Annotated in this window: 235 protein-coding genes, 7 tRNA genes and 6 pseudogenes (2 of these 248 running past the window's edge); 91 read left to right on the top strand and 157 right to left on the bottom strand. The window is 41.0% G+C overall.

What is annotated here, in order from left to right:
* On the bottom strand, positions 1–402 hold the start of the coding sequence (gene hrpA / locus AC4CUZ_RS10155; RefSeq protein WP_490748063.1) for an ATP-dependent RNA helicase HrpA. The gene continues 3537 nt to the left of window position 1, outside the view; 402 of the gene's 3939 nt are visible here — the first part of the coding sequence; its start codon is at positions 400–402; its stop codon lies beyond the left edge, outside the window.
* Between the two features lie 344 nt (positions 403–746).
* On the opposite strand from hrpA, the gene ahpC reads away from it, so the two are divergent.
* The 3 genes from ahpC (at position 747) to AC4CUZ_RS10140 (ending at position 2940) form a co-directional block, all read left to right on the top strand.
* Entirely contained in the window at positions 747–1310 is a 564-nt protein-coding gene (ahpC, locus tag AC4CUZ_RS10150) for an alkyl hydroperoxide reductase subunit C (protein WP_004982189.1), read from the top strand.
* A 204-nt stretch (positions 1311–1514) separates the two neighbouring features.
* A complete protein-coding gene (gene gloB / locus AC4CUZ_RS10145; protein WP_419380798.1) occupies positions 1515–2246 on the top strand; it encodes a hydroxyacylglutathione hydrolase in 732 nt (243 codons plus the stop codon).
* A gap of 490 nt (positions 2247–2736) precedes the next feature.
* The gene (locus AC4CUZ_RS10140; RefSeq protein ID WP_004696295.1) at positions 2737–2940 is read left to right on the top strand and encodes a hypothetical protein; all 204 of its coding nucleotides are present in this window, start codon (positions 2737–2739) and stop codon (positions 2938–2940) included.
* A gap of 129 nt (positions 2941–3069) precedes the next feature.
* Here AC4CUZ_RS10140 and AC4CUZ_RS10135 read toward each other — a convergent pair.
* The 8 genes from AC4CUZ_RS10135 to AC4CUZ_RS10100 form a co-directional block, all read right to left on the bottom strand.
* Positions 3070–3154: transfer RNA gene (locus AC4CUZ_RS10135), tRNA-Leu, on the bottom strand.
* A gap of 33 nt (positions 3155–3187) precedes the next feature.
* A tRNA-Trp gene (locus tag AC4CUZ_RS10130) sits at positions 3188–3261 on the bottom strand.
* Positions 3262–3296: 35 nt separating this feature from the next.
* A tRNA-Leu gene (locus AC4CUZ_RS10125) sits at positions 3297–3381 on the bottom strand.
* 189 nt (positions 3382–3570) lie between these two features.
* Positions 3571–3655, bottom strand: a tRNA-Leu gene (locus AC4CUZ_RS10120).
* 33 nt (positions 3656–3688) lie between these two features.
* A tRNA-Trp gene (locus tag AC4CUZ_RS10115) sits at positions 3689–3762 on the bottom strand.
* Between the two features lie 35 nt (positions 3763–3797).
* Positions 3798–3882: transfer RNA gene (locus AC4CUZ_RS10110), tRNA-Leu, on the bottom strand.
* Between the two features lie 107 nt (positions 3883–3989).
* Complete coding sequence (locus tag AC4CUZ_RS10105; RefSeq protein WP_279743549.1) at positions 3990–4814, bottom strand: serine/threonine-protein kinase; 825 nt, start codon at positions 4812–4814, stop codon at positions 3990–3992.
* On the bottom strand, positions 4789–6300 hold the full coding sequence (locus AC4CUZ_RS10100) for a DUF3336 domain-containing protein (protein ID WP_490748062.1): 1512 nt from the start codon (positions 6298–6300) through the stop codon (positions 4789–4791). Before AC4CUZ_RS10100 ends, AC4CUZ_RS10105 begins: the two co-directional genes overlap by 26 nt.
* A 204-nt stretch (positions 6301–6504) precedes the next feature.
* Between AC4CUZ_RS10100 and AC4CUZ_RS10095 the strand changes: the two genes are divergently transcribed.
* Positions 6505–7377, top strand: coding sequence for an ATP-binding protein (locus tag AC4CUZ_RS10095; RefSeq protein ID WP_078388918.1), 873 nt, complete (start codon positions 6505–6507; stop codon positions 7375–7377).
* Positions 7378–7540: 163 nt separating this feature from the next.
* On the opposite strand, the gene AC4CUZ_RS10090 is transcribed toward AC4CUZ_RS10095, so the two are convergent.
* Positions 7541–8191 (bottom strand): isochorismatase family protein, encoded by a 651-nt coding sequence (locus tag AC4CUZ_RS10090; protein WP_078388919.1) that lies wholly within the window; start codon positions 8189–8191, stop codon positions 7541–7543.
* 603 nt (positions 8192–8794) lie between these two features.
* On the opposite strand from AC4CUZ_RS10090, the gene AC4CUZ_RS10085 reads away from it, so the two are divergent.
* A protein-coding gene (locus AC4CUZ_RS10085) for an IS3 family transposase (protein ID WP_101495500.1) occupies positions 8795–10032 on the top strand; the annotation gives its coding sequence in 2 pieces (ribosomal slippage) (positions 8795–9131 and positions 9131–10032; 1239 coding nt in all).
* 54 nt (positions 10033–10086) lie between these two features.
* On the opposite strand, the gene tsaD is transcribed toward AC4CUZ_RS10085, so the two are convergent.
* Positions 10087–11103, bottom strand: a complete 1017-nt coding sequence (tsaD, locus tag AC4CUZ_RS10080; RefSeq protein WP_490747557.1) for a tRNA (adenosine(37)-N6)-threonylcarbamoyltransferase complex transferase subunit TsaD — start codon at positions 11101–11103, stop codon at positions 10087–10089.
* A gap of 145 nt (positions 11104–11248) precedes the next feature.
* On the opposite strand from tsaD, the gene rpsU reads away from it, so the two are divergent.
* Positions 11249–11464 (top strand): 30S ribosomal protein S21, encoded by a 216-nt coding sequence (rpsU, locus tag AC4CUZ_RS10075; RefSeq protein ID WP_001136722.1) that lies wholly within the window; start codon positions 11249–11251, stop codon positions 11462–11464.
* Positions 11465–11497: 33 nt separating this feature from the next.
* The gene (locus tag AC4CUZ_RS10070) at positions 11498–11944 is read left to right on the top strand and encodes a GatB/YqeY domain-containing protein (protein ID WP_004982206.1); all 447 of its coding nucleotides are present in this window, start codon (positions 11498–11500) and stop codon (positions 11942–11944) included.
* Positions 11945–12113: 169 nt separating this feature from the next.
* On the opposite strand, the gene AC4CUZ_RS10065 is transcribed toward AC4CUZ_RS10070, so the two are convergent.
* From AC4CUZ_RS10065 to AC4CUZ_RS10010, 12 genes are all read right to left on the bottom strand, one after another.
* Complete coding sequence (locus AC4CUZ_RS10065; RefSeq protein ID WP_490747556.1) at positions 12114–13553, bottom strand: M48 family metalloprotease; 1440 nt, start codon at positions 13551–13553, stop codon at positions 12114–12116.
* Positions 13554–13637: 84 nt separating this feature from the next.
* Positions 13638–14606, bottom strand: coding sequence for a 2-hydroxyacid dehydrogenase (locus tag AC4CUZ_RS10060; protein WP_201951852.1), 969 nt, complete (start codon positions 14604–14606; stop codon positions 13638–13640).
* 2 nt (positions 14607–14608) lie between these two features.
* On the bottom strand, positions 14609–15274 hold the full coding sequence (locus tag AC4CUZ_RS10055; RefSeq protein WP_490747555.1) for a hypothetical protein: 666 nt from the start codon (positions 15272–15274) through the stop codon (positions 14609–14611).
* A gap of 132 nt (positions 15275–15406) precedes the next feature.
* The gene (locus tag AC4CUZ_RS10050; protein WP_490747554.1) at positions 15407–17293 is read right to left on the bottom strand and encodes a M48 family metalloprotease; all 1887 of its coding nucleotides are present in this window, start codon (positions 17291–17293) and stop codon (positions 15407–15409) included.
* An 87-nt stretch (positions 17294–17380) separates the two neighbouring features.
* Positions 17381–18916, bottom strand: a complete 1536-nt coding sequence (gene purF, locus AC4CUZ_RS10045; protein ID WP_004696272.1) for an amidophosphoribosyltransferase — start codon at positions 18914–18916, stop codon at positions 17381–17383.
* A 24-nt stretch (positions 18917–18940) separates the two neighbouring features.
* On the bottom strand, positions 18941–19525 hold the full coding sequence (locus AC4CUZ_RS10040; RefSeq protein ID WP_004696270.1) for a CvpA family protein: 585 nt from the start codon (positions 19523–19525) through the stop codon (positions 18941–18943).
* Positions 19522–20532, bottom strand: a complete 1011-nt coding sequence (locus tag AC4CUZ_RS10035; RefSeq protein ID WP_490747553.1) for a quinone-dependent dihydroorotate dehydrogenase — start codon at positions 20530–20532, stop codon at positions 19522–19524. The genes AC4CUZ_RS10040 and AC4CUZ_RS10035 overlap by 4 nt, the downstream gene beginning before the upstream one ends.
* 90 nt (positions 20533–20622) lie before the next feature.
* Entirely contained in the window at positions 20623–21102 is a 480-nt protein-coding gene (locus tag AC4CUZ_RS10030) for a type II secretion system protein M (RefSeq protein WP_279042984.1), read from the bottom strand.
* Entirely contained in the window at positions 21102–22241 is a 1140-nt protein-coding gene (gene gspL, locus AC4CUZ_RS10025) for a type II secretion system protein GspL (protein ID WP_234955762.1), read from the bottom strand. Before gspL ends, AC4CUZ_RS10030 begins: the two co-directional genes overlap by 1 nt.
* A gap of 29 nt (positions 22242–22270) precedes the next feature.
* Positions 22271–22726: a phosphoglycerate mutase family protein gene (locus AC4CUZ_RS10020; RefSeq protein WP_005400615.1), complete on the bottom strand. Its 456-nt coding sequence runs from the start codon at positions 22724–22726 to the stop codon at positions 22271–22273.
* 102 nt (positions 22727–22828) lie between these two features.
* Positions 22829–23902 (bottom strand): NAD(P)H-dependent glycerol-3-phosphate dehydrogenase, encoded by a 1074-nt coding sequence (locus tag AC4CUZ_RS10015; protein ID WP_058869931.1) that lies wholly within the window; start codon positions 23900–23902, stop codon positions 22829–22831.
* A 23-nt stretch (positions 23903–23925) separates the two neighbouring features.
* Positions 23926–24501 (bottom strand): nitroreductase family protein, encoded by a 576-nt coding sequence (locus tag AC4CUZ_RS10010; protein WP_005400613.1) that lies wholly within the window; start codon positions 24499–24501, stop codon positions 23926–23928.
* 232 nt (positions 24502–24733) lie between these two features.
* Here AC4CUZ_RS10010 and AC4CUZ_RS10005 point away from each other — a divergent pair, with 232 nt between their 5' ends.
* Positions 24734–25114, top strand: a complete 381-nt coding sequence (locus AC4CUZ_RS10005; RefSeq protein WP_078426208.1) for a hypothetical protein — start codon at positions 24734–24736, stop codon at positions 25112–25114.
* A 60-nt stretch (positions 25115–25174) separates the two neighbouring features.
* On the opposite strand, the gene rhlB is transcribed toward AC4CUZ_RS10005, so the two are convergent.
* Positions 25175–26326, bottom strand: coding sequence for an ATP-dependent RNA helicase RhlB (gene rhlB, locus AC4CUZ_RS10000; RefSeq protein ID WP_004982241.1), 1152 nt, complete (start codon positions 26324–26326; stop codon positions 25175–25177).
* A 97-nt stretch (positions 26327–26423) separates the two neighbouring features.
* Positions 26424–26636, bottom strand: coding sequence for a cold-shock protein (locus AC4CUZ_RS09995; protein ID WP_004648643.1), 213 nt, complete (start codon positions 26634–26636; stop codon positions 26424–26426).
* 391 nt (positions 26637–27027) lie between these two features.
* Here AC4CUZ_RS09995 and AC4CUZ_RS09990 point away from each other — a divergent pair, with 391 nt between their 5' ends.
* From AC4CUZ_RS09990 to AC4CUZ_RS09965, 6 genes are all read left to right on the top strand, one after another.
* Entirely contained in the window at positions 27028–27261 is a 234-nt protein-coding gene (locus tag AC4CUZ_RS09990; RefSeq protein ID WP_004696251.1) for a sulfurtransferase TusA family protein, read from the top strand.
* 138 nt (positions 27262–27399) lie between these two features.
* Positions 27400–28269, top strand: a complete 870-nt coding sequence (gene rpoH, locus AC4CUZ_RS09985) for an RNA polymerase sigma factor RpoH (RefSeq protein ID WP_004982243.1) — start codon at positions 27400–27402, stop codon at positions 28267–28269.
* 141 nt (positions 28270–28410) lie between these two features.
* Entirely contained in the window at positions 28411–28776 is a 366-nt protein-coding gene (locus AC4CUZ_RS09980; RefSeq protein WP_004696247.1) for a DUF423 domain-containing protein, read from the top strand.
* A gap of 19 nt (positions 28777–28795) precedes the next feature.
* The gene (thiS, locus tag AC4CUZ_RS09975; protein ID WP_004696245.1) at positions 28796–28993 is read left to right on the top strand and encodes a sulfur carrier protein ThiS; all 198 of its coding nucleotides are present in this window, start codon (positions 28796–28798) and stop codon (positions 28991–28993) included.
* A gap of 12 nt (positions 28994–29005) precedes the next feature.
* Positions 29006–29791 carry a thiazole synthase gene (locus AC4CUZ_RS09970; protein WP_005400610.1) on the top strand — a complete coding sequence of 262 codons (786 nt, stop codon included), beginning with the start codon at positions 29006–29008 and terminating at the stop codon, positions 29789–29791.
* Between the two features lie 184 nt (positions 29792–29975).
* On the top strand, positions 29976–30701 hold the full coding sequence (locus AC4CUZ_RS09965; RefSeq protein WP_490747552.1) for a hypothetical protein: 726 nt from the start codon (positions 29976–29978) through the stop codon (positions 30699–30701).
* Positions 30702–30741: 40 nt separating this feature from the next.
* Here AC4CUZ_RS09965 and AC4CUZ_RS09960 read toward each other — a convergent pair whose 3' ends face one another.
* From AC4CUZ_RS09960 to AC4CUZ_RS09950, 3 genes are all read right to left on the bottom strand, one after another.
* Entirely contained in the window at positions 30742–31053 is a 312-nt protein-coding gene (locus AC4CUZ_RS09960) for a putative quinol monooxygenase (protein ID WP_078388934.1), read from the bottom strand.
* A gap of 15 nt (positions 31054–31068) precedes the next feature.
* The gene (locus AC4CUZ_RS09955; protein ID WP_005400607.1) at positions 31069–31650 is read right to left on the bottom strand and encodes an NAD(P)H-dependent oxidoreductase; all 582 of its coding nucleotides are present in this window, start codon (positions 31648–31650) and stop codon (positions 31069–31071) included.
* Between the two features lie 157 nt (positions 31651–31807).
* Positions 31808–32419 (bottom strand): glutathione binding-like protein, encoded by a 612-nt coding sequence (locus AC4CUZ_RS09950; protein ID WP_078388936.1) that lies wholly within the window; start codon positions 32417–32419, stop codon positions 31808–31810.
* A gap of 219 nt (positions 32420–32638) precedes the next feature.
* Here AC4CUZ_RS09950 and AC4CUZ_RS09945 point away from each other — a divergent pair, with 219 nt between their 5' ends.
* Positions 32639–34081 (top strand): SulP family inorganic anion transporter, encoded by a 1443-nt coding sequence (locus AC4CUZ_RS09945; protein WP_490747551.1) that lies wholly within the window; start codon positions 32639–32641, stop codon positions 34079–34081.
* Between the two features lie 60 nt (positions 34082–34141).
* Here the strand turns inward: AC4CUZ_RS09945 and AC4CUZ_RS09940 are convergent.
* Positions 34142–36596 (bottom strand): annotated as a pseudogene (locus AC4CUZ_RS09940) (ExeM/NucH family extracellular endonuclease).
* Positions 36597–36788: 192 nt separating this feature from the next.
* On the opposite strand from AC4CUZ_RS09940, the gene trmB reads away from it, so the two are divergent.
* Positions 36789–37505 (top strand): tRNA (guanosine(46)-N7)-methyltransferase TrmB, encoded by a 717-nt coding sequence (gene trmB / locus AC4CUZ_RS09935; protein ID WP_005400603.1) that lies wholly within the window; start codon positions 36789–36791, stop codon positions 37503–37505.
* A 53-nt stretch (positions 37506–37558) separates the two neighbouring features.
* On the opposite strand, the gene AC4CUZ_RS09930 is transcribed toward trmB, so the two are convergent.
* From AC4CUZ_RS09930 to AC4CUZ_RS09900, 7 genes are all read right to left on the bottom strand, one after another.
* Positions 37559–38344: a fatty acid desaturase family protein gene (locus tag AC4CUZ_RS09930; RefSeq protein ID WP_490747550.1), complete on the bottom strand. Its 786-nt coding sequence runs from the start codon at positions 38342–38344 to the stop codon at positions 37559–37561.
* A 127-nt stretch (positions 38345–38471) separates the two neighbouring features.
* Positions 38472–39245 carry a Rossmann-like and DUF2520 domain-containing protein gene (locus AC4CUZ_RS09925; protein ID WP_490747549.1) on the bottom strand — a complete coding sequence of 258 codons (774 nt, stop codon included), beginning with the start codon at positions 39243–39245 and terminating at the stop codon, positions 38472–38474.
* A 91-nt stretch (positions 39246–39336) separates the two neighbouring features.
* Complete coding sequence (locus AC4CUZ_RS09920; RefSeq protein ID WP_004696223.1) at positions 39337–40134, bottom strand: thioesterase family protein; 798 nt, start codon at positions 40132–40134, stop codon at positions 39337–39339.
* A gap of 53 nt (positions 40135–40187) precedes the next feature.
* Positions 40188–40862 carry a class I SAM-dependent methyltransferase gene (locus AC4CUZ_RS09915; protein WP_490747548.1) on the bottom strand — a complete coding sequence of 225 codons (675 nt, stop codon included), beginning with the start codon at positions 40860–40862 and terminating at the stop codon, positions 40188–40190.
* A 70-nt stretch (positions 40863–40932) separates the two neighbouring features.
* Entirely contained in the window at positions 40933–41925 is a 993-nt protein-coding gene (gene bioB / locus AC4CUZ_RS09910) for a biotin synthase BioB (protein WP_490747547.1), read from the bottom strand.
* Positions 41926–42000: 75 nt separating this feature from the next.
* A complete protein-coding gene (locus AC4CUZ_RS09905; RefSeq protein ID WP_005400597.1) occupies positions 42001–43689 on the bottom strand; it encodes an AMP-binding protein in 1689 nt (562 codons plus the stop codon).
* Between the two features lie 100 nt (positions 43690–43789).
* A complete protein-coding gene (locus tag AC4CUZ_RS09900) occupies positions 43790–44416 on the bottom strand; it encodes a TetR/AcrR family transcriptional regulator (RefSeq protein ID WP_004982268.1) in 627 nt (208 codons plus the stop codon).
* Between the two features lie 148 nt (positions 44417–44564).
* Between AC4CUZ_RS09900 and AC4CUZ_RS09895 the strand changes: the two genes are divergently transcribed.
* The 8 genes from AC4CUZ_RS09895 (at position 44565) to AC4CUZ_RS09860 (ending at position 53998) form a co-directional block, all read left to right on the top strand.
* Positions 44565–45737: an isovaleryl-CoA dehydrogenase gene (locus AC4CUZ_RS09895; RefSeq protein ID WP_490747546.1), complete on the top strand. Its 1173-nt coding sequence runs from the start codon at positions 44565–44567 to the stop codon at positions 45735–45737.
* A gap of 36 nt (positions 45738–45773) precedes the next feature.
* On the top strand, positions 45774–47375 hold the full coding sequence (locus AC4CUZ_RS09890) for a carboxyl transferase domain-containing protein (RefSeq protein WP_490747545.1): 1602 nt from the start codon (positions 45774–45776) through the stop codon (positions 47373–47375).
* Between the two features lie 10 nt (positions 47376–47385).
* On the top strand, positions 47386–48180 hold the full coding sequence (locus tag AC4CUZ_RS09885) for an enoyl-CoA hydratase/isomerase family protein (RefSeq protein ID WP_490747544.1): 795 nt from the start codon (positions 47386–47388) through the stop codon (positions 48178–48180).
* 20 nt (positions 48181–48200) lie between these two features.
* Positions 48201–50192, top strand: a complete 1992-nt coding sequence (locus AC4CUZ_RS09880; protein ID WP_490747543.1) for an acetyl/propionyl/methylcrotonyl-CoA carboxylase subunit alpha — start codon at positions 48201–48203, stop codon at positions 50190–50192.
* Complete coding sequence (locus AC4CUZ_RS09875) at positions 50189–51091, top strand: hydroxymethylglutaryl-CoA lyase (protein ID WP_490747542.1); 903 nt, start codon at positions 50189–50191, stop codon at positions 51089–51091. Before AC4CUZ_RS09880 ends, AC4CUZ_RS09875 begins: the two co-directional genes overlap by 4 nt.
* A gap of 26 nt (positions 51092–51117) precedes the next feature.
* Positions 51118–51822 carry a CoA transferase subunit A gene (locus tag AC4CUZ_RS09870; RefSeq protein WP_159152895.1) on the top strand — a complete coding sequence of 235 codons (705 nt, stop codon included), beginning with the start codon at positions 51118–51120 and terminating at the stop codon, positions 51820–51822.
* 3 nt (positions 51823–51825) lie between these two features.
* Positions 51826–52455, top strand: a complete 630-nt coding sequence (locus AC4CUZ_RS09865; RefSeq protein ID WP_336955695.1) for a CoA transferase subunit B — start codon at positions 51826–51828, stop codon at positions 52453–52455.
* A gap of 133 nt (positions 52456–52588) precedes the next feature.
* On the top strand, positions 52589–53998 hold the full coding sequence (locus AC4CUZ_RS09860; RefSeq protein WP_490747541.1) for a short-chain fatty acid transporter: 1410 nt from the start codon (positions 52589–52591) through the stop codon (positions 53996–53998).
* 91 nt (positions 53999–54089) lie between these two features.
* On the opposite strand, the gene AC4CUZ_RS09855 is transcribed toward AC4CUZ_RS09860, so the two are convergent.
* Complete coding sequence (locus AC4CUZ_RS09855) at positions 54090–55115, bottom strand: DUF1311 domain-containing protein (RefSeq protein WP_490747540.1); 1026 nt, start codon at positions 55113–55115, stop codon at positions 54090–54092.
* Between the two features lie 111 nt (positions 55116–55226).
* Positions 55227–56684, bottom strand: a complete 1458-nt coding sequence (locus AC4CUZ_RS09850; RefSeq protein ID WP_114836821.1) for an OmpA family protein — start codon at positions 56682–56684, stop codon at positions 55227–55229.
* A 120-nt stretch (positions 56685–56804) separates the two neighbouring features.
* Here AC4CUZ_RS09850 and AC4CUZ_RS09845 point away from each other — a divergent pair, with 120 nt between their 5' ends.
* Together AC4CUZ_RS09845 and AC4CUZ_RS09840 are read left to right on the top strand one after the other, a co-directional pair.
* Positions 56805–57110, top strand: a complete 306-nt coding sequence (locus tag AC4CUZ_RS09845) for an IS630 transposase-related protein (protein WP_000122230.1) — start codon at positions 56805–56807, stop codon at positions 57108–57110.
* 47 nt (positions 57111–57157) lie between these two features.
* Positions 57158–57652, top strand: a complete 495-nt coding sequence (locus AC4CUZ_RS09840; protein ID WP_490747157.1) for an IS630 family transposase — start codon at positions 57158–57160, stop codon at positions 57650–57652.
* 65 nt (positions 57653–57717) lie between these two features.
* Here the strand turns inward: AC4CUZ_RS09840 and AC4CUZ_RS09835 are convergent, their stop codons facing one another.
* The 4 genes from AC4CUZ_RS09835 to AC4CUZ_RS09820 form a co-directional block, all read right to left on the bottom strand.
* Positions 57718–59022 (bottom strand): IS4 family transposase, encoded by a 1305-nt coding sequence (locus tag AC4CUZ_RS09835; protein ID WP_062032364.1) that lies wholly within the window; start codon positions 59020–59022, stop codon positions 57718–57720.
* Positions 59023–59132: 110 nt separating this feature from the next.
* On the bottom strand, positions 59133–60368 hold the full coding sequence (locus AC4CUZ_RS09830) for a dihydroorotase (protein WP_114836822.1): 1236 nt from the start codon (positions 60366–60368) through the stop codon (positions 59133–59135).
* A gap of 10 nt (positions 60369–60378) precedes the next feature.
* Complete coding sequence (locus AC4CUZ_RS09825; RefSeq protein ID WP_114836823.1) at positions 60379–61395, bottom strand: aspartate carbamoyltransferase catalytic subunit; 1017 nt, start codon at positions 61393–61395, stop codon at positions 60379–60381.
* A 286-nt stretch (positions 61396–61681) separates the two neighbouring features.
* Positions 61682–62035 (bottom strand): hypothetical protein, encoded by a 354-nt coding sequence (locus tag AC4CUZ_RS09820; RefSeq protein ID WP_490747539.1) that lies wholly within the window; start codon positions 62033–62035, stop codon positions 61682–61684.
* Between the two features lie 231 nt (positions 62036–62266).
* On the opposite strand from AC4CUZ_RS09820, the gene rlmKL reads away from it, so the two are divergent.
* Positions 62267–64471, top strand: a complete 2205-nt coding sequence (gene rlmKL / locus AC4CUZ_RS09815; RefSeq protein WP_114836824.1) for a bifunctional 23S rRNA (guanine(2069)-N(7))-methyltransferase RlmK/23S rRNA (guanine(2445)-N(2))-methyltransferase RlmL — start codon at positions 62267–62269, stop codon at positions 64469–64471.
* 123 nt (positions 64472–64594) lie between these two features.
* Here rlmKL and AC4CUZ_RS09810 read toward each other — a convergent pair whose 3' ends face one another.
* The 3 genes from AC4CUZ_RS09810 to AC4CUZ_RS09800 form a co-directional block, all read right to left on the bottom strand.
* A complete protein-coding gene (locus tag AC4CUZ_RS09810) occupies positions 64595–65881 on the bottom strand; it encodes a DUF945 family protein (protein ID WP_114836825.1) in 1287 nt (428 codons plus the stop codon).
* 228 nt (positions 65882–66109) lie between these two features.
* Positions 66110–68689 carry an ATP-dependent chaperone ClpB gene (gene clpB, locus AC4CUZ_RS09805; RefSeq protein WP_114836826.1) on the bottom strand — a complete coding sequence of 860 codons (2580 nt, stop codon included), beginning with the start codon at positions 68687–68689 and terminating at the stop codon, positions 66110–66112.
* A 390-nt stretch (positions 68690–69079) separates the two neighbouring features.
* Positions 69080–69502, bottom strand: a complete 423-nt coding sequence (locus AC4CUZ_RS09800) for an OsmC family protein (protein ID WP_004982311.1) — start codon at positions 69500–69502, stop codon at positions 69080–69082.
* A gap of 147 nt (positions 69503–69649) precedes the next feature.
* Between AC4CUZ_RS09800 and crp the strand changes: the two genes are divergently transcribed.
* Positions 69650–70357, top strand: a complete 708-nt coding sequence (crp, locus tag AC4CUZ_RS09795; RefSeq protein WP_004696183.1) for a cAMP-activated global transcriptional regulator CRP — start codon at positions 69650–69652, stop codon at positions 70355–70357.
* A 188-nt stretch (positions 70358–70545) separates the two neighbouring features.
* Positions 70546–71595, top strand: a complete 1050-nt coding sequence (locus AC4CUZ_RS09790) for an NADP(H)-dependent aldo-keto reductase (protein WP_078388958.1) — start codon at positions 70546–70548, stop codon at positions 71593–71595.
* Positions 71596–71720: 125 nt separating this feature from the next.
* Here the strand turns inward: AC4CUZ_RS09790 and AC4CUZ_RS09785 are convergent, their stop codons facing one another.
* From AC4CUZ_RS09785 to AC4CUZ_RS09770, 4 genes are all read right to left on the bottom strand, one after another.
* On the bottom strand, positions 71721–72494 hold the full coding sequence (locus AC4CUZ_RS09785; protein ID WP_004982314.1) for a M48 family metallopeptidase: 774 nt from the start codon (positions 72492–72494) through the stop codon (positions 71721–71723).
* Between the two features lie 186 nt (positions 72495–72680).
* Positions 72681–72986: a hypothetical protein gene (locus tag AC4CUZ_RS09780; protein WP_004696180.1), complete on the bottom strand. Its 306-nt coding sequence runs from the start codon at positions 72984–72986 to the stop codon at positions 72681–72683.
* A 200-nt stretch (positions 72987–73186) separates the two neighbouring features.
* Positions 73187–74506, bottom strand: coding sequence for an adenylosuccinate synthase (locus AC4CUZ_RS09775; RefSeq protein WP_114836827.1), 1320 nt, complete (start codon positions 74504–74506; stop codon positions 73187–73189).
* A gap of 69 nt (positions 74507–74575) precedes the next feature.
* A complete protein-coding gene (locus AC4CUZ_RS09770; protein WP_078388960.1) occupies positions 74576–75742 on the bottom strand; it encodes an ATP phosphoribosyltransferase regulatory subunit in 1167 nt (388 codons plus the stop codon).
* Positions 75743–76171: 429 nt separating this feature from the next.
* Here AC4CUZ_RS09770 and AC4CUZ_RS09765 point away from each other — a divergent pair, with 429 nt between their 5' ends.
* A complete protein-coding gene (locus AC4CUZ_RS09765; protein WP_114836828.1) occupies positions 76172–76684 on the top strand; it encodes a hypothetical protein in 513 nt (170 codons plus the stop codon).
* 88 nt (positions 76685–76772) lie between these two features.
* Here the strand turns inward: AC4CUZ_RS09765 and AC4CUZ_RS09760 are convergent, their stop codons facing one another.
* Positions 76773–77228 carry an Lrp/AsnC family transcriptional regulator gene (locus AC4CUZ_RS09760; RefSeq protein ID WP_078426373.1) on the bottom strand — a complete coding sequence of 152 codons (456 nt, stop codon included), beginning with the start codon at positions 77226–77228 and terminating at the stop codon, positions 76773–76775.
* A gap of 162 nt (positions 77229–77390) precedes the next feature.
* Here AC4CUZ_RS09760 and AC4CUZ_RS09755 point away from each other — a divergent pair, with 162 nt between their 5' ends.
* Together AC4CUZ_RS09755 and AC4CUZ_RS09750 are read left to right on the top strand one after the other, a co-directional pair.
* Entirely contained in the window at positions 77391–78137 is a 747-nt protein-coding gene (locus AC4CUZ_RS09755; RefSeq protein WP_490747538.1) for an AzlC family ABC transporter permease, read from the top strand.
* Positions 78134–78433 carry an AzlD family protein gene (locus AC4CUZ_RS09750; protein WP_005400577.1) on the top strand — a complete coding sequence of 100 codons (300 nt, stop codon included), beginning with the start codon at positions 78134–78136 and terminating at the stop codon, positions 78431–78433. The genes AC4CUZ_RS09755 and AC4CUZ_RS09750 overlap by 4 nt, the downstream gene beginning before the upstream one ends.
* Positions 78434–78445: 12 nt before the next feature.
* Here AC4CUZ_RS09750 and AC4CUZ_RS09745 read toward each other — a convergent pair whose 3' ends face one another.
* Positions 78446–78751 carry a hypothetical protein gene (locus AC4CUZ_RS09745; RefSeq protein ID WP_004696167.1) on the bottom strand — a complete coding sequence of 102 codons (306 nt, stop codon included), beginning with the start codon at positions 78749–78751 and terminating at the stop codon, positions 78446–78448.
* Between the two features lie 110 nt (positions 78752–78861).
* Between AC4CUZ_RS09745 and AC4CUZ_RS09740 the strand changes: the two genes are divergently transcribed.
* A protein-coding gene (locus AC4CUZ_RS09740; RefSeq protein ID WP_115736667.1) for an IS4-like element ISAba33 family transposase occupies positions 78862–79952 on the top strand; the annotation gives its coding sequence in 2 pieces (ribosomal slippage) (positions 78862–79402 and positions 79402–79952; 1092 coding nt in all).
* Positions 79953–80053: 101 nt separating this feature from the next.
* On the opposite strand, the gene gap is transcribed toward AC4CUZ_RS09740, so the two are convergent.
* Positions 80054–81088 carry a type I glyceraldehyde-3-phosphate dehydrogenase gene (gene gap, locus AC4CUZ_RS09735; RefSeq protein ID WP_004982334.1) on the bottom strand — a complete coding sequence of 345 codons (1035 nt, stop codon included), beginning with the start codon at positions 81086–81088 and terminating at the stop codon, positions 80054–80056.
* A 393-nt stretch (positions 81089–81481) separates the two neighbouring features.
* Here gap and alaS point away from each other — a divergent pair, with 393 nt between their 5' ends.
* The 3 genes from alaS to csrA all read left to right on the top strand — a co-directional run bounded on the left by alaS (position 81482) and on the right by csrA (position 86050).
* Complete coding sequence (alaS, locus tag AC4CUZ_RS09730; RefSeq protein ID WP_490747537.1) at positions 81482–84175, top strand: alanine--tRNA ligase; 2694 nt, start codon at positions 81482–81484, stop codon at positions 84173–84175.
* Positions 84176–84241: 66 nt separating this feature from the next.
* Entirely contained in the window at positions 84242–85522 is a 1281-nt protein-coding gene (locus AC4CUZ_RS09725) for an aspartate kinase (RefSeq protein ID WP_005400573.1), read from the top strand.
* 273 nt (positions 85523–85795) lie between these two features.
* Complete coding sequence (gene csrA, locus AC4CUZ_RS09720) at positions 85796–86050, top strand: carbon storage regulator CsrA (protein ID WP_004696158.1); 255 nt, start codon at positions 85796–85798, stop codon at positions 86048–86050.
* Positions 86051–86107: 57 nt separating this feature from the next.
* Here csrA and rnhB read toward each other — a convergent pair whose 3' ends face one another.
* The 3 genes from rnhB to AC4CUZ_RS09705 all read right to left on the bottom strand — a co-directional run bounded on the left by rnhB (position 86108) and on the right by AC4CUZ_RS09705 (position 87626).
* Entirely contained in the window at positions 86108–86686 is a 579-nt protein-coding gene (gene rnhB / locus AC4CUZ_RS09715) for a ribonuclease HII (protein WP_114837582.1), read from the bottom strand.
* 62 nt (positions 86687–86748) lie between these two features.
* On the bottom strand, positions 86749–87111 hold the full coding sequence (locus AC4CUZ_RS09710; RefSeq protein ID WP_078389499.1) for a hypothetical protein: 363 nt from the start codon (positions 87109–87111) through the stop codon (positions 86749–86751).
* Between the two features lie 137 nt (positions 87112–87248).
* Complete coding sequence (locus tag AC4CUZ_RS09705; RefSeq protein WP_078389498.1) at positions 87249–87626, bottom strand: hypothetical protein; 378 nt, start codon at positions 87624–87626, stop codon at positions 87249–87251.
* 236 nt (positions 87627–87862) lie between these two features.
* Here AC4CUZ_RS09705 and AC4CUZ_RS09700 point away from each other — a divergent pair, with 236 nt between their 5' ends.
* Positions 87863–88417 (top strand): cytochrome b, encoded by a 555-nt coding sequence (locus AC4CUZ_RS09700; protein ID WP_004696150.1) that lies wholly within the window; start codon positions 87863–87865, stop codon positions 88415–88417.
* A 26-nt stretch (positions 88418–88443) separates the two neighbouring features.
* Here AC4CUZ_RS09700 and AC4CUZ_RS09695 read toward each other — a convergent pair whose 3' ends face one another.
* From AC4CUZ_RS09695 to AC4CUZ_RS09680, 4 genes are all read right to left on the bottom strand, one after another.
* Complete coding sequence (locus tag AC4CUZ_RS09695; RefSeq protein ID WP_114837583.1) at positions 88444–88806, bottom strand: hypothetical protein; 363 nt, start codon at positions 88804–88806, stop codon at positions 88444–88446.
* Between the two features lie 54 nt (positions 88807–88860).
* Entirely contained in the window at positions 88861–89862 is a 1002-nt protein-coding gene (locus AC4CUZ_RS09690; protein WP_114837584.1) for an adenosine deaminase, read from the bottom strand.
* 67 nt (positions 89863–89929) lie between these two features.
* A complete protein-coding gene (locus AC4CUZ_RS09685; protein WP_490747536.1) occupies positions 89930–91252 on the bottom strand; it encodes an NCS2 family permease in 1323 nt (440 codons plus the stop codon).
* A 412-nt stretch (positions 91253–91664) separates the two neighbouring features.
* Complete coding sequence (locus tag AC4CUZ_RS09680; protein WP_227557032.1) at positions 91665–91862, bottom strand: hypothetical protein; 198 nt, start codon at positions 91860–91862, stop codon at positions 91665–91667.
* A gap of 228 nt (positions 91863–92090) precedes the next feature.
* Here AC4CUZ_RS09680 and AC4CUZ_RS09675 point away from each other — a divergent pair, with 228 nt between their 5' ends.
* Positions 92091–93518 (top strand): cryptochrome/photolyase family protein, encoded by a 1428-nt coding sequence (locus tag AC4CUZ_RS09675; RefSeq protein ID WP_114837586.1) that lies wholly within the window; start codon positions 92091–92093, stop codon positions 93516–93518.
* On the opposite strand, the gene AC4CUZ_RS09670 is transcribed toward AC4CUZ_RS09675, so the two are convergent.
* Both AC4CUZ_RS09670 and yaaA read right to left on the bottom strand, forming a co-directional pair.
* Positions 93515–94141, bottom strand: a complete 627-nt coding sequence (locus tag AC4CUZ_RS09670; RefSeq protein ID WP_004696137.1) for an HD domain-containing protein — start codon at positions 94139–94141, stop codon at positions 93515–93517. The genes AC4CUZ_RS09675 and AC4CUZ_RS09670 overlap by 4 nt on opposite strands.
* A gap of 15 nt (positions 94142–94156) precedes the next feature.
* The gene (gene yaaA / locus AC4CUZ_RS09665) at positions 94157–94936 is read right to left on the bottom strand and encodes a peroxide stress protein YaaA (RefSeq protein ID WP_004696136.1); all 780 of its coding nucleotides are present in this window, start codon (positions 94934–94936) and stop codon (positions 94157–94159) included.
* Positions 94937–95062: 126 nt separating this feature from the next.
* Here yaaA and AC4CUZ_RS09660 point away from each other — a divergent pair, with 126 nt between their 5' ends.
* Complete coding sequence (locus AC4CUZ_RS09660; RefSeq protein WP_010327145.1) at positions 95063–95692, top strand: alpha/beta hydrolase; 630 nt, start codon at positions 95063–95065, stop codon at positions 95690–95692.
* Between the two features lie 468 nt (positions 95693–96160).
* On the opposite strand, the gene AC4CUZ_RS09655 is transcribed toward AC4CUZ_RS09660, so the two are convergent.
* Positions 96161–96655: an IS630 family transposase gene (locus tag AC4CUZ_RS09655; protein WP_490747535.1), complete on the bottom strand. Its 495-nt coding sequence runs from the start codon at positions 96653–96655 to the stop codon at positions 96161–96163.
* A 47-nt stretch (positions 96656–96702) separates the two neighbouring features.
* Entirely contained in the window at positions 96703–97008 is a 306-nt protein-coding gene (locus AC4CUZ_RS09650; protein WP_000122230.1) for an IS630 transposase-related protein, read from the bottom strand.
* Positions 97009–97038: 30 nt separating this feature from the next.
* Between AC4CUZ_RS09650 and AC4CUZ_RS09645 the strand changes: the two are divergent.
* Positions 97039–97392, top strand: a pseudogene (locus AC4CUZ_RS09645) (DUF2147 domain-containing protein); the annotation flags it as partial.
* Positions 97393–97505: 113 nt separating this feature from the next.
* Here the strand turns inward: AC4CUZ_RS09645 and AC4CUZ_RS09640 are convergent.
* The 4 genes from AC4CUZ_RS09640 to pheA form a co-directional block, all read right to left on the bottom strand.
* Positions 97506–97871 (bottom strand): hypothetical protein, encoded by a 366-nt coding sequence (locus AC4CUZ_RS09640; protein WP_005400562.1) that lies wholly within the window; start codon positions 97869–97871, stop codon positions 97506–97508.
* Positions 97872–97979: 108 nt separating this feature from the next.
* On the bottom strand, positions 97980–100229 hold the full coding sequence (locus tag AC4CUZ_RS09635; protein ID WP_114837589.1) for a bifunctional prephenate dehydrogenase/3-phosphoshikimate 1-carboxyvinyltransferase: 2250 nt from the start codon (positions 100227–100229) through the stop codon (positions 97980–97982).
* A 3-nt stretch (positions 100230–100232) separates the two neighbouring features.
* Positions 100233–101324, bottom strand: coding sequence for a histidinol-phosphate transaminase (gene hisC, locus AC4CUZ_RS09630; RefSeq protein ID WP_114837590.1), 1092 nt, complete (start codon positions 101322–101324; stop codon positions 100233–100235).
* 67 nt (positions 101325–101391) lie between these two features.
* Positions 101392–102501: a prephenate dehydratase gene (gene pheA / locus AC4CUZ_RS09625; RefSeq protein WP_004696123.1), complete on the bottom strand. Its 1110-nt coding sequence runs from the start codon at positions 102499–102501 to the stop codon at positions 101392–101394.
* Positions 102502–102957: 456 nt separating this feature from the next.
* On the opposite strand from pheA, the gene AC4CUZ_RS09620 reads away from it, so the two are divergent.
* A complete protein-coding gene (locus tag AC4CUZ_RS09620) occupies positions 102958–103476 on the top strand; it encodes a DJ-1/PfpI family protein (RefSeq protein WP_114837591.1) in 519 nt (172 codons plus the stop codon).
* 51 nt (positions 103477–103527) lie between these two features.
* Here AC4CUZ_RS09620 and AC4CUZ_RS09615 read toward each other — a convergent pair whose 3' ends face one another.
* Positions 103528–104670: an acyl-CoA dehydrogenase family protein gene (locus AC4CUZ_RS09615; RefSeq protein WP_490747534.1), complete on the bottom strand. Its 1143-nt coding sequence runs from the start codon at positions 104668–104670 to the stop codon at positions 103528–103530.
* Positions 104671–104812: 142 nt separating this feature from the next.
* The gene (locus tag AC4CUZ_RS09610; RefSeq protein WP_004696118.1) at positions 104813–106156 is read right to left on the bottom strand and encodes a dicarboxylate/amino acid:cation symporter; all 1344 of its coding nucleotides are present in this window, start codon (positions 106154–106156) and stop codon (positions 104813–104815) included.
* Positions 106157–106566: 410 nt separating this feature from the next.
* Here AC4CUZ_RS09610 and AC4CUZ_RS09605 point away from each other — a divergent pair, with 410 nt between their 5' ends.
* Positions 106567–107562 (top strand): glycosyl transferase family protein, encoded by a 996-nt coding sequence (locus tag AC4CUZ_RS09605; RefSeq protein WP_490747533.1) that lies wholly within the window; start codon positions 106567–106569, stop codon positions 107560–107562.
* A 178-nt stretch (positions 107563–107740) separates the two neighbouring features.
* On the opposite strand, the pseudogene AC4CUZ_RS09600 reads toward AC4CUZ_RS09605, so the two are convergent.
* The 4 genes and pseudogenes from AC4CUZ_RS09600 to AC4CUZ_RS09585 all read right to left on the bottom strand — a co-directional run.
* Positions 107741–108214, bottom strand: a pseudogene (locus AC4CUZ_RS09600) (IS630 family transposase); the annotation flags it as partial.
* Positions 108215–108231: 17 nt separating this feature from the next.
* Positions 108232–108579: an IS630 transposase-related protein gene (locus AC4CUZ_RS09595; RefSeq protein ID WP_039890557.1), complete on the bottom strand. Its 348-nt coding sequence runs from the start codon at positions 108577–108579 to the stop codon at positions 108232–108234.
* A 433-nt stretch (positions 108580–109012) separates the two neighbouring features.
* Positions 109013–109279: a YeaC family protein gene (locus AC4CUZ_RS09590; RefSeq protein ID WP_058869973.1), complete on the bottom strand. Its 267-nt coding sequence runs from the start codon at positions 109277–109279 to the stop codon at positions 109013–109015.
* Between the two features lie 3 nt (positions 109280–109282).
* Positions 109283–110221, bottom strand: coding sequence for an NAD(+) kinase (locus tag AC4CUZ_RS09585; protein WP_004696112.1), 939 nt, complete (start codon positions 110219–110221; stop codon positions 109283–109285).
* Positions 110222–110374: 153 nt separating this feature from the next.
* On the opposite strand from AC4CUZ_RS09585, the gene mrcB reads away from it, so the two are divergent.
* Together mrcB and AC4CUZ_RS09575 are read left to right on the top strand one after the other, a co-directional pair.
* Positions 110375–112771: a penicillin-binding protein 1B gene (gene mrcB, locus AC4CUZ_RS09580; protein WP_201951948.1), complete on the top strand. Its 2397-nt coding sequence runs from the start codon at positions 110375–110377 to the stop codon at positions 112769–112771.
* A gap of 21 nt (positions 112772–112792) precedes the next feature.
* Positions 112793–113341, top strand: a complete 549-nt coding sequence (locus AC4CUZ_RS09575; protein ID WP_201951951.1) for a tetratricopeptide repeat protein — start codon at positions 112793–112795, stop codon at positions 113339–113341.
* A gap of 12 nt (positions 113342–113353) precedes the next feature.
* Here the strand turns inward: AC4CUZ_RS09575 and AC4CUZ_RS09570 are convergent, their stop codons facing one another.
* A complete protein-coding gene (locus AC4CUZ_RS09570; protein ID WP_201951955.1) occupies positions 113354–114253 on the bottom strand; it encodes an NUDIX domain-containing protein in 900 nt (299 codons plus the stop codon).
* Between the two features lie 150 nt (positions 114254–114403).
* Here AC4CUZ_RS09570 and hemP point away from each other — a divergent pair, with 150 nt between their 5' ends.
* Positions 114404–114571, top strand: coding sequence for a hemin uptake protein HemP (hemP, locus tag AC4CUZ_RS09565; RefSeq protein WP_004696105.1), 168 nt, complete (start codon positions 114404–114406; stop codon positions 114569–114571).
* Positions 114572–114687: 116 nt separating this feature from the next.
* On the opposite strand, the gene AC4CUZ_RS09560 is transcribed toward hemP, so the two are convergent.
* The 4 genes from AC4CUZ_RS09560 to tfpB form a co-directional block, all read right to left on the bottom strand.
* The gene (locus AC4CUZ_RS09560; RefSeq protein ID WP_490747532.1) at positions 114688–116025 is read right to left on the bottom strand and encodes a sensor histidine kinase; all 1338 of its coding nucleotides are present in this window, start codon (positions 116023–116025) and stop codon (positions 114688–114690) included.
* The gene (locus AC4CUZ_RS09555; protein WP_114837362.1) at positions 116025–116687 is read right to left on the bottom strand and encodes a response regulator transcription factor; all 663 of its coding nucleotides are present in this window, start codon (positions 116685–116687) and stop codon (positions 116025–116027) included. The genes AC4CUZ_RS09560 and AC4CUZ_RS09555 overlap by 1 nt, the downstream gene beginning before the upstream one ends.
* Before the next feature lie 145 nt (positions 116688–116832).
* Positions 116833–117195 (bottom strand): NirD/YgiW/YdeI family stress tolerance protein, encoded by a 363-nt coding sequence (locus AC4CUZ_RS09550; RefSeq protein ID WP_201951961.1) that lies wholly within the window; start codon positions 117193–117195, stop codon positions 116833–116835.
* 101 nt (positions 117196–117296) lie between these two features.
* Positions 117297–119054 (bottom strand): type IV pilus assembly ATPase TfpB, encoded by a 1758-nt coding sequence (gene tfpB / locus AC4CUZ_RS09545; protein WP_201951964.1) that lies wholly within the window; start codon positions 119052–119054, stop codon positions 117297–117299.
* A 208-nt stretch (positions 119055–119262) separates the two neighbouring features.
* Here tfpB and AC4CUZ_RS09540 point away from each other — a divergent pair, with 208 nt between their 5' ends.
* A complete protein-coding gene (locus AC4CUZ_RS09540; protein ID WP_201951966.1) occupies positions 119263–120519 on the top strand; it encodes an MgtC/SapB family protein in 1257 nt (418 codons plus the stop codon).
* 5 nt (positions 120520–120524) lie between these two features.
* Here the strand turns inward: AC4CUZ_RS09540 and tsaA are convergent, their stop codons facing one another.
* Positions 120525–121235 carry a tRNA (N6-threonylcarbamoyladenosine(37)-N6)-methyltransferase TrmO gene (gene tsaA / locus AC4CUZ_RS09535; protein WP_039890059.1) on the bottom strand — a complete coding sequence of 237 codons (711 nt, stop codon included), beginning with the start codon at positions 121233–121235 and terminating at the stop codon, positions 120525–120527.
* Positions 121236–121337: 102 nt separating this feature from the next.
* Here tsaA and AC4CUZ_RS09530 point away from each other — a divergent pair, with 102 nt between their 5' ends.
* Both AC4CUZ_RS09530 and AC4CUZ_RS09525 read left to right on the top strand, forming a co-directional pair.
* Entirely contained in the window at positions 121338–122117 is a 780-nt protein-coding gene (locus tag AC4CUZ_RS09530) for a ferredoxin--NADP reductase (protein WP_004696086.1), read from the top strand.
* 108 nt (positions 122118–122225) lie between these two features.
* Positions 122226–123026, top strand: a complete 801-nt coding sequence (locus AC4CUZ_RS09525) for a DUF2071 domain-containing protein (protein WP_201951969.1) — start codon at positions 122226–122228, stop codon at positions 123024–123026.
* A 389-nt stretch (positions 123027–123415) separates the two neighbouring features.
* Here AC4CUZ_RS09525 and AC4CUZ_RS09520 read toward each other — a convergent pair whose 3' ends face one another.
* A complete protein-coding gene (locus AC4CUZ_RS09520; protein WP_005400544.1) occupies positions 123416–123982 on the bottom strand; it encodes a TetR/AcrR family transcriptional regulator in 567 nt (188 codons plus the stop codon).
* Between the two features lie 251 nt (positions 123983–124233).
* Here AC4CUZ_RS09520 and AC4CUZ_RS09515 point away from each other — a divergent pair, with 251 nt between their 5' ends.
* On the top strand, positions 124234–125076 hold the full coding sequence (locus tag AC4CUZ_RS09515) for a hypothetical protein (RefSeq protein WP_005400543.1): 843 nt from the start codon (positions 124234–124236) through the stop codon (positions 125074–125076).
* A 142-nt stretch (positions 125077–125218) separates the two neighbouring features.
* Here the strand turns inward: AC4CUZ_RS09515 and AC4CUZ_RS09510 are convergent, their stop codons facing one another.
* Complete coding sequence (locus AC4CUZ_RS09510) at positions 125219–125857, bottom strand: cation efflux transmembrane domain-containing protein (RefSeq protein WP_490747531.1); 639 nt, start codon at positions 125855–125857, stop codon at positions 125219–125221.
* A 76-nt stretch (positions 125858–125933) separates the two neighbouring features.
* Between AC4CUZ_RS09510 and AC4CUZ_RS09505 the strand changes: the two genes are divergently transcribed.
* The 3 genes from AC4CUZ_RS09505 to AC4CUZ_RS09495 all read left to right on the top strand — a co-directional run bounded on the left by AC4CUZ_RS09505 (position 125934) and on the right by AC4CUZ_RS09495 (position 128494).
* Entirely contained in the window at positions 125934–126362 is a 429-nt protein-coding gene (locus AC4CUZ_RS09505) for a Cd(II)/Pb(II)-responsive transcriptional regulator (protein ID WP_005400541.1), read from the top strand.
* Positions 126363–126824: 462 nt separating this feature from the next.
* On the top strand, positions 126825–128225 hold the full coding sequence (trhP, locus tag AC4CUZ_RS09500) for a prephenate-dependent tRNA uridine(34) hydroxylase TrhP (RefSeq protein ID WP_078389480.1): 1401 nt from the start codon (positions 126825–126827) through the stop codon (positions 128223–128225).
* A gap of 14 nt (positions 128226–128239) precedes the next feature.
* Positions 128240–128494 carry a YfhL family 4Fe-4S dicluster ferredoxin gene (locus AC4CUZ_RS09495; RefSeq protein ID WP_078389479.1) on the top strand — a complete coding sequence of 85 codons (255 nt, stop codon included), beginning with the start codon at positions 128240–128242 and terminating at the stop codon, positions 128492–128494.
* Between the two features lie 287 nt (positions 128495–128781).
* Here the strand turns inward: AC4CUZ_RS09495 and ahpF are convergent, their stop codons facing one another.
* The 7 genes from ahpF to AC4CUZ_RS09460 form a co-directional block, all read right to left on the bottom strand.
* Positions 128782–130347, bottom strand: a complete 1566-nt coding sequence (ahpF, locus tag AC4CUZ_RS09490; RefSeq protein ID WP_490747530.1) for an alkyl hydroperoxide reductase subunit F — start codon at positions 130345–130347, stop codon at positions 128782–128784.
* Between the two features lie 170 nt (positions 130348–130517).
* Positions 130518–131444: a hypothetical protein gene (locus AC4CUZ_RS09485; protein WP_078426580.1), complete on the bottom strand. Its 927-nt coding sequence runs from the start codon at positions 131442–131444 to the stop codon at positions 130518–130520.
* Between the two features lie 33 nt (positions 131445–131477).
* On the bottom strand, positions 131478–132611 hold the full coding sequence (locus AC4CUZ_RS09480) for a toxic anion resistance protein (protein WP_004696049.1): 1134 nt from the start codon (positions 132609–132611) through the stop codon (positions 131478–131480).
* 19 nt (positions 132612–132630) lie between these two features.
* A complete protein-coding gene (locus AC4CUZ_RS09475; protein WP_201951973.1) occupies positions 132631–133419 on the bottom strand; it encodes a tellurium resistance protein in 789 nt (262 codons plus the stop codon).
* A 312-nt stretch (positions 133420–133731) separates the two neighbouring features.
* Positions 133732–134136: a nucleoside diphosphate kinase regulator gene (rnk, locus tag AC4CUZ_RS09470; protein ID WP_005400535.1), complete on the bottom strand. Its 405-nt coding sequence runs from the start codon at positions 134134–134136 to the stop codon at positions 133732–133734.
* Positions 134137–134306: 170 nt separating this feature from the next.
* Positions 134307–135560 carry a serine hydroxymethyltransferase gene (gene glyA / locus AC4CUZ_RS09465; protein ID WP_005400534.1) on the bottom strand — a complete coding sequence of 418 codons (1254 nt, stop codon included), beginning with the start codon at positions 135558–135560 and terminating at the stop codon, positions 134307–134309.
* Positions 135561–135716: 156 nt separating this feature from the next.
* Positions 135717–136976: an alpha/beta hydrolase gene (locus AC4CUZ_RS09460; RefSeq protein WP_078389474.1), complete on the bottom strand. Its 1260-nt coding sequence runs from the start codon at positions 136974–136976 to the stop codon at positions 135717–135719.
* A gap of 490 nt (positions 136977–137466) precedes the next feature.
* On the opposite strand from AC4CUZ_RS09460, the gene AC4CUZ_RS09455 reads away from it, so the two are divergent.
* Positions 137467–138165 carry an exonuclease domain-containing protein gene (locus tag AC4CUZ_RS09455; RefSeq protein ID WP_114837799.1) on the top strand — a complete coding sequence of 233 codons (699 nt, stop codon included), beginning with the start codon at positions 137467–137469 and terminating at the stop codon, positions 138163–138165.
* Between the two features lie 89 nt (positions 138166–138254).
* The gene (locus tag AC4CUZ_RS09450) at positions 138255–138851 is read left to right on the top strand and encodes a hypothetical protein (protein ID WP_114837798.1); all 597 of its coding nucleotides are present in this window, start codon (positions 138255–138257) and stop codon (positions 138849–138851) included.
* Between the two features lie 336 nt (positions 138852–139187).
* Here AC4CUZ_RS09450 and AC4CUZ_RS09445 read toward each other — a convergent pair whose 3' ends face one another.
* Complete coding sequence (locus AC4CUZ_RS09445) at positions 139188–139406, bottom strand: hypothetical protein (RefSeq protein WP_201951975.1); 219 nt, start codon at positions 139404–139406, stop codon at positions 139188–139190.
* A 525-nt stretch (positions 139407–139931) separates the two neighbouring features.
* On the opposite strand from AC4CUZ_RS09445, the pseudogene AC4CUZ_RS09440 reads away from it, so the two are divergent.
* The 4 genes and pseudogenes from AC4CUZ_RS09440 to AC4CUZ_RS09425 form a co-directional block, all read left to right on the top strand.
* Positions 139932–140444: pseudogene (locus AC4CUZ_RS09440) on the top strand (serine O-acetyltransferase).
* Between the two features lie 189 nt (positions 140445–140633).
* Complete coding sequence (locus AC4CUZ_RS09435) at positions 140634–140864, top strand: DUF2171 domain-containing protein (protein ID WP_078389470.1); 231 nt, start codon at positions 140634–140636, stop codon at positions 140862–140864.
* Between the two features lie 65 nt (positions 140865–140929).
* Entirely contained in the window at positions 140930–141862 is a 933-nt protein-coding gene (locus AC4CUZ_RS09430) for an IS5 family transposase (RefSeq protein ID WP_081405714.1), read from the top strand.
* A gap of 74 nt (positions 141863–141936) precedes the next feature.
* A pseudogene (locus AC4CUZ_RS09425) lies at positions 141937–142167 on the top strand (helix-turn-helix transcriptional regulator); the annotation flags it as partial.
* Between the two features lie 75 nt (positions 142168–142242).
* Here AC4CUZ_RS09425 and AC4CUZ_RS09420 read toward each other — a convergent pair.
* The 6 genes from AC4CUZ_RS09420 to AC4CUZ_RS09395 form a co-directional block, all read right to left on the bottom strand.
* Positions 142243–142860 carry an ATP-binding cassette domain-containing protein gene (locus AC4CUZ_RS09420; RefSeq protein ID WP_005400526.1) on the bottom strand — a complete coding sequence of 206 codons (618 nt, stop codon included), beginning with the start codon at positions 142858–142860 and terminating at the stop codon, positions 142243–142245.
* Between the two features lie 4 nt (positions 142861–142864).
* Entirely contained in the window at positions 142865–143557 is a 693-nt protein-coding gene (modB, locus tag AC4CUZ_RS09415; RefSeq protein WP_005400525.1) for a molybdate ABC transporter permease subunit, read from the bottom strand.
* Positions 143557–144309 carry a molybdate ABC transporter substrate-binding protein gene (gene modA / locus AC4CUZ_RS09410; RefSeq protein ID WP_227557100.1) on the bottom strand — a complete coding sequence of 251 codons (753 nt, stop codon included), beginning with the start codon at positions 144307–144309 and terminating at the stop codon, positions 143557–143559. Before modA ends, modB begins: the two co-directional genes overlap by 1 nt.
* Before the next feature lie 267 nt (positions 144310–144576).
* Entirely contained in the window at positions 144577–144927 is a 351-nt protein-coding gene (locus AC4CUZ_RS09405) for a winged helix-turn-helix domain-containing protein (protein ID WP_005400523.1), read from the bottom strand.
* Between the two features lie 84 nt (positions 144928–145011).
* A complete protein-coding gene (gene fdhD / locus AC4CUZ_RS09400; RefSeq protein WP_490747529.1) occupies positions 145012–145812 on the bottom strand; it encodes a formate dehydrogenase accessory sulfurtransferase FdhD in 801 nt (266 codons plus the stop codon).
* 91 nt (positions 145813–145903) lie between these two features.
* Positions 145904–148312, bottom strand: a complete 2409-nt coding sequence (locus AC4CUZ_RS09395; RefSeq protein WP_151836065.1) for an FdhF/YdeP family oxidoreductase — start codon at positions 148310–148312, stop codon at positions 145904–145906.
* 378 nt (positions 148313–148690) lie between these two features.
* Here AC4CUZ_RS09395 and moaA point away from each other — a divergent pair, with 378 nt between their 5' ends.
* The 6 genes and pseudogenes from moaA to AC4CUZ_RS09365 all read left to right on the top strand — a co-directional run bounded on the left by moaA (position 148691) and on the right by AC4CUZ_RS09365 (position 153638).
* Complete coding sequence (gene moaA / locus AC4CUZ_RS09390) at positions 148691–149698, top strand: GTP 3',8-cyclase MoaA (protein ID WP_078389598.1); 1008 nt, start codon at positions 148691–148693, stop codon at positions 149696–149698.
* A gap of 139 nt (positions 149699–149837) precedes the next feature.
* Complete coding sequence (gene moaCB / locus AC4CUZ_RS09385) at positions 149838–150761, top strand: bifunctional molybdenum cofactor biosynthesis protein MoaC/MoaB (protein WP_004695990.1); 924 nt, start codon at positions 149838–149840, stop codon at positions 150759–150761.
* Positions 150758–151975 carry a molybdopterin molybdotransferase MoeA gene (locus tag AC4CUZ_RS09380; RefSeq protein WP_078389599.1) on the top strand — a complete coding sequence of 406 codons (1218 nt, stop codon included), beginning with the start codon at positions 150758–150760 and terminating at the stop codon, positions 151973–151975. Before moaCB ends, AC4CUZ_RS09380 begins: the two co-directional genes overlap by 4 nt.
* Before the next feature lie 140 nt (positions 151976–152115).
* Positions 152116–152721 carry an NTP transferase domain-containing protein gene (locus AC4CUZ_RS09375; RefSeq protein ID WP_201951984.1) on the top strand — a complete coding sequence of 202 codons (606 nt, stop codon included), beginning with the start codon at positions 152116–152118 and terminating at the stop codon, positions 152719–152721.
* A 195-nt stretch (positions 152722–152916) separates the two neighbouring features.
* On the top strand, positions 152917–153168 hold the full coding sequence (locus AC4CUZ_RS09370; RefSeq protein ID WP_201951988.1) for a MoaD/ThiS family protein: 252 nt from the start codon (positions 152917–152919) through the stop codon (positions 153166–153168).
* Position 153169: 1 nt separating this feature from the next.
* Positions 153170–153638 (top strand): annotated as a pseudogene (locus AC4CUZ_RS09365) (molybdenum cofactor biosynthesis protein MoaE).
* A 159-nt stretch (positions 153639–153797) separates the two neighbouring features.
* Here the strand turns inward: AC4CUZ_RS09365 and AC4CUZ_RS09360 are convergent.
* The 13 genes from AC4CUZ_RS09360 to AC4CUZ_RS09300 form a co-directional block, all read right to left on the bottom strand.
* Positions 153798–154778, bottom strand: a complete 981-nt coding sequence (locus AC4CUZ_RS09360; RefSeq protein ID WP_078389602.1) for a tyrosine-protein phosphatase — start codon at positions 154776–154778, stop codon at positions 153798–153800.
* Positions 154779–155736: 958 nt separating this feature from the next.
* Positions 155737–156897, bottom strand: a complete 1161-nt coding sequence (locus AC4CUZ_RS09355) for a tyrosine-type recombinase/integrase (protein WP_335998461.1) — start codon at positions 156895–156897, stop codon at positions 155737–155739.
* A gap of 88 nt (positions 156898–156985) precedes the next feature.
* Entirely contained in the window at positions 156986–157729 is a 744-nt protein-coding gene (locus tag AC4CUZ_RS09350) for a 3'-5' exonuclease (RefSeq protein ID WP_490747528.1), read from the bottom strand.
* A gap of 2 nt (positions 157730–157731) precedes the next feature.
* Entirely contained in the window at positions 157732–157929 is a 198-nt protein-coding gene (locus AC4CUZ_RS09345; RefSeq protein ID WP_335998463.1) for a hypothetical protein, read from the bottom strand.
* Complete coding sequence (locus tag AC4CUZ_RS09340; RefSeq protein ID WP_130234972.1) at positions 157929–158192, bottom strand: hypothetical protein; 264 nt, start codon at positions 158190–158192, stop codon at positions 157929–157931. Before AC4CUZ_RS09340 ends, AC4CUZ_RS09345 begins: the two co-directional genes overlap by 1 nt.
* Positions 158192–158830 (bottom strand): hypothetical protein, encoded by a 639-nt coding sequence (locus AC4CUZ_RS09335; RefSeq protein WP_228259159.1) that lies wholly within the window; start codon positions 158828–158830, stop codon positions 158192–158194. Before AC4CUZ_RS09335 ends, AC4CUZ_RS09340 begins: the two co-directional genes overlap by 1 nt.
* 85 nt (positions 158831–158915) lie before the next feature.
* Entirely contained in the window at positions 158916–159227 is a 312-nt protein-coding gene (locus AC4CUZ_RS09330) for a hypothetical protein (protein ID WP_335998464.1), read from the bottom strand.
* 3 nt (positions 159228–159230) lie between these two features.
* A complete protein-coding gene (locus AC4CUZ_RS09325; RefSeq protein ID WP_335998465.1) occupies positions 159231–159485 on the bottom strand; it encodes a hypothetical protein in 255 nt (84 codons plus the stop codon).
* A gap of 70 nt (positions 159486–159555) precedes the next feature.
* Positions 159556–160227: a hypothetical protein gene (locus AC4CUZ_RS09320; protein ID WP_490747527.1), complete on the bottom strand. Its 672-nt coding sequence runs from the start codon at positions 160225–160227 to the stop codon at positions 159556–159558.
* Between the two features lie 27 nt (positions 160228–160254).
* The gene (locus AC4CUZ_RS09315; protein WP_490747526.1) at positions 160255–162987 is read right to left on the bottom strand and encodes a toprim domain-containing protein; all 2733 of its coding nucleotides are present in this window, start codon (positions 162985–162987) and stop codon (positions 160255–160257) included.
* Between the two features lie 17 nt (positions 162988–163004).
* On the bottom strand, positions 163005–163181 hold the full coding sequence (locus AC4CUZ_RS09310) for a hypothetical protein (protein WP_490747525.1): 177 nt from the start codon (positions 163179–163181) through the stop codon (positions 163005–163007).
* Between the two features lie 4 nt (positions 163182–163185).
* Positions 163186–163431, bottom strand: a complete 246-nt coding sequence (locus AC4CUZ_RS09305) for a hypothetical protein (protein WP_130234966.1) — start codon at positions 163429–163431, stop codon at positions 163186–163188.
* Positions 163432–163435: 4 nt separating this feature from the next.
* A complete protein-coding gene (locus AC4CUZ_RS09300) occupies positions 163436–163633 on the bottom strand; it encodes a ribbon-helix-helix domain-containing protein (protein ID WP_130234965.1) in 198 nt (65 codons plus the stop codon).
* Positions 163634–163715: 82 nt separating this feature from the next.
* Between AC4CUZ_RS09300 and AC4CUZ_RS09295 the strand changes: the two genes are divergently transcribed.
* On the top strand, positions 163716–164069 hold the full coding sequence (locus AC4CUZ_RS09295; protein ID WP_130234964.1) for a hypothetical protein: 354 nt from the start codon (positions 163716–163718) through the stop codon (positions 164067–164069).
* A 39-nt stretch (positions 164070–164108) separates the two neighbouring features.
* Here the strand turns inward: AC4CUZ_RS09295 and AC4CUZ_RS09290 are convergent, their stop codons facing one another.
* Positions 164109–164669: a hypothetical protein gene (locus AC4CUZ_RS09290; RefSeq protein ID WP_279666207.1), complete on the bottom strand. Its 561-nt coding sequence runs from the start codon at positions 164667–164669 to the stop codon at positions 164109–164111.
* Between the two features lie 4 nt (positions 164670–164673).
* Positions 164674–164877, bottom strand: a complete 204-nt coding sequence (locus AC4CUZ_RS09285; RefSeq protein ID WP_130234962.1) for a hypothetical protein — start codon at positions 164875–164877, stop codon at positions 164674–164676.
* A 429-nt stretch (positions 164878–165306) separates the two neighbouring features.
* Here AC4CUZ_RS09285 and AC4CUZ_RS09280 point away from each other — a divergent pair, with 429 nt between their 5' ends.
* The 4 genes from AC4CUZ_RS09280 to AC4CUZ_RS09265 all read left to right on the top strand — a co-directional run bounded on the left by AC4CUZ_RS09280 (position 165307) and on the right by AC4CUZ_RS09265 (position 169046).
* The gene (locus AC4CUZ_RS09280) at positions 165307–166524 is read left to right on the top strand and encodes an AAA family ATPase (RefSeq protein ID WP_130234961.1); all 1218 of its coding nucleotides are present in this window, start codon (positions 165307–165309) and stop codon (positions 166522–166524) included.
* Positions 166517–167287, top strand: a complete 771-nt coding sequence (locus tag AC4CUZ_RS09275; protein ID WP_490747524.1) for a hypothetical protein — start codon at positions 166517–166519, stop codon at positions 167285–167287. The genes AC4CUZ_RS09280 and AC4CUZ_RS09275 overlap by 8 nt, the downstream gene beginning before the upstream one ends.
* A gap of 158 nt (positions 167288–167445) precedes the next feature.
* On the top strand, positions 167446–168030 hold the full coding sequence (locus tag AC4CUZ_RS09270; RefSeq protein WP_490747523.1) for a hypothetical protein: 585 nt from the start codon (positions 167446–167448) through the stop codon (positions 168028–168030).
* Positions 168006–169046 carry an HNH endonuclease gene (locus tag AC4CUZ_RS09265; RefSeq protein WP_490747522.1) on the top strand — a complete coding sequence of 347 codons (1041 nt, stop codon included), beginning with the start codon at positions 168006–168008 and terminating at the stop codon, positions 169044–169046. The genes AC4CUZ_RS09270 and AC4CUZ_RS09265 overlap by 25 nt, the downstream gene beginning before the upstream one ends.
* 7 nt (positions 169047–169053) lie before the next feature.
* On the opposite strand, the gene AC4CUZ_RS09260 is transcribed toward AC4CUZ_RS09265, so the two are convergent.
* Together AC4CUZ_RS09260 and AC4CUZ_RS09255 are read right to left on the bottom strand one after the other, a co-directional pair.
* Positions 169054–169272, bottom strand: coding sequence for a hypothetical protein (locus AC4CUZ_RS09260; RefSeq protein ID WP_490747521.1), 219 nt, complete (start codon positions 169270–169272; stop codon positions 169054–169056).
* A 612-nt stretch (positions 169273–169884) separates the two neighbouring features.
* Positions 169885–170187 (bottom strand): ogr/Delta-like zinc finger family protein, encoded by a 303-nt coding sequence (locus tag AC4CUZ_RS09255; protein WP_490747520.1) that lies wholly within the window; start codon positions 170185–170187, stop codon positions 169885–169887.
* 116 nt (positions 170188–170303) lie between these two features.
* On the opposite strand from AC4CUZ_RS09255, the gene AC4CUZ_RS09250 reads away from it, so the two are divergent.
* Positions 170304–170507, top strand: a complete 204-nt coding sequence (locus tag AC4CUZ_RS09250) for a Com family DNA-binding transcriptional regulator (RefSeq protein WP_130234956.1) — start codon at positions 170304–170306, stop codon at positions 170505–170507.
* A complete protein-coding gene (locus AC4CUZ_RS09245) occupies positions 170470–171276 on the top strand; it encodes a DNA adenine methylase (RefSeq protein ID WP_490747519.1) in 807 nt (268 codons plus the stop codon). Before AC4CUZ_RS09250 ends, AC4CUZ_RS09245 begins: the two co-directional genes overlap by 38 nt.
* Here the strand turns inward: AC4CUZ_RS09245 and AC4CUZ_RS09240 are convergent.
* The 25 genes from AC4CUZ_RS09240 to AC4CUZ_RS09120 all read right to left on the bottom strand — a co-directional run bounded on the left by AC4CUZ_RS09240 (position 171273) and on the right by AC4CUZ_RS09120 (position 190041).
* Positions 171273–172748: a contractile injection system protein, VgrG/Pvc8 family gene (locus tag AC4CUZ_RS09240; protein WP_490747518.1), complete on the bottom strand. Its 1476-nt coding sequence runs from the start codon at positions 172746–172748 to the stop codon at positions 171273–171275. The genes AC4CUZ_RS09245 and AC4CUZ_RS09240 overlap by 4 nt on opposite strands.
* Positions 172745–173170, bottom strand: a complete 426-nt coding sequence (locus tag AC4CUZ_RS09235) for a phage tail protein (RefSeq protein WP_490747517.1) — start codon at positions 173168–173170, stop codon at positions 172745–172747. The genes AC4CUZ_RS09240 and AC4CUZ_RS09235 overlap by 4 nt, the downstream gene beginning before the upstream one ends.
* 11 nt (positions 173171–173181) lie before the next feature.
* Positions 173182–175854, bottom strand: coding sequence for a phage tail tape measure protein (locus AC4CUZ_RS09230; RefSeq protein ID WP_490747516.1), 2673 nt, complete (start codon positions 175852–175854; stop codon positions 173182–173184).
* Positions 175851–175952, bottom strand: a complete 102-nt coding sequence (locus AC4CUZ_RS09225; protein WP_228259157.1) for a GpE family phage tail protein — start codon at positions 175950–175952, stop codon at positions 175851–175853. The genes AC4CUZ_RS09230 and AC4CUZ_RS09225 overlap by 4 nt, the downstream gene beginning before the upstream one ends.
* A 26-nt stretch (positions 175953–175978) precedes the next feature.
* A complete protein-coding gene (locus AC4CUZ_RS09220) occupies positions 175979–176314 on the bottom strand; it encodes a phage tail assembly protein (RefSeq protein WP_490747515.1) in 336 nt (111 codons plus the stop codon).
* A 74-nt stretch (positions 176315–176388) separates the two neighbouring features.
* Positions 176389–176904, bottom strand: coding sequence for a phage major tail tube protein (locus AC4CUZ_RS09215; protein WP_279732234.1), 516 nt, complete (start codon positions 176902–176904; stop codon positions 176389–176391).
* 16 nt (positions 176905–176920) lie between these two features.
* Entirely contained in the window at positions 176921–178093 is a 1173-nt protein-coding gene (locus AC4CUZ_RS09210; RefSeq protein ID WP_490747514.1) for a phage tail sheath protein, read from the bottom strand.
* 103 nt (positions 178094–178196) lie between these two features.
* Positions 178197–178691, bottom strand: a complete 495-nt coding sequence (locus AC4CUZ_RS09205) for a hypothetical protein (protein WP_490747513.1) — start codon at positions 178689–178691, stop codon at positions 178197–178199.
* A complete protein-coding gene (locus AC4CUZ_RS09200) occupies positions 178691–181195 on the bottom strand; it encodes a phage tail-collar fiber domain-containing protein (protein WP_490747512.1) in 2505 nt (834 codons plus the stop codon). The genes AC4CUZ_RS09205 and AC4CUZ_RS09200 overlap by 1 nt, the downstream gene beginning before the upstream one ends.
* A 3-nt stretch (positions 181196–181198) precedes the next feature.
* A complete protein-coding gene (locus tag AC4CUZ_RS09195; protein WP_490747511.1) occupies positions 181199–181729 on the bottom strand; it encodes a phage tail protein I in 531 nt (176 codons plus the stop codon).
* Positions 181726–182631 (bottom strand): baseplate assembly protein, encoded by a 906-nt coding sequence (locus AC4CUZ_RS09190; RefSeq protein ID WP_490747510.1) that lies wholly within the window; start codon positions 182629–182631, stop codon positions 181726–181728. Before AC4CUZ_RS09190 ends, AC4CUZ_RS09195 begins: the two co-directional genes overlap by 4 nt.
* Positions 182628–182975: a GPW/gp25 family protein gene (locus AC4CUZ_RS09185; RefSeq protein ID WP_490747509.1), complete on the bottom strand. Its 348-nt coding sequence runs from the start codon at positions 182973–182975 to the stop codon at positions 182628–182630. Before AC4CUZ_RS09185 ends, AC4CUZ_RS09190 begins: the two co-directional genes overlap by 4 nt.
* The gene (locus tag AC4CUZ_RS09180) at positions 182972–183523 is read right to left on the bottom strand and encodes a phage baseplate assembly protein V (RefSeq protein WP_490747508.1); all 552 of its coding nucleotides are present in this window, start codon (positions 183521–183523) and stop codon (positions 182972–182974) included. The genes AC4CUZ_RS09185 and AC4CUZ_RS09180 overlap by 4 nt, the downstream gene beginning before the upstream one ends.
* A 76-nt stretch (positions 183524–183599) precedes the next feature.
* On the bottom strand, positions 183600–184046 hold the full coding sequence (locus AC4CUZ_RS09175; RefSeq protein WP_490747507.1) for a phage virion morphogenesis protein: 447 nt from the start codon (positions 184044–184046) through the stop codon (positions 183600–183602).
* A 3-nt stretch (positions 184047–184049) separates the two neighbouring features.
* Complete coding sequence (locus tag AC4CUZ_RS09170) at positions 184050–184559, bottom strand: phage tail protein (RefSeq protein ID WP_490747506.1); 510 nt, start codon at positions 184557–184559, stop codon at positions 184050–184052.
* Entirely contained in the window at positions 184543–184758 is a 216-nt protein-coding gene (gene lysC / locus AC4CUZ_RS09165; RefSeq protein ID WP_410119886.1) for an Rz1-like lysis system protein LysC, read from the bottom strand. The genes AC4CUZ_RS09170 and lysC overlap by 17 nt, the downstream gene beginning before the upstream one ends.
* The gene (locus tag AC4CUZ_RS09160) at positions 184679–185095 is read right to left on the bottom strand and encodes a hypothetical protein (protein ID WP_490747505.1); all 417 of its coding nucleotides are present in this window, start codon (positions 185093–185095) and stop codon (positions 184679–184681) included. The genes lysC and AC4CUZ_RS09160 overlap by 80 nt, the downstream gene beginning before the upstream one ends.
* Complete coding sequence (locus AC4CUZ_RS09155; protein WP_490747504.1) at positions 185092–185946, bottom strand: N-acetylmuramidase domain-containing protein; 855 nt, start codon at positions 185944–185946, stop codon at positions 185092–185094. The genes AC4CUZ_RS09160 and AC4CUZ_RS09155 overlap by 4 nt, the downstream gene beginning before the upstream one ends.
* A complete protein-coding gene (locus AC4CUZ_RS09150) occupies positions 185943–186215 on the bottom strand; it encodes a phage holin family protein (protein ID WP_130234937.1) in 273 nt (90 codons plus the stop codon). Before AC4CUZ_RS09150 ends, AC4CUZ_RS09155 begins: the two co-directional genes overlap by 4 nt.
* The gene (locus tag AC4CUZ_RS09145; protein ID WP_130234936.1) at positions 186212–186559 is read right to left on the bottom strand and encodes a putative holin; all 348 of its coding nucleotides are present in this window, start codon (positions 186557–186559) and stop codon (positions 186212–186214) included. The genes AC4CUZ_RS09150 and AC4CUZ_RS09145 overlap by 4 nt, the downstream gene beginning before the upstream one ends.
* A 4-nt stretch (positions 186560–186563) precedes the next feature.
* Positions 186564–186776 (bottom strand): tail protein X, encoded by a 213-nt coding sequence (locus tag AC4CUZ_RS09140; protein ID WP_130234935.1) that lies wholly within the window; start codon positions 186774–186776, stop codon positions 186564–186566.
* Complete coding sequence (locus AC4CUZ_RS09135) at positions 186773–187222, bottom strand: head completion/stabilization protein (RefSeq protein ID WP_490747503.1); 450 nt, start codon at positions 187220–187222, stop codon at positions 186773–186775. Before AC4CUZ_RS09135 ends, AC4CUZ_RS09140 begins: the two co-directional genes overlap by 4 nt.
* A 112-nt stretch (positions 187223–187334) precedes the next feature.
* Positions 187335–188138, bottom strand: a complete 804-nt coding sequence (gene gpM / locus AC4CUZ_RS09130) for a phage terminase small subunit (protein ID WP_490747502.1) — start codon at positions 188136–188138, stop codon at positions 187335–187337.
* A gap of 6 nt (positions 188139–188144) precedes the next feature.
* The gene (locus AC4CUZ_RS09125) at positions 188145–189155 is read right to left on the bottom strand and encodes a phage major capsid protein, P2 family (protein ID WP_490747501.1); all 1011 of its coding nucleotides are present in this window, start codon (positions 189153–189155) and stop codon (positions 188145–188147) included.
* A 43-nt stretch (positions 189156–189198) separates the two neighbouring features.
* Positions 189199–190041, bottom strand: a complete 843-nt coding sequence (locus AC4CUZ_RS09120; RefSeq protein ID WP_490747500.1) for a GPO family capsid scaffolding protein — start codon at positions 190039–190041, stop codon at positions 189199–189201.
* 187 nt (positions 190042–190228) lie between these two features.
* On the opposite strand from AC4CUZ_RS09120, the gene AC4CUZ_RS09115 reads away from it, so the two are divergent.
* Together AC4CUZ_RS09115 and AC4CUZ_RS09110 are read left to right on the top strand one after the other, a co-directional pair.
* Complete coding sequence (locus AC4CUZ_RS09115) at positions 190229–191998, top strand: terminase large subunit domain-containing protein (protein WP_490747499.1); 1770 nt, start codon at positions 190229–190231, stop codon at positions 191996–191998.
* Positions 191995–193056, top strand: coding sequence for a phage portal protein (locus AC4CUZ_RS09110; RefSeq protein ID WP_130234929.1), 1062 nt, complete (start codon positions 191995–191997; stop codon positions 193054–193056). The genes AC4CUZ_RS09115 and AC4CUZ_RS09110 overlap by 4 nt, the downstream gene beginning before the upstream one ends.
* 823 nt (positions 193057–193879) lie before the next feature.
* On the opposite strand, the gene AC4CUZ_RS09105 is transcribed toward AC4CUZ_RS09110, so the two are convergent.
* Positions 193880–193955 (bottom strand) — tRNA-Arg (locus AC4CUZ_RS09105).
* 178 nt (positions 193956–194133) lie between these two features.
* Here AC4CUZ_RS09105 and AC4CUZ_RS09100 point away from each other — a divergent pair.
* The 6 genes from AC4CUZ_RS09100 to AC4CUZ_RS09075 all read left to right on the top strand — a co-directional run bounded on the left by AC4CUZ_RS09100 (position 194134) and on the right by AC4CUZ_RS09075 (position 199695).
* Positions 194134–195069, top strand: coding sequence for an ABC transporter ATP-binding protein (locus tag AC4CUZ_RS09100; protein WP_201951991.1), 936 nt, complete (start codon positions 194134–194136; stop codon positions 195067–195069).
* A complete protein-coding gene (locus tag AC4CUZ_RS09095) occupies positions 195066–195839 on the top strand; it encodes an ABC transporter permease (RefSeq protein ID WP_004982514.1) in 774 nt (257 codons plus the stop codon). The genes AC4CUZ_RS09100 and AC4CUZ_RS09095 overlap by 4 nt, the downstream gene beginning before the upstream one ends.
* Positions 195839–196651: an NADPH-dependent 7-cyano-7-deazaguanine reductase QueF gene (gene queF / locus AC4CUZ_RS09090; RefSeq protein WP_168158078.1), complete on the top strand. Its 813-nt coding sequence runs from the start codon at positions 195839–195841 to the stop codon at positions 196649–196651. Before AC4CUZ_RS09095 ends, queF begins: the two co-directional genes overlap by 1 nt.
* A gap of 27 nt (positions 196652–196678) precedes the next feature.
* A complete protein-coding gene (locus AC4CUZ_RS09085; protein ID WP_004695843.1) occupies positions 196679–197329 on the top strand; it encodes a hypothetical protein in 651 nt (216 codons plus the stop codon).
* A 468-nt stretch (positions 197330–197797) separates the two neighbouring features.
* The gene (mltB, locus tag AC4CUZ_RS09080; protein WP_062033930.1) at positions 197798–198799 is read left to right on the top strand and encodes a lytic murein transglycosylase B; all 1002 of its coding nucleotides are present in this window, start codon (positions 197798–197800) and stop codon (positions 198797–198799) included.
* Positions 198800–199086: 287 nt separating this feature from the next.
* A complete protein-coding gene (locus tag AC4CUZ_RS09075) occupies positions 199087–199695 on the top strand; it encodes a septal ring lytic transglycosylase RlpA family protein (protein ID WP_004695839.1) in 609 nt (202 codons plus the stop codon).
* Positions 199696–200339: 644 nt separating this feature from the next.
* Here the strand turns inward: AC4CUZ_RS09075 and AC4CUZ_RS09070 are convergent.
* The 6 genes from AC4CUZ_RS09070 to rpsB form a co-directional block, all read right to left on the bottom strand.
* Positions 200340–200657 (bottom strand): AzlD domain-containing protein, encoded by a 318-nt coding sequence (locus tag AC4CUZ_RS09070; protein ID WP_201951994.1) that lies wholly within the window; start codon positions 200655–200657, stop codon positions 200340–200342.
* 3 nt (positions 200658–200660) lie between these two features.
* Positions 200661–201293 carry an AzlC family ABC transporter permease gene (locus AC4CUZ_RS09065; RefSeq protein ID WP_227557101.1) on the bottom strand — a complete coding sequence of 211 codons (633 nt, stop codon included), beginning with the start codon at positions 201291–201293 and terminating at the stop codon, positions 200661–200663.
* 137 nt (positions 201294–201430) lie between these two features.
* Positions 201431–202264 carry an AraC family transcriptional regulator gene (locus tag AC4CUZ_RS09060; RefSeq protein WP_201951997.1) on the bottom strand — a complete coding sequence of 278 codons (834 nt, stop codon included), beginning with the start codon at positions 202262–202264 and terminating at the stop codon, positions 201431–201433.
* A gap of 67 nt (positions 202265–202331) precedes the next feature.
* Positions 202332–202826, bottom strand: coding sequence for a DUF3465 domain-containing protein (locus tag AC4CUZ_RS09055; RefSeq protein ID WP_004695827.1), 495 nt, complete (start codon positions 202824–202826; stop codon positions 202332–202334).
* A gap of 82 nt (positions 202827–202908) precedes the next feature.
* Positions 202909–203784, bottom strand: coding sequence for a translation elongation factor Ts (gene tsf / locus AC4CUZ_RS09050; RefSeq protein ID WP_004695824.1), 876 nt, complete (start codon positions 203782–203784; stop codon positions 202909–202911).
* 141 nt (positions 203785–203925) lie between these two features.
* Positions 203926–204675, bottom strand: a complete 750-nt coding sequence (rpsB, locus tag AC4CUZ_RS09045) for a 30S ribosomal protein S2 (RefSeq protein WP_004982536.1) — start codon at positions 204673–204675, stop codon at positions 203926–203928.
* Between the two features lie 207 nt (positions 204676–204882).
* Between rpsB and map the strand changes: the two genes are divergently transcribed.
* The 5 genes from map (at position 204883) to AC4CUZ_RS09020 (ending at position 209721) form a co-directional block, all read left to right on the top strand.
* Positions 204883–205710: a type I methionyl aminopeptidase gene (gene map / locus AC4CUZ_RS09040; protein WP_004695821.1), complete on the top strand. Its 828-nt coding sequence runs from the start codon at positions 204883–204885 to the stop codon at positions 205708–205710.
* 328 nt (positions 205711–206038) lie between these two features.
* Positions 206039–207109 carry an OmpW/AlkL family protein gene (locus AC4CUZ_RS09035; RefSeq protein WP_490747498.1) on the top strand — a complete coding sequence of 357 codons (1071 nt, stop codon included), beginning with the start codon at positions 206039–206041 and terminating at the stop codon, positions 207107–207109.
* A gap of 152 nt (positions 207110–207261) precedes the next feature.
* On the top strand, positions 207262–208470 hold the full coding sequence (locus tag AC4CUZ_RS09030; protein WP_201952004.1) for an MFS transporter: 1209 nt from the start codon (positions 207262–207264) through the stop codon (positions 208468–208470).
* Positions 208463–208597, top strand: a complete 135-nt coding sequence (locus tag AC4CUZ_RS09025; RefSeq protein ID WP_004982541.1) for a hypothetical protein — start codon at positions 208463–208465, stop codon at positions 208595–208597. Before AC4CUZ_RS09030 ends, AC4CUZ_RS09025 begins: the two co-directional genes overlap by 8 nt.
* A 167-nt stretch (positions 208598–208764) precedes the next feature.
* The gene (locus tag AC4CUZ_RS09020; protein ID WP_490747497.1) at positions 208765–209721 is read left to right on the top strand and encodes a TauD/TfdA dioxygenase family protein; all 957 of its coding nucleotides are present in this window, start codon (positions 208765–208767) and stop codon (positions 209719–209721) included.
* A gap of 120 nt (positions 209722–209841) precedes the next feature.
* On the opposite strand, the gene serC is transcribed toward AC4CUZ_RS09020, so the two are convergent.
* Positions 209842–210921: a 3-phosphoserine/phosphohydroxythreonine transaminase gene (gene serC / locus AC4CUZ_RS09015; RefSeq protein WP_114837178.1), complete on the bottom strand. Its 1080-nt coding sequence runs from the start codon at positions 210919–210921 to the stop codon at positions 209842–209844.
* Positions 210922–211261: 340 nt separating this feature from the next.
* On the opposite strand from serC, the gene AC4CUZ_RS09010 reads away from it, so the two are divergent.
* The 4 genes from AC4CUZ_RS09010 to AC4CUZ_RS08995 are packed head-to-tail and all read left to right on the top strand — an operon-like array spanning position 211262 to position 216155.
* Positions 211262–212770: a TolC family protein gene (locus tag AC4CUZ_RS09010; RefSeq protein WP_114837179.1), complete on the top strand. Its 1509-nt coding sequence runs from the start codon at positions 211262–211264 to the stop codon at positions 212768–212770.
* A gap of 21 nt (positions 212771–212791) precedes the next feature.
* Positions 212792–213940 carry an HlyD family secretion protein gene (locus AC4CUZ_RS09005; RefSeq protein WP_201952008.1) on the top strand — a complete coding sequence of 383 codons (1149 nt, stop codon included), beginning with the start codon at positions 212792–212794 and terminating at the stop codon, positions 213938–213940.
* Complete coding sequence (locus AC4CUZ_RS09000; RefSeq protein ID WP_114837181.1) at positions 213940–215070, top strand: ABC transporter permease; 1131 nt, start codon at positions 213940–213942, stop codon at positions 215068–215070. Before AC4CUZ_RS09005 ends, AC4CUZ_RS09000 begins: the two co-directional genes overlap by 1 nt.
* Positions 215067–216155, top strand: a complete 1089-nt coding sequence (locus AC4CUZ_RS08995; RefSeq protein WP_114837182.1) for an ABC transporter permease — start codon at positions 215067–215069, stop codon at positions 216153–216155. Before AC4CUZ_RS09000 ends, AC4CUZ_RS08995 begins: the two co-directional genes overlap by 4 nt.
* A gap of 33 nt (positions 216156–216188) precedes the next feature.
* Here the strand turns inward: AC4CUZ_RS08995 and AC4CUZ_RS08990 are convergent, their stop codons facing one another.
* The 3 genes from AC4CUZ_RS08990 to AC4CUZ_RS08980 form a co-directional block, all read right to left on the bottom strand.
* Positions 216189–216632 (bottom strand): DUF3887 domain-containing protein, encoded by a 444-nt coding sequence (locus AC4CUZ_RS08990; RefSeq protein WP_114837183.1) that lies wholly within the window; start codon positions 216630–216632, stop codon positions 216189–216191.
* A 73-nt stretch (positions 216633–216705) separates the two neighbouring features.
* Entirely contained in the window at positions 216706–219687 is a 2982-nt protein-coding gene (gyrA, locus tag AC4CUZ_RS08985) for a DNA gyrase subunit A (RefSeq protein ID WP_419381347.1), read from the bottom strand.
* A 306-nt stretch (positions 219688–219993) separates the two neighbouring features.
* Positions 219994–220602: a hypothetical protein gene (locus tag AC4CUZ_RS08980; protein WP_178904840.1), complete on the bottom strand. Its 609-nt coding sequence runs from the start codon at positions 220600–220602 to the stop codon at positions 219994–219996.
* A 100-nt stretch (positions 220603–220702) separates the two neighbouring features.
* Between AC4CUZ_RS08980 and AC4CUZ_RS08975 the strand changes: the two genes are divergently transcribed.
* Positions 220703–221731 (top strand): IS701 family transposase, encoded by a 1029-nt coding sequence (locus AC4CUZ_RS08975; RefSeq protein WP_007116247.1) that lies wholly within the window; start codon positions 220703–220705, stop codon positions 221729–221731.
* Positions 221732–222003: 272 nt separating this feature from the next.
* Here AC4CUZ_RS08975 and AC4CUZ_RS08970 read toward each other — a convergent pair whose 3' ends face one another.
* The 3 genes from AC4CUZ_RS08970 to AC4CUZ_RS08960 form a co-directional block, all read right to left on the bottom strand.
* Entirely contained in the window at positions 222004–222939 is a 936-nt protein-coding gene (locus AC4CUZ_RS08970) for an FAD-binding protein (protein ID WP_078426455.1), read from the bottom strand.
* Positions 222940–222956: 17 nt separating this feature from the next.
* Positions 222957–223709 (bottom strand): electron transfer flavoprotein subunit beta/FixA family protein, encoded by a 753-nt coding sequence (locus tag AC4CUZ_RS08965; protein ID WP_005400499.1) that lies wholly within the window; start codon positions 223707–223709, stop codon positions 222957–222959.
* A 481-nt stretch (positions 223710–224190) separates the two neighbouring features.
* Entirely contained in the window at positions 224191–224796 is a 606-nt protein-coding gene (locus AC4CUZ_RS08960) for a LysE family translocator (RefSeq protein WP_419381256.1), read from the bottom strand.
* 114 nt (positions 224797–224910) lie between these two features.
* Here AC4CUZ_RS08960 and AC4CUZ_RS08955 point away from each other — a divergent pair, with 114 nt between their 5' ends.
* Positions 224911–225405 (top strand): Lrp/AsnC family transcriptional regulator, encoded by a 495-nt coding sequence (locus tag AC4CUZ_RS08955; protein WP_004695793.1) that lies wholly within the window; start codon positions 224911–224913, stop codon positions 225403–225405.
* Positions 225405–226010, top strand: a complete 606-nt coding sequence (locus AC4CUZ_RS08950) for a GNAT family N-acetyltransferase (RefSeq protein ID WP_490747496.1) — start codon at positions 225405–225407, stop codon at positions 226008–226010. The genes AC4CUZ_RS08955 and AC4CUZ_RS08950 overlap by 1 nt, the downstream gene beginning before the upstream one ends.
* Here the strand turns inward: AC4CUZ_RS08950 and AC4CUZ_RS08945 are convergent.
* From AC4CUZ_RS08945 to AC4CUZ_RS08920, 6 genes are all read right to left on the bottom strand, one after another.
* Positions 225937–226335 (bottom strand): hypothetical protein, encoded by a 399-nt coding sequence (locus AC4CUZ_RS08945; RefSeq protein WP_419381258.1) that lies wholly within the window; start codon positions 226333–226335, stop codon positions 225937–225939. The genes AC4CUZ_RS08950 and AC4CUZ_RS08945 overlap by 74 nt on opposite strands.
* A gap of 324 nt (positions 226336–226659) precedes the next feature.
* A complete protein-coding gene (locus AC4CUZ_RS08940; RefSeq protein WP_062033935.1) occupies positions 226660–227571 on the bottom strand; it encodes a tyrosine recombinase XerC in 912 nt (303 codons plus the stop codon).
* A gap of 153 nt (positions 227572–227724) precedes the next feature.
* Entirely contained in the window at positions 227725–228570 is an 846-nt protein-coding gene (dapF, locus tag AC4CUZ_RS08935) for a diaminopimelate epimerase (RefSeq protein ID WP_004695783.1), read from the bottom strand.
* Between the two features lie 6 nt (positions 228571–228576).
* Positions 228577–229827 (bottom strand): diaminopimelate decarboxylase, encoded by a 1251-nt coding sequence (lysA, locus tag AC4CUZ_RS08930; protein WP_419381259.1) that lies wholly within the window; start codon positions 229825–229827, stop codon positions 228577–228579.
* Between the two features lie 32 nt (positions 229828–229859).
* A complete protein-coding gene (locus tag AC4CUZ_RS08925) occupies positions 229860–230084 on the bottom strand; it encodes a hypothetical protein (protein WP_004982578.1) in 225 nt (74 codons plus the stop codon).
* A gap of 133 nt (positions 230085–230217) precedes the next feature.
* On the bottom strand, positions 230218–230686 hold the final stretch of the coding sequence (locus AC4CUZ_RS08920; protein ID WP_004695775.1) for an amino acid permease. Its footprint extends 935 nt past the window's final position; 469 of the gene's 1404 nt are visible here — the last part of the coding sequence; its start codon lies off the right edge, out of view; it ends in the stop codon at positions 230218–230220.

Genomic DNA, 230686 nt, shown 5'->3' with positions numbered 1-230686 from the left:
GCCAAGTTTCTCACCAACTTCTTCAGCAATACGCTGGGAGACACTACGTGCAGCCAAACGACGTGGCTGCGTATGACCAATCAGACCGGTTAAACCCCGACCTGCTAGCATCGCAATTTGCGGTAGCTGTGTGGTTTTACCTGAACCTGTTTCCCCTGCAACGATAATCACTTGATGCTCTTGAATGGCATCAATTAACTTATCTGCATACTGCGTAACAGGCAGGTCTTGATTCAGTTTAATATTCGGAATGCGTTCAATACGCTCTAGAACTTTTAAATGCGACTGTTCAAATAATGCTTGATATTGCTTTTCGTTGGCATCTTTTCCTTTTTTGAGTCGGTTTAAACGATGACGGTCTTTGACCATCACCAATTGCTCTATATTTAAAGGACGCTGCACAGAAAGAATACCCACATCAAAAACATCAATCGCTTAGTTTACGTGGTAATACAGCGAAGCGAAAGTACAGCATAATTTTTTAATTTTAACTTTTTTTCAAATATCCCCTTGAATTTTAAGCCTAGGGACATCATGTCTGTAAACGAGTTGCGGAATAGATGATTTTGTCATTTAGTCATCATATTTATCATGCTAAATGAACAGAATGATCACATTCGCTGAAATAGTCTGGAGTAAGATTCGGTTTTTCCGATTCTTGTAATGTAAAAATACTGTTTCAGCAATAACAAAAATTTCGATACCCTATTCAACATTAAATACAAACCCCAATCATGGAGACAATGATGAGCTTGATTAATACTGAAGTAAAACCATTCGCAGCTACTGCATATCACAACGGTCAATTTGTTGACGTAACTGAAGCAGATCTTAAAGGCAAATGGTCTGTAGTATTCTTCTACCCAGCTGACTTCACTTTCGTTTGCCCAACTGAACTTGGTGACCTTGCTGACAACTACGCTGAATTCCAAAAATTAGGCGTGGAAATCTACGGTGTTTCTACTGACACTCACTTCACTCACAAAGCTTGGCACGACACTTCTGAAGTTATTGGTAAAATCCAATACCCATTAATCGGCGATCCAACGTGGACTCTTTCTAAAAACTTCGACGTTCTAATCGAAGCTGCTGGTCTTGCTGACCGTGGTACTTTCGTAATCGATCCAGAAGGTAAAATCCAAATCGTTGAAATCAACGCTGGTGGTATTGGCCGTGATGCTCAAGAATTACTTCGTAAAGTTAAAGCAGCTCAATATGTGCACGCTCACCCAGGTGAAGTTTGCCCAGCTAAATGGAAAGAAGGCGAAGCAACTCTTGCTCCTTCAATCGACCTAGTAGGTAAAATCTAATCTAAATTAGATTGAACACATAAAAAACCACGCTTTTTAGCGTGGTTTTTTATGTCCAAGATAACAGCACAATATGACAAGAAAGAGAAAAATACAGAATAAGAAAGAGCTATCCTTTATGCGTTACACATAATTCATGACTGGAATTCAGTGCGTGTACCCGCTACAGTAGAATGAATACATGCAGCTCTTTGAAGAAGAAAAATGACTTATCAAGTTCATATGATTGATGTGAAAAACCAACTCCAAAACTATATTTGGCTACTGGAACACACCTCATCAAAGCAAGTCGTGGTGGTTGATCCAACTGAGGCTGGATTAGTTGAAGATTATTGCACTGAACATGGCTTAAGCATTGCTCAAATTTGGCTTACTCATTGGCATAAAGACCATATTGGCGGTGTCGCTGACCTGATTGCGAGTCGGAATATTCCTGTGTATGGGCCACGTGAGGAATTATCTAAAATTCCATTCATCACCCATGCATTGATGGATGATGACTATTTCTCATTTCATGATTTACATATCGATGTTTTAGCAGTTCCTGGCCACACACTGGGCCATATTGTGTACTTTATTGAATCTATCCAGACTTTATTTTGCGGTGACACTCTGTTTGCTATGGGCTGTGGGCGAGTGTTTGAAGGTACACATGAGCAGATGTACCATTCGCTCAATCGTTTAGCAGCTTTGCCTGCCGAAACCAAAGTCTATTGTACGCACGAATACACGCTCTCTAACGCGAAGTTTGCCAACCATGTCGAACCAGATAATATCGCCATTCAAGAACGCTTAGACCGTGTGGAAACCATGCGCTATTTGGGTCAATGTACCCTTCCTAGCAGTATTGAAATCGAACTTGAAACCAATCCTTTTTTACGTACAGAAAATGTGGAAGAGTTTAAAAGACTACGTGATCTGAAGGATCAATTTTAATTGGCTTCCCCCCTTCTAGAGACTGCTAACGAACGCAGTCTCCTATTATGTATGTATGCTTCTATTGAGTTAAAACGATCAGTTGGGGCTTCTACCCTTAACCTTTGAGCTCTCAAAATTTCAACCAATGCAGTTTCAAGCCACACGATGCCTGAATCGAATGATCACGAGCAAGGCTGTTTGAAAATACTGTCACAAAAGACCCAGCCTTTGAAAAAAATCATTACATTTCTATTTATGATAAAATACTTTTCTATCACGAACGCACATAATTCCATTGTATTGAGACTCATCTCAAAATATTATTATTTTTCATCATGATAAAATTATTTTAAACAATGAAAAACTATCGTTTATGCTTTCTATACGTTTTCGCCTTAGTTTAGATTGCTTTAAAATGAGACAAAAACAAAAATATATAAAAAAATCCCCTTTAAAAAAGCGTGAAATATCCCTATTAATAATTTATCAGTGAAAAAGGAATATCTTCGTGAAAAAAGTAGTGAAAGCAAAAAACCTCATCGCCTTTCGTATTTGGCTAGAGAAATTAGGTTATTCAGTTAAAACTTTAGCAGACAACCGTGGCTTTACTTTTAGCTTTAAAAAAGAATATGGACTGGTGACTTGCGACCTAGCGGGCAATAACTTGGCCATGCAGCTCGGTGAAGAATTCGAAGACCATTTGAAAGCTTAAATTGCTCCATACTTACTTCGCGTGATGAATCAAAATTTAGCCCCTTAAAGGGGCTTTTTTTATATATGAATCATCTATTAAATTTTAGGCAATAAAAAAGCAAGGCTTAATACCTTGCTTCATTACTGATGGTGGGGACGGAGAGACTCGAACTCTCACACCTTGCGGCGCTGGAACCTAAATCCAGTGCGTCTACCAATTTCGCCACGTCCCCATCAGGGTGCTAACTTTGCGTTAGACTTTAAGTTGGCAGAGGATCAAGGATTCGAACCTTGACGAACGGTTTTGGAGACCGTCATGCTACCATTACACCAATCCTCTATTGCCTTATAAACCATCTTAATTCAAATGATTTATGGTGGGGACGGAGAGACTCGAACTCTCACACCTTGCGGCGCTGGAACCTAAATCCAGTGCGTCTACCAATTTCGCCACGTCCCCAATGGCTGTGTATATTATAGCGATAGACACTATATGACAAGCGCTTTTATAAGCAATCACCCGCTTTTCTGTCATAAAATCGGCAGTTGAATCTATTTTTATGCTCTATCTATATAAAAAGGCTATTCAGCTCTTTACTAAATTTTAGGCAATAAAAAAGCAAGGCTTAATACCTTGCTTCATTACTGATGGTGGGGACGGAGAGACTCGAACTCTCACACCTTGCGGCGCTGGAACCTAAATCCAGTGCGTCTACCAATTTCGCCACGTCCCCATCAGGGTGCTAACTTTGCGTTAGACTTTAAGTTGGCAGAGGATCAAGGATTCGAACCTTGACGAACGGTTTTGGAGACCGTCATGCTACCATTACACCAATCCTCTATTGCCTTATAAACCATCTTAATTCAAATGATTTATGGTGGGGACGGAGAGACTCGAACTCTCACACCTTGCGGCGCTGGAACCTAAATCCAGTGCGTCTACCAATTTCGCCACGTCCCCAATGGCTGTGTATACTATAGGGATCATTTTCGCATGACAAGCAATTTTTAAGAAAAACACACTCATTTGATTAAATAAGAAACAAAAATCATATACTTGACTTTTTCTCATTCAATTTCAGTCATTAAGCATCGTTTTGCAGCCATGGTATTTTGCCATCTTTGGCTTTTTTGCTTAGCTAAAAGTCCCTGTAAAAGTGGACTAAAACCCTGAAAAGGTTCTGGAAGCGCTATCTTCAAAAACTGACAGTGTAAATACGCCCAATCTTGGTAGCTTGATGCCTGCAAACGTCGATCAGTCAACCACTCAAGTAGAATGATCCCGAGTGCATACAGGTCTGTTTGTACGGTGTTTGCTTCACCATGAAATAATTCGGGTGCCATATAGCGCGGTGTCGCCGTTAGAGCCTTTTGACAGCTTATTTCACCAATTCTTTGGCTCTGCTCAAAATCAATTAACTTACATGTAGAACCGTTTAACAAAAAATGCGAAGGTTTTAAGTCAGCATGAATCCAACCCATCTGATGTAATTCTTCAACAGCATTCAGCATTTTAAAAATGATATGAATGACATGATCTCGACTTAACTGACGGGGATTCGCCATAAGTAATGATGGAACATTTTTTAAGATGAGTGCGACTTTCACCTGCTCTGAGTGAAACTCAAAATTTTCAAGGATTTGCACTTCAGGCAAGAACTTCGGCAGTTGCAGCATCGCAAGTGCATGTTGATAAAAACTAAGTTCAGCGTCAAAGCCGTTAATTAACGCCGCATGCTCTGATAGTGACTGATACTTTAACCAATACCCCTGCCCTGCAACTTCAAAGCGATAAAGCCTTCGCCCCCAACCCAAACGCTGAGTCGGAGTATGAAGCGACATCGCGAGAGCATTTAATTCTTGACGATTAAACTGCCAAGAATTTGGATTCATTCATCTCTGCCGTATCCAATGCAGTTAAGACCTCTAAACAATGTTGTATAGTTTTCCCAACACGGGCATGTGTTTCAATCATTGAGATTTTTGGCCAAGTTGCACGTTCACCTTCACGTTGTAAGAGCTTAAACAAGTGTGGTCTTGGATTTTGCAGCATATAACTATAATGGCGCAGGCCATATTTCCCCACAATGTTCACATCGCCATAATAACGCTGATCGACCACGCCATAACCATGATCCAGTAAACGGCGGATCGGTGGAATCATCCCCACACGCTCACGGGCAAAGTCCATCACCCCTTTACTAATCACTTTGCCTTGTCTGCGTACAATTCGTTCAGGCCAGCTCAACATATCTTTACGAAACCGTGCTTCATCCGACTGCATAAATGGCACCACATGCGGGTTCACTTGACTGGCAATGGTGTAGTTTAAATTATATAAACGCGCCATTTTTTCCTGCGGGAAATCGCTACGCACGCTGCCATCAACCCAGCGAGTAGAAGACATATAGGGAGTATATAAGCCATCATGTCGTTTACTGGTGAGCTTGACTGGCGGAAATAGAATCGGCACTGCACAAGATGCGAGCACAGCACTCCACACCAATAAGTCAGGTGAAGTAAAGGTATTCATAATGCGCGGATTTTGTGAGGCATCATAAGGCGCAACTGCGACATTGTTATACAAGCCTGACTGCTTAAAGGCCTCTTCAAATGTAACGTCACCCAAATTTGCAATTAAAAAGTTTTTTAAATGCTTTACATCCGCTAAGCCACCATTGCCCTTTAAGACCTCACGAAAGCCTCGAAATTGAAAAGCATCGGTAAAAAAGTTTTCACCATTTAAGATGCTCAGCATTTCTGCAGGCGTCGCTCGCCCCAACATCGCTGTCATAATGGCACCTGCACTTGAACCAGACAGCACTTTCGGCATCAGGTCTTGCTCAAGCAAAGCTTTACACACACCTGTATGAAACAACCCTAATGTTGCACCGCCTGAAAACATCATGGCCGGTTGCCCAAAGGCTTTTTGACAGTGCTGAAAAAATTCAATTTTTTGCTGTTTATCCAAACACTGGCAATCCGTAGATGCTACAAACGCTAAACCCAAACTGACTTCTTCAATATAGTCTTCAATAATTTTTTTGGTGCCGACATAGGTTGCAGTAAACAACATGGGGTGAGCGATATTGGCAATGTCGTAACTCAGACCTTCACGTAGTAGGTACATTAAATCGGTCGTACGCTTTTGTTGGCGATAACGCTTCAACAACCCCAAACGATGGGTAATCACTTCTGCATCGAAATAAGGTGAACAGTTGTCATACTTCCACTCTTGCGCCCCTGACTCTTCATCAATTCTAAGTGCAATGCTTTTCCACTCAGTATAGTTCTCTGCCTGAGCCAATTGGTTTTTCAGTTTTTTGATTCGATAGGCTTGGTGCGGGTTGATTTCCCGTGTGAAATCTTTAAACAACATATTCATACTCACCCACTTTTTTTGTTTTCCTAAAATTTCACTGACATGTTCAACCGTCAGTCTAACTGACTATGTGCAAATTATGTGAGCATTACAATTGCCATTTCAAGCCTAAAATTGGCAAATCTGCACCACGTTAAGGGTTTGATACGACTAGATCGGATGTTAAGATCGACGACAAGTGTAATTATAAGCTGATTAATCATGGCGACCATTGACCTACCGAACAATATCTTAGAAGCACTATCGACTGTACTCCAACAACTACAGCAAAGCCTACCAGAAGTTAAACAAGCACCTGATTTTTCAGCGATTGCCTTTAAATGGGAAAATGGCGAATTAAAAGCGATTCGCCAGCTCAAACGAATCGAATTAAATGATTTAAAAGGCATTGAGCGTCAAAAAGAAAAAGTACTGCAAAATACAGAACAGTTTCTTAATGGTTTACCTGCCAATGACGTCCTGCTTACAGGCTCTCGCGGGACAGGCAAGTCCTCTATTGTGCGTGCTTTATTAACGGAATACGCAGAGCAAGGCTTAAGGCTGATTGAAATTGAACGTGATGATTTATCCGAACTGCCTGAAATTCAAAAGCTAATTGCAGAGCGCCCTGAAAAGTTTATTGTGTATTGTGATGACTTGGCTTTTAACGCCGAAGATGAAAACTATCGCAGTTTAAAAAGTGTGCTAGATGGCTCTTTGCAGTCAGGTTCAAGCAATTTTATTATTTATGCCACCAGTAACCGTCGTCATTTGCTGCCTGAGTTTATGCATGAAAACACGCCTGTGACTCGAGTCGACGTACCGCAGTACACTGAACTACATCCACAAGAAGCGATTGAAGAAAAAATTTCACTCTCTGATCGTTTTGGATTATGGCTGTCTTTTTATCCAATGGATCAAAACTTATATTTGGACATTGTGCAGCACTACTTAGCAAAAGCTCAAATCGCCATGGACGATATAGTACGAGCCGAAGCGCTTCGTTGGTGTCAGGCGCGTGGACAACGCTCTGGACGTGCAGCGTATCAATTTTCTAAACACTGGGTCGGTTCACAACAATTAAAGCAGCTTTAGTATAAAAATACTGATCGGCGTTTAAGCATCTATTTTATTTAAATTATTTTTATATTTAATAGTTCAGTCTGATCAAAGAAATAACCCAAATTCCGCATTAGAATTTGGGTTATTTCTTTGAAAAAATGAGGGATGAATATCAGTTCAAATAGGTTTGATCTGATTATTGATATTTATCTAAGTTTGTTTCTGGCCCATCTTTAACCACAGCTTGTGCTTTTGCATAACTCTCCATTAAGCATTTATATTCTGGGCAGACATGATCTGAAAGAATTTCAGCAAAATGGGAGCCTTCTGGACGGTTCCAAGTACGCATTAACTCGGCCACGATTGCAAAAGTATCGGTTGGAATTGCGCCCGCTTGGGTCACACGAGCAATTGATGTATCTGTAGCTAATTTACTCCAGTTGCCTGATGCATCCACAACACAATAAACGTTATAACCTTCTTTACGAGCGCTTACAGCAGGGAAAGTCATACATACACTGGTCAGCGTTCCAGCAATAATCAGTGTCTTCCTACCCGTTTTTTTAACTTCATCTACAAATAAGGGATTGTCCCAAGTATTAATTTGTCCAGTCCGTGGTACATAAACTGCGTGCGGAGCAAAGTGGTGAATTTCAGGGATTAGAGGACCATTTGGGCCGTCAGGTACAGAAGCCGTGGTAATTACAGGTATATTTAATAAAGTTGCTGCTTTTGCAATTGCAATCACATAATTGCGTAAGTCGGGTACAGGTACATCGCGTACGGTATTAAAAAGTCCACTTTGATGGTCAATCAGTAGAATTATCGAATCATCAGGGTCTAGCATTCCATTAGTAGCCGCTATGGGTAACACCTCTAAAATTTTCTTCTAATTATGTACTTCCATTGTTGTAATGAAAGTTCCTAAGACAGACCGTCATAGCTTTGTGATTTATACGACCAAGATATTTTTAATTAAATCTACATCTGCCTTTCATGTAAACTAAAGATTATTCTTAAACTCAGGAAGCTAAATCATCTTACGTGTTGTAATTGGCCTTCGTGGCTTTGAGTTTTATCCTCGTATAGAAATAAAAACTTAAGAAAAATACAAGATCTTAATATTAATCAATACCTTAAAACCATATAAAATAGAATTTCAATTGAAGTCAAAATACTCAAAGTTTTAATCTTTTGAGATCAATCAAAAACTACGCTAGGCATACTTATCCCCAATTTCTATGGATAAACCTATGGGTAAATACTTTTAACTTGATTCTAAGTTACATTTAAGTGAGTCAAAAAATATTCTTAAAGTCTAAGCAGAGCATTTTTAAAAGTCCTTTGGTAAAGACCTAAATGTAAAAAAAGCCCAACATTCAGTCGGGCTTTAAGCTTATCAAATGTGTCCCGTCCTGAAATAAGTTTACACCTTTAAGAGGCTTATTTTATGGAACATGAACGAGAACAAAGAGTTAAACGTACACAAGGTGATTATAGCTTTGCCTTTAAAATGATGGTTGTACATGAAGTAGAAAAAGGGCAAATTACTTATAAACAAGCTCAGGCAAAATATGGTATTCAAGGAAGATCAACTGTGCTGGTATGGTTACGCAAGCACGGACAACAGGACTGGACTTCGAATATGCCGCCTTCTTCTAAACGCCAATTAACACCCCAACAACGAATCCGCCAATTAGAAAAGCAGTTAGCCGCAGAAAAGCTTAAAACTGAATTTATTCAGGATGTGATTTATCACATTGATAAAGAATGTGGGACTGATCTTGGAAAAAAGTATACCGAGCACGTTTCAAAGATTGGCAAAGCCAAAGAGGACTAAGCGTTTCACGTTATTGTCAGTGGTTGGGAATCACCCGACAAGCTTATTATCAAGCAGAAAAACGTGCTCAAATGACTGCACAAGCAACTGAACAAATACTTGAGTTGGTTATGGAATATCGTTGTCTCATGCCAAGTATCGGAACACGTAAGTTGTATTGGCTTATTAAAGGCAAATTGTTGCAGCGTGGTTTAAAGTGTGGACGGGATCAGTTATTTAAAATATTGAAAGAGCATAATTTATTGATTCGCCCCAAGCGTCGCTATACAAAAACTACGGATAGCAAGCATTGGATGAAGAAGCATCCAAATTTATTAAAGGATTATTCAGCAGTGCAAGCCAACGAAGTCTTTGTTAGTGATATTACTTATGTTGAGAGTGCTGAAGGCGTACATTATTTATCATTGGTGACAGATGCTTATACCCGTCAGATTAAAGGTTATAAGTTATCGAATGATATGCGTGCGGAGAATGTTATGCAGGCTCTACATATGGCGATGCAGCATGTGACGGATCGAGCGACTAGGATGATTCATCATTCAGACAGAGGCTCTCAGTATTGCTCTGAGCTATATCAATCGGCATTGCGCCATTATGGGATATGTCCTTCCATGACAGATGGATACCTTGCGAAACAGTGTTTCTCATATCAAAATGCATTAGCAGAGCGGATTAATGGAATATTAAAGCAGGAGTTTTTAACTACACGATGTCAAACCATGAAGGAGTTAGATCACTTAATTACGGAATCTATCATGATTTATAATTACTATAGACCACATTTAAGTTTAAATATGAACACCCCGAATCAGATGTATGAGCAAACTAAAACCGAGCTAATTGCTTAACTCGGTTTGAAGTGGAATACTGTCAATCTATTTCAGGACAAGACAATGAAAGCCTTATACTTCACTGGGATTGGTCAACTCAGTCATTGGCCAGCGTGGTGTTGTCGTTACAGCCAAACCATCTTGCTGCCCTGCTTTTAAGCGCTGATAACCAGCAAAAGCTATCATAGCGCCATTGTCCGTACAAAGTGCAGGTTCGGCATAGTAGACCTGAGCACGAATCTTAGTTAAATCTGCTTCCAAACGTTCACGCAAACGTTTATTGGCACTGACACCACCTGCGATCACTAAGCGTTTTAAACCTGTTTGCTTCAACGCTTTCACAGATTTTTTAACCAAGGTATCCACGATAGCTTCTTGGAAACTCGCTGCAATATCCGCATCACGGTTTTCATCACCTAATTTTTTCATTTGCACAGATACAGCTGTTTTTAAACCACTAAATGAAAACTCCAAACCTTGATGCAACATTGGACGTGGGAAAGCAAAGGCATTCGGATCACCTTGCTCAGCCAGTTTTGAAATATTTGGGCCACCTGGGTACGGTAACCCCATCATTTTCGCAACCTTATCAAAGGCTTCACCTGCAGCATCATCAATCGACTCCCCCAATAATTCATACTGCCCAATCCCATAGGCAGCCATCAATTGAGAATGTCCACCTGAGACCAAAAGTGCTACAAAAGGAAATTCTGGCGGTGTTTCCGATAAAAGTGGCGCCAACATATGCCCTTCCATATGATGCACACCAACTGCAGGTTTATTTAAAGCAAAGGCCAAAGTTCGACCAAACAGCGCGCCTGTCATCAGCGCACCCATCAAACCTGGGCCACGCGTATATGCAACGGCATCAATTTCAGATTTTTTTACACCACTTTCTTCAAGCAGTTGATTCATCAATGGAATCAGCTTACGCACATGGTCACGCGATGCCAACTCCGGCACCACACCACCATACTCTGCATGCAGTTTAATTTGGCTGTACAGCACTTGCCCACGCAAACCCAACTCGCTGTCATAAAGGGCAAGTCCTGTTTCATCACAAGATGTTTCTAAGCCTAAAACGATCATTAAACTGCCTATAACCTGTATCAAATCTATTGCGTGAACCATTATAGACTTGTGGTATGAGATGTAAATGAGTAAAATACTGACCTTCACTTGTGATCAGGGCAATGTCGCCCAGATCTTATCCATAACTTAATGAGGATTCTTCATGCCACAAGTTAAATTGAAAGAAGGCGAACCAGTAGACGTAGCTATCCGTCGTTTCAAACGTTCATGCGAAAAAGCGGGCGTTTTAGCTGACGTTCGTAAGCGCGAATTCTACGAGAAACCAACTCAAGAACGTAAGCGCAAAAAAGCTGCTGCTGTTAAACGCTACCAAAAGAAATTGGCGCGTGAATCAGTACGTACTACTCGCCTTTACTAAGATTAATTTGTGATTGACTGCCTGGACTAAATAATGACTACTTTAAAAAGCCAAATAACTGAAGTTTTGAAAGCCACTATGCGTGCTAAAGAAATGGATAAGTTAACGGTAATTCGTGGTCTACAGGCGGCAATTAAGCAAATCGAAGTCGATGAGCGCAAAGAACTTGACGACGCTCAAGTTCTTGCGGTCATTGAAAAACAAATTAAACAACGTAAAGAATCGATCAAAGCCTTTGAAGGCGCTGGTCGAGAAGATTTAGCTAGTAAGGAACAAGCCGAACTTGAGGTTTTATCTCAATTTCTACCAGAAGCTATGACTGAGGAAGAACTTGATTCCATGATTGCGCAAACGATTGCAGCGCAAGAAGCTACTAGCATGAAAGATATGGGTAAGGTGATGAATTCTCTGCGTCCGCTCATAGCCGGGCGCGCCGATCCTTCTCAAGTTTCAGCAAAAATTAAAGCAAAACTGGCTTAATTTAAAAATCTTTAAATCGATTACGTTGAACTGACCTTAAAAAGGCAGTTCAAAGTTCTACTTTATATAAAAATTATTATTCTTCTTTTTATTTTATCTATTCATTCTCAGCTTTAAAACAGCTCCTGACTCATCTCTGTTTTACCCCTCTATTTGCAATACCACTTTTCTAAGCTCTAAATTGTCGATCCTTTTGCATTTGGGTTAAACGCGTTTTAATGGTCGCTGACATTGCTTCATTATCTTTCGCTAAACGCTGAGCATGCAATAAAGATTTAATCGCTTCTTCTTCAAAGCCCGACCAGAACTGCACTTCAGCCCGATAGCGCAAAACATTAATGGTATACATTGGTGACTTTTTATCTAAACTCGCAGCTTGCTGCATCAGTCTCCACGCATTCACATCACGCGGATTATTTTTCAAAAACCGATTGAGTACAGGCTGCGCAAGCTCAGGTCGATTTTGACGAATATAAACTTCAGCCAATTTATAATTTAAAGCCCGATTTTCAGGCATGATGCTCGCAGGTGATTGGATCACGGTAAGAGCTTCATTCACCCGATTTTGTCCAAGTAAAATATCAATTTGAATCAAGGTTTGTAGGTTATGTAATTTCTGATGCGACTTGGCCTGATCTAAGACTTGTTGAGCAAGTTTATAGTCACCTTGTTTAAGGTAAAAACTGGCCAAAGCCAGTTGTGCTGCATAACTGTTACGACTCACCAGCATCTGTAGTTGCTGTTCTGTCGCCTGATTCGAGATCACCATGGTATACAGCTTCAATATTTCAAAGTCTTCATCACGCCAAGTAGATTTCACTTTAGGCAACTGATTCGCTCTAAGTCTCGCCTCACTCATTCGCTCAGTCGTGAGTGGGTGTGTGAACCAAAAGTCGGGTAAAAAACTCACGCGACTGGTTGCACGGTGCATCACTTCAAAAAAATCAGCCATACTTTGCGGGTTATAACCAGCGCTATACATGTACTGCATCCCTATACGGTCAGCTTCACGCTCTTGGTTACGACTATAAGACAACTGCTTGTCCATGAGTGCGGCTTGCGTACCAACCATGACCGCTGAACCGACATCACCATCGGCTTGAGATGCAACCAAAGCACCAACCAAAATCCCTGCCAGCGCGAGTAATCCCTGCCCCTTAAACGCCTCTTGCGAACGACTGTAGTGGCGCTGTGTGACGTGCGCAATTTCGTGCGCCATTACGCCGGCAACTTCATCCATATTATTGGCATTGGTAATCAAACCAGCGTTTAATGCAAACAATCCTCCCGGGACTGCAAAGGCATTAATTTGCGGGTCATTAATAACCACCAAACCAATCGGTTGACCAAGCTGGGTTTGACTCAAAATGCTTGAAAAAGCATTCATCAGTTGGTCTTCTAGCCATGGATTTTGCGTAACAGGTAGCTGACGCTGTACTTCACGATAAACTTTTTCACCAATATAGCGCTCATTATATTGATCAATAAAACCTATACCTGAACCAATCTCAGGCACATTGAACTGTGGAGCATTCGTAAGAAATTGACCTTCTGCAAAACCAACAGTCGAAATAAGACTTAAACTGCACGCACACAGAAAACGCTTCAACCCTCACCCCGACTTTATTTAAAGGAATCGAATGACTATAACATTGATAATTGAATGAAAATGCAATGAAGTGTTATCAATTCTTTATCTAAATTCAGGATTCACCACATATTGAGGTTGACCACCTTCCAATGCTTTCACCAAGTTTTGGTAAGCCAACTCTGACATTTTTTTACGTGTTACAGACGTTGCAGAACCAATATGCGGCAGCGTTACCACATTATGCAGCTGGAACAGTGCTGAATCTTGCAAGGGTTCTTTTTCATAAACATCCAACCCAGCTGCAAAAATTTGCTTTTGCTCCAAGGCCTGAATGAGTGCCTGCTCATCTACTACGGCACCACGCGAAATATTTACAAAGACAGCATGAGATTGCATTTTCTTAAATGCTTCTGCATCAATCAAATGCTGCGTATTCGCGTTTAGATCAACCGCCACAACAATGAAGTCCGATTGCTCCAACAGCTCATCTAATTCGTAAAAACGTGCATTTAATGGCTGAGCCAATTCTAATTTTTCTCGGCGCCCGTGATACAAAATATTCATATTAAAACCATGAAAACCACGTCGCGCAATTGCCGCACCAATATTTCCTAAGCCAATAATACCCAATGTTTGACCAAAAATTTCCTGACCAAATTGTGCCTGCCCGACAGTACGCGACCACTGACCTGTTTTGGTCCATTGATCCAAATAAGGCACTTGACGCGCCGCACTCATCAACAACGTAAAGGCCAAATCGGCAGTGGTTTCAGTTAGCACATGAGGGGTGTGGCTGAGCCAAATTTTTGCTTGGTTTAAGTAGTTCAGATCATAATTGTCATAGCCAACACTAACACTAGATATAATTTTGAGCTGTTTCGCAGTTTTTAGGTTGTTTTGATTCAGTAAACGCCCTGCACCAATCATGGCATCCGCATTCGCAACTTGCTCACGGATTTGCGTATTTACATCACCTGCTTTCGGGTTGATGACCACCACGTGATAACGCTGCTCTAAGCACTGTAATACTTCTGCATCTATTTGACTAAAAACAACGACTTTCTGCTTCATACCTATTCCATATTTTGTTGTTTTGCTCGCATCATGTGCCACAGGGCTTTTTTAAGTAATGGCTGATCAAGCATTTCTTGTAAGCTCGCTGCTTGTGTGACTTTTATACCATTAGCATTTGGTATAGAGCCCAATGCAATAACAGTTTTACCCTGACTTAAACCATCAAAGAAACCTTGAATATAGCTCTGAACACCGCGCCCATCTTGGAAATTCAACAAAGGAAAAGGCCAATTCAGCGCATACTTTTGCGCAGGTAAGGCTTGCACAATATTTTGCCACAGCTGTTGCTGCTCCACGCTCAATTGTGTCGCTTCAATGACCAAGGCGCAGTGCTCCAAGGCAACAGCTTGCAACTGAAAAGCCTCAACATGGATGGCCTCTCGGACAATTTCTTCTTTTAATGCTGTAACAACTTCTTGTTCAATCGGCTGCGTTGCAATTTCAGCAGGAGGCGCTGGATGTGGAAGCTTATTCTGTACAAGTGGATGTTCAGGAATGCTTTTGGCTTCGGGCTGAGATTGAGGTCGCACAATTTCAGAAATAATCTCAGTTGCGCTTTGATCTCGCCAGATCGATGTGGCTACATTTTGTTGAGACGGCAAAAAATCAGGAACCCACAAATCAATTCCTAAACTCGCCAAAACCTCACGCTGATGCCCGATCATCTTTTACCTTCACACTTAATTCAGTGCATATTCTATCGAGAAATGCCTAGAGATGCTGTTCTTTTCACACTTTATTCGCATAGACAGTATGCAAACATCGAGAGCATACTAAAGGCAAAATTCACCACTCAATTAAACAATCATCAAGCGATTCTTCTTTTGCATTTGTTCAACGATTTCTTCACTGTCGAAACCGAGACGCCAATAGAGCAACTCCAAAACATCCTGCTCATCTTGAGTAATAATACGGTCATGCCATAAACAAATTTCAGCCACCCCCAAAATACTTAAACGATCCCGCAGCAGGAGCCCAGCCATATCATTTAAAATTTCAGCCAAATCAATCGGCTCATCTGAAATTTCCGCATACTGCTCCAACTCTTGCACAGTTAAAACTCGACGTAAAATTTTCTCTCGTACTTCCAGCTGTGTTTCACTATTGATTTGTTGCACATGTAACAAAGCATCAATTAAACGCACAATCTGCGGTTTAACTTCATCTAGGGCCGCAGGTGTATGTACAGGCAACAAATTCAGCTCAAACTTAACTCGTTCGAGTAACAGCGCATCTAACAGTCCAATTTCACCGTCTTCTTGGATAATCCTCGCCAACTTTAATAAAAACTGGCGTGCAATTGTCGCTGGCATGCCACCAATATTTCGGCATGCCTCATGGAAAATTGAAATATGAACACGACCATCTAGGTTTAACAATGAATCAACAATGGCACGGCTGACTTCAGCCTCAGCAGGAATAAACTCACGGAATTGGCGAATCATTAAAATCGCGACCATCAGCTCGCGTGATCCTGTTGCGGTCTGTAAAGCACGCTGAATTAGCTCTGGACGTTCAATATGTGCACGTACTTCAGGGTTAAGTGGTTTAATCGCATCTTTTATGGCAAAACTAATCGGAGACAGTCGTAATAAGGGCAAAGGCTGCGGTGAAGTCCAAGGGGCTTGAAAATCCGCGTACTGCTCTTCTAAGGAACGAAACAAACCAAATAACGGACGGTTGCGCAGTTTTTCTAGATTTTCCAACTGAATGTCTTGAACCAAATTCGGATTCATTTCATAAATACGCTCTTCAATGCTTGGATGAATATTCATCCAACTTTGCGCACTTAATGAGTTGGCAAAACACATGTGTGCAATCGATTCAGAGTATTCACTGTGAATTTGTGAACCTGCGTGATGCACATAGATACGCATGAGGGTTTGAATATTGGCATCATTTTGCATCAGACGACGTGTTTTCATATCATTTTTTAAAGTGCGCCCCCCCAAAGTCAGAAACTTAATACAGCGTGTAACCAGCACCCCCAAACTACCAATCAGCCAGATCACACCACCTGTTGCAACAAAAGTCGTTTCAAAACTTTGTGACTTTTTATGATGAGTTGAAAATCCCAATTTAGCAATTTTACTACCCCACTGACTAAAGGTGGTGAGGGCACTATATAGAATTTTTAACCGTGTATTTTCAGCGGTCTCACCAGATAAAATTTGATTAAACTCATGATTCAATAACCCCGTCAGCTCAAGTTCATCGAGGTTTTGCAGTGCGCCCCACGTTAAAATAATCGCAATATCTTTGGGATAAAAACCAGCGGTTAAGGCATTTACCCCCACCTCATCGGGCAAAACATAGACAGCAGGTGTTTCAATTAAAAAAGTATCCGCTAGTTTTTCTGTAATTTTCAGTGCAATACTTTCTTCAGGTGTACTTTCAATCAAACTTAGACGTCGTGCACGCAGTTGCTTGGCCAGACTATGTCCACCTGAACGAAACACATACAGCTCATACACCACGGAATAACTCATCACTAAGAGCAATAAACCAATGATATAAATACTCAAGCTATGCCAAAAAATGCTTTGACTCGAATCAAAATAAAAAACCAGCAGTCCAGCCACAGTATTTAAAATAAATAGCGACAAAAGTACCGCAAGCAAGCAGATACTTGCAGACCACAACATGTTTTTATTCTTTATGATTGAATAACTTACACCCTTCAATGTAAATCCCTTTTCTTACATTGTTTGAATCAATCCATCATAAATGAAAAAAGCGGGAAACTCCCGCTTTTCTCAAATCTAAATCAATTAGACTTCTTTCACACCCGTCAAATCAACGGAAGCTGCATCAATATTGACATCAATATAGCTGTCTTTCTTTTTCGATGTTTCACGGCGTTTCGCCTGTAATTCATCTAAATAAGCTTCATCGATACCACCAGCAACATATTTACCATCAAATACTGAGCAATCAAACTCTTGTAAATCTGGTACTTTGCTGGTGCGCACAGCTGCTTTTAAGTCTTCCAAATCTTGGAAAATTAGACGATCTGCACCAATAATTTCACGAATTTCTTCAACGGTACGCTCAGATGCAATCAGCTCTTCTTTTGCTGGCATATCAATGCCATACACGTTTGGATATTTCACCATCGGCGCAGCAGAAGCAAAGAAGACTTTTTTCGCACCCGCATCACGTGCCATTTGAATAATTTCGTTACACGTAGTACCACGTACAATTGAGTCATCCACCAAAAGTACATTTTTACCTTGGAACTCAAGTTCAACAGGGTTCAACTTTTGACGTACTGATTTTTTACGCAATTGCTGACCCGGCATAATGAAGGTACGGCCAATGTAGCGGTTCTTCATAAAGCCTTCACGGAACTTCACGCCCAACATATTTGCAAGTTCAAGTGCAGAGGTACGCGAGGTATCTGGAATTGGGATCACAACATCGATATCGTGCTCTTCACTCCACTCCGTCAGAATTTTTTGAGCAAGCTTTTCGCCCATTTTTAAACGTGCTTTGTAGACTGAAATGCCATCAATAATCGCATCTGGACGCGCAAAGTAAACATATTCAAAAATACATGGGCGGTATTCAGGCGCTTCAGCACACTGCTTGGTAAACATCTGCCCTTGTGAGTCGATAAAGATCGCTTCACCCGGCGCAATATCACGCTCAACTTTAAAGCCGAGTGCCGTAATAGCGACAGACTCAGATGCAATGATATATTCCATACCTGCATCAGTTTCACGCGAACCGTAAATCAGTGGACGAATACCATTTGGATCACGGAAACCCACTAAGCCATGCCCAGTAAGCATTGCAACCACGGCATAACCACCTTTACAGCGCTCATGTACTTTACTAACTACATGAAAAATGTCGTCTGCTGTAGGCATCAATTTGCCGCGTTTTTGCAACTCATGCGCAAATACGTTTAACAGTACTTCTGAGTCTGAATCCGTATTCATATGACGTAAGTCTGTTTTGAACAGATCGTCATGAATTTCTTCAGCATTGGTTAAGTTACCATTATGCGCTAACGTGATCCCGTAAGGTGAGTTCACATAGAAAGGCTGCGCTTCAGCGCTGCTCGATGAACCCGCTGTAGGATAACGCACATGGCCAATACCATAGTTACCTTGTAATGCACGCATATGGCGAGTGTGGAACACATCACGAACCATACCATTGTCTTTACGTAAAAATAAACGACCTTCGTGGCAGGTTACTATCCCAGCTGCATCTTGCCCACGATGTTGTAACATCGTTAATGCATCAAACAACATTTGGTTAACAGCTGATTTACCAGCTATACCAACTACTCCACACATAGCAACCTCGCAGACAAGCTAGGATTAATAAAAAGGATTATTTGTTGACTCACCCTGTCCCTCAGCATTTTTCGAGGAAATTTTCGGTGAAGAATCTGAAGATACATGTGTATCTTTAGACTTGATATGTGACATCGCCTCGCTTGCAGCCTCTTTAGAAAGCTCCATCGCCCAAGGCGCGTAAGGCAAAAGTGTTTGGACAAATTTGGATTGTCTCCAATATGGAGAGCTTTCAACCCAAGACCCGACACCTTGCATCGTAATCAGAACAATTAACAACCCTTTTAATGAACCAAAAGCACCGCCGGCTAATCGATTCAAAGGCCCGAGTTTTAAACTCTTCAATATGTTATTCAGTAATGCCGTGACTATCCACGTCAAAACCACAATAACCAATACAATAAATGCAAAAGCTGCAATTTTTTGAACCACTGGATCTTCACTGAGTGAGACCATCGAAGGTGCTAGAACGCTTGCAAATTTAGCACCAACAATCAGCGCTAAAATCCATCCTATCAAGTTCGCAAAGGCTTTAACAAATCCTTGACGCAAACCGTTGAGCCCTCCAATGAGCAATACAATCAATATGAAGATATCAATGGCATTCATGTTGTTTTCATTGCAGAGACGCAGTCTTGAATTAAGGTTGATCCTGTATAGATGAGGCCACTATAAACTTGTACAAGGTTTGCCCCTGCATTTTGTTTTGCAAGCGCCTGCTCACCCGACAAAATCCCACCCACACCAATCAAAGGAATCTGACCTTTTAAAACCTCAGCAAAGGTTTTTAAACACGCTGTACTTTTCTCAAACACAGGCGCACCAGATAAACCACCCGCTTCATCACCAAAAGGTAAGTTTTCCACCCCTTCACGAGACAAAGTCGTATTGGTCACAATCAACCCATCAATTTTAAACTGAAGCAGTTGTTTCGCAATAAATTGAATATCTTCCGCTTCCAAATCCGGCGCAACTTTCAGCACCAAGGGTACATAGTGCTGCTGCTCTTCAGCCAACTCTAACTGACGTTTTTTCAGCGTCTCTAGCAGCTCGGTTAAAGCATCACCACTTTGCAAACTACGCAGGTTTTTAGTATTTGGAGAAGAAATGTTAACAGTAATATAAGACGCATAGTTATAGACTTTTTCTAAACAAATGAGATAGTCATCTACTGCATTTTCGACTGGGGTATCCGCATTTTTGCCGATATTAATCCCTAAAACACCTTTGAACTTTGCCGCTTTGACATTTTCAATCAGTTGATCCACACCAGCGTTGTTAAAACCCATACGGTTAATAATGGCTTTAGCTTGTGGGATACGGAATAAACGCGGTAGAGGATTGCCCTGCTGTGGACGCGGAGTAATGGTTCCAATTTCAATAAAACCAAACCCTAGACCTGCCAGTGCGTCAATATAAGCACCATTTTTATCTAGACCAGCAGCCAAACCTACAGGATTGGGGAACTCGATGCCCATACATGTCACCGGTTTAGCCGCTATATTTTGACGCATTAAGCCTAGCTTATGCGTTGATTTCAATAGCGATAGTGTTAGCTCATGTGCACGCTCTGGTGCTAAAGTAAACAACAAAGGGCGGGCAAGAGAATACAACATATCTGTAAAAGTCTACTGCTTTTTAAGTCGCCATATTATAGGCATAGCCTCGCTAAAACACCATGCTTCGTCTGGCTTTATTTTTAGCGATTATTTCACGCTCGCCGATAATTTAATCTGCCCTGCATCTGAGACCAACTCCATTTTTTCAATACTCAAACCATTTTGCGTCAGTTGGGTCAAAAAGTTGGCCAACACCACATAGTTTGCGTGGCTTACCACCAACTGAATTTGTTCAGCATTCTGCTGCGAAGCAACCGACAAACCTTGCTGCTGCGCAATACGTTGGATCTGCTCCATCGGAGTCAGTTGCCCATCTGAGCTCGATTTCATGGTGACTGCATTGCTCTGCATCCATGTCATGGTTTCTTTGAGCTGGTTCACGCGTTTTTGCTGTTTCTCTGCCGCAGCATGGGTATACCAAAGTGCAGCCCCTATCGAGTTCACCAATACGAAAATGACCAAGAAGATAGCTAATACACGGTCGCGCGGTGTAAGACGATCAAAATAAGTACTGATCAGCTCTAAACGCTGATCTACAACTGTTTGTAAATTTTGCATGGCTTTCATTATTGTATTTTCACCATTCCAATTGCCCCACCCGTGGTCGGCTGAATATTGCCTAATTCAACCTGAAAACCTTGTTGATTAAGCTGCTGAGTAAGTGTCTGTAAAGCCTCTGCCGAGTTGGCTTTAAGTTGCATATTTAGGCTATTCGCTTCATACACCACCTGATTGGCCACAATTTGCTGTTGCATGAGCACAGGCCCAACGCGACTCAATAAAGACAAAGCTTGCGCATCCGCTTGTTTATTCATATTCAGTTGATATTCAAACTGGCTTCGCAGCGTTTGCTCGGTCACAGGATAGTTCGCACCAAACCAATATTTAAATTGATCGACCGCCTGAACAGCCACTTGCTCTGCAAGCTTTTTATTTTGATACCAACGGGTCGCATCATAGGTCAATTGCGTCACAATCAATGCAGCCAATACCGCTGCACAGGCTTTCCAATAGCCCGTTGAAACATGTTGCTCTCTCACCTTCGGCAAAAGATTCCATGGATGTTGTTTTGCTCTTGGCAATGCCGCCCATTCATAATGGAAAGACTCAAGCTGCTCCTGCGTCACACTGGCGTTTAAGCTATGCATGTGCGAAGCACTAAAGTTACAAATTTTATATTTTTGGTTGACTGCTTGATAATCTAAAAATACAGCAAGATCATCAATTGATCCGCCCAACCAAGTATTAGCGCGAAACAGAAGTCGCTCTTCAACATAGCCCAAGATTATCTGTTCTGCGTCAGGTACAGGCAAAATCAGAAAATCAGGCAATAGGCTGACCAGCTTCACAGGAATCAAACTCAAGGCATGCTGTAAAGTCTCTAAACGATGCTTTGAAATACCCAAAACAGTGAGTTGCTCAGGCGCTTGAAAGTGATGTAATACTTTCATCTGATCGATTGAGCTCAATACATATTCTTCGAGCAAATACTTCACACCTTCAGCCCCCAACTGCTTGTATTGAGCCTTAGGCATATTTTGCTGAATAATTTGCACATCGCGGCTTGGAAAGAAAACAGTTGCTTCCTCACCATGATGCGCTTGTATATCTTGGATCAATTGCTCAAGTGTATGAGCAGATTGCCATCTTTCCCCTATAGACCAGTGCCATGTTCCATCGGCTTCGGGCATCCAAATTTGCAACATGTATTATATTCTGCCGTTTTAATTGGTTTTTATATGCTAGGTATAAATGCTTTTGTTTGTGTCGACAAGCCTTCCGCGATAACTGCTTGCTCATAAATCCGCGCTTCAGCCAAAGCATAAGGATTGAAAGATTCTGTCACCAAAATCGAGGCCATATGCGCCACCACATTCATATGGCACACCACCACAATAGACTCATACGGCAAATGTGATAACCATTCCACAGCCGCTTTTGCATCATCATCGGGCTTAATAGTATTGCAAATTACAACAGGCACATCCGCAAAGTGCTGTTTGATGTGTGCCAATGTTTCCTGCGCACGCAGCAATGGGCTAACCACAAAGACATCAGGCTGGATGCGTGACTTTAAAAAGTCAGCAGTTTGCTCTGCCTGTGCATGCCCACGTTCGGTGAGTGGACGTTTAGTGTCATTCCCCATGATCGGTGGCGCAGCTTCGCCATGACGTACCAAAGTCAGTTGCATAAAAAATCCTTATTCAAATCCTGATTATTTTAATTAATTTTTATGACAATTCAGTCACTCTATCCACTTAAACGCTCATCTTATTTCGGTTTTTAAGTGACTTTAAACCTCATGATGCGGCAAAACAAACTCCACATCACTGCGGTGTCCATTTTTCATTAAGGATAATGCAATTGTCATTGGTGGCGCATTTTCAAAAATAACACTGTATAAAGCGCTAGTAATCGGCATATACACATCTAGCTCTTCAGAACGTGCTTTGACTTGTACAATGGTGTTAATGCCTTCTGCTGTTTGTCCCAATTCAGTGGTCGCCTGTTCCAAACTCTTGCCTTGCCCCAGTGCAAAACCGACTTGATAGTTGCGACTCAGTGGGCTGCTACACGTTGCAAATAAATCACCGACACCAGACAAACCTAAGAAGGTCAGTGGATTTGCCCCTAACTTCACAGCAAAACGACTCATTTCCGCCAAAGCACGAGTCAAAATCATACTCTTGGTATTTTCACCGACTTTGTATGCAGCAGCCATTCCCATCGCAACCGCATAAATGTTTTTAAGCGCACCGCCGAGTTCTACACCATGCACATCATCACTGGCGAAAACACGGAACAAGGCACTATGCAAAGCTTGTTGTACAGCGTAACGCACTAAGTCAGACTGGCTTGCAATGACCGTCCCAGCCGGTTGTCCTGCCACAATTTCCTTGGCTAAGTTTGGCCCAGATAACACGCCATAAGGCACTTCTGGTAACTCTGAGCGAATAATATCACTCATAAAACTAAAAGTATTCGCTTCAATACCCTTGGTCAAAGACACCACTGCTTGCGAAGTAATAAACGGTTTAATTTGTTTAAGGACATCACGGAAAGAATGACTCGGAATCGCCACCAAAATAATGTCGCGATCACGAACAGCCTCTTCTATATTTGAAACTGCACGTAAACCATCTTCAAGTTTAAAATCAGGCAAATAGCGTTTATTTATATGCGTTGCATTGATATCAGCTGCAACGGCTTCATCACGAATCCAAATCATGGTATCGCAGCCATTACGAACCGCGGTATTCGCCATGGCCGTCCCAAAACTACCACCACCCAAAACTGTAATACGTAGTGCCGTTTTTTGATCTACTGCTACAGGTTCAACCAAATCTGAAAACTTTAACTCTGACATTATTTTTATATCCTAAAATGGAACTATTGATTCCAATAACTTACATAATCTTGGGTTTGAATTTCAGCACGTGGCGGAATCGCTTTAACTGCCGTACCAATATATAAAATACCTGAGATCAAATCATCTGCACTGAGGCCTAAAACCTGTTTGAAATGCACCGATTCCACCACTGCCCCACTACGCCACATACTCGAAAAACCTTGAGCTTGTAAGGACAAAATAAAATTCTGAATAGCAGCGCCACTACTTAAAGTCTGCTCAAAATTAGGGACTTTCGGATGCGATTGAAATTTAGTCAGTGCCAAAACCAGTAATGGGGCACGAAAAGGATGATTTTTAACACGCTCTAACTGTGCTGATTCCGTTTCGCCCAAATCAGCCAAGGCTTGTGACAATAACTCACCAAATGCCTCACGTTGATCTTCAGCAATTACGATAAAACGTGTCGGCTTTAAACGATGATGATCTGGTGCAGTCAATGCGGCTTGAAATGCCCGCTCTAATTGTTCTGCATTGGGAGCAGGCTCGACCAAATGGCCAATCGATTGACGTTGATGCATATTCTGGTGAACGATATCTACCGCGAGTTCCGTCATTAGGCTCTTAATCTTTCAAATTAAACAATACGTTTTAGAGTAGCACACTCTGAAAAGTTTGCTCTAGCGCTTCAGTATGAAATACCCAGTTTCAGCAAAACTAATTTTAAAATCCTGAGCACTTTTTAAACTGTTCGATAAGACTGCATTTTTCATACATTTCTTACATGATTCATCCGACAAGCTATGTTCCAATAAACAATGATTTAATAAAACATGACTGGGGTATGAAATGAAAAAGAATATCGCTATTGCTGGAGCAGCAGCACTAACACTACTTCTAAGCGCTTGCGCATCGACACCAAGCAACTCTTTAGCGATCCAAAAAGCTGACAATCAATACGAAGTTACGGGTATTGGTAAAACTGCACTGATTGCAAAAAACAACGCGATTGAAGCAGCAGCTAAAACTTGTGGCTCTAAAGCAACAGCGATTGTGAGTGATGAGAAAACCGACTATCAAGGTGCTTTGAAAGGCGTCGTGAGCGATGAAACTGGAAAAATGATCCAAGCAGCCGCATCTGTACTGGGTTCTATTTCGGGTACAAACTCAGGCATTAACCAAGACAGTGACTATCAAACAATCCTGACTTTTTCGTGTAAAGCAAAATAAAGATGCCATAAAAAAACCGCTCATCTGAGCGGTTTTTTTTACACCAATCACGTCAAACGATTAGCAATAACCCTCTAAACGTGTCAGTGGTAGTTTTTGCCCAATGGCTTTTTCAATTTCGGGTAGATAGAACGCATCATCTTCAGATAAAAAACTAATACTCACACCACTTGTACCTGCACGGCCTGTACGACCAATACGGTGTACGTAGTCATCCGACTGTTCAGGCAAGGTGAAATTCACCACATGCGATACACCATCCACATGGATACCACGCCCCGCAACATCAGTTGCAATCATGATGTTATGTTGACCATTTTTAAATTGATCTAGCATTTTCAAACGTTTGTCTTGTGCGATTTCACCTGACAACATCACCACTTTATATCCATCACGCTTTAAGTTGTCATAGAGTTTACGCACTTGATCGCGCCGATTTGCGAAAATCATCACTTTTTCAATAGGCTCATCGCGCAGAATGTCTTGTAGCAATTTATATTTATCTGACTTTGCGACCATGTACACCCGTTGTTCAACATCTGCATTGGTCTTCTTCTCTGGCTCAATTTCAACAGTTACAGGTTCAAACAACCACTGCTGTGCAAGATTTAAAACATCGTAACTAAACGTTGCAGAGAACATCAGAGTCTGACGTTGTTCCTTACGCGGTGAGAAACGAACAATACGTTTTACTGAAGGAATAAAGCCCATATCCAATAAGCGATCGGCTTCATCAATCACCAAAAACTCAATTTGGTCGAGCCAAACTTCTTTTTGCTCAACAAAGTCAATCAGACGACCTGGCGTCGCCACCATAATATCGACAGGTTTTTTATCGAGTTGTGCTTTTTGTTTATCAAAGTCAACGCCGCCTAAAAGCGTCACGACATGTAAATCTGAGAATTTTGTGAGTTCTTTCGCATCGCTTTCAATTTGCAGTGCAAGCTCACGGGTCGGTGCTAAAATCAAGGCGCGAGGTTCACCGCGGTAGCGCTGCTCTTGAATTGGGTTATTCAGCAAGTCGTTAATCACACTCACCAAAAATGCCGCTGTTTTACCGGTTCCCGTTTGCGCACGACCAATTGCATCGTGTCCCGCCAAAGTGAATTTTAAAACCTTTTGCTGAATAGGCGTCATATCCTTAAAACCTAAAGCATCAATAGCTCGTTTAAGTTGAGGATGTAAATTTAAGGTTTCAAAACCTGATGACATATAAGTGCGCTCTGACGAAAAATCACGAAAATTGATCTGTAGTATAAACAAAAACGCCCCAATTTACATTGGGGCGTTTTAAAGTACGTTCAGACAATTAGTCTAAAGGTTGTACTTCTTCAGCTTGGAAGCCTTTTTGACCTTTTACAACGCTGAATTCAACGCGTTGGCCGTCACGTAGTGAACGGTGGCCGTCGCCTTGGATTGCACGGAAGTGAACGAATACATCGTCGCCGCCATTGCGTTGGATAAAGCCGAAGCCTTTAGTGTCGTTGAACCATTTAACTACGCCTTGTTCACGAGCTGTCATAAGTTAATCCTCATTGTATCTAAAAGAAGGACCACCCGGTGTTGCAAACAGCAGACCAAACAAGGTTTAAAAATATTTATTATTTCTAAGCTTGTAATCATTCTGTATAACTATTAACAAAATCCCGGTTACATCCATTTGTAAAATAGGATTTAAAACAATTTATGGTTGTGTTAAATCCCAGTACGCGACGAGCTTAACATGGGTTAAAAACAATTCATACCCTTTTTTTTGATTAATCGTCTTTTTAATTCAGCATATTTTTTAACTAGTTATTTGTAATTTTAGATATAGCGACTATAGGCCTATAACACATGAAATATTTGGGTTTTGGCACTGAATTTGCTAATATTTCTACCCACCTAAATGTTGTGAAGCCTTACTTAGCTATATGAGTGATATCGAACAAAATACCAACATTATTGATGCAATGGGGCAACCATGTCCTATGCCTCTGTTGTTGCTTAAACGCGCACTTAAGAAGAGTCCGGCGCAGCATTTTCTATTAAAATCGTCTGATCCGCACAGTCAGATCGATATCACGCGGTATTGCGAAATCCATCATTTAACTTGCGTTTTGAAACAAATTAATGAACATGAATTTCACTACTTCATTGAATCTTAATTCTTTTCAATTACACTAAGTCTATTCACATTTGCATAAAAGTTTACATTTCTATACCCAATTTTCCATTATTCAGTGGAAGATTGGATTAAGATAAATTCAATTGTTGGGTAAAAATGAAATCCCTAAGGAGAACACATGAGTGACAGCAGCAATCAATTGATGCCCCTGTCATTATCGGCACCAGGTGTAAACTTGGGCGCTTATATTAGTACTGTCAACCAAATCCCGATTTTGACAGCGGAACAAGAAAAAGAGTTAGCTGAACGCTACTATTATGACCAAGACCTAGATGCCGCTAAACTTTTAGTCATGTCGCATCTGCGTTTTGTGGTTCATATTGCCCGCAGTTATGCAGGCTACGGCTTACCTCAAGGTGACCTCATTCAAGAAGGTAACTTGGGATTAATGAAAGCCGTTAAACGCTTCGATCCAAACATGGGCGTACGCTTGGTCTCTTTTGCGGTACACTGGATTAAAGCAGAAATTCACGAATATGTGATTCGTAACTGGCGTATTGTCAAAATTGCGACCACTAAAGCACAGCGTAAACTGTTCTTTAATTTGCGCAGTCTAAAAAAATCGTCTAAAAAACTCACCTTAAAAGAAGCACAATCGATTGCAAATGACCTCAATGTAACACCTGAACAAGTGTTAGAAATGGAAGGTCGTTTAACTGCTTATGATGCAGCGTTTGAAGCTCAAGGCGATGATGACGATGAAGGTTCAACCCATGTTGCACCTGCGCTTTACCTTGAAGATAACCGCTACGACCCAGCGCGTTTGGCTGAAGAAGAAGATTACGAAGAACAGAGCACCAATGCTTTGCATGATGCCATGGAACAGCTTGATGACCGTTCGCGTAATATTTTACAGCGCCGTTGGTTAGATGATGAAAAATCGACGCTGCACGAACTGGCTGCTGAATATAATGTTTCGGCCGAACGTATTCGTCAGCTTGAAAAAAATGCCATGGAAAAAATTAAAGTCGCGATGTCATCAAACTAAGATGATACAGATACAGATACAGATACAGAAAAGGGCGAAATGCCCTTTTCTTTTTACCAATAAATGAGGCTTTTTGTCTTTTAACCTTTCTTCAAAATATGCTACTTTGTTGCGCACAGTGATATAAGTAAAGCATTGCATATGTGGATTGCGATTTCAGCGCTGAATTTAGCGTTTGCCGTTATATTAGGTGCCTTTGGCGCACATGGTCTCAAAGCACGTGCTACTGAAGCCCAATTGGCTTGGTGGCAAACTGCAACTGATTACTTTTTTTACCATGCGCTTGGTTTACTGGCGCTCGGCATTTTGGCCAAAGTCCTTCCCAAGCTTCCCATCAAAATCAGCTTTTTACTGATTCAAGTCGGCATCTTCTTTTTCTGTGGTTCCCTCTATGTCATGGCATTGGGCTTACCGCGTGGCCTAGGTGCGATTACCCCGATTGGTGGGGCATTGATGATTGCAGGTTGGTTGGTTCTGGCATGGAATGCCATGAAATATGCCAAGTAAACAACTAGAGATGAGCACGATGCAGATTTATTTAAACGGTGAACTACAGCATACCGAATGTAAAAACCTGCTTGAACTGGTGCAAACCTTTGCACTTGAAGGCAAACGTTTTGCTGTTGAGCAAAATGAAAACATTATTAGTAAAAGTAAATTGGAACACACTCCAATTTGTGCAATGGATCGAATTGAAATTATTCATGCCGTCGGTGGCGGTTAATACGGAGTTCACATGCAAGACAGCCCTCTCATCATTGGTTCTAGATCATTTCAATCTCGTCTGCTGGTGGGCACAGGTAAATATAAGGACCTGCAAGAAACCGATTTGGCCATTCAAGCCAGTGGCGCAGAAATCGTGACGGTTGCGATTCGTCGCGTCAATATTGGTCAACACCCCGACCAACCAAACTTATTGTCCGTGGTCCCACCTGAAAAATACACTATTCTCCCAAATACAGCAGGCTGCTTTGATGCCAATAGTGCCGTGCGTACCTGTATGTTAGCGCGTGAATTATTAGACGGTCATAACTTGGTCAAGCTTGAAGTATTGGGCGATGAAAAAACGCTATATCCAAACATTACTGAAACATTGAAAGCGGCACGCACCTTGATTGACGATGGTTTTGAAATCATGGTCTATACCTCCGATGACCCAATTGTGGCGCAAGAACTTGAAAGTATGGGTTGTGTTGCCATCATGCCTTTAGGTAGTTTGATTGGTTCGGGTCTAGGGATTTTGAATCCACACACGATTTCTATTATTAAAGAAAATGCCAAAGTGCCTGTGTTGGTAGATGCTGGTGTGGGAACTGCAAGCGATGCAGCCATTGCCATGGAACTCGGCTGTGATGGCGTGTTGATGAATACCGCGATTGCTGCCGCTCAACACCCGATTTTAATGGCTTCTGCAATGAAAAAAGCAGTTGAAGCGGGTCGAGAAGCGTTCCTCGCAGGTCGTATGCCTCGCAAACGTATGGCCAATGCAAGCTCACCAGAAACAGGTTATTTCTTTAAATAATCTCTTAATCTGTTTTAAGCGATAAAAAGGATTCTTCTGAGTCCTTTTTTATTTATTTCAACACTAGGACAACACTTTATGATGCCCTAGGTTGTAGGGACATTTCGCCACACGCTTTGATACACTCAGCAATATCCACCTTCAAACATCTATAACCATATAAAAATGAGAGGAAGCGATGCCCATGCAAAAATGGATCAGACCAACACTCATACTCAACACCCTATTTTTCATAACACTCACAAGCAATGCTTGGGCCAAAGTAGAGGAAAAACCGACTCTCAAAACAAGCTACCAATCTTTTGTGCCAAAAAACTGGAAGATTTTAGAAAAAGTCCAAGGCGATTTAAACCAAGATGGTCAAGCGGATATTACCCTGATTATTGAAGACACCAATCCTGAACATTTTGTTAAAAATGATCGCTTAGGGAGTGATGTCCTCAATATCAATGAACGAAAGCTTTTGGTTTTATTGAAGCAAATGCATGGTTATCAACTTGTGGCGACTAATACTACTTTGCCGACAGAAGGCGATATAGAGTCCCCTTGCCTCGCTGATCCACTCGGTGAGACTGAAGCATTAAGTATTCAAAAAGGCGTGCTCAAAGTTCATCTGCACTACTGGTTAAGCTGTGGTTCGTGGTATGTGACCAATCACACGTATACCTTCCGATACCAAGACCGTGCATTTAAACTGATTGGTTATGATGTCAACGATTTCCACCGTGCATCAGGCGACATCACGGCGCGAAGTATCAACTTTATGACAGGTAAAGTAAAAAGTACGACAGGTGAAAATGAGTTTGCTGAAACAACACAACCTGTCAAAGTTCAATGGACAACACTCAAACAGCGCTACGCATTGAAACTCGAACAGGTTCAGTTTAATGAAGCACTGGAGTTTAAATAAACAGAGCGAAGAAAAGCGCTGTCAAACTCGTATACGTAGCTTATTGCGCTTCTAAAATACGAATTTGTACATGAGCAACTGCACCTTCAGTTGCTTGAGCATGTTGCTGCATATTGATACTGTGCATATGTGTTTCTAAATGCTGCATGCTTTCCCATTTTTCATACATCATGATTGAAAACGGTACTTTGGTTTGTAATGTACTCTCAACAGCAGGATGGTCGATATGCACATCATAGAGATGGCAACCGGGCTCTTGTAATACTTGCTCACGGATGTTGTTGAATGAATCAAGAACCGCTTTAAAATCTTGCTCTGAATGACAAATAATTTCAGCAATGACAGTTAACATACTCACATCTCCCAATTAAGCAAAAACTTGCGTCAAATGCTCACGGTACTGTGCCATATAGGCTTCAACTTCAGGTGCTTTAATCACATCATTGACAATAAAAGTCGGTAAGGTTTGCATCCCTAAAAATTGATTGGCTTTGTGAAAAGGTAAATAAACCCCGTCGACCCCAACCCCATGAAAAAATTGTTCAGCGTCGTTAAATGCATCCATCGGTGCATTCCATGTCAACGACAGCATATAGTTTTTATCGTGAATCAGACCGCCTGAACCATACTTTTTTGAAGCATCCGAACGTGAGCGACCATCATTGGCATACAGACTACCGTGCCCTTCGGTAAAGACATCATCGATATACTTTTTCACAGTCCACGGTGCACCCATCCACCAACCTGGCATTTGGTAAATCACGGTGTCTGCCCACAGAAATTTCTCCACTTCAGCTTTTGCATCATATTCGCTGTCAGCACGGGTCACTTGAACCTGATGTCCTAAGCCTGACAAGACCTCTTGCGCAAGTTCAGTCAAGGTATCGTTTAACTGGCCATTCGAGTGTGCAAAGGTTTTTGCACCGTTAATTAATAAAATATTTTTCATTGGAAAAGCCTAAAAGCCAAAATTTATGTAAGCACTATAGAGACTCTGTTCAGCGCTAAAAAGTAGTGAATCTGCAAAATATTATTGACTAAATATCAACAATAAATTTTAAAGTACAAAAAAAGCGCCTTTCGGGCGCTTCTTCAATGCATCAAAATTAAGGAATTAGACCTTCATCTCGCATTGCAATTTGTACTGACTGACGTTCAGCCACTTTATTACGGATAAAGATAATATTTTTATACGGTGATAAATCATGTTCGATGCCATTTGACCAATTGGTGAGGACAAATAAATACGCATCCGCAGGGCCAAAATTATCATCGACCAAATAGTCATGATCCGACTCACCAATTTGTTTGTCGATATAACTAAGTAAACGATCAATCTCTGCATAGGCTTTTTCTTTGGCAGCAGCATCTAATGGCGCACCGAAGAAAACAGCATAAGCATCGTGCAATTCAGAGTTTAAATAACCTAACCATTCTAAAACTTTGGCACGCCCCAAACCCGATGGCGGAATAAGATCTTGTTTTGGATCATGTTGTGCTAAAAATGGCAAAATGGCTACATTTTCAGTCAGAATCAAACCTGGATTAATCTCTAAAGCGGGGACATATCCTTTTGGATTAATTTCGTAATAATCAGCACCTTTTTCTGTTTTATGTGTTTTTAAATCTACTCGGACTAAATCAAAGTCAACATTAATTTCATTGAGGATAATGTGCGCCGCAAGTGAGCACGCACCCGGTGCATAATAAAGCTTCATATCTGATCCTTGTTATAACTCTATTCTCTGTTTTAAATGGCTTCTAACAAACTTTCAAGTGATCAAAACCTGTAAATTGCAAAAAAGCGTAAACGAAAAATCATTCGTTCGCCTATTGAATATTGTCTAATTCACATTTTTTTTCAAGTACAACAACACTGCAATTTGCGACAGAGTTGTTTTAACATAGCGCCCTTGACCCTAAAATGAATTTGATCTGTGATTAGCCTTAAAAAAAATGAATGGTTTTCTAACATTCGTACCGATGTTCTTGCTGGTTTAGTGGTAGGACTTGCTCTAATTCCCGAATCTATTGCTTTTTCAGCAATTGCAGGTGTAGACCCTCAAGTTGGACTGTATGCCTCCTTTTGTATCGCAGTGAGCATTGCTTTTTTTGGCGGTCGTCCAGCCATGATTTCAGCAGCAACAGGCGCCATGGCACTACTCATGATCACACTGGTCAAAGAGCATGGTTTACAGTATTTACTGGCGGCAACCATCCTCACTGGTGTCATTCAGATCATTGCGGGATATTTTAAAGTTGCCAAACTGATGCGTTTTGTGTCGCAGTCGGTGGTGTATGGTTTTTTAAATGCACTGGCGATTTTAATCTTCATGGCGCAACTTCCAGAGCTCAGCCAAATGAATCACTGGGGTTATGCATTTATCGCTCTTGGCCTCGCTGTAATTTATCTGTTTCCCTATCTGCCTAAAGTAGGGAAAACCATTCCTTCACCGCTCATTTGTATTCTCGTCCTGACCGCTTTGGCGCTGTTTTTAGGCACAGATATGCGTATGGTCAGTGATTTAGGTCATTTCCCCGATACTTTACCTATTTTTCTACTGCCTGATATTCCACTGACCTTTGAAACGCTGCAAATTGTCTTCCCTTACGCCATCACATTAGCGACCGTCGGTTTGCTTGAAAGCATGATGACCACCACAGTAGTGAATGAAGTCACAGGTACTGAAGGTGACCGTCATCAAGAATGTCGCGGACAAGGTATGGCCAATATTGTGAGCGGTTTTATGGGCGGTATGGCAGGCTGTGCAATGATCGGACAGTCTGTGATTAATGTCAGCTCTGGGGCACGTACTCGGCTTTCAACCTTAGTGGCTGGTGTGTTTTTACTGTGTTTGGTGGTGTTTTTTAAAGACTGGCTGTCTTATATTCCAATGGCAGCTTTGGTTGCCATTATGATCATGGTGGCATTTACAACCTTTCAATGGGACTCGGTTAAAAACTTCTCTAAACATCCGCTACAAAGTAATGTAGTGATGTTGAGTGTGGTGATCATTGTCTTAGCCACACATAATCTTGCTTTGGGTGTCTTTGTCGGAGTTTTACTGTCCGCATTATTTTTCATCAACAAACTAGAAAGTACGGTTCATGTTCAGTCTGAACTGCATAACCATACTCGTCGCTATGTGGTGAGTGGTCAAATTTTCTTTAGCAGCTCAGAGAAATTCTTTCAGTTTTTTGACTTTAACGAACACATTCAGAAGGTTGAAATTGAACTCAGCCATGCTCATATTTGGGATATGACTTCAGTCCAAATGTTAAATGCGGTAGTTGAAAAGTTTGAAGCCCACGGTGTAGTGGTCGAGGTGTTAGGCTTAAATGAAGCCAGCACTACCCTCATTGACCGCTTCAGCTCATAAAATTGAAACCATAGATAAAATAAAAGGGCGTCATCGCCCTTTTATTATCAATAAAGCGAGTTAAGACTGATTTTTGCGGCGTCTTAGACTGCCATACAAGGCCAAACTAATTAATCCTAATGCAGTCCACAGCCCTGTACTTCCCGCACTGGTTTTATCATCGTTAACGACTGCATCGTTTAAGTCTAAATCTACAATCACAGGATCATGGTCAGAAGAGCGGTAAGCATCGTCCGCATAGAATGCAACAATTTGCTCCTCCGTTTTATATTCTTCGTTATAGTCTAATGCGGTCGGTTCATCTGCATTGATATGCCATGCAAATGCTTTTTTCACCAATGGATAAAGTGCTGCATCAGCAATCGCATGATCTAGATTTCCTGCACCACCATAACCTTGAGTATTACTGGCTACACCAAAGACATAGCTATAAGCAGTTTTCCCCTGACCAATTTTTTCATCATTCAACAGCACTTTATAGTTGGCTTGTTCAAGCGCCAAAATGGGATCTTCTTTGGCATAACTGTTCAGATCACCCAACAGTAAGACATTTGGTTTACTCACCTGCGTTGGATTTTTTGCAACCCATTGCATTAACGCTTGCACCGCTTTAACGCGGGTTGGATTCCAGCAACCTTGACCGTCGCCCTGATCTGCCTCTATCGAGGTTTTATCATCTGGACAGCTACCTTTAGATTTCAAATGGTTCGGAATAACCGTAAAAGTCTTCCCGCCTGATAGAGCTTGAAAGGTTTGCGCCATCGTGACTCGGTTTTTCTGACTCTGGTCATCAAAGACCGCTGCTTCATTGATTGGTTTGACGCGCTTAGCATTTTAAATAATGGCAACAGCAATCGCATCGGTTCCAAGTTTGTCAGCATTCGGAGGCGTTACATATTTCCAGTCGCTTCCAAGCGCCTGAGCTAAATAAGCAACTGCGCTACGCTCGCCATAACCATTGTTGGCAATTTCCATCAGACCATAAACATCTGCATCAATCGCTTTTAATGCACTGACAATTTTCTGATGTTGCTTTTTAAACTCAGCTTCGGAACTTGCACCACGTTCCGTAGGAAAACCTTGTGCCAAACCATTGTCATAATTCAGTACATTAAATGCTGCAACACGAACTTGCTGTGTAGCCTTTGCTGGAACGCTTGCACGTGGGTTTGTTTGTCGCGTCTAAGACTTGTGGCGCTGTTGCACCAAGCACAGGTTGAATTCGCCATTGGTTATAGCGGTATTCTAAAATGCCTTGTACATTTTGCAGTTGTGCACCTGTACGTAGCGTGTTTTTAGCACTAAAGGACGTTGGCAACCACGGTGTTCTGTTCTGATTGTTATAGCCATCATCCAAAATAAGTTTAGAACGTAAATTCTGTTGTGCAAGCGCTTTGGCTTCCGTTGAGTTGGCAGGATATAAATTGGTTGGGATATATAAACGCGCGGGGCTTAAAGCCAACTGACCATAACGTCCATAGTCATAGTTTTCACTGACCGTGAGCGTTTGAGGAATATTGACCAACATGCCTTGATAGCGTTTTGGTGCATGGCCTGACATTTCAGTCAAATTATCAAAGGGCAAATTGATCGCCATTGGCTTAACCAAGTCACTCGCCGAAGGATTACAGACATTAATATCGCTGCTTAAATCTTGAAGCTGTAATTGGTTTTGATAGGTTTTCAATTTGCCTTTGAAAATGACTTCCTGCCCGACTTGCCCACCTGTCACGCTACTTGAAGAGGGAACATAGACAAACACCGCATTACTGGTATTGGCTTGGGCTTGAACATCTGATGTTTGTACAAAGAAACCTGAGAAACCATTGTTATAACGATAATCAGCCGTAATTACGCCTTTCACCACATATTCCACATCTTGCGCTGCACTTTGCAATGCTGCAATTGGGGTAGCTGTCGTACTACAGCTCACAGTGGTTAGCGGCGGTGCAGTACTTCCAGCCAGATAACTGGAAAATGCATTTCGGTCTGACCATTTTTCCCATGCCGATACCAAATCAAATGGTGCGGTAACGTCTATCCCCCTACTAGAAACATGATTACTTAATAGTGTGCGTTTAAAACTATTCGCTGTTGCAACACCACCCCATCCAGTGCTTGGGCGTTCACCCACTGTGCCAAAGCGGTCAATCGCAACGCGATTATGATAAAGCACCAAAGTGTCGTCACCATTGAAAGCTAAGTTCGCCTGCTGTTGCACCGCATCGCCTAGAGCTTCTTTTAAAGCAGAATGCCCGACCAAATAATGCCCCTTTGCCGCCAATTGACCTGTCAAACTCACTGTCAAATTTGCACTGGTCTCGCCATTTGCGTATTGCTTGATCTGATATTCTGCCAAGTTGACTGTCGTCGGATCTGGATTATAAATTTCCAATCCTTTCTTATTTTTGCTTCCATCTACATACTGACTAAACAATAGCTGTGCATACGCAGGAAAGGAACAACCCGCCAAAATCAGGCCCAGGCTTAATATCTGTGGCTTAAAATTTTTCATCATTTTTTATCAATTGGTTAAATCAGATGGCAGGTTAATTTTTATTCGTTACATCATGATTAATAAATGATGACAATTTCTAGGCTGCGCAAACATGGTGGTGTTGAATTTAATAAATTCTGAGTAAAAAATTTGACTTGTCCTGCTCAGGACTTACAATACCGCTTTCGAATTTCTACATCTGCCAAAATTATGACGAATGATCAATTAGACCAGCAAGTCGTCGAGCTAGACAACTTAAATGAACACCGCGAAATTGTGACATTTATGCGTCGTTCATCTCCGCTGAACACCTCGCAACGCACTGCGCTTGAACAATATGGTCACATGATTTTGGAATACCCTGTAGGTGACCTACGCCAACAGTTTGAACATCCAGAGCGCCCGCTCACGGTTGAAATTGGCTTTGGTATGGGACGTTCATTGGTCTTGATGGCGCAGGCCAACCCTGAACGTAACTATGTCGGGATTGAAGTGCATGTTCCAGGGATCGCGCAATGTGTGTATGAAGCTGGAATTGCAGGCTTAACCAATCTTCGTCTTTTAGATGCAGACGCCATTCAAGTCTTACGTGAAATGCCAGACAACAGCATCAATGCTGTGCAACTGTACTTCCCAGACCCATGGCAGAAAAAACGTCACTTCAAACGTCGTTTTGTGTCACATGACCGTATGCCACTGGTTGAGCAAAAGTTGGAAATGGGTGGCACATTCCACGCAGCGACAGACTGGGAACCGTATGCAGAATGGATGATTGATGTACTCGATAACCGTCCAAATCTTGAAAATATGGCAGGTAAAGGCAACAGCTACCCACGTCCAGACTGGCGTCCACAAACTAAATTTGAACGTCGTGGACTCGAAGAAGGTCATAAGATCAACGACTTCTTATTTAAGAAAATTAAATAAATTTCAGATCTCATAAAAATAGGGCCGAGAGCCCTATTTTTATGTACGATGTTTTAAAACACATGCCGAATTTCAACCGTTGGATCATGTTCATCCAAACGTTTTGCCAAAATATGTAAACGTCGTGTCGGCACTGCGGGAAACAAATGATGTTCCACATGATAAAACATGTTGTAGGTCACGACCCGTTTAAACTCATTACGCACAGTACGCGCCATATACACATGATCTTCCGTATCATGATGCACCATCCATACCGCAAAAAATGCCGTCATACATTGCCCAATCAACATAGCACTGACATGGTATTTTAAAATACTGATATCCAAGACCACAGAAACCAAAAACAATACAATGACGTTGGCAACCAGCTCAGAAAACATCCATTTTTTCTGCGTTTTAGTCCCAACCTCAAAGGCTTTTTTATGCAACATCCATGGAAAAACTGGACCAAAAAGCAAAGCTTGCCACCACTTCATGGTTGCACTTTTCGCTTCAATATCTTCGTCCTGCATACAGTGCTGATGGTGGCGGAGGTGATTAATTTGTACCGCATGCATCGAACCGAGCATGATGATGCTCAAAACAAACATGACCCAATGGGTCGCAGGTCGACTAATACCTAAGGCAAAATGAAAGGCGTTATGCACCTGTCTGAGCCCTGTTAAAAAAAACATAAACGAGCAAAACAGCGCCAAGACATACCACTGTAAACCTGCAAAAATGAAAGAGACGATCAACCACGGTAAAGAGATAAATAACTCACTAATCACATCGCTACGGCCTAACTGAACGAGATCTTTCCACTGCACTTGTTCTAATAATGAATGTGAACGCATATACCCTCTATTTGTTTGTATTTATTTTAAGCAACACTGTACCGAATCTTAGGGCATAAAAAAAGCCACGTTTTCAGTGGCTTTGCTTGTTCTTTGTGATTCATTTCTTCGTTTATTATATTGAATGTCAACGGTGACGTTGACTAATCTGCTGACTCATTAAAGCATACACTTCAGCAAGATCTGCTCGTTGAGCTTGTGCAAGCATCTGTTGATGCATCTTTAGAATATTCTGATCCTGACGCATCGCAGGGCCAGTTTGCATCTGCTTCGGATCATTCTGTATAGCTTTCTGTGCGGTTTCTAAGATCAATGGTTGTAGCAGATTAAAATCGACCTGCTCTGCATCCACCACTTGTTTCGCCATGTCATAACAATAATTACTAAAATTACAGGCAAAGACAGCCGCTAAATGCAAACTTAGACGCTGCGCAGAGCTGTAGCTATACACGCGTTGGCTCAGGCTTTCTGCCAGTATATGTAGTCTTTGAAGATCCGTATTTTCAGTGGCTTCTACAAACAACGGTGTATTTGACCAATCAATTTCACGTTCTAAGCTAAAGGTCTGTAAGGGATAAAAAACTCCTGCACGTGCATGTTTCGTCGCCAAAACTGAAAGAGCTGTACTCCCCGAAGTATGTACAATCAACACATTCGGCAGATATTCAGTCAAGGCCGAAATCACACTCGGAATAGACTGATCACTTACTGCAATAATCACCAAATCCACATCAACATTTAACTGCTGAAAATGACTGACCGCCTTTGCATGTACGACTTGCGCTAAATCCGCAGCTTTGTCGAAGCTTCGGCTATAAATATTGATGATTTCATGCTGAGACATCAGGGCTTTAGCCAAATGATGAGCCACCCGCCCCGCTCCAATTAAACTGATCCGCATCTTCATTTCACTATTTTAAAGTGCCTACAGCATGCCAATAAAAAAAGGATGAAGCAATTCATCCTTTTTTTATTAAATTGATACTGACCAACTAAAACTTACGCAGGGTCAAAATCTGTTCACTACGGCCAAATGGCCCTTGTTCATCGTGCAAAACCGCACTGGTTAAGCCAATACCATCATCACCATATTGCTGAGTCGCTTCCAAACCTAACCATTTCCCTTGGGGTAAACGGTATAAATGCAGTTGTAAGTCTAAATTGGGAAAGCCCCATCCAGATGCTGGATTTTGACGTGGCACAATACCATTGGCTGTATCCACCATACCCAATAAGCGCACAAAACTTGATGTGTCCTGAGCTTCCACCATGTCCAAATCATTATGTAACCAGACAATGCCTTTACCAGCACGGTGCCCTTCTGCCGCACGTGTCTCAATACTTTGGATATAACCACCCGGCCAACATTTCATCCCATCCCATACTGGCAAAGTTTCAGGATGTACAATCGATTGATCTTCTAGCCCTGCAATTGCACTGGTATCTTGCTTCATCATTTTCCAAGCACGGGCCACAATACAAGTCTTCCCGTTTGCCTGCATTTCTGCCTCGATCAGTTCAATGGTTTTTCCAGCACGAATGACACGGGTATGCACCGTAAACTCACCAAAAGCGATCAGTCCAAAAATATCTAAACTCACGCGTCCAATGCGCATCTCATCGCGTGGTTGAAACTGCTCTAACTCCGCACATAAAACCCCTGTTGCAGGTGCCATGTGCTGTTCATGCGGGTTCCATGCGCCTTGTGCATGAATATTGGAAAGATAAGACGCCGTACAGCTCCCATCACTGTGCTGTTCACGATTTAAAAGTTGATAATAGGCTGCCATGTGTATTCCTTCATTCTTATCTTTAAAATGGATCTTTTCACTGCCATTGGTTTTTACTTTTGTGCAAAAAAACCATAATAATTCAACAGTTGACTATAAGTTCGTACTTCATTAAATCCAACTTTAGTCAGAAGCTCTCGCATCTGGCTGGCCGAAACCAAATAAAAATCTTGTTGTAGCCGCTCAATCATTTTTTCACTCTGTACCACCGTCAAACCATTGCTCTGACATAAGGTTTGTAAAACCTTGAGTTCAGTGTCATCACTGGAACGCATCAGGTCATAGCTCAGTAAAATAGCTTGTGTTTTAAGACAGCGTAAAATATCGGCAAAGAAGAATGGCTTTGCTTCAAGTGGAATAAAATGCGCCACCAATATGACTAAAGCGGCATCAAACTGTGCACTTTCCTGTAATGCCGTCGTATCGCCATGCACAAAGCGAACCCGTGTTAAATCACCATGGGTCGTGTTCAATAACTGCTGCGCTTTTTCAATCATGGTCAAAGATGGGTCAACCGCGGTAAAACTCCACGTTGGATGCTGCGCCAACAAATATGAAAGCTCATAACCTGTACCACACCCCACAATCAATACATGCGCATGTTCTGGTAGATGTGTTTTTAAAATGGCTTGAATTTGCAGATGAACCAACTCATAACCTGGAATGAGCTTACGAATATGTTGATCATAACCATCCACTACAGTTTGACTCTGAAAGTCTTTCGCCATTTTATTGTTCACTCATCTACTTTTATTCGTCGCCCTAAATCTACACGTTCATGACCACATGTTCTAGCACTTAAGCCACAGCCATAGCATCGACCGTTAACTCAGCAAGTTGGGGTTTGGCTTTTTCTGCATGTAAACCCAGTTTTTGAAAGAGTTGTTGATCCTTGCCTTGTGCCGTATTTGGCGTAGTCAGCAATTTTTCACCAGAAAACAATGAATTTGCACCGGCCATAAAAGCCAAAGCTTGATCGGCATCGGACAACGATTCACGTCCCGCGGACAGACGAATATAGCTTTTCGGCATAATAATGCGCGCTACCGCAATAGTGCGAATCCACTCTGTCACATCTAACTTTTCAACTTCTGCCAAAGGCGTACCTTGCATTGGAACCAGCATGTTGATCGGCACAGACTCAGGATGTATCGGTAAAGTCGCCAATTCAAACAATAACCCAATTCGATCTTTGGTCTCTTCGCCTAGGCCAACAATCCCGCCACTACATACTTTTAAGCCTGCCTCTCGAACATGACTTAAGGTATCCAAACGGTCATCAAAACTACGGGTACTAATCACATTAGGATAGTACTCACGCGACGTGTCTAAGTTATGGTTGTAATAATCGAGTCCTGCACCTTTTAAACGTTCGGCTTGAGAGGCATTCAGCATGCCTAGCGTCATACAGGTTTCTAAACCCAAAGCTTTGACTTCACGCACCATATCCAAGACATAAGGCATATCGCGCTCATGTGGATTTCGCCATGCCGCGCCCATACAAAACCGTGTAGAACCCGAGGCCTTCGCCTGCTGTGCTTCGCTAATGACCTTTTCAACCGCAATTCTTTTTTCAGCTTCAAGCTTTGAGTCATAGCGCGCAGACTGTGAACAGTATTTGCAGTCTTCAGGGCATTTACCTGTTTTGATCGACAGTAAAGTACTGACTTGAATGGCATTCGCTTCAAAGTACTGACGATGAATTTGCTGTGCTTGAAAGACCAAATCTAAAAAAGGCTGTTGGTAGATTGCTTGTATTTCAGCGCGAGTCCAATCATTTCTCAGGTGCATATGCTATTCCTTTTGCTTTTCACTTCGGACTTTCCTTTGGCTTTAACCCAGCAAAAGGAAAGTCCGTCTTCAACCTTATGCGATTTCTTTCAAATCCAGTTCATTACGCATAAATTCCTGCAATTTAAACTTCTGCGCTTTGCCCGAAGCTGTCATTGGGAACTCATTAAAAAACCGAACATAACGTGGAACTTTATTGTGTGAAATGTGTTCCGCACAGTACTGACGGATCGACTCTTCAGTAATTTCATGATGCTCATGTAAAATAATACAAGCACACAACTCTTCACCATAACGTGCATCTGGCAGACCAATGACTTGGACATCACTGACATCAGGATGGGTATATAAAAAGTCCTCGATTTCTTTCGGGAATAAGTTTTCTCCGCCACGAATGACCACATCCTTAATTCGGCCTTTAATTTTCACAAAGCCTGCTTCGTCCATTTCTGCGATGTCACCTGTATGCATCCAACGTGCTGAATCAATCACTTCTTGTGACTTCTCATGGTCTTCCCAATACCCCAACATTACCGAATAGCCACGAACACACAGTTCACCCAACTGACCGCGCGGCACAACTTTGCCTTGTTCATCAACAATTTTAATTTCAAGATGTGGATGGACACGCCCCACGGTTCCGACCCGTTGTTCAACTGAATCTGAAGTTGAACTTTGTGCACTAACCGGTGCCGTTTCAGTCATACCATAGCAAATGGTAATTTCAGACATATGCATCCGATCAATAACACGTTGCATAATTTCACGTGGACACGGACTACCCGCCATAATGCCTGTACGTAAACTAGAAAGATCAAAATCATCAAACTGTTCATGCTCTAAAATGGCAATGAACATGGTCGGTACACCGTATGCGGCCGTACATTTTTCTTGCTGAATGGCTTTTAACGTTTCTAAAGGATTGAACACCGCCGATGGATAGACCATGGTTGAACCATGCGTAATGCAGGCCAAATTGCCCATCACCATACCGAAACAGTGAAAGAGCGGTACAGAAATACAGACTCGATCGGCAGGACTTAAGTGAATGGCTTCACCAACAAAATAACCATTATTGAGAATATTATTATGTGTCAGCATTGTGCCTTTCGGGTTACCTGTGGTGCCCGAAGTAAACTGGATATTGATGGTTTCATCAAACTGCGATTCGCTTGCAACAAGCTCTAATTGATTGAGCTGTCTCTTGCTGGGGGGAGTAAGCAAATCGCTAAAACGATGCAAACCCGTATGCTCTTCTTCATCAATTTTAATAATATATTTCAAATGTGGCAGTCGTTCTGCCTTTAACACTTTATTTTCAGCACCTTTAATTTCAGGGGCAATTTTCATTAAAATATCTTGATAATTCGTGCTTTTAAATTGCGATGCAATGACCAAGCCCTTACAAGAAACTTTATTCAACACATATTCGAGCTCATTACTTTTATAGGCAGGGTTCAAGTTGACTAAAATGATACCTGCTTTAAACGCAGCAAACTGGGTAATCGTCCATTCCACACAGTTCGGTGACCAAATCGCAAGTCGATCGCCTTTCTTCAAGCCCAGTTTTAGTAAACTACAGGCAAACGCATTGACCTGAGCTTGTAATTCCTTATACGTGAGTCTGACATTTTGATGCAGGCTGACAACAGCATCTTGTTCCGCATACTGCTGACAAGCCTGATCAAATTTCTCACCAATCGTCATGCCTAATAGGGGCTGACTGCTCGTTCCATAGGCATAACTTAACCGTTCTTGTGTCATCGAATCGATCTCCTTGATTCATTGTAATCTTGTTATTCAACTTTAATTGTTCTATGACTACTTCCCTTCAAACACCAAGCCTTTGTGTTCACACCTGCTACTATTTTTCCTCCTGAACCTGAACTGCATTGACACAAAATTCGGCAATTTGTTTCACAAAGTAGTCTTTATAGTTTTGATCAAACATCACATTTCGAGACGGATTTAAAGGTTCAATCACCACAAAGGTCATGGCGCCGACCACACAAAGTGCTGCGGTATTTAAATCTTCAAATCCAAACTCACCGTTAATTTTCCCTGCGGCCAGTATTTCTTTGATGCTCTGTTTAATCAGCTGTTTACTGCGAAAACGTTCATGTTCTAACTCAGCATCGACTGGTTCAAACATGAGTGAATACGCTAGTTGGGGGCTATTCATGGCACGTTTCACAAACGTGGTTACCGCCTTGTCCAATTTCTGTTTTGACGAGAGCTCACTTTCAGCAATGTGATTTAAAATTTTCACCTCATGCTGAATGGCCTCAGACAAAACCTCAATTAACACTTGGCTTTTGTTATCGAAGTATCGATACACCAAACCACTCGAAACACCCGCGCGTTCAGCAATTGCTTGAATTTGCGCGTCTTTAATCCCCCCTTGAGCAATAAGTTCACGAGCGGATTGCAAAATCGCTTCACGATTTTGTTCCATTCGTTCTTGCATCAACGATGATCTTTTATAACTCATAATTCTATTCTCAACCAGATAAAATGAATTGTAAATCAATTTGTGAATTTTAGTTCACTTTTTTAAAAATTCGATGTATTGTAAAAATCAAGCACAACAAAAATGCTTTATCAGGAACAATAAATACACTCATAGGACGAATGAAGAAATGACCCTACAAAGCTTAAATTTCGGTTTAGATGAAACACTCATTGCACTGCGTGATTCCGTTGAGGCTTTTTGTGCCAAGGAAATTACTCCTATTGCGCAACAAGTCGATCAGAACAACGAATTTCCAGCTCAGTTGTGGAAAAAATTTGGCGATATGGGCTTACTCGGTCTGACCGTCAGTGAAGAATATGGCGGTACAGGTCTAGGTTATTTAGCGCATATCATTGCCATGCAAGAAATCTCACGTGCTTCAGCTTCGATAGGTCTTTCTTATGGTGCACATTCTAACCTATGTGTGAATCAAATTAACCGAAATGGCAGCGAGGAACAAAAGCAGCGCTATTTACCTAAACTAATTTCAGGTGAATACGTCGGTGCACTTGCCATGTCTGAACCAAACGCAGGCTCAGACGTAGTCAGCATGAAACTCAAAGCTGAAGATTGTGGCGATCACTTCCTGTTAAATGGTTCAAAAATGTGGATCACCAATGGTGGTGATGCTGATGTGCTTGTGGTGTATGCCAAAACTGATCTGCATGCAGGCGCTAAAGGCATGACAGCCTTCCTTGTAGAAAAAGGCATGGAAGGTTTTAGTCATGGCACACATTTAGACAAGTTGGGTATGCGTGGTTCGAACACTTACCCGCTGTTCTTTGACAACGTGAAAGTGCCAAAAGAAAACGTGATGGGCGGTGTAGGAAACGGCACGAAAGTGCTCATGAGTGGTTTGGACTATGAGCGTGCGGTTTTAAGCGCAGGTCCTTTAGGCATTATGGATGCCTGCATGGACACCGTGATTCCCTATATCCATGACCGTAAACAATTCGGCCAAGCGCTCGGTGAGTTCCAGCTAATGCAAGGAAAAATTGCCGATATGTATTCGACTTGGTTGGCATGTAAAGCGTTGGTTTATGCCGTGGGTGCTGAGTGCGACAAGGCTGACCATAGCCGTAGCCTACGTAAAGATGCAGCCAGTGCAATTTTATATGCCGCGGAAAAAGCCACGTGGATGGCGGGTGAAACCATTCAGACCTTAGGTGGAAATGGTTATATCAATGAATTTTCTGCAGGCCGTCTATGGCGCGATGCAAAACTCTATGAAATTGGTGCGGGAACTTCTGAAATTCGCCGTATGTTGATTGGCCGTGAACTGTTTAATGAAACAGCTTAACCCTCCACAACAATAAAAATGACAAGGATGTTCGTGATGAATCAATTACATAGCAAGATCAATATTCGAAGTGAAGACTTCAAAACCAACCAAACCGCGATGCAAAGCTTGGTCGATGACTTAAAGCAAAAAGCAGAACAAATTGCTTTAGGCGGTGGTGAAGCGGCGCGACAAAAACATTTGGCACGCGGAAAACTGTTAGCACGTGATCGTATTGATCAGTTAATTGATGCAGGCACGGCATTCCTTGAAATTGGTCAGTTGGCAGCACAAAACGTCTACGCAGACGATGTGCCTGCGGCTGGTGTCGTTGCTGGTGTAGGTCAGGTCAATGGTGTGACCTGTATGATCGTCGCCAACGATGCGACAGTAAAAGGCGGCACGTACTACCCACTGACTGTGAAAAAACACTTACGTGCTCAAGAAATTGCGGAGCAAAACCATCTGCCATGTATTTATTTGGTTGACTCAGGCGGTGCATATTTGCCGATGCAGGATGAAGTTTTCCCTGACCGTGATCACTTTGGCCGTATTTTCTATAACCAAGCACGCATGTCGAGCATGGGAGTTGCCCAAATTGCGGTGGTCATGGGGAGCTGTACAGCTGGGGGTGCTTACGTACCTGCCATGTCTGATGAAACCATTATTGTGCGTAATCAAGGGACGATTTTCTTAGGTGGCCCACCATTGGTGAAAGCAGCAACGGGTGAAGTGGTTAGCAGTGAAGACTTAGGTGGTGGTGATGTGCATACTCGCCTGTCTGGTGTGGCGGATCATTTGGCTGAGAACGACGAACATGCCATTGCCATTGCTCGTAATATCGTGGCCAACCTAAATAAAACACCACATACACGTGCAACAGATATTGAAGAACCGTTATTTGATGCAACAGAACTGTATGGTGTTGTGCCAAGTGATGCACGAAAGCCATTCGATATTCGTGAAGTGATTGCGCGCATTGTCGATGGTTCACGTTTTGATGAATTCAAAGCTCGCTTTGGCACCACCTTAGTCACAGGTTTTGCCAAAATCTACGGCATGCCCGTTGGCATTATTGCCAACAACGGTATTTTATTTTCAGAGTCTGCACAGAAAGGGGCTCACTTTATTGAGCTCTGTACGCAGCGCAATATTCCCCTGCTGTTCCTCCAGAACATCACTGGCTTTATGGTCGGTCGCCAATATGAAAATGAAGGCATTGCCAAAAATGGCGCTAAACTGGTCATGGCTGTTGCAACTGCGAACGTGCCGAAACTTACCCTTGTGATTGGTGGTTCATTTGGTGCAGGCAACTACGGTATGTGTGGTCGTGCCTATTCTCCACGCTTCATGTGGACATGGCCAAACTCGCGTATTTCGGTCATGGGTGGTGAACAAGCGGCAAGTGTATTATCGACCTTAAAGCGTGATCAAATCGAAAAACGTGGCGAGTCTTGGTCTGCGGCAGAAGAAGATGATTTTAAACAACCTTTTCGCGATCAGTTTGAACGACAAGGCCATCCATATTATGCATCGGCGCGTTTATGGGATGACGGTGTGATTGACCCTGCACAAAGCCGTCAGGTGCTCGGTTTAAGTTTAGCCGCAGCCTTAAATGCACCCATTCAACCGACCAAATTCGGCGTGTTCCGCATGTAGGAGATGAGCGATGAGCTTTCAATATTTACAACTCGAACAACGCGACCAAGTGGCAACGATATGGATTAATCGTGCAGAAATGCATAATGCCTTCAATACTCAAGTGATTGAAGAACTGCACCGCTGCTTTAGCGAACTCAACACACGTGATGATGTCCGTGTGGTGATTTTAGCTGGACGTGGCAAAAGCTTCTCAGCGGGTGCTGACCTGAACTGGATGAAAGAAGCAGGACAAGCCTCACAGGCTGAAAATGAAGCCGATGCATTAAAACTGGCGAAAATGCTACAAAGTTTAGCAACATTAAAACAACCAACCATTGCCCGTGTGCAAGGCATTGCTTTTGGTGGTGGCATGGGACTGGCTTCTGCATGTGATATTTGTGTCGCAAGCAGCGATGCTAAGTTTGCGACCTCTGAAGTTCGCTTAGGTTTAGCCCCTTCAACCATTAGCCCTTATGTGATTCGTGCGATTGGTGCACGTCAGGCTTCACGCTACTTTTTAACCGCAGAGCGTATTTCTGCGGAGCAAGCCCTACACATTGGTCTGGCGCATGTGGTGGCCGATGCTAAACAGTTAGATGAAAAAGTCGCAGAAATGGTCGATGCCTTACTTTTGGGTGGGCCAGCAGCACAAACTGCTTCAAAACAACTCATCCAAATGGTCGACCAGCAAGTGTTAACTGAAGCATTATTGTTGCAAACCGCACAACATATTGCCCATGTACGCCAAGGATCAGAGGCGAAAAATGGCTTAAATGCTTTTTTAAATAAACACAGTCCAGTCTGGATCAAGACGACGGCATAACAACAAGAAAGGATATCGATATGTTTAATAAAATCTTAATTGCGAACCGTGGTGAAATTGCTTGTCGTGTGATCCGAACTGCAAAAAAAATGGGCATTGCCACCGTTGCAGTCTATTCAGATGCTGACGCTCAAGCACAGCACGTGCAACAAGCCGACGAAGCCATTTATATCGGCGAATCCCCTGCTGCACAAAGCTATCTACAAATTGAACGTATTATCCAAGCTGCCTTAGACACAGGTGCAGAAGCGATTCATCCGGGTTATGGCTTTTTATCTGAAAATGACCAATTTGCCAATGCCTGCCAAAAAAACAACATTGTCTTTATTGGTCCACCCGTAGATGCCATTTTAGCCATGGGCCTGAAAGCCACTTCTAAATCGTTAATGGAAAAAGCAGGTGTACCGCTGACACCGGGTTACCATGGCACCAACCAAGACCCTGATTTTTTAAAACAACAAGCCGATGCCATTGGCTACCCTGTGCTGATTAAAGCCAGTGCTGGCGGTGGTGGTAAAGGCATGCGTTTGGTTGATCGAGGCGAAGACTTTTTAAGCCATTTGGTTTCATGTAAAAGTGAGGCACGTTCAAGCTTTGGCAATGACGATGTTCTGGTTGAACGCTATGTAGTACAACCGCGCCATATTGAAGTACAAGTTTTTGGTGATACACATGGTAACTATGTGCACCTATTTGAACGCGATTGTTCGGTACAACGTCGCCATCAAAAAGTACTAGAAGAAGCACCTGCACCCAAAATGGCAGAGCCAAAACTCGAAGCCATGCGCCAAGCCGCTATTGATGCAGCACGTGCAGTGGATTATGTCGGTGCAGGGACAGTTGAGTTTATTGTGGAACAAGACGGCACGGCGTATTTCATGGAAATGAATACTCGCCTGCAAGTTGAGCATCCTGTAACAGAGATGATTACAGGGCAGGATTTGGTGGAATGGCAACTACGTGTAGCTTTTGGTGAACCACTGCCTAAACAACAACACGAGCTCAGTATTCATGGTCATGCATTAGAAGCACGTGTCTATGCTGAAGAACCTGAAAAAGGTTTCTTACCTGCGATTGGGAAAATCCACTACCTGCACTACCCTCAGCAAAATGAACATGTCCGCGTAGACAGTGGCATTGTTGAAGGGGATGAAATTACGACTTTTTACGATCCAATGATTGCCAAATTAATTGTTTGGGCCAAGAATCGTGAAGCAGCACTCACCCAGATGCACCATGCTCTCAGTCAATTTCATGTCGATGGCTTGGGCAATAACATTGCATTCTTAGACCGTTTGGTCCGTTCAGAGTCTTTTAAAACCGCCAATCTAGACACCAACTTAATTCAACGTGAAGAAGCGTTTTTACTGCAACACAACGAAACAGCCTCTTCAGAGCTCATCATTACGGCAGCATTGATTGAACTCTTGTCCCGTTTTGCCAGCAATAAAACAGCTGCAAATCCTGTATGGCAAGCCGAGTCTCTATGGCGTTTAAATATTAATGCTAGCTATGCCATTAAACTGGCACTAAACGATGAAGAACATAAAGTCTATTTCAGCCCAACAGCAAAAGGCTTTACAGCGAAGTACAATGGAAATAGCGTTTTCATTCAGGGTGAATTGTTAGAGGCACATTTAGCTAAAATTGAATGTGCAACAAGCAAAAAGACGTATGCTTATAGTTCAAATGCACAGGGCCTAACCCTGTATGCAGACGGTCAAAGCTATAAATTTGCACATATTCAGCCTAACTTTAATACTGAAGATGATGCTTCTGATGCCAATAACTTAAAAGCACCAATGCCGGGTGTGATTACGCAAGTCTTGGTACAAAACAACAGCGCAGTGAAAAAAGATGATGTCCTCCTCACGCTTGAAGCGATGAAAATTGAATATTCAATTCGTGCTCCACATGATGGCATTGTCTCTGCAGCTTACTTCCAAGTCGGTGATCAGGTCAAAGCGGGTGATGAATTGGTTGAGTTTTCAAGCTTGGAAGGTGCCGCATGAATGAATTTGTCAAAATTGTCGAAGTCGGACCGCGAGATGGTTTGCAAAATGAAAAGACACCTCTCACCTTGGATGACCGTCGCAAACTGATTTTAGATTTAATGCAGACAGGACTCCGTGCCATTGAAGTGGGCTCTTGCGTCTCTGCAAAGTGGGTTCCACAAATGGCACAGAGTGATGAACTCTTTGCCAGCTTACCCAAAGATCTGAATATCAGTTTTAGTTTACTGACTCCGAACTTGAAAGGGTTTGAGTCTGCTTTGGCAGTCGGCTGTCAGGAGGTTGCCGTTTTTACCGCAGCTTCCGAAAGCTTTACCCAAAAAAACATCAATTGCTCCATTGATGAAAGCTTTGAAAAGTTTGCAGACATTATGACTGCTGCTAAAGCTCATAACATCAAAGTACGTGGTTATGTGTCTTGTATTGTGGACTGCCCCTATGAAGGCGAAATTGCACCGAGCAAAGTTGCACACGTCAGTCAACGTTTGCTGGACATGGGCTGCTATGAAGTGTCCTTAGGTGAAACGATTGGCACGGCGACACCAGACCGCGTGAAAAAAGTCTGGCAGGCATGTTTAGCTGAAATGGATGCGCCGAGTTTAGCAGGACATTTTCATAATACCTATGGCTTGGCCATTGCCAATATTTACCAGTCTTTAGAACAAGGCATTCGTGTATTTGATTCGTCCATTGCAGGTCTAGGTGGCTGCCCTTATGCCAAAGGTGCATCGGGCAATGTCTCCACAGAAGACCTTTACTACCTACTCTCCAACATGGGCTATGACACAGGGATTGATCTTGATGCACTGATGATTGCCAGCCAAAACATCAGCCAAGTGCTACAACGCACCAATCCATCTAACTATGCCAATGCCTACTGGCAAAAGCGCTGTGCCTAAGCCATTCAATTGATAACGAGAACACTATGGTCAATAAAGTTTATTCAAGTGCAAAGGACGCACTGCAAGATGTAGTTCAAGATGGTCAAACCCTAGCGGTTGGTGGCTTTGGTTTATGCGGTATTCCAGAAAGTCTAATTACAGCCTTAAAACAAACGGGCGTGAAAAACCTCACCTGTATTTCGAACAATGCAGGCGTCGATGGTTTCGGCTTAGGACTCTTATTAGAAAGCAAACAAATCAAAAAAATGATTGCTTCCTATGTAGGTGAAAACAAAGAATTTGAACGTCAGTTCTTAAGTGGTGAGCTTGAAGTAGAGCTCACCCCTCAAGGTACACTGGCAGAAAAACTCCGTGCTGGAGGTGCAGGTATCCCTGCCTTCTTTACCGCAACAGGCGTCGGCACGCTCATTGCCGAAGGCAAAGAAGAGCGTGAGTTTAATGGCAAACCATATATTCTAGAAAACTCGCTCACCGCAGACATTGCACTCGTGAAGGCGTACAAGGCCGATACTGCAGGTAACTTAATTTTCCGTAAAACCGCACAAAACTTTAACCCTGTATGTGCAATGGCTGGAAAAGTCTGCATTGTCGAAGTTGAGGAAATTGTTGAAATTGGCGCTTTAGATCCAGACCAGATTCACCTGCCAGGTATTTATGTCAATCGCATTGTGCTGAATGCAAACCCTGAAAAACGTATCGAACAACTCACATTAAAAGAGGAGGCTTAACCCATGGCTTGGTCTCGTAATGAAATGGCACAACGTGCAGCGCTTGAGCTGGAAGATGGTTTTTATGTCAATTTAGGCATCGGCTTACCCACACTGGTGGCCAACTATATTCCTGAAAACGTCAACGTCTGGTTGCAGTCTGAAAATGGATTATTGGGTATTGGCGAGTTTCCAACAGCCGAAACAGTCGATGCCGATTTAATTAACGCCGGAAAACAAACCGTTACTGCACGTCAGGGAGCCGCATTTTTCTCTAGTGCAGAGTCTTTTGCCATGATCCGTGGAGGTCATGTCAATATCGCCATTTTAGGGGCCATGGAAGTCTCACAAAATGGCGATTTGGCCAACTGGATGATTCCGGGTAAAAAAGTCAAAGGCATGGGCGGCGCAATGGATTTGGTGGCTGGAGTACAAAAAGTGGTGGTGCTCATGGAACACTCTGCAAAAGATGGCACGCCGAAAATTGTCGAGCAGTGTAGCCTGCCGCTTACAGGCAAAAATGTCGTACATCGCGTGATTACTGATCTCGGTGTCATGGACATTACACAGGAAGGTGTGAAATTAGTTGAACTGGCGAAAGATGTCAGTTTTGAAGATATTCAGAAAGTGACGGGTGTTGCTCTGATCCGCTAATTCGACATCCTCTATACAATAAAAAAATAATCCAATGCCTTTAAAGCAGCGATCCTGTTTTAAAGGCATTTCTATCAGCACGGATAGGCTGAATCAAAAATTCATACCTCATCGATAAAAATGGAATCAATGCATGGAAAACTCTCAAAATATTTTGCAACGTTTTGCACTACGTGTCAGTGATTGGTCGGAGAAATGGTTTCCAGACTCTTATATTTTTGCCCTATTGGGTGTCGTGATCGTCGCGATTGCTTCGATCAGCATTGGCGCACCTGCCAAAGATGTCGCAGTGTTCTTTGGTGATGGTTTTTGGAGTCTGATCCCTTTTACCTTACAAATGTGTATGCTGATTGTGGTTGGTTACGTGGTTTCTGTTTCAAAACCTGTAGAGCTATTGATTCAAAAAATGGCTCGAATCCCCCATAGTGGCCGCGGTGCAATTGTACTTGTTGCCACGGTCAGTTTATTAATTTCGCTGATTAACTGGGCCATGAGTACAGTACTAACTGCCCTGCTGGTGATTGCTTTAGCTAAACGCAAAGAACTCAATATGGACTATCGTGCTGCTGCTGCTGCCGCGATTATTGGTATGGGCGCGACGTGGGCCTTAGGTATTAGTTCTTCTGCGGCACAACTGCAAGCCAACAAAGCCAGCCTGCCCGAATCGATTTACAATCTAACGGGCGTGATTCCCTTCACCGAAACCATTTTCTTGCCACAGTCGATGATCATGACGGCTGTATTGATTATTGCCTCGATTGCTATTGCATTTTGGTCTGCACCCAAAGGGCAAGACATTAAAACCATTGATCAATTCCCCATCCAGTTTGAGGAAGAAACTAAGCCGACAGCAACCACAAAACGCCCAGGAGACTGGTTAGAGAACTCGCCTTTATTGAGTATCTTGATTGTGCTCTTGGGGTTGGTTTGGATGTTCAATGAATTCAGCAAAAGTAATCCGATCTTGGCCATTTCAAGCCTAAATACCTACAACTTTATTTTCCTCATGCTGGGTATTGCACTGCATGGTACGCCACGAAATTTCCTCAATGCTGTCACCAAAGCCGTGCCAGCAGTCTCAGGGGTCCTGATTCAGTTTCCGCTGTATGGCAGTATCGCCTTTATGATGACGCAAGCCTTGAACAGTCATGATTTGTCGCTATCACATTATATTGCTGAGTTTTTTGTTTCGATTGCCTCCAAAGAGACCTTTGCCATTGTGATGGGCTTATATTCTGCCATTTTAGGCTTTTTCATTCCTTCTGGCGGCGGTAAATGGATTATTGAAGCACCCTATGTCATGCAAGCAGCACATGATTTAAAAGTGCATTTGGGCTGGTCGGTGCAAATCTATAATGCTGCTGAAGCCTTGCCGAATTTAATCAACCCATTTTTTATGCTGCCCATGCTTGGCATTCTCAAATTAAAAGCCAAAGATGTGATTGGCTTTACCGTCACTCAATTGGTTTTCCATCTGCCTTTGGTGCTGTTCCTACTTTGGATTTTAGGTCGTAGCCTGACCTATATGCCACCTACCTTCTAAACGAGGGACAAAAAACACAATCTAAATAAAAAAGGACGAATCATATTCGTCCTTTTCTCATTCTATAAAGCGTATTTTTAATGTAGTCCAATTAATTAAACACATTATTTAAATACACAATGCGCTCATTAGTTTTTTGGTTAAAGCACTTGGTATATTGCAATTGTTGATCTTGGGCACGTAAAGCATCATCCCAATATTGCGACTGCTTTTGATAAGTTTCTTTTTCACTATCCGTCATTTGGTAGACACTTTTTTGGGAAATCACTTTACAGTCCACATCACGCTTTTCAAACCACTCCGTTTGGTCTTGTTGTAGCTGCTGTTTTTGTTCCTCAGTGAAATTGTCCCAAGTTTGGTTCAGACGTTCCACCACTTTGACTTGGTCAGCGTCCAGTTCTTTCTTACGAATATTCATGGCTTTCTGTGCCAGTTCCATCTGCGCAACTTCTTGCTCATTATATTGTTTTATATTCTTTTGTATTTCTGCATTTTCTTTTTCATATGCCGCAAACTGAACCGCATGCTGAGTCACCAACACTACACCATCAATCACGCCATTTTGATTGGGTACATTCAGGCTAATGCCTTCTTTATCCGTTTTAATGATGTTATAGCTAAATGCACCTTGTAGCTGATCATTGTCTAAGTTGAGTGAATATTCCCCCTCTTCTAAGACATCACGCAAAGTACTTTGATAACCGTCCTCACACTCTTCGCATGGACGCGCTAAAAACGCATTTTCAGCACGTTTCTGTAACCCTTTCGGGAAAATCACCACCAACTGACTTTCACAATCCAATTGCTTCGCAGTTTCAGGCTTTTCTGTGGTCGTTGAAATCCCTTTAATTTCAAAACGAATACCGTTATTAATCTGTGTTAATAATTTTTCATCGGCCTCATATTCACGGCTATCACGCAAACGGCGGTCTAGGGCTTTTAAGTATTCAGCTTTTAAATGCGCTTGAATTTGTTCGACATTGGCAGGAGCCGTACAACTCCAATCTGGCATCTCTTGCGGTTCAGCAACCGTTTCTGTTTTATTCTCTGTTCGGTTACAAGCACTTAAAAATAAACTGCTCAAGATTAGACTGGCAAAAATTGTGTTCTTCATCATTGTTATAAAACCATAAGGCTGTTGTTTTTCGCAGCGTATTTAACCAAAAAATAAGCTTTTATGCGAGTATCTAAATAAAAGAACCCTGCCGTAGCAGGGTTAAAGTATCACTTAGTTGACCTTTTCTACACCACGTTCATCTACTTCACGCACCACACCAGAGTCTGTATTTAAAACCTCAAACTCGATACGGCGGTTTTTAAACTTACCTTCATCAGTTTGATTGTCTGCTATTGGCTTTTCTTGACCATAACCAATCGCTCGCAACTGCGCAGGATCGACGCCTTTAAAAATTAAATAATCCACCACCGCTTGTGCTCGATTTTGCGACAAGGTTTTATTGACTGCCGCATCTCCCGTTGCATCTGTATGCCCCATCACGGTTAGTTTGACTTGCGGTGCTTTTTGCATCAGTGCTGCGGCCTGATCCAAAATCGACTTATTGACATCAGGTATCGCCGATGAAGCTGTATCAAAGTTAATAATTTGCAAATTCAATGCCGTGGCAACGTCTAGTGCTCGAACTTGCTCAGGATTAATTTCTGCCAGCGCACGCTCAGCATCACTAATACTGGTATCCACAGCACGGTTTACATCCAGTGGTTGCTGAGTCACAACCGTCATATTGCGCAGTAAAGGTTTAATTTGATCTGCCACTTTAAGTGCATTGGCTGGATCTTGTGATTGAATCGATAACTGATTGCCAAACCATGTTAAATTTACATTGGGCACACCTTTCAACGCACTGATTACACTGGGTATCGCATCTTGATCAATAAATTCAGTGTGATACATACTCTGCATATCTGCACCACAACCGATGCTGTTATTAAAAATTTGCTTTACTTCTTTTTGTAAAATTTCAACATAAGCAGCATTGGCTGAGAAAATTTGGCAGGTGACCAAGTCTCCTGTTGCCCCAGTGGTGATTTGAAATTTAGCGGGTTGGCTGGCATTCACATTTGCAGCAGGTATTGTTTCAGTCGTGGCTTTGTCGGTACAGGCTCTAAAAATAAAAGCAAACAATGCCGCAAAAATAATTAAAGCCAAAATTGGCAGTAAAAATGACCGTTTCTCATCTACTTTTGTAGCATGTACACTTGTAGGCGCGACATGTGTAGCCTGTCCTTGTAAGGTATTTACCCCCAATCCAGCCAGTAATGCAGTTGCCCACTCAGGTAACGCACGACTAATGGAATCCGTGTTGACCTGTAGTAAATGGGAAATCGCTTCAGGTTCTGAAGAGCCTGCCTCTGTGGCTAAAAATGCTAATGCAGGTGTAATCGAACGGCTCAAGGTACTTTCAATTTCATCTGCGGGTGCTGCCCCGCGGACATGATCCAAAAACTGTTGCTTGAGACTGACATTCGATGCAAAAGCATCATTAAGACGTGGATTCAACTGCTGTTGAAATGCAGGAATCAGTTCAGACTTTGACTTTAATATAGACAGTAAAATTGGTAAAAAGGATTGAATTGCTTGATTTTTTTCAAGTAAATGTTGTGTATCACCCTCTAAAACAATTGCAGAGACATTTTGTTTTAGTAAATCCATAAAATCGACATTCATGAAGTCTTACCCCACTTTTTCTCATTGTTTTCATCATCATTTTCCAGTTTATCTGTTCATTTTTTACACTTTGTAAAATATTGTATAGTCAAATCATTATAAAACCAATACAATGGTGCAATGAGTTATTCAGAACATTTTAGACGTAAAATTTTAGCTAAGCTTGAGGAAGGTTATTCTATTCGAGCGGTAGCTGCACAATTTGAAATTAATAAAAATACCATTGTTGAATGGAAGAAACGTATAGAGATTAAAAAAACTCGTGTACGTAAACCTTCTAAAATTAACGATGATGCTTTACGTGAAGATGTTGAAAAGTATCCTGATGCTTATCAATATGAACGTGCTGCACGTTTTAATTGTGGTGTTTCATCTATTGGTGCTGCATTAAAGCGCTTAAATATTACAGTTAAAAAAAGACGTTAAGCCATCCTAAAGCAGATACAAAGCTTAGGGATAAATTTATTCTGCAAGTGAATGAATTAGAAAAAAACCATCCGATTATTTATCTGGATGAAAGTGGTTTTAAGTCACATGATTATAGACCTCATGGCTACTCACGAAAAGGAGTACCCTGTTTATGGCAATATAATTGGCAATTAAAGAATCAGACCAATGCCATTGGAGCAATCCATGAGGGTAAGTTATTTTCAGTCGGTTTATTTGACTGCAAAATCAATTCAGATGTTTTTCATTTTTGGATTGAGCAATTCCTCATACCGGCATTACCAGAAAATAGTGTAGTGGTTATGGATAATGCAGCATTTCATAAAAGAGCAGATATTCAGGAGTTATTGGAACAACAAGGGCATAAAATTCTTTGGCTTCCTGCATACAGCCCTGATTTAAATCCTATAGAACAGATGTGGGCATGGGTTAAACGTAAGCGTAAAGAATGGTTGATCGACTCAGTCGATGAGTTATTTCGAGTTTTTTTCGAATCTTGTATGAATAATAAAGTAGTTTGACTATATTTGCATCAGTTTTACCTAGGCCCAATAAAAAAGCCAGCCGAAGCTGTAATGCCAGTCAGTTAAGAAATTGACTGGCATTTTCTTGGATATTTTTGTGCTTTAATTTTCACTACTCGCGGACATTGCCTTTGCCTTTTTTCAGGTAATACAAATATTTTAGATTGTTCAAATAATTGCGCTAAATGTTTGGGTAGGTTTCCTGCTGATTCTAAAGGTGTGTGCCTTAAGATATTGATAATACTCATAGATGCAACATGGAAACTGATCCTTAAAGGACTCACCTTTGCATGTTCAGCGATAAACCTCATCTGTCTTCTTAAGATATTATATGCAATAAATACCCCCCACAATTCTTGATAGACCAAATCAGGTTGTTTGCTTCTTAAAATCCTTGCATCCTGTAAATCACTTTTAATTTCCCGATAACACATTTCTATTTCCCAACGCTGGATATAAAGCATTGCAAGGTCTTTGAATGGATAAACTTTAGAATCTGTTAATGATGTAATGTAACGTCTTATTTTTCCTGCATATTCAACTTCAATTAAACGTGCTTCCCAATAGTCACCCAATGACGGATTTATCTTTTTTGCTCTTGCTGAAACAGGCATTTTGATCTGAAAGTCATGGGCCGCATTATGATGAATCACTTCATAACGCAGGTTGTCCTTTGCTCGCATCAACCAATGACTCTCTTCTGCCTGAGATTGCCAGCTCACTAAAAAATCAGCAGAGAAGTAAGCACGATCAAATAGGGTAATACTGCGAACTGGTGCTTTTAATTGACTGGCTAAGGTTAATTCACCTTGATCCATACTGCCCATTTGGGCATCAATCATTTCATGGGTATTGGTATTCACCAGGCAAGTCGCTCTAACTTGTGGGTAAGGTGCAGCTGCTGTTTTGCCTTTGGATGAACCAAAGTGCTTAAAGTTTTCTTCTGTATGAGGCATAGACCAAACCACACCATCTACAGCACAAACGCATAGACCGTGAAAGTTGCTATATTGTTGTTGTGAGTCTTTAAACCATGCCTGACTTAATGTCGAAAATAAAGCACTCATGGGTTCTAAGCCTAAGCGTTGTCTTGCTTGTACGGATGCACTCGGTACACAGTATTCTGCCGTACCGAAAACAAGTTGCAATTGTTGAACCACATACCAAATCGGTTGATTTCGAAATAGAGCAAGTCCGATTACCAGCCAAACAACATGTTCAGCAGGCAGTTTTCTTTTTCGAATTGATGCTTTACCTGTTTGGTCTAAGCAATCTTCAATCCAGTTTAAATCAATCAATTCACTGAATTGTGAAAGTGAAGGTAAGGTTTGTTTTAATGTTAAATCTAGATTCTGAGATAAATTCATAAAAAAAGAGCGTATTTACATACGCTCTTTTTACAGCATTTTAACTTTTTTTGCTTAACTGACTGGCATTAAGCCGAAGCTGACTTTTTAATCCACGTTTAAGGCAATATTTAAGCTGCAAAAGTTTTTAGAACTTTTCCTTTCACCACTTGATTGATCAAAGGCGTATTTTTACCTTGCGACAAAATATTGTCTTTATTCACAATCCAGTCTAACTCAGGATCAACCAACACCCAACCAGCTTCAGCAGACCAACGTTCAAGCATATTGGCTACCGTGGCTGGTGCAATCGTGACTTTTTCGACCCATTCCAAAGGGCTAAATAAACCTTCACGCACCAATTGCACACCGAAAGTTACATAGGTATCAAAAGCGGTAATACCTGGCTGTGTTTCAGCAAATGGTGCAAGCTTTGCAGAGCTGCTCAGCGGTTCATGATGCGTACAAATCGCATCGATCACTCCACTTTTCACACCTTGGCGAAGGAGCTCTTTATCCGACTCAGCACGTAACGGAGGACGGACGTGTGCAAGTGAGTTAAAGCCATCAATCAGCTGATCTGTTAAATGCAGCTGATGCATCGCCACATCACATGTGACTGGCAGGCCTTTATCTTTGGCAATTTTGATCAAATCGACAGAAGCGCCTGTAGACAATAAGCCAAAGTGAGCACGAACACCCGTCGCTTCAATCATTAGCAAATACTTAGCAATGGCAATGGTTTCAGCAATCGCTGGGATGGTCGGTAAGCCCTGACGCGATGCCACAAAGCCCTCATGGACACAGCCATCTTTGGCAATTTGCGGTTCTTCGGCATAAAACACCACCGTCATACCAAGGCCTGCTGCGTATTCTAAAGTGCGCAGCACCACATCGTCATCTGCAAAAGGCGCATTGGCATTTGAAACTGCTTTACAACCGCCCTTTTTAAGACCCGCCATATTTGCAGGTTGCTTACCTTGTAAGCCTTGGGTTTGAGCACCAATCACTTCAAGATAAATACCGCCATCCAGCATCGCTTTTTCCATCAGACCATGAATCAAAGCACCATTGTCTTGCACAATCGGTTTTGAGTCTGGCGGTGTAAACACATGCAAAATACCATTTCCACGCGCAGCGCGACCTTCTGATTTTAATGTCCCGTGCTGCTGCTGACCTGGCTCACGTAGGCGTGCACATAAGTCCACCATCGTTGGTATCAACCACTTGCCTTGACCATCGATTGTTTCAGTGACATTGGCTGTTTCAGCAACCAACTTGCCATTTTCGATATACACCGTTTGAACCACATCTGTTTGATGAATTGGGTCAAGAACACGTACATTTTCAATTTTTACAACAGTCATGACTTATTCCTTATACCGCAATCGCGTCTAACAAACCTTGCTCTTGCAGTTGACCTTGCATTGCAAGCGCCAAAACTGCCATACGTACAGCAATCCCGTTGGTCACCTGATTTAAAATCACAGACTGCGGACCATCGGCAATACTGGAATCAATCTCTACACCACGGTTCATAGGCCCCGGATGCATAACGATGCAATCAGGTTTTGCCATCGCAAGACGTTCTTTGTTTAAACCGTACATTTTGTAGAATTCAGCTTGAGATGACAGCGCGGGCGAATCAATGCGTTCATTTTGAATGCGTAAGGTAATAATCACGTCGCAGTCTCGGATCCCTTCTTCCATGTTATTAAATAGACGTACGCCTTCGCCATATTCATCAAAGCCGTATGGCAATAGCGTGTTCGGTGCAATTACACGAATGTCTTTACATCCCAGTGTTTGTAATGCAGCAACATCTGAACGCGCCACGCGTGAGTGTTTAATATCACCAATAATGGCAATCGAAATATCTTCAAATTTCTTTTTGGTTTCACGGCGAATGGTCAGCATGTCCAACATAGCTTGTGTTGGATGTGCATGACGGCCATCACCTGCATTGATAATTGCAACATGCGGACAAACGGTTTGGGCAATAAAATGTGCCGCACCCGACGAAGAATGGCGTACCACAAAAATATCCGCAGCCATCGCTTCTAAGTTCCACAAAGTGTCTCTGAGCGTCTCCCCTTTGGAAGTACTTGAACGTGCGATATCAATATTTAATACATTTGCAGAAAGACGTTTTGCCGCTGCTTCAAAAGTGGTACGAGTACGGGTTGAGTTTTCAAAGAAAAGGTTCATTACCGTTCGACCTTCTAAGAGGTTGTTGGTAATCAGCTGATTTTGGTCATTAAAAAAGGACTGCGCGGTGTCCAATATTTTTGTAAGAGTTTCTTTAGAAAGACCTTCGATGGTGAGGAAGTGTTTGAGATGACCATCTTGGTTGAGTTGAATCTGACTCGGAGTATGCAATGCTGCCAAGTGCATGAGAGATTCCTTGTACGTTAAGTTAACGCATTATACAGATTTTCTTTTTGATTTGGACCTCAGTTTAAAACAATTGCCTTAATTATCATCGGCTTCAAAACTAAGATTATGAAATTCTTATCTATTATTTCAACCAGTTAAATTAAACCATCAAAGGCTAAATTAGCTAAATTCAGAGTTCATCAAATTGCTATAAATATCAATTCTATAGAGTTTCTTATCTCATTTATCCCAAGCGGACATTTAAAAAAGCTCTCTTGCGAGAGCGATCCAACTTCAGCGATTCTTATCGTAAAGCGCCAATATAGTAATGTGACACCTGGGCACGGTAGATTTCTTCTTCAGTGGCTTCCAACTCATGTCGTGTCGTGTCGACCTGTTTAGGTTTTTCAATCACGGCGGTTTCTTCATAGTTAAAAACATCCATGACACTGTCTAAACGACTCACCAATCGAATCAGTTCAGCATCTTCCGTACTTAAAGCAAGCTCTGCCATTTGACGTGCATAACTTGGATTTTCCACCAAATACATCACATCAATTACACGCCCCGATACACGGCGCAGACGTGCATAAAGTAAAGTTGCAATTGAAAAAGCATCAGCATGACTTACAACACCGCGATCTAACTTGGTCGACATATTCATCCCCTTTCAAGTGAAAAATATTTACTAACGATCTATCAGAAATCAGTCAGCAAATTAAACTTGCAAGGAATTAGCAAAATACGTACCAAAAACGTTATTGTTCACATGGTGATTCATTTATTTTGATATTTCCGCTGAGTAGAGGCATATTTAAAAAACCATTCAGAGGCAAAATACGTTAAACTTTAGCGAGTTTATTTTGTTTTATTTTGGTCTCTCAAATTTATGAAAACCGCTTCGCGTTTAAGCAGCTATTGGGTTACGTGTGCCGATGGCTTAGAAACCTTACTCCAAGAAGAATTAGAAGGTTTAGGTGTTCAAAACATTGAACGTTTTCCTGGGCGTTTAGTTTTCAAAGGTACACTGGAACATGCCTATCGCATTTGTATGTGGTCGCGTCTTGCGTCGCGTGTACTCACACCAATTCATGTCCATGAGCTGGAATTTAGCCATGACGCACGTGATGTTGCTGAAGAGCTCTACGAAGGTGCAATGAACTTTGATTGGTCACTGATTTTTGCACCACAAAGCACCTTCGCCGTTCGTTTACATATTGAACGTGAAATTAAGGTGAACAGCCAGTTTGCAACTTTACGTGTGAAAGACGGTATCGTCGATTCATTCATGGAAGCTGTGGGTAAGCGCCCAAGTATTGATATTAAGCAACCTGAAATTACCATTTATGCACTCGCAGGCAAAACTGAACACACCTACTGTTTAGACTTATCTGGTGATTCATTGCATAAACGTGGCTACCGTCGTTATATGACCGATGCCCCTATTAAAGAAAACTTAGCCGCTGCGATTTTACAAAAAGCCAAGCTTCTTGCAAAAAGACCCGATATTTTCCTTGACCCAATGTGTGGTTCAGGGACGTTCATTATTGAAGCATTGATGATGCTGACTGACCGCGCACCTGGTTTAGTTCGTCGTTTCGGTTTCAATGGCTGGAATGGCCATGACCATGATCTGTGGATGAGCATTAAAGCGGAAGCAGCCGATCGTCATCAAGCAGCGTTAGAGCAACCTTTACCAAAGTTCTATGCTTTCGATGCAGACTGGGAAGCAGTAAAAGCCACTAAGCAAAACATTATTGCTGCGGGTTTTGAGCGCCTACTAGACCAGATCCAAATCGAAGAACGGACTTTAGCAGACTGGCCAAACTTTGAAGCCGAAGGCAAAACAGCCTTTATTGTGACTAACCCACCTTATGGTGAGCGTTTAGGTGATAAAGCCTCAAACCGTGCTTTATATTTAGGCTTGTCCGCATTACTGCAAAAGAACTTCCCAAATCAAACCGCAGCCGTTATCGCCGCAGCCGTCGAGCAAGCCGATGTATTGGCGCTGAATGACCCACAAACCATGCGTTTGATGAATGGTAAACTCCCAATTTACGTACGTTCAGGTTCAGTTAAGCCAGTTGCAGTGATTAAGCCGTTCTTGGAAACATGGCAGCCGCAACAGTTTGAAGCAATTGAAGGCGCTGAAGACTTTGCTAACCGTTTACAAAAGAACATGCAGACCTTAAAGAAATGGGCTGTGAAAGAAAGCATTCACTGTTTACGTCTATATGATGCTGACCTCCCTGACTTTAATGTCGCGGTTGATTTGTATGGCGAACGTTTACATGTACAAGAATATGCGCCACCGAAAACAATCGATCCTGAAAAAGCCAAGAAACGTTTCAACCTTGCTTTACAGGCAATTCGTGCAGTAACTGGTCTTGGTCGTGACGCAATCTTTATCAAAACGCGTGCTCGCCAAGAAGGTAAAACTCAATATACCAAGCAAAGTACTGCTTCTAAGCGTTTTATCGTGCAGGAAGGCAAAGCGAAAATTTTAGTCAATCTAACCGATTACTTAGATACCGGCTTGTTCTTAGACCACCGTCAAATGCGTTTACGCATTGCACAAGAAGCGCGTGGTAAGCACTTCTTGAACCTGTATAGCTATACATCTACAGCCAGCTTACATGCAGCTTTAGGCGGTGCGGCAAGTACCACCAGCGTCGATCTTTCAAATACATATTTGAACTGGTCTAAAGAGAACTTCGTCTTGAACGGCTTAACAGTCGATCATGCCGATGAACAACATCAGTTCTTTGCCAGCGACTGTTTTGAGTGGTTAAAAGAAGGTCATGAACAGTATGAGCTGATCTTTATTGACCCTCCAACCTTCTCAAACTCGAAGAAATTCTACGGTACCTTTGATGTACAACGCGACCATTTATCATTGCTTAAACGTGCGATGAACCGTTTAACCACGGATGGTACCTTGTACTTCTCGAACAACTACCGTGGTTTTGAAATGGACGAAGAAATTTTGGCGTTCTTTGATGTTGAAGAAATTACCAATGAAACTATTGGGCCTGACTTCAAGCGCAATCAAAAAATCCACCGTGCGTGGAAAATTACCCATCCAAAAAACTAATGTACTGAAGATGAAGTACACGCAGGTCTTTCATCTTCACTAAATTATGTATTAGACAATGTTCAGATATAAAAAAGGGACGAAATACGTCCCTTTTATTATGTTAGATCATCATCTTTTACATTATTCAGTCAGGAAATTGGTTTGCCCATATTTGTAATCAACTGACATTTTCATGACATTCCCTTCACGTTTCACCTGCCCTGAACTCTGCATCGTCGAAAGCATGCTTTCGATCTCTTGATCAGACATGCTGATGCCTCCTTTTTGCAGATAATTATTCATGATGCGCGAGATCATATTTTTATCAAACTGAATATCTGCTCTGTATTCCATTAAACTCGGCATCATTTTCACCATACCCATCAGCGTCGATTGATGACTCGGCATAATACGCCCCGTCACACTCGCTTGTGCAACCCCTTCCCCGATAGCAAATTGGTTCTCTTTGGATTCAAAACGGAAACCTTCATTGATCACTGCCAATAAAGCAGGCTCCATATCTTTTTCCACGGCCTCTTTTGCCAAACAACTGTTTTCACTTTTCGCCACAATATCAAACAGCATCTGTAATTTTTGTCGGTTTACATCGAGCACATTAAAATTAAACTGTACGTTTTGGACTGCGGGTGCTGAAGGCATTTTCATTTCATCTAGACGCAATAACATTTCAGTGTTTACAACTCGATCTGTCAGTTCACTTTGCGTTTCTATACTAAAATTCTTCAGTTCAGCATTGATGGGTTTATTGATATTTCGATCTGACATTTTCAGCAGATCCATCTTAATTTTGGTTTCACCCGCCTCAAGATATTCACCATTGAGCCCTTGGTTGCTTTCTAGTTTTAACCCCACCATTTGCAAATGTATATTTGGATCGGTGACTGTTAAATTCGGAATTTCAAGCTGTAAATCCAGTATCTTTAACTGTTGTTCGATTGGTTTTGCACGAAACTTTAATGTCATCGGGTCTAATCTAGACTGGAGTTGAGCTTCATTGCGGGTAATCACTGGCGTAGTCAAGGTACTATTCAAAGTACCCAACCAATTCACTTTGCTTTGTACTTTAAGTGGTTCCTTCAACAAAGATTGAAGTGCGCCGGGTGCTTGCGTAATATTAATATCTGAACGAATCGCATATCCATTCCAACTCCGTTGAATATGATCCTGCCCCTTCAATTGGATCACTTCTTTCGGTTTACATGGGTCTAGGACTAATTCAGCGGTCCAGTTCGCACTGCCATTTAAAGCCCCCATTTGAAATTGTTGATATTGCAACTTTAAATCATTCGATTGTTTGGTGCTGTGTTGATAATAAGCCTTCAAGCTTTTATCCGCATAAAGATTCCCCCCTACTGCGACCACAGCAAGCGTAAGTACGCCTCCAATACCCCACTTCAATTGAGTCATTTCTTCTATCTCAAGTTGTTTGTTTTTTATTAAAATAAATTATAAAGAGAATCTTTAAATAAAGATAATTGTTTTGCAAATAAATCACTTAGATGCCATACCCATCACATAAATGTGAAAACTTACGTCACATTTTGGCTTAAAAATGTCAGCTTTTAACATTTCTATCCCGCAATAAAAAACCCAGCCGAAGCTGGGTTTTTTAGTTTCAATGAACCATTTACACGATTAACTCATTTTCACTTTGTCAAAGCTCAACTGACCATCTTGTGCAGTGATCATAATATTGTCTCCAGCCACATAGTAACCAGACAATATTTTTTGAGCTAAGTTGTTTTCAACCTGTTGTTGGATGGCACGTTTCAATGGGCGTGCACCGTATACAGGGTCAAAACCAGCGTCAATCAATAAGTCAAAGGCTTGATCATCCACCGTTAAGCGCATATCTTTTTCAACCAAACGATCACGTAAACGATCCAATTGGATATCGGCAATACCACGAATTTGTGCTTTTTTGAGTGAATGGAAGACCACTAATTCATCAATACGGTTGATAAATTCTGGACGGAAATGTTGCGTCACGGCATTCATCACCACAGCTCGCACTTCTTCATCCAAAGGATTATCACCCAACTCACGCACATCACTCGAACCTAAGTTCGATGTCATGACAATCACGGTATTTTTAAAGTCAACCACGCGACCTTGCGAATCCGTTAAGCGACCATCATCCAACACTTGGAGCAAGATGTTAAACACATCGGGGTGTGCTTTTTCCACTTCATCGAACAGCACGACACTATACGGTTTACGGCGTACAGCTTCGGTTAGCACACCACCTTCTTCATAGCCGACATAACCAGGAGGCGCACCCACCAAACGGCTGACAGAGTGTTTTTCCATAAACTCGGACATGTCGATACGAATCATGGCATCGTCACTATCAAACAAGAAGTTTGCCAGTGCTTTGGTCAACTCTGTTTTACCAACACCAGTTGGGCCTAAAAATAAGAACGAGCCGCTCGGTCGGTTCGGATCAGATAAGCCAGCACGCGAACGGCGAACCGCATTGGATACTGCAACCACAGCATCATCCTGCCCAACGACACGGTTATGTAAGAACTCTTCCATATGGAGAAGTTTCTCACGTTCACCTTGCATCATTTTGGCCACTGGAATACCCGTAGCAGCACTAACGACTTCTGCAATTTCATTGTCAGTGACTTTGTTACGCAGTAGTTTTGGCTCTTCTTTTTCCTCAACGACTTCTTCTTCATTGAGACGCTTTTCCAGCTCTGGAATCACACCATACTGAAGACGCGACATTTCGCCCAAGTCATTTTCACGCTGTGCTTTTTGCAGCGCAATACGCGCCTGATCCAATTCAGCTTGAACTTGTTTGGTACCTTCAACTAAGGTTTTTTCAGCTTTCCAAACTTCTTCTAGATCATTGTATTCGCGTTGAACTTCACTGATTTGCTTTTCAAGATGAGCAACTTCCGCACGACTACCTGCATCTTCATCTTTTTTCACTGCTTCAAGTTGCAGTTTCAATTGAATCAAACGACGTTCAAGTTTATCCAAAGCTTCTGGCTTAGAGTCCAGCTCCATTTTAATACGAGAAGCCGCTTCATCAATCAAATCAATCGCTTTATCAGGCAATTGACGGTCGGTGATATAACGATGTGACATTTTCGCTGCTGCAATGATGGCAGAGTCTAAAATTTTCACACCATGGTGCACTTCATAGCGCTCTTTCAAACCACGTAAAATCGCAATGGTGTCTTCCACACTTGGCTCATCGACCAACACTTTTTGGAAGCGACGCTCTAGCGCAGCATCTTTCTCAATGTACTGACGATATTCATCTAATGTGGTTGCACCAACACAGCGTAACTCACCACGTGCCAGAGCAGGTTTCAACATATTACCTGCATCCATTGCACCATCGCCTTTACCTGCGCCCACCAATGTATGTAATTCATCAATAAACAAAATGACTTCACCATCTTGTTTAGACAAATCTTTCAGTACTGCTTTTAAGCGCTCTTCAAACTCGCCGCGGTATTTGGCACCTGCAAGCAATGAACCCAAATCTAAGGATAAAACACGTTTACCTTGTAAGCTTTCAGGCACTTCACGGTTAATAATCCGCTGTGCTAAGCCCTCAACAATGGCTGTTTTACCCACCCCGGGTTCACCAATCAACACTGGGTTATTTTTGGTACGACGCGACAAAACTTGAATGGTACGACGAATCTCGTCATCACGCCCAATCACAGGATCTAACTTACCTGCAAGTGCGCGTTCAGTTAAATCAATGGTGTATTTATTCAGAGAATCACGTTGATCTTCATGATTGTTGCTCATGACTTTCTCATCACCTCGAATTTTTAAAATGACTTTGCGTAAGCTGTCTGCTTGTACGCCCACACTGTTGAGTAGCGTTTTAGTTGCCCCCACTTCGGTCAAGGCTTGCATCACCCAATCGGTAGACAAAAACTCATCGCCTGCTTTTTGCGCGAAGCTATCTGCCAAATTCAGTGCTTTGACTGCCTCTGAACTTAAGTTGACGTCCCCTGTAGGATTTGTCAGTGTTGGTGCATCAGCTAGCGCTTGTTTTAATTTGCTTTGTAAAGCAGGTAAATTGGCACCCGCTTGTTGCAACAAACTCAGATTGGAGGTTTCATCTAACAATGTTGATAAGATATGAATACCTTCAATTGCGGTATGGTCTTTCCCCACTGCAAGTGATTGAGCATCTGAGAGAGCTTGCTGTAAGCGGTTTGTGAATTTTTCAAATCGCATTCTTGTTTTCCTCACAATAAATTTCGAACTTGATGGATATATGGGAACAATTGCTCAAAATTCAATTCAAATTTAATTAATTTTTCTACATTTTAACTTATTTTTCATTAGTTTATCTTAATAATAAACTCATAAGACTGGGTTATAATATGGGTCTTCTCCCTCTTATTTTCAAGCGCCAACCTAGATTATTTATGTATTAAAGACCACGACGACCTATCAATCAGTGACAACCAAAATCATTTGATCAATTATTAATCAAACAAGCAACGCATTTTTCTATTTATTCGTGTGATGAATTGTGTCCCAGTTTACGGAATCAAAACAAAAGCGTGAAGCATGAAAAAGGCCGATCACCAGATCAGCCTCAAATGACTTAAAAGTCAGCGTTTAATTTGCTTCAATAATCTCAAAATCATGGGTGATTTCAACCCCACCATCCATCAACATTTTGCTCGCAGAACAGTACTTTTCTGCCGATAATTCCACAGCTTTTGCGACTTGTTTTTCCTTCACCGCATGACCCGTAATCACGAAATGTAAGTGGATTTTTGTGAACACTGCAGGGATGCTATCTGCCCGCTCTGCCTTGAGTTCACAGCGTACATCGGTAATTTCTTGGCGTGATTTTTTAAGTATGGTCACGATGTCAAAAGAGGCACAACCACCCAGTCCTGTCAGGATCAATTCCATTGGTCTTGGACCACGGTTTTCACCACCATATTCTGGCGATCCATCCATGATAACACTGTGACCACTTTGAGTTTTTGCTTCGAAAGCAACATTCTCTAACCAATGAACAGTTGTTTGCATTGCAAGTACCTAAAAAAAGCTATAGATTGACGAAGTGACTGTACACTAACATAAATTGAGTTGATAAGGAATTTCAGCTCTGACTGTGTGACAAGTTCACCCTAGGTCTGTGCGATCTATATTTTATCCATTTTCGGAACCGTTAGCATGACTTCAAGCTTTTCACAATTAAGCACTGATGCGCTGTCTCCAGGTCAACTCCCCGAGTCAGTCAAAGCATTATTAAAACGCGCATATATTAATCGTTATCCTAAGCGTACAACCATCGTAGATGCAGGCTCAGAATCTAAATCTTTATATTTGATTTTAAAAGGTTCGGTCTCCATTATTCTGCGTGAAGACGATGAACGTGAAATCGTAGTCGCTTATTTAAATGCGGGTGATTTTTTTGGGGAAATGGGTCTATTCGAAGCAAACTCACAACGTACTGCAGAAGTGCGTACCCGTGATGTCTGCGAAATTGCTGAAGTGACTTATGAAAACTTCCATGAGCTCAGCAAACAATACCCTGACCTGAGCTATGCAGTATTTGCACAGCTGGTACGCCGTCTAAAAAATACCACTCGCAAAGTGACTGACCTTGCATTTATCGATGTTTCAGGTCGTATTGCACGTTGCCTAATCGACCTATCTTCGCAACCTGAAGCGATGATTTTACCAAATGGCCGCCAAATTCGTATTACGCGTCAAGAGATTGGACGTATTGTCGGTTGTTCACGTGAAATGGTTGGTCGTGTTTTAAAAACACTCGAAGAGCAAGGCATGATCGAAACTGATGGTAAAGCCATCTTAATTTTCGATGCCTCTTTAGAAGAGTCAAAAGCGAATGCTGATGACTATGAAGACGAAGAATAAGCCGTTTTTCTTCGTAGCTGATACAGCCAAAAGCAAATCTTAGGATTTGCTTTTTTTTATGTCTTTAAATCTGCTTCTGCTTTGACAAAATCATGACAAACTTTGTAAAAATAGTGATTTAACCTACTGGGCATAACTGTGTAACCTAATTCGACCGAAAAAATGCAGTCCATAAAAGGAAATGTTGAATGCAATTTAAACCCTTAGCCGATACAGGTATTTTGGTTCCTGAAATTTGTCTCGGCACCATGACCTTTGGTGAGCAAAACACTCAAGCTGAAGCCTTTGAGCAACTTGACTATGCTTTGGCGCAAGGCATTAACTTTTGGGACACTGCGGAAATGTACCCTGTTCCTCCAAAACCTGAAACCCAAGGTGCAACCGAAAGTATTATTGGCCAATGGATTGCCCAGCGCGGCGGTCGAGACAAGCTATTTCTAGCCTCTAAAATTGCGGGGCCATCGCAAGGTGGTAGTCATATTCGTGATGGACAGACTCGTTTTAATGCAACCGATATTTCTTCTGCCCTAGATGGCAACCTAAAGCGTTTACAGACCGATTATATTGATTTATATCAGCTACACTGGCCACAGCGCCCAACCAACTTTTTCGGAAAATTAGGCTATGAAAACAGTGAAGCCCATAACACGCAAACCGTGACCTCTTTGCAAGAAACACTACAAGCATTAGAAACAGAGATTCAAAAAGGGCGTATTCGTTATATTGGCTTATCTAATGAGACGCCATGGGGCACTATGAAGTTTCTACAGATTGCAGAACAGCTTGGTCTATCTAAATTTGTCAGTGTGCAAAACCCATATAGCCTATTGAACCGTACTTATGAAATTGGTATGTCGGAAATTGCGAAATATGAAGGCATTGGTTTACTCGCCTATTCCCCACTCGCTTTTGGCTATCTCACAGGTAAATTCCGCAATGGTGCACGCCCAGCCAATGCTCGAGTAACGCTTTTCAGCCGCTTTAGTCGTTATAGCAACCCAGAGAGTGAATGGGCAACAGAACAGTATGCGCAACTGGCTGAACGACATGGTTTAACACCGACACAACTGGCTTTAGCCTTTATCAAGCAGCAATTTTTTGTGACCAGTACGATTATTGGGGCGACCAACTTAGACCAGTTGAAAGAAAATATTCAAGCTTTTGAGATTGATTTATCCGAAGATGTTTTACAGGGTATTCAAGCTATTCATCAGCAACAACCTAATCCTGCGCCATAGATATTTCTTATATTAGCTGTTCAGGTGAAGCACTACTTCACCTGTCACAAATAATTGATGATTTTCAAAATCATCAACTGATATTAAAAAAGGACGCCTTGGCGTCCTTTTTTATTCAAAACGAATTAACGTCTTTGATTATAAACCGCTTGAGCAGCGGCTAAGTTCTTACGCATTGCTTCAATACGTTGACTATTTGAGGGGTGCGTCGACAGGAATGAAGAACCGCCTGCTCCATCGAGCTTATTCATTTTTTCCCACAGACTAATTGCGGCTTGAGGGTTATAGCCTGCTTTAGCCATCAACATTAAACCACCTTGGTCTGCACGACTTTCTAGGCTACGTGAGTATGGCAAGCCAATACCAATTTGACTACCTAGCTGTGCTGCTGCCGAACCCGTTTGACCTACACCTGCTGCACTTAGACCAATTCCCAATGCCAAATCCGTTAATGCCTGCGCACCAACCTTACTCTTCGAGTGCTCTTCTAAAGCATGCACCATCTCATGTCCCATCACCGCTGCAATTTCAGCATCAGTTAGGTTCAATTTATCTACAATACCTGTGTAGAACACCACCTTACCACCAGGTGCAACATAGGCGTTGACCTGATTTGACTTAAGTACTGCCAACTGCCAGTCAAATTTCGTTCCAGTTTGATTCATTTGATCGGCATATGGCTTCAAGCGATTGAATACACCATAAATACGCTTATAGGTCGTAGATGAGGTATCTAAGGTCTTTGTGCTTCGCGCTTCATTCACAGTTTTGTTGAAGCCTTGGGTTGCTGCTGCATTTAATGTTGCAGTGTCTGCACCTGCCACTTCCGCAAAAGTTGCACAACCTGAAATTGTAACCACACTTGCTGCACACAAACTCATTAATATTTTATTTTTCATTATTGCTTAACTCCATCCATCTCAAAGCATTTTACATAATGTGCTGAATTATATTGAATAGATTTAAATTGTTAAATATCATCACCACGTTTTATCATAGCAATTATGTAAAAATATCTTCACAATTAAGCACAATAAGCCAAATTTCCGCGCTAGAGCGATATCTACACACCACCTTAAACCTAGTTACATAAACTGAATCAAAAGCCAATAAACCAAACACAGAATATTTAAACCCAAATACAGGTGGCTTAAAGGTTCAATTTTTTCCTCAAGGGTCGCACTTTTACGCTTCGCGAACAGGAATGCATTTTGGAGCAGTATGATCGGCACTAAGATACAAGCAATAATCACAGACAATCCAATGAGCGCACTATAAATCACGTCTGGATCGGTGGTTTGCCCTTGAATAATCATCATCGCGATTGTTGGCGCACCACCCATAGCAAAAAGTAGTGAGTAAAAAATAGTTCCCGCGATATTCTTTTGCATCCTGCCTGCTCATCTGTTTATTGTGCATTTTATTCTAACAAGCACTTATACATTATGTCGTGCTTATTCATGCAACTTTAGTCGGGAAAATCATTCCAGCTCAGTAGCTTAAATCAACAGCAGTAATGCTCATGCACAGATGTACCGCACAAATAAAAAACCCTGTACGAGACAGGGTTTTTTACTCAATGCTTTATCGCTTAAGCGTCAAATGGATGACGTAAAACAATCGTTTCTTCACGGTCTGGACCTGTAGAAATGATATCGATTGGGCATTCGATTAATTGTTCAATGCGTTTTACATAGTTGATCGCTGCTTGTGGCAATTGATCCATTGATTTCGCACCAAAGGTAGACTCAGACCAACCTGGCATTGTTTCATAAATTGGTTTTAAAGTTTCAAATGCAAGCGCATCAGAAGAACCAACACAACCAGAATCCGCTGCTTCGTAACCTACGCAGATTTTCACTTCTTCTAAACCGTCAAGAACATCAAGTTTAGTTAAGCAAATACCTGAAAGTGAGTTTACGTCTACAGAACGACGAAGGATTTCAGCATCGAACCAACCACAACGACGTTGACGACCTGTAGAAGCGCCAAATTCAGAACCTACAGTCCCTAAGTGCTTACCAATCGCATCACCTACGTCATTTGCAGCGTCATAAACCAACTCAGTTGGGAACGGACCTGCACCTACACGTGTTGTATATGCTTTGGTAATACCCAATACATAGTCAAGATGTAATGGCCCCAAACCAGAACCTGAGCTTACGCCACCAGCAGTCGTATTTGAAGACGTTACATACGGATATGTACCATGGTCAACATCTAGAAGTGAACCTTGAGCACCTTCAAACATGATGTTGTCACCGTTTTTACGGTAATTATGCAGCTCTGTAGTGACATCAATCACAAGTGGTGCAACCACTTCACGCCATTGATCACACAGCGCAAGTACATCTTCTAATTTAACTGCTTCTACGCCGTAGAATTGTGTTAATTGGAAGTTATGGTATTCAAGAAGTTCAGTTAACTGAGCTTTAAGATGCTCGCCACCACGAACCAAATCTGCAACACGAATTGCACGGCGTGCAACTTTGTCTTCATACGCAGGGCCAATACCACGACCAGTGGTACCAATTTTCGCATTACCACGCTTGATTTCACGCGCTTGGTCAAGTGCAATATGGTTTGGCAAAATCAGTGGACAGTTCGGAGAAATACGTAGACGTTCTTTAACTGGTACGCCTTCTTTTTCAAGAATGTCCATCTCTTTGATGAGCGCTGCAGGAGAAAGTACCACACCATTACCAATTAAGCACAGTACGTTTTCACGTAAAATACCAGATGGAATGAGGTGTAATACAGTTTTCTTACCACCAACGACAAGTGTATGACCTGCGTTATGTCCGCCTTGATAACGAACGACCGCAGCCGCTTGATCTGTGAGCAGGTCGACGATTTTACCTTTACCTTCGTCGCCCCATTGGGTACCGAGTACCACAACATTCTTGCCCATAATAGCCTCATTGCATCATGCTGTTAAAATTGAAGAACTTCTCAGGTTTTAGCTTACCTGAAGAAGTGATTAAATCTGTTCTACAGTCCATTGGCCTGCAACATTCACCAACTGGTGCGTTGCATATGGAAGCGTAGTTAAATCATCCTGCCCCAAAAGTTGAATCACGCTCATGCCCTGAGCACGCGTGTGTTCAATCGCTTGGATCAAATCTGTTTGAGTACCTTTGGGTGCAACCACAAGACTGTTTTGCTGAAAACGACCTGCACTAAGTGCATATAAGTCACAACTAAAGCCTGTTGCTGGACGTGCACGCCCAAAGTGCTCACCAATTCCGTCATAACGTCCACCTTGTGCCAATGGCGCAGCACGGTTTGGTGCATAAACGGCATACATTAAGCCCGTATGGTAGTGATACGAACGTAGCTCAACCACATCAATACCCATCTGAAGATTTGGCCAACGTGCTTGAATCTCAGATTGTGTAGTTTTTAATGCATCAAAAGCGTGCTTAAATTCAGCATCGGCAATGACTTCTGCACTTAAATGCGTTTGCAAGGCAGCTAAGTCACTTGCATAACGACCTAAAGTATAAAAGTCTGCACCAAAGTTTAAATCTTGGGTAAATTCAGCCAATTCTGGCAGAGCTTTACGTTGGTATAAATCAGAGAGTTGACGTTCAGTCGCTTTGTTTAAACCCGCAACTTTCACCATACTACGGAATAAACCCACATGGCCTAAATCCAAATGGATACCGTCTGCAAAACCTGTTTTTTCAAGCAGGCTGATCATCACATCAATCAGTTCCACATCGGCATCAATGCTGTCTGAACCAAATAGCTCAGCACCTAACTGCAAAGGTGTACGCGTGGTATTAAAGCCTTGTGGTTTGGTATGTAGGACTGTTCCTGCATAGCAATAACGAGCAACGCCTTCAACTGGATGTACATGCGCATCAATACGAGCCACTTGTGGTGTCATATCGGCACGCACACCAAGTAAACGACCAGAAAGCTGATCAATCACTTTAAAAGTGGCTAAGTCTAAATCTTGATTCGATTCTGAAAGAGAAGATAACGATTCGATGTATTCAATGAATGGCGTGTACACCAACTGATAACCTCGAGTTGCGAGGAAATCTAATGCTTGACGACGCAAAGTTTCAATCACTTGCGCCTGTTCTGGTAGTACATCAGCTACACCATCAGGTAATAACCATGTCTCTGAAATGGGCATGTTGTAAACCTAAAATCTTGTCTGCGCGGAACGAATCCGCATAAAAAAATCGGGGCACACCCGATTTCTCTTAGTCTATCACGATACAATGTGCTGTGCATTAGACAATTTCGGAAAATTTAATTTATCGTTTCGATGTCATCGTTAACAACTTTATAAATTCTTACCGATTTTGAGCGAGCCATTCAAAACATGGCTTTAGACAATGCCTAAGTATCAGAATCAATAATATTAACTCATCCTAGTGCTCTGCACAGATTGGAAAAATTCATTTAAGACTTTGTTTTATATTTTATTTCCAATTATACCTGTGCTTGCACAAAAGGCACATTCTTTTATACTTCAGCTCAATTTAACAGCAACAATAAATACAACGGCGTTATACAGATAACACTTTTAATCACATATTTTTTACTTGGGGAAAATTCGATGGAAATGCATAGCAACTTATATTACAGGCATGCAGATGCTCAAATCATGTCAAAGTTAGACCGATTATTTCAAGAACATCGCGGCGATGCGAGTCAATTTACGGCTTTAGTCTGTGACATCAATCCAGAACATGGCGCTGAACTGGCCGAAGATATTTTAAATACCGTCGATAATATCGAGTTTGACTTAGGTCCTGAATCACTATACTCCCTCGCGGGTTATTCCATCGCACACTTTGTCCATGGTTCATCAGGTGATGAGTTCATGGAAGCGATTTTATTCTTCCTGAAAGCCTTGCTTCCAGACATCCATGCGCAAGCATGGGGTTGCGGTGATGATGATCCTTGGGAGTTTTGGTTCAAATTTGAAGGTGATGAACTGGTTCGTGAAGATGATGAACCTCTAAATGACCCTGAAGAAGATGAAGAAATTAAAGCCAGTATTTATGCATGGTGGCACGCAGATCTGCCTAAAGAAATTAAAGAAGGCTTTTTAAACGAAGAGTCATAACATCCTAAGTAGCATGACTAGAGTACAAGTCTTATCACTTTGAGTCATGCTGCCAGATTCATAGGCGATTTCACTATCAACTTTTGAGCTACCAAATCGGCAGTTCTGTGGTTTGTTTGATATTTTGCAATGGAATTTCTGTTTTAATACTTTGTATATTGGGGATTTTATTTAGACGATGGATTTGAAACTGTCGATAGGCGTCTAAGTCTGCAACCACAATACGTAAAAAGAAATCACAATCCCCTGCCATTAAATGACACTCGACCACTTCAGGAACTTCACGAATCGATTCAACAAATTGGTTCACCGTTTGCGGATCCTGACTCTTTAGCCAAATGCGTGCAAACACGGTCAATCGCAGATTCACTTTAGCAGGATCTACCAAAGCCACATAAGCCCGAATAATCCCGTCTTCTTCTAGTTGTCTTACTCGTCTTAAACACGGTGAGGCAGACAGTCCAATGCGCTGAGCCAACTCATTATTTTGAAGTTTTCCGTCGGTTTGTAGTACTTGCAATATCCGCTTATCTGTTTGATCCATAAATTCCATCCTTAAAGCATAATTTTGCTCAGACTTAACCAATCACAGCATATTATTCCAAACAATCTCTATATTAAGCTAAATAAAGCAAAAAATATCTCATAAAAAACATAAACTTATTCACCTACTGCACCAAAACCTAGCACGCATAGGCGATTTAAAATGTTCTCCCTTAGAAATACGACTCAAGAACTCAATGACTCCACCGATTACGTCGAGTTTAAACGTGGTATTAAAACATCTATCCCCATGCTGCTGGGCATTATTCCTTTTGCTTTGGTCTTAGGGACACAAGCCACTCAAAAAGGCTTTAGCCATTTAGAAGTTCCATTATTTACTGGCCTGAATTTTGCGGGCGGTTCCGAGTTTGCTGTGCTCGAAGTATGGACCAATCCACCAAATTTTGTCGTTTTAATTTTCATTACGTTCCTAGTCAATAGCCGTCACTTACTCATGGGCGCAAGTCTAGTGCCCTATTTACGCCATTTGCCTAATCGACAGGTTTTCCCTGCCCTGTTTTTCATGTGTGATGAAAGTTGGGCAGCAGCCCTTGCCGATGCAGAAAAGAAGAAAAAATTCGGGTTGCAACAGGCCTTTAGCATGTCCTACTACGCAGGTATCTGTTTTGCCCTGTACTTGATGTGGGTCAGTTTTACCAGCTTAGGGGCCATTCTTGGTCCTTTGCTAGGGGATGTTCACCGTTATGGGTTTGATATGGCCTTTGCTACAGTATTTCTGGTTTTACTACGTGGCATGTGGAAAGGATTCAGTACAGCACGCCCTTGGCTTATCAGTCTAATTAGTGCGGTCATTGCTTATTTATATTTACCGACAGGTTGGTATGTGCCAATTGGTGCGCTCTGTGGCATCGCTTCTGCTTTCTTATTTATTCAGGAAGATGAGCTATGATCCACAGCACTACACTTATCGCGATTTTATTGGTCGCAGCTACCACTTATCTGACGCGTATATTGGGCTATGTTTTGCTGAAAAATAAAACTTTAAGCAACAAACAACGAAAGATTTTGGAAGTTGTTCCAGGCTGCGTGCTGATTTCAGTGATTGCACCTTATTTTGTCAAAGACAATGTCGCAGATCTACTCGCCATTGCCATCACTTTGATTGCAGCTTCACGCTTTTCACTACTACCAACCGTTGTAATTAGTATGCTGAGCGCGGCATTATTGCGTACCGTGCTCATCTAATAAACTTAATTTTTAGCGCTCAGGCTGTACGGCTTTAGCGAGAATATTCACCAATTCAGCATTTTGTAGCTCAACTTTTTGCAACTTAGACGTGGTCTGCTCGATCACTTCCTGTTGCACATGCATCTTTTTTGCAAGATCTTGCATAATTTCCAAGGTCTTTTTTAAATTTTCTTCAAGATGATGTACTTTTTCTTGCAGTTGATTTTGCTCTACGCTTGGATCGGTTTTATCTGCCTGATTTTTAAATTGAAACCAAATTAAAAATACGACAGCGACCGCCAACAGCAAAATAAATCCCCAAATTAAGATCAACATAAGCACCACTCTACATTATTTTTCATTTATAGATTCATGCTTTGTACACGACAAAAAAAGATAACTCATTGAAATAATGGCATAATACTTGTTTTCTGACGACGAATATGATGACACATTTCAATGAGTTACATCTCATCTTAAACAAATATCTAAAGTGGAACAAGTCACATGTAAAATGTTTTACACTGATTATGATTGCATTAATTGTAAAACAGACATGTAATCTTTCTTCTGCATCTAAAGCCTTACCCATCAAGTGCTTACCACAATCATTTTATCGACGTATACAACGCTTCTTTGCAGGTCAGTATTTTGATTATCGTCAAATTTCTCAGTTAATTTTCAATATATTTTCATTCGACAAAGTGCAACTGACTTTAGATAGAACCAATTGGAAATGGGGAAAACGAGATATCAATATCTTGATGTTAGCCATCGTCTATCGTGGAATAGCGATACCTATTGTTTGGACATTGCTCAATAAACGTGGAAATTCAGATACAAAAGAGCGTATTGCTTTGATTCAACGCTTTATCTCTATTTTTGGTAAAGACCGTATTGTGAATGTGTTCGCAGACAGAGAATTTATCGGTGAGAAATGGTTTACATGGTTAATTGAAAATGACATTAACTTCTGTATACGTGTTAAAAAAACTTTATTGTGACCAATCACTTAGCCAGGAATCATAAAATTAGTGATTTATTTCGTCATCTTCAAGTTGGTCAAACTGAATGTCGTAAACGACGTATTTGGGTTGGTCGAGTAAAACTGTATATTAGTGCGCTACGATTAGAAGATGGAGAACTTTTACTTGTTGTTTCTCCTATGTTTAATGCTTCTGCTATTCGTGATTATGCATTACGCTGGGAAATCGAAACCTTATTTAGTTGTCTCAAAGGACGTGGATTCAATCTTGAAAATACTCGTTTAACAGACCCTGGACGAGTCAAGAAATTGATAGCAGTGCTAGCTATCGGTTTCTGTTGGTGCTATTTAACAGGTGAATGGCAACATGATCGAAAAAAAGCGATAAAAATAAAGAAGCATGGACGACTTTCAGTAAGTTTATTTCGCTACGGTTTGGACTATGTTCAAATGGCTATTCTACGTTTGATTGGTTTTGGAAAAAAAGAAGAATTTAAGAAAGTGCTAGCAATTTTAAGAAAGAAAAAGCCTGATAGGACAAGGATCCTATGAAATTTGTCGTGTACAGAGAGATTCATGATAACCACAAGTCTGTATTCGGTCTATGCCTATCATCTTGTTTTCAGAGTAAAAATGCTTAAAAATAAAGACCTTTAGGTAGTTGACGCACTAAAAGATTCACACAAATCTAATAAGCGGTTTGCATAGCCCCACTCATTGTCATACCACGCAAAGACTTTAGCTTGATGCCCCACCACCATGGTTTGCGTTAAATCAACAATAAGTGAATAGGGTGAATGATTAAAATCCGAAGATACCAAAGGTTCATCCGTCACATCCATAATTTCACGGTAGTCTGACTTCGCCGCTTGAATCAGCACTTCATTAATTTTATGGTCGGTAATTGGTGTTTGCGAAATAAAGGTCAAATCAATTGCCGCCACATTAATGGTTGGCACACGAATCGAATAACCATCGATACGATCGGCCATTTTTGGCATGACTTGTTTTAAAGCACCAAGCGCTGACGATGTGGTGGGAATAATATTTTGACCTGAAGCACGAGCACGTCTTAAATCACGATGCGCATGATCCAATACAGACTGATCGGCAGTCACTGCATGAATTTCGGTCATGAGCGCAGTATCAATTCCAAAAGCATCATCAATGATTTTAACCAAAGGCACTAAGGCCTGCGTAGTACATGACACACTGGAAATAATTTGGTCACTGACTTTGACCTCATGGTGATTCACCCCATACACAATGGCGGCATCAACCGAGTCAAAAGGTGCCGCGCCAATAATGACCCGCTTTGCACCTGCACTGATATGCCCTGTTGCTGCTTCACGCGAGCGAAATAAACCTGTGCACTCTAGAACCACGTCTACATGGAGGCTTGACCAAGGTAAATCCTGCGGGTTTGCCTGACGCAAGACTTCAACTTTGAGCTGCGCTTGATCTTTAGAAAGATGTAAATAAATTCTTTCATTTTCATAACTTAAATCGACTTTTCCCGGAAAGCGCCCATGCGTGGTGTCATATTTAAATAAATGCAATAAGGTTTCTACATCTGCTACATCATTTACCGCGACGATTTCAAACTGAAAGTTCTTTGGATTTTCAAACCAAGCGCGTAGTACATTACGTCCGATTCGACCAAATCCATTTATCGCCACTCGTTGCATGACTTGCCCTTATTTATAAAATGATGAAAGATAAATCAGGCCTATATTAATGGATTTATACAGATTTGGTTAAGCTTTCTTTTTCTATCATCCATCAGTGAAGATGATGAATATGAACCCTTAAGTCATAAATTGATCTACCTAACCACCTCGGACCAATCAGCTCATTTCCATGAAATGATATAAATATCCAACAATAACAAGCAAAATCTTAGAACTATCGAATACATAGAAATGTCATCAATTCGCCTTAAAGTGATTGGTGCAATATCCTTTTTCCGTTATAATTTGGCGTTTTAAAATTTTTAAGCCAGTATCTGAAGTCACCGTATTTAGAATAAGACTAACTTCAGCTACTATTAGCCAAATCGAAAATTATGGAGTGACTTGGTTGTGAGTACTCGTTTTATGACATCAGCTGAAATCCGCGAAGCTTTTTTAAGCTACTTTGAATCGCAAGGACATACACGTGTCGCGTCGAGTTCTCTAGTTCCCGCCAACGACCCTACTTTGTTGTTTACCAATGCGGGTATGAACCAATTTAAAGATTGTTTCTTAGGCCTAGAAAAACGTGATTATGTACGTGCAGTGTCTTCACAAAAGTGTGTCCGCGCAGGTGGTAAACACAACGACTTAGACAATGTCGGTTATACCGCACGTCACCATACCTTCTTTGAAATGTTAGGTAACTTCTCATTTGGCGACTACTTCAAACGTGATGCAATCAAATTTGCATGGGATTTTCTCACTGGTGAAGCTTGGTTAGCTCTGCCTAAAGACAAACTCTATGCAACGGTTTACCACACTGACGACGAAGCATTTGACATCTGGAACAAAGAAATTGGTTTAGATGCTAGCCGTATTATCCGTATTGGCGACAACAAAGGCGGCCAATACGCATCAGATAATTTCTGGGCAATGGGTGATACAGGTCCATGTGGTCCATGTTCTGAAATCTTCTTTGACCATGGCGACCATATTTGGGGTGGCTTACCAGGCACACCTGAAGAAGATGGCGACCGTTTCATTGAAATCTGGAACAACGTCTTCATGCAGTTCAACCGCACTGCAGATGGCGTATTACACCCTCTTCCGGCGCCTTCTGTTGATACAGGCATGGGCTTAGAGCGTATTTCTGCAGTTTTACAACACGTTAACTCAAACTACGAAATTGACCTGTTCCAGCACTTACTCAAAGCGGCCGCTGAAATTATTGGTTTAGATACCGCTGCACTTGAAGCAGAAGCTCGCGAAAAAGGTACACCTGTTCAGTACCCTGCATCACTTAAAGTGGTTGCGGATCACGCACGTTCATGTTCATTCCTGATTGCTGATGGTGTAAACCCATCAAATGAAGGCCGTGGTTATGTACTTCGCCGTATTATCCGTCGTGCAGTACGTCATGGTAATAAGCTGGGTGCAACAGGTTCATTCTTCCATAAAATGTTGAAACCTTTAATTGAAGTGATAGGTCAAGCTTACCCAGAACTTGAAGCACAAAAGGCACGTATTGAAGCGCAATTACTGAAAGAAGAAGAGCAATTTGCTAAAACCTTAGAGCAAGGTTTGAAATTGCTTGAAGGTGAATTGGCTCAACTGAAAGGTTCTGTAATTCCAGGTGAAGTGGTGTTTAAACTGTATGATACTTACGGTTTCCCAACTGACCTGACTGCTGACATCGCTCGTGAACGTGATTTAACCATTGATGAAGCTGGCTTTGAAGTTGAAATGGCAGCTCAACGTCAACGTGCACGCGATGCAGGTAAATTCGCCATTGACTACAACTCTGTTGTTAAAGTTGAAGGCGAAACTCAGTTTGACGGCTATGACGCAACAGTTGGCGAAGGTCAAATTATCGCGATCTATAAAGATGGCGAACAAGTTGATGAAGTGGTTGAAGGTGACGAAGCCCTCATCGTACTGAACCAAACCCCGTTCTATGCAGAAAGCGGCGGTCAAATTGGTGACACGGGTATTTTCAAAAACGACACAGGTATTTTTGAAGTCCAGGACACCAAGAAATCGGGCGGCGCTTTTGTACACCAAGGTATCGTGACTGTAGGTAGCATTAAGCTTGCTCAAAATGTTGAAGCAACAGTTAAAGCAGACATCCGTGCTGCAACTGCGCGCAACCACTCTGCAACTCACCTTTTGCATGCTGCACTACGTCAAATCTTAGGTGAGCACGTACAACAGAAAGGCTCATTGGTTGCGTCAGACATCTTACGTTTTGACTTTGCCAACGATCAGCCTGTTTCGTTTGAACAACTTCAAGAAATTGAACGCTTAGTCAATGCTGAAGTGATTGCAAATACAGCAGTAAGTACTGAACTTCTTGACATCGAATCTGCTAAAGCAAAAGGTGCGATGATGTTGTTCGGTGAAAAATATGGCGATGAAGTTCGTGTACTTTCAATGGGTTCAATCATTGAAGAGAAAAACTTCTCAATCGAGCTGTGCGGTGGTATTCACGTTAAACGCACAGGCGACATTGGCTTGTTTAAAATCACTTCTGAAGGTGGTGTAGCTGCGGGTGTACGTCGTATTGAAGCGGTAACGGGTACCAAAGCCATTGAAGTTACTCAAAAAGCTGACCGTGATATCAATACCATCAATGGTTTACTAAAAGCTCAAAAAGACCAAACTTTAGAAAAAGTTGAAGCCTTAGTCGACACAGCATCAAGCTTGCAAAAGCAGATTGAGCAACTCAATCAAAAACTTGCCAGCTTCCAAGCTGCTGAACTGCTTAGCCAAGTTCAAACGCTTGCGGGTCGTCAAACGCTAATCACGACTGTTCAAAACATGGATGCGAAATCACTTCGCAACCTACATGACGGTGTGAAATCAAAATTAGAAAATGCAGTCATCGTACTTGCTGGTGTTGAAGGTGACAAAGTTAGCCTGATTGCATCTGTAGCAAAAGACTTTACTGCTTCTATTAAAGCAGGTGACATCATCAAACATCTAGCAACTGAGCTCGGTGGTAAAGGTGGTGGCAAACCTGACTTAGCACAAGGTGGCGCGCCACTAAACGAGAAGTTTGCAACAGTGATGGCAGATTTAACTGCTTGGCTTGAAGCGAAATAAAACTTCACCTTTTGTGTAACTGACCCTGAATGATGCATTCAGGGTCATGGTTTATATGGAACAACTATGGCATTAATCGTTCAAAAATATGGCGGTACCTCTATGGGTACTCCAGAGCGCATTTTAAATGTTGCTCGTCGTGTAAAGCGTTGGCATGACCACGGCCACAAGGTTGTAGTGGTTGTATCAGCAATGAGTGGCGAAACCAATCGTCTACTTGCTTTAGCGAAAGCCATTACCGAAACCCCTGACCCACGAGAATTAGACCAAATGGTTTCTACGGGTGAACAGGTAACGATTTCAATGTTAGCAATGGCGCTCAATTCTATTGGCGTTGAAGCTAAGTCACTTACAGGTCGCCAAGTCGGTATCAAAACGGACAATGCGTTTACTAAAGCACGTATCGAATCAATTGATACTGACACCATGACTGCGCATTTAGATGCCGGTCGTGTGATCGTGGTTGCTGGTTTCCAAGGCTTCGATGCCGATGGCAACACCACCACCCTCGGCCGTGGCGGTTCAGATACTTCTGGTGTAGCACTTGCTGCGGCATTAAAAGCAGATGAATGCCAAATCTATACCGATGTAGATGGCGTTTATACGACTGACCCACGCGTTGCACCAAAAGCGAAAAAAGTAGACCGTATTTCATTTGAAGAAATGCTGGAAATGGCATCACTTGGTTCAAAAGTTCTACAAATTCGCTCGGTTGAATTTGCAGGAAAATACCAAGTGCCTTTACGCGTATTATCAAGTTTTGATAATGACGATGATGGCGCATTCGACGAAGAATTTAAAAAGAACGTCGGAACACTAATCACCACTGAGGCGGAAGACAACATGGAACAACCAATTATCTCTGGTATCGCATTTAACCGTGACGAAGCTAAACTTACGATTCTAGGTGTTCCTGATGAACCAGGTATTGCATCTAAAATTTTATCGCCAATTGGTAATGCCAACATTGAAGTGGATATGATTATCCAAAATGTTGAAGAAGATGGTACAACTGACTTCACCTTCACGGTAAACCGCGGCGAACTTGCAAAAGCAACAAAAATTCTTCAAGAAACTGCTCAAGCCATTGGTGCGCGCGAAGTTGCTACACGTGACGACATTGTTAAAGTGTCAATCGTAGGTGTTGGTATGCGTTCACACGCAGGTGTTGCAAGTAAAATGTTCACTGCCTTGGCTGATGAAGGCATCAACATTTTGATGATCTCAACTTCAGAAATCAAAATTTCTGTGATTATTGAAGAAAACTACCTAGAACTTGCTGTACGTTCTCTACACACTGCTTTCGGTTTAGACCGTGAACACGGTGAATCAAGCGCACGTGCTTAAGCAATCTTGCGAAAAACTTGTCATTGTCTGACAGTTTTTGCAAAAGACTACAAAAATCAGGAGCCACTATAGTTTTTTCTATAGTGGCTCTGTTATATTAAGCCCGAGGCTTTCTTAAATTTAGATGAATGTTATACCTAATGTCACTAGATATCTAAAAATTCAAGTGTCATGCGGTTGTATTAAACATTTGTTTAAATTTTTTTAAATACAAAAAATTATGTATTTTACTTTAGTACAACTGCAGGTTTAGCGTTTTGCAAGGAGATAAACATGCTGATTTTGACCCGACGCGTCGGTGAAACATTAATGATTGGGGATCAAGTAAGTGTTACTGTACTTGGTGTCAAAGGCAACCAAGTTCGTATTGGTGTCAATGCTCCCAAAGAAGTATCTGTACATCGTGAAGAGATTTATCAACGCATTCAGCATGAACGTGCAATGCATGAACATCTTCAACATCTTGATCAGGATTACCAGCCTGCATTTGAAGATGAAGGTTCACAGCAGAATAATTTCAATCGTTAAGATTGAAACATTCAGATATAAAGCGGCCCGATTGGCCGCTTTAAATTTTTACCCAGTCTATTTTTGCTCAAGTACCTCGATCACTTTCTTTACAGGCCCAAAACTACGACGATGCTCGTCGATAACCCCATGTTCAGCAATCGCTTCAAAGTGCGCTTTGGTTGGATAACCTTTGTGTTTGGCAAATCCAAACTGAGGATATTTTCGATCCATCTCAATCATTTGATGATCACGTGTCACTTTGGCCAAAATACTCGCCGCTGAGATTTCAGCATGTAAAGCATCCCCACCCACAATTGCCTCACAGCTCATACTCAAGCCTTGTGGAATTTTATTACCATCAACCAAGACATGTTCAGGCTGTATTGCAAGCTGTTCAACCGCGCGGCGCATCGCAAGCAAAGATGCTTGTAAAATGTTGATCTCATCAATTTCAGCAGCACTCGCCTCAGCAATCGCCCATGCCAATGCTTTTTCCTTAATTTCGACAAAAAGTTTTTCACGTTTTTTTTCGGTCAGTTTTTTGGAATCATTTAACCCTTGTATCGGGTTATTCGGGTCTAATATTACCGCAGCAGCGACCACTGAACCCACCAAAGGGCCGCGCCCTGCCTCATCTGCACCTGCAATTTGCATTTTCTACTCTCATAAAAAATGGCTGATCAACAGCCATTTTAAAAACTTAACAATTTATTGGCTTAGTTTAGCATTTCAGAGGCGCATGTGGCTGTTGTTTTTGTTGCTGCTAAAGCGCTATAGGTTGCCTTTGCTTTGGGATCAATTGCCGCCAAAGCCAACTGCTCTTTAGACAACACTTTGGGCGAGTTATCACCCACACAGTTGCAGACTTCACGTTTTTTCTTCTGTTTTTGGTCTTCAGATAACAGCTTACTGCCCACAACCCATGTCGGATTAGTTTCGATTTCATCCATACATTTTGCATGTGAGGCCATTTTAATAGCCGAAATTCCATCATCATCTGAGCTAGATAAAGGATTCGACACACACGCGGAAAGCATAAGCGAGCCAAACAAACAGAGAATTAACTTATCATTTTTCATACAGATACACCCTTTGTTGTAAAAGAAATCAGGCTTCAATTGTTATTATTCACATCAATATAAAAGATAAACGCCAAAAAGTACAAAAAACCGCAAAGAAGCGAGGCATGTCCCCCGCTTCTTTGATATATCACAACTTAATTCACCACTTCAGCCACACATGCATTGATGGTTTTCGTCACAGCATTGCTAATAATGGTTGTACGCGCCGCAGGGTCAATGGCCGCTGTTGCCACATCGACAGCGGTAATATTTTGTGGGGCTTTCTCACTGACACAACCACAAATTTCGGTTTGAATATCGGTTTTTTGATCAGCCGTCATAAATTTGGTTGCTGTTTTCCATGCTGGCAGATTATTCAACTCAGTCGTACATTTTGCATTAATGGCAATTTTAAGCGCTGCTGTACCCAGTTGTTGTGTGGTGGTCGTCGTATTGGTCGTTGCTATATCAGTCGTTGTACAAGCCGAAAGGATCAAAGCCAAAGGAGCAAGCACTGCAATCATTTTTTTCACGGAGTTATCCATTTATAACAGTTAAAGTGCGCGTATTTTGCCGAATCTTTGCTATTTACGGAAACACTATTTCCATGCCATTTTAATATCTTTCGCTTATTGCACAGTTTTAGATCAGACATGCGCCACTGGTCTGTACAGCGTTGCAGAATATCAACGCTATGTTGCATCTACTACATTTTTGACCTATCTATAGTTCTATAAAATAGCGCAGCATAAAAATGGATGTGAATCTAATGAACTCGGCAAATACCCATTACACGCGTACTGCTCAAATCCTGCATTGGCTCATGGCAATTATCTTTATTGCTGCTTGGCTGATTGGGTTTTATAGCGGAAACTTCCTCAGTTATGATGCTGATGGTAGCTTTAAAGGGGATGTCATTACCTTACATAAGAACATTGCAACCACGATTATCTTTCTAGTAGTGATTCGTATCTTTTGGCGTTATACCCACCCTGCACCCAAACTTCCAGACAGTATGTCGCCGTTAATGCAAAAAATGGCACACCTCGGTCATTTGGCTTTATATTTCATTTTGTTGGCTTTGCCAATTACTGGCTGTTTATTTAGCTGGAGTGCTGGGCACCCTGCACCTGTATTGTACCTTTTTGAAATTCCCCGTTTAGTACAAGACAACCCTGAATTACTCGCGATCGTGAAACCTTTACATATCTGGATTTCATGGGCTGCAGGATTGCTGTTAGTGGGTCATATTGCAGCAGCACTGAAACACCACTTTATTGATAAAGATAATGTGTTAAATAGCATGACCAAACAAGCAAAGTAAGACCAAGTTGAATTAGCCTAAAAGCATCAATCTGTTGCTTTTAGGACTTCATCCACCACACATCCTTTCAGCGTATTCAACACACCCTGTTGTACCACCTGTTTTTTGACTTGTTCATCAACCACTGCGCGCAACAAAGTTGTTGCTGGAATATCGTTTAACGCATTTTCACCCACGCAACCACAGATTTGCGTTTGGAGCTGATTCTTTTTCTCTTCACCAAGCAATGCTGTACTGACTTTCCACAACCTTGTCGCTTCAAGCTCTACACCGCACTGATACACCACCACAGGCTTTAGTAGTTTTTGCGTTAACCCAATATCCGTTTTGAGCAAATAAACTGCAAAGAGCACAAAAATAACCACAAGCAATGCAATGATTTTTTTCATATCGACCTCACATAAAAAAGACAGAGCGAACTCTGTCTTTAAAAGGACATTAGATTAAGCAATGGCTACAATTTCAGCCGCCCATTTTTGCTTCTCTTCTGCCGAAATAAACGACGCTTCAAAAGAGTTCAACGCCAATTGTTTTAGCTCAGCTGCTGTTAAGTCTAACGCATCTGTAATGGCAATAAAGTTATCATTCATATAACCACCAAAGTACGATGGATCGTCTGAATTTACTGTTACTTGCACACCTTGTTGCAACAAACGGCGGATATTGTGCTGTGCCATATCGTCAACGACACATAACTTTAAGTTACTGAGTGGACAAACTGTCAGTGGCATTTTCTCTGCGATCAAACGCTGCATTAATACAGGATCTTCTTCAGAACGCACACCGTGGTCAATACGATTCACTTTAAGCAAATCTAAAGCTTCCCACACATATTCTGCTGGACCTTCTTCACCCGCATGTGCCACCACTAAAAAGCCTGCTTCACGTGCTTTAGCAAAGACACGTTCAAACTTTGAAGGAGGATGCCCAACTTCACTTGAGTCCAAGCCCACAGCAATGATTTGATCTTTATAAGGCAATGCTTGCGCTAAAGTTTCAAGGGCTGCTTCTTCACTTAAATGACGCAAGAAACACATAATCAAATGCGAACTAATGCCAAATTTTGCCTTGGCATCATCACATGCGCGTTGCAGACCATTAATCACTGTTTCAAAAGCAATATCACGGTCTGTATGCGTTTGTGGGTCAAAGAACATTTCGGTATGTACTACACGATCTTCTGCACATTTTTCAAAATACGCCCAAGCCAAGTCATAAAAGTCTTGCTCATGAATCAGTACATTTGCGCCTGCATAATAGATGTCTAAAAATGATTGTAGATTGTGAAAATTATAAGCCTGTTTCACTTCTTCAACCGACTTATAAGGAATGTCTATTTGATTACGCTGTGCGATTGCAAACATGAGTTCTGGCTCAAATGTCCCTTCAATATGCACATGCAATTCAGCTTTTGGTAAAGCACGAATGAGCTCCAATTGACTCATAACTTTTCCTCTTTAAAAATAAAAAAGGGCGTAAACTGAGTTTACACCCTTATCACTATTTGATGAATTAGCCACCAAATAACGCGAATTTTAATGCCCAAAGCACAGCTACAATCCACACCATGTACGGTACAGTCGCCGCTTTACCGGTGAACAATTTAACCAATGCATAGCTAATAAAGCCCATCGCAATACCATCTGCAATTGAGTAGGTAAATGGCATAAATACAATGGTTAAGAACGCAGGAACGGCTTCAGTAATATCATCCCAATCAATATGGGTAACCCCCTGAATCATTAACACGCCAACAAATAACAATGCTGGAGCTGTTGCAAAACCGGGTACAGATTGAGCTAAGGGTGCTAAAAACAAACATAAGATAAATAACACACCGACCACAACTGCGGTTAAACCTGTACGGCCACCAGCAGCAACGCCCGCAGACGACTCAATATATGGTGTTGTCGAAGATGTACCTAATGCTGCACCTGCAACAATTGCGGTTGAGTCTGCAAATAATGCTTTTTTCAAACGTGGAAGCTTGCCATCTTTCAGTAAGCCTGCACGGTGTGACACACCCACCAATGTACCTGTTGAGTCAAATAAATCGACCAAGAAGAATACAAAAATGACACCCACTAAGCTTGCTGTAAATAGGCCTTCAAAGTCCATTTGCATGAATGTTGGAGCAATTGATGGAATCTCACCAACAACACCTTTGAACTCGCTTAAGCCCATGGCTGTTGAAATTGCAGTTAAAGCCAAGATACTGATAATAATGGCACCACGCACTTTAAAGTGATGCAGTACAACCACCATCAAGAAGCCAAATAAAGCCAAAAGAACCGTCGGTTGCTTTAAGTCGCCCAATCCAACCAAAGTCGCTGGATTGTCCACAATAACGCCTGCATTTTTTAAAGCAATCAACGCAAGGAATAAACCAATTCCGCCGCCAATCGCAAGCTTAAGCGACATTGGGATTGCATTCACAATGGCTTCACGGATCTTAAACATACTGATCGCAATGAACACCAAACCTGATACAAACACTGCAGCTAAAGCAGTCTGCCAAGGCACACCCATACCCATACACACCGAATAGGTAAAGTAAGCGTTTAAGCCCATACCCGGTGCCAATGCAATTGGATAATTTGCAACAATACCCATAACCAAACAGCCAATTGCGGCTGCAAGACAAGTCGCTACAAAGACAGCACCATGATCCATCCCCGTTTCGGATAAAATCATTGGATTCACAATAATGATGTAACACATAGTTAAGAATGTGGTTACACCTGCAAGAAGCTCTGTACGAAAACTGGTTTTATTTTCACTCAGTTTGAACATACGCTCGAGCATATTTTCTGAAGATGGATTAGGAGTCGTCATGACCTAGCCCCTGTAAATAAACTTTTAAAACTGTATAACTGCCAAAAAATTTCGACACTCAGTATGATGAAAATCTGATTAAATTTCTGGAAGTTAAAGCAATGAATATGCCAAATTTCCTCAATTCAGGAAAAGTTTATTTAGCCATGAATGGTTCAAACGCAGGGTCGAACCATATATACCTAAACAAAAAAGCCGCATAAACTGTATGCAGCTTTCAACAAAAACGTCATTTTAGACTCAAAATCTAAAATTCAATATATCTTGGCGCGAATTATAACACACTGATTTTTAATTGTTTTAAATTTATTTTTAATTAAAATTCAACATGATAAGTCATTTACACATGATTTTATTCTATCTTAAGCGTCAAAGTACTTTAATGGAGACCTGATCGATTATTGCTTCAGCATCACTTTGAAAACGAGCTATTGACTTTTTCAGGCACGACCTTTGCCTTTGAGAGAGGACTCAACTTTTGCACTTTAGGCTCAGTACTGTTCATGAGTTGATTCAACTGTTGCTGTTTTTTCGTTTCTGTATCCTGAAAAACAACAAACCCAAGCAAACAAACAGCAGCCACAAAAATAGGGATTAGAATTTTTTTCATGACATTCACAATATCCACAACTGCTTTAGCATGATTACAAATCATAACAAATAATACAAAGGGCCACACATTTATCAGATAAAAAGTATCTTCACACTTTATAGTTTTTTCTGATTTAATTATTTCAATAACATAAGATTAAATTAAATGAGTGAGAAAAAAATATGATCAAAGTGCTCAATTTTGTAATATTTTATATTTCAAAAAATTACAGTTGATTAACCTTTTATGAACATAATTTGGTTTAGACAAGATCTTCGCATACACGACCATGCCGCACTTTGGCATGCAAGCCAACATGGACCTATGCTGGCTTTAGTGATCCTATCCCCACAACAGTGGCTATTACATCATGATGCAGCTGTAAAAATTGATTTATATGTCAGACAATTGCACGATTTAAAACAGAGCCTTGCTCAGCTGAATATTCCTTTGCTCATTCTAAATATTCCGCTGTGGCAAGATATTCCACGTCAGCTTTCATCTTTATGTCATACACTGCAAGTACAACAAATCTTTGCAAATATCGAAATGGGCGTGAATGAGCTTAAGCGCGATGCCGAAGTTCAACAATGCTTAAATCAGCAACACATTGAATTTACGCTCTTCCAAGATCGAATCCTCTTTCCCTTAAACAGTATTCGTAACCAATCTGGTAAGCCCTATCAAGTCTTTGGCGCTTTTAAAAAAACCTGTTATGAGCGCTTAAATATTGGCTTACCGCAGTGCTACCCTCTCCCTTCTGCACAGCAACCTATACACCTTCCTGCCGATTTAAATACAGCCATTCCACACATTGAATCACTGATTGATGTGAATACGAATGAGTTAAATCAAATTAAAGCCTATTGGCCTGAAACGGAAATATATGCGCTTTCAATGCTCGATGATTTTATTGATCACAAAGTTAGTGACTATCAAAAAGAGAGAGACTTTCCATTTTTAAATAGCACCAGTCAACTTTCAACTTATTTAAATCTCGGGATCGTGTCGATTCGACAGTGTCTCAATGCCCTGTTTCGTGCTCAACACGGCCAATTTATGATTGATAACACAGGTCAGCAGACTTGGTTAGATGAATTACTTTGGCGAGAGTTTTATCAGCATATTTTATTTGATTTTCCACATGTCTCTAAACATCGGCCATTTAAAGCCAATACACAGCGTATTGTATGGCGAGATTCGCCTGAAGATTTAAACGCGTGGCAACAAGGTCGTACTGGTATTCCAATTGTGGATGCAGGTATGCGACAACTACTTGCGACAGGCTGGATGCACAATCGTGTTCGTATGATTGTCGCAATGTTCTTAACTAAAAACTTGTTGATTGATTGGCGTCTGGGCGAGCAATGGTTTATGCAACATTTGGCTGATGGTGACTTAGCTGCCAATAATGGCGGATGGCAGTGGTGTGCCTCCACGGGCACCGATGCTGTGCCTTATTTCCGAGTCTTTAACCCTGTGAGCCAATCTCAGAAATTTGATAGCAATGGTGATTATATTCGACAGTGGCTGCCAGAGCTTGCACATTTAGATGCCAAAAACATTCATGAGCCTTATGCGAAGCAGCAGAATATGGATTTGGACTACCCCAAACCAATCGTCGATTTAAAATCCAGTCGTGTTCGTGCCATCGAAGCATTTAAAGGGCTTTAAACACCTAAAGTTTGGGCTAAGTTCTGCTTAGCAAGACGCTCATAGCACTTTTGGAAAAATGGCGTCTGGTACAGTGGTTGCGTTTCTAAAAAGTGCCTTAACACTTGCTGGCGCTTCTGCACATAAAGTGCGGGCTCAACCCAAGCATATTCTTGCTGAATTTGGCGTTCATATTCAGCAAAACGCATAGGATCACTGGCTAAAATAGCCAGATCAATATCCAATAAATAAGCCAAATCAGTGTCAACTGTCGGTGCATGTGCTTTTGTTGCCAAAATCCATGCGTAGAGCTTTGCAATTTGCTCAGCTCCAAGCACATTTTTAAGCATCCGTTGCATATAGTCGGCGCTTTGCTGCTCATTATCATGTGCTTGCGGGTTGTAAATGACATCATGAAACCAAATGGCCAACTCAACAGACAAAGGATCGTCTAGGTAGGTTTTGATCTGATGAAAATGCTCAAAACATTCAACAATATGTTGAATGCTATGATAATGCCGCTGTACTTCACTATAGGCGTTATACAGCGAGGCATGGAACTTTTGAGTGGTATCGTCATCCAAACTCAATTGCTTTGCGGTGAGCGCCCAATAGTCCTGAAACTGTTTTGTATACTGCACCATTGGAATGCCCTTTCGTTATGCTGCCTGTTCATCTCGTTTAAAGACCAACTCACTTTTTAATGAGCTATCTGCATCAAAATAATAACCATCTGTTTGGAATGATTTTAACCCCTCAATTTGATCAATTTGGTTTTCAATCATATAACGCGCCATCAAACCACGCGCTTTTTTGGCATAGAAACTAATGACTTTATATTTGCCATTTTTCTGATCTAAAAACACAGGTTTAATAATTTCTGCTTGAATTTTGCTTTCTTTCACAGATTTATAGTATTCATCCGAAGCAATATTCAGCAAAATTTTCGAACCTGCCTGTTCTAAATCTTGGTTAATTAAATCGGTAATGTGATTGCCCCAAAACTCATACAGATTATGTCCGCGTGGGTTAGCTAGCTTAGTTCCCATCTCTAAACGATACGGCATCATCAAGTCCAATGGACGTAGCAAACCATATAACCCAGAGAGCATTCTTAAATGTTGCTGTGCGTATTCAATGCTCGACTCTGACAAATGATAAGCATCTAAACCAGTATAGACATCGCCCTTAAAAGCAAACATAGCTTGTCGGGCATTTGCAAAGTTGAATTCTGGCTGCCAATCGCGAAAACGATCGACATTTAAGGTGGCAATTTTTTCACTGACACTCATTAAGCTTGCAATTTCACTTGCTGACAGTTTGCGACTAACTTCGATCAATTCTTGGGAATGTTGTAGCAATCTGGGTTGTGTATACGCATCGGTTGGTAAAGCAGTTTGGTAATCTAAAGTTTTGGCAGGAGAAACAAGGGCAAGCATAGATAACCTGATTAAAAAACAATTAAACAGACTATATCAGTAGACTTATTTTATTGCCAATCTGTGTTTTTAATAAGCATAAACGGTTAAACTAGCCCATTCTCCTGTTATATGTATCGATTCTCTATGTCTGAGCAGATGTTCATTCAAGGTCCAGTTGGGCAAATTGAAGTTTTTGTAGATTATCCACAGGGTGAAGTGAAAGGATTCGCGGTAGTTACTCACCCCCATCCACTCCAAGGTGGTACGCCTCAACACAAGGTTCCAGCATTGCTTGCGCAAATGTTCTTAGAACGCGGTTGTATTGTGTACCGTCCAAGTTTCCGTGGCTCAGGTCAAAGTGTTGGTCTACACGACGAAGGTCATGGCGAAACTGATGATGTTCTTGAAGTGATTAAGCATGCTCGTGCAGCACATACAACTTTACCCTTCTATGCAGGTGGTTTTAGTTTCGGTGCGCATGTCATGGCAAAATGCTATGATGCTTTACAAGAAGAAATTCGACCAAAACAAACCATTTTATGTGGTCTACCAACGGCAACGGTCGCAGGTGTGCGCCACTATGTAACACCTCAACTTAAAGGTGACATCTTATTTATCCATGGCGAAGCCGATGAAGTGACCTTACTGTCTGACATGATTACATGGGCTAAACCGCAGCGCCATTTAGTGACTGTATTACCTGGTGCAAACCATTTCTTTACCGGTTACTTAAAACAGTTACGTATTGCGATTACACGTTTCCTGTGGATTTAACGCATCACTCAGTTCAGGAAAGAAATGACTGTCTAACATTAGCCCCTTTCTTTCTTGAACTTTTTATTTTTAATCTAGACGTATCTCTTTTTCTATTCCAACGCTTCATTAGCCGTCCGTTATATCTATTCTGTTCCCAAAATAATTTTAAGCTCCCTTTTGAGCGCTAAACTCAATCAGCACTACCTCCATCAAATACCTGTTTTAAAAATCAGTGAGGCTTGAACCCTGCTAATGGTACTTTATGCAACAATCTACGCTTGAACTTGATATATTCTGCACATCATTATTCAAATAATAAGTTATACAATCAACATCTTAGCTCGAGAGAGCTATTCATTTAAATAATTTTTAAAATATTCAGGGATTTTATGAAAACAATTCTCGGGGCAGTTTTAGTCACTATAGCCACCACATCAGCCTGTGCTCAGGACATTATAGGAACTTGGCGTTATATCGATGATATAGTCAAAATACTTTATTATTCATACAAGATTCGAAAAAAACTCGAAATAACTCATCGACTGAGTCGATCAACCATTCTTTACGCTTACGTTTAACCCATGCCCACATCTGTTCTATAGGATTTAAATCAGGGCTGTATGCAGGAAGCCAAAGAATTTTATGCCCTTGTTGTTCCAATAACTCCTGAATATCTGCTCTTTTATGAAATGCTGCATTATCCATAACCACTACACTATTTTCTGGTAATGCTGGTATGAGGAATTGCTCAATCCAAAAATGAAAAACATCTGAATTGATTTTGCAGTCAAATAAACCGACTGAAAATAACTTACCCTCATGGATTGCTCCAATGGCATTGGTCTGATTCTTTAATTGCCAATTATATTGCCCTAAACAGGGTACTCCTTTTCGTGAGTAGCCATGAGGTCTATAATCATGTGACTTAAAACCACTTTCATCCAGATAAATAATCGGATGGTTTTTTTCTAATTCATTCACTTGCAGAATAAATTTATCCCTAAGCTTTGTATCTGCTTTAGGATGGCTTAACGTCTTTTTTTAACTGTAATATTTAAGCGCTTTAATGCAGCACCAATAGATGAAACACCACAATTAAAACGTGCAGCACGTTCATATTGATAAGCATCAGGATACTTTTCAACATCTTCACGTAAAGCATCATCGTTAATTTTAGAAGGTTTACGTACACGAGTTTTTTTAATCTCTATACGTTTCTTCCATTCAACAATGGTATTTTTATTAATTTCAAATTGTGCAGCTACCGCTCGAATAGAATAACCTTCCTCAAGCTTAGCTAAAATTTTACGTCTAAAATGTTCTGAATAACTCATTGCACCATTGTATTGGTTTTATAATGATTTGACTATAAAACTGGAGAACCCAAAGGTCTGGTGAAAATTGAAAAGCAAGCCAATGGAACTTATGCAGGAACTGCACTGAAAGCAACTCCTCGCCCAGGTTATACAGCAAAAGAGTTCTGCACCAACTGCCCTGCACCCTACACCGATAAGCCTATTATTGGTATGCAAGTGATTACAGGTTTAAAAACTGAAAATAATATTAATTATACCCATGGCAAAATCATTGACCCCGTTTCAGGCAAGCTGTATAGCCTAAAAGGTAAAATTAGCCCAAATGGGAAAAAACTATTCTTAAGAGGCTATTTAGGCGTCTCGGCTGTGGGACGTAGTCAGACGTGGTTACGTGTGGAATAAGTCTTATAGCACATCCAGTTATAAGCGCGTTGACCCATCAAAATATTAAACGTGTTCTGTTCTAAAAAATGCTGAATTAGGAAAAACCAATTCAGCATTTTTTATCTATTCAATTAGCCTTTCCACTCAAACTCAGTAAAACTTTTATCTGTTTTTAGTGTGGTTTCAACCGCTTGTGCCAATTGATTTAATAAGCTTCGTTCAGCAATTCGGTCTAACCAGTCTTGCTCTTCATCTGGATAAGAGGCAATTTCGCACACCAGATTTCCTTCGCCGTCATGACCTTGGCACGTAATAGACAGTGGCAAAGTATGATTATCGACACTCACAGCCACTTGATCACCACTTTGTGGCAAAGTTTCAAAACCCAATTGACCTAACTTTTCAACCAGTAGGTCTTGTACCTGCTTCTGTACTACACTACTCTCACTTACTTCCTGCTGCTGTCCATGCTGCGCCGTAAATTGTAATTTTCTCATTGATCATCCCAAAGGCTTTTTTGTTATATGGGTTTAGCATAATGGCTTAATACAAAACAGCCAAGCAAAAGCTTGGCTGTTCTCACACAAAATATATAAGCTTTAGTCTTATTCCGTGACTTGGATCGCTAAACCGGCTTGATTGCTTAATTGCGTAAAGGTCGGGAAACTCGTAGCAACCGTTTCAGTGCCAATAATTTTAATTTCACCAGAGGTGCGTAAGCCAGCCATTGAGAAACTCATCGCAATACGGTGATCGTGATGTGATTCAATTTCGCCACCAGTGAAAATCGCGCCCCACTCACCTGAATGACCTTTACCTTCAATGATGATGCCATCGTCAGTCGGCGTACAATCGATACCCATGGTTTTTAAACCATCCGCCATCACTTGAATACGATCTGATTCTTTCACACGCAGCTCAGCAGCACCCGTTAATACGGTTTGCCCTTCAGCACATGCCGCTGCAATGAACAATGCAGGGAATTCATCAATCGCCAATGGCACTTGATCTTCAGGCATATGAATACCTTTGAGTGTACGTGTGCCTTGAATACGAATATCTGCAATCGGCTCACCGCCTGCAATACGTTCATTTTCAACCGTAATGTCCGCACCCATTTGCTTCAAAATCTCGATCACACCTGTACGCGTTGGGTTAATGCCCACGGCTTCTAAAGTAACGTCTGAACCTTCAGTAATCGCAGCACCCACCATAAAGAAAGCAGCCGACGAAATATCTGATGGCACCTGAATCTCTGTACCGACTAGCTTACCGCCACCTTGCAGTGAGATTCGATTACCCTCTGTTTTCACATCATAACCAAATGCACGTAGCATACGTTCAGTATGGTCACGTGTAGGTTCTGGTTCTGTGACCGATGTTTCACCTGCTGCCCACAATCCTGCCAATAAAATCCCAGATTTCACCTGCGCAGATGCCATTGGCAAATCATAGTGAATGCCTTGTAAAGCTTGGTTTCCCGTGATCGAAACAGGAGGTGTACCACGCTCACCTGTAGTTTGAATCTGTGCACCCATTTCACGTAACGGTTTAGCAATACGTTCCATTGGACGCTTCGACAGTGATGCATCACCCGTCATTACAGAGTCAAATTTTTGTGCAGAGAGCATGCCTGAAAGCAAACGCATCGAAGTCCCTGAGTTACCCATGTAAAGCGCACTTGCTGGCGCTTTTAGGCCATTTACGCCGACACCATGAATCGTCACTTCACCATTTTTAGGACCTTCAATGCTCACGCCCATATCACGGAAGGCTTGTAAGGTTGCTAGCGCATCTTCTCCTTCCAAGAAACCTGTCACATGCGTCGTTCCTTCTGCAATTGCACCAAACATGATTGAACGGTGTGACACAGATTTATCACCTGGCACGCTAAACTTACCTTGGAAACTCTTTTTACCCGGTAATATGGTGAATTGCTGTGTCGTCACTTTATTGTTCTCCATGAAAGGTTTTTGAGCCAGCATATGGTTAAAATGCTGGCGTGCTGCTTGCGCATGTCCAAGCAAGCCCATTAAAGCATGTGAATCTTCATCTTCAATGAGTTTACGAATCGTAGCCAGTTGGTTTTCAAAACCATCTACGGCATTTAAAATGGCTTTTTTATTGGCAAAAAAGATGTCATGCCACATTTGTGGGTCACTTGCGGCAATTCGAGAAAAATCGCGGAAGCCCCCCGCAGCATAGCGAAAAATATCTAAATTATCTTCACGGTTTGCCAGTTGTTCAACTAAGTTAAAAGCCATCAAATGCGGAAGATGACTGGTATGAGCCAAGACTTCATCATGCTTGGCCACATCCATACAAATCACTTCTGCTTTCGCAGCTTGCCATAGTTGAATCAGTTTCTCTACAGCCCAATCAGCACTGGTCGGTAACGGTGTCAGAATCACTTTATGATTTGCAAATAAATCGACCTTACCCGCATGTACACCCGTGTGTTCTGCCCCAGCAATTGGATGCCCCGGTACAAACCCGGCAGGTAATGCTTCGCCATACACGGCTTTGGCCGCGTCGACCACATTGCCTTTGGTACTGCCTACATCGGTAATAATCGTATGTTCTTGCAAATATGGTTTGATGGTTTCCAATACTTTTTGCGTTGCACGAACAGGTAAGGCTAAAACCACCAAGTCCGCACCTTGAACCGCCTGCACAGGATCACTATACCCCTGTTGGATTAAGCCCAAAGCTTTGGCATCCTGTAAGGTTTTTTCCGAACGTGTAGAGGCTACAATATTTTGGGTTAAACCTTCAGCAATCATCACCCGTGCAAGACTTGAACCAATCAGTCCAAGACCAATAAATGCAACTTTTTCAAATAGTGGCACAGACATAATTTAAGCGTTCGCCTCTAAACCTAGTACGTTGGCCAAAGCCGTTAGAAATTTCGTATTTTCAGCTTCAGTTCCAATCGATACTCGTAAATGATTGGCGATGCCCACAGGACGAACAATCACCCCTTCTTTTAATAAAGCATTAAAAGTTTGTGCAGGATCGGCTTGTATATCGACCAAAATGAAGTTAGCACGAGAAGGCTCATAGTTTAGACCTAACGCTTTAAACCCTGTTTCAAGTTGCACCATGCCCACTTTATTGACCACACGTGATTTCTCAATGAAATCTTCATCTTTCAGTGCAGCAACTGCTGCCACCATGGCTAAATGGTTGACGTTAAACGGCTGACGAATGCGATTTAAGAAATCTGTCACTTCTGCCGATGCTAAAGCAAAACCAACACGTAATGCCGCTAAACCAAAGCACTTCGACATGGTGCGGCTAACAATCAGGTTTGGATACTGTGCTAAAAACTTCAAGCTATTAAAGTTTTCTGGAAAATATTCCACATAAGCTTCATCTAAAACCACGATCACATGACTCGGTACTTTTTGCATGAAGCGCTCAAATTCGGCCTCTTCAAACCAAGTTCCTGTCGGATTATTGGGATTTGCAATAAACACCAATTTGGTATTGTCTTTAATTGCCACCGCCATCGCGTCAAGGTCATGCGAAAAACCTTGAGCAGGTACCTCAATCGCTTCAGCATTGATGGCTTGCGTGACCAAAGCATAAACTGCAAATGCGTGTTGGCTATACACTACCGAGTCTTTATCTGAAACAAATGCACGGGCAAAAATTTCAAGTAGATCGTTTGAGCCATTGCCTAAAGTAATACAATCATGTGCTACACCAAACTGCGTATGAACTTGATCCTTCAAGATAAAACCACCACCGTCTGGATATCGTCCAATTTCCGCCAATTCAGCAGCAACTGCTTCTTTTACTTTGTCCGAACAACCCAAAGGGTTTTCATTTGAAGCAAGCTTAACAATATCGGTCATTCCCAATTCACGCTCTAATTCGCTGATTGGCTTACCTGGTTGATATGGTTTTAACTTCGCAATACCTTCATTGGCTGGAGCAAACGACATGTGACCTTTCCATTCTTACAAGTGGTGTACATGGTTGAGTTTGGAACAAACCCAACCACCTTAGAGATTACAGTACTGCAATCGGGTATGAACCCAATACTCGAACTTCTTTCACAAGTGGACGAATCTCTTCAATCGCCGCTTTAACATTGTCTTGTTCCACATGACCTTCTAAGTCGATGAAGAAAACATAAGCCCATTTTTCAGGCAGTGCTGGACGCGTTTCGATACTGGTCAAACTAATGTTGTGCTTTGCAAATGGTGCAAGGATTTCCAATAATGCACCTGCACGATCATGTGCAGAAATCAGCAATGACGTTTTATCATTACCGCTTTGCGGGATTCTTTCACGACCAATCACCAAGAAACGTGTGGTGTTCTCAGGATTATCTTCAATATTGCTGTGTAAAATTTCTAAATCATAAATACTTGCTGCAACATCAGATGCAATAGCAGCCGAATGCCATTCAGTACGAATACGACGTGCCGCCTCAGCATTCGAACTTAAAGCTACACGTTCCACACCTGGATAGTGTGCGTCTAACCATGCACGACACTGTGCCAAAGTTTGCTGATGCGCATAAATTTGTTTAATACTGTCTTTACGCGTGTTTTCAGATACAAGAAACTGGTGATGAATACGCAATTCAACTTCACCAATCACATTTAAGTGTGAGGCTTTAAAACAATCCAAAGTATGATTGACCACACCTTCTGATGAGTTTTCTACAGGCACCAAACCATAGTGTGCACTGCCTGCTTCCACTTCACGGAACACTTCATCAATGGTCGGTAAAGGACGAACCACAGCATCATGTCCAAAATGCTTCAACACCGCAGAGTGTGTATAAGTTCCAACAGGGCCTAAAAATGCAATACTTTGCGGTGCTTCAAGCGCCAAACATGCAGACATGATTTCACGGAACAAACGTGCCATGGTCACATCAGACAAAGGGCCTTCATTACGCTCCATAACATTCCGTAAAACTTGCGCTTCACGTTCTGGACGGTAAAACATTGGATTCTCTTCAGAAGCAAATTTTGCTTTTGCAACAGCTTCCGCCAGTTTCGCTCGACGGTTAATAAGTTGTTGAATCTGTTGATCAACAGAGTCGATATCCTGACGGATTTGATTGAGGTCAAGAGAAGTCGTTGTGTTTTGATCGTCTTGGATCATTGTTATGTCGCCCTTCATATACATTGTGCAAACAGTATAACAATAGTTAGCTTTGAAATCTTGCGCAATAAGACTTTGCATGTTTCAGTGCTAAAAACAGACAGTTGATTTAATCATCAAGTTTATCAATAAACTGCCCCAATAATAGACATCAATAAAACCACTGAGCCCTGCCTATTTTTCTCGTGTGGTTATGCATAGAACAACACTCAAACAAAACACTAAGACGATGGTGTTTAGGTCTTAGCTTATCGCTTTTAAAACTGTATCTAGGTTTTGAAAAATTTTGCTACACCTTCACAAAAATCACCATTCATCCGTATTTCAGTGCGTTAGAATATCTTTTAAAATATGCTTTACTTAAGTTGACGTATTCATAACAAAGAGAGTATGCAGCAGTAGCGATTGCTCTATAGTCTCAATAAAACAAAACAATAATGAACTGTAGGTACTGTCATGCACAAAAAAATTGCAGTCTTGGTCACCTATGACTTTGAGGATGCCGAATATGCTGAACCCGTAGAAGCATTTCGAGCAGCTCGGCATAGTATTATTAACCTTGAAAGTCAGGCTGGAAAAATCATTTATGGCAAAAAGCGTAAAGCTTTTGTCACCATTGACCAAAGTATCGATGATGCCTCTGTGCATGACTTCGATGCCTTACTCATTCCTGGCGGTTTTTCGCCAGACAACCTGTGCCAAGATGAACGCTATGTCTTATTTGTCAGGCACTTTGCAAACATGCAAAAACCTATTTTATGCAGTGCAGACGTTCCGCAAATTTTAATGCATGCTGGAGTTGTGAAAGGTAGGCGCATGACGTGTATCCATCACCTTCATCAAGACTTAAAAGATGCAGGTGCCGTGCTGTATGACACAGGTGTTGTGAATGACAATAACTTATACATTTCATCACAAACCCAATATGACCTCCCCGCCTTTATTCAAGAAAGTTTATTGGTACTGAACCGATAAAAAAGAGCCTACTTGAGGCTCTTTTACGCATGTTTATATCAGCACCTAGGCTTAACGCCCAAGTAGACTACGCGCGACAATTTCTTTCATAATTTCATTAGTCCCGCCGTAAATGCGTTGAATACGCGCATCGACAAAGAAACGTGAAATTGGATATTCACTCATATAGCCATAGCCACCAAAGAGCTGCAATAAATTATCTGCCACCTTCATTTGCATGTCTGTTGAAAAACTTTTTAATGCTGCTGCGGTTTCGACATCCAGCTTGCCTTGCATATAAAGCTCAACGTTTTGATTGTAAAAAGCTGCTGTGGCTTGTTCATCAATCTTGGCTTGAGCCAAAACAAAACGTGTATTTTGGAACTGCGAAATATGTTGACCAAAAGCTTGGCGCTCTTTGACGTATTGGATGGTGACATCAATCGAACCGCGAATTGCACCTATAGCTGTTGCTGCAATTGCTGTACGCTCTCGTGGTAGCTCTTGCATCAAATAAGCAAAACCTTGGCCTGCTTGTCCCAACAATTGATCTTTCGGGACTTTGACATTGTCATAAAACAACTCAGAAGTGTCTTGTGAATGCAGCCCAATTTTGTCGAGGTTGGTGCCTTTTTTAAACCCATCCAAATGGGTATCGACTAACATCAGTGAAACACCCTTTGCTCGGGCTTGCGGATCAGTTTTCACCGCTAATACCACAAGGTCGGCATGCTGCCCATTGGAAATAAAGGTTTTAGAGCCATTTAAAATATAATGCTCACCTTGCAAAATGGCATTACTTCGCATGGCTTGTAAGTCTGAACCCGCACCCGATTCAGTCATCCCAATCGCACCGACCACTTCACCTGACACCATTTTCGGTAACCAGTACTGCTTCTGTGCTTCAGTTCCGATATGCAAAATATAAGGCGCAGCAATTTCAGAGTGACAAGAAATACCTGTCGATAAAGCACTAAAACCTGCACGTGCTGACTCTTCCACCAACATGAGTGAATAATGCGTTGGAACACCATAACCGCCATATTCCTCAGGTACATCGACACATAAGAAACCATTTTCACCCAAGGCATTCCAGACTGAGCGCGGCATTAAGCCTTCTCGTTCCCACTGTTCATAGTGTGGTGCAATGTGTTCATTCATAAAACGGCGAAAGTTATCGCGAAATAGTTCTAAGTCTGCATCGTAATTCAACATGCTTCTTCCTTGTAGTGACGTTGTTTTATTATTCAGCTCACATGCTAGCCATTTTTAAGGCAACTGTCATGAACGCATCAGGCCATTTTATATTCCAATAAAAAAGGAAGCCTTTGGGCTTCCTTTTTAAGATGAACTGAAATTATGCGTGAGCATTTTCTTCAACAGCCATCAAGCGATCTACTTCTTCTGGATTTGCAAGTGCGAAGTTTAATTTTTCTTGGTCTAACTGACCCACCCATTTCGCAACAACAATCGTTGCCAATGAGTTACCCACCAAGTTGGTTAAGGCACGTGCTTCAGACATAAAACGGTCAATACCTAAGATAAGCGCAAGACCCGCCACTGGAATATGACCAACGGCTGACAAAGTCGCTGCCATCACAATAAAGCCCGAGCCTGTTACACCCGCAGCACCTTTCGATGAAATCAATAACACACCCAATAAAGTCACTTGGTGCATAAGATCAAGCTGAGTATTGGTCGCTTGTGCAATGAAGATCGCAGCCATCGTTAAGTAGATTGAGGTACCATCTAAGTTAAATGAATAACCTGTTGGAATAACCAAACCAACCACTGACTTTTCACATCCCGCAATTTCAAGCTTTTTCAGCATACGCGGTAAAACCGATTCTGAAGATGACGTACCCAGTACGATCAACAGCTCTTCGCGAATCATACGAATCATTTTCAAAATGCTGAAGCCACAAAGACGTGAAATTGTGCCGAGAACCAAGAAAATGAAAAGCAGACAGGTAATGTAGAAGCAGATGATCAACTGAGCAAGTTGCGCCAAGCTACCGATACCATATTTACCGATGGTATATGCCATTGCACCAAAAGCACCAATTGGAGCAAGTTTCATGATCATGTTTACAATGTTAAAGAACACATGCGAAATTTGATCGATGAACTTCAGTACAGGTTTACCTGCATCACCCAACTTGTGTAATGCAAAACCAAACATCAAGGCAAAGAGCAGCACTTGCAGGATTTCACCTTCAGCAAATGCACCAACCACAGTGTTTGGAATAATATGCATAAAGAAGTCGACAGTCGATTGCTGCTGACCAGATTCAACAAACTTTGAGATACCAGAAGTATCTAATGTTGAAGGGTCAACGTTCATGCCCACACCTGGCTTCCAGATGTTAATGACCAGTAAACCGATCAATAGTGCAATAGTCGATACAATTTCAAAGTAAAGTAGCGCAACACCGCCTGTTTTACCCACAGACTTCATACTTTCCATACCCGCGATACCACTCACGACAGTACAGAAAATTACTGGCGCAATAATCATCTTGATCAGCTTAATAAAGCCTTGACCTAGAGGATAAAAAAGCTCGCCCCAGCCGGGTACATATTTTTCAACGCCATTGATAACTTGCGTACCACTAGGGAAAAAATGTCCTACTAAGATACCCGCAATAATCGCGACAATAACTTGAAAATATAGTGACTTATAGATTGGTTTCTTAGTCATAACGAATACTTCTGTAAATCAAAAGACTGAAAAAATCGGTATACCTATACTTCCTCATAGGTAGTTGGCTTTCTGATAAACACAAAAAAGCCCACAGTTTGGACCGCATCCAAACACCGGGTAAAAAAATCATGGTGTACAAACAACAGCACTGTGACAAAAATCACAGTTCATTCACATTTACTGCAATGGGAGAGACTAAAAACTAGCGAGTCACAATTATTGGGTAAATTTTACCTAACATTCTTTAATCAAAGTAAACTGATTTTAATCATAATGTATAAAATCTAAACAATATTACTCATACTTTAGTCTAATGGTGGAAAAGCTATTTAAAATTAAAAGTGCTGTTTTTTTTGATTGTTCCACTAAAATAGCACAACACAGCCTTCACTTACTTTGGTTTGTCCATGAACAACAAAAGAAATATTTATAAAGATGCTGAGCACCCTTTTGCCCAGTTTGTTCGCATTATTGGCAAAGGGAAAAATGGTGCGCGCTCACTCAGTTATGAAGAAGCTTACCAAGCCTTTGATATGATCTTGAAAAATCAAGTGTTAGATGTACAGCTCGGTGCATTTCTGATGCTACTACGAGTTAAGGAAGAGTCTGTAGATGAACTGGTAGGCTTTGTTCAAGCCACACGAGATCAACTGCCGTTCACGGCTTTAGAGGTCGATTTAGACTGGTCTTCTTATGCAGGCAAGCGTAAACACTATCCATGGTTTCTCTTAGCGGCACTGACTTTAGCTAAAGCAGGTTATAAGGTCGTGATGCACGGAGCATCAGGTCATACCATTAACCGTATTTATACTGAGCAGGTATTAGAGTATCTCGATTTTAATATTTGCCAAACTCAAGCAGATGTGGAACAGGAATTAGCGACGCGTAATTTTGCATATTTACCGCTGCACGCCATCTCCCCGATTTTAAGTGACTTAATTTCCCTACGAAATGTTATGGGTCTTCGTTCACCCATTCATACTCTTGCACGCTTGATCAATCCATTTAATGCCAAAGCAACCTTGCAAGCTATTTTCCACCCTGCCTATCGTGGTTCGCATCAGCAAGCAGCATTTAAACTGGGCTATAAAAATAGCGCGGTCATTAAAGGTGAAGGCGGCGAATTTGAACGTAACCCAGATGCCAAAACACTGATCTGCGGCATCAAAAATGGTGAACTCTACGAACATGAGCTACCTAAACTCACCGACAACCGAAGCCCAATTGAAGAAGAGTTAGATTTGGCTGAGTTTAAAGCAGTTTGGCTGGGTGAAAAACAGCATGAATATGGTGAAATGGCAGTGACTGAAACCATTGGCATTGCGCTCTATACCATGGGAGTGTGCGATACATATAGCGATACCATGCAACAGGCCAACCAGCTTTGGCACACTCGTTTCTAAGCATAAGGGACAAGCAAAAGCGTGAACGTTATTCGTTACGCTTTTCGACCCAGTAAAAGTCGGCCCAGTAAGGATAATGCTTTCCTGAAGAATGAATATTTCTGAGTATCAACTGATCACCAATATGGATCTCAATTTTTTGAGATTCATAAGGGCCAGATAAATATAGTCAAACCGCTTAATTACCCATACACTCGTTAAAGAAACGACTAAAAAGCTTATCTATTGAGTTAACCAACCATTTTTTCCTTTTTGCTTTCACCCATGCCCACATTTTTTCAATAGGATTAAGGTCAGGACTATAAGGTGGTAACCAAAGTATTTGATGCCCATGTTGGCTTAATAGATCTTGTATATCTGGTCGTTTATGGAAGGCTGCATTGTCCATGACAATTACACTATTCGAGGGTAGTTCTGGTAATAAAAACTGATCTACCCAAAAATAAAATACATCCGAATTTACTTTGCTATCAAATAAACCCACTGCAAATAACTTACCCTCATGGATTGCTCCTATTGCATTGGTTTGATTTTTTAATTGCCAATTATATGTTCCATAACAAGGAGTTCCCTGTTTTGAATAACCATGAGGTCTATGTTCATGAGATTTAAATCCACTTTCATCAAGATAGATGATCGGGTGTTGATACCTTAATCGGTTTAAATCTTTTAAATACTGCTCTCTGAGTTCTGTTTTTGCTTTCGGGTGCCGTAAGGTCTTTTTTTAACTGTAATATTTAGACGCTTGAGCGCATCTCCAATTGTAGAAGTAGCACAACCAAAACGAGCAGCGCGTTCATATTGATAATCATCGGGATATTGCTCAACATCTGCACGTAAGGCATCATCATCAACTTTAGATGGTTTTCTTGGTCGAGTTCTTTTTATTTCGATTCGCTTTTTCCATTCGACAATTGTATTTTTATTAATTTCGAAGTGCTGAGCAACCGCTCGGATAGATTGACCTTCTTCAAGCTTGGCTAATATTTTTTTTCTAAAATGTATTGGATAACTCATATCAGTATTGTATTGGTTTTTTGACGTGTTGACTATAAACATCTTTTTGTTGTCCAATGAGGTTTGAACAATAGAGCTGATGGCTTTTTATCTTTTTCGATGCTTCACCTGCATGGGCGTTATGGATCTTTATTCCAATCAATAACATCGGATAACCATCATTTTTCATTGATGTGTATTGTGTGACGGGATTTTGAAAATTTTGACTCGGTAACACAGAAACATCTAATAAACATTCAATTTTTCTTGCATCACTTGTTCGCTCAGCAAATACATTGGTCGAAATTACAGTAATGAAGAATAAACTGAGTCGAGTGAGCTTTATTATTTTTATAAGCATAATGATTGAAACAGTTTGAAGGTATTCTTGTTAGATTGAGTTGTTGAATCACCAAGCATCTGTTGCTGAGCGATTCAACGTATTTTTAATCAATTAAATAAAGCGAATAGGTTTAAATTCTGGTTCAGGCACATGAGAATCACACTCCTCACCTTCTTCTTTATGCCCTTTATCAATATAACCCGTACGTTCTTTTTCAGGAGTATTCTGATGCTCCCAAGCAATAACGGCTTGCATACAAGTTTGACGTTGTTCAGCAGTCAACGCAACGCCATTCGGCCATTTACCAATTTCTACAGCTGTTTTTAAACGCTCAACAATATCGGCATCTAAAATAGAAAGCATCTGTTCAATATTCATGATTTAATCCTGTTGAAAAGAGTCAAAATCTTGGTTCCAACCGAGTTTAGTACGGCATGACATATAAAAATCATAACCCGGTGGATGTAATAAATTCAGTTTAAAGGGGTGCTTACGAATATGTAAGCTATCACCCACATTGAGTGAAACACTGTGTTGACCATCGGCACTGACCATCGGCAAGACACGGTTTTCACGAATCAGAAGCTTAATTTCACTATGACCACCCACCACAATCGGGCGTGAAGACAAAGTATGTGGATGCATCGGTACCAAAGCAATCGCATCCATCCCCGGATGCACGATTGGGCCACCACCTGACAACGAATAAGCGGTTGAACCCGTAGGCGTCGATACAATCAAACCATCACTGTGTTGACGGTAGACATATTGACCATCGATATTGAGTTCGAAGTCAATCATATGCACCGACTTGCCCGAGTGTAATACCACATCGTTTAGCGCAATAGCATCATAAATCGTCTCGCCCTTTGAGCGAATTTCCATTTCCAATAAGAAACGACGATCTAACTGAAACTCACCTTTTAAGACTTGATCGAGCTTAAAAATCACTTCAGTCGGCTTGATGTCGGTTAAAAAACCCAAACGCCCTCGGTTTACACCCATTACAGGGGTATTAAATTTAACCAAGGCACGTGCAGCATGCAGAAGTGAGCCATCTCCGCCCACCACAATCACCAAATCGACCACTTCACCCAGAAGCGCACGACTCACCGTTTGCGTGTTTTTATAAGGAACCAGTTCAGCGGTTTGCGCATCAAAAACGGGATGTAACCCTAAGCTGAGTAGATGATCATGAATAAGACATAAGGTTTCGACAACTGAAGACTTATCTGGACGTCCAATTAAGCCTATGTTTCGAAATGTTTTATGTGAAATTTGCACCTGCAACATCGCTCCGCTACGATTCCCGCCTATCATAACATTATTTATTTAAATTGATTCAAAAACTAAAGTGACTGCTGCTACACACGGAATTGTCTCTATATTTCAGTTCGTTCACAGTTTAATTATTGCAAATTAGCGAAAAGCTTCGCATGATTAGCACAATTTCTCAGGATCTTATTCGTATTTATGAAGTCAGAACGTGGCATAGGTTTAATTGCACTGATCTTCTGCATCTTAGTCATTGCAGCATTCTTGGTGTTTAGTATTTATTTAATAAGACTCGACTCCGTTGTACGTGACAAGTTTGAAGGCAAGCGCTGGGACATTCCTGCGAAGGTATTCGCACGCCCACTCGAAGTGTATACCAATGCCCCTGTCAGTCAGGCTGACTTCACTCAAGAGTTAAAACTTTTGGGCTATAAGTCCTCGGAAAACTATACCAAATCAGGGAACTTTGTCAGTTCTGGCAATGAGCTATATGTACACACTCGTGGCTTTGACTTCGGTGATAGTATCGAGCCTGAACAAGTGCTTAAAGTCACCTTTGCCAATGAGCAAGTGGCTGAAGTCAGTGCAACTAAACCCTCATCTACAGGGATTGCACGTTTAGAGCCGATGCTGATTGGCGGGATTTATCCGCAGCATAATGAAGACCGTGTCCTGATTAAACTCGACAAAGTCCCTAAGCCTTTAATTGAGGCTTTAATTGCAACAGAAGATCGTAATTTCTATAGTCACCACGGCGTTTCGATTCGTGGTACGGCACGTGCGATTGTGAGTAATGTCACGGGTGGAAAACGTCAAGGTGGTTCAACACTGACCCAACAGTTGGTGAAAAACTTCTATCTCACCCCTGAAAAAACCATTAAGCGTAAAGTCAATGAAGCATTTATGGCTTTATTGGTCGAATTTCACTATGACAAAGATGAAATTTTAGAAGCCTATCTCAATGAAGTGAACCTCGGTCAAAATGGCAACTATTCTATTAATGGTTATGGTTTGGCTTCGCAGTTTTACTTCGGGATGCCTTTGCGTGAGCTAAATATTGCGCAACAAGCTTATTTGGTGGGTTTGGTACAAGGTCCAACCTTATATAACCCTTGGCGTAACCCAGAAGCTGCGAAAAAACGCCGTAATATTGTTTTAAACAACATGTTGGTCATGGGCTATCTGACCCAAGAACAATATGAAACTGAAACGGCTCGCCCTTTAAATGTGATTGCCAAACCGACTCTCGGCCCTTCACGTTTCCCAGATTTCTTAGACATTGTACGCCGTCAGTTACGTACCGAATACCAAGAAGGTGATTTGACCAACCAAGGTCTACGCATCTTTACAACGCTCGATCCGATTGCCCAAACCAAAATTCAAGATGCATTTAAATCGACTGTTGGTCGCTTAAGCCGTGGCTCAAGCCGTCTAAAAGAGCTGCAAGGTGCTGTGTTAGTTGCACATCCTGAAAATGGTGAATTGGTCGCAGCTGTTGGTTCAACCCAAGACTTTACTGGTTTTAACCGTGCACTCGATGCCAAACGTCAGGTCGGCTCACTGCTTAAACCTGTGATTTACCTCAGTGCGATTCAGTCGGGACGTTACAACTGGGCCAGCCCAATTGAAGACAGTAGTATTAGTATTCAAGCCAATGGTAAAGCATGGACACCTAAGAACTATAGCGGTGGCGAACATGGCGTTGTGCCGATGGTACAGGCACTGTCTAATTCATATAACTTGTCAGCAGTTCGCCTTGGTCAAGAGTTTGGTTTATCGACGTTTAGTAACCACCTAAAACGTTTTGGTGTGACCAGTAATATTCCAACCTATCCATCCATTTTCTTGGGTGCGGTAGACATGTCTCCGATGGAAATGCTCAGCATTTATGGCAACTTTGCCACAGGCGGTTTTAAGTATCCGACTAAATCCATTCGTACTGTTGTCGATCAAAATGGTCGCTTACTAACCCGTTATGGCTTAAATGTCCAACAAACCATTGACCCAGCTTCTGCCTATGTCCTGAACTATGGTCTACAACAAGTGATGACCTCAGGTACAGGTCGTTCGGCTTATAACACTCTACCGAACTCGCTTCAGCTTGCAGGCAAATCTGGAACCACCAATGACACCCGTGACTCATGGTTTGCAGGTTACTCGGGCAATTATGTTTCTGTGGTTTGGCTAGGTTTAGATGACAACAAACAAACTGGCTTAACAGGTTCTTCAGGTGCGTTGCCAGTGTGGACCAATGTAATGAGCCAACTGCGTCAAAAACCAGTCAACTTACGCCAACCAGATGATGTGCAATGGCACTGGATTGATCGTGGCACGGGTTATCTTGCTGCTCAAGGTTGTGAGGGTGCAATGTATATTCCCCTCTTGCGAAACACCGTACCACGTAAAGCAACCGCATGTGGCTTACCGCATTATCAAGTTGAACCCACTTACAATCCTGAAACAGATGGTTACCAAGCTACACCTGAACAAGGCGACAGCATAGACAACTATATTCGTGAAAGTGAATCGAACATGCAGCGTAACTTAGAAGATGAGACGCAAGTCATTTCGAGTGGTAGCTATCAACCTGAATAAATAGGACGGATTTAAATTTTGATGTGGTTTAAACGTTTAAGTATCTTAGTAACCATCGTGACTGTGGCAGGCTGTCAAAGTCTCCCACAGCTAGCTGAAAAAAAGATACCTGAAAAGCCGACACAGTCGGATAAAGAGCAGAAAACACCTTCAGGGGTAACAATTCATCCTTATGATCGCGAAGAAATTCAACGTCAGAAGATTGTGATTCCTGAGCAGAAAAGCAAACAACAGTTTGATGATGGGCGACAGCTTCCTGCTTTTAAAAGTCTGATGCAAAAAACACAAACGGCCTATCGCCAAGGCCAGTGGAGTCAAGCACAAAGCTACGCCATGCAAGCACAGCGTTTAGCACCACAGTCGAGTGAGACCTTTTTGTATTTGGCTTTAATTGCCAATCAACAAAAACAACCTGCAAATGCGGAATCGCTTGCACGTCGCGGCTTGAGTTATGCCCAAAGCAATGCCATGAAAAAGCAGCTTTGGAGCGTTATCTTAAAAGCAGGTCAAATGCAGAAGAATCAGAAAACCATTCAACAAGCCCAAACAGCAATCAAAAGTCTGTCTTAAAAGCACGCTCCGTTAGATGGAGCGCTGCCCTGCTATACCATAAGCGCCATAACTTTGCGCTTTGGCTAAATCGGCTAACTGTAAGCCGCCTAGAGCAAAAATTGGGATATGAATCTCTTCTGCAATCAAACTCAATTGCTCCCAACCCAAAGTTTCACTATTTGGGTGGCTGAGTGTATCAAGTACGGGACTGAGTAAAAGAGCATCACAGCCAATTTCTTGTGCATGTTCAGCACTGCTACGGTCATGACAGGCCGCAATATAACGCTGCCCAACATTCAGCTCCCCTTTACTCAATTGCATCAGTTGAGATTGTTTCAGGTGTATGGCCGCAACTGCCTGCTGTTGTAGTGGATTTAAACCTTTCCATAGTTCTATATTGACAATCACCCGTGCCAATTGTTCTACACTCAGTTCTGCAATTTTTAAAATATGTTCAGGACTGGCAGACACTCGCCAATACAGCACTTGTTGTTCAGGCAAATCCTTCAACAGATCGATTTGATCTGAAATTTTAATCACGGGTGCGGCATAGAGTCGCTTCAAAATGGCTTGATTGGCTTTTGGAAAGTTAAGATCTTGTAATTCGGCACGCTTGAACCACACCCATGGTGAGTGAATGTCTGCCAATAGATGATTTGATACTACAGCATGAAATAAATGCAAATTGACAATTACATCGTCATATTCAAACTGAATACAGTCAAAAGCATGCCAATCTTGTATACCAATTCCGACCTCTTCTAACACTTCACGGCGACAAGCTTGCTCAGGCGTTTCACCTGCTTCCACCTTCCCCCCAGGAAATTCGTGCTTATTGCCCTGATGCTGTTCCGCCTGGCGCCAGCCCACCAAAACTTTGCCTTGATGTAAAAGGATGGCTATAGCAACTTGAACCAAAGGTTTTGACATAATCAGATTCCATTTCAGATGTGTAGTGTATTAAGTGATTGCATGTAACGATATTGAAGTTTTTTATATTTTCAGCGAGAAAATGTTGACAGCCTCATTCGATAATGATTATCATTTAAATCGTTCAACATACACCACGGAGTCGCCAGAATGAACGCACCATTTAGCTTATTTACTCGTAACGAAACAGCCCATTCACTACCAATGCTACACTCAAACAACTTATTTGCCCTAGGCCGTGAAATTCGCATTATGCATGCTGGAGAAGAGTATCGTCTACGACTCACTCGCAATAACCGACTCATTCTTACCAAATAAGAACTATAAAAACCCAATAACAATAATCGTGGAAACAAGCAGTATGTCAGCGCGTACTGCTTTTTAATGTCTTTAAGTTTGATCATTTATGCTGTTTTTATCGCAAATCTGCACATCTAAGCCTCAACCCTATTTAACAGCAGCTCCACTTTTAAACCGCCTAAGTCGGATGAAATAAATAACAACTGCCCTGCGTGTAAATCGACAATTTTCTGACAAATCGATAAGCCCAAGCCTGAACCTTGTGTTTTTGTACCTAAAGCCCGATAGAAGCGTTCACCCAAGCGCTGGATAACTGCTGCATCGACCCCATTTCCGCTATTTTCAATCCTCAGTCTGAGCTGCTGTTTTTCAATAGTGAGATTGACAAAAACTTGTGCCTGCTCGGGGCTATAGCGAATGGCATTGTCGAGCAAATTGCGAAGTGCGCTAAATAAGAACTGCTCATTGGCCAAGACACAGGCTTGCTCTGCAAGCACCACGTTAATTTTAATCTGTTTTGAGTCAGCAAACGGCTGTAAAGCTTTAATCACGTCCTGCATTAGTAGACTGAAGTCAAACTTAGTCTTCGCCAAGCCCTCCTTTTGCTCAGGGTCTAGACGCGCCAGCAATAACAAATTATCCAACACCTGTACCCCACGACTGACATCTTGCTGGATCGGTTTGAACTCACTTTCAAGTTCAGGGAACTTGCGCTTGAGCACCTGAAGTCGCATTTGTATCGCAGACAGTGGAGAACGTAACTCATGTGAAGCATCCGCGGTAAAGCGCTGCTCTGCCACTAAAGCTTGGTCTAAACGCGCCAACAAGGCATTCAGCTGAGATAGCATCGGTTGCAACTCAATCAGCTCAGGTTCTGGCATAGAAATAGGTGCTAAATCATTGACCGATTTATTTGAAATTTGCTCTGAAACTTGGTGTATCACCCGAAATTTACGTCGAATGGCAAAATGCATCAACAACCACTGTACACACCAGACTAAAAACAACACACCGCTGAAAACTAGGATGCTTTGCCAAAATGCATGGAAACGTTCGGACATCGACTGGGTCACTTGAACCTGTAAACCGTGATTATCCTGCGCAGTATAAATACGCCACAGTTTCTGCTCTGACCAATAAAAACCATAAGGTTCATCGGAAACCAAACTCAAATGATCCACAGTTATTTTTTCAGGTACATCTTCGGATGCAGTCAAAAGTTGCTGCGCATTATCGAGTCGATAGCGAATATCAAACTCATCACTAAGCTCTGCCAAGGCTTGACCATTGCTGACCGTTAAATCATCTGCCAGCAACATATCGGCCATTTCATCCATGATTTCATCTTGCATAGACATGGTCTGATAAACCGATACCCCAATAAACATCAGCAATGCCAAAAGCCCCGCCAGTATCGAACTGAGGAGCGAACTTTTAACGAGCTGACGCTGCAGTGAAATTGGCTGTGCCATTATGTGTCCTGATTCATTCTGTAGCCCAAACCACGAATGGTTTTAATACAATGACTACCGAGTTTTTTTCGCAATTGATAAATAAAAACCTCAATCGCATTGCTTTCGATTTCATCGCCCCATGCATAAAGACTTTCCTCAAGTTGTTCCCGCGTAACGACATATTCTGGCTTGAGCATCAATTTATGCAAAATTTGAAACTCTTTGGCGGTTAAATTAACAGCTTGACCATTTTGAGTCACACTTTTGGACTGTGGGTCGAGTTGGATATTGGCATAGCTCAATACCTGCGAGCTACTATGCTGTTGCTGTCGAAGTTGTAAACGAATTCGAGCGGATAATTCCTCTAGACTAAAAGGTTTGACCAAATAATCATTGGCGCCCAAGTCTAGCCCTTCGACTCTATCTCGAATACTGTCACGCGCTGTGAGAAAAATCACAGGAGTCGATAGGTTCTTGCCACGGACTTTCAGCAAAATGTCATCACCTGTGGCATGTGGCAAACCACGATCTAAAAGCACACAGTCATACTGATGCTGTTCAATGGCTAAAATGGCATGGTCGCCCCGTTCCACCCAGTCGACACTGTAGCCATCCATTTCAAGCCAAGTTTTAATACTCTCAGCTTGAGAGGCATCATCTTCTGCTAATAATATCCGCACTGCTTAACCTGCCTAATCACTATTGTTTAGATCATGCCGTGAAATGACTCAAAATACAAAAACCACAGGGCTAAGATCAAATCTTAGCCCTGTGGTTTTTTTAAGAAAGCCCAATCAAAATTGAATTGAGCTTGGGCAAGTGTGTTTAGAATTTCACTTGATCTACGTCAATTTCAACGCGTTTTGCTGGTTTGTAGTCAATATCTACTTCACCGATAATGGTTACAGGTGTTTTAGCCGAAATTGCTTTGCCACCCCATAATTCATCATCAATGTCGACAGTAATTGAACCAGTTTGGTCACGGAATTCATACTTCTCATCCCCAATGGCTTTGACCACATAACCTTTTAACTGGACGTGACTGTCATCTTTTAATGTTAACGCATGCTTAACTGTAGTTGGTGTTGAAGCAGTAACTGCCGCTTGGTTCACTGCGGTGTTTGCTACAGCGACAGTGGTTGAGCCAATAACACCTGCAACCAATAACGCTTTCATCATCATATTCATATCCAGTACCTCTATTTAATTGTTCATCTATTTGATGAAGTCATTAAACCAAAGCTAGATGAGCTGAATCTTAAGAAAGATTCAATTAAAGCATTAAACGCTTAGTTAAGTGGGACGACACGTAACACTTCTTCTAGTGTCGTGACGCCTTCTAAAACTTTACGAGCACCCGAAATTCTTAAAGGCTCAATGCCTTCTTTTTTGGCTTGTTGACGCAGTGCAGTCAAGTCACCATTGGCACCAATCAGTTGCTTTGCCTCTAAACTCACGGGCATAAACTCATAGATGCCGACTCGTCCTTTGTAGCCCGTTTGACGACACTCTTCACATCCCACTGCGGTAAAGACTTTTTCAGGCATCTCCATAATGTAATCAAAAGTCAGATGCTCCCATTCTTGGCTATTGATTTGCTTTTCAACTTTACAATGTGGACATAAACGACGTACGAGACGCTGTGCCAACACCCCTAAAATGGTTGCCGCGGTTAAGAACGGTTGTACGCCTAAATCATGCAAACGCGTCAGACTGGAAGGTGCATCATTAGTATGCAGAGTTGAAAGCACCAAATGCCCTGTAAGTGCGGCCTGAATCGCCATATTGGCCGTATCATGGTCACGAATCTCACCGACCATAATAATGTCAGGGTCTTGACGCATCAGTGCGCGAACACCATCAGCAAACCCAAGATCAATGCCTGTATTCACCTGCATTTGGTTAAAACTCGGCTCTAACATCTCAATTGGGTCTTCAATGGTACAGACGTTCACCTGTTCGGTAGCCAATTGTTTCAAAGAAGAATAAAGCGTGGTGGTTTTACCTGAACCCGTTGGCCCTGTCACTAAAATAATGCCGTGACTATGCGAAGTCAGCGCTTGCCAATCACTGAGCAAATGCCCTTCAAAACCCAACTGCTGAAAGCTACGCACTAAAACTTCAGGGTCAAAAATACGCATCACCAACTTTTCACCAAAAGCAGTCGGTAAAGTCGAAAGACGCAGTTCTGTTTCTTGTCCTTTCGGTGTCCGTGTTTTTAACCGTCCATCTTGTGGTTTACGTTTTTCCGCCACATTCATTCGACCTAAAATTTTAATCCGCGAAATCACTGCGGTTAAAGTATTGGCAGGCATGTTATAAATCGTATGCAGCACTCCATCAATACGGAAACGAACTTTGCCGTTGTCTTTACGTGGTTCTAAGTGAATATCACTGGCACCTTGCTCAAAAGCAAACTGTAGAACCCAGTCGACTAATTTAACAATGTGTTGGTCATTGGCATCAAGGTTTTGACTATCACCCAACTGTAAAAGTGCTTCTACGCCTTTATTATCACGGTCATAACTCCCAGACTTCTGGGAGTTACTGACGGCGCGACTCACCTGATAATACTCGACCATATAGCGCTGTAATTGTTCAGGGCTGAGTAATACACGCTGGATTTTTTTCGGTGCAACATTCTGCTCCAAATTTGCAATCCAATCTTTCATATACGGCTGATCTGTTGCAATCAAAACTTGATTAGCCTGAACTTCTACTGCCAAGATTTTATTGCGGAAGGCGAATTCTTGAGACATCACCGAAGTCAAAGCTTGCACATCGGCTTTGAGTGGATCAATCACATAAAACGGTAATTGGGTCTTTTCGGCTAGCCACTGACACAGCCGATTTAATGTCAGTCTCGACTGTGGATGCGACTGATCCACCAGATTAAAATGAGCAATCCACTGTAAAGGATGCCACTTCAATTGATCGCGTTGACGGTGCGAGGTTTGTACTAGATTTTTTTCTTTTTCAGTAATTCGCCCATCTTTAAACAGTTGATCTAAGCACCAAGTGGTATCAATTTCAAAATTAAAATTCATTGTTATACGTCCCCAAACATAACCCCACTATAGCAAGATTTTCTGTATTCATTCACACAAAGCATAAGCAAATCCCACAAATATCGAGGAGTAGCCAAGCTCATCAATAGAATCACGAATTTACTCACAAATCTTGCTCTTTTAACTTGAATCCACCTTCAGCATTCGCCTATATTTTAGACAGGTCATTAAATTTAGTGAGATAGGCTTGGACTTCAGCATAGTTTCCATCAACAACTTGGCTTTATCTGATGTCCTCATTACCTTGGCTTCAGCATTAGGCTGTGGACTGTTGATTGGTCTAGAGCGCGAACGAAGCAAACAACGTGAAAACCAACAGAGCTTTGCAGGACTACGCTCCTTTGCCATTTGTGCCCTTCTCGGTGCCATTTGTTTTTTATTTGGTGTCAATATTGGCATTGTTGGTGCGCTGATCATCGGCGGCATAGTTATATTCTCAATGAAAAACCAAACAGAAGATTTGGGTTCAACCACTGAACTTGCCTTTGTCATGACCTATTTTATTGGCGCAATGTGCCTGTGGAATACCCCTTTAGCGGCAGGTTTAGCCGTGCTCCTGACCATTATTTTAATGACCAAACATTCTATGCACAGCATTGCTGGAAAATGGATTACTGAAGCTGAATTTAAAGACGGTATCTTTCTTCTAGCACTGATTCTAATTGCTTTGCCCTTAACGCCGAATACGCCTTTATGGGGTGCTGTGCTGAATCCCTATATTATTTTAAAATTAGTTACACTTATTCTTGGTGTTCAAGCGCTTGCACATATTGCCAAACGACTGCTGAACACTAAAAATGCCATGATTTTATCGGCAATCGCCTCAGGTTTTGTATCCAGTACCGCGACTGTTGCCAGCTTAGGCATGGAAGTACGTGCAGGTCGAGCACTTGCCAAACCCAATGCAGGTGCAGCGCTCATGTCCTGTATTGCGACTTTGTTGCAACTACTAATTATAGTCGCAGGTGTGAGTATACTTTGGCTCAAAACTATACTGCTGCCGACGCTTGTGGCAAGTGTCCTTTTAGGGATCTGTGCTTATGCGTTGGTACGATCTGCCCCTGCACAAGAACAACATCAACCCACTGATTCACGCATGTTTAGCTTAAAAGAGGCTGGCATTATTGCCCTGACTTTGACGTTCATCCAAGCGGGTGTGTATGGACTTAACCTTTGGCTGGGAGATGCAGGTTTAATCGCTGGGACTTTGCTGGCCTCTTTATTTGAAATTCATGCAGCGATGGCAACAGTGGTCATGCAAGGGGCACCGACAGACACGGCAGCAATGTCTGCATTTATATTAGGTTTGACTGCACACGCTGTTGCCAAGTCCATTAATGCCGCCTTAACAGGTGGTAAGCAATACTTTATAGCTTTTGCCCCGATTCAGATTTTGCATATGGTGGTTTTGATTGGGCTGTTGTATTGGAGCTTCTCTCTTTAAATCTCTCATTCTACGGCCGTGATATTCACTGTAGTTTCACCCACTGTAAAAGCGATATCAACAGCAGCAAATTTCATTTTATATACCCGTGCTTCATCATCCTGATACGCCGGTCTGGGATCTAAAGATAAAATGGCTTCAAGCTCTTGTAGGGTCTGTACAGACAATTTCCCACTCGTCAAAAGCTGCTGCTTCTGTTCGATCGCCCGATTCGACCATATCACCGATTTACGTTTAGGTTCATCTTGCGCATAGCCACTTTCCGCTTCTATAACGGCATCTGAGTAGTGAATATAGGGTTTAATATCGACAATCGGGGTGCCATCTAGCAAATCACTTCCTGTGACATACACTCGAACCGATTTCCCTTCTTTTTTAACGTACTTGAGCTTTACCACCGATAGACCAATCGGTGAAGGACGATACATACTACGCGTAGCAAATACTCCTATTTTTTTATTGCCCCCTAAGCGTGGCGGACGAACTTGTGAGCGAAACTGGTTTTTTTCTGGATTTTTATTGTCATGAAACTGCCACACCAACCATACATGACTAAATGCCTCAATTCCTTCAAAGGCCAGAACATCATTATAGGGTGCTAGCATTTCAATATACGATTCCACTTGAACCAAATTAGGCTGACGAGGAATACCAAACTTTTCCTTATAAGAAGAGTGCATATAGCCAATAATTGGCAAGGTTAACTCAGTCATCATCACTTTTTCTAATAAGCTCAATTAAATATATTCAGTTTATCGAGAATGATTTTAGATTAGAATAGCAACCTGTTCTAATTTGATAATTTATTGAGACCTTTAATGGCTGCTTTCAACGTCGAAAAGATTACTCACGTCCACCATTGGAATGATACTTTATTCTCTTTTAAAACGACGCGCGACACTGCTCTACGTTTTAAAAACGGTCAATTTGTGATGATCGGCCTTGAAGTAAATGGCAAACCGTTAATGCGTGCTTATTCTATTGCTAGTGCAAACTACGAAGAAGAACTTGAGTTTTTCTCAATTAAAGTTCCAGATGGCCCGTTAACCTCTATTTTACAAAAAGTTAAAGTGGGCGACGAAATTTTGGTATCTAAAAAACCAACTGGAACTTTAGTACTTGATGACTTAAACCCAGGTAAAAACCTATACCTGCTTTCTTCTGGTACAGGTCTTGCACCGTTCTTGGCGACCATTCGTGACCCTGAAACCTATGAACGTTTTGAGAAAGTGATTGTGGTTCATGGTACACGCTTCATTTCTGAATTGGCTTACCAAGACCTCATTTTAGACGAACTTCCGAACAATGAGTTCTTTGAAGAGCTAGGCATTAAAGATAAATTGGTTTACTACCCAACGGTTACTCGTGAAGAGTATCCAAACCAAGGTCGTGTCACAACTGTAATTGAAACTGGTGAGATTTTTGAGAAGATCGGTTTACCACGTTTCAACCCAGAAACGGACCGTGCAATGCTTTGCGGTAGCCCTGCATTCCTCGATGACGTTGCTGCACTTCTAGACCAACATGGTTTAAAAGAGTCGCCACGTATGGGTGTACTTGGTGACTACGTGATTGAACGTGCATTCGTTGAAAAATAAGATCGTATAAAGATATTAAAAAACCGAAGCTTAGGCTTCGGTTTTTTATTTACTCTACGCATAGTTTTATCTAATATTAAAAAAATAACAAATCTAGAATTTAAACCCATGACCTTTCCAGAACTCAAATTTAAAGACTATTTACATCCAAAACCCAAGCCCAGCGGCCTCGATGTACAGTGTAAACTCCAGCATTTTGCCCTCATTACTTATGCCGTTGACCCAGCTCGTTTTAAAGAGATCATTCCAGCACGATTTAAGTTAGACACGGTCCAGTACCAAGGCAAACAACATGCACTGATGTCGGTAGTGCCCTTCATCGATGTCGATTTCAGCTCTGCGGTTTATCCTTTTCCAAAATTCACTATGGGGCAAACTAATTATCGTGTCTACGTGATTGATCAGGAAACACAGGAACGTTGTGTTTGGTTTTTAGGAACGACTTTGGACTCTTGGACGCTAATCGTTCCTCGTTATGTCTGGCAACTACCGTGGCATCCTGCACAGATTGAGTTTGATTGTCAGCAAGATGCAGAGGGTCGATATACACAATATAAAATGCGGACTCAATCGGCATGGGCCACTTCAGATGTGCATTTGTCTCAGTCCGAACATGACCCATGGCTTTTTGAAGGCTTTCCCAATTTAGAAAGTTATCAGGTCTTCTTGACTCATCCTTTGGCAGGATTTTACCATCGCCGCGATGGAAAACTCGGCAGCTATCGTGTGTGGCATGGTTGCTTAAATCCAAAACCTGCAACGCTGCATTATGCTCGCTTTGAACTTTTAGCAAGGCTCAATCTTGTATGCTATGAAGATCAGCTCAAACCCTATAGTGTTCTGATTGAACCAATCAATGAATTTACCATTTATTTACCCCCAAGGTGCCTTAATCATTCGGCTGAATAACACAATAAATAATGAATACCCTACATATTTTAAGGGATATTAAGCATGATGAATAAATTTCAGCCAAAATAATGAGAGATTGGTTGTTTTTCTCCACAAAGTCTCTATAATTCAACAAAACAGACAAGTCTGTCTATTTATGCTGAAATACTGAATGACCGAAAACATTCAGAGGGTACAAAAAATATAAGAAGGCACATTAAGTTGCTCATATTCATATCATGCATTATTGTCAAAGAATGTGCGATATGGAACATAATCATTATCAGCAAAGCGCGATAACTTAACCGTTATCGCGCTTATTTATTTGTACGTGATTTATTTTAAGCGCATTTAAGCCAGCAATATAATGAGTGTATTAGGTTAACCTTAAAATCAAAATTTATATATTAGGCAGCTGAAAGTTCCATTTGAATTAAAGTATTCACACGCTTCCAATAATCTTCCAAATGTACTTGCTTCGGATCGATTTGTGCTTGTATGGTCATGCCATCCAAAATACTCGATAAAAAAGCCGCCAACTGTTCATCCTGCTTCACACCTAGACGATTCAAAGCCTGACATAACTTGCCTTTTAACCATTCTTTATAATCAATTGCGGGCTGTAGTGAAGAAGGATAAATTTTTGAAATTTCTTCAACTGCCTTTTGGAACATACAACCATTAAAATCCGCGCTATGAAACCAAGCATGGTACCATTCAAAAATTGCACGAATATGGGAGAGATAATCACTTGGGTCACATGCAGCAATCGTCGCTTCAAGCGACTGCTGTAAATTTTGGTTTCTGGTCACTAAGCATTCTTCAATTAATTTAGCTTTAGATGGGAAGTATTTGTAAAACGTCATTTTAGCAACGCCAGACTCGCTAATAATCCGATCCACACCGATAGAATTATAACTATGTGAGTTAAAGAGATTAAGCGCTGTGTTAATGATGTCTTCTTTTTTTGACATTTATTTTACCTGATGCACAAAACTTTAAAATTAAGCCATTAACCCAAAAGAACAGCACATGAAAACGAAATACATCGATTGAAGACGATATTATATATCAAATTTAGATCAACACCGTTTTTTTATAAGAAACAATATCAATATTAAAATAACCATTTGAAATATATAGTTTTTAAAATAAATAAAACACTAGAAGAGTCAGATCTTTTTCACTATGATAAAAATGATGACAATTAAAATTTACTTCGTATATGAATGCTCTCTCCTTCACCCAGTCTGAACATACCCGCGCAGAAGTTTTGCGCTTTATTGAACGATCCTTAAGCTCAGCGTCATGGGCAACCAATACTCAAGCGATCATCCGCTTGAAACAAACGACAGCCGAACATATTTTATTTCAACATCCGATACTGACACGGCTGCATCAATGCCAACTGAGCCTTGAACAGCTGAAATTTATTCATCTGAATTATTTTACCGCCATTGTCAAAATTTTCACTGATGCTTTGAGTATGGCTATGTATCAAGCACTGCAACTTGAGCACGACAGTAATATCGTGGAGCAAGACCGCATTGCAGCCAAGATATATGCACGTTATTTGTTGTCACTAAATCTTCTAGATGAATTGGGTTTTAATACCCATCAACTTGAGAAAAGCTCACCCTCTAAATCGCATTTGGTCTATTTCCTTCAACTGATGCAGCAACTTGAACTCAATGTCACCGATCAAAAACAGACCGAGCCTGAAGCATTTGCAATCGCACAATTTATTCAAGAACATATTCATTCTTATGCAGACTTGCTGCTCATTTTGGCTTGTACTGAATTACAAGTGATTAAGTTTAGTGAAGCACTCAGAACTAATCTCGCAGCCTATGATCCTTTATTTACCCAAGGATACTATGCATGTCATGGCCTTGCAGAAACATGTGATACAACCCTTGCTAACGATGACAATCATGAAGACGACGTTTGGGTGCTATTCACACAATGCTATAAACCTGAACAGGCTCTGTATTTCCAGCAACTTCAAACTGAATATTTAAGTCTATGGAATAACTTTTGGAGCAAGATGAGTTTACGAACTCATTAATTCACCTCAGTAGCTAAACGTCCTTGTACACTCACGTATCCAACTCTTGAATATGGAGTGAATTCACATCTTATGAATGCCAAGCATTAATTTCCAGCAGTAGTATTAAATCTAGAATTAAACCGTAGAAGCACTCTCACTTTTATTGTGCAGTCGAATTTTCTAATATACTTTTTTTGCGCTCAGATAACGCTTTGCTCACCACTTGATAACCCGCCGTCATACCTAAAGTCGCCATAATGCCTGCCACGATTATGTCTGGCCACAAACTGCCTGTACCAAACACACCTATTGCAGCAAAAATAACCGCCACATTCCCAATCGCATCATTTCGGCTACAAAGCCAGACCGATTGCATATTAGAGTCACCTTCTCTAAAGGCATATAAAATGATGGCACAAACCACATTCGCAAGCAAAGCAATCACACCAATCACCCCCATGGTCATGGCTTCAGGCGGAATTCCCAAAACATAGGCATAAATCACTTTACCTATCACGACTAAGCCAAACAGCGCCATGGTTATACCTTTAAGCAATGCCACTGTCGCCCGCCAATACAAGCTCGCACCAAGCACCGCTAGGGAAATACCATAGTTGACTGCATCACCAAAGAAATCTAAAGAATCGGCCCATAAAGATGACGAATGCGCATAAGCCCCACCAATGAGCTCCACCACGAACATAGCTAAATTGATCAATAAGGCTATCCACAATGCCGTTCTAAACTTACTATTTGGCTTTTGCGGTGCAGGTGCACAACTGCAAGAAGAACATGCCATATACACAACCTCTATTCAGACGTAATCATTTTCTATTATGATTAAAAACTATGGAGTCGCTCTAAGGTCAAGCAAAATGAATCAACAAAACTCATCTGCTATTTATTTGATGAAAGACTTAGTCCATAAAACAGGATTAAGTGCCGATACCATTCGTTTCTATGAAAAAAAGCATTTATTAGAACCTTCTTTTCGCGGGGACAATAATTATCGCTATTATCAAGATAATGCACTTAAACGACTCATCTTTATTAAACGTTGCCGCGCGCTGGATATCTCACTCAAAGAAATTGAATACCTGATTGAACTGGAACAAAAACCTCAACAAGACTGTAGTGCTGTCAATCAACTGATCGATGAGCATTTAAAACAAGTCGAACAAAAAATCATTGAATTGCAAAAATTTCAGATACAGCTACAACAGCTTCGGCAGTCTTGCTCAACTCAATCAACCATTGATGATTGTCAAATTTTAAGACATCTTGAAGCAGGGCTAGATGTATAAAACACATCAACGCAGAATTTAGAATATGGGTATTACTCAGTTTTGCTACCTATTTACTCAAACCATTCGTGGGCAATGCAGGATTTTTATCCTTATTTTCTTTAATTTTTTAATAATTTCAGAAATAAAAAATCTAGCCTAACCTCAAATCTAATAAAAATGATCCCTAATTATTTCGGATAAAAGGCCGCAAAGAACTCCAATTTTTTGATGATTAGAACCTCGAATAAGTTTTATATAACAGATCTTTTACTTTATAAAACAAGGGGATTTAAATTCATTTTTATCCTTAGCCACATAAAACCATATATTCAAACATTTATAATGGAGCACTCACATCCAGCATTTGAACATGTAATTTTCGCGTCTATAACCGTTTAAATTCCGAGTTGTTTACTAGGTTGAATCTATTTTTTAAAGCCCTACAATAAACCCATATTTTTTCTATGCCTTAGTTTAATCATGAGCATTCATCACGTTACTGAACTTCTTTCTCCTGCAGGTTCGCTTAAAAATATGCGTTATGCATTTGCCTATGGTGCAGATGCAGTCTATGCCGGACAACCTCGTTACAGTTTACGTGTGCGCAATAATGAATTTGACCATGACAATCTGGCTATCGGCATTCAAGAAGCGCATGACTTAGGTAAAAAGTTTTATGTGGTCGTCAACATTCAACCACATAACTCAAAACTCAAAAACTTTATTCGTGACCTCACACCTGTGGTTGCAATGCAACCCGATGCCCTGATCATGTCGGATCCAGGCCTGATTATGATGGTACGCGAACATTTTCCAGACATGGATGTGCATCTTTCGGTTCAAGCCAATGCCATTAACTGGGCTACTGTGAAGTTTTGGAAGAACATGGGACTGACTCGGGTCATTTTGTCCCGTGAATTATCTATTGATGAAATTGAAGAAATTAAGCAACAAGTACCAGACATGGAAATTGAAGTTTTTGTGCATGGTGCGCTATGCATGGCGTACTCTGGACGTTGTATGCTTTCCGGCTATATGAATAAACGTGATGCCAATCAGGGGGCATGTACCAATGCATGCCGTTGGGAATACAAAGTACACGAGACTCAGCAAGATGAAAATGGCGATGTGATCCCAGTCCAAAATCTGAATACAGGCTCCAACTGCTGTTCAAGCTCTAATGCTGATGAACTGCATATGCAAGCACAGCATCAGTTTGATGAACCCGTATTACTACAACGTCATGATGAAGACATGTTTGCTGCTGAAGAAGACGAACATGGTACTTACTTTATGAACTCAAAAGACTTACGCGCGGTGCAACATGTTGAGCGCTTAACCCAAATGGGGATTCATTCTTTAAAAATTGAAGGACGCACCAAGTCTTATTTTTACTGTGCCCGTACAGCACAAATTTATCGCAAAGCCATAGATGATGCGCTCGCAGGTAAACCTTTCGATTCCTCACTCATGACACAACTCGAAGGTCTGGCCAACCGTGGTTATACCGAAGGTTTTTTACGCCGCCACGTGCATAGCGAATATCAAAACTATGAAAATGGTTCATCCAGTTTTGACCATCAACAATACTGCGGTGAAATTTTGGAACGCAATGGCGATTATTTGAAAGTCGATGTCAAAAACCGTTTTGTAGTGGGCGATGTGCTCGAACTCATGACCACTTCAGGCAACATCATATTTAAACTAACAGAAATCCTCGATAAAAAAGGCAATCCAATACTTGAAGCGAAAGGCTCAGGACATGTGGTTGAAATACCCGTTCCTGCTGATGTAGACATGCGCTATGCCCTGCTCATTCGTAACTTACCGCATTCAAGCACTGACATTTCAGCGCCTGCATTGGCTTATGTTACAAGCTGACTGGGGATAATGCTATGGCACTACAAATAACGGATGCTTGTATTAACTGTGATATGTGTCTTCCTGAATGTCCCAATACCGCTATTTTTGAAGGTGATAAAATTTATGAAATAGACGTCAACCGCTGCACCGAGTGTGTTGGTTTTTATGATACCCAAACCTGTGTCGATGTTTGCCCAATTGCCTGTATCGAGCCACATCCAGAATACGTTGAAACACAACAACAACTGTTAGAAAAATTTAAAGGATTGAACTTATTTAGCGTCTAACCTTGGGGAAAGTAGAAAAGAAACCGAGTACTGACCACACTCAGAGTTTCAAAACAAAAACTGGGCAAAGAATAACAATAAACAAAAACTAAATGAAAAAGCCAAAGTGACTGGGGAGCACTTTGGCTTTTTCTTTGTACAAGATATTTGCTTTAAACGAAAAAAAAAGGAACTGAGCTGTTAGCGACTCAGTTCCTATCAAGGGTAAAACCAAAGATCAACAATACAGCATAAAGGGGAAAAGCCAACGTATATTTTGGGAGAGCGTTGGCTTTTTCATTTCACACTTACAGCCCAGAACGAATAATATAATCAAAAGCAGACAGAGCGGCTTTCGCGCCTTCACCTGTGGCAATGATGATTTGCTTGTAAGGTACTGTCGTACAGTCACCTGCGGCAAATACACCTTTGACATTGGTTTCGTTGCGATCGTTAATCACAATCTCACCACGGTTTGAAAGCTCAACTGCTGTTTCTTTGAGAAAATCAGTGTTTGGCAATAAACCAATTTGCACAAAGATCCCTGCAAGCTCTACCGTATGTTCTACATCAGTTGCACGATCTTTATATTTCAATGCTGTCACTTGCTTACCATCACCCACAACTTCAGTCGAGAGTGCATTTAGGATCACTGTGGTATTAGGTAAGCTATGCAATTTGTCTTGCAACACTTGGTCAGCACGTAATTTGCTATCAAACTCAACCAAATTCACATGTTCAACAATCCCCGCAAGATCAATCGCAGCTTCGACACCTGAGTTACCTCCGCCAATTACGGCAACACGTTTGCCTTTAAACAGTGGGCCATCACAGTGTGGACAGTAAGCAACACCACGAGTACGGTATTCTGCTTCGCCCGGCACATTCATTTCTCTCCAACGTGCGCCTGTTGAAAGAATTACTGTTTTAGATTCAAGCTTCGCACCATTTTCTAAAGTGACTTCAACCAAGCCATTCGCTGTCTCATCTGCACCTTTGATGTTAGAAACACGTTGTAAGTTCATGATGTCCACACCGTACTCACGTACATGTGCTTCCATTTCAGCAGCAAACTTCGGCCCTTGAGTCTTTTGAATCGAGGTATAGTTTTCAATGTCCATGGTATCCATGACTTGACCACCCATACGTTCAGCCACAATCCCGGTTTTAATGCCTTTACGTGCGGCATAAATGGCAGAGGTATTTCCCGCAGGACCACCACCAACCACTAAAACATCAAAAGCCTCTTTGGCATTGAGTTTTTCAGCTTCTTTGGCCGCAGAATTGGTATCCAGTTTGGCAACAATCTCTTCCAAGGTCATACGGCCTTGACCGATATGGTTGTTGTCTTGGAACACCATCGGTACAGCCATGATTTTGCGTTCTTCAACTTCATCTTGGAAGAATGCACCATCAATCATAGTTGCTGTCGTGCCTGGGTTGTAAATAGCAATCAGGTTCAACGCTTGCACCACGTCTGGACAGTTATGACAGCTTAAAGAGACAAAGACGTCAAAGTCAGACTGGATACCTAAACCTTTGATTGAAGCTAAAACTTCATCTGATACTTTGGGTGCATAACCTGAGGTTTGTAACAATGCCAAAATCAAAGAGGTAAACTCATGTCCCATCGGCAAACCCGCAAAGAAGACACGCGGCTCTTCACCGGCTTTTGCCACACCAAAGCTAGGTGCACGTGAGTTTTGACCATCAAAACGTGCAGTCACCAGTGGAGACAGTGCTGCAACTTCTTCAACCAATTCTTTGATTTTGTCTGATTTCTCAGAACCATTCAAAGTCGCAACCAATTCAATCGGACCTTCTAGGCGTTCAAGAAGTGTTTTTAATTGAGCTGAAGTATTTTGATCTAACATTGTTAAGCTCTCCAAAGCAGTCTATAAATTTATTTGATAGAAGAATCATAGAGCAAATCTAGAAATAGATAAAACAGTTTGTTTTTATTTTAATAATCGGTTTTATAGATTTAAAGATATTCATCATAAAAAGTCCCTCTACCCCGCAGGACTTTTTACGAAGTCAAAGCTTAAGATTCACTCTGCATCCGCTGTTCAATTCTTAGCGTTCTGGCCTTTAACTGACGTGTCAAACCAAACAACAAAAGACTTAGCACTGCCATCAGTAACATCAAGATAAGTGAGAAGAATTGCATGACCTTAGTGAACTGCGCTGCTTGCTGAACTTGCTTTTCTACACTTGCAGCCATCGGCGTGAGTGTTTTGCCATAGAGTTGATGCTGCATCGTCCATAACTGTTCAGGCTTAAACCCATATTCAATAAAATGTGAATCGGTTTTTTCTGCTTGGACCAGAGCAAGCACATGCGGAATGGCTGCATTTTTATCGACAGGTTGGTGTAACAATGCCGTCTGCGCAAGCAAATAATGTTTTACAGGCATTTGAATTTGCGACTGCTGCAAATACTGTGCTATTTCACTTTGCTGAATGTTTTTATCGTAGTGTACGATTTGCTGAAAAGCCTCGCTTTCATCATCTTTTAAATCATATTGCACATAAGTCAGTCCTGACCAAAGCAGAATAAAGGCAATCAGCCATGCCACAAACTTCAGTATAAAAGACTGAAAACGTACATAGAAAAAATGAATTTTCCGTGTATAGTGCACCAGTATGAATGCCCCAATAAAAGACACCATGATCTTGAGCACAAGCCAACCAAACCACGACAGCAAATTCAGAAAATAATCTGGCTGATGTCCTAGTGATGCGAGATTTTCATCGACACTCATGGGCATATGCAGTTGCTGTATTTCAGTGCTCAGCCCAAAAAAGCTATAGACAAAATCAGGTTGTAGAAAATAACTAATGCTGGAGGCAATAAACAAGGCAGCACTCAACATACACCATAAACTCAGTTTACGTTGACGTTGTTTAAGTGCAACCACGCCTTGTTCAATGTGCTGAGGCTGAACAACATACTCATCTAAGGAAGGCAAACGCTTCTCCTCTATTGACCATCCACCTCGGCATTAAGATGGTGTCGTACGATTAGAACTTGAATCTAAAACCAATTGATTCAAATTGTCCTGCAAACTACGCAACCGTGTGGTTGCTTCAGCACGTTTCTGCATACCTTCCTTTTGTATTTGAATCACATCATTTACTGTTTTAATGAGGGTGTTTTGTACATGTTCAAGCGTCTCAATATCAATCACTGAACGTTGATTGGCTTTTGCTGTATCTACTGAGTTTTGATGTAACAAATCAGCATTGCGCTTCAACAAGTCATTGGTCGCATCATCAATGGTATTGGCCAACTGCACACTATTCGTCTGCTCATTTAAAGAAATCGCCAAACTAATTTGGTTTTTCCATGCAGGCAATGTAATGTTTTTAATCGCATAAAACTTATCGACCAACATCAAATTATTAGACTGGATAATACGAATCATCGGTAATGTTTGCATGGCTGATTGTTGTAAAACCTGCAAATCACTCACACGTTTTTCCAAATTATTGGCTAAATGATTGAGGTCGTAAACTCTCTGTGTCGTGGTTTGGTCTTGCCCCTGTGCAGTCAGTGTTGAGATTTCCTGCTGAATTTCATCCTGTTTCAACTTACCCGCTGCGATATACACACCGAGCTGTTTATATTCACTTTGCACACCATGAAACATCCGATCTAGCGTATCAACACGTGCTTTTAAACCAGACTGTGATTTTTCAATTTCTTTCACTAAAGTATCAATCTGTTCTTTGGTGGTATTAAAGTGCATATCAATATTATTCTTTGCGCCTTTAATTTTGCTTATCAAGCCACCGAAGAAACCTGAATTTTTCTTTTTATTTAAGATACTTGAGGTATTCAGTTGTTGTGCAACTTGTACCACCTGATTTAGCTTTTGCCCAGTTTCATCCAAGTCCTTATTTTGAACCAAATTTAACAACTCATCGGTATATCCTGAGGTTTGTGTCGCAATATTTTTACCATACTCCGCTACGGCGTTATGGTTGATTTCTGCCAACTCTTTCCGTGCTGCCAAGACCGCATTGAAGTCATCTTGTTGCAAGCCAATTTCTTGCAAATTTAACTGTTGAAACTTATGTTCAATCACTTCGGTGGTTGGCTCTACCACAAGACTGTTTTGTTCTGAGTTGGTCATAATTCACCTAATCTATTTCTTAAAGTGTTGGTTTCTGTAGTGATTTTTTTAAGGTATGAATCAATTTTTCACGGCTATTATCGAGCTTTTCTAGTTCAATTGTCGAGCTTGATTGCTGCGATTGTTTGACATGATATTGCCATGCCGGGATCAAAACCTGCTGTGCCTCTTTATATCGGTCTAACAAACTCAATGAAAGCTGCTGTGACAACTGCATTTGCGTAATCACAATATCATTACTGCTTTGCAAAGTCTGCAAGCTGTTTATTTTCTTGGATAAACGTTCTGCAAAATTATCTAAAGGATGTGCATTCTTCACAAATTTAGGATATTCCATTAAAAATGCTTCAGCCGCAGATATATATTTGGCCATTTGCTCACGTAAGCCTGTTAACTGCTGATAGCGCGCCTGTGACTTTTGAATTTCAATTTGTAATTTTTGGCTGAGATGATTGGCTCGATCCAACAGCTGATCCAGTTTTTTATAGTATTCAACTTGGGTTGAACCATATTCAATATCAATTCCGAGCCACTTTTGTAGCCCATTAAATTTGCGCTTCTTCAGGTATTTTTTTGAGTCAGCCAGTGACTGGATCAGTTGCTCAATGGTCTGACTCAACTGTAAAGTGAGCTGCGGGTCCACTCCATTTAACAGCACAGACTGCGCTTGAATGACACCATCTGCATAATGATTGAGACGATATTGATCGTTCAGCAAAGGAACCAAATCATTACGCTGGATACTTAAAAGTTCATCTGAATTGACTGGTATATCCCTTAAAGGAACAAGAACGTCAATTTGTGCCATAGCGCTTTAACCCAATAAAGAAATTGAATAAAATCATTTTTATAGTACAGCTTTTATGTCACATAACATGTAGATTTTTGCAAAAATGCTGTGACATCTTTTGTGCCGTAAAAATTATCATGAAGGTTATATCAGTTATTCAGTACTCTATTCATACTAGACCCAAACCTATTGAGTAGAAGTAAAAGATCCAATCAATACATACTCTGTTTTTATCTTCTATGGAGTTACAATCCTTTATGAAACAAAACGCATATTTGAAATCATAAAAAAGCCATGATCAACATGGCTTTAAAATGGGGTGTTTCGATATTATAAATAATTGCCTTCACGCTCAGGTTGATAAACCACTTTTTCAATTTTGACTTTCATCATTTGCCCGTCTGGCTGTGGCCATTCAATTTCTTGACCTTCAGCTAAGCCAAGAATTGCTGCACCAATAGGGGCTACAACATTGACCTGTCCCTTCTCGCCTTTAAAATCATGCGGATAAACCAAGGTAATTTCAGATGCTTCTGTAGATGGTGCAATAGTCAGTAAAACTTTTGCATTCATCGTTACCACATTGGCAGGCATATCTTGTGGAGCAACAACATCGGCGCGTGCCAATTCTTCTTCAAGCAACTGCATGGTCGGTGTAAGTTTAGGCTGATGTTCTAACATCGTTTCTAAACGATGAAGATCCTGCTCAGAAATGATAATTGCTGGGTTTGCCATGTGCTGCATTCCTATTTGAATACGGTATGAATAAAATTCTTATTAAAAATAATTTATTAGCCTATAACTTCTGTTATATCAGAAATGCAGTCTAAATTATATTTCAACTGATTTTGATTTTTTAATGCTATAAAAAAAGCCCCCTTGAGGGGGCTTTCTCAAGTCAGAACTTAGTTTGCGTAAACAGGAAATTTCGCACAAACAGCTTCAACTTTCGCTTTAACAGCGTTAATCACAGCTTCGTCACCTTTGCTGTCTAGGATATCAGCGATCCAGCCAGCAAGTTCACGCACTTCAGCTTCGCCGAAACCACGAGTCGTCACAGCTGGTGTACCAATACGGATACCAGAAGTCACAAATGGTGAGCGTGGGTCATTTGGTACTGCATTTTTGTTCACAGTAATGTGAGCTGCACCTAACCATGCATCTGCTTCTTTACCTGTTACATCTTGCTTAATAAGAGATAACAAGAACAAGTGGTTTTCTGTACCGCCAGAAACGATGTCATAACCACGAGCAATGAGAACTTCAGCCATTGCTTGAGCGTTCTTCACTACTTGTTGTTGGTAAACTTTGTATTCAGGAGCCATTGCTTCTTTAAAGCAAATTGCTTTAGCCGCTACCGCATGAACCAATGGACCGCCTTGGTTACCAGGGAATACAGCTGATTGTAATTTTTTCTCAATTTCTTCGTTTGCTTTTGCAAGGATTAAACCTGAACGTGGGCCACGAAGTGTTTTGTGTGTAGTGGTTGTTGTTACGTCAGCAATCTGAACTGGGCTTGGGTAAACACCAGCAGCAACTAGACCAGCAACGTGAGCCATATCTACAAATAGGTAAGCGCCAACTTTATCCGCGATGTCACGGAAACGCTGCCAATCTACAATTTGGCTATAAGCAGAGAAACCAGCTACGATCATACGTGGCTTGTGCTCAATTGCTAAACGTTCAACTTCTTCGTAATCAATTTCGCCAGTTTCAGGGTTTAAACCGTACTGAATTGCGTTATATGTTTTACCAGAAAAACTTACTTTAGCACCGTGAGTCAAGTGACCACCGTGAGCCAAACTCATACCCAAAACAGTGTCGCCCGGGTTAAGAAGCGCTAAGTAAACAGCAGAGTTTGCTTGTGAACCTGCATGTGGTTGAACGTTTGCGTAATCTGCACCGAAAAGTTCTTTAGCACGGTCAATCGCTAATTGTTCAATCACGTCTACATATTCACAACCGCCGTAGTAGCGTTTGCCTGGGTAGCCTTCAGCATATTTGTTTGTAAGTTTTGAACCTTGTGCTTCCATTACTGCTGGAGAGCAATAGTTTTCAGAAGCAATCAGTTCGATGTGCGCTTCTTGGCGAGCATCTTCATTTGTGATTGCTTGCGCGATTTCTGGATCAAATTCAGCAATTGAGATATTGGCAAACATTAGCGAGGTCCTATGAAATTAGGGCTTTTAAGCCGTGCTAAGATTGGCGCGTATTGTAGCATGAAGTTTATAAATTTCGAGAACGAACTTTACGCAGTTTTAAATAAAAAATCGCTCATGAAGCAGAACTCCTTGAGCGATTTGAGTCAAAGCAAATTACTGAATTGGCATGAGAGTTTTTACATCGGTCACAAAATTATCCAAATTACGAGTATAAACAGTCGTATGATTCCATTTATCAACTGGAGCAAGTAATCCATCATTTTTGTAAGTAATGACTGTCCCTGCTGGTGCAGTATTCACTAAAAAATCCGTAACCTTTCTAGGCACAGTCTCATCAAATGATCCTTGATAAATAATGATTGGAGTACTTATCTTCTTTTTCAAAGGCTGAGAACCATTTGCTAGAAAATCTTTCACTTCCGGAATATTGGTCATAAACCCAGTTTGGGTACGTGGATATCCCTCTATTGTTCCAAAAATGTCTGCGTAATCGACCATTGGGGCACGAAAAGTACCTCCTAATAGCGTATAACATAGAGACTCAGCTTGTCTCGCAATATCATCTGTTGGAATTTCAAAGACTTCACTATAGCGTAATGCTGGGTAAGGATTTCTTAATCCTGCTGTAATTAAAGCAGTAAAAGTATCTAATGGCGCAAGAATATTAATTTTTTTCGTTAGATCCGTTTCCGTAGCAGCTTGCTGCTCACCACCTGCGAGGATTAAACTCAGGTTGGATGCTGGTGCAATGGCAATAGCGCCTTTGTAATCGAGCTGTGCTCTTGATGCATTCTCAGCAGCACCTAATGCGGCATGTCCCCCTTGAGAATGACCAATAACAGTCCAGCGCTTCTCCGTTGTATTCCCCAAATTTTTACTCGCGGCAACAACTGCATCTGTGATCGAATAAGCCTCACTTTTCAGATTTAAAAATGGATGTAACTCACGACCTCCAGGTTCACCTAAGCCTTCATAATCTGGAGCAACCACGGCATAACCTGCTACAAGTAACTTTGCAATTAAGAATTCGTTTCCACCTAAACCTTGCTGACTCGGGGCACATTGATCAGCAACACCTGTAGTTCCATGTGCCCATGCAACGATCGGCCAACCGCCTGCTGGCATTGGCCCTTTTGGTTTAAAGACTAAAGCTGTTGCTTGCGTTTCACTTCCATTGACCCCACGCATTAAATAGGTCATCAATGTTTTAGAACTACTAACACTATCCAACACAACATTAGCATTAATATCTACATCTGTATAAGCCTCGACTCTAACCACTGGATTAACAATATTATTTTTAGGCACCCCATCATCTACGATAACAGAAGTTGAATCGCCATCCCCTCCTCCACAGGCTGTTAAAACAAGCACAGAACTACTGACGAACACGGCCAATATATGTTTTTTCATCTTAAAATTCCTTAATGACATTTTTTCTTGTTGTAACGATTCAAATCACTTGAATACATTAATGATTTACGCCTCAAAATGACACATGGCAAGACCAGTTACGAGAATGATACAAAGTGAACATTGTCTGCAAGTGAGCACTTACCATTGTTATAAAAACTGGTCATTGGAACTTAAAATAAATCCTGATCCCACAACTGAATTCAGGCATTAAGCTCTTCTCTAGTCTTTGTTTGAACCGAATCCCAAAGAATTATTTTAATTTTAAGCAAAAATTTTCCTTGTAATCTGCCTAAATAAATCAACAAGTAACTTCCAACTTTTTCCTTGCTCAATAAAGTCTGATCTCTAATCACGCAGGTTCACCAGATGATTTAAACAACATCACTGCACAAAATCAGCGAATAAACCACAAATCTGGCAGTCATAGGCTGTCTTGATAGTCTTGAAAATGATAAATTTATTCAGCTTTTAATTTTCGGATATGCACATGCAAGCCATTATTCTCGACACAGAAACCCATACCCTAAATGGTCAACCCATTGAGATTGCATATGCACCGATTGAAATTACAAATGGCAAATTAAGCCTAGACAAAAGCCAAGTATTTGATCAGCTCTATACCGTCGATGAACCAATCTCATTCGCAGCGATGGCTGTGCATCATATTTTAGAGTCAGACCTCGTTGGGAAGCCTCACTATACGACCTTTAAACTACCTGCTGAAACACAGTACATCATTGGTCATAATATTGATTATGATATTCGGGCTATCGAAAAATGTGGTGTCGATACTTCTCATATTAAAGCGATTTGTACACTCGCCCTTGCACGTTTGGTCTGGCCTGATGCTGAAGCGAACAATATTTCGGCACTCATTTATATGATTTCAAAAGGCAGTGAAAAAGCCCGTGAAATGATTAAAAAAGCTCATCGTGCCGATATGGATATTATTTTAACGGCCAATATTTTAATGCATGTGGTTCATCAATTAAAAATAAACAGCATGGAGCAATTATTTGCTGTCTCTGAAGATGCTCGTATTCCGCGTGTCATTAATTTTGGCAAGCATCGCGGCACAGCGATTGCTGAACTCCCTGCTGACTATATTCAGTGGTTAATGCGTCAAGATGAACTCGATCCTTACTTACGAAAAGCTTTAGAAAATACGAGCATTAAAACGCTCTAAAATGTATTGTCATAAATTCTTAATATTGTTGTAATTTTCACCCTGTATGTTCAGCCTTAATTTATTTGTTCGGGGGAGTAAATTAAGGTATGAATCATTATCAAAAGACAGCATTGGGTTTAGATGCTTTACAACAACGTCATATCCCACTCAATGCGCGTCAAAGACGACTATTGGTTTTAATTGGTACAGAAGATTTTGAACAATTGGCTGACCAGTTCAAACAACGCATCGCAACGCCTGAAATCCTCGGACAATTAATTGAATTGGGTTTAATTCATTCCACACAAACAGCTCACGTCTCTAGCCCAATAGAGCCTCTATCCGAATCTCAACCACCTGCCTCACTACTAGAAAATAGTCAAAATAGCGTCAATCCAATAGATTTAGACAGCAAAGCGCAGACTCCTGCACCACCCGCTCCTACACAAAGCCCAGCCCCACCACTTAAAGCTTATAGCTTTGAAGAAACACGCGATTTGATGATGAGCTTATTACAACGTTATTGTGGCTTAATGGCAAAACAACTCATTCTTCAAATTCAATCGGCGACAGACTTACACAGTCTCAAACGCTGCCAAATGCAATGGATTACGACGTTACAGGAAAGTCGAATAGAACCCACAGCACTCAATCAACACTTACAACAGATCAATCATTCACTGTTGCGTTTGCAAGCAGCTTAAAGAAATAAATTCAATGGATAATTGAGTCTTTTTCGGTCTTAGTTAAGATTTAAAGACTACGAGTTTGATTAGCAATCTATTGTTTTATTATTCAGGCAAAAAATCCTAATGTCTTTCATCGACTTTTCAGACTTTGGCACAATGGTTACTCGAACCATTTATCAAACAGCTTGATAAATAATAACTATGTGTGAAGTGATATCCTGATTTTATTTTATGACGTTAAAAATAGTCGCTCAAAAAAATTTATCTCTTATACTGCAATGGGATAACTTAACTCGACATTTATCGCCCATAAAAAAGCCCATGTAAACATGAGCTTTTTTTTCAAAAGTGTTAATCAACAACTCGGTATATATTTTCCGTTTGCCGACTTTCAAATAACAGTTCAATACTAGGCAGAATCACTTCACCATCAACAACGATATGTTCAATTCGTTTAAACAAATCCAAACGTTCTGCTTCGGAGTTTTCAGGTACTTGCCTTAACCGGGCCTTTACATTATACGTTTGGCTGTATTGGTCTTTTACCTTTACATCTACAAGCTGAGTCATGGTCATTTTCCTTTTCTTTTTTTAGCTCTGTTTAATCTTATAGCACAAGTTTTTTCCAATACTGCCCTTAGAGTTGTTAGAATTTATCGCAATGTTAATTTATATAAATATTTTCAAAATCATAACTATAAATCATAAACTTAAATCAAATATGCTTAACAACCGAGATACATAGTCATATTTTTTCACATAAAAAAAGCTCGCATTGCTGCGAGCTTTTCTATGTTGGAAGGCTAGTGCTGATTTATTGTTTGAACACTTCGTTTCAAACTCAACGAGCTGTCATTGATCCGTCCAACTACATCGTAGCGTCTTAGTTATCGACCTACTGTAAGTACAATATAAAAACATTTTTTGCTCTCGACAAGAGCCTATGACATTTCGAAACAACTGTACAAATAAAAGCCAATTGATATTTTTTAAAAATAAGAGACCATACTGAAAGGCAAAATCGAGATAACATCTCAGCGTCAAATCAAGTAAAATCGCGCATTCAACCTATGAGTTCTTTTCCATGTTAGTTCAATTGATTTTGAGTCATTTATAAATACAAAACTAAGTTCATTCCTCAAAACTTATTTGTTTAATCGTGGTTTTAACTTTAGCGTTTGGTTACGTCTTTCGACTTCAAAATCATGGATCGGCAAACTGGCCTACCCTATTTTTTATTATAAGAAGAAAAAATACGGGATCGATATCCACTGCACCACAAAAGTTGACTATGGCTTGTTCATCGGTCATGGGGGACCTTTGATTGTCAACCCAACGACTGTGATTGGAAACAATGTCAACCTATAACAATTTACAACGATTGATGCCAATGGCGGTCGTCAGACTGCTGTAATTGGCGACAATGTATATATTGGCCCAAATGTCTGTATTATCGACCATGTTAAAATTGGCAATAATGCCACCATCGGTGCAGGTAGTGTGGTCACCAAAGATATTCCTGATAATGCAATAGCCGTAGGTAATTATGCAAAAGTCATTCACTATAATAATGCTGGAAATTCAGTAAATAGATGCTGGCTGAATTGAAAAAAAAATAACACCAGCATAATTTAATCAACTTAGCACTCTATGAATAAAACACAGACTGACAATTTTTATACTTCGTAAATTTTAAGACATAATATGTTAGTGTTGTATTTCAAAAGCTCATGAATAGGATAAATTAGGTTAGGGTAAATCTTCGTTTTTGTTCGATGAATAAGATAGAGGTATATCATGACCACGATTAATATTTCAGACATTAAAGAACATTCTAGTGTAATTGCCGTATGTGGAACGAAGATTGGAGATGTTGACCACATAGAAGGTAACGAGATCAAACTCACCAAACATGGCGATGGGAAACACCATATTATCTCAAGTGCATGGGTAAGAGAAATTCGAGAGGATCAGGTCATGTTAAGCAAAGATGCCCAAGAAATTAAAGATAATTGGATTGAAGCATAGACTCAAAAAACGGCTTTGTTGCACAAACCTATCTGTAAAGGCTTTTTTAGCGATATAATTTTCAAATGAAGAAGCCTACACACAAAATCTACCGCACAACCAATTGGCCCGCATATAACCGAGCACTCATGAGTCGCGGAAATATTGCCATTTGGTTTGATCCTGCTACGCAATGGTATGCGCCATCAAAAGGCAAACAAGGGCGAAATCAAACCTACTCCGACGCAGCCATCCAATGCTGCTTAATGATTAAATCCTTATTTCGTCTGTCTTTACGTATGGTTACTGGCTTTGTGCAAAGTCTGATTAAACTTTGCGGATTAAATTGGATAGCTCCAGATTACACCACGCTTTGTAGAAGACAAAAGCATATTGATATTGTAATCAGCTACCAAAAAAGTAGCGATGGGCTGCATCTACTCATGGACTCTACAGGCATGAAGTTTCTAGGTGAGGGCGAATGGAAACGCAAGAAACATGGACCTGAATATCGTCGCCAATGGCGTAAACTTCATATTGGTATAGATGCTAAAACCCTACAAATACGAGCAGTTCAGCTTACAACCAATAATGTCAGTGATTCACAGGTGCTTGGTGATTTACTTAATCAGATTCCACAAGATGAGCGGATTGACTCTGTTTATACCGATGGAGCTTATGACACCAAGCAATGCCGTCAGGTCATTGCAGATCGGCAAGGGCATGCGGTGATTCCACCTAGAAAAAATGCGAAACCATGGAAAGATACAAAGAGTAGCTCGCTAGAGCGAAATGAATTACTTCGAACAATTAAACGTTTAGGCAGGACACTATGGAAAAAATGGTCAGGCTATCATCGGCGAAGTTTGGTTGAAACTAAGATGCATTGCATCAAATTATTAGGAGATAAACTCAGTGCAAGGAGTTTTGATAGCCAAGTGAATGAGATCCATGCACGTGTAGCAGTCCTTAACAGATTTACGGAATTAGGTCGACCACTTACCCAAGTTACGCCTTAAATTTGGCTCAATTAGGGGTGCTTTGCATTTCAAATCTTTGTGCAACAAAGCCTATGCAACTCGCATCAGACTATTTACAAATGAGTGAGCGTCATCTTCGACGCTACTTATTGCTAGAAGGTATTAGTTTTCAGCAAATTCGACAAACCGTATTAGAACGAAAAGCGAAACAGATGCTTGAAAATAATCTCTCCATTGGGGACATTAGCCAAGCTTTAGGTTTTAGTGAAGTACGTGAATTTCGTCGGGCATTTAAACGCTGGACAGGCCAAGCGCCGTCTGTTTATAAAAATGGCACCGAATAATCCTAAGCTGATACAGAAGCCTTTTTCTGTTTTTATTCGTTCCCGCTTTAAAAGTTGAAGCTGAAATGTGTTCAATTAAAGCAACCAAACTGCTTCGGTCAGCTGCTTAATTTCATCCATATCATGGCTGACATACAGCATCGGGATATGGGTTTCATGTTGGACGGTTTGAAAAAAAGGAAGGATTTCCTGTTTATGTGCAGCGTCTAACGCAGACAATGGTTCATCTAATAATAATAAATTTGGCGAATACAACAGTGCCCGACCCAATGCAACTCGCTGCTTTTCACCACCTGAAAGCTTCGTCGGCATACGACTGAGTAAATGATTAAGTTTAAGCAGTTCAATAATATAATCAGGATCAAAACGTCGGCTTTCAGGCGGAATGCGCTTATAGCCAAACAATAAATTTTGCATCACCGTCATATGTGGAAACAGTTGTGCATCCTGAAAAACCAAACCCACATGACGTTGCTGCACGTTTAAATTAATCTTATTTTTCGCATCAAACCATGTCTGATGATTGATTTTAATCCAGCCCTTGACTGGAGTATTAAGTCCTGCAATAGCATGCAAAATACTGGTTTTTCCTGAGCCTGACGCTCCAAATAAACCAACGACAGGATGTTCAGATGAAAATGTCTGATCGAGTTTAAATTTGCCTAAATTTAACAGAATATGACAGTCAATCATCGTCTTAATGCCCCCGTTTTTTTTTCTGATAACGATGGAACCACTGGGCAAACCATAAAGCGAAAAATGCCACAGTTAATGACAGAATAATCAGTCGCCAGACCGCTTGTTCTGTGTCGGGTTGCTGCATCAAGCTATACATGGCCAAGGGCAAAGTTCTGGTCTCCCCTGCAATATTACCGACAAAGGTAATAGTTGCGCCAAACTCGCCCAGACTGCGACAAAAACATAAAATTGCCCCCACCAATATGCCACTGCTGGATAAAGGCAAAGTGACATAAAAAAAAGTGCCCAAGGAGGAAGCACCGAGCGTTTTCGCCGCCATTTCTAGCCGTTGATCCACCAGCTCTATGGCCAAACGAATCGATTGAACCAAGAGTGGAAAGCCCATCACTGCTGAGGCCAAAACTGCGCCTTTCCAATTAAATGCAAAATTGAGTCCAAAGGGCTCAAGATATTTACCCAGTATTCCGTTTCCTCCAAAAACCTGTAACAGCAAATATCCTGGCACTACAGGCGGCAGCACCAAAGGTAGGAAAATAAAGGTTTCAAATAATGATTTGCCAAAAAACTCTTTACGTGCCATAACCCAACCCACTACCAACGCAGGGATCAGGCTAAATGCCAAACAGGTTGCAGCCACTTGGCAGGATAACTTGAGTACCTCTATTTCTTCAGCCGATAAAGAAAACATCATCACTTGGCAGCAGATAAAACGGTAAAGCCATATTTTTTAAAGACTGCATGTGCTTGTTTACTCTGTACAAACTGATAAAACGCTAGTGCATCTGGATTATTTTTGACAAGACCTAAGGGATAAACAATCGGGGTATGGGTGCTGATAGGGAAAACGCCAACGACGGTGACATCGTTACTAATAGCGGCATCGGTTGCATAGACAATGCCAAGCTGACATTCACCACGTGCGACAAAGTTGAGCGCAGCTCTGACATCTTCAGTTTCAACCAATCTTGGTTCAAGTTTTGACCACCACCCCAATGCGGTCAGTGCTTGTTTCCCGTATTTTCCGACTGGGACACTTTTGGTGTCACCTGTACAAAGCTTGCCTTGAAAAGCGGTAGAAGGATCAAAACTTTTATCCATTTTTATTTTGACGGGCTTAGCTTTTGGAGAAATCAGAACAAGACGATTGCCCAATAAATTCACACGTTTATTCGGCACAATTAACTTTTTATTTTGCAGATAATTCATCCACTGTTCATCTGCCGAAATAAAAACATCCGCAGGTGCACCCGCTTCAATTTGCTTAGCCAAAGTCGACGACCCGGCATAAGAGGTTTTCACACGTACTCTTTTTTGTTGTTCAAACATTGCATCGACATCTGCTATAGCATTGGTCAAGCTGGCCGCTGCATAAACGGTAATGGCTTGCTCTGCATGTACATGTGCCGCAAGAGCCAAACCACAACACAACACCGCATATTGCATGCACTTATTCTTAAAATTGAGCAGCACCATGTTCCCCTTAAGCGTTATAAATTGATCGATATGTTTTCAAAAATATATGGATACACAAGCAACGTCAATTCTAGAAACAGATTATTTATCGCTCAAGTTAAAGTGTTTGTATCTTAATCACGTGACTGATACTGCTCTTACAATCGAGTGAGTAGATAAGAGGTTTTATCAAATAGAGGAAGCTTATTCGTGTATGCAATGACTGACTACGAGAAGCATCTAGTTGAACTAAATAGATTATGGTTTCAGGTGTTGAGCTATTTCTTCAAAATCCTGCTCAATCGCAACGCGTGCTTTTATTTCCATCTGTCTAAATTGACTTAAAATACTTTCGCCCAAGTCTGTGAGTTTTGCCCCACCCCCATGCGTTCCACCTTTTTGAGTTTCGACCAATCCTGACTGAAAGCTATGATTCATGGTTTCAACCAACTGCCATGCACGGCGGTAGCTCATATTCATACTTTTTGCAGCTTGAGAAATTGAACCTGTACGGCGAATTTCTTCCAATAACTCGGCCTTACCTGGCCCAAAGGCAATGTCTTGATTGAGAAGTATTCTGAGCTGTAATTTTAATTTGACGTCCTGCATACATTCACTCAAATAAAGACCTGTCATCGACACAGATGACCTAAAGAAAAACCTTTTACTTTTTATACAGCAAAATTTTAAATATCAAGTATATAAAACAAAACCATTACCGCGGCAAAAACTCGCTAAGGTCAAACCTGACTGCTTTGCCATATTAATCGCCATACTGGTTGGAGCTGAAATACACGCCAGCAAGGCAATATTCAGTTGAGCACACTTACGAATCAACTCATAACTGGCGCGGCTGGTCATCACGACAAAACCTTGATTCACATCATAATGATGTTTTGCAATATAACCCAATAGTTTATCTAAAGCATTGTGTCGGCCTACATCTTCAAACAAAGCCACTATTTCCCCTGCTTCAACCCATGCAGCCGCATGTGCACCACCTGTCATTTGGGTGATTTTCTGTCGGGTATTGAGTTGAGCAATGGCTTGGGGAATTTGAGCCAGCCATCCCTCACAAAGGGCTGTGGTAATTTGAGGTAAATCCAAATGAAGTTGCTGCAAGCTTTCAATCCCACAGAGACCACAACCCGTGCGTCCAACCATCATCCGTCGATGTTGTTTTAGCGCCATAAAGGCGCGGGTAGAAATCGTCATTTCGACTTGGATCCCAAATTCCGTTTCGTATATGTCTAAAGAGTAAAGCTCTTTCAAACTCGTCAAAATACTTTCAGACAAGCTAAAGCCTTTCGCAAAGACTTCAATATCTGCTGGCGTTGCCATCATTACTGCACGGGAAATCCCATTATAAACCAAAGCAATAGGGTGTTCTTGCACCACAAAATCAGATTGTTCAACAGCTCTATTTTCACTTAGACGCTGAATATCAACAGTTTCATAGCCCAGAGAACTCAACTTCGACGTTCGAATATCCATAATAATTTTCCAATCTTCCCTAAACACTCAACCCTTCAATCATGAAAAAAATGACACCTACAAATCAGGCGCCATTTCAGCATTGAATCAACTAGCCAGCTCGATTCACGATCTGATTGGCATCTTCAGGATCAACTGCTTGTGCCAAGTTGAAATGTTCAGGAGCTTGACCTGCATGTAAAATCACAGGCACGCTTTTCGAAGCCGGTATTTTGGCGTATTTATCATGACTACTGAGCGCAACCAATGGATTGGTTTCTGGATAATAGGCTGCGAGGCTACCCCGTGGAATGTTATACGGTACGATACGGAAGCTGTGAACCACACGTTTAACACCGTCCGAATAAATACTTTCGATATGCACCCATTGATCTGCAACAAAACCAGCCGCAGCGATATCTTCTGCATTCATAAACAAAACACGGCGCTGACCAAATACCCCACGATAACGGTCATCGAGTCCATACAAGGTTGTGTTGTATTGGTCATGAGAGCGTGTGGTCATTAGGGTATAGACTTTTGCCCCTGTATATTGTTCAGCGTATTTATTCTCTTTATCGGCATACACTTCAGCCAACGGCGTAATTAAGAACTGTGCCTTGCCTACAGGCGTATTCCACACATGCTGATTGGCAGGATGCTCTAAGTGAAAACCACCCAGCTGATAGACACGTGCATTGAAATCTTGGAATTCATCAAAGACCTCTTCAATCGAATCTCGAATACGATCATAACTTTCTACATACCATTTCCACTTGATATCACTGTCTGGCAAGACGGCTGCTGCCATACGCGCCACAATGTCAGGCTCTGAAAGTAGATTCTTAGAAGCAGGCTCATTACGCCCTGCTGAAAGATGTACATTACTCATAGAATCTTCAACACTCACTGCCTGTGGCCCATGCTGTTGCATATCAATTTCGGTACGGCCCAAACAGGGTAAAAGTAATGCCTCTTTACCACAAACTAAATGGCTACGATTCAACTTCGTTGCAATCTGTACTGTTAAATCACAACGACGTAAGCCTTCTTGTGTATACGGTGTATCTGGAGTGGCAACAGCAAAGTTACCACCTAAACCAATAAAGACTTTTACATCACCTTCATACATCGCCTGAATGGTATCCACCACGCCAAAACCATGTTCACGTGGCGACTTAATGCCGAATACTCGGTCCAGACTATCCAGCAATTTTGGGCTTGGTCGTTCATTGATCCCCATGGTTCGATCGCCCTGCACATTACTGTGCCCACGAATCGGTGCTAAGCCTGCCCCTGGACGACCAATATGCCCTCTTGCCAACATTAAGTTCGCGAGCATATGTACATTCGCAGTCCCGTGCCGATGCTGTGTAATCCCCATGCCCCAACAGAAAATGGCCGTTTTGGCATCCAAATACATTTTAGCTAAAGATTCTAAATGCTCAGGGCTAAGTCCCGTATGTGTATGAATATCGGACCATGCAGTACTATCAATTTCTTCCATCATGGCATCGAAACCAACCGTATTCATCTCAATAAAAGATCGGTCAAAAACGCTCTTTTTCCCAGCTGCCAGTGTTTGAATGTCCCATTCACGTAAATGTTTCAGCATTCCGAACATGAGTGCATAATCACCACCCACGTTGGGTTGGAAATAATAACGACTAATGGTTGTACTGCCATTGGTCATCATCTCAACAGGTGCTTGCGGATCTTGGAAACGTTCTAAACCACGTTCTTTTAAGGGATTAATGGCAACAATATTGCCACCACGCCGTGAAACTTCTCGTAAAGTCCCCAACATCCGCGGATGGTTGGTGCCCGGATTATGCCCAAAACTGAAAATCGCATCGGCGATATCAAAATCTTCTAAAGTCACCGTTCCCTTACCCAAACCAATTGAGTCACGTAAGCCAACACTGGTGGTCTCATGGCACATATTGGAACAGTCTGGAAAATTATTGGTACCAAAAGAGCGGACAAAGAGTTGATACAGAAATGCTGCTTCATTACTGGCACGACCCGAAGTATAAAATGCCGCTTGATCTGGATGATCCAAGGCATGTAAATGTTTTGCAATTAAGGCAAAAGCATCGTCCCACGAGATAGGCACATATTTATCGGTCGCGCTGTCATAGCGCATTGGGTCAGTTAGACGACCTGAATCTTCAAGCAAGAAATCACTTTGTTCAGACAGCCAACTGACCGTATGGGTCGCAAAAAATTCAGGTGTAACACGTTTTGAAGTGGCTTCAAAGGCAACGGCTTTTGCACCGTTTTCACAAAAGTTAAAGGCATGTGCATCTTTCTTTTCAGGCCATGCACATCCTGGGCAGTCAAAACCCGTGGGTTGGTTAATATTGAGAAGCGTAATCGCACCTTTTTTGAAAACTTCCTGTCTCTTTAAGTTTCTTGCAACACTTAACAACGCGCCCCATCCACCCGCAGGATTGGTATAAGGTTCTATTCGTGCATAGCTGGTTTCTTCATCATGCTTTTTATCTTCAGTGTTTTCCATCTCACCGCCCTCAATATTTATCTTCGGTAAAAAGTTCTGCAATGATCAATTCACTGTTCGCTTTGCTCATACTTGCAAGCGATTTGGATTGCTCAACCCTTTTTTATTGCTCTTTTCTTATTCATCATGCCTGCGTTTCTTGGCACAATTCCAAAAACACTTCTGATCAAAAATATCACCCTTTTGGCATGCAATTTCAATAGATGAATTATTACAAAAGACAATGATTTGATGGATCATGTTCGGGCAACACACCCTCTCATTTTTGAAAATGAACGAACTAAGCGACTTTAAGACTCTGTTTGATCTTTGAAATAAAACATTTCATACTCTTGTTTATAAAAACTAAATCGTATGTAAATACGAAGTGGAGCGACTATGGACGGTTCGACGACTACACCCTTAGAACATAGGTCAGCGCAACTGATCGATCAATTTGGCCGTCATAAACATAAACTCCGAATCTCACTGACAGATCGTTGTAACTTTCGTTGTAGTTATTGCATGCCCGATATGCCTGAATGGTTAGCCAAAAAAGACATATTAAGCTTTGAAGAGCTTTTAACATTTTGTGAAATGATGGTCAGTTTAGGCATTCGGTACATCCGCTTAACAGGTGGCGAGCCTTTGATGCGTCAAGGCGTAGTCAATTTTATTTATGCTTTGAATCGACTCAAGGCACAGGGCTTAGAACGTATTTCCATGACCAGCAATGCTTCCTATTTAAACAAGTATGCACGAGCGCTAAAAGAAGCAGGACTAGATGATCTCAATATCAGCCTCGATAGCATTCATGCAGACACGTTTATGAACATGACCAAACGTCCGATAGCACCTGTTCTCGAAGGCATTGCGGCAGCACAGCAAGCCAATCTCCCGATAAAATTAAACTGTATTTTAGTCGCAGGACAAAATGATCATGAAGTGCTTGAACTGACCCAATGGGCTTATCAGCAGAAGATCGCATTACGTTTTATTGAATATATGCCTTTAGATCAACCTGAACACTGGCAGGCAGAAAAAGTTATCACTGAAGATGACATTATCCAAATACTTGAACCCCATTTTCAGATTCAGAAACAAGCCAGACAACATGACCCTGCAACCATTTATCTGCTTAATGATCAATACACATTAGGCATTATTTCCACCATCAGCAAACCCTTCTGTCAAAGCTGTGACCGTTTACGTATCACTGCAACGGGAGAGCTATTTACCTGTTTATTTGCCAATAGGGGAACACCGCTGCGTCATTTACTTCAACCAAAAGATTCCGCTTTATTACAAGCTCAGATTCTCAATGCTGTGTGGCATAAAAAAGCAGGGTTTATTGAACATCAACATGCCCCAACGCGCAAAATCAGTATGCATGCCATAGGGGGTTAATCAACTGGTTAATTTTGAGTTTGTCAGTCATTCGACTGTATCCGCTTTTATTTTTGTGTTATCTAAATACGTCATAAACTTTTTCTCTTGATCGAACAGTTTCACTTTAGATCAACACTTCAATGTTTCGGAATACTTTATGAAAAACGTTGGCATGAAGCCAGAAAGCTATCGCGTTGCAACTGCAAGCTCCGAACTGCTTGCCCCTGCACATTGTTTACAACTTCTTGCCGACGGCAATACCGAAAAAGGTGATGCTCTCAAAACAGCCCGCATTGCTGGGATTTTAGCCGCAAAACGTACCGATGAACTGATTCCGCTGTGCCATCCGCTACCTATTTATCGTGCCGATGTCGATTTTGAACTGCTTGTCGACCGTGTGATTATTCGTGCAACCGTTGAAACGATTGGGCCAACAGGTGTAGAAATGGAAGCGTTGACCGCTGCCAGTATTGCGGCTCTCACCATTTACGACATGCTCAAACCCCATTGCGAACCGCATGAGCTGATCATTCAGCAATGTAAACTCGATCTGAAAAAAGGCGGAAAATCACACTTTAAACGTCATTTACGTCAGCCTGTTTCTGCGGCAGTATTGGTTCTATCAGATACCGTTGCCGCAGGTCGTAAACCAGATACTGCTGGCCGCTCCGTCGTCGAGACCTTAACCGAAGCTGGTTTTGATCCAATTCATTATCAAATTTTACCTGACGAAGCCGATCAGTTAAAAGCATTGGTCTTAGAGCTCACTCAATCTTATGCTTGCATTATTACTGTAGGCGGAACAGGCATCGGCAAACGTGACATTACAGTAGACACACTTGAGCCTTTACTTGAACGTGAGCTCAATGGCCTGATGGAAGCCGCACGTGCTTTCGGACAAAAACGTACCCCTTATGCTGCGATGTCACGTGGCGTTGCAGGTTTTATCGACCGTTCATTGGTGATTACCCTTCCGGGCAGCCGTGGTGGTGCAAGTGAATCTATGGCAGCCATTTTACCTGCTTTGGTTCATATTTTTGATGTCTGCCGTGATCTACCTCACCCAGGAGGTTATGAATGAGTTGCTCTGGCGTTGGTTTAATTACACTCGATCAAGCTCTTGAACACTATAGCGCCGTCCAAACATTGCCTGTCGTTACTTTGCCTTTAGTACAGGCGCATAGACATGTTTTAGCGGCAGATGTTGCATCAACAGTTGCCTTGCCTCTATTTACCCAAAGTGCAGTTGATGGCTATGCGCTGCGCTCTGAAGACTTGCAAGCTGGAATTACCAGCTTTGAATTGGTTGGTGAAATTCGTGCGGGTATTGAAGAACATATTGAGATTCAAGCAGGTCAAACTGTTCGTATTTTTACTGGGGGCAAGCTGCCAAACTCAGCAGATACTGTGGCTCGACAGGAAATTATCACGCGTGGCCATAAACAAGCGACTCTAACTCAAGCTTTGGACAAAGGCGCAGACATTCGTTATCAAGGTGAGGAGTTATCCATCGGGACAACACTTGCACAGCAAGGCCTGCGTTTAGGCAGCGGTTTAATTGCGGCACTCAGTATGGCGGGTGTTCAGCATGTCGAGGTTTATCGCCAACCTAAAATTGCAGTGCTTATTACCGGTGATGAAGTCAGTACGCAACTGGACAATCAATCTAAAGTGTTCGATGCCAATGCGCCAATGATCCTCACTTGGCTCAAAGAACACGGTTTTTCTGAAGTCCATTTAGAGCATGTGATTGATGATGAGAAGATACTCACACAAGCACTCTCGAATGCCATGAATCATTATGACGTGGTCATTACCACAGGCGGTGTTTCGGTTGGCGATTATGACTTGATTCGACCTGTTTCAATGGCTTTAGGTGCAAAAGAGATTTTCTGGCAAGTTGCGCAAAAACCGGGTAAACCATTGTATTTTGCTGAATATCAGACAGACTATCATCATTCTTATTTGATTGGCTTGCCTGGGAACCCTGCTGCTGTACTCACCTGTCTTGCTGTACATGTATCGACACTATTGGCGGCTTTACAGGGAGTTACGTCTCCCGCACCCGCTTGGAAAAAAGCTCGTTTCAACGACAGTATTAAACAAGACAGCCGTGAGCAACTGGTTCGCATGGTATTAGATGTCAACGAGTTTGGACAATTAACCGTTTCCAAACTCGGCAAACAACAATCCCACATGCTCAGTAATTTAAATCGAGCCAATAGTATTGTTCGAATCCCTGCTCGATCTGATGCCCCTATAACATTGGACTATGTCGATTTCATCTCCATCTAACAACATAGATTGGATAGTGATACAAACCAAGTGCTTTTTTGCACACGGTCTAAGGCATGAACAGCTTTGTCCTAGACCGTACATCTCAATATTGAACGGTTATTATTGATATCCCTACACACGGATGTTAGGTCAAAATCATGCAAAACTACCCAGCAACAGCACTGGTGATTTTAGCGGGTGGTAAAGCCACACGAATGAATGGGGTCAATAAGCTTTTGCAAAGATTTGACCATGAAGTCCAGTTGTTAAAAATATATTCAGCTTTTGATGGAAAAGTTCAGGACATATGGATCAATAGTCATCGCGATTATGCGCAATATAGTGAGTTGATTCCTGATATTCGCTGTTTCAAAGATAATAATGCCGGTTTTTTAGGGCCTTTAATCGGTATTCAAACGGCATGGTCATATGTGCAGGCTGATTATATTTTATTTATCCCGTGTGATATTACCAATATTCCACAAGATATATTGCCGCGCCTCCATCACACATTAGAACAACATCCGCACTCTTCTGTTGTCTACCTGAATATCAATGGACAAGCGCTCTACCCTTTTTGTTTGTTAAAACGCAATAGTCTAGAAACCTTGAATAACCATTTACACCAACAACAATTCAGCTTAAAACACTGTTTCAACGATCTGTCGCCACAAACAGTAGATATTCAAAATGCGCATTTGGCTTACCACAGCCTCAATTCATTTGAAGAAGTGCACGATTACCAAAAGTCATTAGACTCTTAGTCGAGTCATATCATTCAAACCGTTCTGTCATAGATAGAAATAGCCACATCTATAAGAAAAATAGTGTTTTATTTGTCTGTACAAACTGACTTTTCCATTTTGATGATCAAATTAAATAATGCTAAAGTGAATTAATAAATATTCAATAAACTGAAGACAACAAACTATTTTTAAACCCGTTTTGACAGAGGCAACATGCAGGACATTCATATCAAAATCGAGGCTTATGGTGCAATTGAAAAGCATCTTCCTGCCGAACTTAGCCTGAGTTGTGTGCCGAACAGTTTAATTGCTGATGTACTTGATCAAATAAAAATACGTTATCCATCTGCTTCTGACCTGCTGGAACGCTGTGTTTGTGCGATTGGTGAAGATATTGTGGCGCGTCAAAGTCGATTAGTACAAGATAGCACCTTGGTATTACTTTCACCTGTTGCTGGAGGCTAAAATGTTAGAGTTTGCTCGTATTCAAGACACTGCTCTTAATTTAGAGGATTTTGACAGCATTCAAGCATTTCCAGAGTGCGGTGGAACAGGTATTTTTATTGGTACGGTTCGAAACCATCATGAAGGACGCGCGGTTCAGGCACTGAAATATACATCTTATTGCACCTGTTGCCGAAAAGATGATAAGAACGATTGAACAAGAGATACAAGAAAAATATGCGCTTCGCTATGTTCGGGTTGTACATCGGATTGGTACATTAGACATTGGTGATAAAGCTATTATTGCCATTGCGTATGCTCCACATCGCCGAGAAGCATTTCAGGCCTGTGAAGAAGCGGTTGAGCGTGTTAAACATGAAGTGCCTGTTTGGAAAGAAGAGTTTTATACCGATGGAAGCAGCCAATATGTTGCAGGCTGCTGTATTCGCCAAGACTATGATGAAAAGCATGAACAACACCATCATCACTAAAAATACTTGCATCCATTGATGCTAAAAACCAATGAAACTCTTTAAACGAAAATAATGGGAAATCATCTATCGCAATCTTCAAGTTTAGTTTTCCCAGTCAGTCCAAAGCCCTCTTCTACTTTGGGCTTTGAACTCGGATGGCGTTATTACGGCTTGATATTATGAAGCACTTTTTGATTTATAGCCGACGAGCATCTTTTCTTTCAACTTTTCAATATCTTCATCCGATAAGCCCAAACCTTCTGTCGCATACTTATCAATACTGCCATACACTTTGATGACTTCATCGAATTGTGCTTTAAAGAATTCTTCACGCACATCAAGAACTGGTCGATATATATTAGCGGCTGCTTCACCTTGGGTGTTGACCATATATTGATACGTCGCATTGACACGGTCTGCGGTATACGCATTTGTTAAAAGATAATCTTGTAAGACATCGTCATACTTCATACCGACCAATAACTGAATCACAGCGGTAACCCATCCCGTACGATCCTTGCCTGCTGTGCAATGATAAAGCTGAACACCATCTGTATAAATTAAACTATTAATCACTACTCCGAAACGTAATTGAGTGCCTTTATCATGCGCAGCCATATTCGCCATTGAGCTATTAAAAAAATTGATCATATCTTCAGCTGTAGCAATTCCTTTCGGTAGATCACTCTCTTTTGAACCAGCAATATTTACCATCATAATATTAGTATCGGGACTTAAAATATCTGGGCTTTTTTCTCTTTCAGAATTGGTCCGCAGATCATAAACGGTCTTAATTTCCAATGTTTTAAAGGTTTCTAAGTCTGTTTCATTTAATGGCAAATAGTTCGATCGATAAATCACGCCTCGTCTTAATTTCAAACCATCAGCGTTAACATAATTGCTTGAAATGCTATTTCCTGCAATATCACGAAAGTTGTCTGCTGTTTCAATTGTAGGTGTATCTGCCAAATATAAACTCGGATCATCCGTAGTATTTGCCGGATTATCAACGACGGTGTTATTAGCATTGTTTGATGAGTTTGAATAACGACTTTCCTCACCACATCCTGTAAGGATAAGCGTTCCTACAAGTAATGGGATAAATAAACTTTTTTTAAGACAAGAAACTAAAAGGCTTTGTTTAGTACTGACGTCCATGGTCTTTTACACATCTGATTTACGGAAGTCGTATTATTGTTAGAGCACATTACATTTACATGAATAATCAAGAATAAAACATAAGCCAATATATTAATTTTTATAGTATTTATCTCAAAATAAAATCACATTAGTGACATAAATCACAATTTAATACACATCAACCCGCGTAAGTGACTGGATGGAATACTTTAATCATTTTGTCATTTTTTATGATAATCAAATGCTGCGCCGAACACGATTTGTTATAGCTAGACCAGTACTAAGCACATTGTCTTATCAGTTCATGTAATTGCATCAATCGATACTAAAATTTTGCCCATATCTAAAAATACACGGGCTTCCATATGCTAACGCATGCACTAAATTTTTAATATTTTGCCTTGGAAAATAAAATTTTCTAAGCTTTAAGCGTACAAAAACTGATTCAAACCAATTACTTGTTCTATATAAATTCGATCAATTTACGTCATATACGGTAACAGAGTCGCCATGATTAGTTACAACACTTAGATTTATTGCAAATAGCTAGTGTCGTCATAGAGCAACAATAAACATTTAAATTGTTGCAAGAAATATAACGAAGGTAGCTTTGAGTGAAATGAAAATAGAGCTTAAAACTGTATTTTTAATATAGCTTCAGAAAGGAAAATAAAAAAAATGGTGCGCTCAGCGGGACTCGAACCCAAGATAAAACCTAAACTTTACTCATACAATTTAATGACTTAGTGAAATACAAGGTTGTTTATAGGCTTTATATGGGAATTATGCCCTTTGACCAGGTACTTCCATGCTTCAGTATTAGAAAAATAAGGTTTAGGTTTTGATCTGTTTTTAATTAAGCACCCTATTTGCTTATCGAGTAATAAAGTAATAGCCAAAAAAAAGTGCCTAGATAATTAGGCACTTATATAAAAATCTCCAAGTAAGATATGGAGTAAGATCCCAGTAATTTAAATCACTGGTTAATGTAATTATTGATCTTGGTTAAGTAGTCGGGAATATCTTCGGCTATGAGTTTTCCATAGTGTTTATAAATCATTGATGTATCACTATGGCCAAGCTGATCTGCAATCCATTCTGGTGGCACCTGCCCTGAAGACAATAATTGACTTGCGAACGTGTGTCTCCCCTGATTAATTCCACGGTATCGCACACTAGCCTTTTTTAAATGCCTTCTCCAGATGTAGCGCAATTCATAATAATTAAAAGGTCGATCGTACTCTTGATTGATCCAAACAAAATGCAGTCGTTCCTGCTTATATGTTCGGTTATCCCGTTGTAGAACATTTACAACTTGAGCGTAACGATTGCCTGTTATTGCATACTGTCTACGTAGTGCCTGAATTGCGGGCTGTAATAGCTTAATTTCGCGCTTTCTGCGGCGATTTTTAGTGACTTTGTGCAATCCTTTAACATGATTGCGATTGACCTGTATTGTGCCTTTTTCGAGGTTTATGTCTTCCCATGCAATAGAGATCTGTTCAGAGATTGATAAGCCTGTCCAAAAAATACAAGGCAGTAAATTTTGTATATCTTGGTTGGCCATAGTTCCCAAAATCATTGAAATTTCAGTTTTGGAGAATGGGTCTGGCTCAAGATTGTCCAATTGCTTAATGACGATATTTTCAAATGGGTTATAGGGAATTTTATTTTCCTGTCGCCATAGTTCATGAATAGATGCCAGCCGGGTAATCACTTCACGAATGGTTTTTGGTGCAAGCTTTTCCTTTAATTCGTTGATCCATTTTTTTACGGCTGCCGTGTCGATGTCTTTCGGGTGGATCTTAGCCCAACGTGGCGTGACGTGTTTCTTGATATGGCTGTAATAGCCATCAAACGTACTCGGTGCAACTTCCCAGCGGATCATTTCTTTGTACTGAGCAATGTAGTAAGACATTTGATTTTTTTTCAAATGTCTTGAGTTGGGGAAATGCTTGGCTAAATTGAATTGGTCCAATTCAATCTCGAGTTTAATTAATTCAGCTAATTTTTTGGCTTTCTCAACGTTCTCTGGTGAGAATGGCCAGTTTAAAGTTTCTTTAATCACGGGTTCTGATGGATGTGTTTTCATCCAAATTCGCATGCTTTTGCCACGAACTTCTAATCCTGCGGACATGGAAAACCTACATTTAAGTATTTAAAAAATATGAGGGATATTTTAGAGGAACGCACCTCCGAGTGGAGGTGCGTGAAAGGTGCTCAAGTTAGTTGAAAGGTAGCTCGTTTTGTTCGTCTATGCTGCTTCGAGCAAGGAGTTCATTTTCTAAAGATATTTTTAGATAAGGATCATCCGTTTTACCAAGCAGCCAATGAATATTTTTATCCTCTAAATCCTTAATTGAAGCGCCCTTATACTTCCCATAAAAAATATGGGTTGGATACCTAGCACGTTCAGAAAAATCGAATAACTCCTCAAAAGACGAAATTTTAGTTTCACGGACAATTGCCACTAAAAGTGAATATGTAGTTTTACAGTCATTTAAGGCTGAATGTGCGTTTTTAAGACCACGTCTAGTTGCCTTGCGATCGGAGCTTACCTGATATGCCAAAGCTGTTAAATTATGCGATTCTAACTTTGGCCATAAATAACGAGCCATTGCCAAAGTGCAAATTGCTTTGATGCCATTAGTTGATGTGCCAGCTCGATTTACTGCTGCAATGTCATAATCAATATTGTGGCCAATCAAATATTCAACACCGATTTCCTTCGGAAATTTAAACTTAGTGAAAGATGGGCATTTGACTAAGTCCTCATCGACGATGTGGTGTACAGCCATTGCACCAATATTAATCGGCTCACTTGGTTTAAAACGTTTTGTGAAGTCGAATTGAGTTGGAATTAATGGAATATTCCCGCCAATTTCATGAAAAACTACACCCATCCCTGCAGCTTCAATAATATCGCCATGCAATTTGTGGGTTTCTGTATCAAAAATTAATGCTGTCATGATTATTCCATCCACTGCACACAGTTTTCAGTTTCGCACTTAGCTGCGATATGTCCATTTACTGCACTAATTTGATAACTCAATTTCCCTGAACTACAAATTGGGCAAGGCATTTCACCACCAAAAGTTAGTTGTGGTTTTTGGGTACCATGTTTGTCTGTGATTGCTTGGCGGGCTTTTGCGATCGCTTGAAAATTCATTATTCTTGTTCCTCCCAGTCAAAATCCTCCCCAAGTTGTTCGCGATTATCTTGATCAATCAAAATGACGGAAATAATTTCATATTCTTCAAGCTTTTTCATAGATGCCATTTTTTCAAAGGCTTCATTCATGCTAGAAAACTTGCCATGAAGAGTTCTAATTTCAGCGACAATACATGCCCCAAGAAATTCAACAGCTGACTTGTGTATTTCAGTATTTTCCAAATTTTTTCGAATACGAATTTGATAGCTTTTAGTGCTCATTAGGCCACCTGCTTAATTTGATTTTGTTTCATTGCTTCATTTAACTTTTGGATTCCGTTTAAGCCCTGCTCACGGATAATTTTTTTCACAAAGTTGAACTCTTTTAAACATGCGTAATCTGTAAAACCCGTGATGCAAGTAAGTTTTGCATCACTTCGCACTCGATCAAAACCAACTGGCACATCTGAAAGTAAAATTTCATTTAGTTCGCTGTTGATCCCTTTCCATCGGGTTTTTAGACCATGCCCACGATCGACCGTTAAAGTGCTACCAAATTTGAACTCGTTAAACGACATTTTTGGCATTTGGAATTGCACCGGCACTGACATCACTTCTTCCGTTTCAGGGTTGTAAAAATGACTGTCCACCCCTAAATGCCATTCTTGTTCCAGTGGAATTAATATATTTTTCAGGCAAATGATTAAATCGCCTTTATATACTGAGTAAGCTACGTGCTCTGGAGTTTGTTCAGTATCTTCTAAGCCTGTTTCTTCGCGGTGCTGTTCAACGGTTTCATTCACTTCATCGACACAGAATTCCATACTTAATTCATAAGGGCCCTGAGCAGCTGCATCTTGTTTCTGTTTCAGTTCAGCCTGTTGTTTAGCTCGAAGTGCATTTAATTTTTTAGGATTCATTGTTTTTCCCCAAGCATTAAAATCACAGAAGAAATTACGCAAGAAAAGACTAGGTTCAAGAGCAAGGCATTTTTAAAATTGAAATTCACGCTGTTAACTCCTTTTGATCTAACTCACAACGGCATCTGCCAATACGGAAATATTCAATAGGACCAGGTGCATCCTTTGGAGTAATTTCAAAACGATTAAGTTGGTATGTACGAACAGGTGCTTTCACCGTAATTTCATCACCTTTAATTTCGGTGATTTTTCCACTGTGCGCTTTTTGGCTTACAGCAATATGCCCATTGCCTATATTTCTGCGTTTTTGAATCATGAAATTCACTTCATCGCCCACTTGGTAGGCTTCAAAATTTGGAAGGATTAAACCACCACAGTTACAACGATATTTAGACATGGACTATGCTCCCAGTACTGCAGTGCTTGGGTTATGCACCAATTTTGACAATTGGCGATTTGCCCAACGCTTGCGGTGTTCGATGTCACTTGCAGTTAAAGCCACTGAATCTTTAAAGTTCGCCTGACGTTTAAAACTGGTATGCGGGTGAGTCTTTTTCATTTTGAAGAAATTCGGATGAATTAACTCAGGTGTTAGCACAGCGTTTGACGCTGAAGTTTTGGCAGAAACGTTTTGTAGGTTAGAATCGTTTTGCATTATTTGGTTCTCCAACTGATTGATGTGACACATACAGGAGTGGCCGCTTCTGTATGTGTGCTTTTAAAAATTAGTGTTTAGAATTTGATTTGAAAATATCTGATTTTTCTCCAAATACTTCATCCAACATATCTTTCAAACTGTTGTCATTTGAATCTGCTTTGCGCACATGAACCTCAACCGAAGCCTCGGATAATGCATCCAATAAACCTTTTAAGCTTTTAAAAATTTCTGATGAATCAGGGCGTTTAGAACGTTCTGGAAATTGAGGAAGGTTCAACTGATTGTAAAAATCCTCTGCATATGCCCATTGATGAATTTGGCGAGCATTTATATTGCCTTGCTCTGTATGCCATGCATTGTGTTTATTGCAATATTCAGCACTGATAATGTCTTTATCTTTAAACACGACAATTAAAGGTTTATTGGCAATCGGTAGATCATCTGATGATTTAAAAATTTTCTGATGAGCAGGAATTGCTTCAATTTGAACTGTAAATGTTGGTGAATTCGATTCAGCTAAAATGGCATTTGCAAAATTATAAACACTGTCCAAAAATGACCCACTTTTACTACCAACACCTTTTGGATAGCCAATTTGTTGTAATAGCTCTTTTCTTTCAATTGAGCCATGATTGACCAAACGTGTTGATAAATAATTGGCAACTTCATCAGATACAGGCAAAGAGGCTTTCATACATGATGGGGTAGAAATATGTAGTTGATAAATGGCTTTATTCATGGTGTTTTCCTTAGTTAAGTTTTGGGATTAATCCCGTTGTGAAGTTGGTTTTTCAAAAATCCAACAGCGTTTGGTGGTACTGCTAATTTTGCTTTGTATGGCTTTATTTGCTTCAACAAAGCGATAGTGCAAACTGTGGCGCAGCGCATTTTGGAGTTCATTAACTTCAGGCAGTGAGTAGCGGTAATCCGCTGCGACTCTGTATAAATGAGCAAAGTTAATTGCGAATAAATCTGATCTGGCTGAGTGATTCAGTACAGTTTCTTGGTGAGTTGGAGTCTTGATGGCATCTTCCATTTCTTCGACGGTGTTCCAGAAGTTTTGGACAATGATTGGATCTGACTTGAGCACCTTGTCTCGGTTCTGCGCCATGCCAAATAATTCATCATGCACCTTTTGTTGTACATCGTTTGGAATTAAGTCTTTTAAAACATGGGTACACATCGCATCGAATAACGCTAAAATTTGTGCATGGTTATGAATCACACGTGAACTTTTAACGTTGTATTTTTCTTGGTGTAGTATTTCGTCGTATCTTTCCATGCCCAAGCGGTAGGATTCGAGTACGGCATTTTCCTTTTCGATACAAAGTAAAATGAACTGGCTGATTTGAGACTGTTCATATCGCTCAAGGTTACGAGAGGCGTATAAGCCTTTTTTAGACATTTGCTCTTTAGTGAATTTGTACTGAACAATACGTCCCATCACTGCTTCTGTAGACACAATTTCAGCATTTTGGCTGATCACCAAAGTCCCCATAAATGGCGGTTCATAGGTTTCATTCCCGCCATTTTTAACCCCTTTTGCACCAAGTGAGCCATTGTCATATAGGGTTTTTAGTGCGTTCCAATCGAACTGTTTTACTGTGCCTTTGTCCCCTTCACGGTCTGACTCGAGTAAAACTACAGGTAAATTGGAAACCTGTCTGAAGGTACGTAATAAACCTGATATAGATGATTTACTTGGGTCGATACCTTCATAGTTTGAGCGACCAAATAACTTCCATAAAAATGAAAGCAAAGTCGATTTACCAGTTCCTGGTTCACCCACCAATTCTATAAATGGAAATGATTTGTGCATGCTTCGGATTTGCTGTGCAAAAAGGCTTCCAAAAAAAGCCGTTAATGCCACCATGCCACGAACATCGTATGCATCGAGCAGATCCTTGACCCAAGCATCGGTGTAGTCACTGGCATTGTTGTTAATTTCTAATTGAAACGGTGCACGTGCTTTTAAGTTGGTTTTGCGTGGAAGTTCAAAGTATTCCTCTTTATTGATTTTAAAACGTCGACCGTTTTGGACTGCAATGTCACACAAAACATAGGTTTGATGTTCTTTGTGATAACCAACGTAATTAATGAGTTCAACTCGTTTGATGTCGCGCAGTTCCCTTTTAAGAAATGCGAGTAGCTGCTTACTATTCCCCTCATAAAATACACCCGGTGCAATGTGCGTTAGACGTTCACCAAATGCACCTGCAGATGTGATTTGTGATGAAGTAAAAGTGTTTTTAATCGTTTGGCCACCACGGGGAAAATCGACTTTAAAAAAATATGAAGCTTCGTCAATTTCCTTTTGATATTGGTAATACAGACCATATGGGCGGCATTCCATCATAATTTCTACTGTTGACGCATGTTCCAATGCTGAGTCTCTGCGCTCGGCAATGAGTAGGTCTTTTTCTTCTTGTGCCCAGTCTGCATTGTCATCTGTAGCATGTAGACCTTTCATGTAATCATCGTATTTGTCCATGTCCAACTTGAACCAATACACTTGATTTTTAAAGTCAAAAGGAAAAGATTTCATGCCTTTATGCTTGTAGATAAGTATGCCTTTATCAACAGCCTTCTCTGCAACAAGTAAAGCACCGAAATATTTATATGTTTCTAAATCGCTGAACTTCAGTCGATCTTGTTTATATAAATCATTCCAGTCCTGTTTTTTACGTCCACCCGGTGGCAAAGCAACTTCACATTCGAAACCGTCTGCTTGTGCAAGTTCGATATTCTTAAAAATACCTTTATGACCTGCTTCGTCGTTGTCAAACGCCCAAACCAGTTTTGGAAAATTAATCCCTGCTTCAGTACATTTTTGTGCGATTTCATTTAAAAAAATGGAAGGATAATTACCACTACTTAAAGCTGAAAAACTGGTAATACCTGAAAGCCAAAATGCAATGGTGTCGAAAATACCTTCAGTAATGAAAATTTCTTTCGATTCTAAATAATTGGTATTTGGTGTGATCCAAGCATGCCCCATTGATGACCAATCTTCTTTAAAAGTCGTTTTAGGCAAGACATCCTGTTGATCCAATACACGCTGCCACCATCCCTCATTACCTTGTTCATCCGTAATAGGAAAACGTAAGGTTATAGAGGTGGTTTTTTTAGGCTTATAGCGGGTAATCGACTCTTGTGCATACAAGCCTTTTAATTGTTCTAATGGAAAACCTCTTTCCTCAATTAGATATGCATTTACAGTACGTAAAGGATCTTCAGGTGTTGGTTCAAAGCGTTTTTCCCACTTTTCAAAAAGTTCAGGAAAAAGGTCACGGACATGATTTTCATGCCCGCATTCATTTTTACGTGGACAGAAAACTATCCACGGTTCTTCGGCAAATGTCCAAGCTGATGACTCTTTGTGGTTACAGTCAGGACATCTGCCACGAAGTTTGTCGCCATTTGTAGAGGGCTTACGTTTAAAGCCATAAACATGCTCAAGTTTTTGTTCAACTTGTCTTTGTGTTTCTGGGAACATCATTTGATTGATTTGCCTTATTACAAATGCCGTTTACGTTTAATTTCTTCCCCTGCCAAATCGAGCATTTTTTCTTGAATACGTTCTCTGGCTAGGAATTCGATAGTTTCTTCAATTGAGGAAAGCCCCAACTGCTGTTGCACTTCTTGCAAGATTTTTAGTTCTTGCTCTGTCAGTGCAATTTCATGTTTGAGCATTGCTTCAGCTCCTAGAAAGCTGTTTTTTCGCGCCTTCACTTAATATCTTGTACAAATTAAAATCGTCATCAGAATCATCTACTAAAGTGTGGATCGCTTGCTTCATTGCCATTTGGCGAATCAAAACGCTTATTTCGATACCGGAGAGATTCGATGCTGCTGTGAGTAAGCTTGTTTCATCGTTGGTTAAGTTGATACTGAATCGGTTATCACGAGGCTGTTTTTTAATACGACGATGTTGTAAAGACATGGATTTATCCCTCTTGTTTGGTGCTTTTACCTTGCATATAAAACTTGGCGATAATGCTGGATTGGCTTTGATCAGTTTGTTCCGCCATTTTGTTGATTTCGTCAGCTTCTTCTTTGGGGAGATAAACATTGAAGCGAACACGTCCACCTGTGATCTTTTTTGATCTGGGACGATGATTTTGGGGTGAAGTTTCTGTACCCATACAGTATCCTACGGTTATAGTGATGTGCTAAGGGTCACTATAGCATAAATATTTAGTCTATCAATATGTATCGGTGAAATATATGTCCGAAAACTATGATGAGCTGTCAGCCATCATTTCTGATCGCTTTAAATCGGAACTAGAAAGAAATAATTTGCGTGCAAAATCACTGAGCCGTGATATCGGAGCGCATGAAAATACGCTTGGAAATTACGTGCGTAATAAAGTTCCAGATCAGTGGGTGTACTTAGCTAAACTGCATGAGCAAGGTATTGATATACGTTATGTGCTGCTTGGTATTGATCCCGAATTTTCAGGACTGACGAGTGAAGAAAGTTTGTTATTAAAGGCTTACAGACAAATAAGCCCTGAAGCTCAAGAAGCATTACTTGGACTGGGTAAAGTGATGGCCAAGGAATCGGAAAACAAAAAATGATAGCCAAATAAAAAGCCCACTTTGCAGTGGGCTTTTTTCTTATTCCTCTATTTGGCTCTGAACTTGTGCTAAGTTAAATTCGAGCGCCATGAGCTTATAAATTAAATCATTATTGCTATAGGTTACGTCTTTGTCGTTCCCCGCTGCTTCAAGTGACTGTCTCCAAATACGAAGATCGGACAATGTTTGGTCTATAAGTAGTTCTTTATCAAGTGTTTGCATGTGATTAGCTCTATCAATTTGATTTAATTGAAATTGCCAAACACGTACCTCTTCATTGTTCCAAATGGGACTTATGACCGTAAGTTCTCCGTTAAACTTAGGATATATCAAGTCATTTAGCGACTGTTTTAAGACGTCAACATCTAATTCTTTGGTCGATTGATCACTTTTAGATAGTTCATTGAGTAAATCATTCAACTGATCGGGACAAACTGAAAGCAGTCCTTTTGCTGTGTCATGGTTAAAAGATATCTGCGCTTTTACACACCGATCAATTAATTCAAACAGCTTTTCACATAAGAGCTGACTTTTCGCACTGCTGGCCTGTACACGCGAAGCTATGGGGACATAAGGGATAATATTTGTATTTTGATTCATGTACTTATTCCCCTAAAAAAAGAATGGAGAACGTTAGCACTGCCATACAAATTTGAGCTAGCCCCACAAATGTATTTTTAAGAAGTTTTTGATTTTTACGTTTCTTTAAGCGTTGCTCGAAGGCAGCTAAGTCGGTAATTGGCGTGTGCTCGATGATGTGAGCATTTTTTGAATGTGCAGATGTGCGGGCTTGAATTTGTCTGTTCATGACTAAATTCCTTTGAGTATAGGTTAAAAACCTACCGCCATTCTTTCCACGGAATGGTGGCAGACCGACAGGGGTGGAAATACCGCACTCAAAGAAACGGCCAGTCAAAGACTGCCCTGCCGATCTACCATGACAAGTCTAGCAGATGCGACTTTTTTTAAGCAAAAAAAATCCGCATAGAGCGGTGTTTATTTGCCCTTTGAGTGTTTTTATAGGTTTCCACGCCTATGCACCGATTTTGCGGTGCTTTTACATGTTGCCGATAGTGGGTTGCTATGTCAATAGTGAGTTGCTATGATTTGGATTCAATCATTCATTATTTCTGTAACATGTATATGCAGCCCTTCCGATGGTAAAGATCCATTCATTTACACTATTCATCGCTCATACTTTAAATAAAAATACATTTAGGATTTACAGAGACTCTTTATGAAAATCCAATCAATCTACATTGAAGGCTTACATAGTAAACGCGAGCCATTTTCTTTACATTTTAATGATGATTTGAATATTATTTCAGGGAAGAATGGTGCTGGTAAAACTACAATCTTAAAACTTATTTGGTATTTTATTAGCGGCAATTTAGAAAAAGCTCTGATAGAAGTGCCATTCAAAAAAGCAACATTAGAAACAGACGTTTATACATTATCTGTCATTGTAAATGATGATCAGGACTACCCGTATGAAACTTTTTTTACTTATAAAGATAAAACAAGTTTAAGCGAAGAAATTTCAAACATTGATGTTGACTCAATAAATCAACACACTAAACATATTATTACTAAATATATAAGTAGCTCATATTTTTTCCCAACTTTCCGAATGATTGAAGGTGGATTTAGTACAGAAAAGTACGACATAAAACATGAGCTTTTCCAACATTTACTCATAAATAATAGTCAAAAAACACCAGATACAATTGATTTAGTAAATGACTTCAGAATATTGTCTAATAAACTATCTAATAAAGATCATAGATTTATTACGTCAGTGTCATCCTCATATATAAATGAATTACTCATTAGTAAATATGCAGAGATTATGTCTTTAACTCAACCTTTACAGGCTGAAAGTCGATTAAAATCTCAAACATTTTTTGATGGATTAAATAATAAAAATGATAATAGTATTTCATCAAATGCACTAAATCAGCTTAATGCTCTGCAAAAAGATCTTGATTCAATCAAAGAAAAAATTGATTTAATAAAAAAACCTTTAAAAAGGTTTGAAGATTCAATGAAGTTTTTTCTTAAAAACTATGAATTCCACTTTGGTAATAAAGTTCAATTTTCTGATAATAGATTTGAAAGTAAAGTTAGAGAAAGCAAGTTAAAAACTTTATTAGGTCTAAACTTACCTGAAAAACTATTTGATATAAACGTCTTATCATCTGGTGAAAAACAGATATTAACTCTAATTAGTTATAATTCTTTTTTTGATGATACGATCTTCTTTATAGATGAACCAGAAAATAGTTTACATGCAGATTGGCAACGTATTTTATTTAGAATTTTAATGAAACAAAATCCAAGTAATCAATTTATTATTACTACTCACTCACCATTTATCTATAGTAAGTATCCCGACAAAGAGCTTTGTGTACATCCTAAGTTTGAGCGTGGTAACGAGAAAGTTAATCATGAGTGAAGTTGTAGAAGAACAAGATAAAATTGAAGCTTTTGCTGCACAAATTGAACGTTCAGATCTTTTCAGTATTGTTATTGAAGGTAAAGATGACTTACTCGTTTATACCGAATTCGAACAGATTTACGAAGATCATGAACCAATGGTTGATGTTCTACCTGTACATGGAAGAAATACTGTCCTTGGTATATTCAATAGGCTTAAAGCGACTCCTCATCTACAACGCACTATATTTATAGTCGATAAGGATCAGTGGGTAATAAAAGGTATTGATAGCAATTACATACATGATCGTATTATTTGTACCCATGGTTATTCTTTTGAAAATGACATCTTTATTGATGGTAATCTTGAGAATGACATGAAAACCAAAAATGCTGTTGTATTCAATGAAGAGTTACCTACTGTATTACATTGGTATGCTTTAGAGATGGATAGAATTTTGAATGGTAATTTACCTCTCAACCTATCTATGCACATTGAAAACTTGTTTAACCAAGCTGACATACATACTGCACCACAGGCTGGTGAAACTTTTCCAACAGCTGTGTTAGCCAGACTACAAACGGAATATCCTCAGCTTTTGCGTGGAAAGACACTCTTACAGTTTTACAAGCGAGTTATGAATAAGCGTGACGGTTTTGATAAGAGAGATGGTTACGGAACTAATGCCATAATCGAAAGTGTATGTAAACACAAAGGAAGTTGCCTTAGTCAGATATTCCAAAAAGTGGATAATTTAGTAAACCTCCGCAAGTGTAAATAACCTTTTAATCACTCTAATTGAGTGGTTTTTTAATTCTAAAAATTTCAATTATTAAATTCTCAACATTTAACTTTGATATAACTAATATCTTTAGCATTTGATGATTTTAAGATGTTATGGCAACATAGCGGGGTATTATTTTTAATAAACTATTCATTATGAAAAGAATTTACCCTCTAATTATTTCACTTTTAACATTAACAGCATGTTCAAATGAACCTCAAAATGCCACTGATACGGCACAAGCAGAGTTCGATAAAAAGCAAACTGAAATTGAAAAAAATATAGCTGAACAAGAAGAACAAGACCGACCGCAGTTTGAACTCCCTGCAGTGGACTTCACTTCTCCAGTAGCAAGAGTTGACCTAAAAAATGATGAAGAAATTATTGCTTCGGTTGGCTTGCCTGTCGTTGAAAAAGAGTCTGGTGCTAACCAAAATGGTGAGCCAATGACAACATATTACTTCAGTGAAGATCAACGTAATGGTTTGGAACTGAGTTTAAGCCGTGAGTTTGTAGATGTAGCATGGAAGTATGATGCTGGTAATCCGCAAAAAGCTTATGCCGTATTTGACGATGGCCAACGTATCACCAGAGCTTTATTGGGTGGAGAAATCGGAGCTGGTTTATATTCAAGTATAGTTAAAGGCTCGGATATAGATGCAATGACTTTTGAGGATGGTACAGCGGTTAATCATGCACGATGTGGCGAGTCTATGTGTCGTTATCAGGTGGTGAGATGATTAAAAAAATTGGGCAAAATTTACACCAATTAATTAACATCAAAAAATTTGAATACAAAAGAAGTAGTCATTTCTCAAAAATCATTAACTCTTATGAAATTTTGTTTTCATATGCGGATTTCATGGATCTAGAAGAAATTAAGCCTCTTTATAAAATTCCTGATGAGGATCTCACTTGTATTTTCTGCTTAAAGAAAGAGCCCTTAGCAATTTTTAAAGATGATGCTCATGTCATTCCTTATTTATTAGGAAATAAATTTTTAATGCACCGGGAGGAATGTACGGCATGTAATAAAAAATTTGGGGATACTTTAGAGACGGAGCTTGCGAGGTTTTCTGAGAAATTTAGAGTGATGAATGGTTATAAAACTAGAAATAAACACAAACCCAACTACCTAAAATATCAAGCTAAAAGCCAAAAGGCATTTATGCAAATGAGAAAAAATGATCATGAAATGTCGTTAGAGATAACTGGTGAACGATCTGAAGATATTTTAAAGGAACATGGAGCTGGGGAAATATCTCTTAACTTTGAAACTATCTATAGAGATTCAGATGTATATAAAGCTTTCATGAAAACGGTTTATGGAGTAATTCCGCCAAAATATAGAAAAGATTTTACGCTTTTGAGAAGTTGGATCAACACCGAAGATTATAATATTAAATTCTTAAACAAATTAATAATGTATCAAACTATTCTTCCAACAATCCACCCAGACAATTTAGTTTTAAATGTATTTAGGAAAAAAAGAACTTTAAGCAATATATTGTTTAAAAGAAATAATTATGATTACTTTGCACTTATTGGTTTTGGAAACGTGTTATTTGATATTCCACTTTTATCAGATGCAACTTTAAAAAAAATTAAAAATAAATCTCCATACAAGAATTTTATATTTCCATTGTTGTCAGATTTAGCTATAAATAAAACAGGTGCTATTAGAACTGCTTTAGATATGAGTAATACAGAAAAACGCCCAGAAAAAACTATCTTTCAGCTACAGAAATCAAAATAAAAAAAGGTCACTCAATGTGACCTTCGTTTTCTCTATACCCTGCCAACCACATCTGCGGTGCTTCAGCCCAGCTTCTTAAATTGTGAGGCTCTTGAATTCCATAAAATGCATTCATGAACCTTTCGTGCCACCATTGATACATACCATTGTGGTGTCTTAATCCGCATGGATTCATATCTTCACGAATACTTTTATAAAATAGTTCAAAGAGTTGTTCTGGATTCATATTAATCCCCTGAATAACTACTACTGGATGAACCTGATCCGCTGTCCCAACTGCTCGAGGAGCTACATTCACTCGAATATGTTGGAGGAGTATATGAGGTGTCTGGGGCATAATTCTGAATAGGACGATGAAAATCAGAAGTCATTCGACATGGTTCAGGCTCACTGACGACTGAATTAATTAGATTTTGCTGTTGTTGTACCAAATAAAGATCAGTTGTATCGATACTTGTAAGCCTTCTTTCGGAAGGAGATCGAACAGACGTAGTTTGTCGGCCGATCTCTTGTTTTGGTTTAGCTTTGCAACGATGAGTTTCAAAAAACCAAGTACGTGTTCCACAAATATTACATTTGGCCATAATGAGTGCCCTTTAAAGTAGAAATATATGTCCCCGCCAATAAATGGCGATTTAGAAACTGAGTGAATAATTTGGTGCTGGAATGACTTAAACTAAAGTTCACAGATGTTTCGACTGAGTGGTGGCAGATAAGTTCAAGTGCAGTCCCTTCTCGTTTTTGGACAATTGATAGGACTGAAAAATCCTTTCCTGTACTAAAATCCATTGCACCTACAGAAAGGCTGTTATTTGCCGAAAAGTTAATGCATAGGCGATCAATCATTTCTAGGCTCTACACAATCGTCATTTGCTGCTTTGAGCTCTTTTAACTCTTGAATGGTTGGTAGGCGAATAGATGGATCGGGCGTTGCACTTGGAGAAATGACGTAAGTCAGTTCGATATTGCCGACACAAGAAAAACTGCAAAGAATATTTGGACACTGCAGTCGAATTTCTTTAAGGAGTGGGTGTTTTTGTTCGCTGCTTCTTATTTTTAAGTTGGTCACCTTACAATGAGGACAGATCATTCTTGGCCGTGAACTGTCCGCGTTGGTTTTATTGAAACTTACAGCCGTCATACTCACCCCAGATTAAGAATATATTTTTCACCATTCTAAAATAAAAGAATAAATATTTGTTCTTTTTGTTGAATTTTAATAAGATTTCGCCTGTTTTGCTCATGTAGAAAAAACTTATGCAAAATTTGAAATGCCAATGCTGTTTTAAGCTACTGGCTAAAGTTGGGGCTTTTGATGCATTAGAAATTAAATGCCCACGCTGTAAAACGTTAAATACATTTCAGAGCACCCTGAGTGCCTTACCTGAACGCCCAGAGCGTCAAATCGACACAGGTAAGATCGATGACAAACACTTCTGTAATTCCGCAATACAATCCTAAAGGCCACAGCTTTTCTGGCTGGCTGGGTGGTAAATCTCAACTTGCACGAACCATTATTGAGTTAATGCCTGAACATAAAACCTATGTTGAAGTATTTGGTGGTGCTGGATGGGTTCTCTTTAAAAAAACGGCTTCTCCAGTTGAAGTGATTAATGACGTTAATGACGACTTAATCAATTTATACCGTGTGCTGAAATATCACTTTGAAGCATTCTTGGACGAGTTTGAAAACACCCTTTTCTCACGTACGTTGTTCAATGAAATGAAAAAGAACGATCGTGGACTGACAGATATTCAACGAGCAGCTAAATTTTATTATTTGCTTCGTGCTGCCTTTGGTTGCCAGTTAGATGGTTCATTTTCATATAGCCGTGACCGAAAAAGCCGTTTAAAACTTGGGGAAGAGTTGCGCGAGCATTTGGTTTCAATTCACACCCGGCTGCAGAATGTTGTGATTGAAAATGCGAGTTATGATTACGTCCTCAAACGTGTCGATGGACCCGAAACGCTATTTTATTTAGACCCGCCCTATTGGGACTGCGAAAATGCTTATGGCAAAGGGATTTGGTCTAAACAGGACTTTTATGATTTGAAGGATTACCTTGATAAAATTCAGGGCAAATTTATTCTCAGTTTGAACGATACACCTGAGGTCAGAGCGCTATTCAAAGACTATAAAATCCAGCATAAAAAGATTCGTTGGTCTGTGAATAGCAAAGCAGCGCATGAAGAGCATAATGGCAATGAGTTGATCATCACCAATTTTTAAGCAGTCTCTTTGACTTGTTGCAACATATCCTTTTTAGCATTGAGCCGTGGCATTTCATTTTTTAAACGTTGTTCTGCGGCTTTTTTACTTTGGTACACCTTGTTAATCACTTTAGGGTTGGTTTGGTCGCCTAATGTTACCCAGTAACGCGGTGCAATTCTTTTTCCGATCGTATATTGGGCTTTAAGCCCTGTGTAAGGTTTCACCTCTAATTCGTTATGCGCTGAGAATTTACCTGTTTCTAGATCTAGCAATGCATACTCGCGATCTAGTCGCGCTTGAGCTGCCTCTTTGTTCACATACAAATAGGTGAAATGTTTGGGGTTAGATTGATCCCCCTTTGTCAGCGCAACGGCTTTGTTCCCAGACTGGTAATAGACCACAACACCTGTCCATTTTTTATCTTTTTCAGATTCAAACTGATCTTCAAATAACTCAGACACATCGTCAACATCTGGGCAAAATACCTCAAGTTCTAGGGCTGTGGTAAAACCATTACTGGCGTCTATGCTATGAGTGATGCGTGTACCGAGCCAATAGATCTCATCTATTTGTTCCTTTAGACCATCAAATAGAAAAGTCATTTCAGGAATCAGGTCTGGATTGCCATAGGCTAAGTTATAGCTGAAGGTCAGCGATGTACGTTTAAGGTCTGCTAGTTTTGCTTTAGCCACCAAAGTTGCCGATTGTTTGTCTTGGTGAATATGGCGAAGTTCTTTGATGTTTTGGTTACTGGCATCACCATAAACGACTTCAAGCTTTTTCCCTTGTACAGCATCATAATAAAACGCACGTACTGCAGTAATTTCATCACCGCCATCGGTATTGCTATAGCGGTGGCTGTCCCCTTTATCGCGGGTAATTAAATATGTTGGAAGGTCTTGGCCAGAGATAGTCTGAGAAGCACCTTTGGGCATAAATAGTAATTTGCCGTTTTTAATTGATGCCATTGCATCATGTTCATCTGCCAGTCGCGTCAGTAAATTTGCATCGGATTCATTTTGGATCAAATTGATAATTTGATGTTTGGCCAGTGATTGGTGCACCGATAAATCAAGCTCATGTTGGAAAGCGATTGCCTGTAATACAGCTTCTAAAGTGACGTTACTGAAGCTACGTTCCTTTTTCTGTTTTAGACCTGATTTTAGGTCGGCACTGGAGGCACGAATGGTCAAAATATCGGGTGCTCCTGAATGTTCGACCTCCTTCACTTTGTACAAGCCTTTATAGACTAAGCCTGTATTGCTCCAACCGATCCATGCCTGAATCACAGCATCTTTTGGTGGTAGGTTCAATAAGCCGTCATGATCTGAAAGCGTTACCTCGAGCGCGTCACTTTCCATACCCCGATTATCTGTAATCGTTAGGCTATTGAGCCGATCCTGAAATTTGGTGCCGATGTCGACTCCATCGACCAATAGTCTAAAGATGGCGTGTGGATAGCTATCATCAAGTTCATTCATCAGATTCATAAGACTTTACCTACAATGCTACCCAAGACGTTCCCCATCAAAGTTCCTGCCGTTTGGGTTTTGGTGAGCTTTAAAGAGAATTCAACCTTTTTGGGCAGACCATCTTTGAAGAAATAAGTTTGTGTCTCGTCGACCGAATCTAATTTCCAAATCCCATAAATTTTCCCATTACCCGCAATGAGGGGAAAGGACTTGCCTGTGTCCCCCATCACACGCAATGCAGTAATTGATAGCTGTTGGCCAAACTCGGGAACAATTGAACCTTCCAGTGTGATGGTGTCTTCCCCTTTGCCCACGTACTGATACGCGGGCATGCTTCCAACACGGCTATTACTTGCATGATTCCATGCCGTACTTCGTTGTAAGCTTTGATATGTGGCTGTTGGAATAGAAAATACAAACATGCCTAAAATCATCATCATTGGGTAAATTCCTATTCATCGTCCATATAACTGCTACGAACACGCGCTTGCTTTTGCTGATCACGACGATTCAACACGCCCTCAATCATGTTTTGCAGTTGTTGAATGGTTTGTCCTGGTGCAGCAGTAATTTGGATGGTAATGGTGTCGCCTTGAACGATGACATCACCACGGTTTGTACTTGAAAGTCTTTGCACCGGATTAATTTTTGCTAAAGCCGGTGCAACATTAATTTTCTCAAGTGCAGTGTGAGAATTAGGATTAAAGACGTTCAACACTTGATTGAATTTTTCTTTGAGACCAGGAAAGCCTTGTTCTAGTCCAACACGAAGTCCTCCCATGACATGGCCACCTAATGCAGCCATGACACGTGATGGACTTCTAATTTTTTGTTCCTGTTTGAAATATGAGGGAATATAGTTGGTGACTTCACTCCACACCGATTTAAGCTTGTTAAAGCCCGCTTTAATCCCGTTAATGAGCCCATCAATAAGCATGCCGCCAAAGCCTGTAAATTTTTGCGGTAATTCAATGCCAAACCAACTTAATACGGCTGCAAATGCCCGATAGAACAATCCTAGAGGTGACCAATTTAAAATAGTGGAAGAAATGCCTAAGATGCCTGAGCTAAATCCAGTTTTGATCTCCTGCCATGCATTTGCTGCACCTGTTTTAATTGCATTCCACTTTTCCAAAAACCACGGTCCAATGCTTCCCCAGTTTTTATAAATGAGATATGCCCCAACTGCGATCGCAGTAATGATTAGACCAATAGGATTCATGAGCAATGCACGGCTTAACCACAAGAACATACGACCGACACCGAAAATAGCTGTTTTAAGAAAGCCAAATACAGTCGGAACTTTGCTAAATACAGTTGCTAAGGCTGTCCCACCAGTCGCTGTTGAAGCCATGATGAGCCGTAGACTTAACATCCCTATAATCAGTGGGGAAAACACCAACAGCGCCCCACCAATGACGACAAGACTTGCTGCTATACCCAATAAGCCAACACCTAACATTTTGGCGAGTGTTGGATTACGTTCCATCCAGCCATTAAAGCCCTGTAACGCATCTGTGGCGATTTCAATCGCGTTGGTATAGACAGGGAGAATCGTGGTACCGAATTTGAGATAAGCATCATGCAGTTTGGCTTTGGCTTCAATTTCTTTACCCGTTGTGGTGTTTTTTGCTCGATCACTTAACTGATCGATATTTTCTGCCCCTGCATTCAACTTGGCATTTTTATGAATTTGCTCACGTTGATCGTACATTGTAGAAAACAGGCTTGAGGCCGTACGGTTTGTAAAAATACTGCCGATAGCATCATGAATTTGACCTCTCTCAGTAATACCCTTTTTTGCCAATTCAGGCAGTAACACTTTTTCCATCCAAGCGAACTGGTCTTTCTTGAATAGGTCTGCACCTTTAATTGCGCCAACGTCAAGGAATGAAATCTGGCCAGCTTTATCATGTTTTAATTTGCTTGGATCTGCGATTAAACCAAGACGTTCCATGTTATTTGCTGCACGTTTGGTGGTTCGACCTTGATAAATATTCTGATAGGCTGACATCGCAGCAGTACCATATCTATGTCCGCCTAACTCCTGAACAATCGGCTCCATTTTGTAATAGAAGGCTTCATCTGTAAGTCCTTTAACCGCAATACCACCTGTTTTAATTGCATTTAGCCATTCAGGTGCTTGAACACGTCCACCCGTAGCCGTAACCACTTGTTGAATAATATTGGCTTGTTTGTTGAAGGCTGCTTCACTTTTTAAACCATTCCGAAGTTCAATGACTTTAAGCATGTCCATGAATAAACGTTCGTTTTCAGCTCCCTGCTCTGCACCGAACATGGCTTCATTACCAAATTTCATTTTTGCCAACGTAGGAGCGACCATTTTGGCATGATGTACGTCTGCAAATGCCGTGACGCCATCTAACATTAACCCCATGTTGTCTAAAGTGGATGTACCAAAGGTTTCCATTGCACGAGCATATTTAGTGGCTTCTTGGGTGGCGTCTTTACCTAAACCCAAAGCACCAATACGATTTTCTGTAATGTCCATGCGTTTGGTTTCGTCAATCGGCTTACGCATGGCATAAAGTGCACCAACACCCGTTGCTGCTGCTCCTGCACCATACATAGCAGCCGTTTTTGTATGACCAATCCACTTTTGACTATTCGTCTGAAGACCGTTTAAAGACTTCAAATGGTTTCTTTGGCGATCAATCTCGGTGTTTGTGCTCTTAATTTTGTTTTTAAGTTCTTCCTGGTGCTGACCAAGATTGGTTGATTTTAATCCTGCATTATTCAGTTCCTGACGAAGCTGAATGAGCTTTGGTCGACCTTCTGTGACGACTTTATTTAGACGTTTAACTTCTGCTTCAGTCTTTTTAAGTTCTGATGAAAGTTTGGAGTTTGGATTGGTGGCCAATTGTTGTTTAAGTGACTGAACTGTTTTTTTATGGCGTTCTAATTCTTGTGACGCCTGTTTAACGTCATCCTTTAGCTTTTTAAAAGTCGCAAGTTTTTTCTGTTGGGTTTCAAGGTCTTTCAATTGGTCATTGGTTTTTTTTAATGCAACACTGGCAGCATTACTGCTACCAGCGATGATTTTAAGAGCAGGACTAAGTTTATCTCTCCCCCCAAAAAGAACCTCTAATCTTAATTTTTTCATTCGGCATCTGACCCATTACGTTCAATGGCTTTTTGATGCCATTGCATCATTTGACTAAGTGTCATATCGGCATAAGCTTGCGGTGGCCAGTGGAACACCACCGCAATGTTTGAAATCGCGTCGTCTACTGTTGGCGTAAGTGTTCTACACGCACTGATTTCGGTTGCAAAAAAAGCACGAGTACCCCACCGATTTGCACGAGATCTGCAGGATCTAACTGGTTAATTTGAGACTTGGTCAATGTGGGTGTGGACACACGTGGAATAACGTTACAAATAGCGGTGACATCACCATTTAAAAGATCGGCAATTTTCACGCCCTGAAGTGCAGTGACATTTGGTTTTCGGATTTCGATTGAATTGATTTCAAGTGTTCCCATCATGATTGGGCTTTCGAGATCGACAGTTTGAATATCTGGGTCAATCGCTGCGGTGTTTTCTTGTTGCGCTAAAGTTTTCAATGTAAACATTCCTTAATAGAAAAAGAGATATAAAAAAACCTCCTGCAGCACTGAACTACAGAAGGGTAGGAAAATTAATGGCCAATATTGGCGCGGTGTTTTTCAAGTAGATCTACACCGTTGACACGTTCAATCATGTTCGGAATATCAATCAAAATTTTCTCAACACCATCGATCGATAACTTGTAATAAGACCAGATGGTTTTGATTGAGGTTTCAGTGTCATCCCCTGCTTTTTGGTTTCCGAAATCAATTTCTTCATGACGGCCACGAACCACTATTTCGACCGCTGTAGTTTCGCCTGTGTCATCGCGCTGATATGAACCTGTGAAACGCAACATGTGTGCACCAACCGTTGTTGCGCCAAACTGTTCGATAACGAGTCCGTCAATACCGCCCAATTTCCAGTTGAACTCGGTTGCGTCATCACCCAAACCTAAATCGATTTTGACGTTGCCATTCATACCGCCACCACGCCAGTCTTCAAATTTGCGGACTAGCTTTGGAATAGTGACTTCACCTGTTTGGCCAAGGTAAGAATTACCTTCGTTAAACAGATCCATCATTTTTAATTTTTTGGGTAAAGCCATGCTGTTTTTATCCTTTTTATGCCGTCATACGTGAAGCAAAGTCAGCCAAATATTTGTCTGTGATACGCTGACGTAGGGTTAAATCTTCCAGTGGTGGGACTGTTGTGTAGTCATAGTCCAAAATGAGTCGACCACTTTTGAGGGTTTCTTTACTGTTGACTGAGTCATCAAACCAACACTCTCCATCGATGATGTAACCTTGCGTTTTCAGATCACGGAATTTGGCATTGATCCCTTCGACAATGTCTCGGGCCAGACTTGGATGTAGTGGTTTATCCACTGCCCACATGTGCCCTTCAGCCATCGTGTCCGAAAGAACTTGTGATGTTCGCGTGGAGTTTTCAAAAGCAAAAAGTGGATCATCAGTACAAGTACGAGAACCCCAAAAGCGAAGGCCGTTACTTTGAATTAAGGTCGTGACTTCATTGCTGTTGAGATAACCTGCATCTGTATCCATGCTTTGAAGTTGCCAGAACACGTCTTTGGAAATACCAGTAACGCCATTGACTGGAACGTTTGATAAGGTTTTGTGCCAGCCAATATCGTTGTCGATTTTTGCGCGTAAGCCGAGTGCGCGAGCTGTAGACTCAAAGGTCTTGGTCGATGAACTGACCGTGTCCCACCCTAAAAAGTCTGGCCAAATAAGCATGGTTTCGCGTGAGCCAATCGCATCGCGGTAAGCGACCGCTTCTTCTTTGGTTTCACAACCATGTGCAGATACATAGTTAAACGCACGTAGCTTTTCAGCAATTCCACCTAGAGCTGCAGTGACAGCTGCAGTATCGAGTCCTGGTGCACCTAAAATTCGCGGTTTTACACCTAGATGTTGTTCTGCCGTCAGCAAGGCTTTCATGCCCGTGTATTTGCCGTTTACCGTTCCACCAATAACAGCAGTGGTTTGCTCTGCTTCATCTGTTTTTTGATCGACACGCACAACGACGACTACAGCATTGGTCTGATCGACAATGGCCTGTAATGAACGTGCAAGTGTCCCTTGTGTACCTGCGTTTCCAATAGCAGCTTGAATGTTGGTAATTAATACGGGTTTATCCAGCGGAAATGTTGTTGCATCTGCATCTGAACCTGTAGCAATGAGTCCAATGACCGCAGTGGATACGGTTCGGATAGGACGAGTACCTGCATTGAGTTCATGGACTCGTACTCCATGATGATAAGAATCTGTAGCCATAAAAAAGCCTGTGATCTGTTGTAATGTTTTCAGATCACAGGCTTACAAATTGGGATTTTTTTGTCAGTCTATTAAAATTGTATATGCCTTATATACAAAAAAATTACAGCGTCATGGCATAACGCCACATCTCATCCACTTGATTTGTAGTCAAATCCAGTGCTTCAAGCATGTATTGCACCGATTCATTGCTCCGTTCAAAACGCTCCGATTCAATGTATTCAATTTTGATACGCGCTTTAACTGTTGGATCTTCGATGGATTCAATCATCTGTTCAACAGTATCCAGCAAGCCATTTTCTAAAAGCGCCAGTTTAAACTGACGACGGGTTAAAGAGATGAATTGTGAAAGATAGGTCGTATGCTTTTCTTCCTCAGTTCGATTATCGATCCAGCTTGTTCCATCCCAAACATGATAAGCCGACGGACGTGGGGCCGATACGGTAAGATCACTTAAAATGGCACACTGGTTGTTTAGTGCCTTGAAAAGTTGGCTATGCTTTTCTTGTGTAATTTCTTGATCACCCAGTAAATCTTCAGTTATACGAATATCTAAAGATTGCAATTCAGTATTCACAAAATAATATAGTTTACTCATTAGAAAATCCCTACAACAGTAGCAATAGCCGATACTGGTTCATCATCTGATCCTGACCATCGTACAAATTTAGTAAATAATTTCGATGTAGCATCATGACTACGGTAGCCATCAGGCATTACATATTTAAGCCATTCTCCTGCTTCATGAACATAGAGTGCAGTTGCACCTTCTTCACTTAGCTGAACATCAGCAGATATTCGCTTCTTAAGCATGATTGGAAGTGAATAAATTTGATGTCGATTGGAAGTCAATGTTTCATAGAGTGTTTGTGAAGCTACACTTTTATTTGTCCACAACGTCATCTGAACAATGGCTATGCGGCGAGCATCATCATAGGTGATGGTGTAACCATTTCCTTCCACTACCCTCAAACTATTTGTATTAGGGGATGTAACTATCTCAACATTTCCTGAGCCATCAAAATTAGCATTTCCTGAAACAGCACCAGATAAGGCAATGTTTCTTGGAGTTTTTAGCTTGTTGGTCGTTGCCGAATTACAATCAATACCGTTTGATGTAATACGGGCGACCACATTCCCATTCCGAGAATCTATGAAATTGAAAACAGCGCCATAGTTGTAGAAGCTCATCCGATCAAGACCATCACGGCCCATATCTATATAGTGATTTTCATCATCGGATTGCACGAGGCCTGTAGAGGCTGTAACCGTTCCGCCCACATCATTTAAACCATCAAATGTCTGACCAAAAATAGTTCTCGGTGTTTTGAGTTTAGTTGCTGTTGCTGCGTTACTGTTCAATCCACCAGAGACATCTAAGGAGCCATCGCTGTTTAACGTCATTACGCAGGTGTAGTTATCTTGATTGCCATTCCACCAATCGAAGCCACCACCGCCACCTCCTTTATGGTTAATAAAGTCAGTTTTGCCTAGGCCAGCGGTTCTGTTCCATGATAAATATGCCCCCTGTTGTGATGGTGTGTAATCCGCTTGACCATTTGCACAAAGCGTAATGGCTTTCATACTTCCATTTAAAGTGCCTCCAGTGAGCGGAAACTTTTCATCCTGTAATTTTTTACCTTGTCGGGCTGACAGAAGTTTATTTCCATCATCCGTGGTTAGGTCATCAACAATAGGAAGATTTTGTTCTGACACCCCTGTAATCAGACCTTTGGCATTTACGGTAAGTACAGGAATTTTTAGCATTGATCCATAAGTATTTGCCACCACACCTGAATTGGCTAAGGTGAGAATGCAGGATGAATTGGCAGAGCCATCAAAATTGAATGAACCTGTCGCTGCACCTGAAAAGCTAACGTCTCGAGCCGTTTGTAATTTGCTTGTTGTAGAAGAATTACCATTCAAGCCACCATTGAATGTTTTGGCATATACATGTTCAGGAAAAGATGTATTACCGACACCATCCAATAATATTGCTCTACGGATTATGTTGCTTGATACATCTCGTTGGGTGGCGTAGATCTCAGCATCATTGTCATCTGTGGTCCCAATTTCAACAAAACCTCTATCTTGCCCAGTGTTGCCCACAGCCAAGTACCCGCCATCCGTGGTCGTGTAAGCCTGTATCAGTTTCTTAAATGCACCCGTTTGATCGCCAATATTTGAAACAGTGATGGTGCCACCAATGACTAAGTCGCCTGTAATTTCCCCGCCCGATAAAGGTAGCTTGGTGTCATCTTTAATGGTGATGTCTTTTGAGCCATCAAATTCAACGTTGTTAATCTTTCGTGCGGTTTTAAGTTGGGTTGCTGTTGAAGCATTGCCACTCATCCCATTTAACGGAGTGAATGTACCGCTACCATCAATATATGCAATCAGATTAAAGTTATTATTATCACCATTATAAAAATTAAAACCCCCACCACCTTGACCACGATGATTAATAAAGTCAGTTTCTCCCTGACCTTCGCTCTTGTTCCAAGAGACATAGGGCCCTTGAGATGTCGGTGAATTATCAAGTTGTACTTTTGATTCTTGTAAGATTTTGGCTTGACGGGCGGAGATAGGTTTATTTGCATCGTTACTTGTTAGGTTGTCGACTATCTCATTTCGTCGAATGTAGTTTTCATTTACCCATGATCGAGTTGCATAGATCAAAGAGTCATCTAAATACAAGGCAATAACTTCAGCATTTTGGATGTTAATTACCAATTTGATGGCAATTTCACGTGCACCACCTTCATCTACCAAAGGTTTATAGGTCGGTGGGTAACTGGCGTTCACAACCATTGTTGCGCCAGCATAGAGACCTAATTCACGAATGTAGAAGCCACCAAGATTTGAAGGAATAATGGCTTCACAAATAATTTGATTGGTGTTGTTTGCATTGATCTCTACCACATTGAGCGCGATACGGGCCTTTTCATTCACCAGTGCTGTTCGTGTTTCAAGGGGATTTGGAACAGATCCATTTCCATCACCAACGGCAATATGCGAATAGTTGATTTTATTATTGAGGGTTGCACTGGCAATCAGTGCTTTACCATTGTTGGTCAAAAGACCTTTATAGGTTGCTGCCATTTTCTACTCGACATAAATGGTGACTGTTTCCGCGCCATGCGTGCCGATAGCCACTCGCGGAATACAGATAGGTTGAACATTAATCACTAAATTGGTGAGGTGGCGACTGGCGGGCTTTGCATCTTTGACTAGGCGGTTTACTTCGGCATAAGTGGTTTCATTTAGTTCTAGTCCATTGAGATCCAGTTCTAAGGTGAATGTGCCTGGTGTACCGACTGGATTAGTTTCAAACCACTCTTGAAAAATGCACTGGTAGCCAAACTGCGCCAGTACTTCTCGAACGGCCGTTCGAGTTCCTTTAATTTGGTGTTGGCGAAAAGATTTCTTAATCAGTTGACGTTGTAGCGAGGGTTGCCAGTTGGTATCCCATGAGTCGACCGAGTATTGCCATGCAAGAAAAGATAAGAATGGATCGGGAGCTTGATCGATCGAAGCCAAAGACTTTATTTCAACAGGCAAGGCACAATTCTGAGCCGTGACTTCAGTGACATTTCGTTCAAATTGGGTGCTGTTCGGAGGAAGTAGTTGGCTCACTCAATCCCCCCAATAGAAACGGCAATGTTGGTGCAATACGTGGCTTGTAACGGTGTAAAGACGACATCGGCAATTGGACTAATCAACTCAACTCGATGCACGCCATCAATATGCAGTGCAGCGTATATAGCAGACAGCCGAATGGATCGACCCAGTCGTTTTTGTTTTGTGGCATAAGCCGTCACATTATTGAGTGACTGCTGCAACAAAGTGGCTGCTTCAGGATCTTTGCCAACATAGAGCTTGGCATTAATGTCATAGGAAATGATTTCGGCAGATTGGACTGTAACGCGGTCACCAATCGGGCGAACGTCTTCCGCTGTTACGGCATTTTCTACAATTTGCACTAGCTCTGGGGATGCAGACCCCGTCAATGAGTCCGCTTGTAAAATGGTTAAAGTGATATATGCGGGCTGAGGTGAGACTACTGAAACATCACCAACACGACCATCAGCATCGCGGGCAAATTTCTTATATGCAGCTTCTGGACCAGCAACAGACAATGTGTCAAAGGCCAGTTGAATCCGCTCTCGAAAGGCATCATCTGATTCCATGACTGCTGCCGTTGGGGGTGTAATCGACAAATCTGCAGGTTTGATGACTAAGCGTTTTACATTAAAGTTTGCACCAACTTGGTCTAAATCGTTTTTAGTGGCGTAGGCCAGTAATAATGCTCTCGCAGCGGTGTTGATACGATTTCGTAAAACGATTTCACGATACGCATTTTCCTGTAGGAACTTTGTTAGAGGCTCACTTTCACGATCTAAGGTTTCAGTAATTTGAGTTTTTTCATTAGCAGGGAATTTTTCAATAAGACTCGCTTTTCTTTCAGCCAAGATCGACTCAAAATCCAATGTTTCAATAATGTCAGGTGGAGCCAGCTGGCTAAAGTCAACACTCATGCTTGAGCCCCCATATTTAGAGGAATTCTTAAATTCATTTCTTGTCCTGTGGTTTTATAGACACCTTCAATATCAAAAACTAAACCTGTACCATCTACCCCGCTGGCTGTGATTTGACTAATGTCGATGCGGTTTTCCCAAGTTGAAACTGCGGTATAAATCGCGCTGTAGCACTTCAAGATCAAGGCATCATTAATGGACTGATCTATTAATTCAAAAATCAGTGATCCATAGGTTCGACGCATAACCCGACTTCCAATGGGGGTCGTGATGATGTCCTCTATTGCTTGCTGTATTGACTCTTGAACTGTACTGATCGTTTGACCACTTTTTTTATTGATCATGGAACGGGTGCTCCTGAAGTACTTCCACCTGACTGAATGCCCGGTGTTCTATGTTTTCTCAAACTGATATCACCCGCTTTTACATCGGCTTCTGTAGAGATGTCTTTTCCTGCGGTAATCGTTTCTGAGACAGTAAGTTTTCCAGTGATGCTGACATCTGCTGTTAAATTACAAGTGCCACCTTCTGGTAATACAGCATCTAAATGATGGGTTTTAGTGTCGTATGAAAGGATGCAACCATCTGAAAAAAGTCGAATTACTTTATTTAGGTCACTTGATGGCGCAGGGTTGGTTTCATTGTTCAAGCCCGCTATAGCAACACCCATGTCTAAAACACCCGAAGGGCTGAGAACGACAACTTCTTCCCCAATGCTTGGAGGATCCCAAGTTCTATCGGCTCCAGCTCTTAAATTTAAATAACGGATATTTCCAGTCGTAATCTCGCCTAAATTGACGGTGACTGTTGTATAGGATTGAGACGGTTCAATGGTCTTGATCCGTCCAAAACGGACAAGATTTTCAAGACGACGGGCTAGATCTGCATTCATGTTGCAATCGTTATGCAGCCCGCCTTTTTATGCATGTGATTATTTTTGTATATGCGCTATATACAAAGGATTGTTCTTATTTTGAAAAATGGTCTAAGACTTCGGATTCAATCATTTCTAACTCTGCGGGGGTAAAACCTAATAGCTCTCGGCTGTCGTATTTGACGGTCGGACCGCCCTTTTCAACTCGATCTCTTAAACCATATTGGTGAACCCGGGCAATGTTGGCCACTCTGTTCATAAAGCCAATTGCGACCCCTTCAGGAGTTCGCTCAATCCGCATATATTTTGAAGTTTTAATGAGATTGAACATTTTGTTTTTGATTTTATTTTTCTTGTCCCTTAGTCGTTTTTTTCGAGGCACAAAAGCACTGCCATCGGGATTTTGTTGTCGCGTTATCCTGGTCTTTTGTGATGCCCGAACTTTGCGGGCAATGCTCATTTCTAATTTTCGTCGCTCGGCATCGCTTAACTTGGTAAGCAATGGAGCAAGATAATCGTTTAGTGCCTGAAGCTCTGCCATCAATTAGGGCCCAAAGTAATGATTTTCAGATGGCGCAGACATCCACTCAGCCAAGACTTCACCTGTCTTATGATCGATCATTTTGAATGGCTTAGGTTCAGTCGCGGTTTCATATTGAGGTTCATCAGGAAAAGAAATATCGAGTGTGCCATCGCCTTGACGCTTCACAATCACCCGTTCAGTTAGAGGAAAGGTTAAAGAAAGGTCGACTGTATGATTGCTCAATATTTCAGTCTCAAACTTAAACGCCTCTTTCGATTTTTCAGTGTTCACTAATAGCTCATGCTGATGCGTACGCACCCAATCGAACAAAGGCAGCATGACTGCATCAAGCTCCCCTGCATAGTCGGTTAGGATTAAATTGATTTCATAGACATATTCAAATGAAAGGCCATTTGCCATAGTGCAACGAACATTTCCTTTGTCTGTAAAAATCAACAAACGATCAGGATCTCGCTGGAGTTCTTTCACCGCATTGAGTAAGTGACTTCGTAAACTATCGGGCTTTCTCATTGTTTTGATCCTGAATTTTGATAATGGAATCCACCTGTGCTGAACACTGAGCTCGAGCAAGTTCCGTTTGCTCTAAAGCCAAGACCAAATCTAGATTTGTGCTTAGGCTAAATATTGGCTTATTGCAGGGGATGAGCACTGGATACAATTTGACTTCTGTTATGGGTTGGGGCTGTGTTGAACATGCTGCGAACTGCATCAGGAATAGGCTGAACAGACCAACTTTTAGAAGGTTCATCATGAGCAAATATCTCTTTTAAGGTGATTTGACGCTGTTCAAATTTGGACTGTAAATCACTTTGTACCTTCTGCAATTCAACAATACTTTTTTGCTGCTCAGACACACTGGTTTGAATTGATTTTATTCTTGATGCTTGCTGCTCCAGCTGCTGTTGTTTTTCACTCAGCGCTTGCTCTAGTGCACCAATTTTTTGTTGAGATTTGAGTACAAATTTAAATGTCAGCACCAAAGCCACACATATAAATAACAATATGAGTGGCTTTACGAATGGGCGAAGTAAAGTCAGTGGCATCATGCGACTTGCTTTGCTCCATAAATCGGCTCAAGGTGATCCCATTCTTTTTGGAACTTGGCTTGGTAACCGAGTTTTTTATAATTTGGACCGTTGTAAAGCGTGAAAACTGCTGTCCAATCTTCTGCACGTAAGGCTTCTAATAATGAAACTTTTTTCCCGCCAACTGTGCCAGTTTTCCATTCAATAAAGCGGATAAAGGATTCAAGCTGCAGGGATTCACTGGTTTGCATTTGTTTCTTGAAATCGAAAACAGATTCGTAACCTAACTCTTTCCAGTTTTCACCCATAATTTGGAACTGCCCCCAACTACATGACATCAAGGCAGACTCAGGATGAATGTTTTGAGCTAACCGCAAGCGGGTGTATTCCGCTTCATTTCCTTTATAGCCAACCGTTTTAGGATTTACGATGCTTGGGCATGTTTGTGCTTGTAAACTGGCAAAGGACTTGCCTTTGAACTGTGCTAAGTAGAAGTACATGCGATGACGTTCAAATAGGATTTTAGCTTTACCATTTTTTAAAAAACCTACCCCACGTCCTTCAACTGCACCAAAGACACGGATGGTCAATTCAGACACTTTTAAACGTTTTGCAGCGGCAATATAGTCGCTGTCTTTGAGCAACTTACTAACATCGGAACCTGCAAGTGCAGCACGGGTTTTATCCCCTACTTTTCCGTCGACCAAAATACCTTTGCTTTTTTGGAATTGAATGACGGCAAATTCTGTACTTTCACCAAAAATGCCGTCGGTACTGAGAGGCTTACCTGTTTGGCCTTTAAAGCCAAGTTCTTTCAGTTTTTTCTGAACTAAGACGACTTCATCGCCTCGAGCACCAAATTTAAGAATCATTGAGTCGTACTCCAAATAAGTTTGGCCACATTACCTTTGGATCTCCAGATGAGTACCCCAAGAAGTACTGCAAAGATGGCATCCCATAAGGTGACCGGGTCTTTGAAAAATAAAATGTGAATGGACTGGCCTAAGAATGATCCAATTAAGAGGGCTGCTAACCATGAGTAGCCACGGTGGAAATTTCCACCGTGGCTGAAGCAAGCAATACGAAATCCGCATAATAAATAGGCTAAGACTGCGATCCATTGAAAGAGAAGTTCAATCATGGTTTTCCACCTCGGAAAATGTTCAAAATGTCAGACAGCTTGGCTGCCTTAACCCAATCCACCACTTTGATTAAGATGAATAAGCAAAGGGTTGAGGTAATGAGCGCTGCGACTGCATCTGCTTTTAAGAAAGTGTGCTCAGTGATTAAGGGTGCACTGATATAACCAATACCCGTTGCAAGGAGCATGTTTCGGATACGTTGAAAGGCGTTTAAATCTTTTTCAAATGTGGCAATAAAAGCTGCCCCAAGTACTGCCCCTAACAATGCGTTTCCATTGATAAATGGAAATAATGAAACTGCACTCAATGCTGCAATGGTTACTGGTGTTGTTGGTTCTGCCATTTAATTAGTCCCATAGCTGGATGGTTTGTTTTGTTTGTTGTGGTGTTTCTATATCAGGCAGAATGACTTCCGTCCCCATCGGAATAAAAACGCCATGGTCGATAATGCTTGGATTTGCTTCGAGTACCATTTCCACGACACCAGCGCTGCGTCCGTATTCACGCCAACAAATAGTGTCGATAGTGTCGTTTTGAATTGCGATGATGGTTTTGCTCATATCAGCTCCACGACTGTGTGGTTCTGACCTAATAAATGCTGAATGGCCCATTGCTTGTTGCGACGATAATCATCCACCGTGCACTCGGCTTGTTCGGCTTTTTTTGCACCTGTGTTTGAACTGTCATAATTTCGATAGTTCTCATTTAATTTGGCAGCGACACCGTTGGCCACTGCAGACAAATACAAAAAGTCGGTATCAGGTTGATCATTGATTTGTGTTGTCGATAGCTCTGACAAAGTCCCTGCTTTCGCTTTGAGGGACACTAATAATCGGTTGGTGTCGAGCACTTCTTCGATGATTGCTTGCTGAAGTCTTTCGTTGGTAACCGCGCTATCAATACGGACAATTTCTCGGATTTGATCCAAAACAATAATCGGATAAAACGGGTCACTTTTGATTTGGATGTGGCTTGGTGTGTTATTGCCATTTGCGACGAATCCCATGCTATCCCCTGCCGTTGTTTTTGTTAGTGCATGGGTGGGAACAATGGTTTTAATGAGTATTACAGTGTAATGACATCACCATTGTTCGCCCATGCGGTGCGTGGGCACTCGGTTATGTCGGTTTGAACTGCAGGTCGCCCTGGTCATCCACGACTTGTGAACCGTTTGCATTGAGCAAAGGTTCAGCTTGTTTTTCTACTTCTGGTGGGAACTTTTTCAACAATGTCTCCATTGTTTTTAAATCCTGTTTACCACCACACTTGTCATCCAGTTCAATTGCGCGTTCAAGATGTGCTTGTGCTTCTTGAGCAAAAGCAATGTCTGACTGACTCGGTTCATCTTTGCTTTGGATCTGTTTAATCGTCGCTTTGCCTAAAGCAACTAAAAGCTTTGATTTAACTTGATCAGGCATGTCTGGAAGTTTTTCATCAAACTTTGTTTGGAGGACAAGTTGCTCTAATTGCTGCAGTACCCCAATTTCAACTTCAGCATTGGTTTTCAACTGCTTCAAAAATGCGTTAGCAATTTCTTCAGTCACCAAAGTAGCCGTCTTACGCTCAAAACGATCTGGCATGATCATGTTATGCCATAGTGCAAATTCAGCCATTTCTAGCGCTTTGGCATAATTTCCAGTGTCAATGCACCAGACCAATACCGTCATAAAGACTTCATCTTGGACGCCAGTATTGGCTTCCATGATTCCATCTACATAAGGTAAGTAAGTTGGAACTAGTCCTTGCTTGAGCTGAATTTTCGCTTCGGTGGACTGAATCTGTTTGAGACGTCGACGGTCATTATTCAACTGCATTAATTGCAACTCATAAGCCGTTTGCGACTCCATGGTGCCAAACTCAGCAGCGGAAACCGCTGCTGCTTTAGCACTGTGTTTGAGAAAATGTTGTCGTGCAAAGTTCATTCAACATTACTCCGCCAAGATTTCGATTTTTTCAGCCATCGCAGCAAGACCTAAATCTTCGATGTAGTAATCTTCATTTGAAGACTCATAGTTTTCGATTTGGTCACGCTTCGGGTTATCGATGACGGTACGTCGACGAGATCCTTCTTGCACATAAATCGATAAGTTATCGAAAGTGGTGACTAAGATGGTATCTTCAGGGAAGAACGGCACTGCATAGACGGGTAAGTTGCCCATACGTTTTTGACTGATAATGATGTCTGCAGCCAGCTTTTCAGAGTTCGGCTGATCTTGGTTGACCAATGGGAAATATTTATCCGCTACAGTTTTACGGTTACAAAGCACCACAAGATCAGGGTTGTCCTGGTGTACTTCATCGATCATTTCATCAACTAAAGTCATCACCAAAGCGTCTACATTTTTGTAGTCACCTAATTTTCCAATAGTAATTTTGCCCTGTGCTGCACCTGAAGAAAGGACACGTGCCACATTTTCTTCACGCATTTTTTGCAGCCAGCCTTTGTTAACGTCCTGCAATTTTGGATTGGCCACAATGTCTGTGGTCGCAGCAAAAGACGTACCGTTAAAACCAATCATGATACGGTCAAGACCTTGACGCTTTTGGATCTGACCAGAAAAACGTGCATAGAAGTCTTTAAACTTTGCCCATTGATCCAACTTCTGATATTTGATGGCGGTATCAAAGTCTGTTTTACGACAGAAGTAGAATCGCTCATCCATATTGCTTGGATCTTTTGCCTGACGATCCGTTGTATCAGTATTGGTACGCGAAGCGGTTGGACGGGAAATGCCTAGACCTACCGCTGAACCTGATTGTTCATCTACTAAAAAGACATTAATTTTTTGTAGAAATGCTGATGACAATTGAATTTTATCTTCTAATTTTTGTTGCACAGTCGGGGCAACATTAAATTTATGAGAAACTTTTTCAACGTTATTCAGCTGAGCTAATTGAGCCATTGCAGCATTATATTTAAAACGTGTTTCGTTACGCATGATGTGTACTCTTCTTAATTCTGGAATGGGTTGGCGAATTGGTCTAGCAATCAACTACTTCGTTGAATTTCGAATTGCCAGATTTTGGACGATGTTCATCGTTTGGCTCGCCATTGAGCTTATTTTTCAGCTCAGTAAAGTCGTTTTGAAGTTGCTCATGTGCTGTATTCAAAGTGTTGAAATCATTTTCAATTTTTGAGACAGCTTTGCCTTGATTTGCCGTTTCTGTGGCAATTTCGACAATGGCCTGTTCTTGCTCAGAAAAAGATTCCGCAGACTTTTTGTCGTTTTGTTCTTGTTTTGAGAATAATTTTTTTACTTTGTCGAGTAAGCCTGCGGAATAAGATTGCTGCTCTTTAACCTCTTCAAATTCGAGAGAGACTTCTTGAGCAGCTGTAAACAAATTTTCTGGTTTCTGTTTCTTGTCGGAGAATGGGTTTACTTTTGCACCAGCTGCAAACTGCAACATTTCTGTCCCCAAAGATGCTGGACTATCTGTCACGGCTAAACCGACCAAATATGCTGAACCTTTGTTTGCAAAATTGTCATCCACTTCAATAGATGTATAAACTTTTTGCTTTTTCTTGTTCAGTTCAATCAGGCTTTGGGTAGGCTCGATTTGAGCAAATAGTGCATCTTTTTCTTCACCGTTGATGTCGACTTTTTCAGTTTTCAGTGCCAAAACATCGCCATAAGCACCAAACACTCCATCTGGAAAAACACTACGGAAATGTTCCATATTGATACGAGCACCGTAGGTATTCGGATCATAGTTATCAGCCATTTGGATAATCCATTCGGCTTGAATTTCACGTCCGTCCGTGGTGTCTCCTGCTACTGCAATGCGGAACCACTTGGATTTATATTTTTTATCTTCTTTGCTCATTTGCAAACCTATTCAGTAAATTGATTGTCGGATAAAAATCACGTTTTCGAATAGGTGCAGAATGGGCAATGTTACATACTCACCGCAATGCGAAATTTTTGTATATAGCTCATATACAAATTATTAAGACTGCTAAAAAGATGAGGTACTGCCAATGTTTGCACATTAAAGCAAATAGCCCTTGGCAATGAATGATTTATCTCCAATAGCAAACTTACATCTGATTATGGACAACAAACTGAAAGCCAAATTTTTATATTGGCTTGGGTGGAAAATTGTCGATATTGCAGAAGTACTGAATGAAAATGAGCGAACAGTTCAGGCATGGAAAACACGTGAGGATTGGGAAAAAGAAAAGCCCGAAAATCGTGTCGAAAACGCTTTATCTCTTCGTTTGATGATGCTCATTCTAAAAAATAAAAAGACTTCGGGTGACATTAAAGAAATCGATGTATTGATGCGGGCATATAAAGAATTCGCCCGAATTGAGAAATACCGAAATGACGGTACTGAAGCAGATTTAAACCCTGAGATCCGCAAACGAAATACAGCGCCACGTAAAAAAGTTCCGAACCATTTTACAGAAGAACAAATCGAAGAACTGGTGTTGGCTTTTGAGGAGAACCTATTCGATTATCAATGGAATTGGTATCGGGCAATGGATCAGCGCTCCCGTGCAATTCTTAAAAGTCGTCAGATTGGTGCAACCTATTATTTTGCCCGTGAAGCTTTAATCGATGCTCTAAAAACTGGCCGTAATCAGATTTTCTTATCGGCTTCAAAAGCACAAGCCCATATTTTTAAGCATTACATCAAAGCCTTTGCAGCCGATATTTGTGGGGTGGAACTGACGGGTGATCCGATTGTTCTTTCCAATGGTGCAGAGCTGTTGTTCTTAGGTACAAACTACCGTACAGCACAGGGACATCATGGGAATTTTTATTTTGACGAATTTTTCTGGACTCATGGATTTAATGAGTTGGAAAAAGTTGCATCGGCAATGGCTTTGCAGAAGAAATGGCGTAAAACCTATTTTTCTACTCCATCAACCATTACTCATGAAGCGCATTCATTTTGGACTGGTGAACGATTCAATAAAGGCCGTCCAAAAAACAAACAAGTTAAGATTGATGTCTCTCACTCGGCTCTGAAAAAAGGGCGACTTTGCGAGGACAAGATTTGGCGCCAAATTGTCACCATTTTGGATGCTGAAGAAGGCGGATGCGATCTATTCAATATTGATGATCTTCGTTTTGAATACTCTGCTGATGACTTTCAAAACTTGTTAATGTGTGAATTCGTGGATGATGGTCAATCCATGTTCCCGCTCAACATGCTTCAGCATTGCATGGTGGACAGTTTAGAAACTTGGACTGATTTTAAAGTTTGGCATTCACGCCCTTATGCCAACAAACAAGTGTGGGTCGGATACGATCCCGCTTTGACTGGAGATAATGCTGGCTTAGTTGTGGTCGCCCCTCCTGCTGTAGCGGGCGGAAAGTTCCGTGTATTAGAACGTCACCAGTTCAAAGGTGATGACTTTGCCCAACAAGCAGAACATATCAGAAGCATCACTTTACGCTACAACGTAACTTACATAGGTATTGATACAACAGGCATGGGCGTGGGTGTTGCAGAACTTGTACGACAGTTCTTTCCTGCTGTTCATTCATTTAAATATTCGCCCGAAGTTAAAGCACAACTTGTTTATAAAACTTTGGATGTCATCCGCAATGGACGGCTTGAATACGATGCAGGTGATAAGGATTTAACTCAGTCACTCATGAGCATCAAAAAAACGATTACAGCTAGTCAAAAACAAATCACGTTTACTGCAGGTCGATCAGAAGACATTGGGCATGCCGATCTCGCTTGGGCACTTATGCATGCAATCTATAACGAACCACTGGCTGGCATTACAGAAACAAACACTTCCGTCTTGGAGATTTACTCATGAACCCATTTTCAACAGCCAAAAGTTTAATGAACACTGCACTAAACTTTTTACCGCAGCCATTACAACAAACAGTTTCTCAGAAAACGGAAGCATTTTCCTTTGGTGATGCTGTTCCAGTATTGGATGGAAATGATTTATCAAACTATATGCAATGCTGGTTTAATGGCCGTTGGTATGAACCACAGGTCAGCCTTGAAGGTCTGTCGAAAAGCTGGAAATCAACACCATATTTAAGTAGCGGGATTATTTTCAAACGGAATTTTTTAGCCAACTTATTTGTCCCTCATCCACGTATGAGTAGACAGTCCTTTGAGCAAGTTGGTTTAGATTTCATTTGGTGCGGAAATACCTATGTTGAAGATGTTCGTTCGCGCTTGAACAATACAATTGAGTTCAAGCCTGCTTTAGCAAAATATACAAGAGCTGGGGAAAATAAGGGGCAGTACTTCTATTTAGATCAAGGGCATCGCGGATATACAGAGCATGAGTTTCCTCAAGACCGTATTTGCCAAATACGCGAGACAGATGTTGATCAAGAAATTTATGGTACACCTGAGTATATATCTGCTTTGCAAAGTGCGTGGTTGAATGAATCTGCTACTCTATTTCGTCGTAAGTATTACAACAATGGTTCTCATGCTGGATTCATTCTTTATGTGAATGACCCCGCCAGTGATCCAAATGATATCACTGCCCTGCGTACCGCATTAAAAGAAAGCAAAGGACCAGGGAATTTCCGAAACTTATTCTATTACAGTCCAAATGGGAAAAAGGATGGCATTCAAGTCATCCCAACTTCCGAGATTGCAGCAAAAGACGATTTCACCAATATTAAGTCAATTACACGTGATGACACTTTGGCTGCATTACGCATTCCGCCACAGTTGATGGGTATCGTTCCAAGTAACGCAGGTGGTTTTGGTGATATTAAATCTGCCACCGAAGTGTTTTACCACAATGAGATTGTCCCATTACAATCTCGTCTACTTCAGTTCAATGAATGGGCGGGTGATGAGGTGATTAAGTTTAAAGAGTATGGATTGATTCAGAACAAGTAATTTATAAATTTACAAACATCACTTTAAAGCCCGCTCATCGCGGGTTTTTTTATGGGATCAAACTCAAATAAGAATAATTCCCAACTAATCCACCGCACCACCACGCCCGCGCAGTTGCCCCACCCCACCTGCCCTCTCTAAATGTGGCTATTTTACTGCAGGGACAGACAAAGGAAAAAATCAGGTGAACATAAGCTGTTATTAGTACATTTCAGCATTCGAGTAGCTTTTTTAATACTGCATTTCACTACGGATCTACACATTTATTTATTTGGCTAAAACTCAATCGAAAACAAGACAGAATAAATATTTAGCCTTACATCTGTTACGGCCATAGCTTGATGCGTTCCCATCTTTAAGGCACATATAAATGTGTTTTCTATCTAATAGATTTTTTATGGAGTAATAAAGTAATAGAGCAATATAAGTAACTGAAAAATATAAATATATAACCTTACCTTTGAAGGTAATTTTTTGTAATATCCTAAGTAATATTTTATAAGTTATTGATTTTATTGATACAGATATAATCTAAATCTAACATTTTTTCACAGCAATAAATTACTTCAATATTACCTCTAAATTACATATCAATAATTTAATAAACTATTGTATTAATTAAGATTATAAGAAAATATTACTTTATTACTTCAAAAAAACGATAGTCCCCAACTTTTTATTAATTTACTCAAATATAGGCTTTTGCATGTTTTTCATTCTGTTGTTTTAATTTTGGTGGGAATGAAATGGGAATTTTCACCCCTAAAAACACCCATATTTAGGCATTATAAAAACACTAACTTATTGAAATTTAAGGATAAATTGGTGCGCTCAGCGGGACTCGAACCCACGCCACAGGCTTCGGAGACCTGTACTCTATCCAGTTGAGCTATGAGCGCGCGAGCACATCATATCAAAAAAAATCACAAGGTAAAGCATCTATATAGCTTAGAGTGATTTTCCTGCTTATGCTTTATACAATGTTCCATATCTGCAACACAGAATTGCGAGTAGATTACTTGGTTTATTAGGCATAATCGCTCACAATAGTGCCACTATTAATCATTCGAGAATTTCATGACTGATGCATTGACGTTAAGAGATTTGTCCAAAACCTATAAAAATGGGTTTCAGGCTTTAAAAGGCATCGATTTAACTGTTCCTGAAGGCGAGTTCTATGCCCTTCTTGGACCAAATGGTGCAGGCAAATCTACAACGATTGGTATTATCAGCTCATTGACCAAGAAAACCTCAGGCACTGTCGAAATTTTTGGACATAATCTCGATACACACCCCTCTCAAGCCAAACAGTGCTTAGGAGTTGTACCTCAAGAGTTTAACTTCGGTCAGTTTGAAAAAACCTTCGATATCTTAGTCACACAAGCGGGCTATTATGGTATTCCTAAAAAAATTGCGGAAGTTCGTGCCGAAGAATATTTAGAAAAACTCGGCTTATGGGAAAAACGCGGTGTTCAAGCCCGTATGCTTTCAGGTGGTATGAAACGTCGCCTGATGATTGCCCGTGCCATGATGCATGAACCGAAACTCCTTATTTTAGATGAACCCACAGCAGGGGTTGATATTGAGCTGCGGCGTTCAATGTGGGACTTCCTCACAGAAATGAACAATAAAGGCACATCGATCATTTTAACCACACACTATTTAGAAGAAGCGGAAATGCTGTGTCGTCGAATTGCCATTATTGACCGTGGTGTCATTAAAGAAGACACCAGCATGAAAAATTTCCTCAATCAGCTCAATGAAGAAACCTTTATTTTTGATTTGGCCGCACCGATTGAACCGATTCATATCAACATCATTGGGGTTCGTTTCCATTTAGTCGATGCCGTAACTTTAGAAGTGACTATGGATAGAGCACATACCCTCAATGACTTATTTCAATTGCTCGAATCGCAAGGAATCCAAGTCCGCAGTATGCGAAACAAATCCAACCGTTTAGAAGAACTGTTTGTGAAGATGGTCGAAAAAAATCTCGAAGGAACTACGCCATGAACTTAAATCAACTTAGCGTAGCTTTATATACTCTAGTACATAAAGAAATTCGCCGCTTTATGCGCATCTGGCCGCAAACCTTGCTTCCACCTGCCATTACCATGAGTTTGTACTTTGTGATATTTGGCAATTTGGTCGGTTCTCGTATTGGCGAGATGGGCGGTTTTAGCTATATGCAGTTCATCGTACCTGGACTGATTATGATGGCGGTGATTACCAACAGTTATGCTAACGTTTCTTCGAGCTTTTTTAGTGCCAAATTTCAAAAAAGTATTGAAGAGCTAATCATGAGTCCTGTACCTTTGCATGCCATTTTATGGGGCTTTGTCTTAGGTGGTGTCTGTCGCGGGGTCTTGGTCGGTATTATTGTGACAGCTATGAGTTTATTTTTTACTGACCTTTATATTACCAATTGGTTTGTTACGATTTACACCGTCTTGGTCACCTCGTTCTTATTTTCACTGGGTGGTTTTATCAATGCGGTGTATGCGAAATCTTTTGATGACATCTCCATCATCCCAACCTTTGTGCTGACGCCTTTAACTTATTTAGGTGGCGTATTTTATGCCATTTCAGCACTCAGCCCTTTTTGGCAAAATTTATCGTTGATCAATCCAATTGTATATATGGTCAATGCTTTTCGTTTCGGCATCTTAGGTCATAGCGATGTTAACGTCGTCGTCTCCCTGTCTGTTATGACCATATGCTGTGCAGTGCTTTATGGCATTGCTTACTATTTACTTTCTCGTGGTTCAGGAATGCGTGAATAATGAGTGTAGAACATTCTCTTTTGGGTAAAGACACCAATTACCCTACAACTTATCAACCCGATATTCTTTTTCCTATAGCCCGTGCTACAGCACGTGAGCACTATGCACATGTTGAAGGTATTCAACAAGGTAAAGACTGGTGGCATGTTTTTGAAATTTCTTGGTTAAATAACCATGGTGTTCCGCAAGTTGCCATTGGTCGCATCAATCTGCCTGCCACCTCGCCCAACCTCATTGAGTCAAAGTCATTAAAACTTTACTTTAATAGCATGAACTTTACTCAGTTTGAGTCTAAAGCTACGTTTAAAGAAACAGTCGAACAGGATTTATCGGCAGCGGCTGGCGCAGATGTGAATATTGATCTTTTTCATGTCGATGATGTGGAAATTAGTCAACCTGAAGGTATCTGTATTGATGAACTGACTCCGACCCAATTGGAAAATCATCCCAATGCAAATCTATTGGCATTAGATGATACTGCGGAAGATGTTGAAGTACAGATTTACTCACATTTACTCAGAAGTAACTGCCCAGTCACTGGACAACCTGATTGGGGCACGGTATTTATCCGATATAAAGGTAAAAAGCCTTGTTATAACAGCATACTGGCTTATATTATCTCTTATCGTCAGCACAACGGTTTCCACGAACAATGTGTGGAACAAATATTTGCCGATATTTGGCAAAATTTGAAACCTGAAAAGCTGATGGTGTACGCAGCTTATACACGCCGTGGTGGTTTAGACATTAACCCTTGTCGTGTGTCAGATGTGTCATGGATGCCCCGCCCAATTCGATTGGCGCGACAATAAAATAAAGAACATTGAGGTTAATACACGATGCCATTTTTTGGTTTTATTCCATCGACTGAACTTTTACAGACTATTCAAACTGCTCAGCAGAAGAAAGACTCAAGTGAACCTTTATATCCACTTCGTGATAAAACAGCACTCCTCATCAATGATGAAATTATTGATGCCATTTTGACTGAGTTAGTTCGCCGTTTTCCACCGAGTGATAAACGTGACACAGCCGAGAAACTGGCTGGCTATATTAAGTCAACAGTTGCGGTTTTGTTGAAGCAGCTTTTAGGCAAATCATCGAATGATGTGGTTCAAGCATCGATTCAGTTTTCTGAAAAAAGCTTGTTTAAGGATGCTGAAGGTCAGTTCCGTGTGGGTGAAGCGTTAGATGCAAGCTTAGTGACCAGCCTCAAATATAACTATGCTGAAATTAAAGCAGGCAATGAAGTAGATAAAGCCGCGTTAACCGAACTGTATAAACAGTTTGCTGAAGCGACTGTACGTCACTTCATGAATGACTTTAATAAAACCCTCGATTTGGGCATGATTAAGCGTAAAGCGGCCGATATCGGTTCTGCAGCTGTCATTAAAGCAGTGCATATTGCTGCCAATAAAATCATCCCCAATTTAACCAAAGATGAACTTTTAGCTCTGGCTGAATATCACGACACCTTATTTCATGCTTAAGTACTAAAAGTCTTCGAGACTTTTCAGATCAAAATGACTCTACTTGTGTAGGGTCATTTTGGTTTCTAAGCTGTGATTTCTTAGTCTTTATATAAAGCTATATAAAGTCCATATATAAACTGAGACTAGATCTTTTTGTCATTGTCACTAGACCCTAAACACTACAATTTTAATTGCCTCTATATAAGGAAGACTTTTTATATCAGTCAGTAAAACTTGACTTATATAGTCACGTAAATATTCTGCCTGAAAAACTGTGCCATTTTGATTGATCTGTCCTTTATATAGGCTGAGTTTGTCTTTTTTTGTATACCTATTTGCCCGCTTCAGTACAGACAATGTTATCTTAAAGCCTATTCACGCTAGACTCCGTTCACAAGAATTTCGACATAACAGAAACGCGAACTATGGGCATTCCCCTATTCGCTTTGCTCCACTGCCAATAACGACTCTGGAAATTAGACTTCTATGTTAAATTTAAACTTTTATAACAAAGTTAAACGTTTACCTTTATTGATTGGCGCTTTGTCGATCACCAGTTTTTGCCAAGCCAACGATTTCGCTTCTCATCCTGACTATTACAGCTTTAAACAAAAAACCATGCAAAATTATGGTCTGTCTGCTGAACAAGTTGATTGGGCGATGAATGGTTCTAAAAATGTACCCAACATCATTAACATTATGAACCGCCCTGGTGAAAGTAAACCGTGGTACGAATATAAAACCAACTTTATGGCGGAAAGCACCATTCAACGTGGTGTCCGTTTCAAAGCCCAATATGCAGATACTTTAAACCGCGCCGAACAACAATTTGGTGTACCTCAATCAGTCATTCTCGGCATTTTAGGGGTAGAAACAGGTTTTGGGAGCAATAAAGGTAATTTTGTGACCCGTGATGCCTTAGCCACTTTAGGTTTTGGTTACGAACGCCGTAAGCAATATTTCCAAGATGAACTCAGTGCTTTAATCGCATGGAGCTACAAAGATGGCGTGCCAACCAACTCAGTTGTAGGTTCTTATGCAGGTGCGGTGGGCTACCCACAATTTATGCCTAGCAATATTCCAAAGTTTGGTGTGGATTATGACGGCAATGGCCATGTCGATTTACGAAATTCAGCAGTCGATGCGATTGGTTCAATTGCCAACTATTTAGCAAATCATGGCTGGCAACGTAATCAGCCAATTGGATTCGCAGCACGCTATAGTGGCTCAAATCCTGAAGCGGTCATTGCTAAAGATTTAACTTTACCGACGCCTTATGGTGTTTTAAAAAATCAGGGCATTCAACCGACCAATCCGATTGTCAAAATCGATGATTTAGATATGGTGAATGTGATCCAACTACAGGAAAATTATGGGCAAAGTTATTACATCACTTACCCTAACTTTCAAGTGATTACGACCTATAACAAGAGCCGTATGTATGCGACTGCAGTGTGGCAATTAGGGGCTGAAATTGCTAGCCGATAGAGCTAGCTTTTTACTCAAGCTTGAGATGTCAATAAAAAAATATTTAAAAATGATGTAAATTTCGGCATTTTTCATACATTGTTACAATATAGGTTATTTTTTAATCAAAAAATGTTCGGTTTATGTAGTTTTTATCATTATTTTAATTAAACACTAGACATGCTTATGACTGCATGAATATTATCCATTTCGTCAAATGTTGTTGCAAAAGTGAATTAACAGGCAAGTTTTTTTATCTTTCAACCACTTAGTTTAAAGAAAAAAGTATTGTCTTTTGGAGTTTATAAATGCAGTCTTCACTTAAATATATACTGGCCATTGCCTCGACCATCGCGCTGAGCCAATCGCAAGCAGAGATGGTTCAGTCATCATTTACCAATGATAACGATAACTCTCGCCTAGCTGCGCGTGTCTTGAATAAAGATGCTCAAGGCTTCAACTCACACTTCTCAAATTTAAATAGCCTTTCAATCACTGAACGTTCAGGCGATAAAATTCGTCGCGAAACAATCGCTGCAAAAATTGAGATCCCTGAAGAAGAGCCTTCAGTGATTGAAAAGTTAAATACTGTTGCATCAAATACAGTACGTAAGTTTAGTCAAACGGGCATGGCGTCTTGGTATGGTCGTCAGTTCCACGGTCGTAAAACAGCAAGTGGTGAAACATTCGATATGAATGCATTAACTGCAGCTCACCGTAGCTTGCCGCTAAACTGTTTTATTCGTGTAACGAATAAAACCAATGGTAAAAGTGTTGTGGTTAAAGTAAATGACCGCGGCCCATTCCACGGTAACCGCGTGCTTGATCTTTCTTATGGCGCTGCTAAGCAACTGGGTATTACCAATGCCGGTACTGCGAAAGTCAGCATTGAACGTATTGATGGACCAAACTCTTAAGACTCTTTCCTACAGCACGCATTTGACAGCAAAGCCACAGTAATGTGGCTTTTTTATTGTCCTATCTTTGCCTAATGTTTTACACAATCGTAAACAGCTCGATCTCCATCATTTGATCCCTCCCAGATGCTTAGTTTGAATAAGATGCGAAATCTAATCGATCCGATTTTTTGAAGTGAGTGTGCTCACATCTTTACAGCGGTGGAAGACTAGCAAAATTAAATATTTTCTCAGCTCATTCTTATCTGATCAAAGCCAATTTTTCTACCCACCTTGAACTGTAGTTTTATCCATTCGTCAAATTCAAATGATTTTATGAATTACCTAGTAAATTGAGCGCCATTTTGGGGATATTGGATTCACTATTGCCCTACATGTTTTTATATAATTGAGTCCATTCTATGGACCAAAACTCAAAAGAAAACCTTCTTATTTCTTCAAAGTTCTCAAAACACGACTCATTTGCTCTATTTTCAACTTTTCTAGTTCCTCAATCAAAGCTACGCCAATTTGATAGACATAGTAAAAATCGCAATTGGTGAGCTTTTAGAGCAACACAAATTTAAAAGCAATGAAAAAGATCGGGCTCTCAAACTTTTTTATCCTTTTTTCGGTATTTTATGGGCCTATTTGCTGATGAAATGCTAGAAATCGAATAACAGATTCAGACCATAAAAAAATCCTAAACTCAGCAAAATACTGAGCAATAATTTTCTCGTCAAAAGAGTGGTTAACAGCGTAAAAATTGCACCATAAAAATAGCTATTTTCAAATATCCCTTTCCAATGTCCACCTTCAAAAAAAACCAGTGGCAAACAAATCGAAACCATAAGGCAAGGCGCCGCATATTTCAGCATGCGTGTCGCAAATTTAGGCAGGCGAATTTGAGTTTTAGGCTCTAAAAATAAATACCGATTAAAAAAAGTCACACAGGTCAAATTCAAAACAAATAACCAGGTCATGTTTTAGTCCTCCGCTTGATCAAAAAACGCAGCAACCCACATACCACTAAACCCAGCCAGCAAAATAGCTGATCCGAGTTCTAACCAACTCAAAATCAACACCATGATCGACGAACTCACCACGCCATAAATTGCAGCTTTATTCTGAATCAGCATCACTGCCATAACCAAGAACACCACCACAATTGAAAATTCTAAGTGGAGAGTTGAAAGATCAGGTACTTTATTTGCTAGCAAAATACCCATTAGACTAAACAACACCCAACTGACATAAAAGCTGAATCCTGCACCCAACATATAGGCATAAGACGGCTTTTCCTTCAGCATCGCGGTGGCGTAGAGTTCATCGGTTAGCAAAAAGCCGATGCTCAGTCTTCTTTTGAGTGACCATGGCTTCACCTCCTCTCTTAAACTCAGTGCATAAATAAAGTGCTGACTGGTTAAAAAAAATACGGTGATCAGAATACTCAGTAAAGATGCACCCGTCATGAGCATACTCAAACTGACCAATTGTGCCGCACCTGCAAACACTAACGCTGACATGCCTACAGCTTGCATGACACTCAGGCCCGCATTAATCGCTGCTGAGCCTGCCAATATTCCCCATGGAATAACGGCGACTGAAAGCGGCAACATATCCTGTACACCACGGAAAAAGCTTAAACTTTTTTGTTGGATCAATTACGACTGCACAGCAGACTCCATTTTTCAATTCGCTAGAGTCAATATGCGGCATACCTTAGATGGCTTTCTTGTATGAAATTGCTGTTATTTTAAATTTTATGTGCCATATATTGCGCAGGCGTACAGCCCAAAGACTTTTTAAAATGACGAGTGTAATGGCTTTGATCGGAGAAACCACAGAGTTGTGCGACTGTCGCAATCTCGCAGCCTTGTTTAAGTAAATATAATGATTTACGTAATCGAAACTGTACCAACCATGCATGAGGTGGAAGTCCAGTAAACTTTTTAAATTGACGTAATAAATGCCATGGGCTCATCCCGACGACAGCGGCGAGCTCGGCCAGTTGATGCTCTCTTTCAGGTTCCGCAGCAAGTAGTTCTTGTACCAAGACCACTTTACGCTGCGCTTCAGGCAAGTCTTTTAATATTTTTTTAGATTGATTATAACGACTTAATAAATAAGCCAAAGTTGAAATATATAAACTCTGCTTAAACAGTGTATTTTTCGGCTGTAACAACAAATCGAACAGCAAATTCAATTGTTCGGCTAGTCCTTCATCATGAACCACAGCTTGCGGAAACCACGGCATAGTGCCGGCTTCATGAAAAAAATCTTGACTCACCTCTTGGATCATTTCAGGGGTCGGATAAATTGCCCGATAACACCAACCAGTTTCAACAGCAGAAGAACCCGTATGTACCTCATCAGCATTGAACAAAATAATATCGCCTTGCGGCGCAATATGCTGATTTCCTGTGCGCAAAAAGGATTGTGCATCTTCATCAATTAAACCAATACAATAGCCTTCATGGGTATGTTTTGAAAACTGCGTATGCTGATAGGAGGCTTTTAACATTTCAAGACCATCAAGTTCCTGAACATGATGGTAATTTACAAATTCACTGGGTCTGATTTCGTGCATGAGTTGGCCTCTCCTGAACACTCAGCATACTGCGATTCAGCAAAACGTATAGAACAAAATTGCTCTACTACTGATAGGTTTTTCCTTGGTGTTTTAACCAACCACCTTCATGGCGCTGTTGTGGATCGTGATGTGTCCAGTGGATCACCCCGCCTTTTTCACTATATTCGTATTCACCATTGAAACCAACGGTATCGCCTTTTTGTAAGCGTTCAATGCGTGGTGCCAAATCAATATTATGTGCAACCAAAACCGTCATTGCATTAGGGAGTTCTACAATAAATTTTTGATGACGAGAACCATCATTATCATCTTTAAGCACAGCCACAACACGCCCTTGTGATTGAACTTGAATATTACTTTTCCGGTTTTGAAACGCTTGGGCAATTTTTGCTGTGCCATCAAGTACTTGATTTTGCGGTTGGCTGGTCTGTGTAGAGGGCTCTACCGCGACTGATGGTGTCGATGTTTGTAATTGATTTTCTTGAAGATCGATTCCGAAATATGCAGCAATCAATAGTATGATCACCGCGCCAATACTCAGGTTGGTTTTGTTGGCCACTTATCTACTTCCTCGTTTTATTTTTATTAATTGTATAAAAAAAGCCCCAAAGGGGCTTTTTTTACTCAAAATAATTTTTCAATTATTTTGCAGCAGCTTGAGCAGCAGCAACTTCTTCAGCGAAAGAAAGTTCAGCTTTTTTCTCAATACCTTCACCCACTTCAAAGCGAGCAAATTGAACAACTGTAGTACCAGTTGCTTTAAGAACGTCCGCAACTTTCTTGTCGTTGTCGATTACGTACATTTGACGATCAAGAGCAACTTCGTTCAAGTATTTCTCAACTGAACCAGTGACCATTTTCTCAACGATGTTTGCAGGCTTACCAGATTCGATTGCTTTAGCTTCAGCAATTTCTTTCTCTTTAGCGATAAGTTCAGCAGATACACCCTCAGCAGAGATAGCAACTGGGTTGAACGCAGCAACGTGCATTGCAATACCTTTACCAGTCGCAGCATCACCTGTGTAAGATACAACAACACCGATTTTTAAACCGTGTTTGTAAACTGCAAGGTTTTCGCCTTCAATGATTTGAGCACGACGAACTTGGATGTTTTCACCGATTTTTTGAACAAGAGCAATACGCGCTTCTTCTACAGTTGCACCATCTTCAAGTTTCAATTCAGCAATTTTAGCAGCATCAGTTTCGCCAGCAGCTAACGCAGCAGCAGCAACTTGAGCAGAGAAACCAGCAAAGTTTTCGTCTTTAGCAACGAAGTCAGTTTGGCAGTTTACTTCTAAAAGAAGCGCTTTGTTACCGTCTTGAGCGATAGTGATTGCGCCATCAGCTGCAATGTTACCCGCTTTTTTAGCCGCTTTAGCTTGACCAGATTTACGAAGGTTATCAATCGCTAATTCGATGTCACCATTCGCTTCTGTTAATGCTTTTTTACATTCCATCATTGCAAGACCAGTACGATCGCGCAATTCTTTAACCATGCTTGCTGTAACTGCAGTCATGTCAATCTCCTAAATACGGTAGAAAATGAATTCTTTTTAGAACAGAAACGGCCCAGAGCTGTCTCTTGGGCCGTCTGCATACATGACGCTTACTTTGCCACCATCACATGTCGCAAAAATGACAAGCTTACGTCAAACGCATTAAGCCTCAGGAGCTTCTTTAGCTTCTTCAACTTTAGCTTGTGCATTTGCTTGTGATTGAGCATATTCTTTACCAGCAAGAATCGCATCAGCCATAGCAGAAGCATACAAAGTAACTGCACGGATCGCATCGTCATTACCCGGAATAACGTAGTCTACGTTGTCTGGGTTAGAGTTTGTATCAACGATACCGATTACAGGAATACCAAGGTTTTTAGCTTCTTTAATTGCAATTGCTTCGTGATCAACGTCGATTACGAATAATGCGTCAGGTAAACCACCCATGTTCTTAACGCCGCCTAAAGCGCGTTCAAGTTTTTCCATCTCACGAGTACGCTCTAAAGCTTCACGTTTAGTAAGCTTAGCGAAAGTACCATCTTGAGATTGAGTTTGAAGGTCTTTAAGACGGTTGATAGATTGGCGAAGTGTTTTCCAGTTCGTCAACATACCACCTAACCAACGGTGATCAACATATGGTTGACCAGCACGTTGTGCTTGTTCACGGATGATGTTAGAAGCAGCACGTTTCGTACCAACAAACAATACTTTATTCTTTTTGCTAGCAAGGTTGTTAACAAAGTTCAAAGCATCATTTAACGCAGGAACAGTGTGCTCAAGGTTGATGATGTGAATTTTGTTACGCGCACCAAAGATGTATTGACGCATCTTTGGGTTCCAGAAACGTGTTTGGTGACCGAAGTGTGCGCCTGCTTGAAGAAGGTCGCGCATGCTTACGTTGTAATCTGCCATTTTCTTTACCTTAAAGTTTGGGTTAGGCCTCCATATATCCGCATCCTCCACCCTAACGGGCACCCAGAGAAATGTGTCGATATATGTGCGGATTTTATTGCCCCATCGCACAAAGCCCGTGAAATTTATTCACGAAAAAGCATTTGATAAAATGGGCGGCTATTTATACCATAGTCACACACAAATTTCCAAAAGTTTTTAGAGATCATGAACAGTACTTACGAAGCACCCCGTCGACTCATCAAAAGCGCTGAAGACATCGAAAAGATGCGTGTGGCTGGACGACTGGCGGCTGAAGTCTTGGATATGATCAAGCCACATATTAAACCAGGTGTGACTACACTTGAGTTAGATACGATTTGTCACGATTATATTGTCAATAAACAAGACGCGATTCCAGCATGTTTAGGTTACGGTGCAGCACCAGGTCGCCCTGCTTTCCAACATGTGATTTGTACTTCTGTAAACCATGTGGTCTGTCACGGCATTCCTTCAGATGCAAAAGTGTTGAAAAAAGGCGATATTTTAAATATTGATGTGACGGTCATTAAAGATGGTTTCCACGGCGATACCAACATGATGTACATCGTGGGTGGCGAAACTTCTATTCTCGCGAATCGTTTATGTAAAGTGGCACAAGAAGCAATGTACCGTGGAATAGCAACAGTGAAGCCGGGTTCAACCATTGGCGACATTGGTCATGCCATTCAACAATATGTCGAATCGGAACGTTTTGGTGTCGTGCGTGAATATTGTGGTCACGGTATTGGAACTGTGTTCCATGACGAACCCCAAGTCTTACACTATGGTCAACCAAACTCAGGCATGATTTTAGAAGAAGGCATGACCTTTACCATTGAGCCAATGGTCAATGGTGGTGACTGGAAAACTAAATTATTGGGGGATAAATGGACGGTAGTGACCAAAGACCATAGCTTGTCTGCACAGTATGAACATACGTTATTGGTCACTAAAAACGGGGTTGAAGTTTTAACTGCACGTCCTGAAGAAGATTTATCACGTTTTCAGTCTTAAATGCTGTCATTGGCATAAAATATGATGCCATCTGTCAAAAAGACCACCTACTGGTGGTCTTTTTTATGACTAAGCAAATATTAGATGTGAAATTTATTCTTTATTTTACAAACAGCTAGAATCAAAAAATATTCAACAGTAGCGCTCTATTACATTCATTCACCTGTAACAAAGATTGCAAGCAAGTAACACGATCACACAAAATGGGTTTTGACATTCACAAATGTCAAAAACACATATCCTTTAAAAACAACAGCTTTATCGTAGCAGCAACCTTAATAATACGCACTATAAAAACGAATAGCTAATTTGGACATGGAGTCCCAGAATGAAAAAAACATTGCTTTGTGTAGCAACGTCTATTGCTGCCTTGCCTATGCTCACACATGCAGATTCACCTTATTTTAGTCTACACGATGGTGATGGATTTAAACGCTTTTCTGTATCGGTCGGTGCTTTACACGTCATGCCACAAGGTAAAGCCCAACCCTTCCGAGTTAACACATCGGTTAAAGAAAGCGAAACTGCAAAAGTTGGAGATATCAAAGCACAAACGGTGCTCGACAATATCAAGCCAGGAAGTAGCGTCAATCCTCTCTTAAAGGCTACTCTTGATGGGCTAGCTTTAATTAATGCTGATGTCCCCTCAGCACTAAGTGGAACTGCTGAAATCCGTGGACTCAGTCAATGGGATAATCCAGGTACGGGTTTAGAAGCCGATGATGTCACTACATTGGGCATCATGACCAATTACTTTTTTACCGACAATATTTCTTTTGAAATGAAAGCAGGGATTCCACCAAAAGTCGATTTACAAGGTAAAGGAAAAATTTATGCGCCTTTCTCAGCAACTGCAACACCTATGGGCGGAGCTTTAGGAAATTTAGAACTTGAAAATGATATTTTCATTACTGACTTAGAAGCATATGGCCCTGCGGCATCTGCACGCGCGTGGACACCTGCTTTCGAGTTCCAATATCACTTTGGTAAAACAGGTGTGAATAAATTCCGCCCTTATGTCGGTGTTGGAATGATGTATGCCTACTTTAATGAGTTGGAAATTAACCCACAAACTGAAAAAGACTTGATTGCAGCAGGTCATATGATTGCCAATATTAAAGAAGGAAATGCTGGCGCATCACTTGAAGGGAAAAAAAGTTCAGCCAATCCCAAAGTTAAGCTAGAAGCAACTGATGCCTTCGCCCCTATTGCAACCGTCGGTTTCACCTATGACTTTAATGATAAATGGTTTGCTGTCGGCTCGGTGTCCTATGCTCATCTTAAAAATGAAACCACGATTACCGTCAAAGATGCTACGCACGGTGAACTGATCAAATCCACAGCCGATATTGAAATTAACCCCATTCTGGCGTATGCAGGTGTCGGCTACCGATTCTAAGCTTCAAACAACTACCAAAAAGACGACACCAAGTCGTCTTTTTTCATGAATATTCATTGTTTTTATTGATCAAATAGTCAATTTTTTATCATCGCTTTCAGCAAATAATTCACTTAATATAGCGAACTCTAAGCTCATTTTTTGGTTGAAATATGTCAGAAACTCGTTTTTCCAAACCGCTGATTTATATGCTCATTGGAAGTGCAATAATTCTGGCATTATCACTGGGTGTCCGACATGGCTTTGGACTCTACCTTGTGCCTATGAGTGATGAGTTTGGCTGGGGACATAATGTTTTTAGTCTAGCGATTGCGATGCAAAACCTGATTTGGGGCGCTGCACAGCCCTTTACAGGTGCATTAGCAGATAAATATGGCTCTAAAATCGTGGTTGCCGTCGGTGGTGTGTTGTATACCATCGGTTTGCTACTCATGGCAGTCAGCTCTACGGGTTGGTTACTCAACTTAAGTGTCGGTCTTATTTTGGGCCTAGCATTATCTGCGACCTCTTTTTCTGTATTGTTATCCGCGGTGGGTCGTGCTGCACCGCCTGAAAAACGTAGCCTTGCTATGGGCATTGCCAGTGCAGCGGGTTCTTTTGGGCAGTTCATTATGCTGCCGTCAACCTTACTGCTGTTACAAAACTTTGGCTGGTCTGCGGCGTTGGTCGTTAGTGCACTTTTAATTGCGATGATTATTCCACTGGCTTGGATGCTCAAAGCTCCCGCCTTTGTTGTACCGAATGCGTCAACCAATCAAGTTCAGCTCAGTTTTAAAGATATTTTAGTCATTGCGAAAAACCATAAACCATTTTGGTTCCTATCACTTGGTTTTTTGGTCTGTGGCTTCCAAGTGGTCTTTATAGGTATCCATTTACCTGGCTATTTGATTGACCATGGTTTTAATGCAACTACAGGAACTGTTTTCTTAGCGCTGGTCGGTTTATTTAATATCGTTGGCACCTACACTGCGGGCTGGCTAGGTGGGAAGTATTCTAAACCAAAGTTACTGATGGGCTTATATGGACTCAGAGGCATTGCCATTATTGCCTTTTTGATGCTCCCACTCAGCACAGTCACCATCTATAGCTTTGGTGTAGTGATGGGTTTATTATGGTTATCTACAGTGCCTTTGACCAACGGTATTGTGGCCAATATGTTTGGTATTAAATATCTGAGCATGCTGAGCGGGATCGTGTTCTTTACCCATCAAGTTGGTTCATTTTTCGGTGGATGGCTAGGTGGTGTGAACCATGACGTGACAGGTAATTATGACTTGATTTGGCTGTTTTCTATTATTCTGAGTGTTTTTGGCGTGCTGGTACATTTCTTTGTCGATGAAAAGGCGGTTGTCCATGACTAATTCATTTTTATGGCTCAAATGCGGTATCGGCATTAGCATTATTGCGTTGTTTGCTCTGGCTATTAGCCTTTGGCTGAATACGCCTGACCTGTTTGAGTATTTTAATCAGGCATTTTGCGCTCATTAAATCTGCATATTTTGAGCTCAATATTTCATTATAAAAGAAAAGCAATATAATCATCAGCTTAGTATTTTTTAAATTTTTTCATAAGTTTAGAACTTCTTTTAATTTTAAGATTACACATATTTTGATTACATTTTCTCTAGACCGCATATCTAGAGAAAATAATCAAAATGACCGCATTAACTCAACTTTCACAAGCGATTCATGATGCCCAACGTTGGCATCAACCTGAACAATTTCAAAATCCAGAAGAAATACAAATTATCCCACTGGCGGAAGAAGCCTTAGGTGCTGTGGTTTTTGGTTTAGATGCCCGTAAAGCCCAAGCAGGAGAGACCATCTATCGCTTGAAAGAAGCTTTGGCTGAACATCTACTTTTAATTTTTAAAAACCAAACTTTGGATGATCTGCAATATTTAGTCTTTGCCAGCTATTTTGGTTCTATTTTCCGTCCAAGTGCAGACAATCCTGTCCTTGCTAGTCAGTCTGACACTGGTGTTCCACCCAATGTGGTTCCTGTTTCCAATGCAGTCGGTCAAGGCGACTACACCGGTCATGGCGAACTCACCCCACATGCCGATCACCAGTGGACACCTCTTCCCTCTTTTGGCTCTCTACTCTATGCCCTTGAACTTCCTCAAGACGGCGGACAAACCTCTTGGTTCAATACCATCAAAGCCTATGACGCGCTTCCCGGTGACGTGAAAAAGCAGATCGACCAGCTACAGCTGATTACTTATAACCCATTCGTCCGTGCGCAAAGTAATACAGGCAATACGGGTTATGGAGACAGCCCTTATTATCGCTTTAAAGATCAACCCATTTTAGGTCATGCCTATCCGCATCCCTTAGTCCGCACACATCCAGAATCTGGGCGTAAAGCGCTTTGGCTCAATACCCGTTCGGAAGTTGAATTACTTAATGTCGATGATAGCGAAGGCAGTGAACTGATTGCTGCACTTCGTACGCACATCCTCAAACCTGAGTTTCGCTATGAACATCACTGGGAAACTGGAGATATTGTATTTTGGGACAATCAGGTAACACTACATTCACGTCGTCCCTTCCCTGTCGATCAACGTCGCTTACTCAAACGTATTAGTCTTGCAGGTGGGCGTCCTTACTAAGCGATAAATAAAATGAATGATTTATGGGTATGACACTAAAATGTCACGATTGTTTTAGATAATCTGTTAAAAAACCAATAAAAAAGCCCATCGTTTGATGGGCTTTTTTATTTCTATGACTTAAGCATTGCGTTTCGCAAAGTCATCCATAAAATTCACTAGCGCTTGCACGCCTTCTAGAGGAACCGCGTTATAAATACTTGCGCGCATCCCACCAACTGAACGGTGACCTGCAAGGTTCAACAAATGGTTTTCTTCAGCTTCTTTGAGGAAAAGTTTCTCCAAATCTGGATTCGCCAAAGTAAAAGGCACATTCATAATTGAACGGTTTTGCACAGCAATTGGATTTGCATAAAAATCGCTTGCATCGATATAACCATAAAGCAGTTTCGCCTTTTCAAGGTTCACTTTATGAATCGCTTCAACACCGCCTTGTTCAAGTAGCCATTCAAACACCAGACCGGACAAGTACCATGCATAGGTCGACGGTGTATTCACCATCGAATCATTCTTCGCTTGTGAAGCGTATTTCAAAATACTTGGAATTTCAGGTTTGGCTTGATCTAGCAGATCTTCACGAACAATAACCAAGGTTAAACCCGCTGGGCCAATGTTCTTTTGCGCGCCTGCATAGATGATACCGAATTTAGTGACATCAACAGGTGCAGACAAAATACTTGAAGACAGGTCTGCAACCAATGGCGCATTGGATTCTGGAATAGCCGCAAACTGAAGACCACCAATCGTTTCATTGTCTACATAATGCACATAAGCCGCATCTTGAGATAAGTTCCAAGTGCTTGAGTCTGTAATGGCAAGTTTTCCATCAATTTGCGTACCCGCTTCAATGACGTTGATATCACCATAACGCTGCGCTTCTTTCAGTGCTTTCTCAGACCAAATTCCAGTATGGATATAGTCCGCTTTGCTGTTTTTACCCAACAAATTTAAAGGAATCGCGGAGAACTGAAGTGAAGCACCACCTTGAAGGAACAAGACTTTATAGTTCTCTGGAATGTTCATGAGTTTACGTAAATCTGCTTCTGCTTTTTCAGCCACAGCAACATAGTCTTTACTACGGTGACTCATTTCCATGATGGAAAGACCCTTGCCTTGCCAATCAAGCATTTCAGCTTGTGCTTTTTCTAAAACGGCAGTAGGTAATGCAGCAGGACCAGCACAGAAGTTGTACGCGCGCATGATTTTTCCTTTCAAAGTGAAACACAATAAAATGATGGCATTTAACCACAGATAGCCAGTGCTTGCAGTAAATTCAGCTGAAAATATTTCAATGTAATCTCACCTTTACAGTCAAAAACTCAATCAAGATCAACGATCCAGTTTTAACTCATCACTGCTCAATCAATTACAGCAGCGCTTTCCCATTCACCTAAGCTCAAACGAAAGCATTTCCTTTGCTTAAAAATGTCGCTAATCTATTGATATACATTTGCAAATTAAACAATTCAGTAACTGAGTCAGCATTCAGAACAGTTAGATTATGCGTATAATGTGCAAAACATAGAAAAGAGTCGTGCTCATGCCACAAAGACTATTCAACATGCTTAATACACCAGCCAACAAATTCTTATTGCGTACATCACTGCCATCAATCTTGTCATTAAGCATGTTCGGTCTCAGTCTCGGAATCAGCTCGACAACTTTTGCTGCATCTATCAGCTATCAACAAGCTGAGCAAAGTGTGTTACAAGACTCGTATAGCACACAGGCCACCCAAGCCTTACAACAAGCCTCAAAACTAGAAGCTGAAGCGGTCAAAGGTTTGGGGCTCCCCCGTATCGATCTGAACGTACGTGCCTATGCTTTTCATAATGAGCTCGATGTGCCTCTTGGTGCACTCAAAAATAATTTAGAACACACACTTTCTCAAAACATTAATGACCGTATAAATCAACAAAATCTGCCACCTAATATTTCTGACCCGTTAAAAGAAGGTATTAATCAGACCATCCATAATGGTGTCGGGCTTATTCCAGATAACTCTCAAATTACCTTAGAAGATCAAGTCATACGCCCGACGATTTCTGCAATGATGCCGCTTTATACAGGTGGGTTAACCTCAAGTGCGAAACAAGTCGCCAATATCAAAGCAAAACGTAGCGAACTCAATACAAAACAACAGCAAGACCTACAACGCTTTGAGCTGATTCAAGCCTATTTCAATGTTCAACTGCAAAAACAGTTACTCGCGTCTAGCCAATATAATTGGCATGCAATGCAAAAACACTATGACAATGCACTTAAACTTGAACAACAGGGCTTTATTAGTAAAGGCCAGCGCATGCAATTTGAAGTGGCAAAAAACAATGCACAGCGCAGTGAGCAAGCCAGTCAGGCCAATTTAAAAGCCAGTTTATTTCAACTGAATAACCTTTTACAAAGCAGCCAAATTACTGAGCTCACCACACCACTCTTTATTAACAGTACCCAAAACCAAGATTTAAATACCCTACTCAAGTCATATGCAGATCAATCGGCTTTAGTACAAAAACTGCAAATGGACACCCAACTGGCACAAGCCAATGTCACGGCACAAAACGCCGCCAAGAAACCCCATATTTTTGCCTTTGGTGAATATAGTCTGGACGATAAAAATAACTGGATCGTTGGCTTAGCCGCACAGTACAATCTGTTTTCAGGCATTGATAAAAACAAAAATGTCCAAGCAGCAGAGTTACAACGCTACGCTTCTGAACTGATGACAGCACGGACTAAACAAGAAATTGAAAATGTGATTTATAAATCGTATAGCGAAGCCACCACAGCGCAGCAAAGTGATCAGTTATTACAGCAAAATATAAAAGCAGCGCAAGAAAATTTACGTATACAAGAACTGTCCTTTAAAGAAGATATGGGAACAGCGACCCAAGTGATCGATGCACAAAATATGCTCAGCGCCTTAAAAGCAGAAACCGCACTGAATGCCTATAAATATGTCATGTCACTGGCGACGCTTCTACAAAGTCATGGTTCGATCCATCAGTTCCAAACCTATTTTCTGCAACCCAATACGCGATTTATTCGTTAATTCTTTGATGAGAGCCATTTAATGAATCAAGATCAAAACCAATCTGATCCGCAAAAACCTGAAAAACAAGAAGATCAAGCGGTGCCATCAACAGAGGAATTAACCACAAATGATACTCAAGAGCAGGCACAGACTGAGAGCGAACAGACTGAGCCAGCATTAGCCAATACAAACCCCGAGCAAAAGTCCAAAGCGATCAAGCTGATTGGGGGACTCGCTCTTATTATTCTATTCATCGTGATTGCTTTTGGACTGTGGAAGGCCTATCAACCGAAAACGGTTGAAATCCAAGGTCGGGTTGAGGCAGAAACGATCCATGTCAGTACCAAAGTACCGAGCCGAATTGATGAGATTTATGTACATGACGGACAGAAGATCAGCAAAAACCAAGAACTCGTTCGACTGTATAGCCCTGAAGTCGATGCCAAAAAACAGCAAGCACTGGCCAGCTTACAGGCTGCCTTAGCACTCCAGTCCACCGCTGACCGTGGCTCTCAGGAAGAAAATATTGCGAGTTTATACGCCAACTGGCAAGCACTGAAAGCACAGCAAACTTTGGCACAAACCACCTATCAACGTGGTGCAAACTTGTACCAACAAGGTGTCATCTCACGCCAACGCCGCGATGAAATGCATGCTGCGGCGCAATCAGCTGCTCAAATGACAGAAGCCGCATATCAACAATATGCTCGGGCTGAACGTGGCAGCACTCCACAGCAAAAAAGTTCAGCAGATGCGCAAGTGCAAATTGCAAAAGCAGCTGTTGCTGAAGTCAATGCACTTGAAGCTGAAACCAAACTACTCTCACCTATTGACGGTACCGTGTCTAAAACCTATGGCAAACCCTCTGAATTGGTAGCGATGGGGGTACCGATTGTCAGTATTATTCAAGATCGCGAGCTTTGGGTATCACTGAATATTCGTGAAGACCAATACGCCAACATCTATCAAGCAAAACAAATTGAAGGCTTTATTCCAGCCTTAAATCTACATACCAACTTTAATATTAAGAATATTGATGCCGAAGGCGAATTTGCCACCATTAAAACCACACGCCAAACAGGAGGCTATGACATTCGTAGCTTTAAAGTTCATTTAACGCCTGCGCAAGCCATTCCAGACCTAAAAGTTGGCATGAGTGTGTTGTTTAAAGTCAAAGAGAGCAAATAATGCTAAGCGGGCTACTGCGGGAACTGAACTATTTACTGAAGCATAAGTGGGATCTATGTTTAGTCACGCTTGCCCCACTGTTTATTATCGTGCTGTTTTCCAGTATGTTTGCCCAAGGTAAACCTGAACATTTGCCTATTGCGATTATTGATCAGGACCAAAGCGAGCTAAGCCAAAACATACAGCGCTACTTGAGACTCAACCATACTTTAGATGTCGCCATCGTCAGTGATCAAAATACCGAAGTTGAAAAGCTGCTGAACCAAACCAAAGTTTGGGGTTACGTCAGTATTCCCAATGGTGCTGAACAACGTTTTGTTCAAGCTAAAGATGCTGAAATCAGCATTGCCTATAACCAAAGTTACTTTAGTGTGGGGAACACCATTTCATCAGCCATGTTACTCAGCACAGTTGAAGCAATGGCAGACTATGCTGGTGAAAGCTATTTAGAAAATACGATCCCTTATTTAGATGTACCTACACCACACGTTAAAATTTCGACCTTATACAACCCAAATTTGAGTTATGAGTTCTATTTAGAACCCTTTATGATTCCTGCAATTTTGCATTTACTACTCTGCTGCTGTGTCGCATTTTCAGTCGGTCAAGAATTTAAGTTTCATACAGCGCAAAATTGGCTAAACAACCAATCTGCTTTTAAAGCCATCCTCACGAAAAACCTGACCTATGTACTTATTTTTAGCTTATGGACATGGGCGTGGATGTTTTGGCTGATTGAGATTCGCGGTTGGTTTATTGCAGGTCAACTTTGGTTGATCATGTTGGGACAGCTTTTATTTTATAGTGCCTATGCCTTAATCAGTAGCGCCATTGTTTTAGCCACCAACAACTTATCCAAAACCTTTGGTTTAATTGCTGTGTATGGCGGCTCATCACTCAGTTTTGCAGGAGTGACCCTCCCCTTAAATAACGCACCACTGTTTACCAAATTTTGGGCCAATATTATTCCTTACACACCTTATGCCAAACTACAAACCGAACAATGGGTCATTGGTAGCCCAATCAGTTCATCGCTGTTGCCTTTACTCATACTTATCCTCTATGTGCTCTTTTACGCTGTGACCTCTGTCCTGCTGCTCAAAAAAAGAATCAAAGGAGCAGTATCATGAAGTCATTTTTGCACAATTACCTCAAGACATTTAAAGACATTATCGCCAATCAGTCGATTTTAACCACGCTCATCCTCTCGGTGATTTTCTATAGTGTTTTCTATCCGACTGCCTACAAAGCACAGCAAGCAGAAGCTTTGCCCATTGTGATTGTGGATGAAGAACAAAGTATCGTGACCAATAACATCATTCAGCAAGTTTCGCTCAGTCCAAATGTTGAAGTGAAAGCTGTGACAGGCAATTTCCTCGATGCTGAAAATATGATTAAACAACAGCAAGCCGATGGTATTTTGCTCTTACCCGAAAATCTTTCCAATAGTCTTCGGCATGGCGAAGTCGGTGGGATTGGGCTCTATCTCAGCGCGGCAAACTTCTTAAAAACCAAGCAAATTGGACTAGGTCTCGCTACCTCAATTGAAAATGCTGTACGCGAGCACGTGGAAAAATTTGGCAATATTTCGCACTTTTCTCCAACTATTTCCATTCATCAAACGCCGCTTTTTAACACCATGTCGGGTTATGGCAGTTATATTTTCCCCGCCATTGCTCCGCTGATTATTCATCAAACCATCGTGCTCGGTTTAGGGATGTTATTGGCCGGATACCGCGAACAGAAATGGCGACCAACGACGACAGAATTTTTTGCGATTTTTTGCGCCATTCTGACCATTGGTATGCTCGGTTGTTTATATTTATTTGGCTTTATTTATTGGTTAAACGACTACCCACATGGGGGAAATTTTAGTGGCATGTTACTGGCCGTGCCGATTTTTATAGGCTGTATCGTGGCTTTAGGCATGTTGATTTCAACATTTTTCGATATGCCTGAGCGTGCAGGACATGTCATTGTATTTACCTCTATTCCGCTATTTCTACTTTCAGGAACAGCATGGCCACACGCCGCAATGCCCGCTTGGATGCAATACTTGGGCAATGTTTTGCCATCGACCCAAGGGATTCAAATGTTTATTCAACTGAACCAAATGGGTGTACCAACTACACTTATTCTGCCGAAACTACTGTATCTCTTTGTGTTTGGTATAGCGTGCGCAGCATTTGCTTATTGGCGTCTCAAGCATCGCTAAATTTTAGAACCTATTGATAGCAATCCTACCAATTTAATCCGTTGAAGCCCCATAAAGTTTGACATCAAAGCTGCGAATTTTTGTGCTTCCGCCGGCTTTGTCAAAACCAACATCGTATTGAACTAGGTTTTTATTGCTATAAGCATACTCATAGGTAACTGCATACAAACTTGGTTTTTCCGTCGATTTTTCAATGTGTTTCGATACAATTTTTTGAGTCGTTATGGCTTGTTTAGGAATCGATTTTGCAAATTTTCGCATGTCTTTTTCATGAGTTTTAAATTCACGCTGTAACTCTGGCTCAAAATAAGTATAGAGCTGCGGAAAATCGCCCTGAGTAAAGGCTTGATAAGCTTGCTGAGCTGCTTTCTCTTGAGCAGGACTCGGATTTGGGATCGAATCCAATGCCTGTTGTCCCAATTTATCACACGCTGTTAAAGCCAACGCACAACTCAAAACCAGTAATTTTGCTTTCATAAAATCTTATCCACCACTAGGTCATCGCCAATATGAAAAAGGACGCCGAAGCGCCCTTTTCTTTTTCATTCAGTTAGTCTTCGTTCGATGTATTGGTATCTGTAGTATTTTCAGATGCATCTACATTTACTTCGTCAACCACAGTTTCTTCAGTTGTTTCAATAGAAGCATCTAAAATATCATCTTCGACTTCAACTGCTTCAACAGCAACGACACCGACCAAGATTTCTTCATTACCTAAACGAATCAGACGTACACCTTGTGCATTACGCCCTGTTCTAGCAACTTCAGAGGCACGAGTACGAACTAAAGTACCGCCATCAGAAATCAACATCAACTCTTTAGATTCATCAATGGCAACCGCACCGACCAACTCACCATTACGTTCAGATGTTTTGATGGCAATAACACCTTTACCACCACGTTTCTTGGTTGGGAAGTCATCAACAGGCGTACGTTTCCCATAACCATTTGCAGAAGCACACAGTACCTCGCCAGTTTCAGGGACAACAACTAATGAAACAATACGGCTTGCCACATTTAAATCAGAAGATTCTTCATCATCTGAATCTGTGTCGGTTTCAACATCATCTTCGGCCTGAGCTGCTGCTAAAGTGACGCGCATACCACGCACCCCTTTTGCAGTACGTCCCATCACACGTGCATCAGTTTCAGAGAAGCGAATTGCTTTACCTTCATTTGAGAACAACATGATTTGCTGTTCGCCATCGGTGATTGCAACACCAATCAAGGTATCTTCTTCTTTCAGCTCAATTGCACGTAAACCATTTGAACGAACATTACTAAATTGCTCTAATTCAACACGCTTGACTGTACCAGATGCTGTTGCCATAAATACAAAGAAGTTCTTACGCATTTTCTCTGCAAGATCAGCAAATTCAACAACTGTTTCATTGTCCAAATCTGTTGTTGAAAGCTCAACACCCAACTCTTTCAATTGCTTACGTAATGCATCAGAGAGTTCATCAGCATCTTCAGCCAACTCATCGAATGAAGCTTTTAACGCTTCATAATGCGCGTCGATAATACTATTTTCACGTAATGTCGCGACATTGCTACGCACAAAGTTTTTGAACTCAGCTAAGCGTTCTTTAAATTTCTTCGGCGCATCAATCACAGGAAGAATTGCTGTGATCGTCTCATCGGCATCCAGTGGCAATAAGTTCACCATTGGGCGACCTTTTGAACCACGCGATGCTTGAGGCACTTCAAACACTCTCAGGCGATAGACTTTACCAACATTGGTAAAGCACAACACTGTGGCATGGTTAGATGTCACAATCAGATGCTGGATGTAATCATCTTCTTTCATCGAGGTCGCAGATTTACCACGTCCACCACGACGCTGCGCAGCATAGTCTGAAAGCGGTTGTGTTTTCGCATAACCTGTTTTTGAAACAGTCAGTACCACTTGCTCTTCAGGAATTAAATCTTCACGCGAGAAGTCAATACGAGACTCAACAATTGCGGTACGACGAGCATCGCCGTATTGTTGCAAAATTAAAGCTAATTCTTCTTTAATCACTGCCATCAATAAATTGAAGTCATTTAAAATAGCTGTGAGTTCAGCAATTTGACCTAAAATTTCAGTATATTCAGCTTGTAACTTGTCTTGTTCAAGACCCGTTAAACGGTGCAAACGAAGCTCAAGAATCGCACCGACTTGCGCAGGCGATAAACGATAAATCTGACCATCTAAACCAAACGGGCGGCTTGGATCTTCACCTTCAATTTCGTCGGGACGTACAGAAACAGAACCTGCTTTTTCAAGCAATGCAATTACATTCCCTGCTGCCCACTCACCTGCTTGTAAACGCTCACGTGCCTCAGCTGGGTTTGCAGAAGTTTTAATGGTTTCAATGATCGCATCAATATTTGCTAATGCTACCGTCAAACCTTCTAAAATATGGCCACGTTCACGTGCTTTGCGCAACTCAAACATTGTACGACGCGTCACCACTTCTTGGCGGTGACGAATAAATGCCGCAACAATGTCTTTCAAGTTCATTAACTTTGGCTGGCCGTTGTCTAAGCACACCATGTTAATGCTGAAAGAGTTTTCCAACTGCGTGTTTTGGAATAAGTTATTTACCACAACTTCAGCGTTTTCACCACGCTTTAAGTCAATGGCAATACGCATCCCGTCTTTGTCAGATTCATCACGTAGCTCAGAAATACCTTCCAGTTTTTTCTCTTTCACCAACTCAGCGATACGTTCAATGGTTCTTGCTTTGTTGACTTGATATGGAATTTCTGTGAAAACGATCGTGGTACGACCTGTTTTTTGGTCTTCTTCAAAGTGGTATTTACCACGAATATGCAAACGACCTTTACCCGTACGGTAAGCATCAACAATGCCCGCTTTACCGTAAATAATTCCACCAGTAGGAAAGTCTGGACCCGAAATATATTCCATCAATCCTTCAATTGAAATATTTGGGTTTTCAGCATAGGCCAAACAAGCGTTCACTACTTCAGTCATGTTGTGCGGCGCCATATTGGTCGCCATACCCACAGCAATACCTGTAGTACCGTTAATCAGTAAGTTCGGAATACGCGTTGGCATCACTTGCGGAATACGTTCAGAGCCGTCGTAGTTGTCTTCCCAATCCACCGTATCTTTTTCAAGATCGGCAAGGATTTCATGAGTCAACTTACGCATACGAACTTCGGTATAACGCATCGCAGCTGCGCTATCGCCATCGACCGAACCAAAGTTCCCCTGACCATCAACCAATTGATAACGCAAACTAAAGTCTTGAGCCATACGAACAATGGTTTCATAAACAGCAGAATCACCGTGTGGGTGATATTTACCGATCACATCACCAACCACGCGGGCAGACTTTTTATAAGTTTTGTTGTAGTCATTACCCAATTCGTGCATTGCATAAAGCACACGACGATGAACAGGTTTTAGACCATCTCGAACATCTGGCAAAGCACGAGAAACAATCACGCTCATTGCATAGTCAAGATACGAGTTCTTGAGTTCATCCTCAATCGCAATCGGTCTGATTTCCGATACGCTCATGCATACTCCTTATTCTACAAACGTAAAACCGCTTGCATTTATATGTCGTAAAACTTGCAAAATTATTAGTTCAAAATACTGAACTAAAAACTGAAATATAGCCGCAAATTATAGCATAAACACTCTGATTTTTGTGTCACGTCACCACAGTTAATCTCGTTAATTTTCTTTAATTTAGGGGTTATTTTTTACACATGTATAGGATGTACATTTACAGCTCCATCACATTCCCTGTTAACGTTGCGTAAAATGCAAAAAAGCCCTCATTTTTGAGAGCTTTAAGCCATGTCTTGCCTATCTTTGGACTTACTGATCAATCCCTTGCTTATCGCGCCGCATAATATGAAATGCCACCATAAACAAGCCCAATATTAAAGGAAACTCATATAGCTCCTCCATAAGGTCTTTATAAGCAATCTGATGTAAGAAAATTCCACCATAAATGCGACTGTGTTCAATGCCGTCAGAAATAATCAAACCCAACACCGTGAGCAGCATTGCCCAAGCAGGTATCGTAATGTTCTTCATTTTTATCGCAATCTCATGGCGCAATGGTTTAACCAACAACATAAATACGACTGAACCAATCAAAACTACCGAGATGCCACGAAAATATACTTTTGGGACCTCAGGGAAATAGTCTCTACCCCAACTGGTGCTACGCCCAAATAAAAGTAACCACCACAGTACTCCCCAGATCCAAAAATACTTTTTACCCTCTGGAAGACGCATCGGCTGCATATAAAAATAACTAAATACAGCGAATATCAATAAAAGTAGAGCTTGTATATTTTCCACGCCACGTACAACAGCACCACCTAAAAGTGGAAGCTGTAGATCAGCCAAAAATGGAAAGATTAAACACAGAACAGCAAGGATCAGAACAGACCACGATACACGCGTATCAATCAGCAAAATCACGACTCCCAACTTAACAAAAAAAGTTTTATGTAAGTTAATAGGACTTACGCATTGACGGATTCAAAAAAGTATTAAAATACTTTATAAAGTATCTGTGATCAGACGAATTAAACATGCTTCTACAGCAACTTGTACATTACCCATTTATATGGGCTTTCTCATGACAGAACCGAACTCTATTAGCTGCACACAACTTGCCGAGACTTATAATATCTCGCATGATAGTGTAAATCGCTTTCTAGAGCGTGAAGACTACACACCTCACGACCTATATCAAGAAGCAATTCAACATATTGATAATAATAAACTTATAGTCAGTATTGATGATACTGTTTTAGATAAACCCTATAGTCAACATATGGACTTGGTTAGCTATTTTTGGTCAGGCAAACACCACCGATCCGTCAAGGGTATTAATCTCATTACCTTGTATGCGACAGATCAAAATGGTCAAAATATTCCAATTAATTTCCGAATTTATGACAAATCTGAAAGTAAAACCAAGAATGATTACTTTATGGATATGTTAAGTGAAGTACTCAGTTGGGGTGCAAAGATTCAATTTATTACAGGTGATAGTTGGTATTCATCGACTGGAAATCTAAAAACCATAAGAAAATATGGTATTCGATTTATGTTTGGTATCGACTGTAACCGTAAGGTTTCCCCAGAAAAAGGACAATGGTTTCAACTGCGTTTATTGCCAAATTTCCATCAGGGTCAAGTGGTCTGGCTCAAAGATTTTGGCTTTGTACAATTATTTAAGACTCAGTTAAAAGAACAGCAGAGGTTTTATATTGTGCATCAAGATGAAGATGATTTATTGTCCTTTGAGGGTTTTCATGAATTACATTCAAGTCATTGGAAAATAGAGCAATATCACCGGGTGATTAAACAGGTTTGTCATATTGAAAAGTTTCAAGTAAGACGATCTAAACTGATTTTGAATCATATTTTTTCAGCCTTGATGGCCTACGTCGAGATACAAAAGAACCAGTTTGAGCGGATCTTTGAAAATGTATATCGTTGGCAGAAGAAATTATTTAGACCAGTTATCAAAAACTTCATTGATGACTTTATTCTCGATAAAAATCATCTGCTACCACAGAGAATCTATAAATAATAGTGCGTAAGTCCTAGTTAAGCTTAAAAATGGATGGCAAATAGTATCATAAATCTGAATATTCAGATGCACACTCATCTTAAGAAATGCTTAAATTTTCATTATTATTTGCAAAATACAAGGACTTAAAATAACAAAATAAATATCGAGTGATTTTGATTTTTTATAATATTGAGATTAATTTACGCACATAAAAAAACGCTCCTGCACATGACAGCTAAGCATTGCTTAAACTGCTTGCACAAAAGCGTTTTTTGAAACGTTGTCAGGAATTAGATTTTAGATACTAACTCTGGAACAACGGTATTCAAATCACCTACTAACCAGTAATCCGCTACTGCATTGATAGGTGCTTCTTCGTCTTTGTTGATCGCAACGATCACTTTAGAGTCTTTCATACCCGCCAAGTGCTGGATCGCACCAGAGATACCTACAGCGATATACAGGTCAGGTGCAACAATTTTACCTGTTTGACCTACTTGCATGTCGTTTGGAACAAAACCTGCGTCAACCGCAGCACGTGATGCACCTTGAGCAGCGCCCAATTTGTCAGCCAATGGATCAAGAACAGTATGGTAGTTCTCACCTGAACCCACACCACGACCACCTGAAACCACGATACGCGCAGCAGTTAATTCTGGGCGTTCAGATTTTACGATCTCTTCAGCAACAAACTTAGAGATACCCGCATTTTTTGCTTCGCTTACAGCTTCAACCGCAGCAGAACCACCTTCAGCAGCGACAGGGTCAAATGCTGTACCACGTACAGTACCAACAATGATTGCTTCATCAGACTGAACTGTTGCAATCGCGTTACCTGCATAGATTGGACGCTTGAACGTATTTGCAGATTCAACAGCAATGATGTCTGTAATCATGCTGACATCAAGAAGTGCAGCCACACGTGGAAGAATATTCTTACCCGTTGTAGTTGATGCAGCCAATACGTGTTTGAAACCACCTTTAGCAATATCTGCAACCAAAGCTGCAACGTTTTCAGCCAATTGGTTTGCGTAAACTGCGTTGTCAGCAAGTAATACTTTGCTTACACCCGCAACTTTTGCAGCAGCATCAGCAACAGCTTGAGCGCCAGAACCAGCAACTAATACAGTGATATCACCACCGATTTTTTGAGCTGCAGCAACAACGTTTAAAGTTGCACCATTTAGTGCTTTGTTGTCGTGCTCAGCGATAACTAAAATACTCATGATTTTATCCTTCTGTATTAGATCACTTTCGCTTCATTTTTTAGTTTTTCTACAAGTTCGTCTACAGACTTCACTTGTACGCCAGCTTTACGTTCAGCAGGCGCTTCAACTTTAACTGTTTTAAGTTTAGTTGTTGTAGAAACACCAAAATCAGCAGGAGACTTGGTATCCAGCGGTTTTTTACGCGCTTTCATGATGTTTGGAAGAGCAGCATAACGTGGCTCGTTCAAACGTAAGTCAGTGGTGATGATCGCTGGAAGTGCAAGTTCAACAGTTTGTAAACCACCGTCGATTTCACGAGTTACTTGTACTTTGTCGCCATCAACTTTAACTTCAGAAGCAAAAGTACCTTGACCTGCACCTAGAAGCGCACCAAGCATTTGGCCGACTTGGTTAGAGTCATCGTCAATTGCTTGCTTACCAAGAAGAATCAACTGAGGTTGTTCAGCGTCAACAACGCCTTTCAACACTTTCGCAATTTCTAAAGCACCCAGTTGGCTGTCATCAGCTTCAACTAAAATACCGCGGTCAGCACCAAGCGCCATTGCAGAACGGATTTGCTCTTGCGCTTCTTTAGGACCAATAGAAACAACGATGATTTCTGAAACAGTTCCTTTTTCTTTTAAGCGAACCGCTTCTTCCACTGCGATTTCACAGAATGGGTTAATTGACATTTTAACGTTGGTTAAGTCAACACCACTGTTGTCCGGCTTAACGCGAACTTTAACGTTGGCATCAACCACACGTTTTACAGCAACAAGAGCCTTCATGTAATCCTCGGCTGTTTTAGCAAATGTAAATGTTGAGAAAAGTTAGTTTAACTCTTCACTTAAATTTTTTTAGGTGCCCTATCTTGCAATGTGTACGGCATTTCGGTCAAGTCACAATTCACCAAAGAGCTGTAAAAATGCGTAAATTTAGCTGAACGACGCGTTCATACTTTTTTGTACGCACTATATTTGCACAAAATCGCACTCAGATTAAGTTATGATTTTTATTATATTTTTATTTGATTTACATTATTCAAAGATTTGATTTCTTTTCTCTAATATTCACCGCTATTTAGATTATTGACTGTCTGTTCACATCTTTATCGGGCTTCACAAATCTGTCATTTAAGATAGATCACACAGCCTTAGATTCAAATACTCATTATTCTAGACATACGATGACACAATATTGCTGCTTTATTAACCAATCTAAAAAACTTCCTCAAAAAAAAGCATGCCATTCTGACATGCTTCTCTGAGTTTAATTGGCAATCAGCCATGTCGCGGCCAATGCCAACAGCCCACCTGAAGTGCCATCAATCCATTTTTGCTTACGTTCATCTATTGGGGACTTCTGTGTCAGTTTTGCAAAAACCAGACTCAAACTACAATAGACCACAAAAATCATCGCGATAAAGAGTAAAGATAAAATCAAACCTTGACTGACAGCATTGGCAGATTTATCGATAAATTGCGGCAAGATCGCAAAATAGATAAGCATACCTTTGGGATTTAACAGTGCGGTAAAAAAGCCCTTTTTGATCGGGTTATTTTCCGTTTTTCGGTCTAGTTGCAATTTTTTAGTGCTAAAAACCGACTTTAATAAACCAAAGGCCAAATACAACAAATATGCAATACCCAGCCAGCGGATGGTTTCAAACAAAAGCGGGAAAGACACAATAATGGCAGCAATACCCAAAGCCACTAAAATTGAATGTAGTAAATAGCCTGTACATACACCGATAGTCGCCATCATGCCTGCTTTTGCATCTTTGCCCATAACTTGAGACAGAATAAATAACATATCTGGCCCAGGTGTAAAAATCAGCGGCAGCACGGTCAGTGCAAAGAGTACATATACAGACATTTCCTTTCCCCTTTCATCCATTAGAAAGTGAAAATTAGTATGTGCGAAATAATACAAAATTGGCTTTCAATTTATTCTATAATAAAACGTATTTTTCAAATTATATTCTAAGATATGAAACAATCACCAAAGTCTGTGCGCATAAAACTTGACCGTATTGATAAAAATATCATTCGCCACTTACAAGACAATGGCCGCATTCAAAATAATGACTTAGCACGAGAAATCGGTCTATCGCCGTCTTCGTGCCTAAGACGCGTCAAACTATTAGAAGAAGCAGGTGTTATTCAAAATTATACTACAGTGGTCGATCCACAAAAAATTGGCCTTCAACTGATTCTGTTCTCGCGCATTTGGCTGGTCGGTCAAGATGCCGAAACCATCGACACCTTTATTGAAGCCATGAAAGAGCTCCCTCAAGTCATGGAATGCTACATTATTTTAGGGGAATGCGATGCAATGCTGAAAGTTGTGGTCCCCGATTTAGAAAGCTATCGTGAGTTCCAATCCACGCATTTGACCAAAAAGAATGGCATTACCAGTGTCAAAACAGACTTGCCAAGTCAAATCATTAAACAAAGTTTCCAACTGCCGCTTGATGAAATCTAATGTCAGCGCATTTAAATTTTGCGATAGAAACGACGCGTTTACGTCTAAGAGCTTGGCACGCAGATGACTTTCCTGCATTTGTGCAGTTAAATGCCGATGCTCAAGTGATGCGTTATTTTCCTAGTCCACTCACGCAAACACAAAGCGATGCCCTTGCGCAAACGTTTCAGCAATTCATCAATCAAAATGGTTGGGGCTTTTGGGCAGTCGAACTGAAACATAGTCAGGAGTTCATTGGATTTACAGGCTTACATGCTCAACCTGAGCGCTTTGATTTTTCACCCTGTGTCGAAATTGGTTGGCGATTGGACTCGAAATTTTGGCATCAGGGTTATGCCACAGAAGCTGCACGGGCTTGCCTATATTTTGCTTTTTCGGTTTTAAACTTGGATGAGGTTGTTGCTTTTACCGCAGTTCAAAATAGGGCTTCTGAAGCGGTAATGAAACGTCTCGGCATGCAACATCGTGGCTATTTTAATCATCCTAAACTCGACCAAAATAGCCCACTGCTTCGACATACACTCTATGCTATTAAGCCAACTGACTTTCTAAAAAATCACGATGAATATGACTTAAATCAATCAATTCATATTGTCCAAGATTAAAAATTTTCCAGACTTCAAGAAAGTCATCTTTCAAATCAATGCTATTTGAGGGCTGTGCAGTCGCTTGCCACTGTAAATCGGAAATCCATAAATAGTATTGCCCAGTCTCTGCATTAAAAGCCTGAACTTTACCTGCCGCATTGACGCCTTGAACAAATGCATTTTCAGGCAGTACAGGTTCAATATTGGATAAACTAATTTCAACAAAGTGTTTGACCTGACGCAAACCATAGCCCGCAAAAATTTCTTTTTGCGCGGAGCTGAGTTGATCATACTTTACTTGTATATCTGAAATCATATACTGACCTATTTTCACATTTGTCATCTTCAATATAAGCTTAAATCTACCGTTTCATTAAACTGGAATATTCAGCCCATCCTCTTTTAAGTTTATACTCTATTTTTTGCCGATTTATTATTCTACAAAAGTTCATAATCACACTTTTTCTAACAAAAGTGAGCGATCATTGATACTTATTGATCAAGTTGATGAAACCAAGAATAATGCCGAATATCACAGACGCCCTAGTGCGTACAATAGTTATCAACGGATGTGTTTACGCCGTTTGTTCTGACCTTTGGCATTTAACCTAAAGCACAGCGCTATAGTGCATGCATTATGTGACACTATTTTTAAAGTATGTATAAACTAAGTTTTCACCTTTTGCTGTGCTCGTGGATGCGTCTGATCATACACTTGAGCCAGCCTGTCAAAATCGACATGGGTATAAATTTGGGTGGTACTTAAGTTACTGTGACCTAACATTTCCTGCACTGCGCGCAAATCACCACTGTTTGACAGCATGTGACTAGCAAAACAATGACGGAGTAAGTGCGGATGCAGATCGATATTTACGCCTGCACGCTGTGCCTGAAACTTAACCCGATTTTCAATCTGGCGCATGCCCAAAGGATTGCCCTTTTGAGTAATAAAAACTTGTGCATCGGGCACAAAATCACCATTCCACAGCGGATAAATGCTCAGCCATTTCATTACCGCATCTTTGGCCTTAGAACCAAAAGGTACAACCCGAGTTTTATTCCCCTTACCTGTAATACGCAGTAACTGTCGGTTAAAGTCGATATCTTTAATTCTTAAGCCTTGCACTTCCGCTAAGCGTAATCCACTGGCATAAAGTAGCTCAAGCAAAGCTTTGTCTCGATACCACATTTGCTGTTCGACTTCTTTCTCAGGCAAGGCCTGATCCAAAATTTGATTGATAGTTTCAATGTCCACTAGCCCTGGTAAAGGGCGAGGTTTACGTTTGAGTTGAAAGTCATCGGCAGGATTAAAAGCCAAATGTTGCCCCTGCTCAGCCCATTTCATAAACTGACGAATAGAAGATAACATCCGCTGTAAACTACTGGAGCTCAACTGTTGATGTTCAACTTTTTGTGCAATAAATTCGCGTAAATCAGTGGCTTCAACATCGCCCAACTCAAGCTTTTTCTGTTCGCAAAATAGCAGAAAATCAGACACATCTCGTTCATAAGCCTGCAAAGTATGGGCAGACTGATTTTGTATTTCTCGTTGTTTTAACCACATCGCGAGCAGTTGCATCGGCTCAAAAGTCACAAGTCAGCCTCTATAGTTCTATTCGGTGAAAAATTAATTGGCTTTTGTATAGTAGCACTGTCTCAGCTCTTTATATGCCTATTTCATTTTTGATAAAAAAAGCACTGATGAATCAGTGCTTCTTGTGTGACGCTAAACTTAGTTTTGATAGTAACTCAGATCGATACGTCCTTCGTAGACATTTGAGGTTGGGCCCGTCATCCAAACCACATCACCTTCACGCCATTCGATATGCAACTTACCACCTGCTAGCTCAATCTCAACAGATGAATCGAGTAAACCACGGCGCATACCTGAAATCGCAGCCGCACAAGCTCCTGTTCCACAGGCCAAGGTTTCGCCTACACCCCGTTCAAACACACGTAAGCGCGCATGCTTTTCATCAATGATTTGCATAAACCCAGCATTCACACGCTGCGGAAAACGCTCATGCGATTCAACCTGAGGGCCCAGACGTGCAACATCAGCTGTAATCACGTCAGGAACGATAGTAACTGCATGAGGGTTACCCATATTCACCACATCAATAGTCAATTGCTCATTGTTCGCCAAAGCAATGTCATACAAAGCTTCAGGAGCATCCGCAATAAATGGAATTTCCTGTGGTAAGAATTTTGGATAGCCCATATTCACGCGTACCCAGCCATTTTGACCGAGTTCGGGTTCTACAATCCCTGCCTTGGTTTGCACTTTAATCTTGGTCTTTGTCGTGAGCTGACGCTCATGTACAAAGCGTGCAAAGCAGCGCACGCCATTACCACATTGTTCAACTTCAGAACCATCAGCATTAAAAATACGGTATTTGAAATCGACATTGGGTAAATCAGGTGGCTCAACAATCAATAACTGATCAAAACCGATGCCGAAATGGCGATCCGCCAAGCGCTGAATCGTAACAGTATCAAGGAATGCTCTTTGACTGATTAAATCGACCACCATAAAGTCATTGCCTAGACCATGCATTTTGGTAAATTCTAATAACATCTTGAATTATCCTTCAGGCAATAAACGTTCTTTGTCCCAAAGCGACTCAATGGTTTCACGCTCACGAATCAAATGTGCGTTTTCACCATCCACCATCACTTCAGCGGCGCGACCGCGACTGTTGTAATTTGAACTCATGACAAAACCATAAGCGCCAGCACCCAATACAGCCAGTACGTCATTTTCTTGGAGTGCAAGCACACGCTCTTTACCTAAGAAATCACCTGTTTCACAAATCGCACCAACCACATCCCATTCTTTTGCCTCGACATCCGAGCGCGGTGTAACGGGCTGAATATCCATCCATGCTTCATACAGTGCAGGACGAATCAAGTCGTTCATGGCTGCATCAATAATCGCAAAGTTACGGTGAATAGTCGGTTTGAGTAAATCAACTTTGGTCAGGAGTACCCCTGCATTTGCCGAAATACTACGTCCCGGTTCCATATACACTTTCAAGCCCAATTTTTCTAAAGCGGGCTTCATTGCATTGGCATATTCAAAAACGGTAGGCGGCACTTCATCTTTATAGGTCACGCCTAAACCACCACCAATATCGATGTGTTTCAACTGAATACCCATGGTTTTCAGCTGATCGATCATCACAATCACACGATCTAGCGCATCCACAAAAGGCTGTGTTTCGGTCAACTGGGAACCAATATGACAGTCAATCCCAATAATATCTAAATTCGGCAGCGTTGCAGCATATTGATAGGTTTCAAAAACTGTATCTGACGGAATCCCAAATTTATTTTCTTTCAGCCCTGTTGAAATATAAGGATGCGTTTTCGCATCTACATCTGGATTGACACGCAATGAAATGGGTGCTTTTTTGCCGAGCTTCGCTGCAACTTTTTGAATCCGATCCAGCTCTGCATGAGACTCGACATTGAAGCATGCAATACCCACTTCTAATGCTTTTTGAACATCGATCTCAGTTTTACCTAAACCCGAAAAGACAATTTTAGAAGCATCGCCACCCGCTTTTAGTACACGAGCCAGTTCTCCGCCGGTCACAATATCAAAACCCGCACCGAGCTTCGCAAGGACATTCAATACCGCAATGTTTGAGTTTGACTTAACCGCAAAACAAATTTGATGATCGATAAAGTCAAAAGCACGATCCATCTCTGTAAAGTGTTTTTCAAAAGTCGCTTTTGAATAAACATACAGTGGTGTACCAAATTGCTGCGCAAGCTGTTGCAGCGAGCATTGCTCAGCGTGCAAAACCCCATGATTGCGGGTAAAACTCATGAATGTATCCTTTCTATGAAGCGTTTAAGGTATTAAGGCTGATTGGTTTCAACTGAAGGTGCAGCAAACTCTTGCTTCACGGGCGCTGTATCTTCCTTTTGTGCAGACGGCTTAGATGCTGCGTCTTTATAAAGCAAATATTTCGCTCGCTTGTCGTAGTTTGGATCATTTGGCATATGTAATGTACCAGACTGACCACAACCGACGAATGCAGTACTCATCACCAAGACACTGATGCAGCAAATGACAGAACGCATCTGATCACCTATTTGATATTTTGAAGAAGTATAACCTGATCAACATGCATGACCAAACCACTAAGCGCTAAAGATTATAGTGAGTTAAAAAAAAACGCCAGTTAAAGACTGGCGTTTTTTTAAATGGTATCGATTATTTATGTTTCGGTTTGTAGAAACCAAAATAACCAATAATCAAAATGATGAACCAAATTGGACTCACCATTAAAGCTTTCATGGTATCTGCTTCTAGTGATAACACATAGATCACGCCAATGAAGAAAACGATCACAAACCAACAGGTAAATAGACCACCTGGTAGTTTAAAGGTCGATTTTGCATGTAACTCTGGACGTGTTTTGTAATACACAATGTAGCTCCAGATAATCATAATCCAGACGCAGATAAACAAAATCGTCGACAGTGTAGTTGCTAAAGTAAAGGCTTCAACGGTATTCGGTACAAAGTACTGCAGTGCAGCACCTAACAGTAAACAAATTGCTGAAAAGTACAATGCATTTGCAGGAACAGCACGCTTGTTTAAATGCCCAAATGCTTTTGGCCCTTGATCTTCACGAGACAAACCAAACAACATACGCGACGTTGAAAACACACCACTATTC

The organism is Acinetobacter sp. 789_lipA, from assembly GCF_058242845.1.
The sequence above is the reverse complement of the archived record's forward strand: the minus strand, read 5'-3'. Positions and strand labels throughout refer to the sequence as shown.

Coding starts and splice junctions, on each gene's coding strand:
- ahpC (WP_004982189.1), top strand. CDS start 747: ATGAGCTTGATTAATACTGAAGTAAAACCATTCGCAGCTACTGCATAT.
- gloB (WP_419380798.1), top strand. CDS start 1,515: ATGACTTATCAAGTTCATATGATTGATGTGAAAAACCAACTCCAAAAC.
- AC4CUZ_RS10105 (WP_279743549.1), bottom strand. CDS start 4,814: ATGAATCCAAATTCTTGGCAGTTTAATCGTCAAGAATTAAATGCTCTC.
- AC4CUZ_RS10100 (WP_490748062.1), bottom strand. CDS start 6,300: ATGTTGTTTAAAGATTTCACACGGGAAATCAACCCGCACCAAGCCTAT.
- AC4CUZ_RS10095 (WP_078388918.1), top strand. CDS start 6,505: ATGGCGACCATTGACCTACCGAACAATATCTTAGAAGCACTATCGACT.
- AC4CUZ_RS10090 (WP_078388919.1), bottom strand. CDS start 8,191: ATGCTAGACCCTGATGATTCGATAATTCTACTGATTGACCATCAAAGT.
- tsaD (WP_490747557.1), bottom strand. CDS start 11,103: ATGATCGTTTTAGGCTTAGAAACATCTTGTGATGAAACAGGACTTGCC.
- rpsU (WP_001136722.1), top strand. CDS start 11,249: ATGCCACAAGTTAAATTGAAAGAAGGCGAACCAGTAGACGTAGCTATC.
- AC4CUZ_RS10070 (WP_004982206.1), top strand. CDS start 11,498: ATGACTACTTTAAAAAGCCAAATAACTGAAGTTTTGAAAGCCACTATG.
- AC4CUZ_RS10060 (WP_201951852.1), bottom strand. CDS start 14,606: ATGAAGCAGAAAGTCGTTGTTTTTAGTCAAATAGATGCAGAAGTATTA.
- AC4CUZ_RS10055 (WP_490747555.1), bottom strand. CDS start 15,274: ATGATCGGGCATCAGCGTGAGGTTTTGGCGAGTTTAGGAATTGATTTG.
- purF (WP_004696272.1), bottom strand. CDS start 18,916: ATGTGTGGAGTAGTTGGTATAGCTGGTAAATCAGCTGTTAACCAAATG.
- AC4CUZ_RS10040 (WP_004696270.1), bottom strand. CDS start 19,525: ATGAATGCCATTGATATCTTCATATTGATTGTATTGCTCATTGGAGGG.
- AC4CUZ_RS10035 (WP_490747553.1), bottom strand. CDS start 20,532: ATGTTGTATTCTCTTGCCCGCCCTTTGTTGTTTACTTTAGCACCAGAG.
- AC4CUZ_RS10030 (WP_279042984.1), bottom strand. CDS start 21,102: ATGAAAGCCATGCAAAATTTACAAACAGTTGTAGATCAGCGTTTAGAG.
- gspL (WP_234955762.1), bottom strand. CDS start 22,241: ATGTTGCAAATTTGGATGCCCGAAGCCGATGGAACATGGCACTGGTCT.
- AC4CUZ_RS10020 (WP_005400615.1), bottom strand. CDS start 22,726: ATGCAACTGACTTTGGTACGTCATGGCGAAGCTGCGCCACCGATCATG.
- AC4CUZ_RS10015 (WP_058869931.1), bottom strand. CDS start 23,902: ATGTCAGAGTTAAAGTTTTCAGATTTGGTTGAACCTGTAGCAGTAGAT.
- AC4CUZ_RS10010 (WP_005400613.1), bottom strand. CDS start 24,501: ATGACGGAACTCGCGGTAGATATCGTTCACCAGAATATGCATCAACGT.
- AC4CUZ_RS10005 (WP_078426208.1), top strand. CDS start 24,734: ATGAAAAAGAATATCGCTATTGCTGGAGCAGCAGCACTAACACTACTT.
- rhlB (WP_004982241.1), bottom strand. CDS start 26,326: ATGTCATCAGGTTTTGAAACCTTAAATTTACATCCTCAACTTAAACGA.
- AC4CUZ_RS09995 (WP_004648643.1), bottom strand. CDS start 26,636: ATGACAGCTCGTGAACAAGGCGTAGTTAAATGGTTCAACGACACTAAA.
- AC4CUZ_RS09990 (WP_004696251.1), top strand. CDS start 27,028: ATGAGTGATATCGAACAAAATACCAACATTATTGATGCAATGGGGCAA.
- rpoH (WP_004982243.1), top strand. CDS start 27,400: ATGAGTGACAGCAGCAATCAATTGATGCCCCTGTCATTATCGGCACCA.
- AC4CUZ_RS09980 (WP_004696247.1), top strand. CDS start 28,411: ATGTGGATTGCGATTTCAGCGCTGAATTTAGCGTTTGCCGTTATATTA.
- thiS (WP_004696245.1), top strand. CDS start 28,796: ATGCAGATTTATTTAAACGGTGAACTACAGCATACCGAATGTAAAAAC.
- AC4CUZ_RS09970 (WP_005400610.1), top strand. CDS start 29,006: ATGCAAGACAGCCCTCTCATCATTGGTTCTAGATCATTTCAATCTCGT.
- AC4CUZ_RS09965 (WP_490747552.1), top strand. CDS start 29,976: ATGCAAAAATGGATCAGACCAACACTCATACTCAACACCCTATTTTTC.
- AC4CUZ_RS09960 (WP_078388934.1), bottom strand. CDS start 31,053: ATGTTAACTGTCATTGCTGAAATTATTTGTCATTCAGAGCAAGATTTT.
- AC4CUZ_RS09955 (WP_005400607.1), bottom strand. CDS start 31,650: ATGAAAAATATTTTATTAATTAACGGTGCAAAAACCTTTGCACACTCG.
- AC4CUZ_RS09950 (WP_078388936.1), bottom strand. CDS start 32,419: ATGAAGCTTTATTATGCACCGGGTGCGTGCTCACTTGCGGCGCACATT.
- trmB (WP_005400603.1), top strand. CDS start 36,789: ATGACGAATGATCAATTAGACCAGCAAGTCGTCGAGCTAGACAACTTA.
- AC4CUZ_RS09930 (WP_490747550.1), bottom strand. CDS start 38,344: ATGCGTTCACATTCATTATTAGAACAAGTGCAGTGGAAAGATCTCGTT.
- AC4CUZ_RS09925 (WP_490747549.1), bottom strand. CDS start 39,245: ATGCGGATCAGTTTAATTGGAGCGGGGCGGGTGGCTCATCATTTGGCT.
- AC4CUZ_RS09920 (WP_004696223.1), bottom strand. CDS start 40,134: ATGGCAGCCTATTATCAACTTTTAAATCGTGAACAGCACAGTGATGGG.
- AC4CUZ_RS09915 (WP_490747548.1), bottom strand. CDS start 40,862: ATGGCGAAAGACTTTCAGAGTCAAACTGTAGTGGATGGTTATGATCAA.
- bioB (WP_490747547.1), bottom strand. CDS start 41,925: ATGCACCTGAGAAATGATTGGACTCGCGCTGAAATACAAGCAATCTAC.
- AC4CUZ_RS09905 (WP_005400597.1), bottom strand. CDS start 43,689: ATGACACAAGAACGGTTAAGTTATGCCTATGGAACGAGCAGTCAGCCC.
- AC4CUZ_RS09900 (WP_004982268.1), bottom strand. CDS start 44,416: ATGAGTTATAAAAGATCATCGTTGATGCAAGAACGAATGGAACAAAAT.
- AC4CUZ_RS09895 (WP_490747546.1), top strand. CDS start 44,565: ATGACCCTACAAAGCTTAAATTTCGGTTTAGATGAAACACTCATTGCA.
- AC4CUZ_RS09890 (WP_490747545.1), top strand. CDS start 45,774: ATGAATCAATTACATAGCAAGATCAATATTCGAAGTGAAGACTTCAAA.
- AC4CUZ_RS09885 (WP_490747544.1), top strand. CDS start 47,386: ATGAGCTTTCAATATTTACAACTCGAACAACGCGACCAAGTGGCAACG.
- AC4CUZ_RS09880 (WP_490747543.1), top strand. CDS start 48,201: ATGTTTAATAAAATCTTAATTGCGAACCGTGGTGAAATTGCTTGTCGT.
- AC4CUZ_RS09875 (WP_490747542.1), top strand. CDS start 50,189: ATGAATGAATTTGTCAAAATTGTCGAAGTCGGACCGCGAGATGGTTTG.
- AC4CUZ_RS09870 (WP_159152895.1), top strand. CDS start 51,118: ATGGTCAATAAAGTTTATTCAAGTGCAAAGGACGCACTGCAAGATGTA.
- AC4CUZ_RS09865 (WP_336955695.1), top strand. CDS start 51,826: ATGGCTTGGTCTCGTAATGAAATGGCACAACGTGCAGCGCTTGAGCTG.
- AC4CUZ_RS09860 (WP_490747541.1), top strand. CDS start 52,589: ATGGAAAACTCTCAAAATATTTTGCAACGTTTTGCACTACGTGTCAGT.
- AC4CUZ_RS09855 (WP_490747540.1), bottom strand. CDS start 55,115: ATGATGAAGAACACAATTTTTGCCAGTCTAATCTTGAGCAGTTTATTT.
- AC4CUZ_RS09850 (WP_114836821.1), bottom strand. CDS start 56,684: ATGAATGTCGATTTTATGGATTTACTAAAACAAAATGTCTCTGCAATT.
- AC4CUZ_RS09845 (WP_000122230.1), top strand. CDS start 56,805: ATGAGTTATTCAGAACATTTTAGACGTAAAATTTTAGCTAAGCTTGAG.
- AC4CUZ_RS09835 (WP_062032364.1), bottom strand. CDS start 59,022: ATGAATTTATCTCAGAATCTAGATTTAACATTAAAACAAACCTTACCT.
- AC4CUZ_RS09830 (WP_114836822.1), bottom strand. CDS start 60,368: ATGACTGTTGTAAAAATTGAAAATGTACGTGTTCTTGACCCAATTCAT.
- AC4CUZ_RS09825 (WP_114836823.1), bottom strand. CDS start 61,395: ATGCACTTGGCAGCATTGCATACTCCGAGTCAGATTCAACTCAACCAA.
- AC4CUZ_RS09820 (WP_490747539.1), bottom strand. CDS start 62,035: ATGTCGACCAAGTTAGATCGCGGTGTTGTAAGTCATGCTGATGCTTTT.
- rlmKL (WP_114836824.1), top strand. CDS start 62,267: ATGAAAACCGCTTCGCGTTTAAGCAGCTATTGGGTTACGTGTGCCGAT.
- AC4CUZ_RS09810 (WP_114836825.1), bottom strand. CDS start 65,881: ATGACTCAATTGAAGTGGGGTATTGGAGGCGTACTTACGCTTGCTGTG.
- clpB (WP_114836826.1), bottom strand. CDS start 68,689: ATGCGATTTGAAAAATTCACAAACCGCTTACAGCAAGCTCTCTCAGAT.
- AC4CUZ_RS09800 (WP_004982311.1), bottom strand. CDS start 69,502: ATGCAAACAACTGTTCATTGGTTAGAGAATGTTGCTTTCGAAGCAAAA.
- crp (WP_004696183.1), top strand. CDS start 69,650: ATGACTTCAAGCTTTTCACAATTAAGCACTGATGCGCTGTCTCCAGGT.
- AC4CUZ_RS09790 (WP_078388958.1), top strand. CDS start 70,546: ATGCAATTTAAACCCTTAGCCGATACAGGTATTTTGGTTCCTGAAATT.
- AC4CUZ_RS09785 (WP_004982314.1), bottom strand. CDS start 72,494: ATGAAAAATAAAATATTAATGAGTTTGTGTGCAGCAAGTGTGGTTACA.
- AC4CUZ_RS09780 (WP_004696180.1), bottom strand. CDS start 72,986: ATGCAAAAGAATATCGCGGGAACTATTTTTTACTCACTACTTTTTGCT.
- AC4CUZ_RS09775 (WP_114836827.1), bottom strand. CDS start 74,506: ATGGGCAAGAATGTTGTGGTACTCGGTACCCAATGGGGCGACGAAGGT.
- AC4CUZ_RS09770 (WP_078388960.1), bottom strand. CDS start 75,742: ATGCCCATTTCAGAGACATGGTTATTACCTGATGGTGTAGCTGATGTA.
- AC4CUZ_RS09765 (WP_114836828.1), top strand. CDS start 76,172: ATGGAAATGCATAGCAACTTATATTACAGGCATGCAGATGCTCAAATC.
- AC4CUZ_RS09760 (WP_078426373.1), bottom strand. CDS start 77,228: ATGGATCAAACAGATAAGCGGATATTGCAAGTACTACAAACCGACGGA.
- AC4CUZ_RS09755 (WP_490747538.1), top strand. CDS start 77,391: ATGTTCTCCCTTAGAAATACGACTCAAGAACTCAATGACTCCACCGAT.
- AC4CUZ_RS09750 (WP_005400577.1), top strand. CDS start 78,134: ATGATCCACAGCACTACACTTATCGCGATTTTATTGGTCGCAGCTACC.
- AC4CUZ_RS09745 (WP_004696167.1), bottom strand. CDS start 78,751: ATGTTGATCTTAATTTGGGGATTTATTTTGCTGTTGGCGGTCGCTGTC.
- gap (WP_004982334.1), bottom strand. CDS start 81,088: ATGCAACGAGTGGCGATAAATGGATTTGGTCGAATCGGACGTAATGTA.
- AC4CUZ_RS09725 (WP_005400573.1), top strand. CDS start 84,242: ATGGCATTAATCGTTCAAAAATATGGCGGTACCTCTATGGGTACTCCA.
- csrA (WP_004696158.1), top strand. CDS start 85,796: ATGCTGATTTTGACCCGACGCGTCGGTGAAACATTAATGATTGGGGAT.
- rnhB (WP_114837582.1), bottom strand. CDS start 86,686: ATGCAAATTGCAGGTGCAGATGAGGCAGGGCGCGGCCCTTTGGTGGGT.
- AC4CUZ_RS09710 (WP_078389499.1), bottom strand. CDS start 87,111: ATGAAAAATGATAAGTTAATTCTCTGTTTGTTTGGCTCGCTTATGCTT.
- AC4CUZ_RS09700 (WP_004696150.1), top strand. CDS start 87,863: ATGAACTCGGCAAATACCCATTACACGCGTACTGCTCAAATCCTGCAT.
- AC4CUZ_RS09695 (WP_114837583.1), bottom strand. CDS start 88,806: ATGAAAAAAATCATTGCATTGCTTGTGGTTATTTTTGTGCTCTTTGCA.
- AC4CUZ_RS09690 (WP_114837584.1), bottom strand. CDS start 89,862: ATGAGTCAATTGGAGCTCATTCGTGCTTTACCAAAAGCTGAATTGCAT.
- AC4CUZ_RS09685 (WP_490747536.1), bottom strand. CDS start 91,252: ATGACGACTCCTAATCCATCTTCAGAAAATATGCTCGAGCGTATGTTC.
- AC4CUZ_RS09680 (WP_227557032.1), bottom strand. CDS start 91,862: ATGAAAAAAATTCTAATCCCTATTTTTGTGGCTGCTGTTTGTTTGCTT.
- AC4CUZ_RS09675 (WP_114837586.1), top strand. CDS start 92,091: ATGAACATAATTTGGTTTAGACAAGATCTTCGCATACACGACCATGCC.
- AC4CUZ_RS09670 (WP_004696137.1), bottom strand. CDS start 94,141: ATGGTGCAGTATACAAAACAGTTTCAGGACTATTGGGCGCTCACCGCA.
- yaaA (WP_004696136.1), bottom strand. CDS start 94,936: ATGCTTGCCCTTGTTTCTCCTGCCAAAACTTTAGATTACCAAACTGCT.
- AC4CUZ_RS09660 (WP_010327145.1), top strand. CDS start 95,063: ATGTCTGAGCAGATGTTCATTCAAGGTCCAGTTGGGCAAATTGAAGTT.
- AC4CUZ_RS09650 (WP_000122230.1), bottom strand. CDS start 97,008: ATGAGTTATTCAGAACATTTTAGACGTAAAATTTTAGCTAAGCTTGAG.
- AC4CUZ_RS09640 (WP_005400562.1), bottom strand. CDS start 97,871: ATGAGAAAATTACAATTTACGGCGCAGCATGGACAGCAGCAGGAAGTA.
- AC4CUZ_RS09635 (WP_114837589.1), bottom strand. CDS start 100,229: ATGTCTGTGCCACTATTTGAAAAAGTTGCATTTATTGGTCTTGGACTG.
- hisC (WP_114837590.1), bottom strand. CDS start 101,324: ATGTCGTTTGCTCCAGCCAATGAAGGTATTGCGAAGTTAAAACCATAT.
- pheA (WP_004696123.1), bottom strand. CDS start 102,501: ATGATCCAAGACGATCAAAACACAACGACTTCTCTTGACCTCAATCAA.
- AC4CUZ_RS09620 (WP_114837591.1), top strand. CDS start 102,958: ATGCACAAAAAAATTGCAGTCTTGGTCACCTATGACTTTGAGGATGCC.
- AC4CUZ_RS09615 (WP_490747534.1), bottom strand. CDS start 104,670: ATGTTGAATTACGATGCAGACTTAGAACTATTTCGCGATAACTTTCGC.
- AC4CUZ_RS09610 (WP_004696118.1), bottom strand. CDS start 106,156: ATGACTAAGAAACCAATCTATAAGTCACTATATTTTCAAGTTATTGTC.
- AC4CUZ_RS09605 (WP_490747533.1), top strand. CDS start 106,567: ATGAACAACAAAAGAAATATTTATAAAGATGCTGAGCACCCTTTTGCC.
- AC4CUZ_RS09595 (WP_039890557.1), bottom strand. CDS start 108,579: ATGAGTTATCCAATACATTTTAGAAAAAAAATATTAGCCAAGCTTGAA.
- AC4CUZ_RS09590 (WP_058869973.1), bottom strand. CDS start 109,279: ATGAATATTGAACAGATGCTTTCTATTTTAGATGCCGATATTGTTGAG.
- AC4CUZ_RS09585 (WP_004696112.1), bottom strand. CDS start 110,221: ATGATAGGCGGGAATCGTAGCGGAGCGATGTTGCAGGTGCAAATTTCA.
- mrcB (WP_201951948.1), top strand. CDS start 110,375: ATGAAGTCAGAACGTGGCATAGGTTTAATTGCACTGATCTTCTGCATC.
- AC4CUZ_RS09575 (WP_201951951.1), top strand. CDS start 112,793: ATGTGGTTTAAACGTTTAAGTATCTTAGTAACCATCGTGACTGTGGCA.
- AC4CUZ_RS09570 (WP_201951955.1), bottom strand. CDS start 114,253: ATGTCAAAACCTTTGGTTCAAGTTGCTATAGCCATCCTTTTACATCAA.
- hemP (WP_004696105.1), top strand. CDS start 114,404: ATGAACGCACCATTTAGCTTATTTACTCGTAACGAAACAGCCCATTCA.
- AC4CUZ_RS09560 (WP_490747532.1), bottom strand. CDS start 116,025: ATGGCACAGCCAATTTCACTGCAGCGTCAGCTCGTTAAAAGTTCGCTC.
- AC4CUZ_RS09550 (WP_201951961.1), bottom strand. CDS start 117,195: ATGAATATGATGATGAAAGCGTTATTGGTTGCAGGTGTTATTGGCTCA.
- tfpB (WP_201951964.1), bottom strand. CDS start 119,054: ATGAATTTTAATTTTGAAATTGATACCACTTGGTGCTTAGATCAACTG.
- tsaA (WP_039890059.1), bottom strand. CDS start 121,235: ATGATGACTGAGTTAACCTTGCCAATTATTGGCTATATGCACTCTTCT.
- AC4CUZ_RS09530 (WP_004696086.1), top strand. CDS start 121,338: ATGGCTGCTTTCAACGTCGAAAAGATTACTCACGTCCACCATTGGAAT.
- AC4CUZ_RS09525 (WP_201951969.1), top strand. CDS start 122,226: ATGACCTTTCCAGAACTCAAATTTAAAGACTATTTACATCCAAAACCC.
- AC4CUZ_RS09520 (WP_005400544.1), bottom strand. CDS start 123,982: ATGTCAAAAAAAGAAGACATCATTAACACAGCGCTTAATCTCTTTAAC.
- AC4CUZ_RS09515 (WP_005400543.1), top strand. CDS start 124,234: ATGAATGCTCTCTCCTTCACCCAGTCTGAACATACCCGCGCAGAAGTT.
- AC4CUZ_RS09510 (WP_490747531.1), bottom strand. CDS start 125,857: ATGGCATGTTCTTCTTGCAGTTGTGCACCTGCACCGCAAAAGCCAAAT.
- AC4CUZ_RS09505 (WP_005400541.1), top strand. CDS start 125,934: ATGAATCAACAAAACTCATCTGCTATTTATTTGATGAAAGACTTAGTC.
- trhP (WP_078389480.1), top strand. CDS start 126,825: ATGAGCATTCATCACGTTACTGAACTTCTTTCTCCTGCAGGTTCGCTT.
- AC4CUZ_RS09495 (WP_078389479.1), top strand. CDS start 128,240: ATGGCACTACAAATAACGGATGCTTGTATTAACTGTGATATGTGTCTT.
- ahpF (WP_490747530.1), bottom strand. CDS start 130,347: ATGTTAGATCAAAATACTTCAGCTCAATTAAAAACACTTCTTGAACGC.
- AC4CUZ_RS09480 (WP_004696049.1), bottom strand. CDS start 132,611: ATGACCAACTCAGAACAAAACAGTCTTGTGGTAGAGCCAACCACCGAA.
- AC4CUZ_RS09475 (WP_201951973.1), bottom strand. CDS start 133,419: ATGGCACAAATTGACGTTCTTGTTCCTTTAAGGGATATACCAGTCAAT.
- rnk (WP_005400535.1), bottom strand. CDS start 134,136: ATGGCAAACCCAGCAATTATCATTTCTGAGCAGGATCTTCATCGTTTA.
- glyA (WP_005400534.1), bottom strand. CDS start 135,560: ATGTTTGCCAATATCTCAATTGCTGAATTTGATCCAGAAATCGCGCAA.
- AC4CUZ_RS09460 (WP_078389474.1), bottom strand. CDS start 136,976: ATGAAAAAACATATATTGGCCGTGTTCGTCAGTAGTTCTGTGCTTGTT.
- AC4CUZ_RS09455 (WP_114837799.1), top strand. CDS start 137,467: ATGCAAGCCATTATTCTCGACACAGAAACCCATACCCTAAATGGTCAA.
- AC4CUZ_RS09450 (WP_114837798.1), top strand. CDS start 138,255: ATGAATCATTATCAAAAGACAGCATTGGGTTTAGATGCTTTACAACAA.
- AC4CUZ_RS09445 (WP_201951975.1), bottom strand. CDS start 139,406: ATGACTCAGCTTGTAGATGTAAAGGTAAAAGACCAATACAGCCAAACG.
- AC4CUZ_RS09435 (WP_078389470.1), top strand. CDS start 140,634: ATGACCACGATTAATATTTCAGACATTAAAGAACATTCTAGTGTAATT.
- AC4CUZ_RS09430 (WP_081405714.1), top strand. CDS start 140,930: ATGAAGAAGCCTACACACAAAATCTACCGCACAACCAATTGGCCCGCA.
- AC4CUZ_RS09420 (WP_005400526.1), bottom strand. CDS start 142,860: ATGATTGACTGTCATATTCTGTTAAATTTAGGCAAATTTAAACTCGAT.
- modB (WP_005400525.1), bottom strand. CDS start 143,557: ATGATGTTTTCTTTATCGGCTGAAGAAATAGAGGTACTCAAGTTATCC.
- modA (WP_227557100.1), bottom strand. CDS start 144,309: ATGCAATATGCGGTGTTGTGTTGTGGTTTGGCTCTTGCGGCACATGTA.
- AC4CUZ_RS09405 (WP_005400523.1), bottom strand. CDS start 144,927: ATGCAGGACGTCAAATTAAAATTACAGCTCAGAATACTTCTCAATCAA.
- fdhD (WP_490747529.1), bottom strand. CDS start 145,812: ATGGATATTCGAACGTCGAAGTTGAGTTCTCTGGGCTATGAAACTGTT.
- AC4CUZ_RS09395 (WP_151836065.1), bottom strand. CDS start 148,312: ATGGAAAACACTGAAGATAAAAAGCATGATGAAGAAACCAGCTATGCA.
- moaA (WP_078389598.1), top strand. CDS start 148,691: ATGGACGGTTCGACGACTACACCCTTAGAACATAGGTCAGCGCAACTG.
- moaCB (WP_004695990.1), top strand. CDS start 149,838: ATGAAAAACGTTGGCATGAAGCCAGAAAGCTATCGCGTTGCAACTGCA.
- AC4CUZ_RS09380 (WP_078389599.1), top strand. CDS start 150,758: ATGAGTTGCTCTGGCGTTGGTTTAATTACACTCGATCAAGCTCTTGAA.
- AC4CUZ_RS09375 (WP_201951984.1), top strand. CDS start 152,116: ATGCAAAACTACCCAGCAACAGCACTGGTGATTTTAGCGGGTGGTAAA.
- AC4CUZ_RS09370 (WP_201951988.1), top strand. CDS start 152,917: ATGCAGGACATTCATATCAAAATCGAGGCTTATGGTGCAATTGAAAAG.
- AC4CUZ_RS09360 (WP_078389602.1), bottom strand. CDS start 154,778: ATGGACGTCAGTACTAAACAAAGCCTTTTAGTTTCTTGTCTTAAAAAA.
- AC4CUZ_RS09355 (WP_335998461.1), bottom strand. CDS start 156,897: ATGTCCGCAGGATTAGAAGTTCGTGGCAAAAGCATGCGAATTTGGATG.
- AC4CUZ_RS09350 (WP_490747528.1), bottom strand. CDS start 157,729: ATGACAGCATTAATTTTTGATACAGAAACCCACAAATTGCATGGCGAT.
- AC4CUZ_RS09345 (WP_335998463.1), bottom strand. CDS start 157,929: ATGAATTTTCAAGCGATCGCAAAAGCCCGCCAAGCAATCACAGACAAA.
- AC4CUZ_RS09340 (WP_130234972.1), bottom strand. CDS start 158,192: ATGAGCACTAAAAGCTATCAAATTCGTATTCGAAAAAATTTGGAAAAT.
- AC4CUZ_RS09335 (WP_228259159.1), bottom strand. CDS start 158,830: ATGAATCCTAAAAAATTAAATGCACTTCGAGCTAAACAACAGGCTGAA.
- AC4CUZ_RS09330 (WP_335998464.1), bottom strand. CDS start 159,227: ATGTCTAAATATCGTTGTAACTGTGGTGGTTTAATCCTTCCAAATTTT.
- AC4CUZ_RS09325 (WP_335998465.1), bottom strand. CDS start 159,485: ATGCAAAACGATTCTAACCTACAAAACGTTTCTGCCAAAACTTCAGCG.
- AC4CUZ_RS09320 (WP_490747527.1), bottom strand. CDS start 160,227: ATGAATAAAGCCATTTATCAACTACATATTTCTACCCCATCATGTATG.
- AC4CUZ_RS09315 (WP_490747526.1), bottom strand. CDS start 162,987: ATGATGTTCCCAGAAACACAAAGACAAGTTGAACAAAAACTTGAGCAT.
- AC4CUZ_RS09310 (WP_490747525.1), bottom strand. CDS start 163,181: ATGCTCAAACATGAAATTGCACTGACAGAGCAAGAACTAAAAATCTTG.
- AC4CUZ_RS09305 (WP_130234966.1), bottom strand. CDS start 163,431: ATGTCTTTACAACATCGTCGTATTAAAAAACAGCCTCGTGATAACCGA.
- AC4CUZ_RS09300 (WP_130234965.1), bottom strand. CDS start 163,633: ATGGGTACAGAAACTTCACCCCAAAATCATCGTCCCAGATCAAAAAAG.
- AC4CUZ_RS09295 (WP_130234964.1), top strand. CDS start 163,716: ATGTCCGAAAACTATGATGAGCTGTCAGCCATCATTTCTGATCGCTTT.
- AC4CUZ_RS09290 (WP_279666207.1), bottom strand. CDS start 164,669: ATGAATCAAAATACAAATATTATCCCTTATGTCCCCATAGCTTCGCGT.
- AC4CUZ_RS09285 (WP_130234962.1), bottom strand. CDS start 164,877: ATGAACAGACAAATTCAAGCCCGCACATCTGCACATTCAAAAAATGCT.
- AC4CUZ_RS09280 (WP_130234961.1), top strand. CDS start 165,307: ATGAAAATCCAATCAATCTACATTGAAGGCTTACATAGTAAACGCGAG.
- AC4CUZ_RS09275 (WP_490747524.1), top strand. CDS start 166,517: ATGAGTGAAGTTGTAGAAGAACAAGATAAAATTGAAGCTTTTGCTGCA.
- AC4CUZ_RS09270 (WP_490747523.1), top strand. CDS start 167,446: ATGAAAAGAATTTACCCTCTAATTATTTCACTTTTAACATTAACAGCA.
- AC4CUZ_RS09260 (WP_490747521.1), bottom strand. CDS start 169,272: ATGAATCCAGAACAACTCTTTGAACTATTTTATAAAAGTATTCGTGAA.
- AC4CUZ_RS09255 (WP_490747520.1), bottom strand. CDS start 170,187: ATGACGGCTGTAAGTTTCAATAAAACCAACGCGGACAGTTCACGGCCA.
- AC4CUZ_RS09250 (WP_130234956.1), top strand. CDS start 170,304: ATGCAAAATTTGAAATGCCAATGCTGTTTTAAGCTACTGGCTAAAGTT.
- AC4CUZ_RS09245 (WP_490747519.1), top strand. CDS start 170,470: ATGACAAACACTTCTGTAATTCCGCAATACAATCCTAAAGGCCACAGC.
- AC4CUZ_RS09240 (WP_490747518.1), bottom strand. CDS start 172,748: ATGAATCTGATGAATGAACTTGATGATAGCTATCCACACGCCATCTTT.
- AC4CUZ_RS09235 (WP_490747517.1), bottom strand. CDS start 173,170: ATGATGATGATTTTAGGCATGTTTGTATTTTCTATTCCAACAGCCACA.
- AC4CUZ_RS09230 (WP_490747516.1), bottom strand. CDS start 175,854: ATGAAAAAATTAAGATTAGAGGTTCTTTTTGGGGGGAGAGATAAACTT.
- AC4CUZ_RS09215 (WP_279732234.1), bottom strand. CDS start 176,904: ATGGCTTTACCCAAAAAATTAAAAATGATGGATCTGTTTAACGAAGGT.
- AC4CUZ_RS09210 (WP_490747514.1), bottom strand. CDS start 178,093: ATGGCTACAGATTCTTATCATCATGGAGTACGAGTCCATGAACTCAAT.
- AC4CUZ_RS09205 (WP_490747513.1), bottom strand. CDS start 178,691: ATGAGTAAACTATATTATTTTGTGAATACTGAATTGCAATCTTTAGAT.
- AC4CUZ_RS09200 (WP_490747512.1), bottom strand. CDS start 181,195: ATGGCAGCAACCTATAAAGGTCTTTTGACCAACAATGGTAAAGCACTG.
- AC4CUZ_RS09190 (WP_490747510.1), bottom strand. CDS start 182,631: ATGAGTGTTGACTTTAGCCAGCTGGCTCCACCTGACATTATTGAAACA.
- AC4CUZ_RS09185 (WP_490747509.1), bottom strand. CDS start 182,975: ATGATCAATAAAAAAAGTGGTCAAACGATCAGTACAGTTCAAGAGTCA.
- AC4CUZ_RS09180 (WP_490747508.1), bottom strand. CDS start 183,523: ATGAATGCAGATCTAGCCCGTCGTCTTGAAAATCTTGTCCGTTTTGGA.
- AC4CUZ_RS09175 (WP_490747507.1), bottom strand. CDS start 184,046: ATGGCAGAGCTTCAGGCACTAAACGATTATCTTGCTCCATTGCTTACC.
- AC4CUZ_RS09170 (WP_490747506.1), bottom strand. CDS start 184,559: ATGAGAAAGCCCGATAGTTTACGAAGTCACTTACTCAATGCGGTGAAA.
- lysC (WP_410119886.1), bottom strand. CDS start 184,758: ATGCAGTTCGCAGCATGTTCAACACAGCCCCAACCCATAACAGAAGTC.
- AC4CUZ_RS09160 (WP_490747505.1), bottom strand. CDS start 185,095: ATGATGCCACTGACTTTACTTCGCCCATTCGTAAAGCCACTCATATTG.
- AC4CUZ_RS09155 (WP_490747504.1), bottom strand. CDS start 185,946: ATGATTCTTAAATTTGGTGCTCGAGGCGATGAAGTCGTCTTAGTTCAG.
- AC4CUZ_RS09150 (WP_130234937.1), bottom strand. CDS start 186,215: ATGATTGAACTTCTCTTTCAATGGATCGCAGTCTTAGCCTATTTATTA.
- AC4CUZ_RS09145 (WP_130234936.1), bottom strand. CDS start 186,559: ATGGCAGAACCAACAACACCAGTAACCATTGCAGCATTGAGTGCAGTT.
- AC4CUZ_RS09140 (WP_130234935.1), bottom strand. CDS start 186,776: ATGAGCAAAACCATCATCGCAATTCAAAACGACACTATCGACACTATT.
- AC4CUZ_RS09135 (WP_490747503.1), bottom strand. CDS start 187,222: ATGGGATTCGTCGCAAATGGCAATAACACACCAAGCCACATCCAAATC.
- gpM (WP_490747502.1), bottom strand. CDS start 188,138: ATGAACTTTGCACGACAACATTTTCTCAAACACAGTGCTAAAGCAGCA.
- AC4CUZ_RS09125 (WP_490747501.1), bottom strand. CDS start 189,155: ATGCGTAACGAAACACGTTTTAAATATAATGCTGCAATGGCTCAATTA.
- AC4CUZ_RS09120 (WP_490747500.1), bottom strand. CDS start 190,041: ATGAGCAAAGAAGATAAAAAATATAAATCCAAGTGGTTCCGCATTGCA.
- AC4CUZ_RS09115 (WP_490747499.1), top strand. CDS start 190,229: ATGAATGATTTATCTCCAATAGCAAACTTACATCTGATTATGGACAAC.
- AC4CUZ_RS09110 (WP_130234929.1), top strand. CDS start 191,995: ATGAACCCATTTTCAACAGCCAAAAGTTTAATGAACACTGCACTAAAC.
- AC4CUZ_RS09100 (WP_201951991.1), top strand. CDS start 194,134: ATGACTGATGCATTGACGTTAAGAGATTTGTCCAAAACCTATAAAAAT.
- AC4CUZ_RS09095 (WP_004982514.1), top strand. CDS start 195,066: ATGAACTTAAATCAACTTAGCGTAGCTTTATATACTCTAGTACATAAA.
- queF (WP_168158078.1), top strand. CDS start 195,839: ATGAGTGTAGAACATTCTCTTTTGGGTAAAGACACCAATTACCCTACA.
- AC4CUZ_RS09085 (WP_004695843.1), top strand. CDS start 196,679: ATGCCATTTTTTGGTTTTATTCCATCGACTGAACTTTTACAGACTATT.
- mltB (WP_062033930.1), top strand. CDS start 197,798: ATGTTAAATTTAAACTTTTATAACAAAGTTAAACGTTTACCTTTATTG.
- AC4CUZ_RS09075 (WP_004695839.1), top strand. CDS start 199,087: ATGCAGTCTTCACTTAAATATATACTGGCCATTGCCTCGACCATCGCG.
- AC4CUZ_RS09070 (WP_201951994.1), bottom strand. CDS start 200,657: ATGACCTGGTTATTTGTTTTGAATTTGACCTGTGTGACTTTTTTTAAT.
- AC4CUZ_RS09065 (WP_227557101.1), bottom strand. CDS start 201,293: ATGTTGCCGCTTTCAGTCGCCGTTATTCCATGGGGAATATTGGCAGGC.
- AC4CUZ_RS09060 (WP_201951997.1), bottom strand. CDS start 202,264: ATGCACGAAATCAGACCCAGTGAATTTGTAAATTACCATCATGTTCAG.
- tsf (WP_004695824.1), bottom strand. CDS start 203,784: ATGACTGCAGTTACAGCAAGCATGGTTAAAGAATTGCGCGATCGTACT.
- rpsB (WP_004982536.1), bottom strand. CDS start 204,675: ATGGCAGATTACAACGTAAGCATGCGCGACCTTCTTCAAGCAGGCGCA.
- map (WP_004695821.1), top strand. CDS start 204,883: ATGAACAGTACTTACGAAGCACCCCGTCGACTCATCAAAAGCGCTGAA.
- AC4CUZ_RS09035 (WP_490747498.1), top strand. CDS start 206,039: ATGAAAAAAACATTGCTTTGTGTAGCAACGTCTATTGCTGCCTTGCCT.
- AC4CUZ_RS09030 (WP_201952004.1), top strand. CDS start 207,262: ATGTCAGAAACTCGTTTTTCCAAACCGCTGATTTATATGCTCATTGGA.
- AC4CUZ_RS09025 (WP_004982541.1), top strand. CDS start 208,463: ATGACTAATTCATTTTTATGGCTCAAATGCGGTATCGGCATTAGCATT.
- AC4CUZ_RS09020 (WP_490747497.1), top strand. CDS start 208,765: ATGACCGCATTAACTCAACTTTCACAAGCGATTCATGATGCCCAACGT.
- serC (WP_114837178.1), bottom strand. CDS start 210,921: ATGCGCGCGTACAACTTCTGTGCTGGTCCTGCTGCATTACCTACTGCC.
- AC4CUZ_RS09010 (WP_114837179.1), top strand. CDS start 211,262: ATGCCACAAAGACTATTCAACATGCTTAATACACCAGCCAACAAATTC.
- AC4CUZ_RS09005 (WP_201952008.1), top strand. CDS start 212,792: ATGAATCAAGATCAAAACCAATCTGATCCGCAAAAACCTGAAAAACAA.
- AC4CUZ_RS09000 (WP_114837181.1), top strand. CDS start 213,940: ATGCTAAGCGGGCTACTGCGGGAACTGAACTATTTACTGAAGCATAAG.
- AC4CUZ_RS08995 (WP_114837182.1), top strand. CDS start 215,067: ATGAAGTCATTTTTGCACAATTACCTCAAGACATTTAAAGACATTATC.
- AC4CUZ_RS08990 (WP_114837183.1), bottom strand. CDS start 216,632: ATGAAAGCAAAATTACTGGTTTTGAGTTGTGCGTTGGCTTTAACAGCG.
- gyrA (WP_419381347.1), bottom strand. CDS start 219,687: ATGAGCGTATCGGAAATCAGACCGATTGCGATTGAGGATGAACTCAAG.
- AC4CUZ_RS08970 (WP_078426455.1), bottom strand. CDS start 222,939: ATGAGTATTTTAGTTATCGCTGAGCACGACAACAAAGCACTAAATGGT.
- AC4CUZ_RS08965 (WP_005400499.1), bottom strand. CDS start 223,709: ATGAAGGCTCTTGTTGCTGTAAAACGTGTGGTTGATGCCAACGTTAAA.
- AC4CUZ_RS08960 (WP_419381256.1), bottom strand. CDS start 224,796: ATGTCTGTATATGTACTCTTTGCACTGACCGTGCTGCCGCTGATTTTT.
- AC4CUZ_RS08955 (WP_004695793.1), top strand. CDS start 224,911: ATGAAACAATCACCAAAGTCTGTGCGCATAAAACTTGACCGTATTGAT.
- AC4CUZ_RS08950 (WP_490747496.1), top strand. CDS start 225,405: ATGTCAGCGCATTTAAATTTTGCGATAGAAACGACGCGTTTACGTCTA.
- AC4CUZ_RS08945 (WP_419381258.1), bottom strand. CDS start 226,335: ATGACAAATGTGAAAATAGGTCAGTATATGATTTCAGATATACAAGTA.
- AC4CUZ_RS08940 (WP_062033935.1), bottom strand. CDS start 227,571: ATGCAACTGCTCGCGATGTGGTTAAAACAACGAGAAATACAAAATCAG.
- dapF (WP_004695783.1), bottom strand. CDS start 228,570: ATGTTATTAGAATTTACCAAAATGCATGGTCTAGGCAATGACTTTATG.
- lysA (WP_419381259.1), bottom strand. CDS start 229,827: ATGAGTTTTACCCGCAATCATGGGGTTTTGCACGCTGAGCAATGCTCG.
- AC4CUZ_RS08925 (WP_004982578.1), bottom strand. CDS start 230,084: ATGCGTTCTGTCATTTGCTGCATCAGTGTCTTGGTGATGAGTACTGCA.